The sequence below is a fragment of the Robertkochia marina genome (assembly GCF_004799345.1).
GTDB classification, from domain to species: Bacteria; Bacteroidota; Bacteroidia; order Flavobacteriales; family Flavobacteriaceae; genus Robertkochia; species Robertkochia marina.
The window spans coordinates 461,372-692,057 of record NZ_SSMC01000003.1 but is presented as its reverse complement, the minus strand read 5'-3'; the positions used below and the strand labels follow the sequence as shown (position 1 = coordinate 692,057).

General features: G+C 41.9%; 177 protein-coding genes, 6 tRNA genes, 1 other RNA gene and 3 pseudogenes (1 of these 187 only partly in view). 99 read left to right on the top strand and 88 right to left on the bottom strand.

Annotated elements, in window-relative coordinates; all coding sequences use genetic code 11:
* Together E7Z59_RS13545 and E7Z59_RS13540 are read right to left on the bottom strand one after the other, a co-directional pair.
* A protein-coding gene (locus tag E7Z59_RS13545; RefSeq protein ID WP_136336867.1) for a glycosyltransferase family 4 protein crosses the window boundary here: on the bottom strand, positions 1-1,008 show its 5' portion. It extends 162 nt beyond the left edge of the window; the window shows 1,008 of its 1,170 coding nt (coding positions 1-1,008); it begins with the start codon at positions 1,006-1,008; the stop codon falls past the left edge of the window.
* Positions 983-2,191, bottom strand: a complete 1,209-nt coding sequence (locus tag E7Z59_RS13540; protein WP_136336866.1) for an O-antigen ligase family protein — start codon at positions 2,189-2,191, stop codon at positions 983-985. The genes E7Z59_RS13545 and E7Z59_RS13540 overlap by 26 nt, the downstream gene beginning before the upstream one ends.
* A gap of 351 nt (positions 2,192-2,542) precedes the next feature.
* Here E7Z59_RS13540 and E7Z59_RS13535 point away from each other — a divergent pair, with 351 nt between their 5' ends.
* The 8 genes from E7Z59_RS13535 to E7Z59_RS13500 all read left to right on the top strand — a co-directional run bounded on the left by E7Z59_RS13535 (position 2,543) and on the right by E7Z59_RS13500 (position 19,723).
* A complete protein-coding gene (locus E7Z59_RS13535) occupies positions 2,543-3,706 on the top strand; it encodes a glycosyltransferase family 4 protein (RefSeq protein WP_168731307.1) in 1,164 nt (387 codons plus the stop codon).
* 18 nt (positions 3,707-3,724) lie between these two features.
* Complete coding sequence (locus tag E7Z59_RS13530; RefSeq protein WP_136336864.1) at positions 3,725-4,948, top strand: glycosyltransferase family 4 protein; 1,224 nt, start codon at positions 3,725-3,727, stop codon at positions 4,946-4,948.
* Between the two features lie 415 nt (positions 4,949-5,363).
* The gene (locus E7Z59_RS13525) at positions 5,364-5,972 is read left to right on the top strand and encodes a sugar transferase (RefSeq protein ID WP_136336863.1); all 609 of its coding nucleotides are present in this window, start codon (positions 5,364-5,366) and stop codon (positions 5,970-5,972) included.
* 5 nt (positions 5,973-5,977) lie between these two features.
* Complete coding sequence (locus E7Z59_RS13520) at positions 5,978-7,021, top strand: glycosyltransferase (RefSeq protein ID WP_136336862.1); 1,044 nt, start codon at positions 5,978-5,980, stop codon at positions 7,019-7,021.
* A gap of 1 nt (position 7,022) precedes the next feature.
* Positions 7,023-8,009 (top strand): ATP-grasp domain-containing protein, encoded by a 987-nt coding sequence (locus E7Z59_RS13515; protein ID WP_136336861.1) that lies wholly within the window; start codon positions 7,023-7,025, stop codon positions 8,007-8,009.
* Positions 7,987-8,682 (top strand): HAD family hydrolase, encoded by a 696-nt coding sequence (locus E7Z59_RS13510; protein WP_136336860.1) that lies wholly within the window; start codon positions 7,987-7,989, stop codon positions 8,680-8,682. The genes E7Z59_RS13515 and E7Z59_RS13510 overlap by 23 nt, the downstream gene beginning before the upstream one ends.
* Before the next feature lie 174 nt (positions 8,683-8,856).
* Positions 8,857-16,794 carry a malectin domain-containing carbohydrate-binding protein gene (locus tag E7Z59_RS13505; protein ID WP_170226046.1) on the top strand — a complete coding sequence of 2,646 codons (7,938 nt, stop codon included), beginning with the start codon at positions 8,857-8,859 and terminating at the stop codon, positions 16,792-16,794.
* Positions 16,795-18,154: 1,360 nt separating this feature from the next.
* Entirely contained in the window at positions 18,155-19,723 is a 1,569-nt protein-coding gene (locus E7Z59_RS13500; RefSeq protein ID WP_136336858.1) for a sulfatase-like hydrolase/transferase, read from the top strand.
* A 58-nt stretch (positions 19,724-19,781) separates the two neighbouring features.
* On the opposite strand, the gene E7Z59_RS13495 is transcribed toward E7Z59_RS13500, so the two are convergent.
* Together E7Z59_RS13495 and E7Z59_RS13490 are read right to left on the bottom strand one after the other, a co-directional pair.
* The gene (locus tag E7Z59_RS13495) at positions 19,782-22,136 is read right to left on the bottom strand and encodes a GumC family protein (RefSeq protein WP_136336857.1); all 2,355 of its coding nucleotides are present in this window, start codon (positions 22,134-22,136) and stop codon (positions 19,782-19,784) included.
* 4 nt (positions 22,137-22,140) lie between these two features.
* Positions 22,141-22,893, bottom strand: a complete 753-nt coding sequence (locus E7Z59_RS13490; RefSeq protein WP_136336856.1) for a polysaccharide biosynthesis/export family protein — start codon at positions 22,891-22,893, stop codon at positions 22,141-22,143.
* Between the two features lie 348 nt (positions 22,894-23,241).
* On the opposite strand from E7Z59_RS13490, the gene E7Z59_RS13485 reads away from it, so the two are divergent.
* The 12 genes from E7Z59_RS13485 (at position 23,242) to E7Z59_RS13430 (ending at position 36,966) form a co-directional block, all read left to right on the top strand.
* The gene (locus tag E7Z59_RS13485; protein WP_136336855.1) at positions 23,242-24,387 is read left to right on the top strand and encodes a glycosyltransferase; all 1,146 of its coding nucleotides are present in this window, start codon (positions 23,242-23,244) and stop codon (positions 24,385-24,387) included.
* 4 nt (positions 24,388-24,391) lie between these two features.
* Positions 24,392-25,537, top strand: a complete 1,146-nt coding sequence (locus E7Z59_RS13480; protein ID WP_136336854.1) for a glycosyltransferase — start codon at positions 24,392-24,394, stop codon at positions 25,535-25,537.
* Positions 25,530-26,558 (top strand): glycosyltransferase, encoded by a 1,029-nt coding sequence (locus E7Z59_RS13475; protein WP_136336853.1) that lies wholly within the window; start codon positions 25,530-25,532, stop codon positions 26,556-26,558. Before E7Z59_RS13480 ends, E7Z59_RS13475 begins: the two co-directional genes overlap by 8 nt.
* On the top strand, positions 26,555-27,739 hold the full coding sequence (locus E7Z59_RS13470; RefSeq protein ID WP_136336852.1) for a polysaccharide pyruvyl transferase family protein: 1,185 nt from the start codon (positions 26,555-26,557) through the stop codon (positions 27,737-27,739). The genes E7Z59_RS13475 and E7Z59_RS13470 overlap by 4 nt, the downstream gene beginning before the upstream one ends.
* A gap of 37 nt (positions 27,740-27,776) precedes the next feature.
* A complete protein-coding gene (locus tag E7Z59_RS13465) occupies positions 27,777-28,742 on the top strand; it encodes a beta-1,6-N-acetylglucosaminyltransferase (protein ID WP_136336851.1) in 966 nt (321 codons plus the stop codon).
* Positions 28,743-28,815: 73 nt separating this feature from the next.
* Positions 28,816-30,000 (top strand): glycoside hydrolase family 88 protein, encoded by a 1,185-nt coding sequence (locus tag E7Z59_RS13460; RefSeq protein WP_136336850.1) that lies wholly within the window; start codon positions 28,816-28,818, stop codon positions 29,998-30,000.
* The gene (locus E7Z59_RS13455) at positions 29,979-31,550 is read left to right on the top strand and encodes a lipopolysaccharide biosynthesis protein (protein ID WP_136336849.1); all 1,572 of its coding nucleotides are present in this window, start codon (positions 29,979-29,981) and stop codon (positions 31,548-31,550) included. Before E7Z59_RS13460 ends, E7Z59_RS13455 begins: the two co-directional genes overlap by 22 nt.
* Entirely contained in the window at positions 31,538-32,662 is a 1,125-nt protein-coding gene (locus E7Z59_RS13450; RefSeq protein ID WP_136336848.1) for a glycosyltransferase, read from the top strand. The genes E7Z59_RS13455 and E7Z59_RS13450 overlap by 13 nt, the downstream gene beginning before the upstream one ends.
* A 23-nt stretch (positions 32,663-32,685) precedes the next feature.
* Entirely contained in the window at positions 32,686-33,864 is a 1,179-nt protein-coding gene (locus tag E7Z59_RS13445; RefSeq protein ID WP_168731305.1) for a glycosyltransferase, read from the top strand.
* A 6-nt stretch (positions 33,865-33,870) separates the two neighbouring features.
* Entirely contained in the window at positions 33,871-34,956 is a 1,086-nt protein-coding gene (locus tag E7Z59_RS13440; protein ID WP_136336846.1) for an EpsG family protein, read from the top strand.
* Complete coding sequence (locus tag E7Z59_RS13435; protein WP_136336845.1) at positions 34,940-35,848, top strand: glycosyltransferase family 2 protein; 909 nt, start codon at positions 34,940-34,942, stop codon at positions 35,846-35,848. Before E7Z59_RS13440 ends, E7Z59_RS13435 begins: the two co-directional genes overlap by 17 nt.
* Positions 35,845-36,966, top strand: coding sequence for a glycosyltransferase (locus tag E7Z59_RS13430; protein ID WP_136336844.1), 1,122 nt, complete (start codon positions 35,845-35,847; stop codon positions 36,964-36,966). Before E7Z59_RS13435 ends, E7Z59_RS13430 begins: the two co-directional genes overlap by 4 nt.
* Before the next feature lie 215 nt (positions 36,967-37,181).
* Here E7Z59_RS13430 and E7Z59_RS13425 read toward each other — a convergent pair whose 3' ends face one another.
* Together E7Z59_RS13425 and E7Z59_RS13420 are read right to left on the bottom strand one after the other, a co-directional pair.
* The gene (locus tag E7Z59_RS13425; protein ID WP_136336843.1) at positions 37,182-39,311 is read right to left on the bottom strand and encodes a right-handed parallel beta-helix repeat-containing protein; all 2,130 of its coding nucleotides are present in this window, start codon (positions 39,309-39,311) and stop codon (positions 37,182-37,184) included.
* A gap of 184 nt (positions 39,312-39,495) precedes the next feature.
* Positions 39,496-40,440 carry a glycosyltransferase family 2 protein gene (locus E7Z59_RS13420; RefSeq protein ID WP_136336842.1) on the bottom strand — a complete coding sequence of 315 codons (945 nt, stop codon included), beginning with the start codon at positions 40,438-40,440 and terminating at the stop codon, positions 39,496-39,498.
* 148 nt (positions 40,441-40,588) lie between these two features.
* On the opposite strand from E7Z59_RS13420, the gene asnB reads away from it, so the two are divergent.
* Positions 40,589-42,481: an asparagine synthase (glutamine-hydrolyzing) gene (asnB, locus tag E7Z59_RS13415; RefSeq protein ID WP_136336841.1), complete on the top strand. Its 1,893-nt coding sequence runs from the start codon at positions 40,589-40,591 to the stop codon at positions 42,479-42,481.
* A 275-nt stretch (positions 42,482-42,756) separates the two neighbouring features.
* Positions 42,757-50,484, top strand: a complete 7,728-nt coding sequence (locus E7Z59_RS13410; protein ID WP_136336840.1) for a malectin domain-containing carbohydrate-binding protein — start codon at positions 42,757-42,759, stop codon at positions 50,482-50,484.
* Positions 50,485-50,676: 192 nt separating this feature from the next.
* Here E7Z59_RS13410 and E7Z59_RS15515 read toward each other — a convergent pair.
* The 3 genes and pseudogenes from E7Z59_RS15515 to E7Z59_RS13395 form a co-directional block, all read right to left on the bottom strand.
* Positions 50,677-50,805 (bottom strand): annotated as a pseudogene (locus tag E7Z59_RS15515) (integrase core domain-containing protein); the annotation flags it as partial.
* Between the two features lie 674 nt (positions 50,806-51,479).
* Entirely contained in the window at positions 51,480-52,508 is a 1,029-nt protein-coding gene (locus E7Z59_RS13400; RefSeq protein WP_136336839.1) for a glycosyltransferase family 2 protein, read from the bottom strand.
* 42 nt (positions 52,509-52,550) lie between these two features.
* Positions 52,551-53,603 carry a glycosyltransferase family 2 protein gene (locus tag E7Z59_RS13395; protein WP_136336838.1) on the bottom strand — a complete coding sequence of 351 codons (1,053 nt, stop codon included), beginning with the start codon at positions 53,601-53,603 and terminating at the stop codon, positions 52,551-52,553.
* 555 nt (positions 53,604-54,158) lie between these two features.
* Between E7Z59_RS13395 and E7Z59_RS13390 the strand changes: the two genes are divergently transcribed.
* The 3 genes from E7Z59_RS13390 to E7Z59_RS13380 all read left to right on the top strand — a co-directional run bounded on the left by E7Z59_RS13390 (position 54,159) and on the right by E7Z59_RS13380 (position 59,675).
* Complete coding sequence (locus E7Z59_RS13390; RefSeq protein WP_136336837.1) at positions 54,159-55,367, top strand: glycosyltransferase family 4 protein; 1,209 nt, start codon at positions 54,159-54,161, stop codon at positions 55,365-55,367.
* Entirely contained in the window at positions 55,360-56,013 is a 654-nt protein-coding gene (locus E7Z59_RS13385; RefSeq protein WP_136336836.1) for a sugar transferase, read from the top strand. The genes E7Z59_RS13390 and E7Z59_RS13385 overlap by 8 nt, the downstream gene beginning before the upstream one ends.
* Before the next feature lie 398 nt (positions 56,014-56,411).
* Positions 56,412-59,675, top strand: coding sequence for a NeuD/PglB/VioB family sugar acetyltransferase (locus E7Z59_RS13380; protein WP_136336835.1), 3,264 nt, complete (start codon positions 56,412-56,414; stop codon positions 59,673-59,675).
* Positions 59,676-59,783: 108 nt separating this feature from the next.
* On the opposite strand, the gene E7Z59_RS13375 is transcribed toward E7Z59_RS13380, so the two are convergent.
* From E7Z59_RS13375 to E7Z59_RS13320, 12 genes are all read right to left on the bottom strand, one after another.
* Entirely contained in the window at positions 59,784-60,773 is a 990-nt protein-coding gene (locus E7Z59_RS13375; RefSeq protein ID WP_136336834.1) for a hypothetical protein, read from the bottom strand.
* On the bottom strand, positions 60,773-62,227 hold the full coding sequence (locus tag E7Z59_RS13370) for an MBOAT family O-acyltransferase (protein WP_136336833.1): 1,455 nt from the start codon (positions 62,225-62,227) through the stop codon (positions 60,773-60,775). Before E7Z59_RS13370 ends, E7Z59_RS13375 begins: the two co-directional genes overlap by 1 nt.
* A gap of 26 nt (positions 62,228-62,253) precedes the next feature.
* Complete coding sequence (locus E7Z59_RS13365) at positions 62,254-63,999, bottom strand: carbamoyltransferase family protein (protein ID WP_136336832.1); 1,746 nt, start codon at positions 63,997-63,999, stop codon at positions 62,254-62,256.
* 58 nt (positions 64,000-64,057) lie between these two features.
* A complete protein-coding gene (locus E7Z59_RS13360) occupies positions 64,058-65,158 on the bottom strand; it encodes an OmpA family protein (protein WP_136336831.1) in 1,101 nt (366 codons plus the stop codon).
* A gap of 119 nt (positions 65,159-65,277) precedes the next feature.
* Positions 65,278-66,411 carry an N-acetyl-alpha-D-glucosaminyl L-malate synthase BshA gene (gene bshA, locus E7Z59_RS13355; RefSeq protein WP_136336830.1) on the bottom strand — a complete coding sequence of 378 codons (1,134 nt, stop codon included), beginning with the start codon at positions 66,409-66,411 and terminating at the stop codon, positions 65,278-65,280.
* Between the two features lie 80 nt (positions 66,412-66,491).
* Positions 66,492-69,416, bottom strand: coding sequence for a glycoside hydrolase family 3 N-terminal domain-containing protein (locus tag E7Z59_RS13350; protein ID WP_136336829.1), 2,925 nt, complete (start codon positions 69,414-69,416; stop codon positions 66,492-66,494).
* A gap of 73 nt (positions 69,417-69,489) precedes the next feature.
* Positions 69,490-69,975, bottom strand: coding sequence for an ABC transporter ATPase (locus E7Z59_RS13345; protein WP_136336828.1), 486 nt, complete (start codon positions 69,973-69,975; stop codon positions 69,490-69,492).
* 15 nt (positions 69,976-69,990) lie between these two features.
* Entirely contained in the window at positions 69,991-70,782 is a 792-nt protein-coding gene (locus tag E7Z59_RS13340; protein ID WP_136336827.1) for a (Fe-S)-binding protein, read from the bottom strand.
* Positions 70,783-70,828: 46 nt separating this feature from the next.
* Entirely contained in the window at positions 70,829-71,275 is a 447-nt protein-coding gene (locus tag E7Z59_RS13335; protein ID WP_136336826.1) for an HAD family acid phosphatase, read from the bottom strand.
* Between the two features lie 24 nt (positions 71,276-71,299).
* Positions 71,300-72,628 carry a (Fe-S)-binding protein gene (locus tag E7Z59_RS13330; protein ID WP_136336825.1) on the bottom strand — a complete coding sequence of 443 codons (1,329 nt, stop codon included), beginning with the start codon at positions 72,626-72,628 and terminating at the stop codon, positions 71,300-71,302.
* A 30-nt stretch (positions 72,629-72,658) separates the two neighbouring features.
* Positions 72,659-73,606, bottom strand: a complete 948-nt coding sequence (locus E7Z59_RS13325; RefSeq protein ID WP_136336824.1) for an MlaD family protein — start codon at positions 73,604-73,606, stop codon at positions 72,659-72,661.
* A gap of 57 nt (positions 73,607-73,663) precedes the next feature.
* Positions 73,664-74,812, bottom strand: a complete 1,149-nt coding sequence (locus tag E7Z59_RS13320) for an N-acetylmuramoyl-L-alanine amidase (RefSeq protein ID WP_136336823.1) — start codon at positions 74,810-74,812, stop codon at positions 73,664-73,666.
* A gap of 214 nt (positions 74,813-75,026) precedes the next feature.
* Between E7Z59_RS13320 and E7Z59_RS13315 the strand changes: the two genes are divergently transcribed.
* Both E7Z59_RS13315 and E7Z59_RS13310 read left to right on the top strand, forming a co-directional pair.
* Positions 75,027-77,618 (top strand): putative LPS assembly protein LptD, encoded by a 2,592-nt coding sequence (locus E7Z59_RS13315; RefSeq protein ID WP_242015674.1) that lies wholly within the window; start codon positions 75,027-75,029, stop codon positions 77,616-77,618.
* Between the two features lie 20 nt (positions 77,619-77,638).
* Positions 77,639-78,019: a Rid family detoxifying hydrolase gene (locus E7Z59_RS13310; protein WP_136336822.1), complete on the top strand. Its 381-nt coding sequence runs from the start codon at positions 77,639-77,641 to the stop codon at positions 78,017-78,019.
* Positions 78,020-78,075: 56 nt separating this feature from the next.
* Here E7Z59_RS13310 and E7Z59_RS13305 read toward each other — a convergent pair whose 3' ends face one another.
* From E7Z59_RS13305 to E7Z59_RS13290, 4 genes are all read right to left on the bottom strand, one after another.
* Positions 78,076-78,930: an N-acetylglucosamine kinase gene (locus E7Z59_RS13305; RefSeq protein WP_136336821.1), complete on the bottom strand. Its 855-nt coding sequence runs from the start codon at positions 78,928-78,930 to the stop codon at positions 78,076-78,078.
* A gap of 73 nt (positions 78,931-79,003) precedes the next feature.
* Entirely contained in the window at positions 79,004-80,005 is a 1,002-nt protein-coding gene (gene gap / locus E7Z59_RS13300) for a type I glyceraldehyde-3-phosphate dehydrogenase (protein WP_136336820.1), read from the bottom strand.
* Between the two features lie 27 nt (positions 80,006-80,032).
* On the bottom strand, positions 80,033-81,019 hold the full coding sequence (gene pfkA / locus E7Z59_RS13295; protein ID WP_136336819.1) for a 6-phosphofructokinase: 987 nt from the start codon (positions 81,017-81,019) through the stop codon (positions 80,033-80,035).
* A 287-nt stretch (positions 81,020-81,306) separates the two neighbouring features.
* Positions 81,307-85,746 carry a translocation/assembly module TamB domain-containing protein gene (locus E7Z59_RS13290; RefSeq protein WP_242015675.1) on the bottom strand — a complete coding sequence of 1,480 codons (4,440 nt, stop codon included), beginning with the start codon at positions 85,744-85,746 and terminating at the stop codon, positions 81,307-81,309.
* Between the two features lie 70 nt (positions 85,747-85,816).
* Between E7Z59_RS13290 and tsaD the strand changes: the two genes are divergently transcribed.
* The 6 genes from tsaD to E7Z59_RS13260 are packed head-to-tail and all read left to right on the top strand — an operon-like array spanning position 85,817 to position 91,108.
* Positions 85,817-86,839 (top strand): tRNA (adenosine(37)-N6)-threonylcarbamoyltransferase complex transferase subunit TsaD, encoded by a 1,023-nt coding sequence (gene tsaD, locus E7Z59_RS13285; RefSeq protein WP_136336818.1) that lies wholly within the window; start codon positions 85,817-85,819, stop codon positions 86,837-86,839.
* An 11-nt stretch (positions 86,840-86,850) separates the two neighbouring features.
* Positions 86,851-87,555 carry a 16S rRNA (uracil(1498)-N(3))-methyltransferase gene (locus E7Z59_RS13280; RefSeq protein WP_136336817.1) on the top strand — a complete coding sequence of 235 codons (705 nt, stop codon included), beginning with the start codon at positions 86,851-86,853 and terminating at the stop codon, positions 87,553-87,555.
* Between the two features lie 11 nt (positions 87,556-87,566).
* Positions 87,567-88,208, top strand: coding sequence for a DUF4159 domain-containing protein (locus tag E7Z59_RS13275; protein WP_136336816.1), 642 nt, complete (start codon positions 87,567-87,569; stop codon positions 88,206-88,208).
* Positions 88,198-88,719, top strand: a complete 522-nt coding sequence (locus tag E7Z59_RS13270; RefSeq protein WP_244932698.1) for a TrmH family RNA methyltransferase — start codon at positions 88,198-88,200, stop codon at positions 88,717-88,719. Before E7Z59_RS13275 ends, E7Z59_RS13270 begins: the two co-directional genes overlap by 11 nt.
* 50 nt (positions 88,720-88,769) lie before the next feature.
* A complete protein-coding gene (locus E7Z59_RS13265; protein ID WP_136336815.1) occupies positions 88,770-89,870 on the top strand; it encodes an AI-2E family transporter in 1,101 nt (366 codons plus the stop codon).
* Between the two features lie 2 nt (positions 89,871-89,872).
* On the top strand, positions 89,873-91,108 hold the full coding sequence (locus E7Z59_RS13260; protein WP_136336814.1) for a THUMP-like domain-containing protein: 1,236 nt from the start codon (positions 89,873-89,875) through the stop codon (positions 91,106-91,108).
* Positions 91,109-91,111: 3 nt separating this feature from the next.
* On the opposite strand, the gene E7Z59_RS13255 is transcribed toward E7Z59_RS13260, so the two are convergent.
* Positions 91,112-91,813: a M15 family metallopeptidase gene (locus tag E7Z59_RS13255; protein ID WP_136336813.1), complete on the bottom strand. Its 702-nt coding sequence runs from the start codon at positions 91,811-91,813 to the stop codon at positions 91,112-91,114.
* Between the two features lie 1,160 nt (positions 91,814-92,973).
* Here E7Z59_RS13255 and E7Z59_RS13250 point away from each other — a divergent pair.
* From E7Z59_RS13250 to E7Z59_RS13225, 6 genes are all read left to right on the top strand, one after another.
* Positions 92,974-93,363 (top strand): hypothetical protein, encoded by a 390-nt coding sequence (locus E7Z59_RS13250; protein ID WP_136336812.1) that lies wholly within the window; start codon positions 92,974-92,976, stop codon positions 93,361-93,363.
* Positions 93,364-93,437: 74 nt separating this feature from the next.
* A complete protein-coding gene (locus tag E7Z59_RS13245) occupies positions 93,438-97,790 on the top strand; it encodes a CusA/CzcA family heavy metal efflux RND transporter (protein WP_136336811.1) in 4,353 nt (1,450 codons plus the stop codon).
* Complete coding sequence (locus E7Z59_RS13240) at positions 97,787-98,932, top strand: efflux RND transporter periplasmic adaptor subunit (RefSeq protein WP_136336810.1); 1,146 nt, start codon at positions 97,787-97,789, stop codon at positions 98,930-98,932. The genes E7Z59_RS13245 and E7Z59_RS13240 overlap by 4 nt, the downstream gene beginning before the upstream one ends.
* 87 nt (positions 98,933-99,019) lie before the next feature.
* Entirely contained in the window at positions 99,020-99,952 is a 933-nt protein-coding gene (locus E7Z59_RS13235; protein WP_136336809.1) for a DUF5996 family protein, read from the top strand.
* Between the two features lie 269 nt (positions 99,953-100,221).
* The gene (locus E7Z59_RS13230; RefSeq protein ID WP_136336808.1) at positions 100,222-100,929 is read left to right on the top strand and encodes a carboxypeptidase-like regulatory domain-containing protein; all 708 of its coding nucleotides are present in this window, start codon (positions 100,222-100,224) and stop codon (positions 100,927-100,929) included.
* Between the two features lie 57 nt (positions 100,930-100,986).
* Positions 100,987-101,061, top strand: a tRNA-Val gene (locus tag E7Z59_RS13225).
* Between the two features lie 689 nt (positions 101,062-101,750).
* Here the strand turns inward: E7Z59_RS13225 and E7Z59_RS13220 are convergent.
* Together E7Z59_RS13220 and E7Z59_RS13215 are read right to left on the bottom strand one after the other, a co-directional pair.
* A tRNA-Arg gene (locus E7Z59_RS13220) sits at positions 101,751-101,824 on the bottom strand.
* A gap of 191 nt (positions 101,825-102,015) precedes the next feature.
* Positions 102,016-102,861: a hypothetical protein gene (locus tag E7Z59_RS13215; protein WP_136336807.1), complete on the bottom strand. Its 846-nt coding sequence runs from the start codon at positions 102,859-102,861 to the stop codon at positions 102,016-102,018.
* Between the two features lie 239 nt (positions 102,862-103,100).
* Between E7Z59_RS13215 and E7Z59_RS13210 the strand changes: the two genes are divergently transcribed.
* The 3 genes from E7Z59_RS13210 (at position 103,101) to E7Z59_RS13200 (ending at position 105,405) form a co-directional block, all read left to right on the top strand.
* A complete protein-coding gene (locus E7Z59_RS13210; RefSeq protein WP_136336806.1) occupies positions 103,101-103,391 on the top strand; it encodes a TIGR03643 family protein in 291 nt (96 codons plus the stop codon).
* Positions 103,392-103,466: 75 nt separating this feature from the next.
* On the top strand, positions 103,467-103,922 hold the full coding sequence (locus E7Z59_RS13205) for an oxygenase MpaB family protein (RefSeq protein WP_136336805.1): 456 nt from the start codon (positions 103,467-103,469) through the stop codon (positions 103,920-103,922).
* A 214-nt stretch (positions 103,923-104,136) separates the two neighbouring features.
* The gene (locus tag E7Z59_RS13200) at positions 104,137-105,405 is read left to right on the top strand and encodes an NAD(P)/FAD-dependent oxidoreductase (RefSeq protein WP_136336804.1); all 1,269 of its coding nucleotides are present in this window, start codon (positions 104,137-104,139) and stop codon (positions 105,403-105,405) included.
* 87 nt (positions 105,406-105,492) lie between these two features.
* Here the strand turns inward: E7Z59_RS13200 and E7Z59_RS13195 are convergent, their stop codons facing one another.
* The 5 genes from E7Z59_RS13195 to E7Z59_RS13175 are packed head-to-tail and all read right to left on the bottom strand — an operon-like array spanning position 105,493 to position 110,519.
* The gene (locus E7Z59_RS13195) at positions 105,493-106,284 is read right to left on the bottom strand and encodes an SDR family NAD(P)-dependent oxidoreductase (RefSeq protein WP_136336803.1); all 792 of its coding nucleotides are present in this window, start codon (positions 106,282-106,284) and stop codon (positions 105,493-105,495) included.
* 24 nt (positions 106,285-106,308) lie between these two features.
* Complete coding sequence (locus E7Z59_RS13190; protein ID WP_136336802.1) at positions 106,309-107,490, bottom strand: thiolase C-terminal domain-containing protein; 1,182 nt, start codon at positions 107,488-107,490, stop codon at positions 106,309-106,311.
* Between the two features lie 20 nt (positions 107,491-107,510).
* Complete coding sequence (locus E7Z59_RS13185) at positions 107,511-108,374, bottom strand: alpha/beta fold hydrolase (protein ID WP_136336801.1); 864 nt, start codon at positions 108,372-108,374, stop codon at positions 107,511-107,513.
* A complete protein-coding gene (locus tag E7Z59_RS13180) occupies positions 108,371-109,909 on the bottom strand; it encodes a class I adenylate-forming enzyme family protein (protein ID WP_136336800.1) in 1,539 nt (512 codons plus the stop codon). Before E7Z59_RS13180 ends, E7Z59_RS13185 begins: the two co-directional genes overlap by 4 nt.
* 40 nt (positions 109,910-109,949) lie before the next feature.
* A complete protein-coding gene (locus E7Z59_RS13175; RefSeq protein WP_136336799.1) occupies positions 109,950-110,519 on the bottom strand; it encodes a TetR/AcrR family transcriptional regulator in 570 nt (189 codons plus the stop codon).
* A gap of 535 nt (positions 110,520-111,054) precedes the next feature.
* On the opposite strand from E7Z59_RS13175, the gene E7Z59_RS13170 reads away from it, so the two are divergent.
* The 5 genes from E7Z59_RS13170 to E7Z59_RS13150 all read left to right on the top strand — a co-directional run bounded on the left by E7Z59_RS13170 (position 111,055) and on the right by E7Z59_RS13150 (position 120,335).
* Positions 111,055-114,459: an amidohydrolase family protein gene (locus E7Z59_RS13170; protein ID WP_136336798.1), complete on the top strand. Its 3,405-nt coding sequence runs from the start codon at positions 111,055-111,057 to the stop codon at positions 114,457-114,459.
* Between the two features lie 483 nt (positions 114,460-114,942).
* The gene (locus tag E7Z59_RS13165; RefSeq protein ID WP_242015676.1) at positions 114,943-115,956 is read left to right on the top strand and encodes a cytochrome-c peroxidase; all 1,014 of its coding nucleotides are present in this window, start codon (positions 114,943-114,945) and stop codon (positions 115,954-115,956) included.
* Positions 115,957-115,970: 14 nt separating this feature from the next.
* Positions 115,971-117,473: a parallel beta-helix domain-containing protein gene (locus tag E7Z59_RS13160; protein WP_136336796.1), complete on the top strand. Its 1,503-nt coding sequence runs from the start codon at positions 115,971-115,973 to the stop codon at positions 117,471-117,473.
* Positions 117,474-117,948: 475 nt separating this feature from the next.
* The gene (locus tag E7Z59_RS13155; protein ID WP_136336795.1) at positions 117,949-118,524 is read left to right on the top strand and encodes a hypothetical protein; all 576 of its coding nucleotides are present in this window, start codon (positions 117,949-117,951) and stop codon (positions 118,522-118,524) included.
* A gap of 434 nt (positions 118,525-118,958) precedes the next feature.
* On the top strand, positions 118,959-120,335 hold the full coding sequence (locus E7Z59_RS13150; protein WP_136336794.1) for a vanadium-dependent haloperoxidase: 1,377 nt from the start codon (positions 118,959-118,961) through the stop codon (positions 120,333-120,335).
* 92 nt (positions 120,336-120,427) lie between these two features.
* Here the strand turns inward: E7Z59_RS13150 and E7Z59_RS13145 are convergent, their stop codons facing one another.
* Together E7Z59_RS13145 and E7Z59_RS13140 are read right to left on the bottom strand one after the other, a co-directional pair.
* The gene (locus E7Z59_RS13145) at positions 120,428-121,162 is read right to left on the bottom strand and encodes a LytR/AlgR family response regulator transcription factor (RefSeq protein WP_199287187.1); all 735 of its coding nucleotides are present in this window, start codon (positions 121,160-121,162) and stop codon (positions 120,428-120,430) included.
* Complete coding sequence (locus E7Z59_RS13140; protein WP_168731302.1) at positions 121,149-122,189, bottom strand: sensor histidine kinase; 1,041 nt, start codon at positions 122,187-122,189, stop codon at positions 121,149-121,151. Before E7Z59_RS13140 ends, E7Z59_RS13145 begins: the two co-directional genes overlap by 14 nt.
* Positions 122,190-122,582: 393 nt before the next feature.
* Between E7Z59_RS13140 and E7Z59_RS13135 the strand changes: the two genes are divergently transcribed.
* From E7Z59_RS13135 to E7Z59_RS15330, 6 genes are all read left to right on the top strand, one after another.
* Entirely contained in the window at positions 122,583-123,449 is an 867-nt protein-coding gene (locus E7Z59_RS13135) for a hypothetical protein (protein ID WP_136336792.1), read from the top strand.
* Positions 123,450-123,611: 162 nt separating this feature from the next.
* Entirely contained in the window at positions 123,612-124,097 is a 486-nt protein-coding gene (locus E7Z59_RS13130) for a hypothetical protein (protein WP_136336791.1), read from the top strand.
* A gap of 154 nt (positions 124,098-124,251) precedes the next feature.
* Positions 124,252-126,483, top strand: coding sequence for a TonB-dependent receptor plug domain-containing protein (locus E7Z59_RS13125; RefSeq protein WP_136336790.1), 2,232 nt, complete (start codon positions 124,252-124,254; stop codon positions 126,481-126,483).
* A 247-nt stretch (positions 126,484-126,730) separates the two neighbouring features.
* The gene (locus E7Z59_RS15460) at positions 126,731-126,853 is read left to right on the top strand and encodes a cytochrome c (protein ID WP_242015677.1); all 123 of its coding nucleotides are present in this window, start codon (positions 126,731-126,733) and stop codon (positions 126,851-126,853) included.
* A 147-nt stretch (positions 126,854-127,000) separates the two neighbouring features.
* Entirely contained in the window at positions 127,001-128,761 is a 1,761-nt protein-coding gene (locus E7Z59_RS13120; RefSeq protein WP_136336789.1) for a Na/Pi cotransporter family protein, read from the top strand.
* Between the two features lie 226 nt (positions 128,762-128,987).
* On the top strand, positions 128,988-129,140 hold the full coding sequence (locus E7Z59_RS15330; protein ID WP_168731301.1) for a hypothetical protein: 153 nt from the start codon (positions 128,988-128,990) through the stop codon (positions 129,138-129,140).
* Between the two features lie 232 nt (positions 129,141-129,372).
* Here E7Z59_RS15330 and E7Z59_RS13115 read toward each other — a convergent pair whose 3' ends face one another.
* The 7 genes from E7Z59_RS13115 to E7Z59_RS13085 form a co-directional block, all read right to left on the bottom strand.
* On the bottom strand, positions 129,373-131,607 hold the full coding sequence (locus E7Z59_RS13115; protein ID WP_242015678.1) for a beta-glucosidase family protein: 2,235 nt from the start codon (positions 131,605-131,607) through the stop codon (positions 129,373-129,375).
* 559 nt (positions 131,608-132,166) lie between these two features.
* A complete protein-coding gene (locus E7Z59_RS13110) occupies positions 132,167-132,427 on the bottom strand; it encodes a Txe/YoeB family addiction module toxin (protein WP_136336788.1) in 261 nt (86 codons plus the stop codon).
* Positions 132,428-132,676: a type II toxin-antitoxin system Phd/YefM family antitoxin gene (locus E7Z59_RS13105; protein WP_136336787.1), complete on the bottom strand. Its 249-nt coding sequence runs from the start codon at positions 132,674-132,676 to the stop codon at positions 132,428-132,430.
* Positions 132,677-132,990: 314 nt separating this feature from the next.
* Positions 132,991-133,359: a hypothetical protein gene (locus E7Z59_RS13100; protein ID WP_136336786.1), complete on the bottom strand. Its 369-nt coding sequence runs from the start codon at positions 133,357-133,359 to the stop codon at positions 132,991-132,993.
* A 61-nt stretch (positions 133,360-133,420) separates the two neighbouring features.
* Positions 133,421-134,167: an Imm49 family immunity protein gene (locus E7Z59_RS13095; RefSeq protein ID WP_136336785.1), complete on the bottom strand. Its 747-nt coding sequence runs from the start codon at positions 134,165-134,167 to the stop codon at positions 133,421-133,423.
* Between the two features lie 297 nt (positions 134,168-134,464).
* On the bottom strand, positions 134,465-135,199 hold the full coding sequence (locus E7Z59_RS13090; RefSeq protein ID WP_136336784.1) for an Imm49 family immunity protein: 735 nt from the start codon (positions 135,197-135,199) through the stop codon (positions 134,465-134,467).
* Positions 135,200-136,384: 1,185 nt separating this feature from the next.
* Positions 136,385-136,768, bottom strand: a complete 384-nt coding sequence (locus E7Z59_RS13085; protein WP_136336783.1) for a hypothetical protein — start codon at positions 136,766-136,768, stop codon at positions 136,385-136,387.
* A gap of 703 nt (positions 136,769-137,471) precedes the next feature.
* Between E7Z59_RS13085 and E7Z59_RS13080 the strand changes: the two genes are divergently transcribed.
* The 5 genes from E7Z59_RS13080 to E7Z59_RS13060 all read left to right on the top strand — a co-directional run bounded on the left by E7Z59_RS13080 (position 137,472) and on the right by E7Z59_RS13060 (position 141,909).
* Complete coding sequence (locus tag E7Z59_RS13080; protein WP_136336782.1) at positions 137,472-138,155, top strand: response regulator transcription factor; 684 nt, start codon at positions 137,472-137,474, stop codon at positions 138,153-138,155.
* A gap of 13 nt (positions 138,156-138,168) precedes the next feature.
* Positions 138,169-139,554, top strand: a complete 1,386-nt coding sequence (locus E7Z59_RS13075; protein ID WP_168731300.1) for a sensor histidine kinase — start codon at positions 138,169-138,171, stop codon at positions 139,552-139,554.
* Between the two features lie 83 nt (positions 139,555-139,637).
* Entirely contained in the window at positions 139,638-140,144 is a 507-nt protein-coding gene (locus E7Z59_RS13070) for a hypothetical protein (protein ID WP_136336780.1), read from the top strand.
* A gap of 183 nt (positions 140,145-140,327) precedes the next feature.
* The gene (locus E7Z59_RS13065) at positions 140,328-141,167 is read left to right on the top strand and encodes an HAEPLYID family protein (protein ID WP_136336779.1); all 840 of its coding nucleotides are present in this window, start codon (positions 140,328-140,330) and stop codon (positions 141,165-141,167) included.
* Positions 141,168-141,303: 136 nt separating this feature from the next.
* Positions 141,304-141,909: a hypothetical protein gene (locus tag E7Z59_RS13060; protein WP_136336778.1), complete on the top strand. Its 606-nt coding sequence runs from the start codon at positions 141,304-141,306 to the stop codon at positions 141,907-141,909.
* 489 nt (positions 141,910-142,398) lie between these two features.
* Here the strand turns inward: E7Z59_RS13060 and E7Z59_RS13055 are convergent, their stop codons facing one another.
* The 6 genes from E7Z59_RS13055 to E7Z59_RS13030 form a co-directional block, all read right to left on the bottom strand.
* Complete coding sequence (locus tag E7Z59_RS13055; protein WP_136336777.1) at positions 142,399-143,025, bottom strand: hypothetical protein; 627 nt, start codon at positions 143,023-143,025, stop codon at positions 142,399-142,401.
* A gap of 233 nt (positions 143,026-143,258) precedes the next feature.
* Positions 143,259-143,567: a hypothetical protein gene (locus tag E7Z59_RS13050; protein WP_136336776.1), complete on the bottom strand. Its 309-nt coding sequence runs from the start codon at positions 143,565-143,567 to the stop codon at positions 143,259-143,261.
* Between the two features lie 505 nt (positions 143,568-144,072).
* The gene (locus E7Z59_RS13045; RefSeq protein ID WP_136336775.1) at positions 144,073-145,287 is read right to left on the bottom strand and encodes a site-specific integrase; all 1,215 of its coding nucleotides are present in this window, start codon (positions 145,285-145,287) and stop codon (positions 144,073-144,075) included.
* Positions 145,288-145,503: 216 nt separating this feature from the next.
* A tRNA-Pro gene (locus tag E7Z59_RS13040) sits at positions 145,504-145,578 on the bottom strand.
* Between the two features lie 158 nt (positions 145,579-145,736).
* Positions 145,737-145,820 (bottom strand) — tRNA-Ser (locus tag E7Z59_RS13035).
* A gap of 130 nt (positions 145,821-145,950) precedes the next feature.
* A complete protein-coding gene (locus E7Z59_RS13030; RefSeq protein WP_136336774.1) occupies positions 145,951-147,999 on the bottom strand; it encodes an HD family phosphohydrolase in 2,049 nt (682 codons plus the stop codon).
* A 125-nt stretch (positions 148,000-148,124) separates the two neighbouring features.
* Here E7Z59_RS13030 and E7Z59_RS13025 point away from each other — a divergent pair, with 125 nt between their 5' ends.
* Both E7Z59_RS13025 and E7Z59_RS13020 read left to right on the top strand, forming a co-directional pair.
* Complete coding sequence (locus E7Z59_RS13025) at positions 148,125-149,300, top strand: acetyl-CoA C-acyltransferase (RefSeq protein ID WP_136336773.1); 1,176 nt, start codon at positions 148,125-148,127, stop codon at positions 149,298-149,300.
* Positions 149,301-149,336: 36 nt separating this feature from the next.
* Positions 149,337-150,086, top strand: coding sequence for a C40 family peptidase (locus tag E7Z59_RS13020; RefSeq protein WP_136336772.1), 750 nt, complete (start codon positions 149,337-149,339; stop codon positions 150,084-150,086).
* 867 nt (positions 150,087-150,953) lie between these two features.
* On the opposite strand, the gene E7Z59_RS13015 is transcribed toward E7Z59_RS13020, so the two are convergent.
* Positions 150,954-152,228 (bottom strand): tetratricopeptide repeat protein, encoded by a 1,275-nt coding sequence (locus E7Z59_RS13015; RefSeq protein WP_136336771.1) that lies wholly within the window; start codon positions 152,226-152,228, stop codon positions 150,954-150,956.
* 32 nt (positions 152,229-152,260) lie between these two features.
* Positions 152,261-154,807, bottom strand: a complete 2,547-nt coding sequence (gyrA, locus tag E7Z59_RS13010) for a DNA gyrase subunit A (protein WP_136336770.1) — start codon at positions 154,805-154,807, stop codon at positions 152,261-152,263.
* Positions 154,808-155,069: 262 nt separating this feature from the next.
* On the opposite strand from gyrA, the gene E7Z59_RS13005 reads away from it, so the two are divergent.
* From E7Z59_RS13005 to E7Z59_RS12990, 4 genes are all read left to right on the top strand, one after another.
* Positions 155,070-157,625 (top strand): ATP-dependent Clp protease ATP-binding subunit, encoded by a 2,556-nt coding sequence (locus E7Z59_RS13005; protein ID WP_136336769.1) that lies wholly within the window; start codon positions 155,070-155,072, stop codon positions 157,623-157,625.
* Between the two features lie 102 nt (positions 157,626-157,727).
* On the top strand, positions 157,728-159,113 hold the full coding sequence (rimK, locus tag E7Z59_RS13000) for a 30S ribosomal protein S6--L-glutamate ligase (RefSeq protein WP_136336768.1): 1,386 nt from the start codon (positions 157,728-157,730) through the stop codon (positions 159,111-159,113).
* A gap of 39 nt (positions 159,114-159,152) precedes the next feature.
* On the top strand, positions 159,153-159,548 hold the full coding sequence (locus E7Z59_RS12995) for an STAS/SEC14 domain-containing protein (protein WP_136336767.1): 396 nt from the start codon (positions 159,153-159,155) through the stop codon (positions 159,546-159,548).
* 89 nt (positions 159,549-159,637) lie between these two features.
* A complete protein-coding gene (locus tag E7Z59_RS12990; RefSeq protein WP_136336766.1) occupies positions 159,638-160,042 on the top strand; it encodes an STAS/SEC14 domain-containing protein in 405 nt (134 codons plus the stop codon).
* Here the strand turns inward: E7Z59_RS12990 and hutH are convergent.
* Together hutH and E7Z59_RS12980 are read right to left on the bottom strand one after the other, a co-directional pair.
* Positions 160,011-161,522 (bottom strand): histidine ammonia-lyase, encoded by a 1,512-nt coding sequence (gene hutH, locus E7Z59_RS12985; RefSeq protein WP_136336765.1) that lies wholly within the window; start codon positions 161,520-161,522, stop codon positions 160,011-160,013. The two genes, E7Z59_RS12990 and hutH, sit on opposite strands and share 32 nt — an antisense overlap.
* Positions 161,523-161,777: 255 nt before the next feature.
* On the bottom strand, positions 161,778-163,292 hold the full coding sequence (locus E7Z59_RS12980) for an NAD(P)H-hydrate dehydratase (protein ID WP_136336764.1): 1,515 nt from the start codon (positions 163,290-163,292) through the stop codon (positions 161,778-161,780).
* A 291-nt stretch (positions 163,293-163,583) separates the two neighbouring features.
* On the opposite strand from E7Z59_RS12980, the gene thrA reads away from it, so the two are divergent.
* The 7 genes from thrA (at position 163,584) to E7Z59_RS12945 (ending at position 171,416) form a co-directional block, all read left to right on the top strand.
* Positions 163,584-166,028: a bifunctional aspartate kinase/homoserine dehydrogenase I gene (gene thrA / locus E7Z59_RS12975; RefSeq protein WP_136336763.1), complete on the top strand. Its 2,445-nt coding sequence runs from the start codon at positions 163,584-163,586 to the stop codon at positions 166,026-166,028.
* Positions 166,029-166,031: 3 nt separating this feature from the next.
* Positions 166,032-166,955, top strand: coding sequence for a homoserine kinase (locus E7Z59_RS12970; protein WP_136336762.1), 924 nt, complete (start codon positions 166,032-166,034; stop codon positions 166,953-166,955).
* Between the two features lie 12 nt (positions 166,956-166,967).
* A complete protein-coding gene (gene thrC, locus E7Z59_RS12965; protein ID WP_136336761.1) occupies positions 166,968-168,278 on the top strand; it encodes a threonine synthase in 1,311 nt (436 codons plus the stop codon).
* An 81-nt stretch (positions 168,279-168,359) separates the two neighbouring features.
* The gene (gene gcvT / locus E7Z59_RS12960; RefSeq protein WP_136336760.1) at positions 168,360-169,448 is read left to right on the top strand and encodes a glycine cleavage system aminomethyltransferase GcvT; all 1,089 of its coding nucleotides are present in this window, start codon (positions 168,360-168,362) and stop codon (positions 169,446-169,448) included.
* A 53-nt stretch (positions 169,449-169,501) separates the two neighbouring features.
* Positions 169,502-170,314, top strand: a complete 813-nt coding sequence (locus E7Z59_RS12955) for a sugar nucleotide-binding protein (protein ID WP_136336759.1) — start codon at positions 169,502-169,504, stop codon at positions 170,312-170,314.
* A gap of 38 nt (positions 170,315-170,352) precedes the next feature.
* Complete coding sequence (locus E7Z59_RS12950) at positions 170,353-170,640, top strand: 4a-hydroxytetrahydrobiopterin dehydratase (RefSeq protein WP_136336758.1); 288 nt, start codon at positions 170,353-170,355, stop codon at positions 170,638-170,640.
* A gap of 56 nt (positions 170,641-170,696) precedes the next feature.
* Complete coding sequence (locus E7Z59_RS12945) at positions 170,697-171,416, top strand: YebC/PmpR family DNA-binding transcriptional regulator (protein WP_136336757.1); 720 nt, start codon at positions 170,697-170,699, stop codon at positions 171,414-171,416.
* On the opposite strand, the gene E7Z59_RS12940 is transcribed toward E7Z59_RS12945, so the two are convergent.
* From E7Z59_RS12940 to E7Z59_RS12910, 7 genes are read right to left on the bottom strand one after another with little or no spacing between them, the layout of a single operon-like run.
* On the bottom strand, positions 171,413-171,958 hold the full coding sequence (locus E7Z59_RS12940; protein WP_136336756.1) for a 1-acyl-sn-glycerol-3-phosphate acyltransferase: 546 nt from the start codon (positions 171,956-171,958) through the stop codon (positions 171,413-171,415). The two genes, E7Z59_RS12945 and E7Z59_RS12940, sit on opposite strands and share 4 nt — an antisense overlap.
* Positions 171,959-171,961: 3 nt before the next feature.
* Positions 171,962-173,044: an iron-containing alcohol dehydrogenase family protein gene (locus E7Z59_RS12935; protein WP_136336755.1), complete on the bottom strand. Its 1,083-nt coding sequence runs from the start codon at positions 173,042-173,044 to the stop codon at positions 171,962-171,964.
* A 14-nt stretch (positions 173,045-173,058) separates the two neighbouring features.
* On the bottom strand, positions 173,059-173,691 hold the full coding sequence (locus tag E7Z59_RS12930; protein WP_136336754.1) for a chloramphenicol acetyltransferase: 633 nt from the start codon (positions 173,689-173,691) through the stop codon (positions 173,059-173,061).
* Positions 173,688-174,386, bottom strand: a complete 699-nt coding sequence (locus E7Z59_RS12925) for an HAD family hydrolase (protein WP_136336753.1) — start codon at positions 174,384-174,386, stop codon at positions 173,688-173,690. Before E7Z59_RS12925 ends, E7Z59_RS12930 begins: the two co-directional genes overlap by 4 nt.
* A complete protein-coding gene (gene kdsB / locus E7Z59_RS12920) occupies positions 174,377-175,105 on the bottom strand; it encodes a 3-deoxy-manno-octulosonate cytidylyltransferase (protein ID WP_136336752.1) in 729 nt (242 codons plus the stop codon). The genes E7Z59_RS12925 and kdsB overlap by 10 nt, the downstream gene beginning before the upstream one ends.
* Before the next feature lie 42 nt (positions 175,106-175,147).
* Positions 175,148-175,720 (bottom strand): DUF4126 domain-containing protein, encoded by a 573-nt coding sequence (locus E7Z59_RS12915; RefSeq protein WP_136336751.1) that lies wholly within the window; start codon positions 175,718-175,720, stop codon positions 175,148-175,150.
* 54 nt (positions 175,721-175,774) lie between these two features.
* Positions 175,775-177,208: an ATP-dependent DNA helicase gene (locus E7Z59_RS12910; RefSeq protein WP_136336750.1), complete on the bottom strand. Its 1,434-nt coding sequence runs from the start codon at positions 177,206-177,208 to the stop codon at positions 175,775-175,777.
* A gap of 109 nt (positions 177,209-177,317) precedes the next feature.
* Here E7Z59_RS12910 and E7Z59_RS12905 point away from each other — a divergent pair, with 109 nt between their 5' ends.
* The 3 genes from E7Z59_RS12905 to E7Z59_RS12895 are packed head-to-tail and all read left to right on the top strand — an operon-like array spanning position 177,318 to position 179,324.
* Positions 177,318-177,965, top strand: coding sequence for a hypothetical protein (locus E7Z59_RS12905; protein ID WP_136336749.1), 648 nt, complete (start codon positions 177,318-177,320; stop codon positions 177,963-177,965).
* Positions 177,943-178,773 carry a DUF3822 family protein gene (locus E7Z59_RS12900; protein ID WP_136336748.1) on the top strand — a complete coding sequence of 277 codons (831 nt, stop codon included), beginning with the start codon at positions 177,943-177,945 and terminating at the stop codon, positions 178,771-178,773. Before E7Z59_RS12905 ends, E7Z59_RS12900 begins: the two co-directional genes overlap by 23 nt.
* Entirely contained in the window at positions 178,773-179,324 is a 552-nt protein-coding gene (locus E7Z59_RS12895; RefSeq protein WP_136336747.1) for an RsmD family RNA methyltransferase, read from the top strand. The genes E7Z59_RS12900 and E7Z59_RS12895 overlap by 1 nt, the downstream gene beginning before the upstream one ends.
* 3 nt (positions 179,325-179,327) lie before the next feature.
* Here E7Z59_RS12895 and rnpB read toward each other — a convergent pair.
* An RNA gene (gene rnpB, locus E7Z59_RS12890) (RNase P RNA component class A) lies at positions 179,328-179,626 on the bottom strand.
* Between the two features lie 100 nt (positions 179,627-179,726).
* On the opposite strand from rnpB, the gene E7Z59_RS12885 reads away from it, so the two are divergent.
* Positions 179,727-181,496 carry a DNA polymerase III subunit gamma/tau gene (locus E7Z59_RS12885; protein WP_136336746.1) on the top strand — a complete coding sequence of 590 codons (1,770 nt, stop codon included), beginning with the start codon at positions 179,727-179,729 and terminating at the stop codon, positions 181,494-181,496.
* On the opposite strand, the gene E7Z59_RS12880 is transcribed toward E7Z59_RS12885, so the two are convergent.
* From E7Z59_RS12880 to E7Z59_RS12850, 7 genes are read right to left on the bottom strand one after another with little or no spacing between them, the layout of a single operon-like run.
* Positions 181,493-181,852 carry a transmembrane 220 family protein gene (locus tag E7Z59_RS12880; protein ID WP_136336745.1) on the bottom strand — a complete coding sequence of 120 codons (360 nt, stop codon included), beginning with the start codon at positions 181,850-181,852 and terminating at the stop codon, positions 181,493-181,495. The two genes, E7Z59_RS12885 and E7Z59_RS12880, sit on opposite strands and share 4 nt — an antisense overlap.
* Positions 181,833-183,233, bottom strand: coding sequence for an alkaline phosphatase family protein (locus E7Z59_RS12875; protein WP_136336744.1), 1,401 nt, complete (start codon positions 183,231-183,233; stop codon positions 181,833-181,835). The genes E7Z59_RS12880 and E7Z59_RS12875 overlap by 20 nt, the downstream gene beginning before the upstream one ends.
* Positions 183,211-184,437, bottom strand: a complete 1,227-nt coding sequence (gene eboE, locus E7Z59_RS12870) for a metabolite traffic protein EboE (RefSeq protein WP_136336743.1) — start codon at positions 184,435-184,437, stop codon at positions 183,211-183,213. Before eboE ends, E7Z59_RS12875 begins: the two co-directional genes overlap by 23 nt.
* Positions 184,438-184,441: 4 nt before the next feature.
* Positions 184,442-185,602: a 3-dehydroquinate synthase gene (locus E7Z59_RS12865; protein ID WP_136336742.1), complete on the bottom strand. Its 1,161-nt coding sequence runs from the start codon at positions 185,600-185,602 to the stop codon at positions 184,442-184,444.
* 14 nt (positions 185,603-185,616) lie between these two features.
* On the bottom strand, positions 185,617-186,519 hold the full coding sequence (eboC, locus tag E7Z59_RS12860) for a UbiA-like protein EboC (protein WP_242015615.1): 903 nt from the start codon (positions 186,517-186,519) through the stop codon (positions 185,617-185,619).
* Positions 186,519-187,427, bottom strand: a complete 909-nt coding sequence (locus E7Z59_RS12855; protein ID WP_136336740.1) for a TatD family hydrolase — start codon at positions 187,425-187,427, stop codon at positions 186,519-186,521. The genes eboC and E7Z59_RS12855 overlap by 1 nt, the downstream gene beginning before the upstream one ends.
* A 1-nt stretch (position 187,428) precedes the next feature.
* Positions 187,429-188,301: an EboA domain-containing protein gene (locus tag E7Z59_RS12850; protein ID WP_136336739.1), complete on the bottom strand. Its 873-nt coding sequence runs from the start codon at positions 188,299-188,301 to the stop codon at positions 187,429-187,431.
* 193 nt (positions 188,302-188,494) lie between these two features.
* On the opposite strand from E7Z59_RS12850, the gene miaE reads away from it, so the two are divergent.
* Complete coding sequence (gene miaE / locus E7Z59_RS12845) at positions 188,495-189,076, top strand: tRNA-(ms[2]io[6]A)-hydroxylase (RefSeq protein WP_136336738.1); 582 nt, start codon at positions 188,495-188,497, stop codon at positions 189,074-189,076.
* Here miaE and E7Z59_RS12840 read toward each other — a convergent pair.
* The 3 genes from E7Z59_RS12840 to E7Z59_RS12830 are packed head-to-tail and all read right to left on the bottom strand — an operon-like array spanning position 189,073 to position 192,555.
* Positions 189,073-189,978, bottom strand: a complete 906-nt coding sequence (locus E7Z59_RS12840; protein ID WP_136336737.1) for a Ppx/GppA phosphatase family protein — start codon at positions 189,976-189,978, stop codon at positions 189,073-189,075. The two genes, miaE and E7Z59_RS12840, sit on opposite strands and share 4 nt — an antisense overlap.
* 12 nt (positions 189,979-189,990) lie before the next feature.
* Positions 189,991-192,087 carry a polyphosphate kinase 1 gene (gene ppk1, locus E7Z59_RS12835; protein ID WP_136336736.1) on the bottom strand — a complete coding sequence of 699 codons (2,097 nt, stop codon included), beginning with the start codon at positions 192,085-192,087 and terminating at the stop codon, positions 189,991-189,993.
* On the bottom strand, positions 192,088-192,555 hold the full coding sequence (locus tag E7Z59_RS12830) for a SixA phosphatase family protein (RefSeq protein WP_242015616.1): 468 nt from the start codon (positions 192,553-192,555) through the stop codon (positions 192,088-192,090).
* Between the two features lie 276 nt (positions 192,556-192,831).
* Here E7Z59_RS12830 and E7Z59_RS12825 point away from each other — a divergent pair, with 276 nt between their 5' ends.
* Genes E7Z59_RS12825 through E7Z59_RS12815 form a run of 3 tightly spaced genes read left to right on the top strand, consistent with a single transcriptional unit; the run spans position 192,832 to position 199,530 of the window.
* Entirely contained in the window at positions 192,832-196,668 is a 3,837-nt protein-coding gene (locus tag E7Z59_RS12825) for an HYR-like domain-containing protein (protein WP_136336734.1), read from the top strand.
* Between the two features lie 18 nt (positions 196,669-196,686).
* Complete coding sequence (locus E7Z59_RS12820; protein WP_136336733.1) at positions 196,687-197,610, top strand: PorP/SprF family type IX secretion system membrane protein; 924 nt, start codon at positions 196,687-196,689, stop codon at positions 197,608-197,610.
* A gap of 12 nt (positions 197,611-197,622) precedes the next feature.
* Positions 197,623-199,530 (top strand): OmpA family protein, encoded by a 1,908-nt coding sequence (locus tag E7Z59_RS12815; RefSeq protein WP_136336925.1) that lies wholly within the window; start codon positions 197,623-197,625, stop codon positions 199,528-199,530.
* Positions 199,531-199,556: 26 nt separating this feature from the next.
* Here E7Z59_RS12815 and E7Z59_RS12810 read toward each other — a convergent pair whose 3' ends face one another.
* The 6 genes from E7Z59_RS12810 to pyrR form a co-directional block, all read right to left on the bottom strand.
* Complete coding sequence (locus E7Z59_RS12810; RefSeq protein WP_136336732.1) at positions 199,557-200,051, bottom strand: CAP domain-containing protein; 495 nt, start codon at positions 200,049-200,051, stop codon at positions 199,557-199,559.
* Between the two features lie 105 nt (positions 200,052-200,156).
* Entirely contained in the window at positions 200,157-200,810 is a 654-nt protein-coding gene (gene pdxH / locus E7Z59_RS12805; RefSeq protein ID WP_136336731.1) for a pyridoxamine 5'-phosphate oxidase, read from the bottom strand.
* A gap of 12 nt (positions 200,811-200,822) precedes the next feature.
* On the bottom strand, positions 200,823-201,728 hold the full coding sequence (locus E7Z59_RS12800; RefSeq protein WP_136336730.1) for a ribonuclease Z: 906 nt from the start codon (positions 201,726-201,728) through the stop codon (positions 200,823-200,825).
* Between the two features lie 42 nt (positions 201,729-201,770).
* The gene (locus E7Z59_RS12795) at positions 201,771-202,103 is read right to left on the bottom strand and encodes a ribonuclease Z (RefSeq protein WP_136336729.1); all 333 of its coding nucleotides are present in this window, start codon (positions 202,101-202,103) and stop codon (positions 201,771-201,773) included.
* 4 nt (positions 202,104-202,107) lie between these two features.
* The gene (locus E7Z59_RS12790; RefSeq protein ID WP_136336728.1) at positions 202,108-203,037 is read right to left on the bottom strand and encodes an aspartate carbamoyltransferase catalytic subunit; all 930 of its coding nucleotides are present in this window, start codon (positions 203,035-203,037) and stop codon (positions 202,108-202,110) included.
* Positions 203,038-203,048: 11 nt separating this feature from the next.
* Positions 203,049-203,588: a bifunctional pyr operon transcriptional regulator/uracil phosphoribosyltransferase PyrR gene (gene pyrR, locus E7Z59_RS12785; protein WP_136336727.1), complete on the bottom strand. Its 540-nt coding sequence runs from the start codon at positions 203,586-203,588 to the stop codon at positions 203,049-203,051.
* A gap of 184 nt (positions 203,589-203,772) precedes the next feature.
* On the opposite strand from pyrR, the gene E7Z59_RS12780 reads away from it, so the two are divergent.
* Positions 203,773-205,203 (top strand): amidohydrolase, encoded by a 1,431-nt coding sequence (locus tag E7Z59_RS12780; RefSeq protein WP_136336726.1) that lies wholly within the window; start codon positions 203,773-203,775, stop codon positions 205,201-205,203.
* 213 nt (positions 205,204-205,416) lie between these two features.
* On the opposite strand, the gene murA is transcribed toward E7Z59_RS12780, so the two are convergent.
* The 3 genes from murA to E7Z59_RS12765 all read right to left on the bottom strand — a co-directional run bounded on the left by murA (position 205,417) and on the right by E7Z59_RS12765 (position 207,783).
* Positions 205,417-206,727 (bottom strand): UDP-N-acetylglucosamine 1-carboxyvinyltransferase, encoded by a 1,311-nt coding sequence (murA, locus tag E7Z59_RS12775; RefSeq protein ID WP_136336725.1) that lies wholly within the window; start codon positions 206,725-206,727, stop codon positions 205,417-205,419.
* 18 nt (positions 206,728-206,745) lie between these two features.
* A complete protein-coding gene (locus E7Z59_RS12770) occupies positions 206,746-207,405 on the bottom strand; it encodes a DUF4290 domain-containing protein (RefSeq protein WP_136336724.1) in 660 nt (219 codons plus the stop codon).
* An 87-nt stretch (positions 207,406-207,492) separates the two neighbouring features.
* Positions 207,493-207,783, bottom strand: coding sequence for a DUF493 family protein (locus E7Z59_RS12765; RefSeq protein WP_136336723.1), 291 nt, complete (start codon positions 207,781-207,783; stop codon positions 207,493-207,495).
* An 88-nt stretch (positions 207,784-207,871) separates the two neighbouring features.
* Here E7Z59_RS12765 and E7Z59_RS12760 point away from each other — a divergent pair, with 88 nt between their 5' ends.
* The 5 genes from E7Z59_RS12760 to E7Z59_RS12740 all read left to right on the top strand — a co-directional run bounded on the left by E7Z59_RS12760 (position 207,872) and on the right by E7Z59_RS12740 (position 212,429).
* Positions 207,872-208,414 (top strand): AAA family ATPase, encoded by a 543-nt coding sequence (locus E7Z59_RS12760; protein ID WP_136336722.1) that lies wholly within the window; start codon positions 207,872-207,874, stop codon positions 208,412-208,414.
* A 1-nt stretch (position 208,415) separates the two neighbouring features.
* A complete protein-coding gene (locus E7Z59_RS12755) occupies positions 208,416-210,317 on the top strand; it encodes a RecQ family ATP-dependent DNA helicase (RefSeq protein ID WP_136336721.1) in 1,902 nt (633 codons plus the stop codon).
* A complete protein-coding gene (gene fmt, locus E7Z59_RS12750; RefSeq protein WP_136336720.1) occupies positions 210,314-211,264 on the top strand; it encodes a methionyl-tRNA formyltransferase in 951 nt (316 codons plus the stop codon). Before E7Z59_RS12755 ends, fmt begins: the two co-directional genes overlap by 4 nt.
* A gap of 187 nt (positions 211,265-211,451) precedes the next feature.
* A complete protein-coding gene (locus tag E7Z59_RS12745; protein ID WP_136336719.1) occupies positions 211,452-211,724 on the top strand; it encodes an HU family DNA-binding protein in 273 nt (90 codons plus the stop codon).
* Between the two features lie 144 nt (positions 211,725-211,868).
* Positions 211,869-212,429 carry a YqgE/AlgH family protein gene (locus E7Z59_RS12740; protein WP_136336718.1) on the top strand — a complete coding sequence of 187 codons (561 nt, stop codon included), beginning with the start codon at positions 211,869-211,871 and terminating at the stop codon, positions 212,427-212,429.
* Between the two features lie 14 nt (positions 212,430-212,443).
* Here E7Z59_RS12740 and E7Z59_RS12735 read toward each other — a convergent pair whose 3' ends face one another.
* Complete coding sequence (locus E7Z59_RS12735; RefSeq protein ID WP_136336924.1) at positions 212,444-213,295, bottom strand: aminotransferase class IV; 852 nt, start codon at positions 213,293-213,295, stop codon at positions 212,444-212,446.
* Positions 213,296-213,351: 56 nt separating this feature from the next.
* Positions 213,352-213,735, bottom strand: coding sequence for an START-like domain-containing protein (locus E7Z59_RS12730; protein WP_136336717.1), 384 nt, complete (start codon positions 213,733-213,735; stop codon positions 213,352-213,354).
* A gap of 157 nt (positions 213,736-213,892) precedes the next feature.
* Between E7Z59_RS12730 and E7Z59_RS12725 the strand changes: the two genes are divergently transcribed.
* A tRNA-Met gene (locus E7Z59_RS12725) sits at positions 213,893-213,966 on the top strand.
* A gap of 88 nt (positions 213,967-214,054) precedes the next feature.
* On the opposite strand, the gene E7Z59_RS12720 is transcribed toward E7Z59_RS12725, so the two are convergent.
* The 5 genes from E7Z59_RS12720 to E7Z59_RS12700 all read right to left on the bottom strand — a co-directional run bounded on the left by E7Z59_RS12720 (position 214,055) and on the right by E7Z59_RS12700 (position 216,995).
* Complete coding sequence (locus E7Z59_RS12720) at positions 214,055-214,447, bottom strand: hypothetical protein (RefSeq protein WP_136336716.1); 393 nt, start codon at positions 214,445-214,447, stop codon at positions 214,055-214,057.
* Between the two features lie 86 nt (positions 214,448-214,533).
* Positions 214,534-215,256, bottom strand: a complete 723-nt coding sequence (locus E7Z59_RS12715; RefSeq protein ID WP_136336715.1) for a hypothetical protein — start codon at positions 215,254-215,256, stop codon at positions 214,534-214,536.
* A gap of 356 nt (positions 215,257-215,612) precedes the next feature.
* The gene (locus E7Z59_RS12710) at positions 215,613-215,927 is read right to left on the bottom strand and encodes a DUF3784 domain-containing protein (RefSeq protein WP_136336714.1); all 315 of its coding nucleotides are present in this window, start codon (positions 215,925-215,927) and stop codon (positions 215,613-215,615) included.
* Positions 215,928-215,985: 58 nt separating this feature from the next.
* Complete coding sequence (locus E7Z59_RS12705; RefSeq protein WP_136336713.1) at positions 215,986-216,351, bottom strand: hypothetical protein; 366 nt, start codon at positions 216,349-216,351, stop codon at positions 215,986-215,988.
* Positions 216,352-216,419: 68 nt separating this feature from the next.
* Positions 216,420-216,995, bottom strand: a complete 576-nt coding sequence (locus tag E7Z59_RS12700) for a TlpA family protein disulfide reductase (protein ID WP_136336712.1) — start codon at positions 216,993-216,995, stop codon at positions 216,420-216,422.
* 306 nt (positions 216,996-217,301) lie between these two features.
* Between E7Z59_RS12700 and E7Z59_RS12695 the strand changes: the two genes are divergently transcribed.
* On the top strand, positions 217,302-217,967 hold the full coding sequence (locus tag E7Z59_RS12695) for a response regulator transcription factor (protein ID WP_136336711.1): 666 nt from the start codon (positions 217,302-217,304) through the stop codon (positions 217,965-217,967).
* Positions 217,968-218,137: 170 nt separating this feature from the next.
* Here the strand turns inward: E7Z59_RS12695 and aceA are convergent, their stop codons facing one another.
* Together aceA and aceB are read right to left on the bottom strand one after the other, a co-directional pair.
* Positions 218,138-219,415, bottom strand: coding sequence for an isocitrate lyase (gene aceA, locus E7Z59_RS12690; protein WP_136336710.1), 1,278 nt, complete (start codon positions 219,413-219,415; stop codon positions 218,138-218,140).
* 102 nt (positions 219,416-219,517) lie between these two features.
* Positions 219,518-221,119, bottom strand: a complete 1,602-nt coding sequence (gene aceB / locus E7Z59_RS12685) for a malate synthase A (protein ID WP_136336709.1) — start codon at positions 221,117-221,119, stop codon at positions 219,518-219,520.
* Positions 221,120-221,238: 119 nt separating this feature from the next.
* On the opposite strand from aceB, the gene E7Z59_RS12680 reads away from it, so the two are divergent.
* The 12 genes and pseudogenes from E7Z59_RS12680 (at position 221,239) to E7Z59_RS12635 (ending at position 230,518) form a co-directional block, all read left to right on the top strand.
* A complete protein-coding gene (locus E7Z59_RS12680; protein WP_136336708.1) occupies positions 221,239-222,732 on the top strand; it encodes a helix-turn-helix domain-containing protein in 1,494 nt (497 codons plus the stop codon).
* 78 nt (positions 222,733-222,810) lie between these two features.
* Positions 222,811-222,885 (top strand) — tRNA-Pro (locus E7Z59_RS12675).
* Positions 222,886-223,101: 216 nt separating this feature from the next.
* Entirely contained in the window at positions 223,102-224,316 is a 1,215-nt protein-coding gene (locus E7Z59_RS12670) for a site-specific integrase (RefSeq protein ID WP_136336707.1), read from the top strand.
* Between the two features lie 790 nt (positions 224,317-225,106).
* A pseudogene (locus E7Z59_RS15510) lies at positions 225,107-225,361 on the top strand (RHS repeat-associated core domain-containing protein); the annotation flags it as partial.
* Between the two features lie 207 nt (positions 225,362-225,568).
* Positions 225,569-225,961: a hypothetical protein gene (locus tag E7Z59_RS15455; protein WP_242015618.1), complete on the top strand. Its 393-nt coding sequence runs from the start codon at positions 225,569-225,571 to the stop codon at positions 225,959-225,961.
* The gene (locus E7Z59_RS12660; protein WP_136336706.1) at positions 225,951-226,427 is read left to right on the top strand and encodes a hypothetical protein; all 477 of its coding nucleotides are present in this window, start codon (positions 225,951-225,953) and stop codon (positions 226,425-226,427) included. Before E7Z59_RS15455 ends, E7Z59_RS12660 begins: the two co-directional genes overlap by 11 nt.
* A 236-nt stretch (positions 226,428-226,663) precedes the next feature.
* Positions 226,664-226,789: pseudogene (locus E7Z59_RS15495) on the top strand (RHS repeat-associated core domain-containing protein); the annotation flags it as partial.
* A gap of 57 nt (positions 226,790-226,846) precedes the next feature.
* Complete coding sequence (locus E7Z59_RS15325) at positions 226,847-227,518, top strand: hypothetical protein (protein ID WP_168731289.1); 672 nt, start codon at positions 226,847-226,849, stop codon at positions 227,516-227,518.
* On the top strand, positions 227,518-227,940 hold the full coding sequence (locus E7Z59_RS12650) for a hypothetical protein (protein WP_136336705.1): 423 nt from the start codon (positions 227,518-227,520) through the stop codon (positions 227,938-227,940). The genes E7Z59_RS15325 and E7Z59_RS12650 overlap by 1 nt, the downstream gene beginning before the upstream one ends.
* Positions 227,941-227,964: 24 nt before the next feature.
* Positions 227,965-228,786, top strand: a complete 822-nt coding sequence (locus tag E7Z59_RS12645; RefSeq protein ID WP_168731299.1) for an RHS repeat-associated core domain-containing protein — start codon at positions 227,965-227,967, stop codon at positions 228,784-228,786.
* Positions 228,787-228,789: 3 nt separating this feature from the next.
* Positions 228,790-229,161, top strand: coding sequence for a hypothetical protein (locus E7Z59_RS12640; RefSeq protein ID WP_136336703.1), 372 nt, complete (start codon positions 228,790-228,792; stop codon positions 229,159-229,161).
* Positions 229,162-229,423: 262 nt separating this feature from the next.
* Positions 229,424-230,518 carry a Fic family protein gene (locus tag E7Z59_RS12635; protein WP_136336702.1) on the top strand — a complete coding sequence of 365 codons (1,095 nt, stop codon included), beginning with the start codon at positions 229,424-229,426 and terminating at the stop codon, positions 230,516-230,518.
* The last annotated feature ends 168 nt before the right edge of the window (positions 230,519-230,686 follow it).

Below are 230,686 nucleotides of genomic sequence, written 5' to 3'. Positions count from 1 at the left end.
TTCTTCAATTGATTCGGCAATCTTATCGACATCCAAAGGGTCTACCAGTCTGCTAAACGAAGGCCGGCATTGTTCTTTGACTTCAGGAATGTCAGAAGATATAATCGGTAATCCGCATGCCATAGCTTCTACTATTGCATTGCTTGCACCTTCCCGGAGCGTAGGTAATATAAAAATATCTGCTGCATTCAGATAAAGTGGAACCAAATGTGAAGGAATAGCACCTTTGAAAAGGATGCCCTTATAATTTAGTTCCATATCTCCTTTCCCTATTAAAATGAGTTTTACGTCCTTATCGATCTTTTCAATTGCCTCTATGACTCTATCGGGGCCTTTATGAGGAAGAAATCTTCCCACGAACACTAAAACTTTCTCCTGCCTGCCAATCCCTAGTTTAAGACGGGCTTCCACTTGATCCATTTTGTGGAATTTTTTTAGGTCCACCCCGTTTGGGTAGACTCCAATCCTATTTTCTTCCACCCCGAGACTCAATAGTTTTTCCTTGAGGTGATATGCCACCACCACAAATCCTGTAATCCGCTGCATCAATCCTTCTAATTCGCGTGCAGGAATTAAGGAAATTCGATCATCGAGATTGCTTTCGCCCATAGCAACAAAAATGGGGATGTTAAGATGTGACAATGCCTTTACGGCAATAATCCCGTTTGTCAGAAAATGAGCGTATATAAAATCGTAATCTTGTCCGGTTTCCTTAACTAGCTTCTGTAATTTCTTCACCGTAAAATACTCTCCAATTTGATAGGTATTATACTTGCCTATTCGTTTAGCTGAGGTTGAAAGCGTTGACAATCGGTACACCCGGGCTCTTTCCTGACCATAACCGTTAACCTTTTCACTTTTCAAATAGTTTTTCAATTTGGAATATGGAACAATTACCGTTACCTGGTGGCCAAGTAGTACGAACTTTTGAATTAAATTATATACAAAAACCCCTCGGTCAGGTTCAGTGGGTGACGGGTAGTCACTGGTGTAAACCAATATTTTCATAATTCTCTGTATTACGTTTAGCGTTTGTTTTCAATGCGTAGATTCCCGATATTAAAACTCCGAAAAGAAACCAGAAAAGAATTTTACCGATGGCTCCTCCTTGCTTGGACATATTCAGGAGAACAGTTGTATAGATCAGAAAATAAACCGCAAATCGCTCTGATCGTGAATAACGAATAAGGTATAAGCCAATGCGGAAGATAAACCATACAAAAAAGAACGTGCCTACTACCCCTGTGGTTAATAGCACCCATAAAAACACATTATGAGGGTCTCTAAAACCAGCCCCATGTAAGAACATGGTAAGCTTGTCTGCAGGAAGTCCAACCCCAAAGAATAAGTTATTTTTTATGGCCTGTATTGCTCCCTCCCATATTTCGTTGCGACCTGTATCCCCATGCTCAACCGTACTCAATATACGATACCTGAAAACCGGATTTGTCTCCAGAATATAGATGAACAAACCGGTAACGAATACCATCCCAAAAGCTATCAGGATCATCTTTTTCCACAGTTGTGTCTTAAGACTAATTGTAAGGAGTATTACTCCGAGTAACAAGGATAGTAATGCCCCCCTGGAGGCCGAAAGAATGGTTAAATGTAATAATGGCAAAAGGGTGCCGATCAACAATATTTTGATTGATTTCGATTGCTGTTTATTTGTAATAAATCCGAGGGCAATTATAAATGCCAGGGCTGCCTTTGTACCAATTAAATTCGGATTTTCTCCGAAAATTAAAATCCTGCCGTTGAAATAGGAGATGCCCTGTCCTGCCAAAAACAATAAATACATGGCAAAAATACTCATCACGAATATCACCAGAACCTTTGGAATCAAGGAAGGATTTAGAATAAGATGTGCAGCTACAAGAAACATTAGAATGATCAGTTGCAGCATTCGTTGATGAACTAAATCCAAAAGCTCATTGGCATATAGAGAATTCATCGCTGTTGACAATATTCCTACAAGCACATATAAAACCAATGGGATTAAAAATTGCCTGAAATAGCTGATTTTGAAAATCTTTGAAGCAAAAGGAACCCAGGAAACAATATATAAGATCGTAGCTATATAGGTAAATGATATGCCGCTAAAACCAAAAGGATTCCAATTCTCGAAGGTAACGGCAAAAACCAAAAAAAGTAGTAAGAAATCATTTATTCTTTTTAATAACAGGTTCATAGTTATCGAGTATTAGCATCAGTTTACTGATAAAAAATCAACTCACTCAAAGTAATTCAACATGAACATTCTCATATGATGCTTTAATTAATACCTCTTAACGGTACCATAATCATAAGGCAGTAAACCGGCCAACTCTCCTATGAATTATAGCTGAGTAAGTTGTTCAGATTTTTAATTTAACGATTTAAACCACAGTTATTTAATATCTAAATACCAATTAGATTATTTGATCTTTTTCTTCGGTCAAAACTTAAGCGATTACCTTTTATCGAGATTTCAAATAGTATACTCTAACTTGATGATATTCAACACATTCTTTATTTATATTGCTGATAATTAATGGTTGATATGATTAAATGCCTGCACATTTGTAATGATTTTTTAGGCAGTAGAGTTCATCGGAATTTATATACTGCTTTGAGTGAAAAAAACCTGGATCAGATCGTTTATTATCCTCAGGGTAGTGGAACCCCCGATCCTTCAGCGCCTCCTCCTCCATTTGATGTTTTGGCCGGGGAGTTCAAAACATCGCCTTTAGACAGGATTAATCAGGTTCGTAAAGCAGAAAAATCATACAATAGTATTCGTTCAAATATTGATTTGAATTCCGTGGATATCGTACATGCTTCTACCCTGGTCAGTAATGGGTTAATTGCGTATAAAATATTTAAGGAGTATAATATTCCATATATCATCGCAGTAAGAGGAACCGATATAAACTTATTTCTTAGGTTCAGGCCTGATCTTTATCGATTAATTCTCAAAATATTACAAAACGCCTCGAAAATAGTTTTTATCAGTCAGGCACATCAGCGCCACTTTTACAAAAAAAGATTTATTAAAAAATTCACCGGCTATAAAGAATTGGCAGATAAAACAAAGGTAATTCACAATGGCATTCAAGACTTTTGGCTCATCAATCAAAGGCCCTTGAACAAGAAAAATTCAAACCCATGTAAGCTCTTATATATAGGTAATTTCAGACCTAATAAAAACACTTACAGACTAGCAAAGGCCGTAATTGACATCCATGAGAATATCAACAACTCCATTTCTATAAGTTTTGTTGGCAAAGGCGGCAGCGAGGAAAAAAAGATCAGATATCTGGCTAAAAAATATTCATTCATCAACTTTTTAGGCCCACAATACAACAAAGAAGAACTATTCAAAATCATTCGTGATCATCACATTTTTGCTATGGTTTCTCACAGTGAAACTTTCGGGCTGGTCTATCTTGAAGCCTTATCTCAGGGCTTACCTATTGTATATACCTCAGGGCAAGGCATCGATGGAACGTTTAGCTTTGAAGTAGGCAGATCTGCTATCCCAAAAAAGGTATCATCAATCAAAGAATCTATTATGCACTGTATAGCTGAATATTCCAATTTCCACTTAGAGAAAATAGATTTCAATGTATTTAAATGGAGTACAGTATCTGCCAACTATATGGACTTGTATTTCGAGGTGCTTAGTAAAAATAAATTGCCAATATCTGAGGAATCAAGTGTTTAAAGTAATAATAGTGATAAATTGAATATACTTTACATCCATCAATATTTCATAACGCCTAAAGAACCTGGTCCCACCCGCTCATATTGGGTTGCTAGGGAGCTGATAAAGTCCGGGCATAAAGTAACCATGCTCACTACGAGTTCTACCGTAAAATCAAATAAAGACAGAGGAAGAGTGCTTATCGATGGAATCGATGTGATCTATTTAAATATCCCATATCATGGTTCGATGTCTGTGAAGAGCAGGTTGATGGCCTTCCTTAAATTTGCCTACCAATCTTCTCTCTTTGTTTTAAAACAAAAAAATATTGACCTGGTCATTGCTACCTCAACGCCCTTGACGGTAGGGATACCTGCCTTACTGGGCAAGTGGTTCCGCAGATTCCCCTTTATTTTCGAGGTCAGAGACCTGTGGCCGGAAGTTCCCATTCAAATGGGAGGCCTGCAAAATAAGTTTGCCATCAAGGCAGCGAGACTCTTGGAAGAGACCATATATGTAAATGCAACACATATTATTGCCCTTTCTCCCGGAATGATGGATGGTGTATTGAGCAAAGGAATCTCACCGTCTAAAGTGAATATGATACCCAATATGTCCAAGCCGGATGTATTCTGGCCCAGACCTAAGAACACTGAATTGATGGAAAAACTCAGGTTGAAGGAGGATACTTTTAAGGTGATATATTTTGGTGCCTTGGGGTTGGCCAATGCTCTGGATTACATTGTACAGGCAGCTGAAATATTGAAATATGACCAAAGGATAGAGTTTATTTTTGCCGGTGGCGGTGGTGTAGAAGAAGACTTAAAACAACAGTGTAAAGACCTACAACTCACAAATGTCAGAATTTTAGGTAATTTTCCTATGTCCACCTTATCAGAGATTGTTAATCTTGCTGATGTTTCCCTTGTCACTTTTAAAAACCTTCCCATTCTGGCTACCAACAGTCCGAATAAACTCTTCGACTCTCTCTCTGCCGGTAAACCCATCATTGTTAATTCTGCGGGTTGGACTAAGAGCATGGTAGAAGAATACCAGTGCGGCTTCTATGTACATCCGGAACAACCGGAAGACCTGGTCCGGAGCATAATTACCCTCCTTGAAGATTCAGAACTTTGTGCTCGTATGGGAGAGCGCTCCAGGTGGTTGTCAGAGAAAAAATTCGATAAAAGTATCCTTTGCGATCAGTTTGTCGCTACCGTAAATTCAATCTCCGACTCAGACCCACAACACGCTACCTACTAGAACTAACATCTAACCAGAGTCCGGGCTAACAGTTCTAAAAATAATTCCAACCGAAAGGGGCATTAAACATAGAATATCATTTAAGAAGTAATTCTAAAAATTCCAACTTCTACTTAAGGATATAGATTTAAACCCATTTTATGACAACCGAATATAGCATAATGCAAGACCTTGTATTTTGAAATGTGATGCAAAAAGAAACTCCAAACCCTTTCAGTACTATATTCATTAAAATCTTGAAGTAAGAAATGTATGAATTTACTCGAAATATTCTTACAAAAAAGTAGAATACTTACCTTAAAAAACATTTATTAAAATCTGATTATCAGATTTTTAAGTTATTTATCTGGATAAATTATGGGTCCTGAATCAGTCCAGTAAATTAGCTATGTAACTAATATGAAGTCGGGGTAGTATGTATGTAAATTTTATCAAGCGTATTTTAGATTTTACACTCGCACTTACTTTTTTCCTGTTGCTTACCCCTGTCTTTTTGGGACTATATTTTTACCTGGCTCTGACTACCGAAGAACCGGTGTTTTTTAAACAATTGCGGCCGGGTAAAAACGGAGAATTATTTTACATCAAAAAATTCAGAACCATGAACGAGAAGAGAGATCTTAAAAATGAATTATTAAGTGATGAAGAACGATTAACACGGGTCGGAAAAATTTTACGTAAATACTCCCTGGATGAAATCCCGCAATTGCTTAATGTAATTAATGGGGACATGAGCCTGGTTGGACCTCGCCCATTACTCCCTGAATACCTGCCTTTATATACCAAGTATCAGAATAAGAGGCATGAAGTCAGACCGGGAATTACCGGGTGGGCACAGGTCAATGGTCGAAATGCGATAACCTGGGAAACGCGCCTGGATCTTGATGTTTGGTATGTGCAGCACATTTCCTTTTTCCTGGACATCAGGATTCTTTTCATGACCCTGTTAAAAGTGTTTAATAATAATGATGTTGCCTCCCCTACTCATGCTACAATGGAAAAGTTTACCGGTAGCAAAATGTAGATTTAATGATGAAATTGAGTATTATCCTCCCCACCTACAACCAGGAAAAGCTCCTGGGCAGATGTTTAGACAGTCTTCTCGACCAGGAGCTGCCTAAAGATGAGTATGAAATTATAATTGTAAATGATGAATCGAAGGACGGCACCCTCGATGTGGCCCGACAATACGCAATAGAAAACCCCAACATTAAAATTATTAATCGTGAAAATGGCGGAGCCGGTGCGTCCCGTAATACAGGTATGGATCATGCCCGAGGCCGTTATCTGCACTTTGTAGATCCTGATGATTACGTCACAAAAAACTGCTATCCTTATTTACTCCAGCTTGCCGAAGAGCAGGACCCGGAGATTCTGTGTTTCGAACATGTAAAAACCAAAAACGGAACAGACATTTTACCGGTTAAAGAACATCAAAGCCAGGTCCAGACCTATTCAAAATATACCGGAACAGCCTTTATTGCCAATTTTAAATACCACAACGAGGTGTGGTGGTATCTCATTAAACGGGATTTTATACTCGATACAGGTATCCGTTTCATTGAAGGAAAATGGATGGAAGATGTTATTCTTACCCCTACCCTCTTCCTTCAGGTCAGAAAACTCATCTACAGCAAAATAGACGTATACCGTCATGTGATCATGCCTAATTCTGCAATGACCAGTAAAGAACCTGCTCATTACAATAAACTGATCGGAGATATTGAAGATGCAACTTACATATTTCATGAATTAATAGAAGAAATACCGGAAGAAGATACTATAACAAGAGATTGTAAACATCGTATTAAAACCAAACAACAGTCACTGGTCTTTTTTATGCTGGTAAGATTAATGAAATCAAACTTACCTGTCAATTCTATTAAAGATAAGCTCCAGGGATTTAAATCGATCCAGGCCTATCCTTTAAACCATTTTCTGGGCAAAGACTTCCAGGGAACCGGATACTCCATCCTGACCTATATTTTCAACCGGGAACGGTTAATGTATCCCTTCATGAGAACGTTTAGATTTTTGTATAAACCGGCTATTAGAATTTACTCTCTGTTTTAATATGGCTACTGCAAATAACATATTGATCACTTCAGCCGGCAGAAGAGTGTCGTTGGTAAAAGCATTTCAAAAGGAGCTAAGCATTCTTGATGCAATGGGCCTTGTGATCTGTTGCGATGCCCAACCTGAACTTTCGGCGGCTTGCCAGGTGGCAGATAAACATTTTCAGGTGCCAAGATTAGACCACCCTGAATACCCGGATTTCCTGGTACAAAAATGTCGGGAGCTCGATATCAAACTTATCATTCCCACCATTGATACGGAGCTGACACTCCTGGCAAGAAACAGGGCATTATTTTTGGCAAACGGCATCATACCGATTGTTTCTTCTCCTGAGCTTATCAAGCTAACCCAGGATAAACGCAAAACACACGAATTATTCAACTTTTACGGTATTTCAACGGCGCAAGAATACGATCGTGGTCACTTTAAATACCCTATGTATCTTAAACCCTACGATGGCAGCAGGAGTATTGATAATTACCTCTTAAAGAGTCCTGATGAACTAAGAGATGAGCACCTTCAGAATGAAAAAATGATGTTTCTTGAATATCTCGACCATGATCAGCACGATGAGTACACCTGCGACCTGTATTACGACAAACATCATAACTTAAAATGTGTGGTACCGCGAAAAAGAATAGCTATCAGAGAAGGAGAAGTTAATAAAGGAATAACATGTCGCAACGAGGTAGCAAAATTGGTGCAAAATAAATTATCGGAACTACCCGGTGCCATAGGATGCCTTACCGCACAATTTTTCATGCATAAGGTTTCCGGAAAAATAACCGGGATAGAAATTAATGCTCGTTTTGGAGGAGGTTTTCCGCTCACCTACCTTGCCGGTGCAAATTATCCTGGATGGCTTCTTGGCGAATACCTGTTTGATAAGAAAGTTAACGATGGGTTTGAGAGTTGGGAAGATCAGCTGCTTATGCTCAGATATGATAATGAAGTTTTAGTGCATGCATATCAACGTACAACATAATACCGTCATTGCCTTTGATCTTGATGATACCCTGTACAAGGAAATAGACTATGTACGTTCGGCATTTCGTGAAATTGCCAGAAAACTTTCTATCGACCATTGGCTGGAGATCTATCTCCAAATGTTTTCCATGTTCAGGCAGGGAAAGAATACATTTGATTACCTGGAACAAAACTACCCGGTAACCAAAGCCTCCTTATTAGATCAATACAGAAATCATATCCCTGATATAACTCCTGAAGCTGGTGTCATTGCACTTATTGAACAGATCAAGACTTTCAAAGGCAAGATTGGTATCATTACAGATGGGAGAACTAGTACCCAAAACAATAAAATAGATCAGTTAGGGTTGAGAAAGTATTTGGATTTTGTTTTCATATCTGAAGAAACCGGTCATGATAAACACACCCCCCATAATTTCGAAACACTTATGCGTCAGTATCCTCAATCTCATTTCACCTATATCGCTGATAACCCTGCAAAGGATTTCCTTTTCCCAAATCGTATGGGATGGCAAACCATCGGGCTTTTAGATAACGGGACTCATATTCATAAACAGTTATATCCGAAATCCTCTGAATACCTCCCGGATAAATGGATATTTCAATTAAATGACCTACATGTATTCCCTTCAAAATCTGAAGTTAATCTTACAGGGTTAGATTCGAATTAATCAGTAATAAATAAAACTCTTACGATATTAAATCCGCATCTCCCTTAATCGAGAATGCTATTTATTTATCGATATATAACTCACTGTTTTTCAGTTTTTTAGGATTTTTGTAGTAAATCCATCCCCCTGTTTTAATTTGATTAATAGCAAATGATCAGTATTAAATGTTGGGCTATGGTGAAACTAATACTTCAAACTATAAGTAATATTTTAGAGCAAGTTAACAGTAAGGTCAGATATGCAATACTCTTGCCCTTTTGTTTAATGATATCTATACAAGGTTTTGCGCAGGCACCCTCCTGGGGGGCTACGGGGCTTTTGAACGAAAATCTAAATAATCCCACCTCCCTGGATTTTGGACCAAACGGAAAACTCTATGTATCTCAACAGGATGGTATCATTTACGAATACACTGTTGAACGAAACAATGCTCCCGCCGGTGAAGGAAAGTATACGGTTACTGATACCAAGGTCATTACCCTGGTCAAAAACAATACCCCAAACCACAATGACGACGGGAAGCTGAACAATACCAAGATCAGGCAGATCACCGGAATACTTGCCACCGGTACCCCTGAAAACCCTATCCTCTACGTAGCCTCTTCCGACTGGCGTATTGGCGGAAAGAACCAGCCCGGTAACGATGTAAATCTCGACACTAATTCAGGTATTATTACCCGACTTACCTGGAATGGTAATGCCTGGGAAAAGGTAGACCTGGTGCGAGGACTCCCCCGTTGCGAAGAGAATCACTCTACCAATGGGATGGAGTTATTCAGTAAAAATGGCCAGGATTACCTCTTTGTACAACAAGGTGGTAACACAAACCAGGGGGCTCCCAGTAATAACTTTGCAGGATCATCCGAATATTTTCTTGCAGGGGCACTCCTCATTGTTAACCTTACCCAGATAGAGGGCATAGAAGCTGCGAATGGTGGCCCATTTACAGACTTGAGAGACAATACTACAAAATACGTCTACGACCTGCCCACCCTGAATGATCCGGAACGTCCTGACATCACTAATTCCAGTCCGGATTTCCCTTATGGACCAGGGCACCCCATGTATAATGCAAAAATTGACAAAGGCGATCCTTTTGGAGGAAATAACGGTTTAAACCAGTCTTTTCCCGAACCTAACGGACCGGTACAAATATTTTCTCCCGGCTACAGAAACGCCTATGATATTGTTGTTACTGAAAACGGCGATATTTACACCTTTGATAATGGTCCCAATGGAGGTTGGGGTGGTCCGCCACTCATAAGAAAGGCCGGTGGTGGCATTAAAGGCGATGAATACAGTACAACCCTCAATGTTGGAGCAGGAGATTACATCACCAATGAGTTTAATTACTCTAATGGAAAAACTCATGGTGACCAGCTTCATTATGTAGGAAGTATTAACGATGCCAATAACACCTATTATGCAGGGCACCCGGTACCCATCAGGGCCTTCCCTTCAAAAGCAGAAGTGATCGAATATGAATACAATGGAAATGATTGGGTTATTTCCAAGCGATTTGATTGGGCAGACCTCATTAAAGGGGTTTCCGGCTATTTCGATCAGAATTTCTCTATGGCCAATTTCCCGGATGATCCAAGACAAGCCTATTATACCACCGATAATAAGAACGCCCCGGGTCTGAATATGCTGGATTTTGTAAACTCGTCCACGAACGGGATGTGCGTATATACGGCCAGTAACTTCAACAATCAGCTCAAAGGAAATCTATTTGCAGCCTCCTTTAACGGAAATATTAACCGCTATGTGATCAATGAACAGAATCACACCCTGATCGAAAAGAACAATAAATATTTGGCCGGATTCGGAAGTATACCCCTGGATGTTATTGCCCAGGGTGATACTGAGATCTTCCCCGGTACCATTTGGGCAGCGACCTATGGTGCAGATAACATCACTGTTTTTGAACCTGCAGATTTCGGGCAATGTTTTCAGCCCGATGAACCGGGTTATGAAGCACAGGAGGATTATGACAAGGACGGGTTTACCAATGCCGATGAGATCGCCAATGGTACCGACCACTGTTCGGCCGGCTCCAAACCCTCTGATGCCGACAATGATTTTATTTCTGACCTGTTAGATCCTGATGATGATAATGACGGAATTCCGGATCTGGAAGATAAATTTGCGCTTGACGCCAATAATGGTACCGGCACCCAATTACCTGTAACCTATCCGTTCTGGAACAATGATCCCGGTACCGGGATGTTCGGACTCGGATTTACAGGGCTGATGCTTGACCCCTCAGGACAAACCAATTACCTTGATCAGTTTGATGTTGAAAACATGTCTTTTGGAGGGGCCGGAGGGAAAGCTACCATTGACTTTACCTCCACCGGCGATGCTCTTGAAGATAATAACAATCAGGATTACGGCTTTCACTTCGGGATCAATGTAGATGAAAATTCCAATCCCTTTACGGTACACACCAAAATAGAAACCCCCTTTAACGGGGAGCAACCCATTAGCGGACAGGCCTATGGGGTATATGTAGGTACAGGAGACCAGGATAACTACCTCAAGGTAGTACTTATGAATGGAGTAAACCCCAATGATGCTGTTAATGGTATTGCGATTACGCTCGAATCAAACGGGGTCACTGAGACACAGGTTTATAATGTTCCCGGATTATTAGACGCTATCGGGGTAGACCTCTATCTAGGGATAGACCCGAAAACAAAGATCCTTCAGGTTTCATACTCCCTTGATAACGGCCAAAGCGTTCCGGGACTTGGTACCGAGCTATTTCTGCCGGATAACTTCTTTGATCCCGATGATGATCATGGGTTAGCAGTGGGCTTGATAAGTACTGCGGGACCCTCTCGAACCGGGTATACAGCAACCTGGGATTTTATCAATGTCACCGAAGACCAACCCAACAGGTTGGCATCGAGTCCGGAATCGCTTGATTTTGGAATACTCACCATCAACGGCACACCAACGACATCCAATATTGAAATCCTCAACCTGGGAGGTAATGAAGATCCGGCCATTGAGATCACAGCGTTGAATATCATCAATGATCCTGAAGGGGTATTTTCAGCAGAACAGAATGTTCCTGTAACGGTTGGGTCCGGTGTTATTCAACAAGTACCAATAACCGTTACCCCTAATGATATCACAGGTAAAAAAGATGCCGATCTGGAGATCATCCACAGCGGTATCAATAGTCCGCTCATCGTGCCTTTAACACTTATCCTGGAAGAAGCAAAAATTGAAGAGCCGTTGGTGCGTATCAATGCCGGAGCAGAAAGTGATTTTATGGCTACAGATGGTGGACCGATCTGGGAAGCAACCCCGATAAATGGAAGTTACACCGGTAGTTCCTTTTCTGTCAACACCGGAACCAATACTTCGGCCGGATTTGAATATAACTCCAGAGACGAGAGCATGCCAAATTATATTGATGCTCCTACCTTTAATGCCATTTTTGCAAGGGAAAGATACGATGCGCCTGCCGGAGCCGACATGAGCTTTAATATTCCCATTGAAAACAATACCTACCTGGTAAGACTCTACCTTGGGTCAAACTATAGTGGTGCCAGTGAAGTTGGCAGTCGCGTTTTTGACATTTTGATCGAAGGGCAAGTGGTGAAAGCAGGGTTTGACCCTGTTGCCGAATTCGGATTTGGAAGTGCGGGAGTACTGGATTTCCCGGTCACCTTACAAGACGGGGAGATCGATATCTCCTTTGATCATATAACAGAAAATCCAAATCTTTATGCCATCGAGATCCTTGGGTATTCCATTTTTGACGGGGTCAATGCACAGGCTCTGGCCTTTCCGGTAACGGGGCCGGCACCCTTGGAAGTTGCCTTTGATGGTAGTAAATCAAGCGCATTGAATAACATTGTGTCTTATAAATGGGATTTTGGAGATGGAAACACCTCTGAGGAGATCTCTCCTATACATACCTACACCACCCCCGGAAAATATAATTCGACCCTTACCATATCTGATGGTAATATTGAAGATACTGACAGCATTACCATCTCGGTTGAAGAGCCCCTTAATCCGGAAGATTTTGCCATTTTGATCAATGCAGGAGGTGGAGATCTAACCTATAATGGTAAGCTTTTCAAAAAAGACAGGTACTTTCAAGGTGGTACGCTGTATACCAATAATCAGGCGGCAGTACCCACCCTGTATCGCACGGAGCGCAACGCAAATCCTCCCCAGGTAAAGTATAACATCCCCTTACCTGAAGGCAACTATAAGGTGCTGCTCCATTTTGCGGAAATATACCTGGGTGCCACCGGCGGTGGCGGCCAGGCTGAACCGGGAAAACGTGTGTTCGATATACTTCTTGAAGAAGCGGTTGTTTTAGATGATTATGATATCATTGAAAGTGTAGGTACAGAAACACCCGATATCCAGGAATTCACCGTTGAGGTCACCGATGGAGAATTAAATATTCTTTTAGATGGGAATCCGGCAACCGGAGGGGTCAACCGACCTAAGATATCTGCCATTGAGGTCTATGGGGAGAATCCGAATGGAAAATTTATTGCCATTAATGTAGAAAGTATTCCTGACCAATACAATGACATTGGAGAATCACCCGACCTTTCCATTGGAGCTTCAGGAGGCGACCCAAATGCCAACTTTACCTTTAGCATCTCAGGACAACCGGAAGGCATCGATATTGAGCCCACCAACGGACTGGTATTTGGAACCATTGCCAGCGGCGCCCGTACAGGAGGTCCGGAAAACAACGGGGTCTATGAGGTCACGGTGACCGTTTCTAAACCGGGCTCTGAAGAGGTGAACATCAATTTTACCTGGACCATTCAGGAAGCCCTTAATGAGTGGTTTGACAAAGATGAAGCCACCAATTATACGGCAAGGCATGAATGCTCCTTTGTGCAGGCCGGAGATAAGTTCTACCTGATGGGAGGCCGTGAAAATGCGAAAACCATTGATGTATATGATTATACGGCCAATTCATGGACAAATATTCCCAACAGCCCTCCCTTTGAATTCAATCATTTCCAGGCTGTGGAATACCAGGGGTATATCTGGGTGATAGGGGCCTTTAAAACCAATGACTACCCGAATGAAATTCCAACCGAAAACATCTGGATCTTTGATCCTTATAACCAGACCTGGAAGCAAGGACCTGAGATTCCGGAATCCAGGAGAAGAGGATCTGCCGGACTGGTGGTTTATAATGACAAATTTTACATCCTGGGAGGAAATACTGACGGACATGATGGCGGGTATGTTCCCTATCTTGACAGTTACGATCCCTACACCGGAGAGTGGACCGTTCTGCAGAATGCTCCTCATGCCAGGGATCATTTTCACGGTGTGGTTGCAGAAAACAAGCTTTATGCCATTGGTGGACGCTTATCAGGAGGGCCCGGCGGGGTATTTGCCCCGGTGATCCCTGAGGTGGATGTCTATAATTTCAATACAGGAACCTGGTCTACCCTTAGCAGCGCTTCAGATCTGCCCACGCCAAGGGCAGGCGCCCTAACTGTAAATTTTAAAGGCAAGATCTATGTGGCCGGAGGAGAGGTCAATAACAACCCGGATGCTCTTGATATGACCGAAGTTTTCGATCTGGATACCCAGTCATGGAGCGTGGGCGACAACCTGAATTACGGACGCCATGGCACCCAGGGTGTCGTTTCCGGAAACGGGATCTTTGTATTGGGCGGTTCCCCGAACAGAGCAGGCGGCTCCCAGAAAAACATGGAATATTTTAATTATGATACGCCTTCAGGTATTGCCCTGTCTCCCGGTAGTATTGAATTGCCGGCAGAGGTACTGTTCAGTGCCGGAGAAGAGCAGGAAGTTTTCGCTCAGATCACCGAAGGCAATATGGGGGTATTCATAGATTCTGTGGTAGTCAATGGCCCTGATGCAGCATTATTCTCCCTGGAGAACACCTTCGTACCGGCCATGGTTTCTTCTATAGGAAATATCAACTTCAACATAAAATATAACGGACAGGGCCAGTCGGATATAGCTACCCTTACCGTGTATTACAACAATGATCAATCCGTAGCCACTACCCTGACCACCGATAATATACCTGTATCTGAAGACCTCATCCCGGTGGTAAGGATCAATGCCGGAGGTAAAAAGATCAATGCAAGCGATAAGGGGCCCATATGGTTAGCTGATAACAAAGGAAAACAATCAGGGGGGGATGATGATGACGACGATGATGAAGATTATGATGACAAGAGTATTGAACATTCAGTGAATACCGGGGTGGCTTATGAAGGAAGCGAATTGAACTATTTCGATCGCCACGCTTCCATGCCTGATTACATTGACCAGGCGACTTTTGAAAAGTTGTTTTCCACTGAACGCTACGATCCTAAAGCCGCTCCTGAAATGACCTACAGCATCCCCTTACCGGACGGTAAATACACGGTGCAACTGTATTTTGGTTCCCTTTATGCAGGCACCAAAAATCCAGGTGACAGGGTGTTTAATATCCTTGCAGAAAACACCATTATAGAAGGCAATTTTGATGTGATGGAACGTTTCGGTTTTGGCGTGGCGGGAGTGATTTCTGCCGATGTGGAGGTGGAAGATGGCAGCCTGGATATTTCCTTCGAACATATTAAAGAAAATCCTTTTATCAACGGTATTGAAGTCCTGGTAAGAGGCAGTGAGGTGAACCAGCCGCCCGTGGCTGTGATCAATGCCGATAAAACTTCCGGGTATACGCCACTAACGGTGAACTTCTCGGCAGCCGAATCCTCTGATGATTTCGGTATCGAGTCTTATACCTGGGATTTTGGAGACGGGAAGTTAGCCGAAGGCATTAATGCGTCCTATACCTTTGAAACAGGTGGCTCCTATCCGGTAACACTGACCGTGACCGATATCTTCGGACAAACCGATACGGCCACCATTACTATTGATGTTACCGACAGGCCGAAACCCGATGTCACAGCCGAACCGAAAACCCTGGACTTTGGCAGTCATATTATCAATACAGATATCGTATCTCTACCGTTGCAGCTCACCAATCCGTCACAGCCTTTTAATGGGGTGAACGAAGTGATTTCGGTAACAGTCATGGGTGAGGATGTCTCCTATTTTGAGCATGAGTTCTCCCCTCCTTTCAGCATTGAAACCGGAGGCAGTGTTTCTGCCGAGGTGACCTTTAATCCAAAAACTACAGTTCCCGGGTTAAAAACCGCCATCATGCAGGTCGTTCACAGTGGTGACAATTCTCCTCTGGAAGTAACGCTTACCGGAACCGTGATCAACGACCCCGGTCAGAAACCGGTGTATCGTATCAATGTGGGAGGTGCCACTTCCGTGTCTGCAACTGACGGCGGACCCGACTGGGAGCAAAACCCGGATAATGATTACTACCGTGGAGTCTTATACGAGATGAAGGGCGGAATTATTGGTGTCGGGAATTTATCCTATGCCGATCGTGACAGCTCCATCCCTCCTTATATTGATGAGAGCGTATACAACCAACTCTACGCTTCTGAACGTCATATCGATTCCCTGAACAATGAAATGGAATTCGAGGTAGTATTGCCGGATGGCTTATACACCCTCAACCTTTATACCGGCCGTATCGATGAAGCCAATGCTACCTACCAAGTCTCCCTGGAGGAACAGGAGATCATTAATGTAGATAATGATAAGTTTGTATTAAGCAAGGAAAGCGCCATGATGAGTCTTCCGGTTATTATCGAAGATGGCCGACTCAACTTCAAGGTCAATGCCATCAGCGGTACGTACACCCTGAATGCCCTGGAGATCATCTCTGAGGTAGAGTTCAGTATTGACGACTTACTCAACCTGGGCGAGAATGAGAACGGAGCTATATCGATCTATCCAAATCCGGCTTCAGATCAAGTAAACTTCATTTACAGCAACGAGAACAGTGAACTGGAGAAGGTCATGGTGTTTGACATTAACGGACGCATGATAAGGAGTTACCTTCCCTCTGCCCTCTCAGGCCGGGAAGCCTTTACCCGCAACGGTGGAGCCCAACTCTACACCGTCCCCTTAGACGGCCTCTCTAAAGGAATTTATGTATTGATCGTAGAAGACAACACCGGTAACCAGCGTAAAGCAAAGGTGGTTGTGGGTAGACCGGAGTAATACATTCTTCGTCTTCGCGAATCCCGCTTTGCGGGATGTGGCGATCTCCCAATTTCAGGTACGAGAGTACGTAGGTACGGGGGTACGAAGTTCAAGTTATTCGTCTTCGCGAGGTTTACTTCGTAAACCATGGCGATCTCCCGAAAATTACTCAGTGCCCTTTTAAGTTGGCGCTTGGGCCATCCCGACGCTTTGGGAGGCGCACTGGGAAAAGCGTGGCGTGCTGATTTCCCTAAATTAGGTACGAAATTTAGTTTATTCGTCTTTGCGAGTTACGCTTCGCGGGGTGTAGCGATCTTCCGAAACTTCCTCAGTGCCCTTTTAAGTTAGCGAACCTTCCTGGCGGCAGCCAGGGGAGCCACTGGCGTACTTGCAAATTAACCGCTTAGGGAAGAGGGCAGCCAGCGCGAAAGACTCTATTACTATGGACGGGCCTGTTTCCCAAAGTTAGGATGGTTGGGCATTCCAAGCTATGATAATCTGACCAATAGGAATGATAGGAGGAAATTGGAATTTGGGTTTTGAAAATTGGAATTTCCCGAAGGGCTACCGTGGCAATCTCCTCAATAAAGGTACGAGGGTACGGAGGTACGGAGGTATGAAGTTCAAGTTATTCGCCTTCGCGAGGTTTACTTCGTAAACCGTGGCAATCTCCCAATTGCACCTCAATGCCATCTGAGCTATCAGTAAGCAAGCTAACTCGAAGAAAGACATTGCTGGGCACGGGTCCGCCTAGCGAAGATAGGGTGGCTAGGCCTTTAAGGCCATGACAATATGCCCAAAAGGAATCATAGGAGGAAATTGGTGTTTGCTATTTGGAATTTGGAATTTCCCAAAGGGTCTAGCGTGGTGATCTCACCATATAGAGACATACCTAGCTACGCTACAGTTATAGTTGAGAAAAAGGTAGGTGATTGCTAATTTAAAATAGCACGAAGAGGACAAAATAAGAAAATGACCTTCTTTAACCGATTGAATGTTAACGATAAGGCTTGAAAATTACAAATTATCCTTTTTTAATTCTGAAATGACTTTTCTTGCCAGGATATATATGGTGCACATAAATCGACTAATAAAAAAATATTACATCTCATCAATTAGAATCTTCACGTAGCATTGAGAATTTACCATTAAATATTCATAGTTTTTCCTACACCGAATTAAAGAACCATCTTATCTACTGTATTACAATAATTTAAGCGCAGGACTTAACTTCCATCTAGAATACTCTTTTAGAGCTCTATCTCCTCCAAAAAAGTCCTACAATTACTTTTAAAAAAAGCGTTCACAATAGTGACTAATCTTATTGCTTCTATTGTTTGAACTTAGAGTTTAAAATTTAACTACTTTATTTAATGCCATGCTAGACGTTATAAATCAATTTGGGGGGAAATGGGATGTTTTTATTCTCCTAATAATTTCACTAATTCTATTTCTGATCAACTCGCTTTTAGTAAATAAAATAGTACGATTTACTGTAAGCAATTTGTCATCTCTGTTTATAATCGCTCAAGGCTTTTCACTTTATTCTACCCAATCCTTTATTGGCTACCAATTCTATGTGCATGCTAATCTCAGAGGAATTTTAGGAATGGAAAGCATATTTATACTGCAAATATTTATTGCTGCCGTAAGCTTTTGCGTCCTATCTTATTTAAACCTAAACGCAAATTTAGTGTTGAAAAAACTGCATGGTAAAGTTTCAAAATTCAATAAGATACCTGCAAATTCTATAAGTGTAACGGGTGTTATATTTTTTCTTAGCCTTTTAATTTTTCAGGGGAATTTCATTTCAGATACTAAAACATTATTACCACTATTAAAACCTCATAATAAAGCTACTTTTTCTCAAACCTTAAAAAGGCATAACATGGCTGACTATATAACACCTGACAAGGTTGAAAGCAAGGCTGGGAAAAATATTATTATAATTTCTATGGAATCAATGGAAAGAGGTTTTCTAACAAAAAAATTCGCCTCTCTCACACCAAATTTGAATAAATTAAAACAAAGATGGAATTATTTAGATATTAAACCAAACCATGGTAGTGAATGGACAAGTGCTTCACTCTATACTTATATGACGGGATTCCCTGCTTTATTCACGATGAATTCTAATCGCATATTTGAAAATACATACGATTCTCAAATTTCTAGTATTACTCATGTCTTACACAAATCGAATTATGAATTAACTTATTTGAATGGTAATACGGATTTTGCAGGGACTAAAGAAATGCTTTCCGTTTTTAAAATGGATAAAATCATAGATTATAAAAGCGTTAAAGATAGGGTACAACATTTAGCAGGGTGGGGAATTAGAGACAAGGATCTTTTCGATATTGCTAAAAGGGAAATTGAATCATTATCCAATTCACAAAACTCGTTTGGCTTCTTCATTTCCACTTCAGATACGCACTTCCCAAATGGAGTCTATGATAGTAGAATGGAGTCTGTTATCTCTCCAAAGGAATCTGATTTAGAATTTATGGTAGCTGCTTTAGACTATCTCATTGGAGATTTTATTCGGTTTTTGGAAACTAAAAATATAATGGAAGACACTGCCATTTTTATATTTCCAGATCATCTAAAAATGGGAGATCCAACTATATTTGAAAATACTGGAGATAGAAGTCTTTACTGTATTACCAATACAAAAGGAAACTTCTTAAGAAAAAATAAATCTTTCTACCAGATCGACCTACCTAAAATAATCCTTTCCGGAGCACAGGTAGATCATAATCTCAAGTTATTAACAGATTACATCAATGGAGATAAAGATGATTTCATTCGAAATAATATAGACCTTATCACAGAAATTAATACAAATGGCATTCTTAATAACCCAATTGACAGAAATCAAAAGGAAAATTTAACTCAAATTCACAACCGCTTTAAAAATGGTGACACGTTGTTTATGGCTCAATAAAAACTCCGCCCGTCGCATTGAAAATTTTAAGATCCGCATTATCAGTAACCTATAAAACTCAAATATAACTTAATAAACCCTTCTTCTTTTTCTGTCCGTAGTAGCCATAACCATAACGAGTACCGTATCCAAGATTAGAAGACTCCACATCATTGAGAAGGAGCATCAATCCCGGAATCTTTTCATTCTTGTACACATCTTTCACGTGGTTGAGGGCTTTTTTATCAAGGTAATTGGCACGCACCACATAAATAGTATGGTCAACGAGTTCACTGATCACCAGGGTATCAGTTACCAGCATCGACGGAGCAGTATCGATCAGAATATAATCAAAGTGTTCTTCTACTTTCTCTATCAGTTCTTTCATGCGTCCATTCATGAGAAGTTCAGCCGGGTTTGGAGGCACCTTCCCTCCTTTTACTACCCAAAGGTGTTCAAGTTCCGGGGTCATTTGCACCACCTCATCTACCCTGCAATTATCATCGTAAAGATAATCACTGAGCCCTTTTGCTCCCTTAAGAGAGCGAGTAAACCGGTCGATTCCGGGATTCCGGATGTCAGCTCCAATGATAAGTACACTACTCCCCGAATTCACAATAGTACGGGCGAGATTATAGACTACCATCGATTTCCCTTCTCCGGCGATGGTGGAGGTTACCTGAATAATCTTCCGGCTGTCCTTTCGACCCTTGATAAAGTAGTCTAGATTGGTGCGCAACAACCGAAAACTCTCAGCAAAGGGAGAGCGATCATTTTCTTTGATCCGTTGCTGTTTTTTCTTCTTAAGACGGGGCAACTCTCCCAAAAGCGGAACAGATGGTAATAATTCCTGAAGTTCTTCCTTAGAATGAATCTTATTATCTAACAGATCCTGAATATAAATTACCAGAAATGGTATCATTAATCCAAACAAAAGTCCCCCTAAATAATACATTCTTTTATTTGGACCAATAGCAGCATAGTTAGAGAAAGCAGGGTCAATGACTTTAGCATTGGGCTGGGTATTGGCAAGTGCTATATTTGACTCCTCCTTTTTTTCTAAAAGATAAAGATATAGGGATTCCTTTATCTGCTGCTGACGACTTATGTTTCTAAACCTCTTCTCCTTTCCTGGAACAGAATAAATTTTTGAATTGATCCGGTTTTCTTGCTCCCTAAGTTTATTCATTCTAATGTTCAATGTATTTTCATAATTGGCAATATTACGTTTCATTGAAATTCGTAAGCCCTCAAGCTGTTGATCAATATTAGCGATTACAGGATTTTCTTCGCTTGAACTATTTAAAAGACGATTTCTTGTTTGTAGCAATTTATTATATTGACTAATGGCGCCTTCAAGATTTTTATCGGATAAACCTAAATTAGAAGGCATTAGTTCGTACTTTTTCTGTTTTGAAAGATAATCTGAGATATACTGAGCCATGCTAAGCTCTGTTCCGGTTTCATTTAGTTCCCTTTCTACCTCTGAGTCTGCAGCCACGTATTTATCAGCCTCCGTATCAATATCTGTAATTTTATTTCCGGTCTTAAATCGTTCTGCACTATTATCTACATCAGACAACTCCGATGAAATTAATTCAATACGTTCATCAATAAAATTAGACGTTGCTGCCGCCAATTGTTCTTTCTCAGATATAGCGATACCATTGTAAACTTTTACAATCGTATTCAATATATCTGTGGCCTTATCATTTACTGGATCGGATAAAGAGATAATTAAAATACTAGAGCCGTCCCTATTAGGCGCAATATTTAATCGATTTCTGTATGACTCTGCAACACTTCGTACATTGCTTAATCGAAAAACAAAATTTACACCAGAATAATCCATTATGTCATCTATTTTGGGTGTAATTATCATATTCCCGATAGGTGTTTCGAACTGCTTACCAAATGCTCCTGATTTGTTGAAAAAGTTTCCATCAGTTGAATATTTAAATTCTGTTGTAGAAACAAATTGAAAATAATAAGTAAGATTACTCCTTTCTACTACAGAATCAGCGACCATAAAATTAACTAGAATCGGAACATCTTCTTTATAAAGCTCAAGGGCATTCACACGCCCCTGCACAAAATATTGGAAATTTAGATTTAAGGTTTTGACAACATCCATCATTATACTTCTTGACTTCAGTATCGCTATTTCATCTTCTATTTTTTGATTTCCATTGGTTATATTGAATTCCTTAAAAAAAGCCTGCTCAGGTGAATTAGACACTTCCTCTCCTAAAAGAATTGATGTTGATGAAGCAAATTGACTGGTTAAGGTTCTTGAATACAAATATGTTAAAGCGATGGCTAACGTTACACTTATTGCAAACCAATACCAGTTTTTTAATAGCCTGATCAATAATTTCTTTAATTGAGTAAAGTCAATTAACTGATTTTTATTACTTGAGGTAAGATCTTCCATAACATTAGTTGGTTATCAAAACTGTCATAGAGACTAAAAAACCGAGGACCCCCATTACAAGTCCTAACCGTCCGTCTCTTTTCGAAGCAGAAGTTGCATATTTATTGGGTTCTACATAAACCACATCGTTTTGCGTAAGGTAATAGACTGGTGATGTTAAAAATGATTTGTCTCTTAAATTTACCCGAGTAGAAACTTTAGTTCCATCAATGTCCCTAATCACCATAATATTATCTCTTTTCCCCTTAATATCTAAATCACCTCCTAAGCCTATTGCTTCTAAAAGAGTAATCCTTTCTCCGGAAATCACATAAGTACCTGGGCTCTTAATAGCACCTAATAACGTAATTCTAAAATTCTTTATTCTAATATTTACAATGGGATCCTTTAAATATTTACTTAAACGATCTACCAACATTTCTTTAGCTGCAGAAACCGTTTTCCCTTTTAATTCAACTCTCCCTAATACCGGATAGTCTATATAACCATCCTTATCGATGATATAATCTATTGCCTCCGTGTTATCACCACTTCCCGTGGATAAATTAAAAGGTTCCACAGCTTCCATGTCATAGGCGGAAACGAAAATGCTAACAATATCATTTACTTTGAAACGAGGTTCAAATTTATTCAAATCTTCTACACCTTCCTGTGGCTCAAAGTTCTGAAGATAAACCACATCCTTTTGAGATGAACACGAAAAAAGAAAACCGAAAATGAAAATTATGACAAGAACAAGTAAGGGCTTTTTAAACATAACATATTAATAAGATGATACAGAAAAGTATAAAATATTCTTTCTTATAAGAATTTTCTCCGTATTACAATCGTTTTATCCGATAAAATAAAGGTTATCCATTCTAATGAGCATAACGGGCTTATCGAAGAAACCTTAATTGTATAATACATTCGTTTAGAATGGGATAGATACGGCTACAAGTAATTTCATCCTTATAAAAGTGTAGTTGAAATAAAAAAAGTGATTATTGTAAAAAATATCACAACATTTAGAAGTGTTATCTTACAATAATTCATCATTAAATAACACATATTGAAGCAGTAACCAAACTAAGAATTCATTCAAATTTTCAGCACTCAGGTTTTGATGGCAAACAAAAAAAAGCTACTATTCTTTATTGAAAATCTTTCCGGAGGAGGGGCAGAGAAAGTATTATTAGACTTGGTAAGTCAACTAGATCATAACAAGTTTGATATTATGGTTTACTCCTTCGTTGGTATTGGAGTGTACATCCCCCAAATAAAAGACATTGCCAGGTACAGAGCTATATTGCCTACCCCCCCCAGTAATTCCACGTTAAGAATTATCCTTTTTAAAATAAAGTACAAACTGCTTCGGCTGCTTCCTGCGAGTTGGGTTTACAAGTCGATCATTAAAGAGAAGTTCGATACTGAAATAGCCTTCATAGAAGGCTATTGTACCAAAATTATTGCTGCTTCCAATAATAGAAGGTCTAAAAAAATTGCCTGGGTTCATGCTGACCTGAGTCAAAACCATTACACGAAAAACAATTTTAAATCATTAGAAAGTGAAATTGAAACCTACAATAAGTTCGATAAGATTATATGTGTTTCTGGAACGGTAAAGTCTTCATTTATTAAAAGGTTTGGTAATCTCCCTTCCCTAATGGTGAAATACAATCCCATTGATCCGAAAAATATAATCAACAAATCTAAGCGTCTAGATCAACTAAAATTCCAGAAGTCCACCCCGAATATCAAAAGGTTTATAGCTATTGGCAGACTGGAACCGGTTAAAGCTTTTGATAGGTTAATAGATATTGCTCAACGTTTAAAGAAAGATGGCTTTCAATTTAAGATCTATATTCTTGGTGATGGTTCACAAAGAACTGATCTGGAAGATTTGATAAAGGTGTATAATGTTTCTGCCGAAGTAGAACTATTGGGTTTCAAAGCAAACCCTTACCCATACATTAAAATGGCAGATGCCATGTTGGTTTCTTCCAGATCAGAAGGTTATAGCACTGTAGTTGCCGAAGCTTTAATTCTTGGAACCCCGGTGATTACAACAGATTGCTCCGGAATGAAAGAACTACTTGGGGCCAATAAGTTCGGTATTATAACTGAAAATTCGACATATAGTTTATACGCTGGTATAAGAGAATATCTTAATGACCCTGCTACCCAATCGAAATTATCTAGAAATTATAAGAAAATGGGGCCTGATTTCAATCAGTTTAAGTTAGTTAAGTCAATCGAACAAGTCTTTTAAACAAATGAATATCCTTTTTGTTATAAACAACCTATACGGCGGGGGAGCGGAAAAGGTTTTGCAAACCTTGGTGTCAAATCTATGTGAAAGAAATTACAATATTACGCTTTACAGCGTGATTGATGAAGAACTTGACACCAAAGTTTATCCAAGCAAATTATCATATAAGAGTATTTTTAAGAATGTACCTGACCATTGCCATCCTCTAAAGGCGTTTTATATCAAGTTGTTGAATAAGTTAAAGCTCCTAATTTTTCATCATTTATCGCCCCAGATTTTTTACAAACTTTTCATTGGGGGCAATTATGATGTTGAAGTGGCTTTTATTGAAGGATATAGCACAAAAATAGTTAGTGGCTCCATCAATAAAAAATCCATAAAATTAGCCTGGGTGCATATAGATCTCTCAGAAAATCCTTGGTCAAGGATAGCTTATAGATCATTAGCGCAGGAAATAAACATCTACAAAACATTTGACCGTATCGTATGTGTTTCTGAAAGTGTCAGAAAAGGATTCTTAAAACGATTCGAAGAGTTTGATAGTCTCACTGTGAAATACAACCCTATTGATTCAGAAGAGATCATCACTTCTTCAGAACAACCTGCCAACATGAAAATATCCAATAAACCATTCCTGATTTCAATTGGAAGACTGGAGGACCAGAAAGGATATGATCGATTATTAGAGGTGATAAAAAGACTAAAAAATAACAATATTTCAGTGCATCTGAAAATTCTTGGCGAAGGGAGTAAACGAAAGGAGTTGGAAGCTTTCATTAATGACAACCAACTAGAAGATCATGTTGAACTTCTGGGATACGTAGATAATCCCTACCCTTATTTAAAGAATGCTCAATTATATGTTGCTTCATCCAGAACTGAAGGTTTTAGTACGGTTGTGTCTGAGGCTTTAGTGTTAGGGAAACCGGTTCTTGCCACCAATTGCGCCGGAATGAATGAGTTATTGGGAGCAAGTGAATTTGGATTAATAACTGAAAACAGTACTGAAGGGATCTTTAAAGGAATCCAAGAAATTCTTCTTAACAAGGCGTTGTTAGAGCGTTATGTGATACAAAGTGAAATCAGGGGTAAGCAGTTTAAACTTGAAAGTTCGGTTTTAGAAATTGAAAAACTCTGGAGCCATGAATGATAGCAATGAACTAATTTCGATCATTATTCCGGTTTATAATTCGGAAAAGGAATTGGAAAAATGTATAACATCGGTTATAAATCAAACCTATAAAAATATTGAGATCATATTAATCAATGATGGTTCTACCGATAATAGTCTTACCATCTGCAAACAATTCAGCGATAAAGACAAAAGGATTGTGCTGCTTGACCAAATAAACAGCGGACCTTCTGAGACACGAAATGCCGGCTTGAAAATTGCCAAAGGCGCCTACATTCAATTTATTGACAGTGATGACTATATTCCATACAACTATACAGAAAAGCTTTACAAGGATTTACTAAAATCAAATGCTGACCTTGTGATTTCACCCATTCAAACCATTAATGAACACAATGAATTATTGCAATTATGGCAAGTAGAAGACGGAGATTATTACCTGGATAAAAGAAGCGAAAATTATTTCCACCTATTACTTAAAAGCTTTTTATTGTTTGGTCCGGTTAACAAAATATATAAGGCAGATCTGATCTCTAAGCATAAAATCCTGTTTAAGCCCGGTATTGATTATGGAGAAGACTTATTATTCAACATAGAATATCTTATCTACACTAATAAGATCTATGTAACTAATGAGGTAATATATTATTATCTTAAGGATAGTGTTGGTAACTCACTATCCCAAAAAAATTATGACAAAAGAATCATTTGGGCAAAACAGCAACATCAAACCATTCTGGAGTTTCTTGAAAAAAAAGGACTTACCTACCCTCAAAACATTAGCATACTTTATGAGAGACTGTATGATAGTTATTACAATGAAATAATTAGAATTATACATAGAAGGCACGAACCTTTAAGCAAAAAGCATTATACCATCAAATCACTGCTAACAGAGGATTTCTGGAATAAGACCATGGCCTATACTCCCGCTCATAACCCCGTATGGGTAAAGACACTCTTAAAGAAAAAGCAGATCTTCATTTTACTACTTGCATTTAAACTTAGATCTATATCAAAATCCTTTTATTACCTATGAAAAACCTAATCATGTATCCTCATGGAGGCAGCTATAATCATGGTTGCGAGGCCATTGTAAAAACTACTGCCGACCTGATGCAGCAGATCAATCCAAACTTTAAAAATAATACAACCCTTTTATCTTTTCGCCCTTCTGAAGATAAGGAATTTGATGTAGAGCACTATTGCAAAATATTGTCTCACAATGAGCCCGTTAAGAGATTTTCTGCAACTTACCTTCAAGGTATTGTACAAAGACATCTCATAGGAGATAAGACTTATTTTGACAGGATGGCCTATAGGAATCTTATAAATAATACAGATAAAGATACACTTGCACTCTCAATTGGAGGAGACAACTATTGTTATGGTATTCCCAGAGAAATTTATTTTATGAATCAATTAAGCAGGAAAAACAAAGCCAAAACCGTTTTATGGGGCTGCTCTATTGAACCCACTGCAATAGACAATGAAATGCTCTCAGATCTCAAACAATACCACCTTATTTTTGCCAGAGAAAGTATAACATATCAAGCTCTATCAGAAAAAGGTCTGGAAAATATACGTCTTTGTCCTGATCCGGCATTTTTGTTAGAACCGGAAAAAACTACACTCCCTAAAAATTTTGTTCCCGGTAAAACCATAGGTATAAATATTAGTCCTTTGATTTCAGCTTTTGAAACTAAGGAGGGTATGGCTTTTGAAAACTACTGTAACCTTATCCTTAATATACTAAAAAAGACCTCTTATCATATTTCATTAATCCCGCATGTTATGTGGGATCATAATGATGATAGAATCCCCTTAAAAAATTTGAATGATTATTTTCAAGGAAACGAAAGAATATCTTTCGCCTCAAACAATAACGAACTTAATAGCGGCCAGTTAAAGTATATTATATCCAAATGCAAGGTGTTAGTGACAGCCCGGACTCACGCATCAATAGCCGCCTACTCCCAAGGGGTGCCAACTTTGGTTGTTGGTTATTCAGTGAAGGCAAAAGGAATTGCAAAAGACCTATTCGGGTCAGAAAATGGATACGTTCTACCCGTTCAAAAATTACATGACGGTAACGAGTTATCCAAAGAGTTTTTCAATTTCATGGACGGATTCGATACACATAAAACTATTTTGAATAAAATTATACCTAATTATAAACGGAGAATAATAAAGGAAGTTAGAGTCTTAAAAACAATTTAGTGTTAATAGGAGAAAGCCTTTTCAATTTAAACTTACTATGCGATTAAACTATCTAATTTTTGCACATAAGAATCCAGAGCAATTGAAAATTATGATCGGCGCTTTAAATGGGGATGACACCTATTGCTATGTTCATATTGATCAAAGTTCGGATATCACCGAATTTAAAAACAGCCTTTCAACACTTTCTCCAAAAAATGGAGTAATATTTTTGAATGGAATAGAGAGGCATAATATTAAATGGGGAGATGACTCTTTTATCAAAGCGCAAATTGATACTCTAAATTACTTAAGAAGAAAATGCAAAATTGAAGGACGATTTATTCTACTTAGCGGTCAGTGTTTACCATTATTAACTAACGTAGAAATAAAAAAGTATTTTAATGATCATGAGAATATTGAATTCATTGATCAAATACCATTACCGAACGAAATAGGAATGTGGGGGAAATTTAAAGGATTAAACAGAGTTAGGTTTAATGCGTACAGAACTAATACAAACAATCGCGATTACACCCTAATACCATCTATAAGAGACATATACTTTTATCGAGATAATTATTTAAAATCTTTAGTTAAAGCTGTTTTATATTCTCCCGTACAATTAAACAAATTATTTTTTAAACGCTCATTCCCACGTAATTTAAAGTTTTATGGAGGTGAGGGATGGTGGGCTTTAACCCATGGATGTATTGATAAAATATTGTTGTTTTTAGATCAAAACCCTGGAGTTATAAAAGCCCTAAAATATTCTTTTGTCCCCGAAGAAATTTTATTCCAAAGTATTGTAGGCACCTTAATTCCGTTTGAGAATATTCACAAAACCCTCACTTATACCAATTGGAATCGACCAAATGTCCCCCATCCTGTAACCTTTATTAACGAAGACCTTATTGAATTGAAAGCTCAAGATGCATTATTTGCCCGAAAATTCGATTTAAATTTAGACAAAGAGATCTTTTATTCATTGCTTAAAATTAAACCAGAATACACGAGCGAATAATTAGTTAAAAAGCAATATTGTAAGATTTTTCTGTCAACAGAATTGGAAATACTGTTAAAACAAAAGATTAATTATGATTGTATTAACCCTTTTGGCCCTTACAACCTTGACCCTATATTTTATCATTGGAATCGATATTTATTTCTATTTCAGAGAGATTTATTCGAGAATTGGTATCGGTCGATGGCACTCAAGGACAGTCTGGGAAGAAAAGATTAATACTATAAATCGCAAATGGTTGCTTGATCCTCCAATTGTTAAATTAACAGATCAAAACAGGCACATTGCCATAGACAAGCTAAATGGTCGGTACAAAAGTAATGTGATTCAGTCTTGGCAGGAAGCAGGTATTCTTTTGGGCCAGGCCTCAACCCAACAATCATCACAAAATATCCAACAATACCTCACATTAAAAATAGATCCTCACTCAAAAACCTGGAAAGCACCAATAGAGCAGGTAGATCAGGCTTTGTTAGCATATGCCATTAGCTATCACTTAGAATATCCAGAAGAATACAAAAATCTTTTTGACGACACCCTTAATTTTATCCTGAAATTGATGGGTAATGATGGCACCATCATGTATAGGTCTTTTCTGCCTGATGTGCGCTTTGTAGATACTCTTGGGTTTATTTGTCCGTTCCTGGTATATTACGGCAAAACCTTTAATGAGCCACAGTATATAGATCTGGCCATAAAGCAATTAAGAACCTATCAGCAGGAAGCTTCATTAGAAAGTTCAAATTTAGTATCACATGCCTATGATATCCAAACGAAGGTCCCCCTTGGCATCTATGGATGGGGGCGTGGGATGGGATGGTATATTTTAGGGCTTCTTGGAATGTATAAGGAATTACCTGATAATAGATTCGATGATATAACATTCATAAAAGGAGTAATAATTAAAACGTCAGAAACGCTACTCCCCTTTCAGAATAAAAATGGAGGGTTTAATTCAATGATTCCCTTAGCATCTTCAAGATATGATTCCTCCATTACTTGTCTGGCAGGAAAATTATTCCTGGCTGCATTTCAAGTTTCGGAGAACCGAAAATTTCTGGAAGCAAGTGAAAAATGCATTAATCGCCTAATGGGAGTAACCAGAAAAACCGGAGCGATTGATTATTGCCAGGGTGATACGAAGGGTATAGGCATTTATTCCAATACTTTCGATGTTATGCCATTTACACAAGGGTTGACCGTTCAATTAGTTCAAGATTACAAATTCATCCGACAATGTTCAGAGAGTCTGGTCTGAATACTGCCTCCAGGAGTATGAACTCCTTAAAGAATATGGGAGGAGGTTTACTTTCCCAGGGCCTTCAGGCCGGTATGGGATTTGTAAGCCGAACGGTTTTTATCAATTATCTGGCCATTGAATATCTTGGTATAAACGGTTTATATGGCAGTATTCTTTCATTATTAAGCCTTGCAGAACTTGGGGTAGGATCTGCTTTTATGTATTCTCTTTACAAACCCTTAGCCAATAAGGAGGAAGCGGTAATTACCGGTATTTTACGACTCTACCGAAAAATATATCGTATTATTGGGTTAGCAGTATTTGTTCTAGGCTTAGCCCTCATTCCCTTTCTTGATCAGATCATTCCGCAAAAACCTGAATCAGTAACTGAGAGTCTCAGCCTTTTATACCTTTTTTTTCTGTTCAATACAGCTTCCAGTTATTTTTTCACACATAAAGTATCCTTACTGAATGCAGACCAGAGGAACTATGCCGTTTCTTTGAATTATTTGGTATTTTACCTGCTACAGAGTATCACCCAGATAATTGTTCTCATAACTTTTAAGAGCTTTATAGGCTACCTTCTTACCCAACTAATCTTTCAATTACTGTCTAACCTCTCCATTTCCCGAATCACCGATAAATACTACCCTTTTCTCAAAACTAACAGACCCTCAAACGTTGAGTCAAGTATAAGAAAAGAAATCATAACCAACACCAAGGCAACATTTCTGATTAAGGTTTCTGGTATTGCCGTTAACAATACAGACAACCTGTTCATTAATTATTTCGCCGGCCTCGGGCTTGTGGGAATCATGTCTAACTACCTACTCATTATTGGCTTGTCAAACTCTATTATTACCCAGATTTTCAGTAATATGTCGTCCAGTATTGCCCAGCTCAATATAAAAGAGAGTAAAGCCAAGCAGTTTTCCGTTTTTAATGTTATTAATTTCCTGAATTTTTGGATTTACGGCTTCTTCGTGCTGTGTTTTGTTTTCCTTGTCAATGACTTTATAGTGTTATGGATCGGAGAGGATTACGTGTTAAACACTTCGGTAATCATTATGATTGGTGTTAATTTCTTTATGGTTGGCATGCAAAGTGCCATATGGACCTTTAAGTCTACCTACGGATTTTTCAGATATGGTAAATGGTTGGTGATTGTTACTGCCATTATCAATCTCATCCTATCTTTTATTCTAGGTAACTATTTGGGGCTTTTTGGCATATTACTGGCTACGGCCATTGCCCGAATTGTCACCAATTTTTGGTATGACCCTTATATTGTATTATCACTGGGCATGAACCAGTCACCGATTGTGTATTTGAAAAAATTTGGATTATATCTAACAGCTATTTTTATCTCAGCTATAATCATATATCCTATTTCCTCATCTTTACATTTCCCTCCTCTATTGAACATCTTCATAAAAATAATCGTATGTATTTTCATTATTAACGGAGTGTTCTATTTGATATTCAAAAATAAACCCGAGTTTAAGGACAATAAAAATATGGCCGGTAATGCCATTCAGCAATTAAAACAGCATATATGGAAGATCTAGCATCCACCAAATTATTGTATGTAACCAACCAGATATCCGGTTCCGGTGGACTGGAAAGAATCCTTGCAGAAAAAACGAAATGGCTACTTGACAACAATTCCTATTTAATACATATCATCACCTTAAACGACGACGAAAATCTTTCTCCTTTCTTTACCTTCCACCCCAATATTATCAGGCACAATCTTCTTATTAAGAGTTTTAATATTTATAGTTATGCTGCCTACTTTAGAGAGATCAATAGAATCATCAAAAAAATACAACCCGATATTATAACTGTATGTGATGACGGACTAAAAGGATTATTATTTCCATTATTTATACAGCATGAGGGTAAAATAATTTATGAACGCCATGCAAGTAAGGCCCTGAACCTACCATTTCAGAACCCTGGGTTTAAGAAGTTAGGGGATGTCGTTTATGCATGGCTTGCAAGTAAATTCGATATATTCATTGTTCTCACAGAAGGAAACAGTAAAGAATGGTCGGTCAAGAATACCTTAGTCATTCCAAACCCCATAAGTCAACTTCCTAAGGGTGTGAGTAGTCAAGAAAACAAAAGAATTATTGTTGTCGGGGCTCATAGTCCTAATAAAGGGTATGATATGTTAATAAATATCTGGCAGCAGGTACAACCATCTTTTCCCGATTGGGAATTACATGTGTATGGAGATATGGACCCACAGTTGACGTATCCCAGGTTGGTCAAGAGAAAAAAATTAAGCAAAATTTATTTTCACGGAGCTGTCAAAAATATTTGGGCCAAATATTTAGAAAGCTCTATCCTACTGTCCACTTCAAGGTCGGAGGGATTCGGGATTGTACTCATAGAAGCTATGGCTTGTGGTCTGCCCTGTATTGCTTTTGACTGTCCTTCCGGACCGGCTGATATTATTTCACATGGGGAAAATGGTTTTCTAATCAAGTTAAATGACATTCAAAGTTATGTCGATAAAACTAAATTATTAATCGAAAACAATGAGATCAGATTAAAAATGTCGGAAAAAGCGCGGCAAAATTCATTAAATTACTTACCAGACCAGATCAACGAACAATGGAATCGGCTGTATATAAAACTATTGAGAACCCAACCAAGCGAATCTTACTCATAATCCCATACGGTGGAATCGGCGGCATGGAAAGAATAGCCTATTCTTTCTATAGCAGGTTAAAAACAATGAATTATGCAGTATATGGTCTGAAGATCATTAAAAAACAAAATGATCTGATCCAATTTGGAGATGATGAAATTTACCTTTCACTGGAAGACCTTGGAGAACTTAACTTTCTAAAAAGAATATTTTTCTATAAGGATATTCCTTCCAGACTGAATGAAATTATAAAAAAAAAGAAGATCACACATTCTATCTCCTTTGGAGATTTTTCAAATTTCTTTAGTTCCATATCCGGAACCAAAGAAATTAAAATAGCATCCTTACACGGTGTTAAAAGTATCGAATTCAAAAATAAATCAGTATTCAATTGGTTATTCAAGAGAGCGTACAAAAATTCTTATCAAAACTTCAGAAAAGTAGTCGCAATTAGCAAACATATCCAAAATGACTTAATAAATAATTGCCATTATCCCTTCTCTAATATCGAAGTAATTTACAACCCTCATAATATTGAGAATATTCGAAAATTATCTGTAGAAAAATTAGACAACAACTATGAAAGCGCATTATTTAGTAAACCGGTAATCATTTTTGTTGGTAGAATAACTTATCAAAAGGCCCCATGGCATCTTATATCAATTTTTAACCAATTAAATAAGACACATGACCAAAAGTACAACCTGATTTTCATTGGTGACGGAGATCCTAAGATTAAGCAAATTCTAAACAACCAGATTGTACAGTTTAAAATTGCAGAACAAGTTCATTTTTTGGGTGCCAAAGAAAACCCTTATAAATATCTCAATAGGGCAAGTGTGCTCGCTTTAAGCTCCTATTACGAAGGCACCCCGAATGTCATAGTAGAGGCTATAGCTCTAAGCATCCCTACGATTTGCACAAATTGCACTTCCGGTATTGAGGAAATAATGAGTTTGGGAAAAGATTCTCATAATAGCCATAACCAGGTTATTAATACTTCGGCCGGGTTAATTGCTCCGAAACTTGAAGAATTCAACCCAATAGACAAAACCTGGGGAGAAATGCCTAAATCTCTTGATAAAGCTGAAGTTGCTTATATGAATGGTCTGCAGGATATATTAAACGATAATTCAAAATACAAAAATCAATTGCTTCAAAATCAAGATGATTTATTGAAAAAGTTCGAGATCGACAGTGTTCTGAACTCTTATTTTAAATAGTACCTTATGCTAGACCCTTCCCAATATTTTAATTTCTATATAAATGTATGTTTGGTCATAGTGTTAATCATAAACCTGCACGCATTTACCTTAAGTCTTCATAACAATAAAAACTCAACCTATTTAACTGTTTTCGGAATTCTGTTATTTTCATTTGTCATTCTTTTTATGGGCTTTAGACCCATTAGTTGGCACTTTGGAGATATGGTAACTTATAGCCGACACTTTACAAATTATGCTAACGGAATGCCATTCATGCCATCTCATGATTATCTGTTTGAATGGTTTCTTTACATCTCTAGCCAGACTATTTCAGTAGAATTATTCTTTTTCCTCTGTTCACTTTTCTATACAGTACCATTGCTAATCATTTCCATCAAATTATTTCAAAATCATTGGGTATATGCGTTCGTAATTCTAATTGTCTCATTTTCTTTTTGGACCTACGGAACCAACGGAATTAGAAATGGTATTGCAACTTCCTTCTTCCTTCTTGCCTTATCTTTTCAGAAGTCTAAACCAACTTTAGTTATACTCTCTCTTGCCGCTGCGCTTATACATCAATCAATATTACTTCCAATTTTAGCTTATTTTATCGTTTTATTTAAACCTAACACTAAATTGTATTTTATGATTTGGTTTCTCAGCATCCCACTATCGCTGATCTTGGGAGGTTTTTGGGAAAATTTATTTGCCAGCCTGGGTTTCGGAGGAGAGCGCCTTGGCGATTATTTAACTTCGGAAGAATTTAACAACTCCTTTAAGTCTACGGGGTTCAGATTTGATTTCTTGTTATATAGTATGGCTCCCGTATTTGTAGGTTATTATTTTGTGTTTAGAAAAAATTATACCGATCAATTTTATCACATTCTTTTAAATATCTATTTGTTAACTAATGCCTTTTGGATATTAGTCATCCGTGCAAGTTTTTCTAATCGTTTTGCATACTTATCCTGGTTTATGATGGGATTAGTCATCATTTATCCTTTTTTAAAAATGGATAAAATCCATTCTCAACATATAAGGTTAAGCAGGGTGATTTCAAGCTATTTTCTATTCACTTATCTTATGAATTATGTCTATTACATCTAACTTCTCACCTGGCGCCTACTTTTTAACAATTTTCACCCCTACCTATAATAGGGCTTATTGTCTTCCCGAGCTTTATAAAAGTCTTTTGAAACAAGATTTGAAAAATTTTATTTGGTTAATTATTGATGATGGATCTAATGATAATACCAGAGAAATTGTACTTAAATGGCAGCAAGATAATATCATTAAAATTGAATATATCCATCAAAAGAATCAAGGTATGCACGGAGCGCATAATACTGCTTATAAAAACATATTCACTCCTTTTAACGTTTGCATTGACAGTGATGACTATCTCGCAGAAAACGCAGTTCAAAAGATTTATTGTCAAACTAAGCTTTTGGAAGACAACTATGCGGGCATTATAGGTTTAGATGCCTTTCCAAACGGTGAAATTGTCGGCACCAAAATTCCAAAGGAGATTAAAAAAAGTTCTCTGCAAGATTTGTATGAGAAGTACAATGTTAAAGGAGATAAAAAATTAATCTACCGAACAGACGTTATTAAAGCCTATCCGGAGTACCCTGTTTTTGAAAATGAAAGTTTTGTTCCCTTGGATTATAAATATCTGCTCATCGACCAAGACTACCTGCTCAAAACATCCAATGAAATTTATTGTATTGTCAACTACATGGACGATGGGTCAACGAAAAACATCATAAAGCAATACAGAAATAATCCCAACGGATTTTCTTTTGCAAGAATTAATAGGTTAAGGCATAGCAATTCCATAAAACGAAAATTCATGGATATTACGCATTTAATATCTAGCGCTCTTATTTTAAAGAATACTTTTTATTTAAAAAAGGTAGAAAATATCTTAGGGGTCATAATTTGCCTTCCGTTAGGTATTCTCCTTTATGGATATGTAAGACTTCGTTCAAAATTATGAAAATTGTTCATGTCATAAACAGCTTAGATATAGGAGGGGCAGAAAGGCTTCTAATCGACACTTTACAAGAACTAAAACGAAAAGGAATTGATGTTACTTTAATTCTACTCTGTAATAGAGAGTCTTTATTTCTAAAAAAATTACGTGATTCAGGTTTTGACAATATTATTTTCCTCACCAAAGGTTCTATATACAATCCTAAATTAATTTTCAAACTGGTGAAAATTTTGGGCAAATTTGACATTGTGCATGCTCATTTATTTCCCTCACAATACTTTGTGGTAATTGCTAAAATAATTGGAAACCTATCTATCAAGATCATAATTACTGAACATAGCACAAAAAACAAACGAACAGAAAACAAAATTTTAGCGCAAATTGACAAATGGATTTATACTCATTATGATAATATCATATGTATTACGAATGAAGTATATAAAGGGCTTACTCAACACCTTAGAAACTCTAATAATTTGAAGTTAATTTATAATGGAATTAACCTTCTTGCATTCCAAACAGCGGTAAAATACAATTATAGTGACCTACTAAGTTTTGGAATTACCATCTCTGAAGATAATATCCTTTTAATACAAATATCCGCCTTTCGAGAACCAAAAGATCATCTTACCCTTTTAAAAGTTATGCGGGAGCTCCCCAAAAAATACATCTTGTTATTAGTAGGTGATGGAAAAACAAAAAAAGAGTACAAGGATTTAGCAACCAAAATGAATTTGAATCAACAAGTTTATTTCCTTGGCAACAGAAATGACGTTCCTAAACTATTGAAAACAGCCCATATTTCCATCTTGTCTACAGACTGGGAAGGATTTGGCTTGGTAGCAATCGAGAGTATGGCAGCCGGCATCCCTTTTATAGGTACCCGAGTTGGTGGTCTAATTGAATTATTGAGGGATGCCGGTGAAACTTTTGAAAAAAAAGATCATGCCGAGTTAAAAAATATAATTGTGGAAATATCCAATTCAAATGTTACAAGAAATAACATGATACAATCAGGTTTGAAAAAATCGAAAAATTATGATTTAAGTTTAATGGTAGATAAATACATTGCTCTTTATTTTGAAACAATGAACACTTATGAAACAATACTTCCAAAATAACTGGTCTTTATGTACTTTTACCGGTTTGAAGCAGTCGCCATGAAGTAAAAGCAGCCTAAAAGGCCTATATTCTAATCCAAAAGACTACATACTATTCAGTTTACTGTATTATCCAATTTTACTATATTCATCGGCTTAAGACATAAAGCGATAGCCCTGAGTAAAAGGTTATCGCTTTATAAAGTAACACACCATTATTAGGCTTAAAATTTCAACTACTCAATTAAATTATTTTGCCCTACGATATCGTTTTGGATATCAGAATTCAGTGTTTGATTGTTAATAAACCTGCTATTGTCTCCTCGAAAATAAATTAAAGGACCAGATTCAATTGTACCACTATTATTTTCTACAATGACCTCGTTGATCCCCTCCAGGCGTATTCCATTATTATACCCCTTAACATTAAAGATGTTACCTCTAATCTCAATAAACTTATTTTCTCCGTAACCAAAACCGGAACAAATAATCCCACTACCATTTCTACCGGTATCTGAGTTATTAATAATGTTATCTGAAATTTTAATATTATTACATAGATAACTGGCTATTTCAATTGAAAATGGTGATTGAGCATCAATTTCATTTTCAGATAAAAGTATATTACGACTTGCCAATAGCTTAATACCGTTTACATAGTCATTTTGTACTAAACTCATACCACGGGTATATTTAAATTGTGACATATTTCCCGCTTGTACATTATTATTTCTAATCTCAAAGGAGTATTGGTCATGAGCATCATCCCAGTTAACACCATCAAAAAAGTGACCATAATCATCAACATCCACAACATTATCATGAATCAACACATTATCTAAATAATCCAATGCATTAATCCCATCTCCCTTATTGCCTTCTGAAATTATGGTATTTTGGTACACTTCAGAATCCTTTAATGCCCTCAATTGAATGCCTACCCCGCAGTTTTTTATTACATTATCGAATATCTTAATATCCTTTTGTGTTGCTGAAATTCCAACTCCAGTATTATTGATTGTATTTCCACTTATTACAGTATTTTTCATTCGATGAGAACTATACCAAGAGTTTAATAACCCTGCTAAAATACTCGAGTTTAAGTCATTATTTTCAATAGTCACATTGGAGGCCGCAGTAATTGCTACCCGCTTCTCAAATTGATTACCAGATACCAAAATATCATCACCATCTGCTGCGACTAAGCCACCAGCAGCACTGCCTCTTTCTACGTTGTTAATAATTTTCACTCCTTGAACTCTTTGCCACGGTTGTTCTGCATTATTGACAAAGGGCTCGATCACAATACCATACCTTGGAGCCTCACCTTTAGAATTAGATAAATCAACTCCTGCGTTTAAAAATGTGCAGCCTTGCACAACAATTTCCTCGCCATCCGTGATAGATAAATTATTCCTTTTACAAGAGTCAAAAACACAATTCTGAACAACCACATTTCTACTTGGAATATAACCGGCTTCATAAGGGTGTAATGAGCTTTCAATGGTTATTCCATCTGAACCTGCATATTTCATAACAGTATTCTCGATCAAAACATTAACCCCGCTTTTCACTTTTAACAAATTACCATAATAATTTTCTTGGGTTTCATGCTCATTTCGCTCTCCAATTAAATTCCCTCCTGACACCTTAACATTTTCAGCATCTAGTACTCTGATTAATAAGGTTGAATGATTACCACTTCCTGGAAAAGCCCTTAAAAAGGTTTGTTCATTCATGAAAAGCGTAAAGTTTGAATAGAGATCAAAAGGTACCTGGTATCTATTTTCTGAATTCAGGTATATATCTAAATCGAAGGCTAATAAAATGCTTGCATTCAAAAGTTCAAGTTGCTTTAAGAACGACTTTATCATTACGGTATTATTTTGAGCGATCTCCTTAGAGACAGGTCCTTCTATTAGGTTCCACCTTTCCTTGTATAAAACCGCTTCCTCCTCGATCAATTGAGCAGAACCCTCAATTCCTAATCGATAGTTTAACAGTTTGCCGGAAATTTTACCGCCGTCAAAGTTTAAAACTCCATTAATAATCTGACCTCCATCAAAATCAAGAGTTAAATTCTGTGGTAGATTCACTACATCTCCATTTAAATCTATAGTACAATCGACCAGAAAAGTATCTCCGGGATCTAATGAAGAGAAATCAAAGTCGCATATTTGATTATTTATTTCACCAATTTCTTCAGGAGGATCTACATTGGTATCAGGACTTTGTTCCTCAGGGAAGTTATCATTATTTAACAAATCATCTGTGATATCATCGGAACAGGATGATAATAAGAAGGAGATCATTAAAAAGGTAGAAAATGCCTTGGAAAAATACATAAAGTAGGTTAAAACTCTCATAATTAATTAATTATCAACATTAGCAATATGCATAAAAAAATCAAACAATAGATTAAATGCGCTGTTTATTCGACAAAACACACTCATACCTACGATGCTTATCCCTTCCGAAGATTATCAAACATGAAATTTTAACATTTCTTCATCTTACATTATTTCTAAATTTAACGCTATCAATTGACGATTATAACCCGCGCAACTTAAAATAAGGCTTGATTAGCCATGGTTTCTTAATCACCCATTTTTTGAATCCACTAGTACTCCTCAACGGATACGCTCCTATTGATGATAATCCACATATAACTTCATTTCGCACTTTTCCGGAATAATTGTACCTGTAAAGACTTAAAATTAGACCATAATTGAATTGATCCCACCATTTTTCAAAGGCGTTTCTAAGTATCTTAGAATCAATCGTACTCAATGCTTTAAGAAGTTCCCTGCTAGTCATAAGGCTTTGCCTAGCCAGTCTATTCATTGTTTCTTGATCACGTCTGTTCATTAGTGAACCATTTCTAATAAAATATTCATATGCTAAAACATTCAGTGTATTAACAATATCAGCCTTCATCAAAGCTTTAAAACTAAAGTCTAAATCTTCCGATACAACAAGGTTTTCATTGAATCTTAATTGGTTGTCTGATAGAAATTTTCGTTTGAAAATTTTGCACCAAACGGTATTATGGTAATTTCCTGAATTTAAAAAGTCAGCAGTATCCCATACCCCCCGCTCAAAACTAACCTTATTAATACTCCTATTCCCCTTTATTATTTGATATCCTACAAAAACAATGTCCATAGAAGCATTTAGATGGCCTATTATTTTTGATAACACGTCTTTCGAAATAATATCATCCGGATCTACAAACCAGATGAAATCACCCTTGGCGCGATCCATACCAAAATTTCTCGCTCTTCCTACTCCCCCATTTTTTATCGAATAAAATCGGAAATTAGAATATTTAGATGCGAAAAGTTCCAATATCTTCTCGGTATCATCTGTAGAGCCATCATTTATAACGATTACCTCATAATCTTCTAATTCTATATTCTGGGAATAGATAGAATCAAGGCATTTTTGGAGGAAAGGAGCAACATTGTAGGCTGGTAATACAAAACTTAGTTTCATATATTCCTAAAAATTTAAATATTAACAAGTTATTTCTGAAATAAGAGTACATAAAATATGTCGATTATATAATGAAAATAGGCGAATATTAATTATTTACCCTTGGCTATTTAATAGTTTTAGACGGAGTTATCATAAAACCAGATATATGTGTGGTATTAACGGCATCATAGCCAGGAATTCTTCAATTGAACATGTTCGTAATACGATGAATACGATGAATGCTTTAATTCATCATCGAGGGCCTGATGGAGGTGGTTTTTTCATTGAAAAATTTAGAGAAAATACTTTTATGGGTTTAGGCATGAAACGCCTTGCAATTATCGACCTAAATAATGGTGTCCAGCCTATGCTTGGTCGAAATGGTGAATTAGCCCTTGTATTTAATGGTGAGATCTATAATTTCCAATTACTTAAAGAGGAATTAAAAGCTCAAGGAGTGACCTTCAGCACGAATTCAGATACAGAGGTTATTCTTAAAATTTATGAATTTCATGGTATTTCCGGCTTTAGAAAGTTGGACGGTATGTTCGCATTTAGCTTATTGGATCTGCAAAAACACAAGGTCTTTCTAGTACGAGATTTTTTTGGTGAGAAACCTCTTTACTATAAGCAGAACTCTAATGGCATGATATGGGGTTCAGAACTTAAATCCATTATAAGCGCATTGGATTCTAAACCTGATATAGACAAACATGCATTAAATTTATTTTTACGATTAACATATATCCCGGCTCCAAAAACAATCTACGAAGGGATTAAAAAGCTGGAACCTAACCGTATCCTATCTTATGATATTCTAACAAACGAAACAAGTATCCAAAAGCTCTATAAACAAAATAGTTACTATCATAGCTCTAACTTTTCATTTGTTTCTGCTCTAAAAGAAACAAGACGATTAGTACAAGCTTCGGTGGAAAGTCGTTCCATTTCTGATGTGCCTATTGGGACGTTTCTTTCGGGAGGTATTGATTCTTCTATAATTTCTTTGTGTTTAGCCAAAGCCTCTGCAAAACCAATAAACACTTTTTCCATTGCCAATACAAACTCTGATTTTGATGAGTCAAAAAAAGCTAAAACCGTATCTAAAATCATTAATAGTAATCACCACGAGTTTATCATAAAAGAAGATGAATTAACTCATTCCATTGGTGCAATTCTAGATAACTTCGATGAACCTTTTGCTGATTCTTCGGCTATCCCATCCTTTCTTCTTGCGCGTAAAACAAATGATCATGTAAAGGTCGCCTTAACAGGAGACGGAGGCGATGAATTATTTGGCGGATATAATAAATATTACATAGGTAAAATCAATCGAAAATACACCTCTTTAATACCTAAAAGTCTACACGATATTCTTTCAAAAAGGAGTAGCCTATTACTAAGTTCCAGTAGTGATAAACGCGGAAGGCGTTTTAGAATACAAAAATTACTGAATGCCATCGATTACGGCGATGAATATTACTGGAATATTATATCATTAGGTTTCACTCCCCATCAATTAAATTCATTTCTTTCAAGCGAATATAAAATTAAGGGGATTTTCTCCGACTTTTCGCATAACCAGAAAACAAATAATTTACATGACTATAGACATATAGACAAAAACGTTAGTTTGGAAGGAGATATGTTGGTAAAAGTTGATCGCACCAGTATGTTAAATTCCTTAGAATGTCGATCACCCTTTTTAAACAAAACACTATGGGAGTTTACAAACAGTTTGCCTGAGGATTATTTATTAAAAGGTTTTAATAAGAAATACTTATTAAAAAAAGCTTTTGAATCAGAATTTCCAAATGGATTCTTTGATAAGAAAAAACAAGGGTTCGGAATTCCTATAGGAGATTGGCTAAGAGAAAGTTTAAAAACTGAGCTTATGGGTTATATAGACCCGGAAAAACTGAAAAATCAAAACATCTTTTCTATTGAAAAGATTCAAAATTTGGTGCTAAATCATATCTCCGGCCAAATAGATAATACATTTAGTGTTTGGACATTTTATTGCTTTCAGCGATGGTATTACCATACATTCTTGAAATAATCAAATTTCAATACTTTCATTCAAAAGGTTTAACAAACATTATTATTTTTTAGGCCCTTATTCTATTCGAAACAAGGGTTTATGTTTTTTACTATCGAAGGAATGTTTGTAAAAATACCACAGATTATACCTCCTCCAACTTATTAATTTTATTTTCAAATTATCGAAAATAAATTATGTTTTATCCATATTAGAAAACATCTAATCGGAATAATATTACTTTTATTGACACTTGTTTATTATTGGTTAATAGCACTAAGTCCAAAAATAAACACATGAAATATTTTTACAGATTGTTGGCTTGCAAGCCACAGATTACTCTAATACAAGTTCATAGCCGCCTTCGTTATTTCCATGTTTTTTTATTACTCCTTTTTCTTAGTAATACAATACTAGGGCAAACTATAAACTTCGGAGCGACCACGCTCAACAATATATCCATTAGTAATCCCACAAGTCTTGCTTTCGGTCCTAATAACAAATTATATGTGTCCGAACAATATGGAACAATTTGGGAAATTACCATTGAAAGAGATTTAAGCAGCCCTGGAAATGGCACCTATACTGCTCTAAGTGCTATTCCAATAAATATTATAAAAGAGGAAACTCCAAATCATAATGATGATGGTCAGCCAAATTCATTAAAAAAGCGTTTGATCGTAGGTCTAACCGTAGTAGGTACTCCGGATCAGCCTATAATTTATGTGTCATCTTCAGATTCGAGAATAGGAGGGGGAAATAGTACCTGGAATGATATTAATTTGGATACCAATTCCGGGATCATTCATAGATTAGTCTGGAATGGAAACGGATGGAATCGTGTCGATATCGTTAGAGGTTTACCTAGATGTGAGGAAAATCACGCTACCAATGGGATGCAATTTGTAAGCATAAATGGCACCGATTACCTGTTTGTACAACAAGGCGGTAATACAAACATGGGAGCACCAAGTAATAATTTTGCTGGTTCTGGAGAAACAACCCTTAGCGCTGCTTTATTAACAGTAAATTTATCGCAGCTTAAAGAATTAGAAGTACTGAATTCCGGCCCGTTCATCGATACTAGAACGGGAGTACCCTTTATTTATGATCTTCCTACCTTAAATGATCCGAGTAGAATTGACATAGATAACACCCACCCTGAGTTCCCATATTCTCCCCAGCATCCACTACACAATGCTACTATTGATATAGGAGATCCTTTTGGAGGGAATAATAGTATCAACCAGGCATTCAATGAACCGGGAGGACCGGTTCAGATCTTCGCGCCTGGTTTTAGAAATGCCTATGATGTTGTAATTACCCCTGAGGGCAAAATATTTACAAGTGATAATGGCCCAAATAGCGGATGGGGTGGCCCACCCTCAATATATGATAGCAATGATCAACTCAAAGGTAATGATAGAAATGATTACTTCCCTGAAAATGGAGATTACATATCAGGTGAATTTAATATTAACAACGGAACTACTATTTATGATGGACTGCATTTTATTGGAGATATAAATGACACTTCAAACACCTATTATGGAGGTCACCCTGTCCCTATTCGTGCATTTCCGGCCATGGCTGGGATAAATGATTATGAATATGATGGAAGTGATTGGGTAAACATCGCCTCTTATCAATTTGGAGAACTTTTAAATGGAGTTAGCGGATATTACAATTCTTCATTTACTATTGCAGATTTTCCCGATGACCCCCGTCAAGGAAAATATCTAAGTGATGGGGCAGAAAATACAGAAATTAAAATTTTAGATTTTGTGTCTGCTTCCACCAATGGTATATGTGTTTATAATGCTTCTAACTTTGATAATGCCTTAAACGGAAATATTTTAACTGTATCTTTCAATGGAAAGGTGAATAGATACGTAGTTGATGAAAACGGTACTTTAATTAGTAAAGACAATAATTTCCTATCTGGTTTTGGTGAAGTTCCCTTAGATATTATTTCGCAAGGCGACAATAAAGTATTTCCTGGAACTTTATGGGTTGTTAACTATACATCGAGCAGCATCTCCATTTTTGAGCCAGACGATCTTGGCGCCTGTCCTCAACCAGGGGATCTGGATTTTGATCCCCTAGCCGATTATGACTTTGATAACTTTTCAAATCAGGACGAGCTTGATAATAATACAAATCATTGTTCGGCAGGAAGTAGACCTGATGATGCCGACAACGACTTTATATCTGATTTAAATGATCCGGATGATGACAATGATGGCATTTCGGATACCGCTGATCCCTTCCCCATAGACCCTGATAACGGGCTAACTACTCATCTACCTATCAAACACCCTTTTTGGAACAATGATCCCGGTACAGGATTTTTCGGGTTGGGTTTCACCGGTTTAATGATTCCCAATGATGGAGTTACAGATTACCTTACATTGTTCGATGAGACTAATTTATCCTTCGGAGGAGCAGGAGGAAAAGCAACCATTGATAACGTTTCACCTGGTGATGCCTTTGAAAATTTAAACTCCCAGGAGAATGCATTTCAATTTGGTATTCAAGTCGACAAAAACTCTGATCCATTCACCATTCACACTAAGATTGAAACTCCTTTTAACGGAAATCTTCCCGAGAACGGTCAATCGTACGGGCTTTTTATAGGAACCGGAGATCAAGATAATTATTTAAAGGTTACTGTAATGAATGGAACCTCTGATCAGGATTCTACAATAGGTTTTGAAGTCATACTAGAAAATAATGGTACTACAGAATCATATATTTTTGATACTCCAGAAATGACTCAACCTTCAGGTATAGATCTCTATTTAAGCGTCACTCCTTCAACTCTATTAAGTGAAATAAATTATTCTTATGATGGTGGAGAAACTATTTTTCCACTTATTAATAATATCTCGCTACCTGCTTCATTTCTAAACCCTGATGACAGCATAGGACTCGCAGTAGGAATTATTAGTACATCATCAACATCAAACAAAAGTTTTATCGCCACCTGGGATTTTATCGATATCATCTATAATCAATCTGATTATTTAGACACAACCCTTGACATCATAGATTTTGGAATAATTGCCCAATCCTCCACCCCTGAAACTTTGGAAGTGCCTTTAACTAATATAGGTAGTCCGGGAGATCCAACAATTCAAATTGATAATATCACATTTTCAGGAAATTTTATATCCAGTTCGGATAGTCAATTTTTACCTATTGTTGTGGATCCGGGTAAATCTGTCAATATTCCTATAACTATTGACCCTTCGAAAACAAGTACAGGACTTAAAAGTGAACAGATAGAGATTTTTCACACCGGGACAAATTCACCGTTATTAATCCCAATTCAAGCAAATATCGTAGAAGACAGTGGTCTTATTATAACCCGAGTCAATGTAGGTGGCAGTAATACAATTGCTGCCACAGACAATGGTCCGGACTGGGAGTCTAACCCAATTGATGAGGCATACCAGGGAACCTCCTATTCCGTTAATACAGGATTGAATGCTACAGCTGTATTTGATTTCGCAAATAAAAATATTTCCATCCCAGATTACATCGATGAAAACACCTTTAATGGTATTTTTCAGAATGAGCGATGGGATCCGGCTGAAGGAGAAGAAATGGAATTCCAAATCCCTTTAACAAATGGAGAATACACGGTAAATATTTTCGTAGGAAATAGTTATGGCTTAACTGATAATATAGGTGATCGAGTCTTTGACATCCTTATTGAAAATAATATTGTGGAGGATAATTTTGATCCAATTGCCGCATTTGGGCATCAGGTCGCCGGAATGCTTTCCTATCCGGTTACAGTAAGTGACGGAGTCCTGCAAATCGCTTTTGCACATGAAATAGAAAATCCTATAATTAATGCCGTTGAGATTATTCAAGGAATCAACCCGGAAGCCTACCCTCCTATTTCCATGCAACCTATAAGTGATCAGTTTAGCTACGTGGGTGACACTCCGACCTTAGCCGTAGGTGCTACAGGAGGAGACCCCAATGAAAATTTTAATTATTCTATCTCGGGACAACCTGAAGGTATTAGTATCGAACCAACAAACGGACAGATCATAGGAGCCATCGAGCTATCAGCTGTAAGCGGAGGCCCCAATGCAGACGGCGTTCATTCAGTAGTTATTACTGTAAGTAAAACCGGGTCCGAAGATGTTTCGCAACAATTTTTATGGTCCGTTTCAGAAAAAATCATAGACCCCTCTTTTAATCCTGTTGCACGCATCAATGTTGGAGGAAATTCCACAGTTACTTCCTCTGACAATGGTCCGGATTGGGAATCAAATCCAACAAATAATGCATACCAGGGAGCCTCTTATTCCGTGAATACCGGAATCAATGCTACTGCGTCATTTGATTTTGTGAATAGAAGTAATTCCATCCCAAATTATATTGATGAGAACATTTTCAATGGTATTTTTCAAAATGAACGCTGGGATCCCACTGAGGGAGAGGAAATGGAGTTCCAAATCCCTCTGGACAATGGAGAATACACGGTAAATTTGTTTGTTGGGAATAGTTATAACTTAACCAACCTTAGTGGTGATAGAATCTATGACATATTCATTGAAGGCAACATTGTAGCAGATAATTTTGATCCAATTGCTACATTTGGTCATCAAGTCGCAGGAATGCTTTCTTACCCCGTTATCGTTAGTGACGGTGTGTTGAATATAGGCTTCGGACACGAGGTAGAAAATCCCATCATAAATGCTATTGAGGTAATTCAAGGTATCAATCCTGAGCAGTACCCCCCTATTACTTTAGAACCTTTAAACGATCAAATCAGTTACGTGGGGGACATCCCGACCTTAGCAGTGAGTGCAATAGGAGGAGACCCCAATGAGAACTTTATTTATTCTATATCGGGACAACCTGAAGGTATTGGCATTGAACCTTCTACAGGGCAGATAATAGGGGCCATCGCCCCCTCAGCTACCAGTGGAGGACCAAGTACTGATGGTGTCCATTCAGTGGTCCTTACGGTGAGTAAAACCGGATCTGAAGATTCCTCGCAACAGTTCTTATGGACGATTCTGGAACCAGGCATAGGCTGGAATGAGAAATTTGAAAATCAAAACTACACTGCCCGGCACGAATGCTCCTTTGTTCAAGCCGGAGATAAATTTTATCTAATGGGCGGAAGAGAAAATTCGAAAACCATTGATGTCTATGATTATTCCAATAATACATGGGAAAATTTACAAGATTCAGCGCCCTTCGAATTCAATCATTTTCAAGCTATAGAATATCAAGGCTTTATTTGGATCATTACTGCTTTTGAAAACAACAATTTCCCTAACGAAATACCAACAACCAACATCTGGATCTATAATCCGGTGGATAATACTTGGATAAACGGGCCAGTAATTCCAGAAAATAGAAGGCGTGGTGGCGCAGGTGTGGTGCTTTACAATAATAAATTCTATATCCTAGGGGGAAATACAAAAGGTCACGACGGAGGATTTGTTTCATGGTTTGATGAATTTGATCCGGCAACAGGCACATGGACAATACTCCCCAATGCACCACACGCAAGAGATCATTTTCAGGCAACCATTCATGGAAACAACCTTTATGCCGTATCAGGTCGTCAATCCGGAGGAGAGGGAGGTCTCTTTGCACCTTTAGTTTCTGCAATGGATATTTTCAATTTCGAAACCGGTGAATGGTTAAGTAATGATCCACAATTAAATATTCCAACACCCAGAGCCGCGCCAATTACAGTCAATTTAAATGGGAAAATAATTGTTGCAGGAGGTGAAGTTCCTGACAATAACAATGCGCTGAAAATCACTGAAATTTTTGATCCTGAATTGAACCTCTGGACACAAGGAACTGAGTTAAATCATGCCAGACATGGAACCCAGGCAATTGTATCAGGAAACAGTGTTTATGTCACATCAGGATCACCTATGAAAGGTGGTGGAAGTCAAACTAATATGGAATATTACAATAGTGATGATCCAATTGGAGAACCATTATTTTTGAGTACACTGCAAACCCCTGATAATTTAACTTTTACTATAGGCAGCACACAAGTTATTGATATCGATCTTGTAGGAGGTAATACCGGTCTATGGGTTAATCGGATAGAGTTAATAGGATTAGACTCAGATGAGTTCATGGTTTTAAACAATGAAATCCCTAATACACTTCTAACAAACTCATCTACTCCCTCCGTAACCATAGAACATATCGGTAGTTCTACTCAAGCGTTAGCCGAATTAGTAATCACCTATAATAATATATATAAAGCGAAAACAAGTCTTTCTGTCGGTGACCAAACCAATCTATCCTCTTTAAATCCCGTAGTGCGCATCAATGTAGGGGGAAACAACAATGTTATAACCACGGACAATGGTCCGGACTGGGAGTCTAACCCAATTGATGAGGCATACCAGGGAACCTCCTATTCCGTTAATACAGGATTGAATGCTACAGCTGTATTTGATTTCGCAAATAAAAATATTTCCATCCCAGATTACATCGATGAAAACACCTTTAATGGTATTTTTCAGAATGAGCGATGGGATCCGGCTGAAGGAGAAGAAATGGAATTCCAAATCCCTTTAACAAATGGAGAATACACGGTAAATATTTTCGTAGGAAATAGTTATGGCTTAACTGATAATATAGGTGATCGAGTCTTTGACATCCTTATTGAAAATAATATTGTGGAGGATAATTTTGATCCAATTGCCGCATTTGGGCATCAGGTCGCCGGAATGCTTTCCTATCCGGTTACAGTAAGTGACGGAGTCCTGCAAATCGCTTTTGCACATGAAATAGAAAATCCTATAATTAATGCCGTTGAGATTATTCAAGGAATCAACCCGGAAGCCTACCCTCCTATTTCCATGCAACCTATAAGTGATCAGTTTAGCTACGTGGGTGACACTCCGACCTTAGCCGTAGGTGCTACAGGAGGAGACCCCAATGAAAATTTTAATTATTCTATCTCGGGACAACCTGAAGGTATTAGTATCGAACCAACAAACGGACAGATCATAGGAGCCATCGAGCTATCAGCTGTAAGCGGAGGCCCCAATGCAGACGGCGTTCATTCAGTAGTTATTACTGTAAGTAAAACCGGGTCCGAAGATGTTTCGCAACAATTTTTATGGTCCGTTTCAGAAAAAATCATAGACCCCTCTTTTAATCCTGTTGCACGCATCAATGTTGGAGGAAATTCCACAGTTACTTCCTCTGACAATGGTCCGGATTGGGAATCAAATCCAACAAATAATGCATACCAGGGAGCCTCTTATTCCGTGAATACCGGAATCAATGCTACTGCGTCATTTGATTTTGTGAATAGAAGTAATTCCATCCCAAATTATATTGATGAGAACATTTTCAATGGTATTTTTCAAAATGAACGCTGGGATCCCACTGAGGGAGAGGAAATGGAGTTCCAAATCCCTCTGGACAATGGAGAATACACGGTAAATTTGTTTGTTGGGAATAGTTATAACTTAACCAACCTTAGTGGTGATAGAATCTATGACATATTCATTGAAGGCAACATTGTAGCAGATAATTTTGATCCAATTGCTACATTTGGTCATCAAGTCGCAGGAATGCTTTCTTACCCCGTTATCGTTAGTGACGGTGTGTTGAATATAGGCTTCGGACACGAGGTAGAAAATCCCATCATAAATGCTATTGAGGTAATTAGTAACTCAAATATTTCAAGTAAAGGTCCTATAGAAAATGACACAAATGATCTTGTAATAACAGAAAATGAGAGTGTGTTAAGCCAGTTTGTGGTTTATCCAAACCCTACAAGAAATGGAATTTACATTAACGGGGGTGTCAATAATCCGGGAATCCAAAGAATTCAATTATATGATTATTTAGGCAGGTTAGTTATTAATAACATCCCAATTAAAAGCCAAGATCAGCAACCTTACTATCTGCCGCTTGACGGACTACAGGCTGGAAGCTACATTCTAATGACTATTGATAATCAAGGAAATATTCTCAAAAAATCAAAACTTATAGTAATCGATTAATGCTATAAATTTACTTGAAGATTGGAAATCGATTTATTACAAATGAGAAAAAAATTATAAGATTAACAACCGTCCCTGTATCCTTAGATAGAGTGCTGGGCGTGTCGGTTTCCCTTAATTAGAACTGTTTATTATTACAATATTATCACTTGTATGATCAATCTCAACAAGGTTAGCTTTGTTGAGATTTTTCTTTGCAAATTCTATCGGAGGAAGGTTACCCAGGGCATCATGTGGTCGCTGATGATTGTAATCATCCATCCATATCTGGGTTGTTTCTCTTACCTGGTCTAAACTATTAAAAATATATCGGTTAAGAACGGTTCACTTGTTATTACCGAAATGAAATTGGCAGAAAACAAAGGGTTATAGGTTTACATTATTCTAATAGACTAAATAATCCCACATTTAAAGGAAATTTAAATCATATTAAAGGTCAGTTTGACTGATAAATCCAAGAAAATAATAAATTACGCCTTCTTTATAAGACTTCACAGCGTAAATAACTCTAAGAATGGAAGCAACCTTTTGATATTGTTATCAATTGCCTTGGATCAACACTCTTATCAGGTAAAGATGCTCCGTCTATTATATGGAGCATTGTATCAAATGGTTTAGGTGAAATCATCTCTTCATGTCGAGGTTCTTACATCAATCAAAATCTGGAAGCTGCCCCAAAATCTCATATTATAGTTCCGCTTTGAGCTGGAAATGTTTTAAAAGGTAAGCCCATATAGCATGTTTAGCATTGCGGCAGGATAATTAAAAATTTCCGAAATGATTTCTTATTTCATTATTAATAAAACAGTTAGACTTCACTATAGGGAGCATTATATCAGCACTAAGTTAAAGTAAGTTGCTAAGCAAACTAATAAAGTAATTAATTCCGTAATCACTAATCTATTAAACTTAAACACACTATTATTAGTATTTTTAAGGGATTAATCTATCCAAAACACATCTTTATTAAATTTTACTTATTTCAATCCATAAATTCATAATCGGTGAACCAAGTAAACTATTCGAAAAAAGCGAACTCTTAATAGAAAACTAAAAACCAATGGTTTATTGAATATTTTCATTAAAAGTGAATGAGAGAATTTATTAAAATCAGAATTTATTAATCTATCTATGGGATATAACTTCATTTCTTTCAATTTACCCAAAATCTGCTCTTTACTTTTTAATTTAAGTCGTGTTTTGCTCAAATCCAATAACACCTGATAAGTAAGGACAGTCATCCTTCTTTTTAGAGTTTTTTTAAGATTCAAATTCAGTTGATCATCAGAATTAAGACTTTTACACAATTCATGGAAAAAAATTAAGGTTTGTATATATCCATTCAACCGATTGTTAACACTATTATCATTATCATCTCTCATAAGAGAATTTTCTGTTTGATAATAATAATGAACATTTAAGTTCAAAAATGAAACCCGCTTGGCTTTCCAAAACAATTGATATGTAAAATTAACATCCGCTAAATAGTTGTCGGCAGCAAACCAAATACCTTCTTCCTTTAAAAAAGAAGTTTTTACAAGAAACCACCAGGCCTCATATCGTATATTATTTTCTTGCGCCAACATTTTTTTACCAGTTGACACCTCTAGTTTTTCCAATAATTCAGGAAAAATAGTATCTTGGTTACGTCTTTCTTTAATAATTTGGCTTCCAAAGGAAATAATTTCAAGATTATCACCTTCGGCAGTATTTAGTAACTGAGCCAAGCAATCTTTAACAATGTAATCATCTGCATCTAAATGATACAAATAATTTCCCCGCGCTTCCCTCATTAAAAAATTTCGTTGAGCATAAACACCTTTGTTTTGACTACTGTAAAGCTTAATATTTGAATAACTTACAGCATAATCTCTTACTAAATTAACCGATTGATCTTCGGAACCATCATCGACTACTAGTATTTCATAATCCTCTAACGGTATATTTTGATTTAATACACTATCCAAGCATATTGCAATATGATCTTGCGCATTATACATAGAAATTAAGATACTTAACCTCATAATTATATATTTAAAATTTAATTTAAATGAAGAATTAAATATTCATGAGCTTACAAAAGGAAGTTTTCTATATATCAAATGGAATCCTCGAAAGAACCTAATTCGCAATAGATTGCTAAAAACAAAAGGTTCGTTGATTATTCTTAATAAAATCACATGAAAAAGTTTACTAAATTCACTTCCTTTTAATTGAGAAATGGGATATAGACTTTCATGTTTTAGTATATCAAGAATCTCGAACTTCCTTTCTAATTTTAAGTTTGATCGACTTAAGTCAAATAATGCTTGATATGTTAGGATTGTCATTTTTCGGGACAAAACTTCTTTCACATTATTATCTAAAGAATTTCTAGGGTCAAGTTTTTTAGCTAATTCATTGAAGCATGTTACTGTATTCAAATTACCTTTCAATCTATTATTCAAACTCTTATCGCAATGATTCCTCATAAGCGAATTTTCTGATTGAAAATAATAATGCAATGTTAATTCCAAAAAATAGGCTTTGGATGCCTTAATAAAAAGTTCTATAGTAAAATTAGCATCTGAAGTAACTCTATTATTCACTTCAAACCAAATCCCGGCATCATTAAAGAATGATGCTTTTATAAAATACCACCAAGTTTCATACCGAATTCCAGACTCTCGCAGAAGCATTTCTTTACCTGTGATAGTTTCTATAGGCCGTTCCGAATCAAGTATTAAATTTGGTTCTAAATAACCATGATCATAAGTTATCAAAGAACCAAAACCCAAAATATCAAGGTCATGTTGTTCTGTTATTTTTAACAAAAAGCTTAAACAATTAGGAGCTATATAATCGTCCGCGTCAAGGTGATAGAGATACTTTCCGGAGGCCATTCTCATCAATAGGTTACGTTTCGTATAAACCCCTTCATTAGTCCCTTTAATTAATTTAATATTAGAGTATCTATCGGCATAATTTTTCACAATTGCATAGGATCCATCAGTTGACCCATCATCAGCAACCAATATCTCATAATCGGTAAAGGGAATATCCTGATTCAAAACACTTTTCAAGCAATGTTCAATATAATTTTCTGAATTATACATCGAAATAAGAATACTTAATCTCATGTCTTTCCTATCCAAATTAATTATTAGAAATATTTTAGGAATAATTAAGATATTGTCTTACAAACAAATAAAGATAAATATCCCATCAAAATACTAAATACATCGTTAGCTAACAGCTAAATAAGAAGTAAAGCGAAAAGTGTAATACTTAAATAATCGAAATTATTTAGTTGTTATAGTCAAGCATGGCATTATAAGATTACGAAACGTGATTTAAAGTCTATTTTATACAATCAACACATAAATTCAAATGAATGAAAATACTTAAGATATAATATTCAATTGATTGTATTTAGAATGCACTTACCCTCAAAACACTTATGTGATTTAAACTGCTAATCTATTCTCTTAACATTAACAGCGAATGCTTTATTATATTCCTCTCATTTTACAACTGGATCATTAACGATTAATTATAAAAAATAAACGAAATATATTCAGAATTACTTTATAATAAGTCAATTTTAATCTGACAAATAATTATTGATCACCATTTGTTCAAAATCTTAACTCTCTAACAATACAAATTCTCCTAAGAATACAACAGTTTAATATATGAGTGTTTTTAAATTGATTCGTGTTACCACTATTCCAATTTCCCTGGGAAGTCTCTTAAAAGGTCAGTTGGGTTACATGCAAAATCACTTTGAGGTCTTGGGTATATCGAGCAAAGAAGACCAATACGTCTCTTTAGAGGAATATGGCAGGTCTGAAAATATAAGGGTGATTCCTGTTGAAATGACCCGAAGTATTACTCCATATAAAGATTTAAAAGCTTTATATCACCTCTTTAAAATATTTAAACAAGAGCAACCCGATATAGTTCACAGTCACACCCCTAAAGCCGGTACTTTAGCTATGCTAGCCGCAAAACTTGCAGGGGTTCCCCACCGGCTGCATACCATTGCAGGCCTACCGCTCCTGGAATCCAGGGGTGCAAAACGAAAACTACTCAACCTGGTGGAACGAATTACATACCGATGCGCTACCAAGATCTATCCAAATTCCAACGGACTGAAAGAGATCGTCCTTCGGGAGGGTTTTACCCATGAGAAAAAACTGAAGGTTATAGGTAACGGAAGTTCCAACGGGATCGATGTAGAATACTTCGACCCTTCCTTGTTTAATGAAGTTTCCCGAAAAGCCCTAAAGGATAAATTAGGTATTCCCCAAAACAACTTTGTTTTTATCTTCTCCGGGAGGTATGTCAAAGATAAAGGTGTTAATGAGCTGGTTAATGCCTTCGTATCTATTCACAAAAACTATCGGGAGACAAGCCTGCTGCTTATTGGATGTTTTGAGGAGGATCTTGATCCTCTTCTACCGGAAACCGTAGCTGCAATTAAAAACCATCCCGCCATTTATGACACCGGCTGGCACAGAGAATTCAGGCCATATTTCACGATTGCTGACGCCCTCTTATTTCCGAGCTACCGGGAAGGATTTCCCAACACCGTCATGCAGGCAGGGGCCATGGGTATTTACAGTATAGTGAGCAATATTAACGGCTGTAATGAAATTATAATTGATGGTCAAAACGGCCGTATTATTCCTCCCAAGGATACCGTTGCACTTAAAAATGCCATGCTGGAAGCCTTGAGTACCCTGAGGCCTTCGGAAGGATATAATTCCTATTACAGACAACTTATCATCCAAAGATATTCCAGGCCTTATATCTGGGAAGCATTGTTAAATGAATATCAAACCCTGTTGGGTAAAAAGACCCAGCATCCATCCAAAGAAAAAGAAAAAGCATATGTATAAAAGATTTGGGAAACGATTCATTGACTTTTGGGGAAGCCTAGTACTTTTGTTATTATTCAGCCCAGTAATACTAGTAGTTACAATCGTATTGTGGTTTAAAAATGACGGAAATCCTTTCTTTTATCAAAAGCGGCCAGGAAAAGATGAAGTGATCTTTTCCATTATTAAATTTAAAACCATGACCGACCGCACCGATGAGAACGGCAAATTACTCCCGGATGTAGAAAGGCTCACTCCTACCGGAGCTTTTCTCAGAAAAACCTCCCTTGATGAGCTTCCACAACTTTTTAATGTCCTAAAAGGAGAAATGAGCTTTGTTGGCCCTCGCCCCCTCTTAATCAAATACCTTCCTTATTACACCGAAAAGGAACGCCTCCGTCACAGTGTTAACCCCGGAATCACAGGCCTTGCTCAGGTTTCAGGTAGAAATTTTGTTCCTTGGAACGAGCGCCTTCAACTGGATGTGAATTATGCAAAAAACCTTTCCCTATTAAACGATATAAAGATCATTCTTCTTACCATAAAAAATGTCATCCAAAGAAAAGATATTGAGATCATCCCGGAATCGACCATGATGGACCTGGACAGCTACAGAAAATCCGGGTCCCTGAATTATTTCGTTTCAAAGTCGAATTATTCACCTTAATCCGAGTAAAACACTTTCATTCTGAATCATTAATAATGATCCAAAATATTTGGTATTCATCATAAACAAAGCTGCAAGAACACATGGAACTAGGCAACATCAAAACAATACCAACCTACTGTATTTCAATTTTTTAATAGGCTTTTGCTTTCAATTTAATTAGATTGTCATATATAAAATCAGTTTTACCTTCTTTTATCCAAATATCCGGTAATTGGACGTTAACATTTATTTGGGCGAAAATTCTTATTTAAATTACCCTTAATACTATACTTCCAATTACTAACTCTATGAATACCGAAATAAATCAATATCGCCATTTGATTTATGCTTTTCTCCTCCCCTTTTTTTTTATAAGTCAATCATTTATCGGTTATTCTTAACCATAAGCACTAATTATGAATACCTCTCATCCACCTGTTAAGATCTATGGTTCCGGCGGACATTCGCAAGTAATACGTCATGTCCTTGAAGAAAATGGATATCGCATAACTGAAGTTTTTGATGATCATCCTGAAGGTGTACATCGAGCTTCGGTGAATGTTGTTAAAGGATTGCGTGGAAAAGACAAAAATAGTATAATACAGAGCACCCCAATGGTCATTGCTATTGGTAACAACCGGCAACGCGCCGAAATAAGTCAATTGCTTCAGTCGAATTTCCAAAAGGTGATCCATAAATCGGCCATCATCGCTTCAAATTCAACTATTGGGGATGGGACGGTCGTATTTGCCGGTGCCATAGTCCAACCCAATACGGTCATTGGAAAACATGTCATAATAAATACTGCCGCCAGCATTGATCACGATAATATCATTGGTGATTATGCTCATATTTCCCCTAAAGCAGCCCTAACAGGACATGTCGAAATCGGAGAAGGCACCCATGTCGGGGTTGGAGCGGTGATCATCCCCACGGTTAAAATTGGAAAATGGTGTACCATAGGTGCCGGAGCGGTCGTATTAAAAGACGTTCCGGATTACTGTACAGTGGTAGGAAATCCAGGCCGTATCATCAAAAGACAGGTACCCCCAGTACTACCAGAAAATAACTCTGAAGAAATACCCTTCGATTTGGCCTTTATCGGGGCGGGGATCTCGACAGCTTTTACCTTACTAAAGTCTCTTAAAAAACTGCCTCCTCAATCCAAAAAGATCAGGATTGCTGTGATCGAAAAATCCGGAGAATTCTTTACCGGGGTGGCTTACGGGAAAAGATCAGGGCATTCCACCCACCTCATTACCGCCTTAAAAGATTTCCTCCCAAAGCCCGAACTCAATCAGTTCACCGATTGGCTCAACCTCAATAAAGATTGGCTTTTAAAAAGGCTGAAAGAAGAAGGAGGATCCCTGACCAATGAATGGTTGTATTCCAACAGAAAGGCCATCCAAAACGGAAAGTGGGATCATCTGTTTATTCCAAGAAGTTTCTTTGGCTCCTATATCCAGGAGAAACTGCAAGAAACCATCGGGGAATATCAAAAATCCGGAAAGATACATATAGAATATGTTACTGATGAAATTGAAGACATTCAACGCGAGGAGTTTGGTTTCTATTTAAAAGGACTTCAAAAAAATATCAAAACAAAGAAAGCTGTATTGGGTATAGGATCTCCTAAGCAACGTACATTAAATGTTCCTGAAAGCATCCCAAATGACCGTCATCTATTTATATCCAACCCTTACGAACAGGGGATGAACAGGGTAATCAAACAGATCATAAAATCCTTAAAATCCAATCATAAAAAGAATGTATTGATCCTGGGGTCTAACGCCAGTGCCCTGGAATTTTTATATAAAATGAATGATCTCAGGGGCATCGATTCAAAGGTGGGCCACTATTTCTTCTTATCGACCCATGGCCTGTATCCTAATTCTATTGTGGATACTAATAATGAAAAATCATTTATACCGAAACATACCTTGGCTTTATTGGAAATCCAAAAGCTCACTGCCAAACAAATTATGCAAGGCATAACCAATGACTTGAATGATGCCGAGGAACTGGGAATTGGGGCAGCCATAACTGTAGGTCCTATTTCAAACGCTTTTGTACCACTCCTTGAAAAACTGGATCAAAGGGAAAAAGAAAGATTTGCCTGTTATTACGGGAATGAGATCGGCCGAAGACAAAGGGTGGCGGGATATCACTATACCAAAACCATTGATGTTTTAAAATCTCAAGGGAGGTTTTCACACTTAAAAGGAAGCTTCGAAAAGCTGGACCTGGCCGATCATCAACAGCTTTCCCTGGTTTACAAAACCGAACAAGATTCAATAGCAATTTTAGACCAACCCATTGATATTGTCATTAACTGTCTTGGCTCTTCTAAACTCTCAGATCTTGAAGCCCCGTTGGTCATAAGGAACTTGATTGACAGTGAAATGGCAAAGATTAATCCTTCCGGTAGAGGACTCACCGTAAATCAAAACCTTGAAACGTCGAAGGGACTACATGTGATCGGCCCTCTTTTAGCAGGAAATGTAATTGAAGGGAATCCGATATGGCATGTTGAGCATTGCGGAAGAATTATTTCAATCGCCGAAATATTATCAAAAGTCTTGACGACTCCCTCTGAGAAGTATGAAGAGGTGGAGCCTGAATTAAAGATACATAAGCTCGACAATGGCAGAGATGTAAACATTTATAAAGAAATCCTTAAAGAATACGATGAGCACCCTTACTACCGCTATGAATATTTTAAACATCATTCACAGGATGACAATCAATTACTGGTGGTAGAATTAAAACACAAGGGTCGTAGTCTTGCAATAATGCCCTTGGTGAAGCGGAAAATTGCTCATGGCCAATACTCAGGCTATTTTGATGTGACTACGCCTTATGGTTACGGAGGCCCTTTATTTAAGCCTGAAGTTACCGCTGATTTGAAGGAAGTCTTTTGGGATTTGATAGAAAAATGGTATCAGGACGAAAATATTGTGACTGAATTTATCAGGTTTAATCACAACGAAAATCATGTTGGGTACAATGGAGAAATCATTCCTACTTTAAAAAATATAAAAGGTAGAATCCTGAATGACCCGGAAAAACAATGGAAACAATTCAAACCCAAGGTTCGAAACAATTACCGAAAAGCGGAAAAGAACCATTTAACTTTTCAATCATTTTCCGGTAAGAAGATTTCCCGCGATCATATTGCCTCCTTTCACGCTGTGTATACCGAGACCATGGACCGTAATAATGCTGCCAGTTTTTATTTCTTCCATCTTGACTATTTTGAAAATCTGATCTTTTCAGACCCGGATTCATTTATCCTCACTTTTGCAATTAAGGACAATGAAATTGCCTCCACAGAACTCATAATTACACATCAAAACAGCATGTTCGCCTTTCTTGGCGGTACAAGGACTAAATTCTTTTCCTATCGTCCAAACGATTACCTCCGGGTAGAAATTATAGAAATGGGGCGGCAAAAAGGTCTGTCCTGGTATATCCTCGGAGGAGGTAGAAAGGACAATGACGGATTGTATAAAAGTAAAAAACATCTTTTCCCCAAGGATGAAGATTTTGTCTTCTATACCGGACGAAAGGTGATCAACCGGGAAGTCTATAACGCATTGTGCGGAAATAAATTGCCTAAACATAACGGTTATTTTCCAAAATACCGGGTTCCAAAATTGCAGGAGGCAGCATCCACCTAATATCGTTCCGGCAATATATATTTAAGGCAGGTTAAGTCACAGGAAAACGACTAACAGGGTTTCCTGCTTACATCTGAATTTTATATGTAAGCTTAAGAGTTAAAGATGTTACTTCATTTTCAAGATATCGCCGTTTTCCGCCAGGATTCCGTAATGCACACGAATAAAAGATATGAGCTCTTCAGCAATCACCTTGCGTCCCTGATCATTCCAGTGCATATCATAAATTAAGGTAACGGGAGTTTGTTGAAATTCCAATGCCTCTCCATAATCAATAGTACTTATACCCTCTTTTTCAAGGTAACTCATAAACTGATCAGGAAAAGATTTCCGGTCTACTAAAAATGAGATCTTTTTAGTTTTCAGTCCGGGATCGGTAAGTAAGGATTTAAAATTGTGTAATGTTAAATCCCCAAGTCTTTGTTCCTTATTTTGGTCTCGTTTTTCCTCCCCCCCCCCTTGCCTGAAAAGGTTACTCTTCCAAGAGTTCAGTTTACCGGTCATATTTCCCAAAAACCTAATATTCTGTAAATAGACCAATAGCTTGCTTTTCTTTAATAAGGCATAGGTACCTTCCTGAAGCTTCAAGCGTTCCTTGGAAATTTTAAACGAGCCTCTCAAAAGATCATCAGGGTATTGCAGAAAGATCACGATCTGATCTATTTTATCAAACAATTCAGGATAGGCAGAAATGAGATGCAACTCATCGGCCAGGTCGTAACCGGCATAACCAAACTCATAAACTTCCACTCCCGGCAAGCTATCCTCTATCTTCTTCCCTATAGAATTATCATAATCCTGATGGAATCCCTCTATAAAAGAATCTCCAATAAGCGCTATTTCATAGCCATCCTCAGTAGGGGCAAACTCCCGGTATGAATTATAACCGAAGTTGTTAATGCGATATTCGGCAAAATTCTGCCGCCTGTTCCCGGTTGCAATATATCCGGACTGTCCCGGAACCCATTTTTCAACACCTCTGTCGTCAATCATCCGCTCGGGAGTCCCCTTGTGCAAGTGAAATACTCTCACCAGGCCTTCCAGGATAAAAAGGATCAGAGCCCCATAAAACAATATTTTTATTAGCAACCTTTCCATCAGAACTGAAAATATATAAAAGATCTATCTGTTCCGCTGTCATAGAACAGCAAAAGTGCAAAAACCATTAACGCATACGAAATGAACCGAATTGTCCCGGTTTTAAAAGGAAAAGGATCTCGTTCGTTAAACCTTATTCTATATTCATATGTCAAAAATACCAAGAGTAGAATAAAGTAATCTGACATACGGTAACCCTGAGGGTGTAGGTAAGCAGGGAATTCCCAGGTACTAAAGAGACCTTTAAAATAGTTCCATGCTGCTGACAGACTCTCCGCCCGGAAAAATATCCAGCTAAGGGATACCATGATAAAAGTGACCAAAACTGCGAGGGATTCTCTAATTCCCGGTAAAATTCTCCCTTCTCCTAAATGCTTTCCTTTATACTTCCTGTTGGCACCGAGTACAAACAAGGGTACAAATAAAAATGCATGAATACCTCCCCAAACTAAGAAGGTCCAGTTGGCCCCATGCCAGAGTCCGCTCACCAGAAAAATGATGAAAATATTTCTAAGAGCTTTAGGCTTTGCCACTCTTGACCCTCCCAGTGGGATATAGAGATAATCCCGGAACCAGGTGGAAAGTGAAATATGCCACCTGCGCCAAAATTCACCGATATTCCTGGAAAAATACGGGAACCGGAAATTAGAGCGCAATTCAATACCAAAAAGTTTGGCGGTTCCTATGGCCATATCAGAATACCCTGAAAAATCACCATAGATCTGGAACCCGAAAAATACGGCCCCCATTAAAAGTATAGCCGGGGAATAGCTTAGGTGATTAGTAAAAATATCATCCACTATTGGGGCAAGACTATCGGCTATAACCACCTTTTTCAGCAACCCATATAGAAGTAGCTTAAGACCATCTGCAGAATTGTTATACGAAAACTTCCTGGGTTTTTCGATCTGGGGCAACAGATGAGATGATCGCTCAATAGGGCCGGCCACCAACTGCGGGAAGAAACTGACAAAGGCTGCAAAGTCAATAAAATTTCGGGTGGGTTTTACCTTTCCACGATAAATATCCAGGGAATAGGAAAGGGTTTGAAAGGTATAAAATGAAATTCCTACGGGAAGAATGATATTCAGGGTCCAGATACTTTGAACCTTATACCCAATGACATCAAGAGAGTCGATAAAAGAGCCTATAAAAAAATTGAAGTATTTAAAGAACCCCAGCATTCCTATATTAAAAAGAATGCTTACCCAAAGCCACCTTTGGGCCGTTCTTGACCCCTGAATTGCCCGACCTATTCGCTGTCCTGCATAAAAATCAACCAGGGTACTGGCAAGGATGAGTAACAAAAAACGCCAATCCCACCATCCGTAAAACACATAACTGGAAACCAGTAAAAGTATATTTTGTCCTGTTAATTTATTTCCCAATACCTTCCAGTAAAGAAAGAAGACCAAGGGAAGAAAAACAAAATATTCAAGAGAATTGAATAGCATAAATCAGGGGACTTTCAATATCAACATTATTCAACAACCGATGCTGTGGTTTGAAATGCATTTTTTTCTGTTACGACTTCATTTCCTTTAAATAAAAGATAATTTCCTATAACCAGGGCATCCAGACCGGTGGAGAAGAAGCAGCGAATAGCATCCTGCGGTGATTCTACCACGGGTTCTCCCTGGATATTAAAACTGGTGTTTAACACCACCGGAACCCCGGTTTTATCTCCTAATTTTTTGATCAGATCGTAATATCTGGGATGTAATTCCCTGCGAACCGTCTGCAACCTGGCGCTGCCATCTACATGGGTAACAGCAGGAATAATTTCTTGTTTATCATGGCGAACCTGGCACACCTTTAGCATAAAGGGTGCCTCTACTTCCAGGTCAAAAAATTCATCCTTGGCTTCAACGATAGCAGAGGGCGCAAAGGGCCGGTAGGCCTCCCTGAATTTTACTTCAGCATTGATCTTATCCTTCATTTGAGGATAGGCCGGGTTGGCCAGGATACTTCGGCTTCCAAGCGCCCTTGGACCGATCTCCATGGTTCCCTGAAACCAGCCTATGATCTTCCCTTGTTCCAAAAGGGAAGCAGCAACCTCACAAATATCTTCATGAGTTTGGTAATTAAGCTTAGCCCCCTTCAATACTCTTTCGATCTCTGAATTGGTATAGGAGGTGCCTACATAAGGGTTGAGATGTACATAGTTCCTTTGCTTTTCAAAAATACCATTGTATAAATAATAGGCTGCACCAATGGCTGTTCCATTATCGCCCGCGGCAGGCATCACATAAACGTCTTTAAATTTACTTTCTCGTACTATACGGCCGTTCATCACACTATTCAGAGAAACACCCCCGGAAATTACCAGGTACTCGGCCTTTGTCTGTTCATACAGATAATTACAGATCTCCAAAACACGATCTTCCAAAACACGCTGAAAAGCTGCGGCCATATTCTTATGGCGATCTTCAAAAGCCTCCCCGGGCTTTCTTGCAGGACCGAATTTCTTATAAAACTTATCCGACAAACGTTGCCAGTGCATATTCTGGAAATTGAACCAGCTCAGATCAAATTTCAGCTGACCGTTTTTTTCAACCTTGACCATTTTTTCCACTTCCTCCCGGTACACCTCAGGGTCGCCCATAGGTGCCAATCCCATGGTTTTTCCTTCGTCATAAGAAGTGCGGAATCCACAGTATTGGGTAACGGCCTCATAGAATGATCCTAAAGAATGAGGAAAGAAGCTCTCGCCCAGGCACTTCACCGTATTGTCTTTTCCATAACCCAGCCAGGTGGTGGCCCATTCTCCGGATCCATCAATTCCCAGTAGCGCTGCCTCCTTATAGGGGGAGACATAAAAAGATCCCGGAGCATGGCTGTAGTGATGGGGAATAAAATGAACTTCCGGTCCGTCTGACTTCTTATCCCAATGGTAATGAAACCAGTTCCAAAAACTTTTCTGCTTATTGTAAGCATGAACGAATTCATGGTTTACAAAGGGCTTAAAGGTTTTCAGATTGGAAACACAATAGCCTATTTTTTTACCCAGATTATGGGTAGGCTTGATCGATACTGCTATATGATCAATATCTTCGTAATCCAATCCTGCTATCTTCAGACAACGGTCAATAGATTTCATGGGGAAAACCCGGGTATGCTTATCCCTGTTTAAACGCTCTTCTTCAATGGCTGCCACCAGTTTGCCGTCTACCACGATACAGGCCGTGGAGTCATGGAAATAATAGTTGAGTCCGAGAATTACCATAGTAAAGGTTTTGTTATATCAATAATTGTTCTTTGGGGGTACCACTTATTTATTCTTTTTAATTTAATTCATAGTTGGTCCTCCGGTTCTCCCTATGCTCTTGTTCTGAGCAGGTCACATCATTCGTACAATGGTTCAGGATCTTATTTTCCCCGAACCCTTTACCGGAGATGCGGTTGGCAGCAATTCCTTTGGCGATAACATAATCAACAATACGATTTGCGCGACGTTCTGCCAGCCAGGTGTTGTACTTGTCTGTTCCCCGGGCATCGGCATGAGCCTGTACTTCTATAGTAGCTTCCGCATATTCCTTCATAAAGGCTACCAGTTGGTCTACTATGGCCTTATCATCAGGAGTCAGGTAGGAGGAATTAAACGCAAAATATACTTTGGGCAGGACCTTAAGGTCCGTGAGCATTTGCTCACGTCTGAGTTCGGCCTCTGATTTTTGAGGTGCGACGGGCGGTGGAGGTACTATGGTATCCTGAGTAGGCACTTTATGAACTTCTACCTGGCTTTCCTCCTCAACTACCTCATTTTCTGTAGGTGTTGGTAATGTATCAGGAATCTCTTCTATGAAGGGTTCGTCTTCCTTTCCGAATTTAAAGATGAGTCCTAAAGAATGCTGCACATGGTTGGTGCCGCGATCCGTAAACAAGCCCCATTTTCCCATGGAGTTCAGGTTAAACCCGAAATTCTCGGTAAACCAGAGATTAAAGCCGCCACCGGCGTTAAAGGTGGCGCGGTCTACCGCCCCTATCCAGGTATAGCCTGCGCCTGTCATAAGATACGGATCAAACCACCCGGTTTGTCCGACCAGTTTGTTGAGGTCATAGCTTAACTTTCCGTCTACCGCCACATAGGTTTGATCAAATGGCAAAACTCCTCCATCTACGATCTTACCGGCATCATATTCGTTATAGGTTCCAATGACCTCATACCCAAAACCACTTTGGGTGTAATAACCAATAGTTAACCTGGAAGGATAAGGTACGGCATGCCAAATCTCTTTAAAATTGAAGTAATCATTCAATCCGGGTCCGGAGTCATCTACAAAATTGTAGCCTACTCCTACCTGCCAGAAATTGCCATTAGTCTGGGAAAATGCTCCTAAGGTGATTAGGAAAAATGCGAGGATGAGGGATCTTGAGGTACGCATAAGTCTAATATAACACCCCTAAGTTATTATCTGACAGACAAATAAAGAAAAATACCCTTTAAATTGAAGTAATAACTCGACAGGAAGTCTGAATTACTCACTCATTAACTTCCAGCAGCCTACAAACAAACCTCGGCAAACGCCCTTTCGTACAAGGCCTCATACATATCTACCACCTTGTCGATATCAAATTTTGCAGCCTGGGCAATGGCCTGCTGCTTAAAACGCTCAAGGGTGGCCGGATCTCTTAAGATGGAAAGACTCTTTTCGGCCATGTCATCGCAATCGCCTACCTCACAGAGATAACCGCTATAGCCGTGTTCGTTTACCTCGGGGATACCGCCGGTGTCACTCGAGACCACAGGAACCCCGTTGGCCATGGCCTCCAAGGCAGCGAGTCCGAAGCTTTCGGTTTCGGATGGAAGTAAGAACAGGTCAGAATAGCCAAGGATCTGATCTACCTCGTTGCTGTTCCCCACAAAGATCACCTTATTGCCGATCCCCAGGTTTTCACATAGCTCTTCGGCCGGTTCCTTTTCGGGCCCCTCACCTACCATGATCAGTTTGGAAGGCACCTCTTTCTGGATCAGGTAGAAAGTTTTGATCACATCCGGAATTCGCTTCACTTTTCTGAAGTTACTGATATGGGTAACAATACGCTCCTCTTTGCGCGCCATCCGCTCCCGTTTGCAAACCATGGGCGGTTTTTTGTGGCGCTCACTATCTATAAAGTTAGGCACTACATGGATCTCCTGCTTTACATCAAAATGATCAAAGGTATCCTGCCGCAGGCTTTCAGAAACAGAGGTCACCAGGTCCGATTTATTGATGCTGAAAGTTACCGCAGGTTTGTAGAAGGGATGCTTACCCACCAGGGTAATATCCGTTCCGTGAAGGGTGGTTACCATGGGTAACTTTATACCCTCTTCTTCCAACATCTTTTTGGCCATATACCCTGCATAGGCATGGGGTATGGCATAATGCACGTGGAGGAGTTCAATACCATGCATTTTTACCATGTCTACCAATTTGCTTGACAGGGCCAGCTCATAGGGCTGGTAGTGAAACAAAGGATACTCAGGAACGTTTACTTCATGAAAATGGATATTCTTATCAAGGAGTTCCAGGCGTACGGGCTGCCTGTAGGTAATAAAATGGATCTCATGCCCACGGGTAGCCAAGGCCATCCCTAATTCTGTTGCCACTACTCCACTACCCCCAAAAGTAGGGTAACATACAATACCTATTTTCATATTCTGATTTTTGTAAACCCCTTTCCTGTTCGGTTGAACCTTGAAGAAGCTTAACAAAAATAAGTATTCTGAATGGCTTTCTAATTAATAATAGCTTCGTAAATGATCTCCTGGATAACGGTACGCGTGCCTTCTTCGATCAACTTCCTGTTTTCCATAGAGGGATAGGTCCTGTTTGACAAGAAGATATACACCAGATCTTCTTCCGGATCTGCCCAGGCATAGGTGCCTGTAAATCCGCTGTGACCAAAGCTGGTCATGGATACACACCCACAGGTAGGCCCGCTATCTCCCAGTTGGGGCTTGTCAAAGCCAACCCCTCTCCTGTTATCTTCTTCACAGAAATAACAGGTATTGAACTTGTTCAGGGTTTGGGAGGTAAAGAATCGGTCTCCTCCATAATAGCCTTTTTGCAGGTACATCTGCATGATCTTGGCAATGTCATTGGCATTACTGAACAACCCGGCATGTCCGCCTACGCCCCCCAGCATGGCAGCGGCCATATCATGAACATGACCCTGCAGGGTCTGGTAGCGGTAATAATCATCTACCTCAGACGGAACGATCTCTCCCTTTCTGAAATAGTTTAACGGCTTATAGGTGGTATAATTCATACCCAGCTTACGGTAAAACTCCTCTTGGACAACCTGGTCCAATGGCATTTTCAGCTCTTTTTCTATGAAGCGCTGTAAGAGAAAATACGGCAGGTCGCTATAGCGGTATTGCTTTACTTTAAGCAGGTCGCTCTCTTCAATGATCTTAATAATGGAATCCTGGTAATCTTCCCGCATATAGAGTTCATCAGCGATCTTTACCTTGAATTTACCCTCCGGGCGCGGACGGTAATATTCCTTGCTGGGCTTTTTGGTCCCATCATCAAGGGTATACATATAAAATGGCAGCCAAGGCTTTAAACGTGCATAATGTGATAATACCTCTATCAGGCGCAGATCTTGCTTATTGGTACCCTTCAGTTCCGGCAGCAATTCTCCAAGGCGGGATTCCAAAGAGATCTTCCCTCTCTCGGTAAGCTGCATGATCACCGGCAGGGTTGCCAGGATCTTTGTTAGCGATGCCAGGTCGTAGATATTGGTATCCACCACTCTCTGGGCATCCTGCCCGTAATCAAAGCGGCCAAAACTCTTGTTGTAGATCACCTTTCCTCTTCTGGCTATCAGCACCTGGGCACTCGGCGTTACCCCCGATCTGATGGCGCGATTGACCACAGAATCTACTTTTTTCAGGTGTTTGGAATCCATACCTACCGCCTCCGGATAATGATATCCCAGTCTTGACAAGGTGTTGGTCTGATACCCCAGGTTTTCCGGCAGCCATTCGCTGGCGGTTACCGGAAGCACCCCCTTGGTTCTTATCGCTCCAAAAATGGCTTCGGCAGAGGCCACCTGCGTCAGTTCATCATTCTGGTAACTCACGAGCAGGGCTTCAATATTTCCTATGGACTGCAACTCTTTCAGGGCATAGGGCTTTACAAACACATCGAGGATCACATCTTTCAGACGAGCGATCTCGTAGAGCCAGGTCTTTTCTTTATCGGTAAAACCGGAAGCCTTCCATGGGGTACTGGTATCCCGGTGATGCCCGATAATAACCGTTTCATAGGGCTTTAGTCGCTCCAGTAGGTCCGACAGATCATCAGAGGCGATCATATCAACCTTGGTGTATTTTCTAAGGGTGTTTAAGAAAGGGAGGTGATCACCATCTCCCATCTTTACATAGGCGATCTTCCGGTCTTCCAGGTCACGAACCGGCACTAACTGCCTGTCGTTTCTAACCAGGGTTATGGCATTCTCCATGATTTCCTTGAAAAGGGCATCATCCTCGGGTTGATGCAGGTCTTTAGCCAGGCCTTCCAAGGCAACCGGTTGGTAGTTTTGCAGCCCCACCTTGTATTTAGCCCGCAGGATCTTCTTTACCGAATAGGCCAGGCGCTCCTCGGTAATCTCTCCTTTTTCCAGGGCTTCCATTAATGCCGGGTGGGCTACCGCCACATCCTCTGACATCAATATTACATCATTACCGGCCAGGAAAGCTTTCAGGTCGGTCTTCCCTACCTTGTCATAATCAGACACCCCCTTCATACCCAGAGCGTCGGTAAATACCAGGCCATTAAATCCTAATTCTTTTTTCAAGAGGTCGTTCACCACTTTTTCTGAAAGGGAGGTCGGTAGATTCCGTTTCCGTTCCAGGGCAGGTACGTTCAGGTGGGCCACCATAACACTGGCCAGGCCTTCGTTAACGAGTCTTCGGTATGGATATAACTCTATGCTGTCTAAGCGACTTCTTTCAAAGGCCACTGTGGGCAAGGTTTTGTGTGAATCGGCATCGGTATCTCCATGCCCGGGAAAATGCTTGGCATTGGCCAGCACCCCGGCCGATTGGAGTCCTTTGGTATAGGCAATAGCCTTTTCGGCCACCTTGATCTTATTCTCCCCAAAAGAGCGATTCCCTATAATGGGATTGTTGGGGTTGGTATTGACATCTACCACGGGAGCAAAGTTTACATGAACTCCCAATCTTTTACTATGTTCTCCGATACGGGCACCCGCCTTTTCTATCAGGGAGTTATCGGTTACAGCCCCCATGGCCATATTATACGGGAATGCATAAGTAGAGTCCAGGCGCATGGATAATCCCCATTCCGCGTCAAGGGCAATCAGCATTTTTGTTTTGGAACGTTCCTGCCAGGCATTGGTGAGTTGCGCCTGCCGTACCGGACCCCCTTTGGTAAAAATGATTCCTCCGATATGATAATTATCGATGAGATCACTTATTTGTTTTTCATGCTCAGGGCCTTTATCAGAAAAAGCCTGCACCATAAAGAGCTGTCCTATCCGCTCTTCGGGAGACATGGCGTTATAAACGCTGTCTACCCATTGCGTTTGGTTTCCGCGATCATCAGCAGTTAAAGGATCTGCAGTAGTTTGACCCATCATGGTAAAAACCGATAATACGCATGTCAGTACAGCAAAAATCGTAGGTTTCATTCAGCCATCAGTTTTTAAGTGGTTCGGGGGTACCCTATGTTCGCCCCCACCTGGTGGGGTACGTTTCCCTGGTTTAATTCATAAATCTAGCATGCCAGCTGTCTCTTGCCGGCACCTCCCAATAATTCAGGTATTCTTCCTTGTTGTTTACCAGATTATTGAAAACAATGGTGTTTTGAGATACCGCCCTGTCTTTGGCCATCTTCTTAAAATCTGCCAAAGGTTTATAGGCAATATAATCTCCAGACCTGTAAGACACGTTCATCTTATCCAACAGATCTACCTCATACATTTTTTCCAGTTGCTGGATAAAATGTACCGAAGCATCTATGGAGCACCCTGTGGCTGCATTGACAGCCTGATCAAGGGCGATCACGATAAAACGCTTATACCTGATCTCAAACCCTGCTTTCAGGTCGGCTCCGTGGGCGGTCCACTGTTTCAGGAAGGTTGCCAATTGCTCGTTCAGCTTTTGAACCTCTTCCTCTGTAAACGTCCTGTTAGCCTGGTAAATCCATACTCTGGCATCTTCCGGTAAACTCTCAAAAGGAACTAACATATACTCAAATTCAGTTTATAGGTCTTGGGCATTTGCGATCAATTCCGCCACATCCAGTACCTCAATTTCATCTTCTTTCTCTTTACCCTTTACACCATCGGTAAGCATGGTATTACAGAACGGACAACCGGCGGCAACAATATCCGGCTTGGTTTCCAGGGCCTGCTCTGTACGCTCTATATTCACATCCTTATTTCCTTTTTCCGGCTCCTTGAACATTTGTGCACCTCCGGCTCCGCAACAAAGGCCTTTTTTACGGCAGTTCTTCATCTCCACCAATTCGGCATCCAGCTTTTTGATCAGGTCACGGGGAGCTTCGTATACGTTATTGGCACGCCCCAAATAGCAGGGGTCGTGAAAGGTGATACGCTTGCCCTTGAATTTTCCGCCTTCTATGGTGAGTCGTCCGTCTTCCAACAGCGACTTTAAAAACTGGGTGTGATGCACCACCTCATAGTCACCGCCCAAAGAAGGATATTCATTTTTAAGGGTATTAAAGCAATGAGGACAGGCAGTAACCACTTTCTTTATTTCATAGGCGTTCATCACCTCGATATTGGTCATGGCCTGCATTTGAAACAAGAATTCATTCCCGGCTCGTTTGGCAGGATCTCCTGTACAGCTTTCTTCTGCGCCTAATACGGCAAATTCTACTCCGGCTTTATTAAGAATACGTACAAAGGCCTTGGTGATCTTTTTTGCACGATCGTCAAAACTACCTGCACATCCTACCCAAAACAATACTTCAGGAGATTTACCGGCAGCCATCATCTCGGCCATCGTAGGAACTTTAATAGCTTCACTCATAGCAATATTTTAAAAAATTTGGTCCCTTTCGGGAAGAATTATTGTATTAATCGTGTTGTCCGTCGTCAAACACCTGTATGGTCACCTCTTTCTCCACCAGGTCTGTAAACTTACCATTATATCGGGTGGCTTTTACCAGGTGGTTATCTACCCAATGGTAGTTTCCTCCTCTTGGTTTGCCCATGACCATTCCGTGGTATTTGAACCCGTGACGCTTTAACCATTCTTCGGTAACTTCCCTGTGCTCTTCCGTACGAGAGGTAAAGAAATAAATAATGTGTCCTTCTTCATACCATTTGTTCAGTGTTTTCAACGCATCCGGATATAACTCGGCGGTAGCCATTCTTTCCGGCTCTTCGTTAGGGATATCGTCACAAATGGTTCCGTCTATATCGATAAGATAGTTCTTGATACCTTCAGGAAGCACCGGACTTACATGTTCTCCTGCTTCGAGCTTCGCCTGAAGGATCTTGGTTACTTCTTCCTTTTTCATAATTTATGCTTTTGATTATTTGGGTTATTCATCTTTCCAGTTCAGCCTGTCCATTTGGTTAAACGGCCATGGCGCGCCATTATTCTCAATATTCGACATCATATTATTCAATTCTGCAGGGGCTGCCGATTGCTCCATGACCAGGTATCTTCTCATATCCATAATGATCGATAACGGATCGATACTCACCGGACAAGCCTCTACACAGGCGTTACAAGAGGTACACGCCCACAACTCCTCACGGGATATATAATCGTCAAGCAGTTGCTTTCCATCTTCCTTGAACTCCCCTTTATTCGCATCGATGTTCTTACCTACTTCCTCCAATCGGTCGCGGGTATCCATCATGATCTTACGCGGACTTAATTTTTTCCCGGTTTGGTTAGCCGGACATTCACTGGTACAACGACCGCACTCTGTACAGGTATAGGCGTTAAGCAATTGCACCCTGTTCAGGTCTAAAACATCAGAGGCACCGAATTTCTCCGGCTCACCTTCATCATCTCCTGCTTCCGGCGCGGCAAAAGGATCGGCATTCGGATCCATCATTAACTGCACTTCCTTGGTCACCGATTCCAGATTGTTGAATTGCCCTTTGGGATTCAGGTTGGCATACCAGGTATTAGGGAAGGCCAGCAGAATGTGCAGGTGTTTAGAGAAATACAAGTAGTTCAAAAATATCAGGATCCCGATAATGTGAAGCCACCAGGCGGCGCGTTCTATGATGATCAGGGTCGATTCGCTAAGGCCTTCAAATAAAGGCAGCAGGTACTGGCTTACAGGAAAGGCTCCAGCCTGTACATAATGATCGGCTCCTAATTGCTGCAACTGCAGATCGGCACCGTTCATGGTCAGGAAAAGCATCATAAGCACCACCTCGAAATATAAGATAATATTGGCATCGTTCTTTGGCCATCCTTTCATCTCAGGCTTTATGAATCGCTGCAGCCTGATCACATTTCTTCGGGTCCAAAAAAGAATCACCGACACCAGCACTAAAAAGGCCAGGATCTCAAACGAACCGATCAACACATCATACAGTCCGCCCATAAAGGCAAAGATGCGGTGGGTACCAAAGAGTCCGTCAATAACGATCTCCAGCACCTCAATATTAATAATGATAAAACCTACGTAAACTATAATGTGGAGTAACCCTGCAATGGGACGCACTACCATCTTTTGCTGCCCCAAGGCGATCCTGGTCATATGTTTCCATCGCTCTGAAGGCTGATCATTCCGATCTATCTGCTTACCAAGTTTAATATTCCTGATAAGCTTTTTAATGTTCATAGCGAAATATCCGACTCCACCGGCCAGGACAATAGCAAAAAGTATTTGAGGTATAAGGTTCATTATTCAGATCTGTTTTTCGTAGCTGATTATTTAATATTTTTCTGCAGGGCCTTCGTATTCTTTGTTCTTCTTCCCAAAAACAGAGAAATGCACATAGCGCTTAGGATTCAGACGCATATCCTCTAACAAAAGATTCAATTGATCTGAAGCGGCACTCAGATTGGTGTACAATTCTTTGTCATTGATCAGGTTTGCCATGGAGCCATCTCCCGTTTGCATCTTGGTGATCATACCGTTAAGGTTGGCAATGGTACTCTGAAGGCTTTTTACAGTTTGCCCCACATCGGCATTGGCCAGCTCAGCACTAACCCCTGAAAGGTTCTGGGTGATCTTTTCCACCTCTGCAAGACTTCTATTCAGGCTTTGCTCATTCCTGGTCAGAAAACGGTCCAGGTTTCTGGTCACAGAATTCAGGTTGGCCATGACATCATCAAAATGTGAAATTCCTTTTCTCAGATTCTCTTTAGATGCTTCATCCATCACGTCATCCATTCCTACCAGTACCGTATCAGCACTGTTTAAAAGCGATTCCAGTTTTTCCTGTAAAGGAGTCAGACGCTGGGTAACCAGCTCGGTGATCCCGGGCTTCATGGTAGACACCAGGGTATCTCCTGAGGCAGCGGCCTCACTCCCGTCAAAAACAGGAATAATGCGCAAATTTTTACCACCTATAATTCCGGTGTCATACACTTCTACCTCACTGTTCTTAGAAAACTCAAAGTCTTTTGACACGGTAAAGGTTACCACCAGGTTTCCACGTCCGTCCACGAATCGTATATCTTTCACGGTACCTACTGAAAGACCATTAATATCTACCGAAGTACCGGGGGTTAATCCACTAACGTCTTCATATACTGCATAGAATGTCTTGCTGTTGTCAAACAGCGCACTCGATTTCAAAAAATTAAAACCAAGAACAAACAGTGCAATGCCGCCAAGGATTATAAATGCTGTTTTTAATTCTCTTGATATCTTCAAAAGGTTGATTATTTAAGGATAAGTAACAAAATTAGAAATATTTTGATAAGAAGGAGGTTAATTGGCAAGGGAATTCACCGCGGTTTCAAGGTCCATTTTCTCTCCGTTTTTGTAAGCAACTATAAAACAGGATGGAAAACCTTTGGCAGCTGCGGTACGCTGTAATTCCTGGGCCTCTTCCCAGCTGTGGGAAGCCCCGTAAAAATACCGGTACAGGTCTCCGGCTTTTTCCATACTAAGCTCGTTCAGACCGTTAAAGTTGAAGGGCTCCAGTTCCAGCTCACGGGAGCTGGCCGCGATCTGCACCTTAAAAACCACCTCGTGATCGGGGTCACTGAGCAGTTCGCGGGTGGCCGTTTCTTCAGAAACCTGAGGTACGCTGCCCTCTTCGGCACTCACCTCATAGGAGAAATCATCGCCTACAAACCCCTCTACCATATTCTTATAGGTGAATACGGCTTGTGAAACCGCCTGGGCCATCTCATTTTGGCCTTGGGCCGAATTCAGGTACTGACCTTCCGGCCGATAGGTTAAGAAACCGGTTTCTACTAATACACTGGGCATATAGGTTTGCAGCAGTACCACAAAGATATTTTGCTTTACGCCTCTGTTCTTTCTTTTAAGCCTGTTCTCAAAATTATCCTGAATAGCATCGGCCAGCAATATGCTCTGATCCAGATACTCTTCCTGCATCATGGTCAGACCTATTAATGATTCAGGGGAGTTGATATCGTAACCGGCATAGTTCAGTTCATAATCCTCCTCCAGGTAGATCACCGAGTTCTCCTTTTTAGCCACCTCCATATTGTATTTATTCCCGTTGAGCCCCAACACCCAGGTTTCGGTACCATGGGCCGAGGAGCCATGAGAATTACAGTGTACTGAAATGAAGAGATCTGCCTTGGCCTTGTTGGCAATATTACCCCTTTCTTTCAGGTCAACAAAAACATCGGTTTTACGGGTATACACTACTTTGATGGAAGGGTTTTGCTCCAGCATCTTCCCGATCTTCAACACAATATTAAGTGCAATATCTTTCTCCTTAAATCCATTACCCAGGTTGCCCGGATCATGCCCCCCATGCCCGGCATCGAGGACCACCGTAAACACCTTACCCCCTGAGTCTTCGTTAGTAGTATTTGCAAAGCTCAATGAAACACATAGCAGGCCAGCCAGAATCAGCGATAAAAAATTGTGTACCTTCATAAAAATCAAACGAAAATCAGGGCTATTATATTGGTTAAAAATTACTATAAATAATCAACGGACCAAAAAATATACGTAAGTTTGGCACGGCTAAAACACCACCTCATCAGTTACAAAAATAGGATTAAAAGCATTGCTAGCAAACAAACCACACATACTTTTAAGTCTTATATTTCTGTTTTTCAACAGTGTTATTTTCGCCCAGGAAACTCCAGTGAAACCCTTAAGGCCGGCCGAGGCTGAAAAAGACACTCTAAACATAAGTCTCCCTGCAAGCAGTGTGCCACAAGTAATTCAGGACAGTACCGCTACCGACAGCATAAAACAACCCCCGGGATATATTGCCGGCGATATTACCTATACCGCTAAGGACTATATGCAGATGTCTCGTGGTGAGAATAAGATATTTTTGTACAATGAGGCAGAGGTATACTACCAGGATTATGAGCTCAAGGCCGGGGTTATCGTAATTGATTACAATGCTAATGAGGTTTATGCAGGCCGCATTAAAGACAGCCTGGGTAACTACACCCAAACCCCTTACTTTAAACAGGGCAACAACGTGGTTGAACCTGACTCCATCCGATTTAACTTTGACACCAAGAGAGCCTTGATCTTTAATTCCCGTTCAGAGCAATCGCTGGGAGAAGCCATGAACCTTTATGCCAATACGGTAAAAAAGGAGAACGACTCTGTATACTTCCTGAAAGACGGAAAACTGACCACTTCTGAGAATTCTGAAGATCCGGACTATTATATTCGGGTGAGAAACGGAAAATTCGTGCCCAATAAGAAGATCATTGCCGGATTTAGCAATATGTACATTGCCGATGTACCTACCCCCATTGCGGTACCCTTTGCCTATTTTCCTCTGAACAGGGAAACCAGTGCTTCGGGGATCATCCTGCCCACCCCGGGACAGACCAACTTGAGGGGGTATGCTCTTCAGAACGGTGGATATTATTTTTCGATCAACGACTATGTAGACCTTGCCCTGCTTGGAGATTACTATACCAACGGAAGTTACGGAGTACGTGTAGAAAGCAGCTATGCCAAACGCTACAAATTCAGAGGGGCCCTGAGGTTTCGATATGAAAACCTGATCAACAGCCAGAGAGGATTTCCCGATTACAACAGAAGTACCATCTATAACCTTCAATGGAACCACAACCAGGACGCAAAGGCCAATCCGAATTCAAGACTGGCCGCCTCGGTTAACTTTGGTAGTTCGCAGTATTTCCAGCAATCTATCAACCAGATCAATACCGGGAATTTCCTGAACAACACCCTTCAGTCTTCGGTTTCTTACAACAAGACCTTTCCGGGTTACCCCATGGTAAACCTTAACCTTACCTCTTCGGTAACCCAGAACACACAAACGCAGTCGGTGAACCTGACCCTGCCTACCCTTCAAGCAAGTATGGAGCGGATCTTTCCTTTTGCCAACCGGTCAGGTACCAAAAAGGGGATTATCCAAAACATCAATTTCCAGTATACCGGACGCGGAGAGAACAGGATCGCCACAGTAGACAGCCTTCTTTTTACCGATCAGATGTTTGACGATGCCAAGGTAGGTTTTCGTCATACCATACCGGTTAGCACCAACTTTAAGCTTTTCAAGCATTTCAGTACTTCCATGAGTTTCAATTACAACGAAACCTGGCAGCTGAAAACTATTGATATAGGCGACTACAACCAGGAGCTGCAACTCCAGCCCAGAGACACCATCAGTGGCTTTGATCGTTTTGCCACCTATAATTTTAATGCCAGTGTTGGTACCACATTATACGGAACTTTCAATTTTAATCCGGAGGGTAAGATCCAGGCCATCAGGCATACCATAAGGCCCAATATCGGATACGGTTATGCTCCCGCCTTTGACCAATACTATGATGAATATATTGACCAAAACGGTGATGTACGTCAATTTACCCGGTTTGAAGGAGGCTTATTCGGTACTCCCGGACTGAACAATTCCAACAACCTTAATTTCGCCGTCAGCAACGTGGTCGAGGCCAAGGTTCGCGATCGCGATACTACCAAACTGGAGCCCAAGAAGATCAAGCTTCTGAACAACTTAAACTTCTCCACCTCCTACAACCTGGCGATCGACTCCCTTAATTGGAGTCCGTTGCGAATGTCGGGGAACACACAATTGCTTAACAACAAAATGAGTGTTAACTTCGGAGCAACCTTTGACCCTTATGCACTTGATAATGCCGGGAACAGGATCGATGTTTTCAACCTGGAAAACGGAGGAAGCATCTTCAGGATCACACAGGCCAACGTGAATGTGAGCTATAGTATTGACAACAGTACTTTTTCTTCAGAAAGGGAACTGGATGACAATACTGATAGCGGAGGACGGCCTGATGACCTTTTTGGAAGCGGCAGGGATTTCAGCGATAAGCGTACTTTTGGAAGGGAACGTGAAGACAGCGGTTCTGATGAGCCCATGAAACTCTACAGTGCCAAAGTGCCCTGGAATTTCAGAATGGCTTACGCAGTAACCTACTCAAATAACCGAAGGCAAAATGAGATCACCAATAATTCATTGATGGTTTCAGGAAATGTTGACCTCACCCCAAAATGGCGGGTAGGAATCTCTTCCGGTTATGATTTTAAGCAAAAAGGAGTTACCTACACCCAGTTCAGGTTTGACCGTATGATGGACAGTTGGCAGATGAATTTTCAGTGGGTTCCCTTTAGCAGCCGTGCTTCCTGGTTTTTCACCATCGGGCTGAGATCATCATTACTCAGCGACCTAAAATGGGAACAACGTCGTGAGCCGGACCGCAGACTATAAAACCATTAAACCACTTTTATATGAAAACCATTATCAAAACAGACCGGGCACCCGCTCCCATTGGTCCGTACAACCAGGCTGTACTTGCCAACGACACACTTTACATTTCGGGGCAGATAGGTATTGACCCGGCCACGAATGAACTTATACAAGGAGGGGTTGAAGAAGAGACCAAACAGGTCATGAAAAATCTTGAAGCTATCTTAAAGGCCGCGGGAATGGAATTTGAGAACGTAGTGAAGTCTACTATTTTTCTCAGCAACATTGAACATTACAGGGCCGTGAACGGTATTTACGGAGCCTACATTGCCCACGCCACCGCACCGGCAAGAGAAGCTGTAGAAGTATCCAATCTTCCTAAAATGGTGAACGTAGAGATCTCTATGATAGCTGTAAAATAAAAAGGTTGCGGCAATACCATTACCGCAACCTTTTCAGTTTTTTATATAGCCGGGCCTCACACCAGGAACGACATATGGTAATCTACCAGTCCGTCAATAGGGCGTCTTAACACCCTGCCCAGTTCCAGGCCATTCTCTTTCATGACCTCAGCTAACTCATTCTGAAGGTAGAAGGCAATACTACCCACAAAGTGAATAGGCACCTTGGAGGCTTGCTCGTATTGTTTAATGGCATTATTAATAAACAGGTTCATACCCTTTTTAATGAGCTGTTGACAATACTCCTCATCTTTGTTCTGAATCAGAAAACGGGCAAAGGTAGCCAGGTAGGTATTCGGATTCGGCATTTTGTAGAGGTTATTCTTGATGGTATCTTCATCAAGATCGTATTCTCTGGCAAATTTCGAAGCGAGCTTTTGCGGGATCTTACGGTAGTAGTAATCTCTTAAAAGCTGACGCCCAAAATAATTTCCACTACAGTCATCCATTAGAATATACCCCAGGGAAGTTACCTTCTGATAAAGTTCCTTTCCATCCCAGTAGCTGCAATTAGAGCCTGTTCCCAGAATGCAAACAATAGCATTCTCATCAGGACTTACCGTCGCATAAATGGCTGCGTAAGTATCTTCTTTTACGGTGATCTTTGCCTGGGTGAAATAATCTTTAAAAATACCCTTTAAAAAGTCTCTCATGCGCTGGGTACCGCAACCGGCCCCGTAGAAATATAATTGGGAAACTTCTTTTCGGTGTTTATACAATTCAAAGTTATTTGCCAGACGCTCATCAATGATCTCCTTGGTCAGCACCTCAGGACTCAATCCAAGGGTTTGTGTCATAAACAGCTTCTCTCCTTCATCATTGAGTGCGATCCAATCGGCCTTAGTGGCTCCACTATCTACTATTAATACCATGTCTAATATCGAGAGTAAGCCCTCCCGCCGGGCGGGAGAGCATAGTTTTTGTCTATTTTATCTGCTTTAATTCTTAAAGCGAATGCACATATTGTGCAAGGTCTACAAGCTTGTTGGAATACCCCATTTCATTGTCGTACCATGATACCACTTTGAAGAACTTAGAGTTCAGCTCAATTCCGGCATCGGCATCAAATACAGAAGTACATTTTTCTCCAACGAAATCCTGAGAAACAACAGCCTCATCAGTATATCCAAGAACTCCTTTCAGGTCGCCCTCAGAAGCTTCTTTCATTACTTTCTTGATCTCCTCATAAGAGGTTTCTTTTTCAAGTCTTACAGTAAGGTCTACCACAGATACATCAGCTGTTGGAACACGGAAAGCCATCCCTGTAAGTTTTCCAACCAAAGAAGGAATTACCTTAGTCACTGCTTTGGCAGCTCCTGTTGAAGCAGGAATAATGTTCAGCATAGCACTTCTACCTCCTCTGTAATCCTTTCTTGAAGGTCCGTCAACTGTTAACTGGGTAGCTGTTGTAGCGTGAACAGTGGTCATAAGTCCTTCTTCAATACCAAATTTGTCATTTAACACCTTAGCAATTGGTGCCAGACAGTTGGTGGTACAAGAGGCATTAGAAACGATCGTATCTGAGGCTTTTACCTCGTTGTGGTTAACACCCATCACGAACATCGGTGCGTCTTTTGAAGGAGCAGAGATCACCACTTTTTTGGCACCTGCATCAATGTGATACTGTGCGGTATCAAGGGTCGTGAAAATACCGGTACATTCTGCAACGATATCTGCACCTACCTCGTCCCACTTAAGGTTTTTAGGATCTTTCTCTGCGGTGATACGAACTGTTTTTCCGTTAACAACAAGATGTCCGTCTTTTACCTCAACAGATCCGTTAAATCTACCGTGTACAGAATCGTACTTCAGTAAATAAGCCAGGTGCTCTACATCAAGCAGGTCGTTAATACCCACCACCTCTACATCTGATCTTTCTGCAGATGCTCTGAATACGAGTCTACCAATTCTTCCAAATCCGTTTATACCAATTTTTAATGTTGACATGTGAAATAATTTTTATTCTACGATTAACTATGTGGTCATGATATCAGATACTCTGATGAGCTCTTTATCGATCTCTGATTTTCCTTTTACAGCTCTTTCCAGAGGTGTCAGATTGAGTTCATCATTACTGATCCCGACCATAAAATTTGATTTTCCTTCCAGGAGGGTCTCAACGGCTTTCACCCCCATTCTGCTGGCCAACACCCTGTCTCTGCAGGTAGGCGTACCTCCCCGCTGTACGTGGCCCAGTACCGTTACCCTGATATCATAATCAGGCATATTCTTTTCAACGTATTCTGCCAGTTGAAATACATTCTCACCGGTCTTGTCCCCTTCGGCAACAACCACTATAGAGGATGTCTTTCCGGTAACACGGCTTTTCTCTAAAGATTCCAATAAGCGATCCAAACCTAGATCTTCTTCAGGAATAAGGATCTCTTCAGCTCCGGCACCTACCCCAACGTTCAGCGCAATATGACCGGCATCACGCCCCATCACCTCAATAAAGAACAGGCGGTCGTGAGAACTCGCCGTATCCCTGATACGGTCTATAGCCTCCACGGCGGTGTTCAGGGCCGTATCATACCCCAGGGTGAACTTGGTTCCGAAAATATCGTTATCTATAGTTCCGGGAATCCCGATTACCGGATACCCGAACTCTTCGTTAAAGATCATTCCCCCGGTAAAGCTTCCGTCTCCCCCAATAACCACCAGGGCATCTACACCGTTCTTCACCAAAGAGTCATGGGCTTTTTTTCGCCCTTCCTTGGTTCTGAACTCCTGAGAACGGGCCGATTTTAATATGGTTCCTCCACGGTTGATAATGTTACGCACACTACGCGCCGACATCTCTACCATATCGCCCTCTATAAGCCCCTGATATCCGCGGTAGATCCCTATACACTTTATCTTGTGAAAAGCACAGGTTCTTACTACGGCACGGATAGCAGCATTCATCCCGGGAGAGTCTCCTCCCGAGGTCATCACTCCTATTTTTTTGATCGTTGAAGTCATGTATTTTATTTTGAGTCAGGTAAAACTACCAAAGAATTTCAAAAAAGCAGGTAAGAAATCTCCTTGTATTATTAATAATGAAAATTTCAATCGTTTTCGTTGATAAATTCTTATTAACCAAGGGCTTGTTGCTGGTATTTTTCATGAATTTCACAAAAAATGACCCGGGCAGAAATGGGGAAAACACAAAAAATGAAAAGGGACAAACAACTCTGTTTCTCACCCTTTTTCGCGATTAAAAAGGTCAGAAACTTATAGTGTAGTGTATCGGGATGGGAAGGGTATTATTAATTTTTGGAACGGATGGTAACCATACCATCGCCAAGTTTTTTTTCTTTTTTAGAAGCTGTCCCGGCATCACCGGCAGGGTTCTTTTCAGATTCAGGTTCTTTTTCCTGCCCCAGCAGCTTCTGAAAAAGCTCCCTAAAGGTATCAAATTCTACCTGATAAGACAAACCTACCCCTTGTGTATAGCCTTGCTCCTGAGCAAAGAACTGCCGAATCTCATTTTCTCGGTTAAAAATAGTCGCGCTAAGGGTACCGTCATCATTCAATAGTATCTGTACCTCTACATTACCGGCTACCACACTTTCGGAAACACCTCCGATAGGCATTCCTATTTTTCCATTCACCAGGATACGATCATTGATCTGGGTAGACACCGTTACCCCAAGTCGGTCATCGGTTACAAAGTCCTGGTTAGGATTACGTTCTCCGATCTCATAAGACACCCCTACATCAAAAACCCCGTCTCCCGAATTCAGGATCTGGTTGAACATACTGGAGGCAGTCTGCACCAGGTTACCGGTTACTGCCTGTTGGGTTAAACTCACATCATTAATGAAAGCCCCCTGGGAAAGCAATGAAAAGGCCTGCATTTCACGCTTGGTATTATCGTCAAGGCGGTATTGCAATTCTGAGTTGGTTACAGCACTGGCCGTTGGAAAGTTGATCTCATAATCAAAGGTGGGCTGCACCAGCTCTCCCAACATATTAATAACCACCTCGGTTTCGATCTTACGGGTGTATTGGGCATTATCAAGCAATACGGAAGGATTCGCATAGAGCGAATACACCGCCGTTATGTTGACATCGGCCTGCAAGGGGTCTCCATTCCAAACAATGGTTCCGTTGGGCTCCACATTAAACTTCTTGTCTATAAAGCCACCGTATTTAAAGTTGTATTCACCCCGCGAGGTTATAAAGTCACCCCACATATTGAATTTCCCGTTGGTATTGATCTCTATAAGCATGTTCCCCGCCCCGCTTCCTTTTAAAGAACTTCCCGTTTTTTCGTCAATAACGATCTCCACTTCAGCCTCAGGAGTTACATCCAGATCGAAAAAGAGCTCAAGTCCCTGCACCTCTTTTAACTCTCTGACTGTCGATTCTGACCCGTTAGACTTTTCTTTGAAGTTGATAAACGACAGGTCGCCGATCTCTGTCTCATCACTGATCGGTATCTTAAATACCGTACCTTTCTCTGTTCTGGCGTCTACCTCTATATTGAGTAACTCATCGGTAAGCCCGGTAATACTGGCCGCCCCCGAGATGAAGGCCGTACCGTAATAAAGCTCATCATTCCCGGCTTCGGTATCCAGTACCAAAAATCGGTTGCCACGGCTGGCGAGATTCAGGTCCAGGTACCAATCGCTGAACCCATTGTGATTTATGGAGCCGTCTAAGGTGGCCTGGGTCTTGTATTTTTTATCGGTAAGTACCAGATCGTTAAAGAGGATAGACTGCTTGTCGAGACCGATCCTGGCCATCTGGTTAAGATCAAGGTCAAGATTCAGGTATGGGATCTTCAGCCCGGCATTCATTAATTCTACCGTACCATTCATCTCCGGGTTCTTTAACGGACCGGTTATTTTGAACTGCCCGTGAGCAGTACCCCTGAGGTCTGAGAGCACGATGCCACCCAACGGACTGAAAGCATCCAACACAAAGCCATCAAGACGTGTATTGAGGTTTAAACGGGCTTCCTTATTTTCATAAACGATCTGCCCGATCATTAGCATACGCTCCCGGGCATCATCTACCACCTTGACATTCACATCATAACTGGTAAGGTCACGATTCCCGATAATAGAGACGAAAAAATTACCCAGTTTATATCCATTGACCTCGAAGTCGGCGATCTTCACATTGGAGGAAGGCACATAGTTATTATTGCGCTGCAGAATATTGAGGTTACCATTTATGGTACCCCTCATGTCAAGGCTGTCAATATCGGGCGTAATGTTTTCCAGGCTTACATTATTGAACTCAAGATCAATATCCTTACTGGTAGTATCGATCAAGGTACCTTCGAGGAGGATCTCTTCCTCGCCGTAATTCATCACCAATTGATCGATCACGATAGAATCAAGGGTTCGGTTGAAGGTAACTTTATTCTGGTGGTCATTCTTTTCATTGATCACCCAGTCATTACCCTTTAATCCGAGTACAGATCGCTTCAACCCTATCACTGATCGCTGGTCAGCATTAAAGGTGTGGTAAAAGTTCAGGTTGTATTCGTCGTTAAACTCATCGCCACCCTTAAACTCAGTTCGGAAAAAGAGGGTATCCTGGATCTTGGTATTGATCAAAGAGAAGTCTGATACATCATAGGAACCCGATTCTATCTTATTCACCTCAACAAAGGTGTTAAAGAGGGGGTTCTTGTTATCAATGTTTACATTCAGGGTGTCAAATACGGTACCATAGGCATCAATATGAGGCGACCTGAATATAAGTTTGAAATCGCCATCATCTGCAGACATGCTACCTTTAATAAAGGTATTCGAACCAAACCTGACCTCAGGGAAGAACACCTCAACGATCTTGTTATAGATGTTCAGGTTAAAGTCAAGATACTGCCCCTTAGAGATCTCATAAGGACTATAATTCGTATAAATACTACCAATGGAATTACTAACCAGGTTCCCCAGTTCATTCACCTTGAAAACTCCTTCTACCGTACCGGTAATAATATCAGGAGAATCAATTTTCAAGACTCTTTCTCCATCAATAAAATCAGAGGTTATATTAAAGTCGTTAAAGTAATAGGTGTCATTTTGATTCATGAACTCTGTGTTAGAAAACCGAACCACTCCTTCAAAGTCGTCCAGGTTATTCCCTACAACGTTCATATTGATACGCCCCTTAAAAATGGCAACACTGTCCCGTTGTAAAAAGTTCAGACGTTTCAGATCTGCATGGGATACGGAGGCGACAAAATTAAATTCGTTAGCTGTACCAGACAGGTCTGCCAAACCTTTAAAATCAACATCAAAATTAGGGTCCCTGGAGGTAAGACTTCCATCAAAAAGCTGATCCTTTAATATCCCGGAAACACTCAGGTCGTTATACTCATAACCGTTATAGGTAAGCTCAAAGATCTGCCCGATAATCTCTGTATTCAGCACCTCCTTCTTAAAACCACTTCCGTCAATATTCACATCCATGGAGGTTAACCCCAGCTTTGGATCTTCCAGGAATCCACCAAGATCGAAGTCGGTAAGGGAAACAAATCCGTTGTAGGCTGCCTCTTCAATATTGTCATAATTGGTAAGGGTAAGGTCGGTGTATCCTTTTCCTTTTTCTGTGGTTACAGAGATGCGGGAGTAGATATTCTCTTCATTGAGCTCTATCCTTCCTCCTACAGAGAACTGACCAAACCTTTTAAAATTCTCAGGCAGTACTTCTCCGAGAATTCGGGGCATCAATGACCGAAGCTGAAAGTAATTTGAAGACGCCTTGTCCAGGTCAGCTTCCATACTGAAGTTCCGATCACTGTTTAAGAGGTTGTGAAAAACAAAGTCGCCGGCTATTTCGGTATTACCCGATCTCAAAAAGGCATCCTTAAGGGTCAGATCATTTAAAACCCCTTCAAAAGCCGTGGAAAATGCCACCCGTTTGCCTTTCCCGAATTCATTATAGTAAAAGTTGATCTCATCAAGAGATAGCTGAGAATCGGTAAAGGCTCCTTTAAACTGAACCTTATCAAAAAATTCACTGAAATCTTCCCTGTTATAGGTCAACCAGATATCACCATTGATCTCTGAATTTTGAGTTTGCAACTCCATCCCTTCAAGGCTCATTCCTTGTTTGGTATATTGAAAATCGCCGCGAAGATGCTCCACGTTGAGTCCGCGGGAGGTATTAAAACTCAACCGGTCAATGGGCACATACACCTTTGGCCCCATTATTTTAAGGTCTTCCACCTCTGCGTTAATATCCTTCAGATCAAGAATAACAGCAGACTCTTTGTTCTTGTCTATGTATAAAAACTGTCCTCCTTCTATATCGACCTCCGGGGAGGTAAGTTCAAAGGGCGGAGCATTGGGATCTGACGGGCCGCTATCCAGCTTTTCCACAAAGACATCCAGGTTGCTATTTGTTTCCCCTTCATAAGTGATTACCTTAAAGATCAGATTCTGCGCCTCAATACCGCCAAGCTCGAGGTTACCCTCGGTCAATCGTTTGATATTTAAGAGAGAGGTTCTCAGATCTTCTGCATAGATCAGCGTGTCCTGTTTGTAATCTTCTATGTAAACATTATTCAGGGTAACATCGCCGAAGAATACTGATATTTTGACCTTCTCTACATTGATATTGGTGTTGTATTTATCGTTGAGATAGGTCGTTGCTTTTTGAGCCAGTTTCGTTTGTACCGGAGGGAGGGAGAGTATGGTACCTGTTAAAACAATAAGGCCTAACAGGACCAGGACCAAACGCAACAATATTTTTCGCAGTTTATTGATAGGGCTTTATGTTTTACCTTTGTGGTCCAATAATTATTCCAAATATAAGATGAATAGCCAAGATATTTATATTCTTGCCATAGAATCCTCCTGTGACGATACTTCTGCCGCCGTTTTACACAATGATAGGGTACTTAGCAATGTAGTGGCCAACCAAGACATTCATGAGGCCTACGGCGGGGTGGTTCCCGAATTGGCCTCCAGGGCTCACCAGCAAAACATCGTTCCGGTTGTTCATCAGGCCTTAGCCCAGGCAAATATCGATAAAAATAGTTTATCGGCCATAGCTTTTACCCGCGGACCGGGGCTTATGGGGTCCTTACTCGTGGGGAGTTCTTTTGCCAAATCGCTGAGTCTTGGACTTGGTATTCCACTTATCGAGGTGAACCATATGAAAGCCCATATCCTGGCTCATTTTATTGACGAACCCGGGATGAAGAAACCGGAATTCCCCTTCCTGGCCGTTACCATAAGTGGCGGGCATACCCAGATCGTCAGGGTCGACGATCATTTTACCATGGAAGTGATCGGAGAAACCCTTGATGATGCCGTTGGAGAAGCTTTTGATAAAAGTGCTAAAATCCTGGGACTGCCCTATCCCGGCGGCCCCCTGATCGATAAGAATGCTGCCAAGGGGAATCCAAAGGCTTTTGATTTTCCTATCCCGAAAGTAGGAGGCTTAAACTTCAGTTTCAGCGGTTTTAAAACCTCCATTCTGTATTTCATTCAAAAAGAAGTTGCCAACGACCCTGACTTTATTGAAAAGCATATGAACGATATCTGTGCCTCGGTGCAGGATACCATTATTCGTATTTTAATGAAGAAGATCAAAAAGGCTGTGAAGGAGACCGGAATTAACCGTGTGGCTATCGGAGGCGGAGTGTCTGCCAACTCCGGCATCAGAAAAGCCATGAAAGATGCCGAAAAACAGTTGGGCTGGAATACCTTTATTCCTAAATTTGAGTACACCACAGATAATGCTGCCATGATCGGCATTGTGGGTTATTATAAATTTTTGAAGGGTGATTTTGCTGATGAACGCATCAGCTCTAAAGCCCGTTTCGCTATCTAATCCTGCACCCTATGCAACTATTCTATGCTCCTTCCCTGACTCCTGATACCACGGTTTTCGCCTTTGATAAAGATGAAAGCAGGCACATTAGTAAGGTATTGCGAAAACGGGAAGGCGATGAGATCCATATTACCGACGGCAAAGGGTACCTCTATTACGGGCATCTGACCCTTGTTACCCCAAAAGCCTGTGAAGTACAAATAGAGCGATCGGAAGAAAAAATACCCCGAAGGTACAGCATTCACATGGCTGTAGCTCCCACAAAGAGCAATGATCGTTATGAATGGTTTTTGGAAAAGGCAACAGAGATCGGCGTTGATGAGATCACCCCCATAATTTGTGATCATTCAGAGCGGAAGGTGGTAAAAACAGACCGTATGGAGAAGATCCTGCAGTCGGCCATGAAACAATCATTGAGCTGCTTTTTACCAAAACTGAATCCACCTGTATCTCTTAAAGAATTCATTGTTCAGGAGCATAATGCTCATAAATTCATAGCCCATTGCTACGAGAAGGAACGTTTTGATCTAAAACGCCGGGTACAACCTGACTTTCCGGTGCTGATGCTTATCGGTCCGGAAGGCGATTTTTCAGAAGAAGAAGTATCCCTGGCCCTTGATCACGGATTTTTACCCGTTATTTTAGGTGACAACCGCCTACGTACAGAAACAGCGGCCATTGTGGCCTGTAATACCGTAGCCCTGATCAACCAATAAACCAACAGCTCATGAAACCGGGAATTGTTCTACTTTTCATCTTAAGCATCCTCCAGCTGCATGGCCAGGAGATCGCTGTATTGAAATACCAGGGAGGTGGCGATTGGTATGCCAATCCAACAGCCCTTCCCAACCTCATTAGTTTTTGCAATTCCAACATTAACACCAAGATGGCTCCGAAACCCGCCACCGTGGATGCGGGAAGTGAAGAGATCTTTGATTATCCCTTTATTCATATGACCGGTCATGGCAATGTTTTCTTCAGCCGGGAAGATGCTCTGAACCTGAGAACCTACCTTTTAGCGGGAGGGTTTCTGCATATAGACGACAATTACGGGATGCGACCTTACCTGGAGAAAGAATTAAAAAAGGTATTCCCCGACAAAAACCTGACCCCCGTTGGTAAAGATCACCCTATTTTTCATCAATCATTCGACTTTCCGAACGGATTGCCCAAAATTCACGAACACGACGGATTACCCCCGGAGGCCCTGGGTATTTTTCACGAAAATAAACTGGTGCTCTTATTCACCTTCGAGAGCGACCTGGGCGATGGATGGGAAAATCAGGAAGTGCACAACGACCCGGAAGATGTTCGTTTAAAGGCGTTGAGAATGGGAGCTAATATTGTACAATTTGCTTTTGAGAACTGAAATGAAACCTGAACAGCTGGATCATTCTGATAATAAGTTCCAACAACGCCAATTCCCATTGACCGTAGTATGCGACGGAATTCACAGCGCCTCCAACACCGGTTCACTATTCAGGGTGGCAGAAGCTTTCGGAGTTGAAGAGATCATTTTCTGTGTTTACCTCCCTGAATTCAGCCGACGAATGGAAAAGACCGCCAGGTCTACCCATCAAAGAGTAGCCCACAGGTTTGAGCCTGAAACCGCAATAGCCTTAAAGGCCTTAAAGGAAGACGGCTATACTATCATTGCCCTGGAGATCACCAATAACAGTATCTCCCTTAACGAGGTAACACTTAAAAAACCGGCTAAGGTAGCCCTGCTGCTTGGTGGGGAGAACCATGGTATCTCTGCAGAGCATCTGGCCATGGCCGACCAGCATGTACATATTGATATGTACGGGGTAAACAGCAGCATGAATGTGAGCATGGCAGCGGGAATCTGCTTATTTGAACTGACCAACCTTTTAAAATAATTTTTTGCAGTAACTTGTAAGAAAAATAACGGTACTGAATCGGCTTTTATATGAATTCAAGAACCATTTCTAACGGGATCCTCAGGGCAGTAGGAATATTAACCGGGATCGTATTGCTTTGTTATTTCCTGTTTAAGATCCAATCGGTGATCGCCTATGTACTCATTTCTGTGGTCATTTCTTTGATCGGCAGACCCTTGGTCATTTTTTTAAGGAAAAGACTCAAATTCAACAACACTCTTGCTGTTATTACCACCATGGCGCTGATGATCCTTTTTATTGCCGGCATCGTAAGCTTGTTCATCCCCCTGGTTATGGAACAAAGCCGAAACCTTTCATTGCTTGACTATGATAAATTGCTGGCCAGTATGGAAAGTGTTTATCAGGAAGTCTCTGACTACCTGAATATCAGCAGAACAGAGGTAGAAGCATCCCTTGAAGAAACACTCCGAAATTCAGACCTCCTGTCCAGTTTCGGCTTTTCTGCCATTCCTTCCCTCCTTAATAATGTTTTGGGGGGTATTGGCACCTTTAGCTTCGGATTGTTTACTGTGATCTTTATTTCATTTTTCTTCCTTAAGGATAGTGGTCTTTTTCAGAACTCGCTGATGGCCCTGATCCCTGATGAAAAAGAAACCAGGGTGATCAACTCACTGGAAAAGATCAAAGGATTGTTATCGAGATATTTTATCGGATTGATATTACAGATCACGGTGCTCTTTGTCTTTTACACCATTGTATTACTGATCGTCGGAATTGAAAACGCCTTGGTGATCGCATTTCTTTGTGCCCTGCTCAACCTGATACCCTACATCGGACCCCTTATCGGTGGAGCCCTGATGATCATGCTTACCATGTCAAGCAACCTGGGAAGCGATTTCTCGGGAGTCATCCTGCCTAAGGCTATCTATGTGTTCATCGGTTTTCTTATAGGCCAATTGATCGATAATTTTTTCAGCCAGCCCTTTATATTTTCCAGTAGTGTAAAATCGCACCCTTTAGAGATCTTCCTGATTATTATTATTGCAGGATTACTCTTTGGGGTTTTGGGTATGGTGATCGCTATACCGGCCTACACCGCTGTTAAGGTGGTGCTTAAGGAGTTCCTCTCCCAATACAAGGTGGTAAAATCACTTACCAAAAATCTTTAGCCGTGAACCGGGCATTATTACGATCAGAAGTACAGGATTTTATCCGGGAGCACCTGCATGCCGATACGACTTCTATCATCCTGAAAGGCTCACCCTTTGGTGATGTCTCGGCAAAGGAACTTGCCGGGCAGATCGAATCGATGAGTAGGGCAGAAAAGAAACTCCCTACCTGGTTTAAAACCCCGAATATTTATTACCCCCCTTCCCTCTCTATAGAGCAAACCTCTTCTGAGGTTACAGCTGCTTATAAAGCCTCCCTCTTTCAAGGAATCCATTTTGTTGATATTACCGGAGGATTGGGGGTTGATGATCTTTACTTCGCCAGGCAGTTTAAAAAGGTAGATCACTGTGAGATCAATACAGCACTATCTGCCATTGCTGACCATAATTTCAGGCAGCTTGGTATTGATAATATCAGTTGTCACCCCGAAGATGGAATTCAATTTTTAAAGACTCTCAAGAGCATCGACATGGCTTATGCTGATCCTGCCCGTCGTGACGATCATAAGGGAAAGGTATTTCTACTGTCTGATTGTACCCCTGATATTAGTGTCCATCTTAAAGATCTGTTAGAAATTTCCACACGCATCATGATCAAAACCTCTCCCATGCTCGACCTGCGTGCAGGATTGGAACAACTGAGTCATGTAAAAGAGATCCATATCGTTGCCGTTAAAAATGAGGTAAAGGAGTTGCTTTGGGTTATCAGCCGCTGTAAAGATCAAAATGGATCAACAGGTGATTCTAAGGATAAGCAAGCTGCAGCACAAGGCGACAACCCTTTGATCGTTTGTGTAAACCTGGATGAACGTAAACCTACCCCGGAAAAATTTTCCTTTTCTCTCGCGCAATTAGAAAATGTAACAGCTAAAACAGGAGCTGTATCCACCTACCTCTACGAGCCTAATGCAGCCATTATGAAATCAGGGGCCTTTGGTTTGATCACTCAAACCTATAACGTTAAAAAGCTCCACCCTAACACCCACCTGTATACCAGTGATGAATTGGTCTCATTTCCCGGGAGAAGCTTCAGGGTAAAGCAGGTACTTGATTACAACAAAAAGACTATAAAAAAGGCGCTTGGAGGACAAAAGGCGAATATCACCACCCGTAACTTCCCGGAGACAGTGGCACAGCTCCGTAAAAAATTTAAAATAAATGACGGTGGAGAAAACTACGTATTTTTCTGTACCGCAGCAGATGGTCGTAAAATTGTTATCCTGACCGAAAAGGTCTGACCACTACTCGCAATGCCAAACAAAATCGGCTACCTCATAATTAAGGGTGGGTCCGTAATTATAGTGCCACCATTCTGAGGTAATGGCATTGAAGCCATAAGCCTCCATGGTTTCTTTCAGTACCTTCCGGTTATTCAATACATCTTCTGGGAGATCCCCAAAAGCATGGTGCGCTTTTTTACCGAAAAAATCAAAGGGGGTACCCATGTTGAGTTCATTATCCTCCATATCTACCAGGGTAATATCTACCGCTCCACCTTTGTTGTGTATTGATCCTTTGGCAGGGTCGGCCACATAGATCGGATTCGGATAGATCTCCCACATTTTTTTCTGAACACTGTGAGGACGATAGCAATCGTAGAATTTTATACGATACCCCTTTTCCATAAATGCCTTATTAACGGCAATTAAAGCTTTGGCCGTATTCACACGGGTATAGCATTCATCGCATTCGTAAACCTGCTTTTCCAGAAAATTATCGGTAGTAGCATACTTCATGTCGTACACGAAATCCCTGCTATAGTCCGCCAGACGCACAAAACTCGTGTCCGGTAAGCTTTGGAGATCAGGTTGGGTTGCAACCGGTGTCGGGGCAATGTCTTCTTTTACTTCTGCAACAGTTGGTTCTGCTGCTGTTGGTCTGTCTGTATTCTCTTTACAGGAAATAAAGGTGATGAGAAAAAGGCAAATTAAAATTCGGGACATAATGGTTGGTTTGTTCAAATGTAAGAAAATGATTTTTTCTAAAATTGTGCTTTAAAAGTGACCTTCCCCTTCCCCTTAGTAAGGGGAAGGTGTTAAAGCTTTCAGCTTTGACGGAAGGGGTGGTCCAATTCGTCATGGATGACCATTAGAATGAACCTTTTAGAAAGGAATTGAGGTAGATTGGGGAGATCGCCACAACCTGCGAAGCAGGTCAACCACTGACGAATTTTAATTTTGACCTGTCATAAATCATTAGCCCTTACTTTTTTGCATTGCCCAAAAAAGTAACAAAAAAGTCTAGTCCTGGTTCTTCGGCCATCCGCTAAAGATTCGTTAGCTAAGCCAGCTGAACTTCCCATGCTTTCAGCATGGCTCAAACAGCACCTGGCTTTTCACGCCAACTTCATCAAGCGGATCCTGGCCTGCCAGAACCTGAGGACGGCTTTTAATTCTTAGAAAGAATATAACTCAGCTATTCCAATTTGGGATGCTGGTTTGGAAGGAACGAATATTTGCAGCAATAGTCTGTAAACCAAGCGGAAGTGCGGAGCATGCAGCGCAGGGTTAGCAGCGGTTCTGCGAAGCAGAAATTGCCTCAAATATTCTTGATTTTTTGGTTCGTTTTGCATCAAGGCAAAATGAACATAAGCCCATGCATGAAAAGCTCATTCAATTGAGCAGTTCATCGTCATCATCCTCCACAAGAAATCAAATTTCAGTGATCTCGCGAAGACGACTATTTCCAACACACCTCCTTCGCTTCTTCGCTCCTTTACCCCTTTGCCTACTCACCCAAAACAATCTGTTAAAATATTGATAACCAAAACGTTAAAATCAACCTCAAACTAAAACAACCCCGAAATTTTAAGTATCTTGCCTGAACTTTATTGGGGTGCCAATTATGGCTGAGATCATACCCATGGGATTCAGCAGGTAATGCTGCTGAAGATTTAAAGTGTCAGGGGGAATACAATTGTTTTTGCAATTTCTATTCCCCTTGTCTTTTGTGCTAATCTCTGATTGAGAAACTTTCTATTGGGGTTTTGAACGGCCATAAAGGTCAACTTTTCATAGCTCATATGATCACCCTCCCCCAGTGGTCAACATCAAACCCTTTTATAAATCAAGAAATTATTGCTACAATTTCCTACCTTTAAGGTATGTACAGGTTTGTTTCCATCGTATTATCCTTAATGATCGCCCTGCAATCATTTCATATCACCCTGGCAGATGTCTTAGGCCTTGATGAGCTCATTGATCATGCGCAATTTCACCAGGAGGCATACGGAGACGATCTTCTCAGTTTTATCACCAAACATTACGGGGAGCTGCAGACCGACCATATGGACAGCACCGATCATGAGGAACACGACGACCTGCCCTTTCAGCACACCTTCTCGCACAACCATTGTCCTGTAGCCCTCTTTGCAGCAACCGATTACAGCATTATCCTGAATGAAACAACTCCCTCTCAGGAGGACCTGTTTTACAGATCATTTATCAATAACCTCCATACCATTCCCACCTTTCAGCCCCCACGTCAAGCATAATTACGTAAAAGGTTAACATCCTGTTCGTACGCATGACGAACAGGGTTTATGTTTTGTTCTAACACCCAGGAATTATGCTCACGCGATTAATAAAATTCAGTGTACACCATAAGTTGATCATATTTATTTCAGTGATCTTTCTTATCGTCTTCGGATTGTTTTCCCTTACAAGGATCTCCATCGGGGCGGTGCCCGACATTACCAATAACCAGGTACAGGTCATCACCACCTCCAGGAACCTTTCTACCCAGGATATGGAACAGTTCGTTACCTACCCCATCGAATTGGAAATGGCCAACCTGCCGGGTGTAAGGGAGATCAGATCCATTTCGAAATTCGGACTATCGGTAGTAACCATCGTTTTTGATGACGATATGGGCACCTACCTACCGAGACAATTGATCGCAGAAAAAATACAATCTGCCGGGGCCGGGATACCATCCGGTTTTGGCACTCCCGAATTAGGGCCTATATCCACAGGATTGGGTGAGATCTATCAATATGTGCTCGATGTAAAGCCGGGGTATGAAGATCGGTATTCGGCCATGGAACTGAGAACCATACAGGACTGGATCGTAAAACGGCAGCTGTCAGGTATACCCGGGGTTGTAGAAGTGAACACCTGGGGCGGATATCTCAAACAATACGAGGTAGCCCTGAATACTTCCCGATTAAACGCCATGAACCTCACAGCAGGACAGGTATATACCGCCCTGGAACGTAACAATCATGTGACCGGAGGAGGCTATATTGAACGTTCAGATCAGGCGTGGTTTATTCGTGGGGAAGGCCTGGTAAGCGACCTGGAAGATCTGAAAAAAATCGTGGTAAATACAGTCGATGGAAGTCCCATCCTGGTAGGTGATATCGCCGAAGTTGGTTACGGGTATGCCACCAGGTTTGGTGCCATTACCGGCAACGGAGAAGGCGAAAAGGTGTTAGGCCAGGTCATGATGCTCAAAGATGCTAATTCAAAAGAAGTGATCGATGCCGTTAAAAAAAGGGTGGAAAGTATACAGGAAAGTCTTCCCGAAGGTGTTGTCATCAACGGTTTTCTTGATCGGAGTGAGCTTATTGAAAAAACAACAGTTACCGTAACCGAAAACCTGATTCTGGGTTTTCTGATCGTGATCTTCGCAGTGGTATTGCTTTTGGGCAATCTAAGATCAGGATTGGTTATTGCCTCCGTCATCCCGCTTTCCCTCTTGTTTGCCCTTTCCATGATGTACCTGTTTCGTATTGATGCCAACCTGATGAGTCTGGGAGCTATCGACTTTGGGATCATCATCGATGGGGCGGTGATCATCGTTGAATTCATAGCCTTCAAATTAACCGGGCAATACTCCGGTATTCTTTCAGCCCCCAAAGAAGCACGCCAACATAAACGAGATGAACTAGCCATAGCAGGAGCTTCAGAAATGATGAATTCTGCTGTGTTCGGACAGTTGATCATCCTGATCGTATTTATCCCCATCCTGTCATTAAGCGGCATCGAGGGTAAAATGTTTAAACCCATGGCCCTTACCTTTTGTTTTGCACTTATCGGGGCCATGATATTGTGTTTCACCTACGTTCCCGTAATGGCATCTCTCTTTTTGCGAGGTCCCTCAAAAAAAGAAAACATCTCCACAAAACTAATCAAGGTCATTCAAAAGCTATACACCCCATCCCTTGACCTCGTGATGAAACACAAAACCATCACCCTGGGTATTGCCGCCCTTCTGGTAATCTCTGGAGGTATACTCTTCAGCAGATTAGGGGGAGAGTTCGTACCCACACTTGATGAGGGCGATTTTGTCATACAACCGGTATTGAAAACAGGAACCTCGCTGAAGAAAACTATTGCCACGACTACCCGGATCGAAAAGATCCTTTTAGAGCAATTCCCGGAGGTAGACCAGGTAGTCACCCGCATCGGGGCCGCAGAGGTGCCAACAGACCCTATGAGCATGGAAGACAGCGATGTGATCATTACCCTAAAAGATAAAGATGAATGGGTTTCTGCCAATACCAAAGATGAACTGGCTGAACAGTTCAAAGAAGCACTAAGGGTGATCCCCGGCATGGAGGTCGAATTTACCCAACCCATAGAAATGCGATTTAACGAACTTATTTCCGGGGTGCGATCAGATATCGCGGTGAAAGTGTACGGGGAAGACCTGGAGACCCTGGCCGACCTGGGAGAAGAAATAAAAGAGGTGATCGCGTCTGTTCCGGGTGCGGCAGATGTCAGTCTTGAAAAAACAGAAGGTTTACCCCAAATGAATGTGAGCTACGACCGAACCAAGATCGCGAGATACGGCCTTCATATTGCCGACCTGAATAACCTGGTAGCTATGGCATTCTCCGGGAAGGTAGTCGGAAGTGTGTTTGAGGGAGAAAAGCGCTTCGATCTTGCCATTCGTTTACAGGAACAGAACCGGCAAGGTATTGATGATCTCAAAGGACTTTTTGTAGATCTGCCAACAGGCGGACAAATTCCCCTCAGTGAGGTGGCAACCATTACCCTGAAAAAAGGAGCAGCCAAGATCTCCAGGGAGAATACACGAAGAAGGATCGTGATCGGGATCAATGTGAGAAACCGCGATCTGGAGTCGGTAGTTGATGATATCAGAAACCGTATATCTGATCAGGTGACCCTGCCCGCCGGCTATACAGTTACCTATGGCGGACAGTTTGAAAACCTGAGAGAGGCCAAGGAACGCCTAAAGGTAGCTGTCCCCATCGCCCTGGCCCTGATATTCTTAATGCTCTTCTTTGCTTTCAGCTCGGTTAAAAAGGCCATCCTGATCTACTCCGCCATTCCCCTTGCTGCCGTTGGTGGTGTGTTCTTGCTTTTCCTCAGAGGAATGCCTTTCAGTATTTCTGCAGGGGTTGGATTTATTGCCCTTTTCGGGATTGCCGTGCTGAATGGTATCGTTTTAATTGAACATTTCAAGGAAATGGATATGAGTAAATTCAAGAATATTGACGAACTGGTGAAGCAAGGCACCAAAGATCGACTAAGAGCGGTGCTGCTTACCGCAACAGCCGCGGCGCTGGGCTTCTTACCCATGGCCGTCTCTACCAATGTCGGTGCCGAAGTGCAAAGACCCCTGGCCACCGTAGTCATTGGCGGTCTGATCACAGCCACCCTCCTCACCCTTATGGTATTGCCGGTATTATATGCCATGGTGTATGGGAAAGATCATAAAGAGGACTCATGGAAGATCACATCCCCACTGAAAAGTACGGTAGTTATACTAATAATGGGGTTAGGAATGCTGAACCTTACAGAAACACAAGCCCAGCAGTTGCCTTTAACCCTTGAAGAACTTGAAACCCTTGCCCTTGAAAACAACCGGGAATTACAGGCCATTGCCCTTCATCAAAAACGTCAAAATTCACTCATCGGTTCGGCCTGGAATATTGATAAAACAGAGGTCTATTATCAATATGATCAAAACAACCTCGCTGTAAACGGCAGGCCCATAGAAGTTTACGGAGTACAACAAACCTTTCTTTTTCCAACAGTGTATACCTCCCAAAGAAAAGTCCGGCAAACAAAGGCACAAAAAAGCGCCTATGAGTATGAACTGCAAAAAAACATACTGTTGAAAGACCTGAAACTGGCCTATCATGATTACCTGATCGCCCTTGAAAAAAAACACATCTACACCAGACTCGACAGCCTCTATGAGAGGTTCTCATATGCTGCTAAACGAAGATTTGAGCTGGGAGAAACTACCTATCTTGAAATGATCACAGCAAGATCAAAGCAGCAACAATTAAAGATCAAAACAGAGGGTGCTATGGCGCAGGCTGAAATTCATCTAAAGCGCATCTATTCATTGGTACAGACCAAAGATACTTTCAAGGTCAAAACCGAAAAACCCTATTCTCTTGTTATAGCACAAGAAGCCATGGCGTTTCCGGCAGAATTGAATATTATGGAAACCAACCTGAAGCTGGTCGAAGCCGAGCATCGCCTGGAAAAGAACCGCTTCTTACCCGATATCAGTGTAGAATATTTTCAGGGCAGCAACAGTACCCTTGAAGATAATCTTTACGGTTATAAACTAGGGTTGAAAATCCCCATCCTCTTCGGAGGCCAGGCTTCAAAGGTAAAAGCAAGCCGGATCAACAAAGACGCTTTCACCGCCAGGAAAGAGGCTTATCTGATCAATTATCAGCAAAAGAAATACGAATTGGAGACCCTGCTGGAAACCTACGAAAAAAACCTTTCCTATTATGAAAAGGAAGGCCAAACCATGGCCGGAGAACTTATCAGAACCGCCAATGTAAGTTACACCAACGGAGAGATCAATTTTTTCCAGTATATCCTCAGCCTGGAAAATGCATATACCATCCTGCTTGAACGCCTGGACCATCTCCAATTATACAATCAAACCCTCATTCAATTACAACATCTAACCCTGTCAGAATGAAACATGCATCAACATATTTAAAATTCCTGTTTATCAGCCTCCTTATTGCGGGCTGTAAAACGACTGAAGAAGATAGTGCTGCTCAAAACGAGTCAACTTCCCCACCTGCTTCGACCATTACTGTAAGCCGATCGCAATTCGAATCCAACCAAATGCAACTGGCTCCTGTCGTGATGACTTCAACGGCAGAAGAGGTCAGGGCCACAGGAGTTATTGACGTACCCCCGGAGAACAGGGCCTCCGTGAGTCCGGTCATGGGAGGCTATGTAACCCATACCCCACTGCTGGTAGGCAATAAGGTAAATAAGGGGGCTTCCCTGCTTACGTTGGAAAATCCTGAGTACGTGAAACTCCAGCAGCAATATCTCGAAGAGCGGGAATCCTTGAAATACCTGAAGGAAGAGTACGAACGGCATAAGGAATTGCTCAAAGAAAAGATTACCTCAAAAAAGAATTATTTACGTGCTGAAAGCACCTACCTGGCAACACGATCCAGGGTTTACGGACTCGAAAAACAGCTGCAGATCCTGGGGATAAAAACCGACCGGCTCGAACCTGAGAATATTACCACAGAGATCAGTTTAACCGCCCCGATCTCCGGCAGTATCACTGAAATTCATATTGCAAAAGGCGATTACCTGCAGCCTTCAGAAACGGCCATGGAGATCGTGAATAACGACCACCTCCACCTGGAATTAAATGTTTTCGAAAAAGATATTCTAAAGGTACAGGAAGGACAGGAAATTGAGTTCCGTATTCCCGAGTCGTCCGATAAATCATTCCGGGCCGAGGTCTACCTGAAAAGTAATGCCCTTTCTGAAAACCGCACCATTCGCATTCACGGGCATATCCCGGATAGCCTGCGTAATGTAATGGTTGTGGGTATGTATGTAGAAGCTGTTATACTAACAGGTGACAAAGCAGAGAATTCACTTCCCTCCGTACCTGAAGAAGCGATCATTGAAAAGGATGGCAACTATTATCTGTTATTCCTGGAAAATGAAACTGCAGATGAATATATTTTTAGAAAACAGGCAGTAAGCCCGGGACAAACCCGAAATGGGCTAACAAGCCTGGAGGGGTTAGCTATCGAGGAAGGAGCCAGGGTATTGTCTAAAGGGGCCTTTGATATTTTTCAGTAATGTGGAATAACGGATAAACTTAACACTCATTTGTTCAGTGAATTACAGAGCATGAGTTATCTTTAAGGGACTTCTAAAGCACAACTCATGGAATCTGCAACATCGATCTTTCCACCCCTCCCCCTGGAGGAATGGGAAGCCACCAAAGAAACCTTTCACCGCTATCTTCAGATCATTGGTAAGATCCGGTTAACACTCATGCCGCGAAAAAACCATTGGTGGTATATTACCCTGTATACCAATTCCCGTGGATTCGGCACAGGAAGTATACCCTACAAGGATCTCTTTTTTGAGATACAGGTAGATGTGGTTGGGCATAAGGTGATCGTTTCTGCCAGTAACGGAAAGGAAGCATCTTTCGAGCTATACGACGGTCTCTCTGTGGCAAAGTTTTATGCTCGGATGATGGAAAGCCTGGATGCTATCGGTGTGAAAGTGCAAATTCTTGCAAAGCCCTATGATCTCTCTGATGATGTGCCCTTTGCAGAATGTGAGCAGCACCACAGCTATCAAAAGGCATATGTAGAACGTTTTTGGCAGATCATGCTTCAGGTAGATCACATTTTCAAGGAATTCAGCGGAAGGTCATACAGCAAAACCTGTCCGGTGCATTTATACTGGCATCATATGGATCTGGCCGTGACCCGCTTTTCGGGCGAAAAAGGTCCGGAAATGAAAGAGGCCGGGGTGGCTGATAAGGACGCTTACTCCCATGAAGTGATCAGTTTTGGATTTTGGGCGGGTGATGCCGAAGTACGCGCACCTGCGTTCTACTCTTACACCTATCCTTCACCTGAAGGCCTGGACCGGGAACCCCTTAAGCCGGAAGGTGCACAATGGATTGACAGCAACGGGAGTCCCATGGCTTTACTCATGTATGATGATATTCGGGATAATGACAACCCTAAAGAACTTTTAATGCAGTTCTTGGAAAGTGCTTATCAAGCCGGGGCCAAACGCGCCGGATGGGATATAGAAGAGTTAAGAGTGCCGAGTATTGAGGAGATGAAGAGGGGGTAGTGAGTCGGGAGTGGTAGATGGTAGATGGTAGATGGTAGATGGTAGAAATCTAAAAAATTATTGTTTTTGGAATTTGGCCTTTATGTATTTAACAGCGCCTTAGGATCTTTTAACATTTTATAGAAAAAATTCTATCTAAATAAGGCTGTATCTTTCACACTGGATTTTCCAATCAATAAAGAATGACAAGCCTTTTTCTAAGGGTTAATAGTTCAAAACAGTTTTTAAGGAAATTGTTTATCCTATTCGCCTTTTTGACTTTTCCTCTTATGAATGCCCAGAACTTTGAAGGTCGGGTATTCCATGAAGATACCCCACTGGAGGGAATAATCTTCTTCAATCAACAAAGTCAGCAAGCCGCCTATTCTGATACCATGGGATATTTCAATATTGCTGCCCGGAAGGGTGACACTGTGCGTATATCTTCAAACTATTATCAGGAAAAATTGGTGATTATAAGTACAGAAGAGCTTGAGCAAGGGGTTGTGATAGCCCTAGAAGGTAATGGTATAGATTTAGAAGAAGTAGTGGTTACCAAAACCCTAGAGCCGAAAAAATTCAATACGATCACGTATTCCCGAAACCTGAATGAGGATATCAAAGAAGACATCAAGAAAAATTCGTGGAAATACGGTAAACCATCGTCTTATGGTGTAGATTTTGTTGCCATATACAAGTTTATCACCACCATGTTCAAAGCAAAAAGGAAAAAGCCTGAAAGATCAAATTTCGATTTTACTTCTATTAAGCAATTAGATTCTCTATTCTCTAATAGTGAAAAGTTTAATGATATGTTTCTCCGTGAAACGCTGAACATCCATCCTGATGAAAAACAACTTTATTTCTTTTACTTGGAATCAAAACAGCTCAGTGCTGAGATCTTCTCAAAAAATAAGGAGTTAGATCTTTTGGAGACACTATTGGTTGCTGCTGAAGAGTTCAATATGCTAAAAAGTACTTCAATCGTAGAAGAATAAATTTACAAAACACTATCGTACCTTAATCATTTTACTTATTTTTCATCCTTGTAAATTGGGTCATTAACTCAGTTGGTTTAGAGTGTCACCTTGACAGGGTGGAAGTCACTGGTTCGAATCCAGTATGACCCACATCAATTACCATCCCGATGCCTTTGGCACCGGGATTTTTATTTACCTGTGTTGAAAATTTGCTTTCATAAGCAAGGGGAAAATAAAAATACCAATTGGTTAACTCTGGTAAGTAGAAATACTAGTGATTCAGAGCAGAACCGCTGCTGTATCCCTACACTTCTTCGTCTAAGCGCTACCGCATACGTCCTCGTCTGTGGTGAAGGCATACTCACCTTTCCGCCTTTGGATGATAGGCTCTTAAAGGTTGAAAATCAATTACCAACAACTGTAAATTACAGACACTCCCCCTTCCTCCGCCCTTTAGGGTGGGGAAATGAGGAAGGGCAATAAGGTTACTCCCTGCGGTCGTGATCCTTTGCGCTCCCGCCTGAAAATAAAAGCCTTCTCCACGCTCATGCGTAGAGGTCTTTTTTAATTCCCCATGCCCTTACAAAAGCAAGCCTGTCTGACGACAGTCAGGCTTTTGACGGTTACCTCTAAAAATGCTGCCGCGGACGTCCTCGTCCGTGGCCAGGAGTACTACCTTCGGTCATGATCCTGATCACGATGCCCTGCTGCAAATACCAAGTCCGACAAAGGCTAAAGCCTTTGCTACTTTTTGTTTTCTTACCCAGTCTGAAACAAGTTTCGACTGGTGCGAAAACAAAAAGTCCGGTAACGTGAGTTACCGGACTTGGTGCTTGATGTGATCGAGACAGGATTCGAACCTGTGACCGTCTGCTTAGAAGGCAGATGCTCTATCCAGCTGAGCTACTCGACCGTTCCTTTTACGGGGTGCAAATATAAGTGTACTTTGTATTAAAATCCAATAGAAATCTTATTTTTTTCAAAAATTCGCACCCCGATACACCTCTAATCTTTTCTGTAAAATCATAAGGGAACCGGATAATTGAAAGACTTCATGACAGTTAGAGCCTTCCTCGAATGTGCACGGCGATCTCAAAGGTGAGATCACTGTTTATCCGAAGGCATTGCAAAACTTTCAAAATCTGCTTTCTGAATGGTCATCGGGCTCTCTTCGATCTTGACGCAACGCATGGAAACATCATTGCCTCCTTCGGTCTTGTCTTTCATATACATCTCAAGGGTCAGCCCGAACTTTCCGTCCTTTTGTACCCATTTGGGATCAAAGTTTGACGGCAGGTCTTTATTGGTTCCAAAAACATTGGCCAGGCTTACCTCTGCTTCAAAAGTATTGTATACCGTTACCAGGTATTCGTCGGTTTCTACCTCAAAGCCGTTGCAATCATACCCCATGATCTCTTTTCCGGGGATTTCACGAACTTCAAAGTCCGCTGCGGTTTCTTCTTCGATCACCTCGGCAACATCCAGCTGAAACGCCATCGCCATATTTTGTCCGTCCTGGCTCATAAACATGACCATCAAACTTTTGGGAATATCATGAACAATGGTCATTTCTCCGGCTTCCCGGGTCTTCATTCCCCAGTAGTCTGCATCCGGTTCCAGCAGCATATCCAGGACGGTCGATTCTCCTGAAGACTCATCGGTCATTTCCAGGGCATATACATACTGAAAACTATAAGAATCGGCCACAGCACTCATATCGGCCATCTCTCCGGTAGCCCCGGTGGGTAATTGCCCGTCGGCCATACCTTCCAGCATTTTGTCCATCTGCTGTTCCACCCCGTGCTGTACCTTTTCATTGGTCTTGTCGATAACGGTCTGCTCTACCCCTTTTTCGATCTTCTTTTTAAGTTTTTTCAAAATTTGTGCATGAACATCCGGCATCATTGCGAACATGAACACGGCGGCAAATAACATTTTCAAAGCTTTCATAATGTGAATGAGTTTAATTGGTTTTCTGTGTCAGGCTCTCATCACGAAGCAGCGGAAGTAGAATAAAGGAAGGTATATTAAAGTACACAATCGGGCGTAAACATCAAAACAAATATCTGATTATCATTTATTTAAGATGATAACGAATTTTATTCAGGATATCAGATTACATCTCCCTTTCAAAAATTTAAGAAGACCTTAAAACAGAATTCCCCGGGAAATATGTTAATTCGAATGCTATGAAAAATGAAAATATCGACCTTACAGAAAGAGAACTGGACAGGGTCATTGAAATGGCCTGGGAAGACCGGACCCCCTTTGAGGCTATTGAATACCAGTTCGGTCTACCGGAGAAAGAAGTGATCCGCGTCATGAGAAACGCTCTAAAAGCCTCCAGTTTTAAGAGGTGGCGTAAACGAGTGAACAGCGGAGTGAGCCAAAAACACCTCAAAAAAAGAAATCCGGAGATCTCCCGATTTAAATGTTCACGCCAAAAGGCCATAAGCGGCAATCGTATCAGTAAGCGATAAAATCGCAGTAAATCAATAACCCCTTCGATTCTCAGTATGATAGATCCTCCTGATTTGTTGTATTTTTAAGGAGTGATGGGAGATTTTGTGCTCATCGATTACTCCATCCGGTCGTTTGAGGTACTGGAAAGACCCCTCAGTTCTATAGAAAAAGAGGAGATTTTCCGGGTGTTTTGCCGCGTGGGTGAAGTAATGGCCCTCAAGGACCTTCCAAAAGACTACCATGAGTTTACCATCATGCGCGAAGAACATTTAAGTCGGGATCTGGAGTGTAGTCAATATACTTCCCATCTTTTTGAGCAATACCGTAAAAATCTCGGGGCAGGAAGATATTTCTTGCTATTGGAGGCCCAGAAACTGGTGGTGCCTTCAAAAGTAAGAACATTGTTAGGGTATAACCGGTCTTCCCTGCTACAACCCCTTATGAACCCTTTCAGCCTTCTTAAAAAAGTTCGCCTGGACTGGTGGCTGAAGTCCCTTCTCTTCCCGCAGAATTACCTAAAAAACATTAAAAGCCTGGATATTAAATGAGGGACCAGGCTATAGACCCGGCCTACATAAATACTTATACTTTTCATGTATAGAAGGAGTAGAAAAGAACAGCCGAAACTCTGAAATTCCTTAAGGCTTTTCTGTAAATTTACAGAAGTATTTAACCAAACAACAAAAGGCAAAAAAAGGCTTTCCATTCTCTATCGATCCGGCATGATCTGCAAACCTTTTTAAAGCCTATTCCCCCTGATATATGGAGAAAAAACATATCGTAATTGTTGGCGGCGGATTTGCAGGACTTGAACTGATCAAACAACTGCGCTCTGACACCAATTTCCGAATCACCCTGGTAGATGTGAATAACTATAATTTCTTTCCTCCCCTGCTCTACCAGGTAGCTTCCGGATTCATGGAACCCTCTGCCATCAGCTATCCCTTCAGAAAGATCCTTCGCAAAGCAAAGAATACCAGTTTTCGATTGGGAAAACTGGAAAAGGTGATCCCTGAAGAAAACAGGATCATTTTAAACAATGGAGAGCTGCATTACGATATTCTGGTCATGGCTACCGGGGCTGAAACCAATTACTTTGGCAATGCCAATATTGAGCAAAATGCCCTGCCCATGAAAACCATTAGTGATGCCCTGGCCTTGCGCAACCTCATCCTTACCCGGGTAGAAAGGGCTACCCGTTTAAAGACCCGGGAAGAACGAAAAAAGCTGCTCACCTTTGTCATTGCAGGTGCCGGCCCGACCGGGGTGGAACTCTCCGGAATATTTGCAGAGATGCGTAAACACATCCTCATAAAAGACTACCCTGAACTGGAGGAAGAAGACCTGGGAGACATTTACCTTATTGACGGGCAGGAGGCCGTTCTGGCGGCCATGTCTTCCAATTCGCAACAATACAGCAAAAAGAAACTGGAGAAACTGGGTGTCAAGGTAAAACTCAATGTTTTAGTGAAAGATTTCGATAAGGAAACCGTTACCCTTTCTGATGGCAGCACCATCAACTCCAGAAACCTCATATGGGCCGCCGGGATCTACTCGAGAATATTTAATGGGTTTGAAAAAGAAGATTCCGGCAGAGGTCGCAGAATGCCAACAGACGCCTGCAACCGCCTTAAACGATATAAAAACATTTTTGCGCTGGGTGATACCGCCCTGGTAGAAGGTGATCCGGGATATCCCGATGGTCATCCGCAGGTGGCCCAACCCGCTATTCAACAGGCCAGGAATCTTGGAAAGAACCTGCAAAAACCCACCGGGCAGGCATGGCAAGGGTTTCAGTATGATGATAAGGGGTCTATGGCTATTATTGGCCGAAACAAGGCCGTGGCCGACGGACCTCGAAATAAATTCTTCTTAAAAGGTTTTATTGCCTGGTTCGTTTGGGTATTTGTGCATATCATGTCACTGGTTAATTTCAGAAACAGAATTCGGGCTCTGTACAACTGGATCGGGTATTATATTCATAAAGACCAATCGTTTCGTATGATCATTCGCCCCGGGGATAAAAAGTAAAAAGTATAAAAAGGGGGCATCAGCCCCCTTTCTCTTCGGAGATCGTCATTCTCCTCAATCAAACAACTTAAAACAAACAATTAAGGCCTATTTTACCAGACCTTTAGACATCACCCCTCCACTTACCTCAAGGGTGGTTCCTGTAATAGCTTCATTTTTTACAGCAAATTCGATGGTATCAACGATCTCTGCCGGATCAACCAATCGGCCAATGGCTACGTCTTTTACGATACTGTCAAGCACTTCCGGTTTCATGGCTTCCAGGATCGGGGTTCTCACATATCCCGGAGCAATTCCCACTACGCGAATATCATTAATACCCTTTGCATGAAACTCTCCCCCAAGAATTTTAGGCCAAAGTGCTACGGAGGCCTTGGTTGAACTATAATTCAATTGGCCGGGCTGCCCCTCCTTGTTGATAGAAGAAACAGTAAACAGAACCCCTTTACAGCCGTGATCGATCATGCGGGCAGCAGCTTCTCTCAGGGTAAGGAAGGTTCCCAGAAGATTTACCTGGATAACGGCCATGAATTGGTCTGTAGACATGGTCTTGCGTACCTTTCCGGTTTCACGGTCAGGGCTGATAAAAAATGCATCCTTGAAGATCCCTGCAGAAGGCAACACAATATTGATAGCCCCATAGGCTTCCAGGGCCTTGTCCATCAGGTTACTTACTTCTTCTTCCAGGGTCACATTGGTAACCACCCCAATGGCGTCACCTCCATCCGCTTTGATCTCTTCAACAACGGCATTGAGCCCTTCTTCATTCATATCTGCCAATACCACCTTGGTTCCTTTTGCAGCCAGGGCTTTCCCTGTGGCTGCTCCGATACCGCTGGCACCTCCTGTAATTACTGCTACTTGATTCTTTAATTCCATAATTCTATTTTTTAGTGTTTTTGATTAGACTTTCTTTAATACAGAAGCCATATTGGTGGCCCCTGAACCTCCTATGTTTAAGGCAATAGCTGCTTTTGCCCCGGGAACGGCTACTCCAATAGCCTCTCCCATCAATTGCTTGTATAACAAGGCATGCATAGACACCCCGGTGGCCCCTACAGGATGCCCTTTAGATTTTAATCCACCCGAAGGATTTACCACACAGCGACCGCCTTCATAAACATCCCTGTTTTCCAGGGCTTCATATTCCTTTCCGGGAGCGGTAAGCCCCAGGGCGCTATAGATCAATAATTCTGTGATGGTAAAACAATCATGCACCTCAGCTACCTGGATATCATCTATGGTCAGGCCGGCTTCGTCAAGGGCCTGCTTCACCGCCACACTGGCCCCTTCCAGGAAATGATTCGGACGATTTCCGTCTACGATATCCAGGTAATCGGTAGCATTGCTGCTGGCTGCGATCTCTACCCCTGATTCCGGTTGTGCTGAGCTTAGAACTACAGCAGCTGCTCCGTCTGAGATCAATGAGCAATCGTGCAAGCGCAACGGATTGGCGATCATGGGATTCTTTTCTTCCGGCAGGTTGAGAATATCTTCTTTTGATCGGGCTTTTCCCATATGGGCCAATGGGTTCTTCGAACCGAATTCATAGGCCTTAGAGGCGATGGCTGCCATCCACTCCTGCACCTGCTCCTGGGTATACCCATAACGGTCCATATATCCTTTGGCGTACTCAGCGAACAACCCCGGAAAGGTGTAGCGTTTTGCCCCCTCCTTCTCCCAATAGGAGGCTTTAGCCAGGGCTTCCGTCGTGCCCCTCGTATCAAGAGAGTTCATTTTTTCAACCCCAACCACCAATACATTTTTGGCCATGCCGCTCTTTAAAGCCATCATCCCCATCTGAATGGCAGAGGTTCCCGAAGCACAGGCACTCTCCGTACGGTACATGGGTTTATGACGAAGTTCAGGAAGTACATTCACTCCAAATGGCGCCAAATGCTCCTGGTTGTTAAAACTACCACCGCTGTAGTTACCGACAAAAACGGCGTCAATATCAGAAACCGGTATGCCGGCGTCTTCAATGGCACCCTTGGCAGCTTCTGCAAAAAGGCTGTACAGCGTTTGGTCTTCGAGCCTGCCAAATTTGGTGTTGTAGGCTCCCGTAATAAATACGCTTTTATTCATAATTGTATGCTTATTTAAGTTTATGCGATCTGCGACAGATCTTGTTGGTTTAAAAATCTATTAATGGCTTCAGCCGATTCATCGGCCCCTTTATTAAACAACATGGTTAAATGATTCCCACTCACATGTTGGTATTGGCAATTTTTCATCATATTCACGGTTTCCATAGCCAGCTCTTTGGGAAGGATCGGATCTCCGACGACCCCGTAGGGTTCCGTTGCATTGATCAATAATCCTGGCTGTTCAATGCTTTGAATGTGATCTAACCAGGTGACCCCAAGTCCGAGGGCACCCTCAATGGCTTGGGTAATATGAGGCAGCCTGGATCTTGTACGAACAGTATCATCTTCAGTCATGGTGATATCTGCCATGAAATAGGATTCCATATCCGAATTCCAGTAGCCATCGGCATAGGGTGCATTTTTAGCAGCTTCCATATAGGCATCAATAGATGGCCATTCCTGTTCCAGGCGCATCATACTGGGTGCTACCATCTGCTTCACCTCCGGATGGAGTTGGGCCGCGGCATCCATTAGGACGATCTTATTCACCCGCTCTGAATGATTTGCTGCCAGGTAAATACTTAACAAAGCGCCAAAGGAGTGCCCCCCCAGAGACACAGATTCCAATTCAAGGGCATCCATTAATCCGAGGATGTCTTGAGCATGGTCCTGCATGCTGTAATGCGTGTCCGGCTTGTCACTTTTACCCCTTCCTCTCAGGTCAACAGATAGCACATGGTAATTATTAAGCCCTCTTATGAGCCTGTCAAAAGAATGTGCGTTGGCGGTTAACCCGTGCATCAGGATCAGGGTGGGATTTCCGGGGTTTCCGAATTCCAGGTAATGAAGTTTTATACCGTTAGTGTCTATATATTTACTCATCCTTCGATGTTTTCTTTTTGTTTTAAATACATTTCTTTAATCGTTCTCTTCAGGGTTTTCCCGGCTACATTTCTGGGAAATTCATCCAGGAATAACAAGTCACTCACCTTCTGGAATCTGGCCTCCAGCCTATCATTGATCCAGTTTCGAAGCACTTCCTTATCAGCTGAAAAGCCGTTACGGCATATAAGAGCAGCTACAGGAGTTTCACCCCAGCGTTCGTCCTCAACCCCGAAAACGGCAGCATCGGTGATCTCAGGATGTTTTATAATGACAGCCTCAATATCTTTTGGATACACATTTACCCCACCTGAAATGATCAGGTCTTTTTTACGGCCTGCCAGGTAGAGGTACCCATCTTCATCGGTGTAGCCCAGGTCTCCGGTATACAGCCAGCCATTGCGTATGGCTTCGGCAGTACGTTCCGGATCATTGTAGTATCCTTTCATCAGAATCGGGCCTCGTCCAACGATCTCTCCTACCCCGCCCGATGGCAACTCCCTGCCTTCATCATCAACGATCTTCATATCGAAGAATTGAGGCGTACACCCCACCGAACCCGGCTTATTATAAAAATCCGTTTTGTCTAATATGGTTACAAAGCCTTCCGTCAGGCCGTATAGCTCATAGAATACATCCGGAATAAGGCTGTTGAGCTTTTCTTTCTGACTTTGATGAAGCGGTGCACCTACAGACAGGATCATTTCGAGGGAAGCGGCGTTCCTCGCCGTGAATTCCGGGTGTTGTAGTGCCGCTGTGATCTGCGAAGGCACCAGGATGGTATGGGTTACTTTTCGGTCTCTGATATCTTCCACCAGGTGGTCTACATCAAAAGAGGAATGCAGAATAAAGGTCCCCCCGTGAAACATGACCGGCATGGTGGTCAGAAACGAGCCGTTAAAAATGATGGAACCCGAATGCAGCACCACACTTTCAGGCGTCATCCTAAAATAACTCCCGAAAAGACTCATATAGTCTGCACGGATACGATGGGTATGCATGATACCTTTAGGAGCCCCCGTAGTACCACTGCTGTAAATGATATTGTAAAGATCATCAGGCTGAATCCCGGGATCTGCAGGCTCTGTTGAGGAGGCTTTCGCTTTTCGCTCATGAAAAGAAATAAACGGATCCGGACAGTCCACATCTGTCAGCCACACATCAGCAGTGCTAATTGTCAATTGCCCCATGATATGGTTTACCGTCTCCTGAAGGCCGGAGGTGGCAATAACCAGGGAAGTATCTGCATTATTAAGTTGATTACTCAGACCTGTCCCGCTGAGTAGCGGACTTAAGGGTACCGCCACGGCTCCGATCTTGGCAATGGCCCAATAGAGCTCCCATAATTCACTGCAGTTAGGTAAAAGCATACTTACCTTGTCGCCTTTTCGTATACCATGATCGTATAAAGCATTGGCGATCTTGTTCACACTTTGGTTAAGTTCCGCATAGGTTAACTGACGGTCCTTGCAAACAAAAGCGAGGTGGTTTGGGCGGTAACGGGCGTGATTGGTTAAGACATGTCCGATGTTCATAGGTGATGGTGGTTGTTGGTTGGGCAAAAAAGTGAATACGTCAGAGGTTCAGATATCGTTCTTTGATCTTTTTTCGGGCCTGGATCAATAACTTTTCGTTGTGATTGGCCAGGTAAGAGGCGAAAGAGCCTACCCGAAACACCTCAAATTCAAAGGAATCACCTGCAGGGTCTTTTCTTCCCATCTTTTCCATCAATTCAAATACTCTTCTGCGGAATTTGGTGGAGTGTTCTGAGACCTCCTCTACGATCTGGGCTTTGGTATCGGGTTGGTATAACAAGGCCATATAAAGATCCCAGTACTGACTATTCTCTTTTAAGGAATCAAAAAAGGCATCAATAATATTTTCTAAAAGTTGTACCGGATCCTCTTCTCCATTATGCTCAAGGGTCTCATCGATCTTCGACAAAGTCATTTTCACGATCGATTTCAATAAATTCTCTTTAGATCCAAAATGGTAAAACAGGAGTCCGGTAGAGATCCCTGCCTCATCACAAATGGCCTGGGTAGAGGTTTTATGGTATCCACGGGTAGAGAACAATCGCATGGCTACCAGCACAATGTGCTCTTTTGACTGTTCTGCTTTTTCCTGTGATTTTGCTTTCTTCATTTACACTGACTAATTACTCAGTCATAAAGATATATAAATTTTTGAACCGACAAGGAAAAATTATATGATCTCGTTATTAGGATTTAACTTTCATACCACAGGTCAGTTCGAGTGCCACGCTGCAAGCGTGGTGTATCGAGAACAGTGCAGAATCTACAGCCTCTCGATACGATCCTGCACGGCAGCATCACTCGAGGTGACTCCTGAGATTCAATCCGTCATCTCACTCCACAAGAAATCCGGATTTCAAAAACCTACCACTGACGGATTGGAATTCTTAACTAGTTTTGGGAGATCGCCACACCCTATCTGAGGTAGGGTTCGCGAAGACGAACCATTATAATTTACTGTCTATTTAAATATGGACCCTTTGCTCCTTTGCTCCTTCGCTCCTTTACTTCTTCGCAAAAACGTCATCCCCCTCCAAAAGAAATCAAATTTCAGCGGTGGCGCGAAGACGATGCATCTCCAATTAACGATATATAGCTATATTGTTACAGTTTTATTTGATAATGACTAACACCTCTATTTGATAATGAAAATTAAGAACTTCCTATTACTTCTGGGCCTCGTCCTGGCCCTGTCTCCCATATACGGGCAAAAAGACACCAAAGATAAGGACACCACTAAAATGGCTACCAAGGAGCTTCCTTTGGAGCCCGAAAGAAAGATCTCCTTTACCACTGAAGAAGGTACCTGGCTCTCCCTTGATGTGAGCCCTGACGGAAGTACCATCGTTTTTGATATGATGGGCGACCTGTACACCATGCCGATATCGGGGGGTAAAGCCACCCGGATCACCGAGGGCATGGCCTATGATGTGCACCCCAGGTACAGCCCTGACGGGAAATCTCTGGTATATATTTCTGATAAAAGCGGTTCCGAGAATATCTGGACCATGGATCTGGCATCAAAAGAGGAGAAACAGATCTCAGAAGACAAGAACCAACATTTCTTTTCTGCCGATTGGAGTCCGGACGGACAATACATTGTTGGAGCCAGAGGGCGAAGAAACATAAAATTACATCTCTACCATCAAGATGGAGGTAAAGGCGCACAGCTCATTGCCAAACCGGATGATCTTAAAACCATAGACCCGGCATTTAGTGCCGATGGAAAACTTATCTATTTTTCACAGCGCAACAGGGCCTGGAATTACAATGCCCAGTTACCCCAATACCAGATAGGCACTTACGATATGGAAGATGGTAATGTTTCTACCATTACTTCACGATACGGCTCGGCTTTTACCCCCACCCTCTCGCCTGACGGGAAATGGATGGTCTACGGAAGCCGGTTTGAAACAGAGACCGGGTTAATGCTACGCAACCTGGAGAATGGAGACGAACGTTGGCTGGCGTATCCGGTGCAACGGGACGAACAGGAATCTATTGCTCCCCTTGGAGTACTGCCTGCCATGGCTTTTACTCCCGACAGTAATAATCTTATTGCCAGCTATGGTGGAAAGATCTTTAAGATCGATATCGCATCGAACACGGCGACTGAGATCCCTTTTGAGGTGGATGTAGCGCTTGATCTAGGACCTCAACTGTCATTTAAATATCCGATCGAAGATACCCCGGAAGCCCTGGTTACCCAGATCCGCGATGGGGCACCTTCTCCTGACGGCAGTAAACTGGCCTTTACCGCCTTAAACAGGCTCTATGTGATGGACCTTCCTGACGGGACTCCGAAAAGACTTACCAACAACGATTTTACAGAAGCTCAACCGGCCTGGTCGCCCGACGGTAAGAGCATCGTATTTGTGAGCTGGGAAACCAATGGGGGGCATATTTACAAGGTAAACTCAAATGGCAGGGGAAGAGCACAGCAACTCACTCAGAAGCCTGCCTTATACAGCAACCCGGCATGGTCATACACACAGGAGCGTATCGTATTCACCAGGGGAACAGCCCAGGTATACCGTGATGCCATAGACCCTTTCTCCCCGGCTACTGAAGAAGACCTGGCATGGATACCTGCCGAAGGCGGAGAAAGCACACTCATTGACAAGGCTGAAGGCCGTTCGAATCCGCATTTTTCTACAGTGGAAGACCGCATCTATCTGAATAAAGGTAAAAAGTTACTTTCTATCCGTTGGGATGGTACCGACGAGAAGGAGCACCTTGAATTAAGTGGCATCACCACTTACGGTTCAAGCATTTTAGATGTGCATGACCACACCGGCGGGCACAACCTGTTACCTTCAGCTGAGGCCAGGGCCGATGACGACGACAAATCGTCTGCGCCTTCTGAAATGTATATATCTCCCGATGGAAAAAAGGTACTGGCTAAGATCAACAATGACCTCTATACGGTTACCCTGCCCAAATTCGGGAAGACCCCGACTATCTCTGTGGCAGACACTGATAAATCAGCTTTCCCATCAAATAAATTAACCGTCATGGGTGGAGAATTCCCATCATGGACCGCCAACAGCAAGGATGTGCACTGGTCGTTGGGATCCAGTCATTTTATTTACAATCTCCCTGCCGCAGAAGCCTATGCCGACAGTATAGCCCAGGTAAAGAAGCAAAAGGAAGCCCTTAAAGAGCAGGACGAGGGTGAAGAAAAAGAAGAAGGAGAAAATGGCGAAGAGGAAGAAAAAGAAGAAGAGAAAGACAAAGGATATACCGCCAAAGAGATCAAGGTAAAGGTTGCCTATACTAAAGACATTCCCCAGGGGCATGTACTTCTTAAGGGAGCCCGTATCATTACCATGAATAATGAGGAGGTGATCGAGAACGGTGACCTGCTTATCGAGAACAACCGTATCAGAGCCGTAGGCCCTTCAGGCACCCTGGATGTTCCGAACGGAACCCTAGAGATCGATGCCAGCGGAAAAACGATCACCCCCGGATTTGTAGACACCCATGCCCATATGTGGCCTAACTGGGGGATCCACAAAAACCAGATCTGGATCTATTCGGCCAATCTGGCTTATGGGGTAACCACTACCCGCGACCCGCAAACCGCTACCACCGATGTGCTGACTTATGCCGACATGGTAGATGCCGGAATGATGCACGGCCCCAGAATTTACAGTACAGGGCCGGGGGTTGGCTATTGGGCATACAAGATCAAATCTTTAGATCATGCGAAGGATGTACTCCGTCAGTACAGCGAGTACTACAACACCAAGACCATCAAAATGTACCTGACAGGGAACCGTCAGATGCGACAGTGGATCATCATGGCCGCCAAAGAATTGGAGCTGATGCCCACCACCGAAGGAGGGCTGGATTACAAGCTGAATATGACACAGTTGCTGGATGGGTACCCGGGGCATGAGCATTCATTACCCATCTACCCTATCTACAAGGATGCGGTACAAACCATTGCCGAATCTAAAATGGCCGTAACCCCTACCCTGTTGGTGTCCTATGGAGGACCCTGGGCGGAAGAGTATTACTATGCCACCGAAGACCCGTATCACGATGAAAAACTGAGATACTTTACCCCTTATAAAGAACTCGCCCAAAAATCCCGAAGAAGAGGGGCCTGGTTCATGCCGGAAGAGCACGTTTTCCCAAAACACGCTGAATTCATGAAAGACCTGGTTGAAGCAGACGGACTTGGAGGCGTGGGTAGTCACGGACAATTACAGGGCCTGGGCTTTCACTGGGAGCTATGGTCGGTAGCCAGTGGGGGCATGAAAAACCTGGATGCCCTGAAAGTGGCCACCATCCTCGGAGCAGAAGCCATTGGACTGGATAAGGACCTTGGGAGTCTGGAAGCCGGAAAACTGGCAGATATTCTGATTATGGAGAAAAATCCGTTAGAAGACCTGCGCAACACCAATACCCTGACCCATGTGATCAAGAACGGAAGGGTGTATGATGCGAATACACTGAATGAGGTAGCTCCTGAAGAGAAAGAAGCAGCGAGCTTCCTATGGCAAACCAAGAGACCGGAAGGTGTACCGGGAATGGAAAAATGATAACATTTTCATCCTAATATCAACGGGCTGCACCTCAGGTGGCAGTCCGTTTTTTTTTATCGGCCACCGGAGCCGTGATCTAACTTTATAAAGTGTTCATGCTTTTTTAGAAAGGCCACACCTCCTCATTTATCTTTTTTCTTATCTTGACCCAATCGATGAATACATTTTTGCCCTAATGCCACCTGTTTCCCAAAACTTAAAAAAATCTGCTTTTATTTCAAATGCTATCTGCAAGGAGCAATTACCTGAAAGGGAACCCTGTTTTTTCTCACCACCCTTTAAACAGTCAATGGACTTATGAAAAAGCACAACCTCTTTCTTCGATACGGTTTGCTCCTGCTGTTGCCGGCATACTTACTTCTCCATTTTGGGTTCAATCTACCAGCCTCAGAGTATGATGAAGTACCTCTGCTCAACTCCCAATGTCCACCTGGTTTTAAAAAAAATGCCAATAATGAATGTATAGCCCAAAACCTGTATATGCAGTACGATTCCCCCAACAACAAAGGGGTTGGCGGACTTCAAACCGGGCTGCCAGAAATACGGGATGGATTCTCCCCCCAGGAGATCGACCTGGGCAGGTATTTGTTCTTCGACCCGGTATTATCGGGTGACGGAAAGATCGCTTGCGCCTCTTGTCATGACCCCGGAAAAGGTTTTAGCGATGGGCTGGCTGCCAGTATCGGTGCCAACAACCATCAACTAACTCGTGGCGCTCCTTCCCTATGGAATGTGGGCTACCTTAAAAGACTCTTTTGGGACGGAAGAGCCACCTCCCTGGAAGAACAAATGCAGGGTCCGCTATTTGCTGAGGAAGAGATGAACAACACCCCTGAGAATTTGCTCTTTAGCCTTAATGGCATCGATGCCTATAAAAAGTTATTTGCAGAAGCTTATCCGGAAAGAGATGCGAGTTCTCCCATAGCTCTGAATGAAATTTACACGGCCCTGGCAGCCTTCCAGGCATCATTGGTTTCACTGAACAGCAAATACGACCGATATGCCCATGGCTATCACAAGGCGCTGAATGAAAAAGAGATAGAAGGCATGAACGTATTCCGGTCGTTTGTTGCCCGATGCGCCGAATGCCATACCCCTCCGTTATTCACCAACCAACAGTTTGCCGTGATCGGAACACCGGAACCGGAGGGAATGCCCTTAGATCCCGGAGCCGAGGTTCCGTTCAATGACAAATCAATGAGAGGGGCATTTAAGGTGCCGAGCCTTCGTAATATTGAAAAGACCGCTCCCTATATGCATTCCGGCAGATTTAAAACCCTGAGAGAGACGGTGGAATTTTACACCAAAGGCAGGGGTCATGCCGTTCCTGAAGGAGAACAGCTGTATATTCACTGGCATATCTGGAACCCGGAACTCAGTGATTACGAACTGGACCGATTGGTGGATTTTCTTAAAACCCTGACCGACGAAACCTTTACCCCTAAGATACCGGAAACCCTCCCCTCCGGATTGCAACCAACCATTAACCTTTAATTACAAACCACCCTATGAAATCAAAAATTTTAAAATTCCTTGGCGCCCTTGTTCTTATCGCTATCGGCGTCTTTTTAGGCCGATCGGTATTCTCTGGCCCCAAAGAGTCTACCATCCCCATGCCTTCCACCATTAAATACCGAAATGCCGGCGTTACTCTTGACAGCAGTGAGGTGGCCATGAATAAGGTGTTTAGCGGTGAAATTATTGAGGTTAAGGATGGAGGTTCCATCCAGGAAGCAGTTGTAGCTGCCAATCCCGGAGACCTTATCAGGGTCTATCCCGGCACCTATTCAGAAAATGTTTATATCGACAAGGACGACATCAGCCTCCAAGGGGTGGTCATGAACGGTAAATGGCCTACCCTTGATGGTAAGAAAGAGATAAACGACGCCTTTCTGTATTCAGGGAACGGCATTGTGATCGAGAATTTCAAGATCATCAACTACAAAGGAAATGGTATCATGGGGCAGGCCGGAAACAACTTTGTGATCCGCAACAACTGGATCATTGATACAGGTGTTTACGGGATCTTCCCTCAATATGGGAAGAATGGCCTTATTGAGCACAATGTATTGAGTGTTATTGCCGATGCCGCCATTTACGTGGGGATGTGCGATAATGTAGATGTGGTGCATAACGAAGTCTTTGACAGCGTTGCCGGGATCGAGATCGAAAATTCCCGACACTGCCTGGTAGAGAATAACTATGCCCATAACAACACCGGGGGACTGCTCGCCTTCATCACCCCGGGATTACCCATCAAAACGACCTTCGACGTCATTTTCAGAAATAATTTCGTGGTGAATAACAACCATGAGAATTTCGGAGCTCCCGGGTCTACTGTGGCGGGCATTCCAGCCGGTACCGGCATTCTCATCATGGCTGCCGATGATGTGATCGTTGAGAATAATATTATCACCGGGAACGACAACGCCGGGATCACTATTGTTGACCTTGCCAATGGCGACCCCAAGGCAAACGACCCCAATGCAGAAGGGAATCCCGACCGCATTGTGATCCTTGACAATATTATGTATGAGAACGGAAATAACCCCACCGGAGAATTAAAAGCTATTATGCTCACTCAGCTGGACAATAAAGGCCCTGATATTTTTGCCTATGGCGGAGGAACCGGAAGCAGCATTCTCGACAAGAACAAATACCGCACGTTCGGGTTGGATGACTATGGTGTACCACCGATCACAGATACCCAAGAGATAGAAACCATGATGACCCCGGCCCCGGTACCGGCAAGATCGGTTTCCAAGGAACAGCTGGGAGAGCTTACCTACTACGGCGTATGCGCCGGATGTCACGCCTTTGGCACCCGGTTGATAGGGGTACCCACAGAGATCATTCAGCAAGTGTATCACAACAACCCACAGGGCATCGTGAATTACATCAACAATCCGCTGAATGTAAGAGAAGATTACCCGGACATGCCACCCCAGGACTATTTGGATGAGGAAGCTAAATTAGCTGTGGCGGAGTATATTCTGTCGCTAAAAGAATAACAATTATTCTATGTTGAAATAAAATAATTTCCAATCATTTTATGCTATTCTGATAGATTTTGAAATGAATTCATAGCATCTCTTCCCCACTTACAAGTGGGGAAATTTTTTAATTCTCAAAATCGCACGTGATATCATACCCTCCTTAATATTTCATTGAAATAACATACTGAAATCATTAGTCTTTTTTTGTTTCTCCTGCCACCAGACAGGAGGTTACACAAAAGCCTCGATACACTTTTGTCTATGATTTTACGATTTATCTCCTCTTGATTCAGCCATTCGTCGCTATTCACATTTCTATTAATAAGGAAACTTTAAATTTATTGAATTAATGTACTGATAATGAGTAGTATATCGGCTGAAAATTACTATAATCACTGAATTCTAATTGTAAATGAAAACAATTTGGGTGGCAACCCTTAATGCGGAAAAATTAATATGCGATTTCAGAAATCGTATAAATTACAGGATTGTGGCATTAATCAGCGTTTCCTGGCTGATGTTTTCCTGCTCCGGAAGCGATGACGGAGATATGATTGTAAATGAAAGTCCTGAATCACCCGAATCGGTTATTATCTATACCGATTTAGAGCCAGATTTTATAAGTGACGATCAAAATCAATCATATGACATTGATCTAAACAATGATGGGAAAACAGACTTTATTTTAAATAAAGATGGTGGTGAATATCTTGCGTTAGAGTCTCAAAATTATACCAATGGTGGACTAAACAATGGTGTTTTAAGTATTTCTCCCTTTGGAACCTATGTAATCCCTGTGGGTGAGGGTTCCAAAATTCCCCGTGTTTACAATAGTGGAGAATCGTTCTCAATTGGAGGCTATATTTTAGCAGAAGATTGTGAATCGTGCGAATACAACTGGAAGGATCAGGATAAAAAATTCATTGCAATTAAATTGATTATTGAAGGAAAAGTCCATTACGCCTGGGTACAATTATATGTCGAGGGCCCCACCCAATGGACGGTAAAAGACTATGCCTTTAATGCTACTCCGGATATTCCAATTCTGGCCGGTCAAACCGAATAGTTTCTAGTGTTGAAATATTACCGTCAGCGATCTCGTTAAAGAAATGCCTTTGAAAACCGCTACCCTCAAGAAGGGATGCGGTTTTTTTATGCCTTTGTATATGTTGTATTTATCTAAAACTTCCATCTCCCCCCAGCGGGAGAAGGTGATCTCGTTTAAAGTGTGATCGCAAAAAGGGCTTATCCCTACCCATCATCCCATTGCCACAGATCTTGATTAATTTTTTGTATTGGGTTATCCGGTTGTACGGGCCAACCTCATGATCATTCAGATAACTGATTACAGCTTAATAATCGTACAAAGTCGGTTTATATGCACAAGGACAATTTATGTCTCATCATGTAACTGCTCTGACTCTTTAATAATCTATCAGTTCATCCTTCTCCTACATTTGATCTGTTAATCATTCCTAACCGGGATCAATTTAAATTATTATGAAAACAATATTCAAATTTCTGAGTGCCCTGATCATCTTTACATTCCTGTTTGCATGTTCGAGAGATGTTGCCGAAACAGATTTATGGAATGAAGGCCCAAATAATCAAGAAGCCTACAACAAAACTTATAATGAAGGCATGATCAAATCTTACGGTAATGAAACCATCATTAAATGGAATGAATTACTGGGAAATGCCATAGACGAAAAAATGCCCGTTCCCCAGGAAGCCAAGATCTATGCAATGGTTACCATTTCCATGCATGATGCCTTGAATAATGTAGTCCCCGTTTATGAAACGTATGCTTTGGACAACAGCCAGGTAAATGCTTCGGATATTTCCAAAAAGAATATCACTGCTATTGCAGATGCGGCAGTGTCACAAGCCGCAAGAGATGTTATTGTTACGCTGTTTTCGGGGGCAACAAATGCAGCAGACCTTCTGCTTAATGAAGTTCTGGCCTCCATTGCTGACGAAACGCAAAAAAATAAGGGTATCAGTATTGGCAGGCAGGCTGCCCTTGCCATGCTGGAGAAAAGGCAAAATGACCTGCCATTGAGCTTTACGCCCTATGCACCCTCCAGTAATGACCCTGGAATCTATCAGGCCAATTTTTATCTGCCTGTCTGGCCCCCAAATACAGTATTTGGGCAAGATATGGGCGACCTGACACCCTTTGGAATTATCTCCGGAAATCAATTCTTAAATGAATCTCCCTTAAACGTATCTTCTTATGAATACGCGAAAGATTATAATGAAGTCATGACCCTGGGATGTGACGAATGCCCGGCCAGAACAGCAGAGCAGAGTGAAATGGCTGAGTTTTGGAGAGAGAATATTGCCAGTTCGACAAACAGGCTGGCCCGTACCTTTATCATCCGGGATGACTTGAACGGCTGGGAAGCCGCAAGAATGATCGCCATTTTGGAAATGGCAGTAATTGATTCCTTTATTGCATCATTTAAGGAAAAGTCAATCTTCAGGTATTGGACACCTGTTACTGCTATAAGAGCCGGCAACACAGACATGAATCCGGAAACCGCTGGAGATCCCTCATGGAATTCTATGACATTCACACCTCCGGTTTTTGAATTTCCTTCTACACACACCTATGCAGCAGGAGCGACTTCAGAAATCTTCAGAAATTATTCTAAGAAAGATCAGATTTCCTTCGTGACCATAAGCCCCTATTATCTTTCAGGAGCGGAACGGGCATTTTCGAGTTTCTCGGAATACACCGCTGAGCATCTGGAATCCAGAATATTTCTGGGGCATAATTTCAGGTATTCCGCAACTGTTGGAGAGCAACACGGAAAGGAACTCGGAAAATATGTTCTTGAAAACAACCTTCGAAAAATAAAGAACTTACAATAAGAGTTTCTGTAAGACCCGTCCGTACCTCCTTTTCATATATAATCAGGCCTATCCTGGATGATCCGGAATAGGCCTGATGATTTCCTTATTGATCAGGAAATTGCAGCGTCCATGATTTTCAGAAAATGATTTAGATAAAATTTACCTATTGGAAGTTCCTTTTTATGAATTTCAACCAGTTCATGGGTAAATGATTTGATCTTCTTTACCGGCACGATGAATGACCTGTGAATACGCACAAATTCATTTTCGTTGAGTAATTCCTCCAACCCGGTGATGGTTTGCCTGGTTAGGAACATCTGGTCAGCCGTGAAGATCTTCACATAATCCTTGGCACTTTCAATGTAGAGGATATCCTCCAGAATAATCCTCACCTGCCGCCTGTCGATACGAAGATAAATTGAATCAATACCTGATTTCCTTTCCGGCTCGCTTATTTCCAAATGTGGGTTTACAGAACCCGGCATAGCTTTATTTACAGCCCTGAGAAACCGGTCAAACCGAATTGGTTTTAACAAGTAATCAACCGCATCGAGCTCAAAACCGTCTAAGGCATACTCTTTATATGCAGTAGTAAATATTACTTTTGGTGGATTCTTTAAAGATTGCAGCAATTCGGTACCCAACAATTCCGGCATCCTGATATCGAGAAACAGAATGTCGACCTTGTTAGATTGAAGAAATACAAAAGCATCTATGGCGTTGCTACACTCTCCCACCAGGTTTAAGACAGGTAATTTTTCAAAGTATCGCTTCAGAACTTCCCTGGCCATAGGTTCGTCATCCACGATCAGGCATCTTGGCTTTATGTCTTCAGGTGAATTCATATTCCAGCTCTGAATTTAAATTATTTTCTGGTACTGTTGCATCGGCCGAACCAAAAACTATTTGGAGATTTACCATAAAAACATCTTCCTCATCCCTGATCTCCAAGGTATGCCTGCCAGGATATAATAAGGCCAGTCTTCGGCGAACATTTTCAATACCTGTTCCCATACGTTCCTTACCGGCAGAAACTTTATTTTTCTTCCCATTCCTCAATTTAATGGAGAAGGTCTCTTGGGTAAGCTCAGCTTTAATATTGATCCAGGGGTGATCGATCATCTTACTCGCACCGTGTTTGAAACAATTCTCCACAAAGGGAAGTAAAAGCAATGGGGCAATATTATGATCATTCCCTGTTTTGGGAAAAGAATAATGCAGGTCCAGCTTTTTATCATACCTGATCTTTTCCAGGTTCAGATAATCAACTATCATTTGCAGTTCATTATCCAGGGGCACCCAATCCTTTTTACCCTCATCAAGAATATAGCGAAGAATATTAGACAGTTCCATAATCATTTTCGCACTTTTCGGAGATTCTACCTGTGCCTGGGAATAAATGTTGTTAAGGGTATTAAACATGAAATGTGGATGTACCTGAGCCATAAGCAACCGCAATTGTGCTGCCGAATTCTCCCGCTGCAATTCCTGGTTGCGCAAAGATTTCGAATAGAAGTGCTTAAACATTTTAAAGCTGGCCGCCAGCGATACCCCTGTTATAGAGCCCTGCATACTGGCGAGATAGGCCAGGAAGAATTTTTCCTGAAAAGGTAGGGTCGTCAAAAAAAGCTTTGCATTCGAAAGCCAGGGAATTTTGTCCCAGGGAATATACATGAGAATAATGGCATGAGCGCAGAGTGCCACAACATAGAAAAAAATAAACCATAAAATGGCATGGAAATAACGTTGTTTAAACACATATTTTGGCAAGACAAGGTAAAGCACCGGGTAAATGAGAAAAGTTTGTGGCAGTAAGAAAAAGAAGGTCTCCGCCGCAGATTTAAAATAGTCAGGGAACCTTCCGGTTGTCATATAAACATACGGATTAAGCGTGCGCGTTATTGAAAAGAAGCCCCCCCAAAGAATCCAGAACAAAAGGTGACGCAAAAGATGATACTCTCGTTTATCGGATAAAATAAATTCCCTGACTGACATATACGCTTTTATTTCCTAATAAAAATAACTCCATATTTAGGAGGGGGGAATCTTTCACCATAGAAAAACCTTGTTCAGAGACAAACAACGATTGGGGTCATACAAAACGCATTCAACGACATTACCCCCTTATTGGTATCAAGGGCATAACTTTCTGTCGCAGAGGTGTTTTTCGCATTCAGGCATAGATTAAATTTAATAATAAATAACACGCTGTGTTCATTGAAAATGAATCTTTTATGAAGGCTCCGGAATTTAATTTTGACAAACATGAAAACACTATCAAGATTCGGCATGGCCCTGATTTTATCCATCGTACTCTGTAATTGCTCCATTCAGGATGATGATATTTTAGCGAATGGACAAGATCAATATCCCGGTGATCAATGGGAATATGATGAATATCCTACAGGTGGGGAGGAACCATCAGATTCAGTACCCGATCAAGACAGTACTGATAATAATTATCCTGAGCTAAAGGGCTACCCTAAACATTTAAAGCAATACCAAAATGGCATCTTGGAGTTCGAAGCTATATATTATTTTCGGGCAGATGGACAAATTGCTAAAATAAAATATGGATACCCTAACGCCAGTTCTGGAACATTTACAGATGAATTTCATTATGATGCCGCAGGTCGATTGGTTAAGTTGGAGGGTTGGGATGTCTATAACTTTTATTGGACCAACGGCCAAATTACGAAAGCCAGCCTTTACAATGCTGCATGGTACGGTACGATCAACATTTATTATGAATATAACGATAAGGGCCAGATCACGGCACGAACAGACGATTATGTTGACGCCTCATTTATGAGCAAGTATACCTATTCCTACTACGAGGACGGGAATTTAAAAACAATCGAAGAACATGGCAAGATCAACAATAGCGGAGAAATGATGAAGTTAACTTCAAAGAGCTTTGAAGGTTACACAGAGTACCAGAATTCATTCCTGGAATTTGTGATCATTCCCGGAAAGATCGTGCAAGAACATTTTCCGTTAAAAATGGAACATAAAAATTTCCAGAGTCCGTCTACTGACTATAGTGAAAACTATCAGTATACCTATGATACCGAAGGCAAAGTGATCGCGAAAGAAACCACCGGCCAGAAAGTGGTTTATGAATATTACTAATAATGTCTTAATTCAAATTATTCATAGATGAAAACAAAACGGGTGGCAACCCATTATGCAAAAAAAAGCACTGCTTCATTGAGAGTGTTTGCGCCCCATATGAAAGTCTTAATTTTTATCTTCCTTTTATTGCTTACAAACTGCTCCAAAAGTGATGAATCTATGGCAATTGATAATGAACCTCCCGAAGACGGTGAAACCATTGTGATCTATTCGGATATTGAACCGGATTTCGTTAGCAACAACCTCAGTACCTCCTTCGAATTGGATGTAAATCAGGATAGTATTGTAGATCTTAACATCTATTATGATATCGAAGGGAATACACTCTTAATTGGTTCAAGATCCTACCTCAGTGGGGTTTTGTCTTTAACTGATTGGGGCACATATACAGTTCCATTGGATGAAGGCAGAAAAATTCCGGATGAGTTTAAAAATGGTGAATTATTTTCAAGCTCATCATATTTTTCTATTGAAGCTTGGGGTTATCAGGTTGATAAATACCTGGGGGTTCGAATTTATATTAAGGACAAGTTCCATTATGGATGGGTACGGTTGCAATTTGAAAGTGACACCTCTTGGGTCATAAAGGACTACGCCTATAATGCCACGCCTGATACACCCATTCTGGCTGGTCAGAAAGAATAGATTTTACATATAACCTTTAAATCAATAAATGACCTTTCGCAACCAAAAACACCGCTCATAAAAAAATGACCTAAAAGCTTGACTGCCAGATAAAAATATCGTGTTTGTATTCAAAAAACACATACATTTATTACAGATTAAAATCATTTTTCTCATGAAGGTATCGACAGTTGTTTACCTCTGCTCCATCCTGTTCTTACAATCTGTTTCGGCTCAGGATCAAAAGGATGTCAATGTGAGGCCACCCGATACCCTTCCCGAGGTCGTAGTTACTTCCCTGCTGCGCCCTGAAAAAATAACGCGAACACCGGCTTCAGTACAAGTATTAACGAGCAGGGAGATCGATCTGTTTGCAGGATCTAACACCGGCGAACTCCTGGCTACCGTGCCTGGGGTCGAATTCACCCGGTACGGGGTAGATGGAACCACCTTTAACGCCAGAGGACTTAACAGTGCTTTCAATAATAAGGTCTTACAGATCGTTGATGGACGTATCAGTACGGCAGCATTGAGCGGGGGACTACCTGTTTTCAATAACGGGACCACCATTAAAGATGATATTCAGCAAATGGAGATCGTTCTGGGGCCACAAACAGCACTGTTCGGACCTAATGCCCACAACGGGGTGTTCAGCACGATCACCAAAGATGCACGTCAATATCCCGGAACCACCGTATCACTCAGCACAGGGAATCAACGTCAGTATAGCGGGCGCTTAAGACACGCTCAAATCATAAATAACCGATGGGCATTTAAGGTTACCGGCGAATATGCCGGAGGGCGTGAGTTCAGTTTTACAGACAGCGTTTATCTTCCCAATTCGCCAAAAGGTATTCCGGAACACGAGGTTGATTATGATTTCCGACATCTTCGGGGGGAAGCACATTTGTATTATACCCTTAACCCAAAGGCTGAAATCATTGTTTCCGGGGGAGCAAGTACTAATGACTTTATACAAGTTACCACAAGCGGCCGCAATCAAATGAGGGATCTAGGGTATAGTTTTATACAGGCACGTTTTAAAAGCCCCCACTTCTATATCAATGTATACAACACCTGGGGAACCCTTGGCAATAGCTATGTTATTCCGCGTTATACACAAATCTTCTATGCCCTGACACAGCCGGGGCCTCAGTTTGTGCCCCCTGATGAAGCGGAGGAAATAGCATTAAAACAGGCAAGTTTTAAAGAAAGAAGTCAACGATTTAATGCCGATCTTCAATATCATAAAACCTTTTCCGAGGCAGGATTATTCCTGGTGGCAGGATTAGACTTTGAAAATGCACGTCCGAATACCTCCGGAACAACCGTAGTAGGTGCAGCCAATGCTATTTCCGTTTCCCAACTGGGAGCCGTATTACAACTGGAAAAAAAACTTCCTTATCAAATGCGATTGATCGGTGCACTGAGGTATGACAATAATGAAAATTTCGAAAGTCTGTTTGCTCCAAAAATCACCTGGGTAAAAGATCTTGATAAGATCAGTATCAGGGCGGGATGGGCTAAGGCCTATGCGCTGCCTACCATATTAAATCAATACACAAGGGCTAATGATTTGGTATTTGGTAATGGCGGCGAAGGCATCAGGTATATTCCAAATAATACACTGATCAATGATCCCACAGCTGTTCAGACCACACAACCCCTAAAACCTGAAGAGGTACACACCTGGGAAATAGGTATCAAAGGACAACTGACTCCGAAGTTATGGGTAGATGCTAATACTTATTACGGTAAAAGCAAGAACTTCATCACCCCTACCTTACCAGTAGGAGGACGAGCCCTTTCGGTAGACGGGATCTCCGTTGATCACAACCCTGCGTTTGCAGGCACTGTAACTAATGACACTCTGCAAGGCGCCACCTTTTTATCCTTCTTTAATTATGGGAAAGCAAACGTTTACGGATTGGATCTTGGGGTCAATTATACCCTGTTACCTTGGGTGCAATTAGCTGTAAAATACTCCTGGATCGATGGAGCATTTGAAGAAAATGACGCCAACAGGGACGGGGTGATCTCGCCTAATGAAAAAAGCCTTAATGCCCCGAACCATCGTGGCATGGCTATTTTAACAGTTGAAGACCTTTTAAAGAAACGGCTTAACCTGTCCTTCGGGGCAAGAATAGTAGAGAAGTATGATTTTTACAGTGGTAACCAGCAAGGAAGTGAAGCCGGTGCCGGCAGCAGAATTCCCCCAGGCAATTACAATTATGGCCCTTTGGGTGGGTTTACCACTTTCAATCTATTTACCCAATATGACTGGAGTGAGGCTCTGTCCTTTAATTTCAATATAACGAACCTGTTTAATACTCGTCAGATCGAATTCGTAGGTTCTCCATCCATTGGAAGATTAGCTATGGTAAGTATTAAAATCAACTCTCTATGAGTTTAAAAATAATTCACCTGGAAAATTCATTATTAACGTTGATTTTTTTGCAATTGACTTCTTCTATTTCCTTTAATCCAAAGTTTTAACGAACATATCTTTTACACTTAAGTTAAGAGCAAAAATCTTCATGATTTAAATGTATTTATAAGAAAGGTTTTGCTATCGATAATGGGTTGCTTCCCAAGATATTGGAAGGTTGATTTTGAATATTAGCATAAGAACGGGAACAATCAAACAGGGCATCGTGAATTACATCAACAATCCGCTGAATGTAAGAGAAGATTACCCGGACATGCCACCCCAGGACTATTTGGATGAGGAAGCTAAATTAGCTGTGGCGGAGTATATATTGTCATTGAAAGAATAAAGAAATTGCTCCCATTTGTACCGCAACCTTTGCCAGGAAAGATTTAAAGAAAATTGGTATTGATTCCCTTTATGTTTATTTTAATTGGGTAATAAACTAAACGCTACCCGGCAAAAACCTTAGATTTCTGCCGCCTACATCCAGCTGATGATTAGAAAGTCCTTTTTCTACGTATTTCTAATAGTCCTGGCTATTGCTTTATTTGTGAATCCCGACTTAAAAGCAATTGCCGCGGGTATCGCCATTTTACTTTTTGGGATGATCATGCTGGAGGAAGGGTTCAGGGTGTTCGCCAAAGGTCCTCTTCGAAGCATTCTAAAAAAAACAACTGACCGGTTATACAAGGCCATAACCACCGGGGCCTTGGTCACAGCATTGATTCAATCAAGTTCACTGGTTTCGGTAGTAGCTATTTCTTTTATTAGTGCAGGGCTGATACCATTAAGTGGAGGGATCGGGTTGATATTTGGAGCCAATATTGGAACTACGGCCACCTCATGGCTCGTTGCGGGCTTTGGTTTAAAATTGAAGATCTCAGCCTTGGCTATGCCCATGCTGGTATTTGGTGTTATCTTTTCGCTTCAAAAAAAAATTGGCCTCCGTGGCCTCGGCAATATTCTTTCGGGATTAGGCTTTTTTTTCCTGGGTATTCATTATATGAAAGAAGGATTTGAGGTATTTAAGCAATACCTTGATCTGACTCAATATGCCATACCGGGTTTTGCCGGAATTGCGGTCTACACCTTCGTCGGGGTGATCATTACCACCATTTTTCAATCGAGTAGCGCAACAATGGCCCTGATTTTAACGGCTTTGGCGGCCGGTCAGGTAGAATATGAGAATGCTCTTTCTCTGGCCATTGGCGCAAATATAGGAACCACGATCACAGCAGCTATTGGCTCTATCAGCAGTAATATAGATGGGAAAAGACTGGCAGGGGCACATTTTATCTTTAATTTAATAACAGGTCTGCTGGCCCTGACTTTTATATATCCATTGGGCAAATTGGTGAATTCCATGGCGGTATGGTTTGGAATCTCCGCAGATGATTATACCCTGAAACTAGCCCTATTTCATACTATTTTTAATGTTCTGGGGGTGCTTTTCATGCTTCCCCTTATAAAGCGCATAGAGCGATTCTTAATGAGATTTGTAAAGGAGAAGGAAGATAAAGATATTGACAAACCTAAATACCTTAACAAAAGTATCCTGAAATTCCCGGAAACCGCTGTTACGGCTTTAACGCAGGAGTCTGCCTATCTGTTCGAAAATGCCCTTTTTGAAATCGTCACTCACGCTTTGAACATCCACAGATCTGCTATTAAATCAGATCTGAAAGCAAGTGAGATCGTACGGCGCTCCACCATGGATTTGAATGTAGATGTCAGGGCCCTGTACTACAGTAAGGTGAAAACCATTTATGGCGAGATCATAAGCTATGCCTCCACTGCCCAGGCCTCTCCTGAAATGGACAAAGGAATTAGAAAAAGAATCGCCGATATCATCGTTGCCAACCGCAAAATGGTAGAAATTATTAAAGCGGTTTTTGAAATCGGAAAAAATATCTCCCTTTTCCTGGAATCAGAGAATAGGTATATAGTAAGAGAGTATGATAAATTCCGAAAAAAAATTATTAAGGTCTTGCGTACTATTTATAAATTCAGGACTCATCAAGATCAGGACATTTATTACGCCCAGCTTGTAGCCCTTAAAGAAGCGGCTAAAAAAGATAAGTATCACACCAATAATTCCATTAACACCCTGATCAGGAATAATTTGATTACCCCCGAAATGGCATCCTCATTAGTGAATGATAAAGACAACCTGAACCAGATCATTAAAAACCTTATTTCGGTAGCTGAGCTGCTCTATGGCCAAAAAGACTCTTTATTGGAAAATGGAAAGTAAACATATACCTCATCGCTATTTGATGCATTGTGCTCAAACTGAAACTAAGAGCTTTACTCTTCTGTAAAGAAGGAATATATCCTTCCGTTTTAATCGGAGGGCCTACGAACGGTGTTGGCAGGACGAATTAATTTTTATAGTGAAGAGCCATTAGGTGCAATGGTAAAAAGACCTTTTTACCTATCCCCATACAAATGACCAAAATGAAGAAGGCAACCCCAATCGTATGGTGATCCTTGACATTCCACAGGGCGTTGTGAATTACATCTACAATCCGTTCAACGTAAGAGAAGATTATCCGGATATGCAGTTCCATGTCTGTATGGATAAGGAGGCCAGGCTGGCGGTAGCAGAGTTTATAGTATCGTTAAAAGAATAAACAACTATGGAACTATTGCAAAAAGTAAGCCCTGGCTCGTACAGGGCTTATTTGTATATATTTTACTTATCTATAGTCTGTTTGAACAGGTCGGCAGGGATGCCGTTAACTCCATTCTCCCCACCCCAGAACCATGGAAATCGCCGAGGGTAATTGAAGGGTATAAATACCGCAATGGGTACCCAAAGCGCCACAAAACAGCACCATATGGTTGAAAGCTGGTATCTCCAGCCTAATTCACAGTAATGGTGGCTTCTCCCCTGATGTCTCTGGATGAGGCGCCGATCAATAACTTGTAGGTGCCTTTCTCTACCTCCCAGGCTTTCTTATCAACGTTGTAATAGGCCAGGTCTTTTACCTTAAAGCTCAGAGGTAATCTTATTGTTTCTCCGGCCGGAATAAGCGACTTCGTAAAAGCCTTCAATTCCTTTGCTGCCCTTTCCACTTTAGAATTTTCAGCTGAAACATAGAGTTGGACCGTTTCTTTACCATCCATGTTCGAGAGATTACTCACATCCAGGTTGACATAAACCGTATCCGTTTCAGCATATTCCTGTTGATCGGTAACGAGATCACCATATTGAAAATCAGCATAAGACAACCCATATCCGAACTCGTAGAGGGGTTCCACTTTTTTTGTATCAAACCAACGATACCCAACTAAAATGCCTTCCTCATAGGTCACCGAGTCGTCCCCGGGAAAGCTATTGGTAGCATGGGCAGGAGATTCTTTGAGTTTCTTAGGCATGGTCCACGGCAATTTACCGGAAGGATTTACCGTCCCGAGCAGCACATCAGCAAGGGCATTACCCCCTTCAGAACCATTGAACCAACTCCACACCAGAGCATTCGATTGCTCACTGACATGCTGAATATCAAAAGGCCCACCGGCAATAACCACCACAATGGCATTGGGATCTATTTCCAGGACTTTTTCGATAAGTGCTTCCTGTCCGAAAGGCAGGTCCAGGCTCGCTCGGTCAGAAGCTTCCGTCTCATAATCCCGGTTAGAACCGGCAAAGACAATGGTCAGATCGGAGCTTCGCACTGCTTCCAACGCCTCCTCTATCAATTCGGGCTCAAGTTCATTAATAGGCACAGGACCGCTAAGGGTGATATCTCCGAATTTTGCCTTTTCATTTTCCGCATATCGTTCACTATACCCCTCGGCATATAAGATCTCAATACCTTCAGGAAGCCTGTTCTTTAATCCTTCCAGGGGGGTCACCTCCCTTTTAGTCTTCACACCTGCACCATACCCTCCAAGAGCATTTTTCTTGGTGGCATTATTCCCGATCACCGCTATACGCTGAACGCCCTCCATTTTCATGGGCAAAAGGCCCGAATCATTTTTAAGAAGCACCACAGATTCTGCTGCGATCTCATAGGCATCACGAAAATGGGCCTCGGTATTGATACTTCCCTTTTTCTGCCCAATCCCATCAATGGTCTTCAGATTGAACATCACCCGAAGAATACGTTTTATATGTTTATCAATTTCCGCTTCACTAATCTCTCCCTGTTCGACTGCCTGTACCAATGGGTCGGCAAAAAAGAATTCATTAAATGGTTTCGGGGTACCCATCTCGATATCGGTTCCTGCCTCAAGCGACTTTTTGGTGTCGTGCACAGCAGCCCAGTCGGAGATCACGATCCCCTGGAATCCCCATTCTTCCCTTAGAATGTCTTGTAACATATAACTGTTCTCACAAAGGTATTCTCCGCGAAACTTATTGTAAGCGCCCATAAAACTGTATGCCTGGGCATCAATAGCAGCAGCCTTGAATGCGGGTAGATAGATCTCGCGTAACGTGCGCTCATCCACCAGTACATCCACATAATCCCTATTGGTTTCCTGGTTGTTTACCGCATAGTGTTTTACACAGGCAGCCACATCATTTTGTTGAACGCCTACAATGAACGGCACTACCATTTTAGCGTTTAAAAACGGATCTTCCGTAAAATATTCATAGGTACGACCTCCAAGCGGGGTTCTGATAATATTAATGGCTGGAGAAAGCAGTTCATCCTTTCCTCTTGCCCTGGCCTCTTCCCCGACACTGTTCCCAAAAAGGTGGGCCAATTCAGGGTTCCAAGTGGCGGCCAATCCTCCGCCTGCGGGATAATAGGTGGCAAAATCATTCTCCCAGCCCGCGGGGGCCCAGGAATCCCTGGAGATCTCCTCCCTGACTCCCAGCGGACCATCGGCCATGGTTAATTCGGGAATTCCCAACCGCTCTACGGCCTTATTGGCAAACATACTGTTACCGTGTAACATCCCGATCTTTTCCTCGAGTGTCATTAAGGCGATGATACTATCGATCTTATTATCGAATTGGATCGACAGTTCAGGAACCTGAAGGGTCGTTTCTTTTTTCACTAATTCTTTTGATTTTTCCGAATTACAGGATGCGCTTATCAACATCAAAACAACCACTCCTGCCAGCAATACTGAATATTGTTTCATTATATTGGGTATAAGATAATTTAATTCATTAGGGGTTAGTCCATCTGACACACGCCGGTCATTCAGTATTCTGCATTAATCCCGCCTTATTCTTCTGCTACTACAATTCGAATACCTCGTCAGACTATACACTCCTATGAACAGAGGCTCATTACAGCAGTATCACTCACAAACAGCATACAAGGTACTATGAGAGGCATGAATTATAAAATGAGATATATCATGTGTTCCCGGATTTTGTAGCCGGTCAAATAAGAAATAAAAAAGATGATTTTATGGCTGTGGTGAGGACATGGGTACGCTGGAAAAGAACTGCTTTTATATGCCCTCGCTCACGATTATGAAGACATCTTAGGAGATCGAACAAAGAACGACTTTACCCTCCCCTTTTTCAGCAGGGACCTGCCTACCGTCAAGAAGGAGTAACCTACGGGCGGAGGTGGAGGCGAAGGGCAGAAGGGAATATTGCTGGTGATAAGCCCCACCAAGTTTTCACCTTTCACAGGTTACTTGTCACCTGTTACTTCAACTGTATTCTTTGTATACCATGATCAGTAAACTACTTCCCATAATGATAGCGACAAGCCGCTATCCATAATTGTCCGTCCTCATATTTATACACCAACCGATGTTCTGAGGTTATTCTTCTGGACCAATACCCTTGTAGATCGCCTTTCAATGCCTCAGGCTTCCCGATGCCTTCAAAGGGAGATCGCATACAATTCTTAATAAGCTCATTGATGCGTTTCACGATCTTCTTATCCACCTTTTGCCAATAGAGGTAATCATTCCAGGAGGTTGCAGACCAGATAAGCTTCATCTATTCGATCAGGTCTTTTTCAATTCCCTTTCCTTCTTCCAATTCTCTGATAGATTTCAACAACACATCTCTGTTCTTTCCTGATAGCAGGTAGGTAGTCTCTTTTAAGGAATTGTATTCGTCCAGGGAGATCAATACAAGATCTTTACCGCCTTTGCGCTTGATAATGACATCGCTTACATCGTTGATCACCTTATCAAACCAATGCTTCAGGTTAGCACGAAACTCTGTGTAATTTACTGTTTCCATGTTTCAAAGATACAATAAGTACGTAAATAAGTACTTATTTAATTGTCATTGTAAATTGTTATTCTTGAATGGCTTCTCGAAATATACAGGAGCCTTTATTCATTTTATCATGAATTTGGGGTCAGCTTACTATTTTTAATTTGTTTTTTACAACCCTCCTGTTTTCCGGAGTATTAAACCCGAATTAGAAAGATCAACAAACTTCGCATACAACTCTCAATCTAGTCAACTGTGACCATTGACGTAATGGTTGTTTCCCAATGGTTTGATACAAATCGGGAGGAACCACTTACCGCTATATGTGAAAATGGTTCTCAAAAGGTAAATTTGATCAAAGAGCTATCGTATACCTTTTTGGTAATGGTTAATTGTAATGCGCTCTTATTCTCTGAAGACTCTATTAGTACAATCTTTTCAGCATTCAATGAAAATTTATATTGGTCAGGAATATTAAGGCCTTTTATGTTTAGAAGAATGGTATCCTGTACATATTTAATCTCGGGGAATTTCAAATCCTGTTGATCAAAGGCAAGGAACAATTCCCTTAAAAAACTTTGCTGACTGGTTAGGGTATTAAAACATTCTGCAACGGAGTTATCTCCCCAGTCCTTTGGGGTATCATTCCAAATGATCAGGATGGATGCAGGAATCAGAATAATTAATATTTTAAATACTTTAATCATAGAACTGATATAAAATTCATCGCCCATTATGTATTCTCCTCAACACTTATGCCAATGCTTCTTAGTCAATTAAAAAGTCATAGGTATTATCATAAATGCTGTTGGGTTGTATTGGTAATAATGCCTTAGGAATCAACGGGTGATCGATGTCCACTTCTACCCCCCGCAACCAAGCCAGTTTTGCAAAGCCCAGGGCGGGTAAAGAAAATAATTCCGAACGAAGTTCATATATTCCATTTGTTTTTTTATGATTTCTGGGAAGAAGAAAGATTTGTAGTAACCGATTCACTTCTTCTGTTTCTCCACTGATAATGGCACGAATAATTGCTTCATTTTCTTCCTTTAAGCCCATTTTACGATGTTTTATATGAAAAAGGTCTAATAGTGCTAAGGCTTTTTCGTCTTCTCCAATCGCCACTAGGGGAATAATGTATTTCAAACTTCCTTTTTTGATATCTTTTTCATATCCTGCATACTTCCAATTCACCATTCCATAAATCAGATCTTTGGCATCACTTAGCAGGGCATAGGTATTATCTTGTGTCATTCCTAGAATCATATTTACCGTAGTGCTTTTACACAAATACTCCTGTACCTTACCATAAAGAAAAAAACACTGTTTGGCTTTTTCCAGATCGTTTTCCACAAATAAATAATACCAGGATTTGGTTTCATTAATCCCCCGAAGTGATCGGGCCATTGAATACTTTCTTTTATTTGGTAAATTCCAATCTAAAGTAATTTGCTCCTCTCTGGCAGCCTCTTCTAAAAAAAGCTTATTTAGAAATCTTTTAATTTCTTCAGTCATACTAGTTTATAGTAAATACAACTATCTCGTCTTTAAATTTATCTATTCCCGTTACTACCTTAGTTACTATCCCATCATCCATCCCTTGCTTTAGTATAGGAGCTAATGCAGAAACCTCCTCATCAATAGACCGTTTCATCCTTTCAATAACATTGTCTATCCAGTCATCCGACATCTGTACAGGCAATGTTTCCGTGCCTGAATTCAGCTTTATAGAACCATCAGCTTGAACCTGTTTTACTTCATGGACGATTATCTCCTAAAAACCAAAAAAAAAAGCTTCTACCCCTATATTCATTACTTCAGAAAGTCATAGGTTTTATCATAAGTGGTGTTGGGTTGTATTGGTAATAATGCCTTAGGGATTAACGGGTGATCGATGTCCACTTCTACCCCCCGCAACCAGGCCAGTTTGGCAAAGCCCAGGGCGGGTAATGAAAATAATTCCGAACGAAGTTGATATATTCCATTTGTTTTTTTATGATTTCTGGGAAGAAGAAAGATTTGTAGTAACCGATTCACTTCTTCTGCTTCTCCACTGATAATGGCACGAATAATTGCCTCATTTTCTTCCTTTAAGCCCATTTTACGATGTTTTAAATGAAAAAGGTCTAAAAGGGCTAAGGCTTTGTCGTCTTCTCCAATCGCCACTAGGGGTATAATGTATTTCAAACTTCCCTTTTTGATATCTTTTTCATATCCTGCATACTTCCAATTCACCATTCCATAAATCAAATCTTTGGCATCACTTAGAAGGGCATAGGTATTATCTTGTGTCATTCCTAGAATCATACTTACCGTAGTGCTTTTACACAAATACTCCTGTACCTTACCATAAAGGAAAAAACATTGTTTGGCCTTTTCCAGATCGTTTTCCACAAATAAATAATACCATGCCCTGCGTTCATTAATTCCTTTAAGGCTATAAACAGGTCGTAGATCACCTGAGTTTGCTCGTATTGATTTTACAATTTCCTCTTCAGAGGAGAATGATTCGTTGAATAATTGTATTAAAGCTTCGTTAGCTGTCACTATTATTAATATTTACCAGGACTTAAAACCAATGTCCTTGAAAAAATATACTTCTACAAGATTAATCTTTTTATTTATAGAAAAAAATCTCTGATATAAAAATTAAAGGTGATGCAAGAAAAATGAAAAGAAGGATTAAAGATAACACCCAAGATTTGCTTTCCAGTTATTGCAGGTAACCTTCGAGGTCACCTTTTTGATGGCCTTAGATAGGCTTACTTTATTAAGAGTTTGGGATTTTAATATTTGGTAATTCCGAAGGGCGGAGGGGGTTGATTACTCGCCACGCTCCGCGTGCCTGGTGATCCTGTGGTGGGGTGCCTCATAGGACCGAGCGTTTAAAAAAGGTCCCGCGGACCTTTTTAGCGACGGGGCCAGCCGGCGGGTGGGCAAAATCTACGCCAAGGCGTAGTATCGGTTTTTTTATGCCCTTTTACTTACAAGCGCGAGCGCTTGACGCTTTTCAGTTAGTTGGGAAAAAGAAAGTACAGGATTCACTCGCCTTCGGCTCGTGATCCTGTGGTGGGCTCGTTGCTCATGAAAGCCGATCAACAAATATCTCCCTATGGAAATGGGTCCCTTCCCCTGACTGGGGGAAGGTGGCCACGCTTAAGCGTGGACGGATGGGGGCTTCTTAGAAGAAATCTGAAAATTTAAGGAAGTACTGATTTGAATTGCATAAATAAGATAGTCAGGATTCACGCCCCTTCCTGCGTCAGGGCCGTGATCCTGTGGTGGGGTGCCTCATAGGACCGAGCGTCTAAAAAAGGTCCCGCGGACCTTTTTAGCGACGGGGCCAGCCGGCGGGTGGGCAAAATCTGCGCCAAGGCGTAGTATCGGTTTTTTTATGCCCTTTCGCTTACAAGCGTAAACGCTTGACGCTTTTCAGTTAGTAGGGAAAAAGAAAGTACAGGATTCACTCGCCTTCGGCTCGTGATCCTGTGGTGGGGCAGCCTCATGAAAGCCGATCTACGCCAAGGCGTAGTATCGGTTTTTTTATGCCCTTTTGCTTACAAGCGCGAGCGCTTGACGCTGCAGGGCATAAAAAAAGCCGAACAACATACTGTTGTTCGGCTTTCATGGTCGGGGTGGCAGGAAGCTTGTCCTGTCAACGCCAACCCTTATAAATACTGAATATTTTCCACTTTTCAACGCCCGGTTAACCATATGGGTAACCTTGAATTTCTATTGCAAATTATAATTCTTTTCAATGTGATTCATACAATTATCTAAAAAAAATTCTAGATGATTTATAGGTTGTCCATTGTTAAGTACTTCTTTAAGTGAAATACGGTCATTATCGTAATCTGAATTACTAATCATCGCCTTGATTAATTTTACATATGCACTAATGTTGTAAGGATATGATTCAACTACCACATCATAATTAGGTAAATAATGAATTGTAATTACTATATACCCCTTAGAATTTACCAGCTTAATATATCCATCATCCCGGGTTTCCTTCACTATCTCGAACACACTTAAATTGTGCTTAGTTATAAAGTGTTTGGTAATATCAAGTATATTTTCAATTATTTCTTCCTCCCAATTATCAGCAATCGCCATAAAATTTCAATTTTGGTAACTAATAGGATTAAATAACCTTAAAAACTAACCCATCCATTTATTCGAGCCAATTCGCCATAAATAATGGCTATGCCGCATATTACTAACAGGATCATTCCAACGGTAGCTTTGAAATCCACCAATCTATCGAGCATAGAATCGCCCCCTAGTGGTTTATGAAAAATTTTGAAGAAAATGAAAGCGGCAATAAGGAATAAGCATCCTTTTCCAAGTTCAACGAAGTCGATCATATTAAGAGAAAAGAGAGTTAAATTGAATTCTCAAATATCGCTTTACCGAGATTTCATATTACTCTAAGTTATATAGAATTATATAAACAGACATGGATAATTTTCCTTTTCTAAATAAAAATAAATTGAAGATTTAATTTCTGGAACAAAAGATTTGAGAAATAGATAGTCGACATCACCTTTTTAGCATTTTTGAAATTATTCATATCACATTCTTGAGTCTATTAAATTGGATTAAAATTCTAGGTTATTAGTTGACATTTGTTCTTGATAGCAGAAATTTAATTCTACAATCACTATTTGAAATACTGATTTTAATCATTTACGTAATATCATTGAACAAAAGAAAAAGTACTTATTAAGACAGCCTTTAACGCTGTAGGTTCGATAATTGAATTTCAGGTATATTTACATATTTTCAACTTTGAAGGAGTACTGAAATTTAAAGAAGAATGCCAAAAAGAATTTTAGTGATAGAAGATGAGCATAATGTTGCCTTATTTATAAAGCAGGGGCTAATGGATGCTGGTTATGAGGTTGTATTAGCCTATGATGGTGAGAAGGCTTTTGAATTATTAAAACAATTTAGTGTTGATCTCGTTGTCTTGGATATTATTCTTCCTGGAATGGATGGGTGGGAAATTGTCAGAAAAATTAGGAAGAATGGTAACTTCGAGTTACCTGTAATTATGTTATCGGCATTAGGTATGACTGAAAATATAGTGAAAGGATTGGATTATGGAGCTAACGACTATTTGGTCAAACCCTTTAAATTTTCGGAGCTTTTGGCTAGAATACGAGCCTTAACAAGGGTAACCTCCTCCCGGTTAAAAGATGACAAAAAAATAATCTTGCAAGATTTGGAGCTTGATTCCGATGCTAAAATTGTTAAAAGGGCGGGTAAGGAGGTAAAACTTACGACCACGGAATTTCGTCTGTTAGAATTCTTGTTGAAAAACAAGAATAGAGTCTTGAGCAGAATGGATATTCTTGAAAGTGTTTGGGACATCAATTTTAACATGGGTACCAACGTTGTGGATGTCTATATCAATTACTTGCGTAATAAGATTGATAAGGATTTTGACACTAAACTAATTCATACTGTTATAGGTATGGGGTATGTCATCCGGGATTAAAAAGAGAAATCTAATGCCGCTCAAGACCAGAATTACATTTATTTTCATATTGCTAACCGGGGTGTTTCAAATAGCGATATTTCTGTCCATTTATTTCTTCTCAAAAGACTATACGGAAAGTGAATTCTATAAAAGACTTGGTGAAAGAGCCACTATCGCTGGTCAGGTATATCTTGAGAAAGATGAGCTCACTATTGAAATCTATGAGGCAGTAAGAATTAAACACTTGCAGACCCTTCCTTTTGAAAAGGAAAAAATTTATCCCTTCGACCCCGAATTCGGAGTTCTGAATACCCAACCTAAAGACAGTTTACCAATGCATTTTTTCAAGATGGTCATTGAAAATAATTATGCAGAATTAAAGCAGGGAGAAACCTATTACACAGGGTTACTTTATAATGATAATCAGGGAGATTTTATAGTTATAGTTTCTGCGCGAGACCTATATGGAAAAGGGAAACTTGAGAATCTGAGAAATATACTTGTTCTCGCTTTTTTATTAAGCATGATCGTTATTTCGATTTTGGGGCAATACTTTGCTGAACAAGCACTTAAGCCTATTTCAAGGATTATAAAAAGGGTAAATACGATAAAGGCAGAAAATCTGAATTTGCGCCTGGAGAAGGTTAATGGCAGGGGGGAGCTGGCTGATTTGACTCAAACATTCAACAACATGTTGGATAGACTTGAAACTTCTTTTGAAATGAAAAGCAACTTTGTTCAAAACGCATCGCATGAACTTAAAAACCCTTTAACAGCTATTATTGGTCAGGCCGAGATGGCCATTGCCGATCCTGAGAACATAGATTTAAGCATGAAGGCGTTACAGGCAATTAAAACCGAAGGGGATCGTCTTAATAGACTCCTTAATGTTTTGTTTAAATTGGCCTATAATGATCCGGATTCTAAAGACCTAAAGATTGATCTAATCCGTATTGATGAGGTCTTGATAGGGTTAAAATCCAATTTCGAAAATGAGATCTCTCATCGATTAAATTATAACTTTCAAAGTTTACCTATGAACCCAGATGACCTCATTTTCAGAGGAAATATCGGGCTCATTGAAATAGCACTCATGAATATTTTAGATAACGCACTAAAGTATTCTAAAGAAGGGGATGTTTATATCAGTGTTAAGGTGGAAATGAATACCATAATAGTTGAAATTGAAGATCGTGGTATTGGAATCCCCTTTAATGACCTTAAAAATGTTTTTGAACCTTTTTACAGGGGGGGTAATACCAGGTCGTTTAGAGGATTCGGTTTTGGTTTGCCATTGTCAAATAAAATAGTACGCCTTCATGGTGGTTTGATAAGAATCCATTCGGAGGTGGAGCAAGGTACTTGTGTAAGGCTCGAAATACCAAATATTTCTAAAGGGTATGAAGTAATTCTTTAATATTTTAATCTGATTTTAATCTCGTTCTTATTCTGCTTTAATGCTCGCATCCTAATCTTGTTGTCATAATCAAATGACAGTTTATGAGAACAATCATGATTCCCACCGACCTTAGCTCAGGATCGTTGAAAATTGCAGAAGAATCTTTTAAAATATTTCCTGATGAAATCCTTAATATTGTATTTGTTTTTCCATATCGCCTGCCCGGAAGTGCTACTGAATTATATTGGTATTCTCCCAGTAAAATCATTAATGAATATACCGATCAGGATTTCCATCAAATGAAGGATGAATTGGTAAGAAACCATTACCCTAATATTAGTACCATTTCAGTAGAGATATTCACGGGCATTAATTCACGTGCCTTTAATAATTTCAGAAGTCATCATCAAATTGAATCGGCCATTGTTCCTCAAAAAGGATTTTTAGATTTTTCTAAAATAGACACGTACGACCCGCGAAAATTAATATTTAAAACGATTCCGAATGTGCATGAGATCTCCATCACCAAGGACTCAATAGCTCCTCAAAGTATTCATCAACAAAACTCCGGAATACTTTCACTCATCAAAAGAGTTCTCCGCAACTAAAATTTTAAATAGTATCCTATAATTGAATCCATAGGAAGAAATGGATGAAATGAAATCATTTTTAGGTCCATTAATCTGTCGGTCACAGCAGGTGCAATTTGCACGAACTTATTGCCGTATTCAGGACTCTGTTGAATTCTACAGATTATGGGCGTATTCCTTAATAAAAAGCTTAAAACATACATGAGACTCACAATCTTATTAATACTCCTGTCGATTATTGGTGCGAAAGCCCAAGACCTTAAAAAAAGTATAACTGACAGCATTTATATTCATGAAGTTGAGCAAGAGAAACCTGCAAAAATATTACATGCCGAACCACTTTATATCGACTTAATAAGGGATTTAGGAGCACGGAAGGGTGAAAAGGAATGGAACGTAGGTTTTGGTTTAACTGATAGAAACGTATACGACGAATATGAAGCATTAATAGAGTACGAATGGGCCCCCGCCAACAGATTGGGGTTGGAAATAGAACTACCGTTTTCAATTTATCCATCAGGGCAAAATGGCAACACTCCATCGAGTAAACTAAACAGTCTGAAAATTGCCGGACAATATTCATTCTTTGTTTCAGAGAAGTTTAATACTAGTATGGCATTTGGTTATATCCATGAAATTGAGTTGACTGGTTTTGAAAATTATGGCAAAGAAAAACTTTTTACAGGCAATATTTATAATCCGTTTTATATCGTTGCGAAGCGCTGGGGATCAAATTTTCATTCATTAATGTACACCGGACCACAATTCACCCACCACTTTTCTGATGGTGCCATAGACACTAATTGGCAAATCAACACCAATTTTCACTACATGATAAGTGGAACTAGAAATTTTATCGGAGTTGAGTTTAATAAAAATGTGGGTAAGGATTATTTCGACATGACTATAAGACCTCAAATGAGGCTAGGAGTAATGGATAATCTTCTGATAGGGATAGTTACTGGAATCCCTATCAGTCGGGAAAATGAAAGATTCAGTACGTTCTTAAGGCTTATATATGAGCCTGGACATAAACATTAGGGTTACAATTAAAATTAATAATGCTAAGAAATGTAAAAGTAGCCAAGGTGGCTTTATCAATAGATAACATTGAAAAATGCAAGAATTCTCATTCTGTAGACGACGTATAATGCTAAAAATGGTCCTTTAAATTACCATGAATCAACAGAACATTGATATGAAGGGTAAGTTGAAAAATCTATATTCAAGACTTCTAATCTCTATTTTATTAGTAGCTCTCCTGGTTATGCTTACCAATTGGCTAAATCAAATCTATTTTTCAAATCATAATATTAATACCCACCAGAATTGTGTCAATATTCAAAGTTTGCAAAATATTTATAACCAACATAGCTCAAAATGGTCTGAAGTGGATACCGTCCACGGTCGGCATAATCTAACTATTTCTAAAGAGCTTGAGAGATTATTTCAAGAACTTGATAGTATCAGATTTTTCTCCTCTATCTCCTTGCAGAGCAGAGATACAGAATATCTCTACCCTGGATTTTTAAAATCAGAGCGATCTGTATCAAGTCTTTATGAATTAATAGAGGATTTAAATCAATCTAAATATTCTATAAAGCAAATTTTAGGGCAAATGGATAGCCTACTTGTCACAAATCCAGATAAAAATATATCAGCACCTAAGATCAAGGATAAATCAAAAGATTTAGGAAAGCTACTTTTAAATGCTGAGTTAGTTTTTATTATAATTATTGGGATAATTATTCAATTAGCCTTGTTATCCAACTGTAATGAATAATATTATTGCCTTTTTCATGAACGTTAAAATCTGATCGAAAGGTTTATTTATGAAGTAGGAGATAAATCTAGAAATGACTGCATAATAATCAAATTTAAATAGATAGGGATAAAATCTTGATCATTCCAATGTTCATATGAATAAAAAAGTAATAAGCATAACTGACTGAAGGAGTACATATTAGCTTATAAATGGAATAACCGCAACGAGCTTCAGCGCGTTGCCCTCTTGCTATTCCATTTTATCCTAATGGAATAACATCACTTTTAAACTAATAATACACAAGTTTATTACAGCTGAATGACCGATAATTTAAACCCCTATCTCAAGACAATGCTTCAAAACAACTAGGTACCTATATGGAAAGATTTTAAGCTGGGCGTGATGAATATTTACAGCCAAGGCAAATACCTTGTATCTTATCGATACCTCTTAACTCATAAAAAGCTTCCTACTTAAAAGATTAGAAATATAGAGAGTTTCGAGGTATTATTTCTCCGAATTTTCTTGTTTTTCTCTTCTTTCTACAAATTCAATAAAATATTCTTTTACCTTTTTGTTCTTCCCCTTTTCATCTTCGAATTTTTCTAGTAATTCAGGATCCGTAGCCTCCAACAGATCACGCATTGTGTATTTATTCAACTCCATGAACTTACCATTGGCAAGGTTAAAGAATCCATGTGTTTTGTTATAAGTATTACTAGTGTAAGAACCGTTTCTAATAGTAGATTTTTGCAAGAATTCCAAATAGCAAAATTGACCGTAGAACTCAACTTCATAAAAGTTAGTCTTGGAATCAAATCCTTTCATGGCAGCAGGATTTATAAAGACATGATTACCATCGCTGAATCCGATAATACCACCCATCTTCTCGGCTTCTTTACGCTTTATTTTAAAGCGTTTTACCGGATGTCCCTCAAGACCCATAAGCCCATGAGAAGCTTTTTTATCCTGAATATTAAATTTCGAGAGTTCCAGGGAAGGGGCATTCGTGATAAACTCAGTATATGTTTTATAAACTCCTGGTTTGTAGGTAGACTGATTCCAGATAAATTCTTGTGAAATACTGAATTGACTGAATAAAGTCAAACAAATTATTAGTAGTGTTTTTCTCACAATATATGTTGATTTAAATTACGTATTGATGGTAAAACTAATATTATTTCTTAACATGCCTAAATTTTACCCTTGAAATCGCGAAAATTTAAAAATCCTCATCCCGCCTAGTAAATGGTGTGGTTAAATAAAAAATATAGTTTGTGGAAGGTCCATCATGATCAACCTAAAAAGTTGATTTTAATTATCTTACGTTATCAACATGGACCAGTTAACAGAACCTTGAACCTTGTTCAAATCGGCACATCCAGAGGCAAAATTATAGGACTTATTGAAACTTTTGGAATAACAACCTGTCCCTTCCTTTGTTCTGCCTTTTGTATATTGCTTTTCCTTGGGTTAGATTTTGTTTTTTCGTCAAATTGCGTCAATTTTTTCGTTAATAATTTCCAGTGTTTACAGGGATTCTCAAATGGTTTACTGTAGATTTCAGAAAAATCTACTATAGGCCTTGATTTTATATTGTATTCCGAAATCATTTCAATTAACAGGCTTTCAACTTGTTGAAGACCCAAAAACAACCATGATGGCAATCTGCGCATCACCCTCTTGCTATTCCATTTTTATCCCTATGGAATAAAATCACTTTTAACGGACTTTCATTGAAAAGCTCAACACCCGAAAACCCCATACTTTCTTTACCCGGAGCGTTTCCCTTGCCACTTTTTAACCCTATTGAACGCAGTGAACATTTTTTTTCACTATGATCCATACTTCCTTCAGAGCCGTCGCTGTTCCCTTTTCAGCCCGGACCTTTTTTTTCTGGAACCGGCGACTTATAAAAAGGAAGGGAGCGACCGGCTTTATGCAGTCGCCTCCAGAAAAAATAAACCTTTTCTGAAAAGGGTGGGGACGGGTCTGGAGAGGATGGCTCGGGTAATATTTTTAGCCCTTAACAGGGCTGCGGACTCCTTTTAAAACGGAGTCTTGAAAAGGTGTCCTAGGGTGTACCAGCAGGCGCTTTTCCTGAAGGGAAATGGGCCTGGGTTTCTTCCGAGCGGTTTACAAACGTTTAAACATAAATAATTTAAAAGGTTTTGAGGGTTTTTAGGGTTGCATGGACGCTAACTTTCGTTCCAGATCCTCCATGTCTTGCCCTATTTTCTTTTGCAATACCCTGGCATAGATCTGGGTGGTGGCCAGTTTGGTATGCCCCAATAATTTGGAAACGGTTTCTATGGGCATCCCGTTGGAAAGGGTAACCGTGGTGGCAAAGGTATGACGGGCGGTATGAAATGTAAATTTCTTGGTGATCTCAGCCTTTGTGGCGATCTCCTTTAGATACGCATTGATCTTCTGATTGGAGTAAACAGGTAACAATAACCCTGATTGACTCACCCTGGGGTGTTCCCTATAGCGTTCTAAGATCTTAAGGGGGATGGGGAGTAAAGGAATATTTAAAGGCACCCCGGTCTTAGCCCTTTTAGATTTGATCCAGAATTTACCATCAGCCTTTTGCACCAGGTTTTCTTGTCTCAGCTCTTTTACATCGGCATAGGCCAGGCTGGTATAACAGGAAAACAAAAAGATATCCCGGGTGATCTTCAGGGAAGCCCTTTCCGGTTTTAGGTTGATCAGTTGCTCCAACTCCTTCTGGCTTAAAAACTCCTTATCCACCCGCTGGAATTTAAGTTTATGGTGCCTGAAAATATTCCGGTCCATCCATTCCAACTCGTACGCCATTTTAATGAGCTTTTTAAAGCGTTCCAGGTGCTTCATGACGCCATTGTTATGCAGGGTGGGTTGCTGTCTTAGAAAGTGCTCAAAATCGACAATGAAGCGCGATTCCAGTTCTTTTAAGACCAGGTTATCTACCTTATAGGTTCGTTTTAGAAAACGGAAGATGTATTTTTCTGTGGCTCCGTAATTCTTTAAGGTACCCTTGGCGAGGATACCTTTCATCTTTTCCTTGTGGTAGGTAAAGACATCTTTCAGGGTTTTCCCGCTGCTATCTTCTCCTGAGTACCGTTTTTTGATGTTAACGGCCGAGATAAACCGGCCTTCATAGCGCAGCTCTTCATAACAGCGGTGGATCCTGGCTTCGACTTCGGCTAACTTCTTGTTCAGCGAGCGTACTTTTTCAGAGCGTCCGACGATCCTTCCGCTTTTGACATCCCACTGGGAGGGTTCTACCCGGATCTGGGTGCTGATCTCTGCGCGTTTTCCTTCTACGGTAACACGGGCATAGACCGGTAACTTTCCTCGTAGGGCTTTGGCTTTTACCGTCCAGAAATTGATGTAAAGAAATTTTGTAGTTGACATACCCTTGCGTTTTAATGAAACTTTGATTCTTGGCAGAATTCCAAAGTCCCACACGGGTACCTGTGAAGTTAAAAATTAATGCGGTTCTAAATTAGGTCACCTTAGAGGTAACCTTTCAAACTACATCAAAAAGAAATATTCCTATGAAAAAAGGGTCAAAAAAGCCCATTTTCATAGGAATATTCAGTATTTGTGCCTCATTATAGGCTCAATTCGTCGGGGTGGCAGGATTCGAACCTGCGACCTCCTGCTCCCAAAGCAGGCGCGATAACCGGGCTACGCTACACCCCGAAAATATTTTTTCGGTATCCCAATATGTCAGTCTTCTTGGTTGGGGCGGTCACGCCACAGGCGTGACGACCTCCTGCTCCCAAAGCAGGTGCGATAACCGGGCAGAGACCCGCCACGCTCTCGCGTGGTACACCCCATTCAGTTAAAACTGACGGTTGCGGAGAGACAGGGATTCGAACCCTGGCAACGGTTACCCGTTGACAGATTAGCAATCTGCTCCATTACCACTCTGGCACCTCTCCTGTTCAATGTTTGTCTGAACGTGCAATTCTAAATTGCGGTTGCAAATGTATATTATCATCTTGTTTTGCGCAACCTTTTTAGGTATTATTTTTTAAACAACTTTCTTCCCCTCTGCCCTACAACCACTTACTATTCGGGATATTCTACACGCAGGTGGTAGATGTTGCTCAACTTGTGCTTCAACACCTTCTTAATAGTCATTATTTCCTTAAAAGTAACATTGGCATTTACGAACTGATTTTCCTCTACCTGCTTGTCAACGATACGCTCTACAAACTCTTCGATCACCGAGAATGTCGGGTTCTTTAAACTCTTGGAAGCGGCCTCCACCGAATCGGCCATCATCAGGATGGCGGTTTCCCTTGAAAACGGAATCGGGCCCGGGTAACGAAAATCCTCCTCATCAACCTCCCCGGTGCTGTCCATCGCCTTTTTATAGAAGTAATACACAAAACTGGTTCCGTGGTGGGTTCTTATAAAGTCGATCACCCGATCGGGAAGCTTGTTCTTTTTAGCGATCTCAATGCCCTCCAGTACGTGATCAATGATCACCCTGGCACTTTCCTCGGGTTGCAGCTCGTTATGCGGGTTCACACTGGTTCTTTGATTTTCGGTAAAAAACATAGGATTATTCATCTTCCCGATATCGTGATACAATGCCCCTACCCTAACCAACATCGAATTGGCACCGATCTCATTGGCGGCCGCTTCCGCAAGATTGGCCACCTGTAACGAATGGTGAAAGGTTCCGGGGGCCTTATCTGACATTTCCTTAAGCAATTTCGAATTGGTATCGCTCAACTCCAGCAATGACACATCACTCACGAGTCCGAATACTTTTTCGTAGATATAGATCAACGGGAAGGCTGCCAGGGTAGCCAAACCGTTCAGAATGAATTTAGCGAAGGTGAACAGGCTCGCGTTATCAAGATTCCCTTCGTGTATCACCAAAAAGGCAAAATAAGCAATGATATACACCAGGGTGATCTGAGCCACCGAAACGAAGAGATTCACCCTTTTATGAAGTTCAGAAATGGTTTGGATGGTAACAATACCGGCAATGATCTGCAGGAATAGGTATTCGAAGCTGTTCGGCACGATAAAGCCCAGCAGCAACACCGTAAGAACATGTGCGAAGAGTCCGAGCCTGGGATCAAAAAATGCTTTTAAAATTAATGGCAGAATACATATGGGCACCACGTAGACATAATCCACATTGAATTTGACCACCGCAGTGGTCAGGAAGATCATTATAAGAATATTGAACATGATGAAGGTCACCTTGTTGTTATTCTCATAGGTTTCCGGTCGGTACTTCCTCAAAAAGAGCATCAACATGAACAGGGTAAGGGCCACCAGCATGACATACCCTAAAACGATCCAGTTATAGTTGCGTTCGTTCCAAAGCTGCGATTGGTATTCTCTTCTCAGGGAGACCAGCATATTGTATTTCTCACCTTCTACAACCTCCCCTTTATCAATAATACGCTTCCCCTTATCTACATTACCCCTGGTACGGGTTACCCTCGACAATTTGGAATCGAGCGTTATAGCCGTGAGCTCCTCATCAAAGAATACATTAGGTCTTACCACGTCAAAGAACAACCCATAAAAAGGACCGGAGTATGCATCCATCTTCATATCCTGAAGCCTGCTGTTTATATAAGCCTCCAGCTCATTGATCTTAAGGAGCTGCCCAAAGAGAATGGTGGTTTCTTCATTATCCCGTACCACATTGACCACCTTGTCGTTGCTCAGATCTTCTGAAGACCGTACCACCCCTGTTTCATAGATATTCCTGATCAGGTCTTCTCCGTTCTCGAACAACCGGTTAAACTCCCGGTTCGAAAAACTGTCTTTCACAAAAAAGGTTCCGAAACGCTCCCTGTAATCAGCCAGAACAGTTTCGCGTATATCCCTGTTGTATTGAAAATATTCAGGATGGTTCAAGGTGATCTCTTCCCTGTCGAGCGCTATCTCCTCATCGGTTTTGTAGATCGCAAAATCAAAAGGCGCATACAAGGTTTCTTCCTGCCATAACTTTCCCTTTTGAAAATCGTATTTGAATTTTCCTCCCTTAGGAAAAACATAGACGATCAAGGCGGTAGTGATCACAAAAAGGATGCTCTTGTAAATAAGCGACTGGTTAGCGTAAATGGTATCAAGAAAACGCTTCATGGGTTGGGATATTGATATTCAAATGTAAAAAAAATAAGTCATCCTGCCGTTCATATTAATAAACCCTCGACTTATGAATATCGTATTAAATTACCTAAATTCGCAACAGTTAAAAATTTCACGATATGAACAAAGTAGTTATAGTTTCAGCGGCCAGAACTCCTATCGGAAGTTTCCTGGGTGCACTATCCACCATACCTGCTCCAAAACTGGGAGCTACTGCCATTAAAGGCGCCTTAGAAAAGATCAACCTTGCTCCTGAGAAGGTCGACGAGGTTCTCATGGGTAATGTTGTTCAGGCCGGAGTTGGTCAGGCCCCTGCCCGACAGGCTGCCATCTATGCAGGTATTCCTGACAGTGTACCGTGTACTACCATAAACAAAGTTTGTGCCAGCGGTATGAAAGCAGTGATGCAAGGTGCCCAGGCCATCGCCCTTGGTGACGCCGAAGTGGTGGTTGCCGGAGGAATGGAAAACATGAGTATGATACCTCACTACGTACACATGCGTAACGGACAGAAATTTGGTCCCGCAACCATGGTTGACGGGCTTCAAAAAGACGGATTAGTCGACGCCTATGATCAAAACGCCATGGGTGTTTGTGCCGATGCCTGTGCTGCCGAATACAGTTTTTCAAGAGAAGACCAGGATGCTTACGCCAAGCAATCGTATGAGCGTTCTGCCAAAGCCTGGAGCGAAGGTAAGTTCAGCGACGAGGTGGTACCTGTAGAGGTTCCGCAAAGACGTGGAGAACCTGTTATCGTTGCAGAAGATGAAGAGTTCAAGAATGTAAAAATGGATAAGATTCCGGCTTTACGTCCGGCCTTCAGCAAAGACGGAACTGTTACTGCTGCCAACGCCTCTACCATCAACGACGGTGCAGGTGCCGTGGTATTGATGAGCGAAGCTAAGGCTAAGGAATTAGGACTTACCCCTCTTGCCACCATTTTGAGTTATGCTGATGCTGCCCAGGAGCCTGAGTGGTTTACTACTGCCCCTGCCAAAGCGTTACCCAAAGCGCTAGGAAAGGCCAACCTAAGCCTGGACCAGGTAGATTATTTCGAAGTAAACGAAGCCTTCTCTGTGGTAGCCTTAGCCAATATGAAATTGCTGAACATGCCCGAAGACAAGGTGAATGTGAACGGAGGCGCCGTTTCTCTCGGACACCCTCTGGGATGCTCCGGTGTGCGTATTTTGATCACCCTGCTCAATGTTCTTAAGCAAAATGATGCAAAGATCGGTGCTGCAGGAATATGCAACGGCGGTGGTGGAGCTTCTGCCATGGTCATTGAAAGAAATTAATCAATACAACCAACCTTATATACTAAGACTTACTGAATGCAATACGGGATCTGTAATTTAAGCATCGTTCCGCTACGTAATGAACCCAGTGATCAAAGCGAACTTATTTCTCAGGTACTTTTCGGAGAACACTTTAAGGTGCTTGAAAAACGCAAATACTGGAGTCGTGTACGTCTTGCATTTGATCGTTATGAAGGCTGGATAGACAACAAACAATTCGCTCTTATTACCGAAGAGCAATACAAGGCGTTCGACAAGACACAAGCAGCGTTGTCTGCCGACCTGGTCGAATTCGTCTATGGAACATCGAACGATCTGCTCCCCATACCGATGGGGAGCACGATCAGTTCGGCTTCCTTCCTGGAAATGACCTACGACGGGGCTGTAAAGAAAGGAAAACACCCCAGAACAGACATCATTCCCACAGCATTTCTCTACCTCAACTCACCCTTTCTCTGGGGTGGTAAAACCCCTTTCGGCATCGATTGCTCAGGATTTACCCAAATGGTTTACAAACTAAACGGCTATAAGTTGTTTCGCGAAGCCTCACAACAGGCTACCCAGGGTGAAGCGTTGAGCTTTATTGAAGAGAGCGAACCGGGAGACCTGGCTTTTTTTGATAATGACGAAGGAGAGATCATCCATGTAGGTATCATCATGGAGAATAATTATATCATTCACGCCCATGGGAAGGTAAGAATTGACCGCATAGACCACAGCGGGATCTTTAATGCCGAAACCAATCAACATACCCATAAGCTCCGGGTGATCAAGAAGATTATTTAGTGAGTTATACAGTCCTGCCTGCCGGCAGGCAGGTATACCGTTATGCGATTATGCGGGTAATCGGGTAATCGGGTAATCGGGTAATCGGGTAATAAATAAAGGGATAATTGCATGCTAATAAAATCCCTTCAACCTCTTGTCATTTATAGCCTATAAAGAGAATATGTTCGCAGAATCAAAGGTCTAAGGAGGCTTTTATTTTAGTGTATCATTTTTATTTTTACTCTAGTCCCGATCTGGTCCTATGAGTTTTAGCAAGTATTATTATAACTGTAGTCCAACTTCCAGGGATTGACCGTTTCTTGCTCATTTTCTCATATTGGAAGTCATGGTCATTATCAAGTTTAGGCCTGACAGAATTAATTATTAAGAGAGTGAAAATATTAAATGCGGCTCCCCGCCCTGGTCAGGGAGGGGTGGATCGAGACATAGTCTCGAGACGGGGTGGGTTGATTCAGATCAACCCAACATACAAACCCATTCCGACTACGCCTATAGCGGAGCCACCTTCCCCAGGTAATGGGCAGGAGATGTTACTTCTGATTAGCTCCTTGCAAAGCAGCCCTCCTAAATACAGTACTATAATCGGGAGATCGCCACAACCTGCCCTGGCCAACTCGCCAGCTGGCTCCTTCGCTAAAAAGGTCTACCAGACCTTTTCTTAACGTTCGGCCCTCTGCTTACCTGTTGCCAATATCAGGGGATTGCCACGCCAGGGCTTTGCCCTGCCTCGCAAAGACGATTAGTTGCTGCATTTTCGTTTACCTTCAACTACAAAAGACTGCATAACCGCATAACTGCATAACCGTATAACAAAAAAAGCCACGCTATTCAGCGTGGCTTTTTTTTATCATTCTTTCAAAAATCTTACTGCTCCAGAGTAGCAAGCTTTTCTCTCATGGCTTTGTACTTTTCAGTCTCACCAAGGTTTCCGTAGATGTTCATCAGTGTACGGGTAGCATCGATGTTCTGAGGGTTGACCTCAAGGAGAGACTCCAGGTAAGGAGCAGCCTCTCTATAGATATCCTCACGCTCACCTTTCAGCTCATCATAACGCTTGTTATCGGCAGCAGAGTTACCCAATCCGTTCATTTCTTCAACGATAGCACCCTCTTTCTTAAGGATGGTTGAAGCGATGTTCAGGTAAGTGTTCTCACTTTTCGGATCAAGCTCCAGTGAACGCTTGTAGTGCTCAATGGCTTTCTCTTCATCTCCCATTTCAGCAGTGATCACACCAAGGTTATAGAAAAGAACAGGGTTCTGAGGGTCCATAGCGATCGCTCTCTCCATAGTTTCCTTAAACTTATCTTTCTGATCTAACTGAATGTAAAGGTTAGCCTCAGTAAGAAGCAAGTTTACATCTTCAGGGTTTTCAGCCTGAGCCTCCTTAATGGCTGCGATAGCTTTTTCAGTTTCTCCCTGCTGACTGTAGATAAGAGCAATATTCTTTACGATCTCAGGGAAACGACTTTCGGTAGTTTCCTCTCTTGGATTAACATATGTACCAGACTTCACCATAAGCTCCATATTTTGCTTAGAACCCATGTTCTCAGTCTCTCCTGTATCCTTGTTATCGGCCAGGTAGTTGGTAGTAATACCGGTATACTTCTTCTCTTTCAATTCCTCGTAATAAGGAAGCGCTTTTTCATACTCTCCAGCGTTCACAGCTCCTGAAGCCGCATAGTAAAGGTAATCATCGTTACCGCTCATTTTGTAAGCCAGGTATAGCTTGTCAGCTCCTTCAGCAAATCTTTGCTCTTCATTATCTTTAACCGCTGCATTCACCAACTCATTAGAGCTGTTATCCATGATGGCCTGAGCATCTTCGGTATACTTTTCTTTATACCCTTTCTCAAACTCGATCAGCTGGTTAAAATATTCTGATGCCTTACTGTAGGAATCAACAGGCTCCATACCCTTTTTCCCCATATCGGCATACGTTTTCCCCATAAGGAAGTAATATTGCGCCTTATACTTGTCATCAAATCCGTCTACACCCCCGGAGAGGGCATCCAAAGTTGATTTCGCCTCAGTAACATTCCCATCCTCAAGAGCATCTTCTGCCGTTCTCAGTTCTTTCTTCTGAGCCATTGTAAAGGTTGTGAATAGTACCGCTGAGGCTAATAGAATTCGCTTTTTCATTTCTTAGTTAAATTAATTTTTAATTTTTAGAGTTAATCTTCGTTTTCGGTGTTGTTCTTGGTTGGTTCAATTTCTGTGCCATTTTCCACGACTTCGATATCATTTACATCTTCAATATCATCCTCGTTTTTGACAACTTTGGCTACAGCCGCGATAGAATCATTCTTCAGATTGATCAGCCTTACCCCTTGCGTGGCACGACCCATAACCCTTAAATCTTCTACTGCCAGCCTGATAGCCACCCCTTTCTTGGTGATGATCATCAGGTCATCATTGTCTGACACACTTTTTATGGCCACTAAGTTACCAGTTTTTTCTGTAATAGACATGGTTTTCACCCCCTTACCCCCTCTGTTGGTAATTCGATAAACCGGTTCTCCATCCTCAGGATCATCCAGGTAGGTGCGTTTTCCGTAACCATTCTCAGACACTACCAGCACATTTTCCTCAAGGTTGTTAATAGAAAGCATTCCTATCACCTCATCGCCTTCGTGCTCAATGGTGATTCCACGTACCCCGGAAGCATTTCTTCCCATCGGGCGGATCTTGCTTTCTTCAAAACGGATGGCTTTTCCGGAATGTACAGCCAACATGATCTGGCTGTTTCCGGTAGTTAACTTCGCCTCCAGCAGCTCATCATCCTCACGAATGGTGATCGCATTAATACCGTTGGTTCTCGGTCTTGAATACTGCTCCAGAGAGGTCTTCTTCACCACCCCTTTCTTGGTAGCCATAATCACATAGTGACTGTTAATGTACTCTTCATCTTTCAGATCCTTGGTACAGATAAAGGCTTTTACCTTGTCATCCGGCTCAATATTGATCAGATTCTGAATGGCTCTTCCCTTAGAAGTCTTGCTTCCTTCCGGGATCTCATAAACCCTCATCCAGAAACATTTCCCTTTTTGGGTAAAGAAAAGCATGTATTGGTGATTGGTACCAATAAACAGGTGCTCTAAAAAGTCTTCGTTTCGGGTGGCTGATCCTTTCTGACCTACTCCACCGCGATTCTGTGTCTTATATTCGGTAAGCGGCGTTCTTTTGATATAACCTGCATGAGAGATGGTAAGCACCACCTGCTCATCAGGGATCATATCTTCAATACTCAGGTCGCCTCCTGCATATTCGATCTGTGAGCGTCGCTCATCGCCGTATTTTTGCTCTACTTCCAGCAATTCATCCTTGATGATCTGCATTCTGCGCTCTTTTCGGGCCAGGATATCCTTGCAGTCTTCAATAAACTTCATGATATCATCATACTCCTGGCGCAGCTTATCCTGTTCCAGACCGGTTAACTGTCGGAGTCGCATCTCAACGATCGCCTTGGCCTGGATCTCGGTCAGCTTAAAGCGTTCGATCAGTTTATTACGGGCCTCATCAGCATTGGAAGAGGCTCTGATCAGAGCGATCACCTCATCAATGTTATCAGAAGCAATAATGAGTCCTTCAAGAATGTGAGCACGCTCTTCAGCTTTCTTCAGTTCGTACTCCGTACGTCTTACCACTACCTCATGACGGTGATCCACAAAATGACGGATCATGTCTTTCAGGTTCAGCATTTCAGGGCGCCCATTCACCAGGGCGATATTGTTTACACTGAAAGATGATTGCAGGGCTGTATACTTGTACAGCATGTTCAGTACGATATTCGGAATGGCATCTCTTTTAAGAATATACACCACTCGCATTCCCTTACGGTCAGACTCGTCTCTGATGTTGGAGATCCCCTCTATCTTCTTATCATTGACCAGGTCGGCTGTTTTCTTGATCATATCAGCCTTGTTTACCTGGTAAGGAATTTCGGTAACTACAATAGCTTCTCTCCCATTCACTTCCTCGATGTGCGCCTTCGCTCTCATTACCACACGTCCACGTCCGGTTTTGAAAGCTTCTCTTACCCCGTCATATCCGTAGATGATACCTCCGGTAGGAAAGTCAGGAGCCTTGACATGCTCGATCAATTCATCAACGGTGATATCGTGGTTATCAATATAGGCCACGGTTCCGGCCACAACCTCGCTCAGGTTATGCGGCGGCATATTGGTAGCCATCCCTACAGCAATACCCGATGCCCCGTTGATCAACAGGTTGGGCACACGCGTAGGCAGCACTTTAGGCTCCTTTAGTGTATCGTCAAAATTCAGCTGATGGTCTACGGTATCCTTATCAATATCGGCAAGCATATCCTCAGATATCTTACGCATTCTCGCCTCGGTATAACGCATCGCTGCAGGGCTGTCGCCATCGATCGAACCGAAGTTACCCTGTCCGTCAACCAACATATAGCGCAAACTCCAGTCCTGGGCCATACGCACCATGGTATCATATACAGAGGTATCACCGTGCGGGTGGTACTTACCCAGTACTTCCCCGACGATCCTCGCCGATTTCTTGTAAGAACTGTTAGAACGAACACCCAATTCATGCATACCGAACAATACCCGTCTGTGAACCGGCTTAAGACCATCACGCACATCTGGCAGTGCACGTGACACAATGACCGACATCGAATAATCGATGTAGGCCGATTTCATCTCATCTTCAATATTAATAGGGATCAGCTTTTCTCCTTCAGCCATATTAAATTGTTTATAATTATGGTTTGTTTACAATCGTGCCAATATACATATTTTAAAAAGCGCAGACCCGAAATTATGGCAGAGTTTTTCAACGTTTTTATTAACAAAATTAACAGTTGAGACCGTTAATAAAAATGCGTGTTAATTTTTTTGTTTTTGAGGCTTTTTTTTGTCTATTAGCTAAAAGTGAATCGAATTAAGGTATAGTTTTTGTCTTGTACTACATGATTTACTATTTTTATTAGAAGAAAGGATAAAGCGTATGGATGACAATTTTTCACCAAGAGTAAAGGATGTGATTGCCTACAGTAAAGAAGAAGCCCTGAGATTAGGGCACGACTTTATAGGTACAGAACATCTTATGCTCGGACTTTTGCGTGATGGAAACGGAAAAGCAATAGACATTCTTACTGCTTTGAGTATTGATCTTGATACTTTAAGGCGTAAGGTGGAGATCTTGAGCCCGGCCAATTCAAACACCGGGATCAACACCAATGATAAACGCAACCTTCATCTTACCCGACAGGCAGAACGGGCCCTTAAAACCACATTTCTGGAAGCCAAACTTTTTCAAAGCACTTCCATAAATACAGCCCACCTGCTGTTGTGTATTCTCAGAAATGAGAACGACCCCACTACCAAATTACTTAACAAGCTTAAAGTAGATTACGATAACGTTAAAGAACAATTTAAGCTTATGATCACCAGCGAAGACGATTATGTTGAACCCCCAACTGCGGAGTCATTTTCCGATGACGCCTCCGATGGTGACGACAGCAAAGATAATCCATTCAGCAGCTCTTCATCAGGAAGCAAAAGCAGCAAGAAGTCTAAGACTCCTGTGCTGGATAACTTCGGAAGAGACCTTACCCAGTTGGCGGAAGAAGACAAGCTCGACCCTGTTGTAGGGCGGGAAAAAGAGATCGAAAGAGTTTCTCAGATCCTCAGCCGTCGTAAAAAGAACAACCCCCTGCTCATAGGAGAACCCGGGGTGGGTAAAAGTGCCATTGCTGAAGGTCTTGCACTGCGGATCATTAAGAAGAAGGTTTCAAGGATCCTTTACAACAAACGCGTTGTTACCCTTGACCTTGCCTCTTTGGTAGCCGGTACAAAATACAGAGGGCAATTTGAAGAACGCATGAAGGCGGTGATGAACGAACTTGAAAAGAATGACGACATCATCCTTTTCATTGATGAGATTCACACCATCGTAGGGGCCGGGGGAGCAACCGGAAGTCTGGATGCCTCTAACATGTTCAAGCCGGCTTTGGCCAGGGGCGAGATACAATGTATAGGTGCCACCACCCTTGATGAGTACCGTCAGTATATCGAAAAGGATGGCGCCCTGGAAAGAAGATTCCAGAAGGTGATCGTAGAACCTACTTCGGTAGAAGAAACTATAGAGATCCTGAACAACATTAAAGGTAAGTACGAAGAGCATCACAATGTGATCTACACACCACAGGCCATTGAGGCTTGTGTTAAGCTTACCAACAGATATCTTACAGACCGTTTTCTTCCGGACAAGGCTATTGACGCCCTTGATGAGGCCGGATCCAGAGTACATATTACCAATATGGAAGTTCCAAAACAGATCCTGGAGCTGGAAAAGCAACTGGAACAAGTGAAGGAGCTGAAGAATTCTGTGGTTAAGAAGCAGAAATACGAGGAAGCTGCCAAGCTGAGAGACGACGAAAAAAGACTGGAAAAAGAACTGATGATGGCCCAGGAGCGTTGGGAAGAAGAATCCAAGCTTCACCGGGAAACAGTTTCAGACGAGAATGTAGCCGATGTGGTATCTATGATGAGTGGCGTTCCGGTTACCCGGATCGCACAGGCCGAAAGCTCGAAGCTCGCTCAGTTACCCAACCTGATTAAAGGAAAGGTGATCGGACAGGATGAAGCGGTAGCCAAAGTGGTGAAAGCCATTCAAAGAAACAGAGCCGGCCTGAAAGATCCCGATAAGCCTATCGGTTCCTTTATCTTCCTTGGTCAAACCGGGGTGGGTAAAACACAGCTGGCAAAGGTACTGGCCTCCCAGTTATTCGATTCTGAAGACGCATTACTGCGTATTGATATGAGTGAATACATGGAGAAATTTGCCGTATCGCGACTCATCGGAGCACCTCCGGGATATGTAGGTTATGAAGAAGGCGGACAGCTTACCGAAAAGGTGAGAAGAAAACCCTATTCGGTGATTCTGCTCGACGAGGTTGAAAAGGCACATCCGGACGTATTTAATATGTTGCTGCAAGTGCTTGACGACGGTTACCTGACCGACAGCCTTGGCAGAAAGATCGATTTCAGAAATACCATCATCATCATGACCTCCAATATCGGAGCCCGTCAGTTGAAAGATTTCGGACAAGGTGTAGGTTTCGGAACCGCTGCTAAAAAAGCACAGGCAGATTCGCACACCAAAAGCGTTATAGAAAATGCCCTTAAAAAGGCATTTGCACCGGAATTCCTAAACCGTATTGATGATGTGGTAGTGTTCAATCCGCTGGAAAGAGAAGATATTCACAAGATCATCGATATCGAACTGGAGAAACTCTTCCTTAGAATTAAAGGACTTGGATACCATCTCAGCCTTACCGACAAGGCCAAAGATTATATTGCCAACAAAGGCTTTGACAAACAGTATGGCGCTAGACCGCTTAAGCGAGCTATTCAAAAATACATTGAAGATGCCCTGGCGGAAGAGATCATATCTGCAAAGCTCTCAGAAGGCGATTCCATCAAGATGGACCTTAACGAAAAGGATGAAGAACTCACCATTGAGATCATTAAACATGAGGAGTCTGCAGAGTCTGAATAGCACCTGCTGAACCTAACAATAAAACGCGATAATTTGATTATCGCGTTTTTTTATGTGTTCCCGTTAATTTAGTTCTTAAATTCGTAACACAAACACGACAACATGAATCAAAATAAGCTAATCATCGGAAGTGAAGAATGGGTAAGCCTGCCGGACCTGAATATTCCCGCCATCAAGGTGAGGGTAGACAGTGGTGCTAAAACATCTGCCCTGCACGCAGTCAACATACAACCCTTTCAAAGAAATAATGAAAACTGGGTGACTTTTGATGTATACCCCTTGCAACACAACGGGAAGAAAATGATTCGCTGTCAGGCGTTTGTCGTTGACAAAAGAGTGGTGAAAAGTTCTACCGGGAACCGTGAAAACCGCTATATTATTAAAACACCATTACGCATCGGAGATCAAACCTGGGATATTGAAATATCTCTGACCAATCGTGACTCCATGGGCTACCGGATGCTGTTCGGAAGAGAGGCCATGATAGGGCGCATGCTGGTTGATCCGGAAAGCAGCTTTTTGCTGGGCCACATGAGCGATGATGAGATCAGTAACAAATACCAGGGAGATGTTACTTATAAGAACGGATTGAACATTGGGCTCTTAGCCAGTAACCCTGACCTATACAGTAACCGACGTATTATAGAAGCCGGCCAACAAAGGGGACACAAGATCGAGTTCTACAACATTCGTCAATGCTATATGAAGCTGGATGCTCAGACTCCTGAAATACATTACCGGGGAGGTAAGATGCTGAATGACCTTGACGCAGTAATACCCCGCATTAAGCCCAGTATGACCTTTTACGGTTGTACCCTGACCCGACAATTTGAATCACAAAGCGTTTTTTGTTTGAATAAAGCGGCCGCCATCAGACAGGCCCGGGATAAGATTTTTTCACTTCAGTTATTACTTAAAAACGGCATAGAGATTCCTACAACAGGCTTTGCCAACTCACCTCTTGACACCAATGACCTGATCAAAATGGTTGGGGGCGCCCCTATGATCATAAAACTTCTGGAAGGCACACAAGGAAAAGGAGTCGTGTTGGCTGAAACCCGCAAAGCAGGAGAAAGCGTGATCAACGCCTTTAAAAGCCTCAACGCTAATATTCTTGTTCAGGAATTCATTAAAGAAGCAGATGGTAAAGACCTGAGACTCTTTGTGATAGACGGTAAGGTCGTAGCAGCTATTCAACGTACAGCCCCTCCGGGAGAGTTCAGAGCCAACGTCCATCTAGGGGGTGTGGCTTCGGTTATTAAACCCACTGCCGAAGAGAAAAAAATAGCCATTAAAGCCTCAAAAGCCCTCGGACTTGACGTTGCCGGGGTGGATATCATCAGATCATCCAAGGGACCACTTCTTCTGGAAGTAAACTCCTCTCCCGGACTGGAAGGTATTGAAACCGCTACCGGGTTAGACATTGCCGAAATGATGATCAAAGCCATCGAAAAAAAGCTTCGATGGCAGCCCATTAAAGCCGACTAAGAATACACTGAATTAACCCACCATACGACCTGTTTTAAAATGGAAGCTTTCCCCCCATTTCCCGAAAAATTGATCGATACCGAAAAAATTGATACCGGTACCTTTTACATATATCCCGGTTTTGTTATCGGGATCATTTCTGAGGGCGCTAACCTAAAACTTGAACAGCTTTCCTCCCTCGTCTTGTTGTATGAGAAATATTTTTCCACCAAAGATTTCGTATACATCTCCTATCGGGTAAATTCTTATTCTATAGATCCTACGGTATACCCCTATCTCCTGGAAATAAAAACCTTAAAGGGTATTGCCGTAGTCACCGAAAAAGAATCCTTCCGACAGAATTTTCAAATTGAGAAAGTATTTTACTCAGGAAACATCAGAATTTTCCCAACTATTCTAGAGGCAATTTCTTGGGCTAATTCCATGGTCGACTAAATTGACCCTTTATACGATTTCATTTTTCTTCTGCTCTTACCTGGCGTATTTTTAGGGCATTACGAACTAGCTACAACACCTACCGAGTAATGATTAAGAGGATCGTCCTGGATTTTGGGACCCTGGAATTTCATGGCAATGTCGCAATAGGCATCATCAATGAGGGTATTGACCTTACCCAGGAACAGGAGTCTGAAATATTTTCCTTTTGCCAACAGCAGTTTGGCGATGAAAACTTCGCCTATATCTCTCACCGTATCAATTCCTATTCTTTCAATCCTTTTATGCACAAAGAGGTTGCGAATCTGCAGGATGGACTTCAGGCCTATGCCGTGGTGGCTAAAACTCCGGCTCAGCGACTCAGTTTTGCCATTGAAAAACTCTTCTTTAAAAAACCATGTGGATTTTTCCTAAGCATGGAAGACGCTCTTGAATGGTCAAGACAACATTTAAAAACCCGCTCTAATATTCAAGCATTTCGTCGTTCAAAATAAATTCATCCAGGAACTCGACGCTTTTTTCAATATCATTGTGCAACACCCTGTCTCTATCAACAAAAGGAACATATTGGGTATAGGTTTCTAAGAACGACTCGATCAGTTCAGAACTTTTTAAAGGTCTTCTAAATGCCATGGCCTGAGCTGCATTCATAAGCTCAATACCCAGAATGGTCTTTAAGTTTTCAAGTATACGATAACATTTGGTTGCTGCATTAGCCCCCATACTCACATGGTCTTCCTGTCCGTTAGAGGAAACAATACTATCTACACTGGCCGGGGTAGCCAATTGTTTATTCTGGCTTACTATACTTGCAGCAGTGTATTGCGGGATCATAAACCCGGAATGCAGGCCGGGGTCATTCACCAGAAATGCCGGCAAACCTCTGAGTCCGGAAATCAATTGATAGGTTCTGCGCTCTGAGATACTTCCCAACTCAGACAAAGCAATCCCTAAGTAATCCAGTGCAAGGGCAAGAGGCTGCCCATGGAAATTACCTCCCGAAATGATCTCATCTTCTTCTGCAAAAACATTGGGATTATCTGTTACAGCATTCATTTCGGTCGTAAACACATGCTTTACATGTGCTAAAGCATCCTTAGAGGCGCCATGTACCTGGGGTATGCATCTAAAGGAGTAAGGATCCTGAACGTGTACTTTGTCCTGCATCGACAGCTCACTTCCTTCAAGAAATTCCAGCACCCTCGCAGCAGTGGTTAATTGTCCTTTATGAGGTCTTACCTGGTGAATCAATTTATTAAATGGCTCCGGCCTGCCATCAAAGGCTTCCAGAGATACAGTACCTATGAGATCTGACAAATAAGATAGCTTATAGCCTTGAAGCAAACACCAGACTCCAAATGCCCCCATGAACTGGGTTCCGTTAAGCAGGGCAAGACCCTCTTTCGACTGAAGAGTAATGGCCTCCCAACCGTATTCCTTTAACACCTCCTCTGCCGCTTTGATCCGGCCGTTTTGATAGACCTCCCCCTTTCCCAGTAATGGCAAGGCAAGATGAGCCAAAGGAGCCAGGTCGCCTGAAGCCCCCAAAGACCCTTGTGAATAAACCACCGGAAGAATGTCATGGTTATAAAAATCGATCAGTCTTTGAACAGTCTCCAGTTGCACACCCGAATGACCATATGACAATGACTGAATCTTAAGCAGCAACATGAGTTTTACGATCTGTGGAGGAATCTTTTCTCCTGCACCGCAGGCATGTGACATCACAAGATTTTCCTGTAAATTACTCAGGTGTTCTCCGGAGATCTTAATATTACACAGAGATCCGAACCCGGTATTTATACCATAGACAGGCCGTTGCTCGGCAGTCATTTTGGCATCCAGGTATTCCCTGCAGGTGACGATCTTTTGAGTCGCATCTTCCGATAATTTCAAACTGCGTTTTTCTGAAATTATGGCATTCACCATTTGAAGCGTCAATACTTCTGAAGAAATGTAAAAGATTTTACTCATGATCCTGTTTTAGGTTGTTTCTGTATGCTGACTCTGAACCCGATCGATTGCCTATCCCTGTCTCCCCATTATAGTCCTGATGGATCTCGCAAAGGCACTCAGCGTCTTATATCCCGGTTTCCGAAAAATTTCTGCGAAGAAAACAAAACTTGACTTTTCAGACAACTACTTTTCAACGAATTATTTAACAGAACTCAGTCCTTTGTTTTCAGTATTCGGGTTAGCCGTACAAAGGTATTGAATACTACCGACTCCTTAACGCTTCAAAGACTGCAGAAACAGGAAAGCATCTCCAAGGTAATCAATGATATCCGTAGCTTTAAGCGCCCAGACCGAAGTATCTCTTATGGCGATATCGGCACTTAAGCCGTGTAGAAAAACTCCCAGCCTGGTTGCTTCCAAAGGCGCATAATCCTGCCCTAAAAGTGAAGCAATAATACCTGTAAGCACATCTCCACTGCCCCCGGTTGCCATCCCTGGATTTCCGGTTGAATTAAAATAAACGCCATCACCATCGGTCACCAGGGTATAAGCTCCTTTCAGAACAACGATGACATTTCGCCTTTTAGCCAATTGCATGGCCATCTCTAAGCATTCGTTGTCGTCTTTCCAGGCTCCCACCAATCTTTTAAACTCTCCGGGGTGAGGCGTTATGACTGTTTGGCCGGGAAGAGCATCCCACATTTCCGGATGTTCGGCCAGGATATTAAGTCCATCAGCATCCAACACCAGGTAGCCATGATAAGTGTTCAGAAACTCCATTACTGCCCTGAAGGTCTGCTCATCTTTCCCCATTCCGGGCCCCAGGGCTACGGTATCGGGTGTGAATTCCGGCTGTATACCTGTTATCAGGTCTTCATCGGAAGTTGGCACACACATAACCTCCGGAACAGAGGTCTGTAACACCTGATATCCACAACGCGGCACGAGGGCTGAAACCAGGCCGCTTCCTGCGGTAAGCGCCGCTTCTGCACACATCAGAGCAGCACCGACCTTTCCGTAACTACCCCCGCAGATAAAGGCATGACCGTAGCTTCCTTTATGAGAAAACCTGGGTCGCTCTTCCAGGAGTTTTACCATCTCCTTTTCGTCTGTATAATAAAAGAAGGTTGGTTCTGAAGCCAGGAAATCAGGATCCTGATCGATCGCGATAATGCTCCAGTTACGACTGTACTTTCCTGAACCCGGAAGCAACAATGGCAATTTAGGCGTTTGAAAGGTATAGGTGTGATCTGCTTTGATCACCGCTGCGGTTTCGCCCTCAATACCATCCATCATCATCCCCGATGGCAGATCAACAGCAACTACCCTGGCAGGGCAGGTATTAATATTTAAAATCAGACGCTCTACCCAGGCTGCCGGTCTTCTGCTCAATCCTATTCCGAACACCGCATCGATCACCAGGTCGTCAGCAATGATCTCGGGAAAAGAAGAAGTCTCCCTGAATTCGGTAATGGCAATATCCAATGCCGCTACCCTGTCCAGGTTGGCCTGCATATCTTCAGACCGGCGATCAGAAAAATTTACCAATACCACCACCACCTCCTGTTTCGCCTCATACAAGTGCCTGGCGATCACCAATCCATCACCCCCGTTATTTCCCATACCACAAAACACCCAAACCTTCCCTTTCAGGGGGATATAGTTTTCATGAAGCTTGCGAAAGAGCCGGTATCCCGCCCTCTCCATTAATTGCAAACTGCTTATGTGCTGATTCTCGATTGTAACTTTATCAGCCCTTCGTATCTGTTCGGCATTAAATATTTTCATTTATCAATATATCTTCAGGTATTTTATGAAATCCTTAATTTTTCTCTTAAAATTTGCAGGGAAAATTTAAACACCTACATTTGAATTAAGAAATGTAATCCATGCCGGCAATTCTTCTAAATACAACCCAATCCCGCTTCCATTCCGGAAGCTACTGCGGCATGTTCATTATTACCACCTTCACCACCATCACCCCCTAGGGGGTACTTATTCACATATGAACCGTATTTAAGGTTTGGCACTCACCAAACCACCCAATATATTATCCAATTTTACCAAACCAATTACATCATGAAAATATTAAAATTTGGTGGAACCTCCGTAGGCAGCGCACAGAATATCAGAAAGGTACATCAAATACTGAACAGCGATCAGTACCAAAACACTTTGGTGGTGGTATCGGCCATGTCGGGGGTTACCAACCTTCTCGAGGCCGCCCTTCATCGTGCAGCTTCAGAAGACCGCGCATTTGAAGAAGATCTTCATAACCTGGAACAACTTCATATAACCACCATCGAAGAACTTTTTCCGGTGGCCCTTCACGGAGCACTTATAAGTTATATCAAACGAGAGGTAAATAAACTGGAAACACTCCTGGAGGGCGCCTACCTGATCGGTGAAACCACTCCGCGGCTAAAAGATAAAGTTATGAGTTACGGAGAGCAATTCTCTTCTTATCTCATCAACGAATTTTTTAAATCAAAAGGATTGCCGAGCACCCTGGGAGACAGCAAAGCTGTGATAAAAACCAATGAAAAATTTGGCAATGCCACTGTAAACCTTCCTCTTACCTTTAAACTTATTCAGGACAACATAGACACAACAGCCAAAGAGATCAGGGTATTCCCCGGGTTTATCGCTTCGTCCTCCAACGGATACACCACTACCCTGGGCAGAGGCGGCTCTGACTATACGGCCGCTATTTTTGCTGCTGCACTCCATGCTGAAGAACTGGAAATATGGACCGATGTGAGTGGTATGTACACTGCAGACCCCCGTATGGTAAAACAGGCCTTTGCCATTCCGCTTATTTCTTATGAAGAAGCCATGGAGCTGTCGCATTTTGGAGCGAAGGTGCTCTACCCGCCCAGCATTCAGCCGGTACTGGAAAAACAGATCCCTATACTGATCAAGAATACCTTTGATCCTGATGCCCCCGGAACACGGGTATCACACAATTCCAACGGCGCCAAACGTGCCGTCAGAGGTATCAGTCGTATTGGAAAGATCTCCCTGCTTTCTCTGGAAGGGCCCGGTCTTATTGGTATTCCGGGAACCTCACACAGGTTTTTCCAAACGCTTTCCAACGGGAACATCAATATCATCCTGATCACCCAGGCCTCTTCAGAGCATTCTATCTGTGTTGGCATCTCTAACGACGATGCCGAAAAGGCCGAAGAATTAATAAGTGCTGAATTTCAAAATGAGATCTCAGAGAACAAGGTCTATAAACCTGTCATTGAACAAGACCTGAGTATTATAGCGCTGGTAGGCGACCGGATGAAAAGTTACCAGGGATTGAGCGGGCGTATGTTCAGTGCCTTAGGAAAGAATAATGTAAATGTTCGTGCCATAGCACAGGGTGCCTCTGAAAGGAATATCTCTGCTGTTATTGCTGATAAGGATGTAAAAAAAGCCCTGAACACCCTGCATGAGGCATTTTTTGAAGAACAGGTCAAGCAATTAAACTTATTTGTGATGGGAGCCGGAAATGTAGGTAAACGTTTCCTGGAACAGGTTCGCGCTCAGAAAAAATATTTAAAAGAGGAGTTAAAGATCAATGTCAGGGTTACCGGACTGGCCAATTCAAGAACCATGATCTTTAATGACCAGGGGATCGCCCTGGATACCTGGGAGGCATCACTAAACGAGGGCGAAAAAGCCTGTCCTGAGCAATTCAGACAAAAGATCAAAGCGTTTAATCTCCGTAACAGTGTATTCGTGGACATCACCGCAAATCGGGAGGTGGCATTTTCCTATGCTGAATATCTTTCTTCAAGCGTAGCCGTGGTAACTTGTAATAAGATAGCAGCTTCTTCAGATTATGATCACTATAAAGACCTGAAGGATCTCTCGAGAAAATACAACACACCCTTTCTTTTTGAAACCAATGTCGGTGCCGGCTTACCGGTATTAGACACCCTCAAGAACCTGGTAATATCGGGCGACAAAATCAATCAGATCGAAGCCGTTTTATCGGGAAGTCTGAATTTTATTTTCAACCATTACGATCATTCAACGACCTTCGATCAGGTCGTGAAGCAAGCCATGGAAGAAGGGTACACCGAGCCGGATCCGCGTATCGACCTCAGCGGTATCGACGTGATGCGAAAAATACTCATCCTTGCCCGCGAGAGTGGTTATCACCTGGAACTGGACGATATTGAGAGTAATGACTTCTTACCGGAGGGAGCCCTCAAGACTGATAGTGTTGATGCCTTCCTGGAAGTTATACAGCAAAACAGATCGCATTTTGAGCAACTTCTCAAAAAGGCCGATGAGAAGAACTGTAAACTGAAATATGTAGCCAGCTTTAATCGTGGTAAAGCCAGCGTTGGACTGAAGGAAATCCCGGCCGACCACCCTTTTTACAACCTGGAAGGTAAAGACAATATTGTACTGTTTTACACAGACCGCTATCCTGAACAACCACTGAACATTAAAGGTGCGGGGGCCGGTGCTGAAGTTACGGCCTCAGGAATTTTCGCAGACATCATCAGAACCGTTAACAATTAACCTATGGAAAAGATCAGTGTATTTTGTCCGGCAACAGTAGCCAACATTTCATGCGGGTTTGATGTGCTCGGTTTATGCCTGGACACCACCGGAGACCTCATGCATTTTTATCATAAAGACACTCCCGGGGTTGAGATCATCATTAAACATGGCCCCAAATTGCCCACACTGCCTGAAGAAAATGTTGCGGGAGTAGCAGCCACAGCCCTACTTAAGGCTCTCCGTTCAGATAAGGGTGTAATCATTGAGATCGAAAAAAAGATCAAACCCGGCAGCGGTATCGGAAGCAGTGCTGCCAGCGCTGCCGGAGCTGTATACGGCGTGAACCAATTACTGGGAGCTCCCTTTTCAACCCAGGAGCTCATCCCTTTTGCCATGGCAGGCGAAGCGCTCTCCAGCGGTGTCCCGCACGCAGACAATGTTGCCCCGGCCCTGCTGGGGGGTATTACCCTTGTAAGGTCTTACGACCCCCTGGAAGTAATTCCCCTGCATGTACCCGAAGAACTTTTTGTGGCCGTTATTCACCCTCAGATCGAACTCAAAACCTCTGACTCCCGCTCCGTGCTAAAGCAACAGGTATCCATGAAGAAGGCCATCAGGCAATGGGGTAACCTGGGTGCTTTGGTGAGCGCCTTATATACCGAAAACTATGATCTTCTGGGCAGATCGCTCGTTGATGAGATCGTTGAACCATTGAGAAGTCCGTTAATTCCCGGTTACAAAAAGGCTAAAAGCGCAGCCCTTGCAAGCGGAGCCCTGGGCAGCGGCATTTCCGGTTCAGGACCTTCTATATTTGCCCTGTGTCGGGGTGAGGAAATTGCAAAAAACACTGCTGCAGCTATGAATGCTGTTTACGGCGAACTGAAGGTTGCCACCGAACTTCACATCTCTAAAGTGGCCTCCAGGGGTACACGTCTTATCTCATAACCACCATCAATCATGAAATACTATAGCCTTAACGACCAACATCAGCAAAAGTCAACTGTAAGTTTCCGGGAAGCCATGATCAGAGGCCTGGCTCCCGACAAAGGATTATACTTTCCTGAAAAGATACCACAGCTGGAAACTGAATTCCTGGAGAACCTCCCGGCCTATTCGATCGAAGAAATAGCCTACCGGGTTATCTCACCTTTTATTGGAAAGGAGATCGATCAAGCGTCCCTGAGAACCATTGTAAAAGAAACCCTGGACTTTGATATCCCCCTGGTTTCCCTTGCAAAGGGTATCCATACCCTGGAGTTATTCCACGGCCCCACCATGGCCTTCAAGGATGTGGGCGCCAGGTTCATGGCCCGGTGTCTTGGATATTTCAACAAAGATACTTACGATAAAACAGTAAGGGTACTTGTAGCCACCTCAGGTGATACAGGCGGAGCAGTGGCTAACGGATTTCTTGGAGTACCCGGGGTTGAAGTCATCATTCTATATCCCGACGGCATGGTAAGTGATATCCAGGAACGCCAGTTGACCACCCTTGGCCAAAATATCACCGCCCTGAAAGTACAAGGTAATTTTGACGATTGTCAGCGTATGGTGAAGACGGCCTTTCTTGATGAGGAACTGCAATCCTTTAACCTCACCTCCGCCAATTCGATCAATGTAGCCCGTTGGCTGCCACAGATGTTCTATTACTTTTTAGCCATCAGGCAATTACAGGAAAACAGCAACACCAATCCGGTGCTGTTTTCAGTTCCAAGCGGGAATTTTGGTAATATATGCGCCGGGATACTCGCTTCAAAAATGGGGCTAAAGATCGATCATTTCGTGGCTGCCACCAATGTGAACGATACCATACCACGCTACCTGAAAGAAGGTGTGTACCAACCGGAAACAACCAGGGCCACCATAGCCAATGCCATGGATGTATCTGATCCCAGCAATTTTGTCCGTATTGAAAAGATCTATGGGAAACAGCTGGATCTGACCAGTGAGAACTTTTCCTCCAGGGCCTATACCGACGATCAAACCCGGGCAGCGATGAGGGCCGTACTTGAAGAATACGACTATACGACCGATCCGCATGGTGCCATAGGTTACCTGGGGGCACGCGATACCCACGCTGCAGATTCACAATTAGAGCGGATATTCCTGGAAACTGCCCATCCTGTAAAGTTCAAAAAGGAAGTAGAAACCACCCTCAACCGCAAACTTTCCATACCCCCGCAGATCAGCAGCCTGATGACGCTTAAGAAAGACTACGTGGTTATTGACAATTACGAACAATTCAAATCTGTATTGATGAAAAAATAAATATTTACCAATTATTGCTGTCAAGTCACTCTTCTACTGATAATTTTGAATAATTTTGCCACACCAAAAAGAGGAACAGCAATGAAAAACACGGCATTATCTGCTACGCATATTGACCTTGGGGCCAAAATGGTTCCCTTTGCAGGATACAATATGCCTGTACAATATGAAGGAGTAAATATCGAACATGAAACCGTTCGCGAAAAGGTAGGAGTCTTTGACGTTAGCCACATGGGCGAATTCTTTATAACCGGGCCAAAAGCCCTGGAGCTCATCGAGAAAGTGAGCAGTAATGACGCCACCAAACTCACAGACGGCAGGGCCCAGTATTCTTGTTTACCTAATAATGATGGTGGAATTGTAGACGACCTTATCATCTATCGATTCAATGAAGAGAAATACCTTCTGGTGGTTAATGCCTCTAACATTGAAAAGGACTGGAACTGGATCGAGAAACACAATGAGACGATCGGCGCCGAAATGACCAACGCTTCAGACGATTATTCCCTTTTGGCCATCCAGGGACCAAAGGCTGTTGAGGCTATGCAGGCGCTTACTGCAACCGACCTCTCTGCCATTAAATTCTACCATTTTGAGGTAGGCACCTTTGCAGGAGTTGATAACGTGATCATTTCTGCAACCGGCTATACCGGAAGTGGGGGTTTTGAGATCTATGTAAAAAATGAAGATGTAGCACAGGTATGGTCTAAGGTAATGGAGGCCGGAGCAGATTATGGGATAAAACCCATTGGTCTTGCCGCCCGTGACACACTCAGGCTTGAAATGGGCTATTGCCTGTACGGGAATGACATCGATGATACCACCTCCCCTATTGAAGCAGGACTAGGATGGATCACCAAGTTCACTAAAGATTTTGTAAATTCTGAAAATCTTAAAAAAGAAAAAGAAGCTGGCCCTTCGCGAAAACTCATCGCCTTTGAACTTACCGAAAGAGGTATTCCAAGAAAAGGCTACGCACTTTTCAATTCTGAAGGTGAAGAAATTGGAGAGGTAACCAGCGGTACCATGTCTCCTTCCCTTAACAAAGGAATAGGACTGGGCTATGTTACCACCGCTTTTTCTGCACCGGAAACGGAAATACAAGTGAAGATCAGAAAGAATATGGTTCCAGCCAGGGTGGTAAAACTACCATTTTACAAAAAGCAATAAAACTGCCGGCCCGGGCGTTTTTGGAATCTGCGGAGATTTAAAAACGCAAGTAGTTGACCAGAGTATTAATATTAGGAGCAAGTGGATTTATAGGTGGGGCGCTGTACAGGGAACTGTGCAATTATGTTGACACCTATGGCACCTACCATACGGGCAAGATCTATTCTGAAAACCGGCATTTTTTTCATTACGATATGGAAAAGGAAGATATCTTCAACATCCTCCTTGATCTGCGCCCCACCCATATCATCTCCGCTTTACGAGGCCCTTTCGAGGCCCAGGTGATCTCTCATGGTCAGATCGCCGCTTACAGCCGATCTTCCCGGTCTAAGGTGATCTTTCTTTCCTCGGCCAATGTGTTTGACGCCTTCAGCAATTACCCCTCTTATGAGTACGACAAGACCCTTTCTGAAAGTCCGTATGGCAGACTGAAGATCCAACTGGAAAACATGTTCATGAAACTGCCCGATCGGCAGTATATCATAGCCCGGCTTCCCATGGTTTTTGGCAGTCAGTCACCCCGCATCAAAGAACTGCGCTACGCCCTTACTCATCAGCAGGCTTACGAGGTTTTTCCGAACCTGGTCATGAACGTTACCAACGATAATATGCTTACCCGGCAGATACATTATATGATCAACCGGAACAGAAAAGGTATCTTTCACCTGGGGTCTACAGACCTGATCCATCACAATGAGTTCATCCTGGAATGCTGTCACCGACTGGGGGTCAGATCGCCCTTTTTCAAAAACGTTTACACCTCAAATTTTGATCGTTTTCTGGCCGTTTTACCCAAAGACAAAAAGCTTCCGAAACACTTGATGTTCAGTCACCATGAAGTTGTCGAAGAATTAAAGAAGCTGTAAGTATAAATTCTTATATTTAGTATTCTAAACACTATGGAATGAAAAAATTGACCGAGCAAGAAATCGAGGAAAACATCAAAGATCTTCAATACTGGGACCTGGAAGAAGGTATGTTGGTAACCTCTTTAGACTTCAAAAATTTTGCTGATGCCTTTGCCATGATGACCAGAATTGCCTTCGAGGCCGAAGCCAATAATCACCATCCGGACTGGTCTAACGTGTACAACAACCTCACCATCAGACTGACCACTCATGATGCCGGCGGGTTAACCGATAAGGATTTTTATTTAGCCCGACGCATTGAAGATATCATCAACGGCGACTAGTATTTCATATCTTGCAATTTTCGTTATTTTTGCGCTGAACCAAACATAAGAACTATATGGGAAGAGCATTTGAATTCAGGAAAGCACGTAAGATGAAACGATGGGCCAGTATGGCCAAAACCTTTACCAGATTAGGTAAAGATATCGTTATGGCGGTGAAAGAAGGCGGACCTGACCCGGATGCTAATGCCAAGCTTCGTGCTGTAATTCAAAATGCCAAGGCGGCCAACATGCCCAAGGATAATATTGAAAGGGCTATTAAGCGTGCTTCCGATAAAAACACAGAAGAATATAAAGAGGTACTGTTCGAGGGGTACGCTCCTCACGGAATTGCTGTTTTAATTGAAACTGCCACCGATAATAACAACAGGACTGTAGCCAACATCAGAAGTTATTTCAATAAGTGCAACGGGTCTCTGGGTGTTAGTGGTTCTGTGGAGTTCATGTTTGATCACACCTGTAACTTCAGGATCAACGCAGAAGGTATCGACCCTGAAGAACTGGAACTTGAGCTCATTGATTTTGGAGCTGAAGAGGTTTTTGTTGATGAAGACGGTATTCTTATCTACGCTCCATTTGAAAGCTTCGGGGCTATTCAAAAAGAATTGGAAAGCCGTGAGATAGAAATTCTATCATCAGGCTTTGAAAGAATACCTCAGGTTACCAAAGAACTGAGCGAAGACCAGGTTGCTGATGTTGAAAAACTGTTGGAGAAGATCGAAGAAGACGACGATGTTCAAAACGTTTATCACACCATGAAAGAAAGCGAAGATTAAGGTTCAAAAGAACCTTCCGGCTTTTTCCCTTTGACTCCCTTGAAATAGGTATAGATCTTTTCCATATCCGTATCCATATCATCACCCGGATAAAAGGGTTCTGCTATGCGTACTTCCTTGTTTTCAAAATCGAAAGCCACCATTACGATAGGCACTCCTGCACCCTTGGCCACATAATAAAAGCCGGTCTTTAGGGTAGAAACACTTTTACGTGTTCCTTCCGGAGCAATGGTAAGACGAAATTCATCGCGACTCTCAAACAGATCTACGATGGCATCGACCGTATTAGACCGCTTTCCCCGATCAATGGGAGCACCACCTGTCCAGCGAAAATACCATCCCAAAGGAGAGTCGAACAACTCTTTTTTACCCACATAGTTAATTTGCTCGCCGGTCATACCTCTTACCAGGAGTCCGATATAAAAATCATGCCAGCTGGTATGAGGAATCACGATGATGACATACTTTTTCAGGTCCGGAAATTTACCAATGAGTTTCCAACCTAATAGTTTATGATATATAAACCTTGACAATCCTTTCATAAATTACATCTTCTGATAAAGTTCGTGAATTTCTTTTTCCGTGATCTTTTGTTTCCAATCTGCTCCCAGGGCATTCTCCCACAAGGGTTCAAGACTTAAGGCCACACGTGTCATGCTGTCCATTTGCTCCGTTGTCAGATCACTGCAAACCCCTGAAGGCAGAACGATCTCGTGGCGGTCTTTCATCTCCTTAAACTTCCTGACACCTTTAGGATAATATTTTTCAAGATGATCAAAGACCATACAATTTCCAACGCCGTGTCTTATCCCCAATTCATAGGAGAGTCCGTAGCTCAAGGCATGTGCAATACCCACCTGGGAATAGGCGATACTCATTCCTCCATGCCAGGAGGCCATCATTAATTTATTTTGACGCTCTTCAAGACCTAATTCGTCAGAGGTAAACACCTCACAACAGAGTTCATAGGCCTTTTCTCCATACGACTGTGAGAACGTATTCAAAAAATACCCTTCAAGAGATTCCACACAATGAATAAAACAATCCATCCCGGTGAAGAACCATTGATCTTTTGGCACGCCTCCTGTCATTGCCGGATCCAGGACCACCTGGTCGAACGGGGTGAAATCAGAATTGATCCCCAATTTTTTCTCAGGACCAGTCAATACAGTAGTTCTCGAAACTTCTGCCCCCGTGCCACTGATACTGGGTATACCCACATGATACACCGCCTTGTTCTTTACCAGGTCCCAACCCTGATAGTCCTGAGCACTTCCTGGATTGGTTAAGAGAAGCGAAACTGCCTTGGCAAGATCCATCACCGTACCACCACCAATACCGATTACCCCCGAAGGCATCTCATCAAACGCCGTTTTGATCATAGCCACCAAGGCATCCACCTGGGCGGTTTTTGGTTCTTCGTCGGCAGAAATAAAAATGATACGATCTTCAAACATGACAGGGATCCTGGAGGTCACCTCCGGCCGATCCTGGAAAACGTCATCCACAAGAAATATATAAGGAGCCTCACTATTTCTCCTCAGAGGCATTAACAGCTCTCCGACCTGGTCAAAACTATTTCGACCAAACAAGACACGAGGTACCATGGGAAAGTTCCTGAATTTCATTACTACGGTAGCTTTTAATATTCGGTATTAATAAATTCTTCCAGTGCTTCGGCAAACTGCCCCACATGAACACCATCGGCCAGCGCATGATTCACATGAACAGAAACCGGCATTAGTAATTGCTCATCTTCCTTAAAAAGCTTGCCAACGGAAATTTTTGGCACACTGTCATTATCCTTGTAATTCCTGGCATGACTCAAAGAAGTAAACTTCAACCAGGGCAGGGCCGAAAAATGCACGGTTCCAATAGTATCTCCTGAAGGCACCAGGTCACTGTTCCGGGCCACTCTTTCCATCTCCTCCATAGTAGATTCGTAAAAATCTTCGAAAGAATCCTTGTACTCCATATACGAGAATCCGAAAGATCCATCTTCCCGCTTTATGGTTGGTGATATGCTTACACGGTCAAAGATAACGGGCTTATCTTCAAGAATACGTATTCGCATTTGCTCTACAGCATTAACAGCTCTCAGGGTTGCATACAAGTAATACACAAAAAAGGAGCGTTCATTCTCTTTGCAAAAATCATATCCACCGCTTACTCGTGTATTAAAAGTTACACCAAAAAAGGGCTCATCAAACCCTTTAAAAAATGCATACAGGTCTTTTCGATTCCACTGATCAATATTCACAGGCTGCCAACTCATAACAATTCCAGTACCTCTTTCAGAGAATCAATGGTATGATACCCACCATTATCATCTTCATCTTTCACCAGCTCATGTGCCCAGGTAGTGTGAAAGGGAACATGTATGGCATGGGCTCCAATATTAATAATGGGCAGCACGTCTGACTTCAGGGAATTCCCTATCATCAGGAACTCCTCCACCGGGATCTCCAGGTGCTCCAGTAAGTTTTTATAATTAACTTCTTTTTTATCACTTAAAACCTCCACATGATGAAAATAACCGGTAAGCCCGGATTTTTCTAATTTCCGCTCCTGGTCCAGCAGGTCTCCTTTGGTCAGAACAATCAACCGGTACTTCTCGGAAAGCTCGTGCAACACCTCCTCTACTCCGTCAAGCAATTCTACCGGATGCGTAATCATACTTTTTCCCAGGTTTAGGATCTTACCAAGGGTTGCATTGTCAATACGGCCATTGGAAAGATCAATGGCACTTTCGATCATGGAGAGCATAAATCCTTTGATCCCGTATCCGTATATATCCAGGTTATTCATTTCCATTTTGAATAATTCCTGGTCTATCTTATTCTCGGTTTCATAGCCTGACAATAAACGGGCAAATTCATGTTCGGCATCCCGAAAGTACGTCTCATTAACCCACAAGGTGTCATCAGCATCAAAACCGATCACCTTTATACCACTGTAGTCTATTTCCATTCTTTAATTGCTTTATCAAGATCTTCCGGAGTATCGATCTCAATACCGGATACTCCCGTTTCTACCATTTTGATCTTTTTCCCATACTCAAGGTACCGGATGGCTTCTATTTTTTCGGTTGCTTCCAGGGGTTGCATGGGCCACTGATAAAAATCCATCAACGCTTCTTTTCTGAAGGCGTAAACCCCTTTATGCTTAAAATATGTTACACCCACCTCCTTATCTCTGGGATACGGAATTGGAGAACGTGAAAAATACATGGCAAATCCCTGTTTGTCTGTAATTACCTTCACCACGTTTGGATTTTCAATATCTTCCCACGAATGCAAGGGCGTTTTCAAAGAAGCCAGATCGATCTGCTTTTCGAGGTCCTGCTTAAATACAGCTACCAGTTTTGAAAGACTTTCTCTTTCGGTAAAGGGCTCATCACCCTGAACATTTACCACCACATCTACTTCCATCGGCATAACCGCCTCTGCAATACGGTCGCTGCCACATTCATGCTCCTTCTTGCTCATGATGGCCCTGCCCCCGTTTGACGTGATCTCCCGGTAAATAATATCACTATCAGTCACCACATAAACATCCTGAAACAATCCGGTGGCAACAGTGGCTTCATAGGTTCGTCTTATTACGGTTTTACCCTTAAGGTCTTTCATCAGTTTTCCCGGGAAGCGCGAAGCTGCATACCGGGCCGGGATCATTGCTATGACTTTCATTTGACATTGTTAAAATAGTGGAACAAATGTACAGCTTCTCCTTCACAATTGCTTTTGACGCGGACGTAATTTTCGGTAGATCCAGAATAGTGACCCCAGTATAAAAATGGCTGCAATACCTGCAATGACCGGTGCTATAAAAGAAAGTATACTCATAGTTACCGCTCCCCCCGTCTCTACGGTTGAAACCACAGGGTTCCCTAATCCGGCTGTTGTCACAGAGGAGGTGAGTCGCGAACTGGCCGTGGCACCTTTTACCGCTGCAGCGGTACCCCCACCCGCAATAATAGCAAGCGACCAGGTGATCAAGGGAGAAACATCTCCCATGGTTGCCACCATAATGGCAGTACCGGCAATCCCCGCCAAAGGCACGGCAATGGTATCGAGCAAATTATCAACCCAGGGAATGTAGTACGCAAGGATCTCTGCAAGCATGGCGAAACCGAACGTAAGCACCGCAGCGGTACTTCCTAGCCAGGCCCATTGTTCATTTAAGATCCACCAGTCAAAATGGGCCGCCAGGCTGAGTGCAAAAAGGGGAAGAAAGATCCTGAACCCTGTAGCAGCAGCCAGACCTATACCGAGAAAAATGCTCATAAGAAGAGAAGACTCCATGACTTATTCCTTTAAATTGACTTATCGTGTCTCTTAAAGGTATAAAATAATGGATTACACCCCGCTTTCTTCAAAAAACTCCTGTTTGAACCCGATGAGATACAGTTTTTCACTAGCCCGGGTAATGGCCGTGTACAACCATCGGAGATACTCCCGGTCGATCCCGTTCGGAGCATAGGGCTGCTCTATAAAAACATTCTTCCATTGCCCACCCTGGCTTTTATGACAGGTAATGGTGTAGGAGAATTTCACCTGTAAGGCATTAAAATACTTGTTGTTCTTTACTTTCAAAAACTTCCTGTAATTGGAGGTCTCATTCTCATAGTCCTTCATTACCTCCTGGTAAAGACGATTTCCGTCTTCATAGGATAACGCGGGAGTTTCTGCCGTAATGGTATCGAGCATCAGTACGGTTTCAAAAGGTTTCATTTTCGGGTAATCTACCATTTGCACCTTCACCTCTGCGAACCGAAATCCGTATAATTCCTTGATCGCAAAGATCTCCAGCACCTCAAGAATATCGCCATTGGCAATAAAGCCTGCTTCTGAACTTGCTTTGATCCAGAAATAATTATTGCGTACCACCATGACGAAATCCCCTGCAGCCAATTCATTATCGAGAAACAGTATACGCCCCCTGATCTGCTGATTGTAGAGGTTGGCCCTTTTGTTGGAACGCACAATAATAGCCGTTTCTTCACGACCGTGCTCTCTGAAAGACTCATCGATAGCTTCTTGTATCTCATAGCCGTCTACCAGTCGAACGATATCTGCAAAGCCGTGGGTGCGAAACTGAAATCCATCGTAAAATTCTGTCTGCAATTGCTCTCTGAGATTGGTAGCATTATAAAGGATACCGGAATCCAACTGCTGTCTTACCACCTCATCAAGCTCTATCATGCGCACCTCTTTATCATAATTCAGGTGAAGAGTATCTTCATTCAGGGCCGGACTTAATTCAAGGTTTACCGGTGGCAGCTGTGCTGTATCTCCTATAAGTACCAGTTTGCAATTATGGCCGGAATACACGTACATGATCAGGTCGTCTAAAAGTGACCCATTCTCATAAAGTTTAGAGTCGGAGGGGGCATCGGGAATCATCGAAGCTTCGTCAACAATAAACACTGTATCGCGATGCTTGTTTGGCGATAGCACAAACTTAACCCCACCACCCTTTTGCTTCCTGGGAAAGTAAATATGCTTATGTATGGTATGGGCTGTTCTGCCGGAGTAATTCGTGATCACTTTTGCCGCCCTTCCGGTAGGCGCCAGGAGGACCGATTTTTTCATGGCCTTCCATAAATTGGTCACCACCGCTCCTATAATGGTCGTTTTTCCGGTTCCGGCATAGCCCTTTAAAACGAAGGCTTCATTTTTATTATCCGAGAAGATAAATTCCGAAAGTTGCTGTAATACAACGTCTTGTTTTAAGGTGGGCTGATGAGGAAAACTTTCCCTGATCAATTTGTAAAAAGAAGATGCGTCCATGAAGTCCGTTTCTGCCCCAAAAATAGGAATGTTTTTTCAGGCTCAATCTTTCGTGAAAGAAAAAAAATTGTAGATTTGCGTAAAAGCACTCTAACACAAAATTCAAAAAATGAAGACAGCAATACAAATTGTTCTTTGGGCTTTAAGCATCTTTTTTGCTTACCAGATCTACAATTCAGTAATGGAGCCAATCAAATTTGACAAAGTCAAAAAACAACGTTACATGGCTACTATCGAGAAGCTTAAAAGCATCCGTGATGCTCAGGAAGCTCACCGTAGTATTCACAACAAATACGCTCCTAACTTTGAAAATCTGATCTCGTTCATAGACACTGCACAATTTGTAATTCTGGAAAAAAGAGACTCTTCTTTTATGCGTTACAACCGTACCTACCGTATCGATATGCCGGTAGATACCATCGTAGTTGACACTTTAGGTTTCCGTGCAGTAAAAGATTCTCTTTTCAAATCTCGTAATTACAAAGAACTGGCTTCAGTTCCTTACGCTCAGAATGACGCGAAATTCGAAATGAAGACAGACATTCTGGATAAAAACGGTTACCAGGCTCCTGTATTTGAGGCTAAGGTTCCTAAAAACGTATTACTTTATGACCAACCAGAATACCTCGTTGAACAGGAAAACACCATGATCGACGTGGAAGAGGTTAATGGTAGTGAAATTAAAGTAGGTAGCCTTACAGACGTAAGTACAAGTGGTAACTGGCCTCCGTTCTATGACACTAAGAAAGACCAATAATATCTTAGATAAATCATTAAAAGAACTGTCCATTCAGGTTAGCTTGAGTGGACTTTCTTTTTGTATACACGATACCGGCCGGGAAGAGATCCAGTTTTTGGAAAACCGCCCCTTTCACCAGGCTGCTAACGCAGAAAGCCTTGTTGATGAAGTTGAACAACTTTTACAGCACGAAGAGATAGCCGATCGTGAATTCGGTGAGATCAGAGTGGTCCACGACAATGAGCTTTCTTCTCTGGTACCTAAAGCCCTGTTCAACGAGAGTAATCTCTCAGACTATCTTAAGTACAATGTAAAGATCTTAGAGACCGATTACATCACTTTTGATGAACTTAAGAGTCACGACATCTTCAATGTCTACGTACCCTTTACCAATGTAAACAATTACATATTTGACAGGTTTGGTTCTTTTGAATACAAGCACGCCAGCACCATTCTCATTGAAACCTTACTGAATCAATACCAGGGCGGCGATTCAAAGAGGGTGTTTGTACATGTAGGTAACAGCCATTTTGAGATCGTTGTCTTATCCAATAATAAGCTATTACTTTACAACAGCTTTCCTTTTCAAACCGGAGAAGATTTTATCTATTACCTGCTTTTTGTGTTCGAACAACTCGACCTGAATCGGGAAGAAGATGAGTTATACCTCTTGGGTAATATTACCGAAGAGGATAACGCCTACAAATTAGCCTATAAGTATATCAGAAATGTCTCCATAGGGCATAATTTTAATAGTTTGAAAGTTGCAGGCACTTTAGGTGATCTGAAAAAACAGGAAAACCTTGTGCTTCTAAACAGTTTTTAATGCGTATCATATCTGGCAAATATAAAGGCAAACGCTTGACGGCTCCGAAAAAGCTTCCGGTACGACCTACGACAGATTTCGCCAAAGAAGCCCTGTTCAATCTGTTGAACAACAACTACTATTTTGACGAGATCAGTGTGGTGGACCTATTTTCAGGAACGGGCAATATAAGTTTTGAGCTTGCCAGCCGTGGATGCAAAGAGATCGTTGCTGTAGACAGCCATCCCGGCTGTGTTCAGTTTATTTCCAAAACCTCTGATGAGCTTGATATGAATATCAGAACCGTACGTTCTGATGTTTTTAAATTCCTGGAAAGAACACAGACAAGCAGCGACCTCATCTTTGCCGACCCACCATATGATATGCCCGCTGAAGACATGCTGCGCATTGCCAAGCTGGTATTCGAACGATCCCTTTTAACTCCTGAAGGAATGCTTGTAATAGAGCATTCCAAACACACGGACCTTTCTGATCATGAATACTTTTCTCATTCGAGAAGATACGGAGGAAGTGTATTCAGCTTTTTTCAGTATCCTGAAGAAGAAGCGTAAAAAAAAAGCAGGTCATAAGCCGGATTCTGTGCCCCGTTAGGGGTCCCTATCATTTATCTGGCCTTGCTATTACTAACAAGATCTAGCCGCCTACCCTCCGACGTCGGATGCGCAATCCTCGAGTGCCGGTTTACATGGCGTTTCACCGCATAGAGTTTACCTGATTTCACTACAGCATTACCTGTACATTCTTTCTGTTGCACTGGTCCTCGTTTTTCAACGGACGGTCGTTAACCGCTATGCCGCGCTATGGTGTCCGGACTTTCCTTCCTGACAAAAGTCAGAACGATAGGGTGACCTGCGGGGCAAAAATAGTTTTTTTTAACGTAGGTTGTTAATAATTAAATGCAAATAGCAAGCCAAAAAAAGTCATATTAACCTGCAATTTTTATCTTTGCTGTGATGGAACACTTTGTCGTATCAGCCCGAAAATACCGGCCCAAAACCTTTAAAGATGTAGTTGGTCAGCAATCGATTACCAACACCCTGCTCAATGCCATTGATAACAATCATTTGGCACAGGCATTGTTGTTTTGCGGTCCCAGAGGTGTTGGTAAGACTACCTGTGCACGAATTCTGGCGAAAATGATCAACCAGGACGGTACAGAAAATGAAGATGAAGATTTTGCATTTAACATTTTTGAGCTGGATGCAGCCTCTAACAACTCTGTAGACGACATAAGAAACCTGATAGACCAGGTTCGCATTCCACCCCAAACAGGAAAGTACAAGGTTTATATTATAGATGAGGTGCATATGCTCTCTGCATCTGCTTTCAACGCCTTCCTAAAAACCCTTGAAGAGCCGCCTAAGCACGCTATCTTTATCCTTGCCACTACTGAAAAGCACAAGATCATTCCTACCATCCTTTCGCGCTGTCAGATCTTTGACTTCAAAAGGATCACCGTGGCTGATGCCAGGGAATATCTCAAGTATATTGCAGAAAGTCAAGGCATAGAAGCAGAGGAAGATGCCCTGCATATTATCGCTCAAAAGGCTGACGGTGCTATGAGAGATGCACTCTCCATTTTTGACCGTGTGGTCAGTTATTCAGGAAGCCATCTCACCCGTAAGGCTGTAACAGAGAACCTGAATGTGCTGGACTACCAAACCTATATGGAGGTAACAGATATGCTCCTGGAGGGCAATATCCCCGATGCACTGATCAAATTCAATAATCTCCTGGCCCTTGGTTTTGATGGTCATCACTTTATTTCAGGGCTCAGCTCGCACTTTCGCGACCTCATGGTTTGTAAAAATGAAGCCACCCTCGAGTTGCTGGAGGTGAGTGAAGATTCCAAACAAAAATACCTGGAACAAAGTCGTCAAACCAGTTCTTCCTTTTTAATGCAAGCGCTCGACATTGCTAACCGTTGTGATTTTGAATACCGCAACAGTCACAATCAACGTTTACATGTTGAACTTTGCCTGATGCAACTGGCCTCCATCAATGCAGATGGAGAAAAAAAAAAGTCCGGTAGATACATCCAACCCCCAACCCATTACAAACTAAAAGGGAATCATCAGAGCACTGTACAAAAAACTCTGTCCGAACAACCATCGGTAAACGAGGCAGCAGCCAATGACCATATAGAGGAAGCCCCTGCACCCCACCCGGCAGCACAACCCAAACCAAAACCCGCTCCTGTAGCCACTGCCGTAGCCACAGAACCTGAAAAACCCAAACGACTTTCTCTTGATGTTAAGAAGAATGGAGTATCAGGGTTATCCCTCTCCAGCATACGGGCAAAAAAACAGCATGAACTTGCCAAAAAGGACGAAGAGCCCGATACGGAAAACCTTCCAAAGGAATCTTTTACCGAAGAAGTCATGCAGGCTGCCTGGAATAACTATGTTGATACTATTGATAAGGAAGGGAAAAAGATCTTAAGCTCTGCACTGGCTTCAGATATTCCTAAACTGAAGAATGAGACTACTATCAGGATAGAGCTTCCGAATGACACGATGAAAAAAGAGGTGGAACGCGACCAATACCCCCTCATGGAGTATTTAAAAAAACACCTCAGCAACTACTATATTGAACTGGAAGTTGACGTGAACGAACAGACTGAGAAGCAATACGCTTTTACCCCCATGGAAAAGTACCAGAAAATGCGGGAAAAGAACCCGGTACTTGACCTGCTGCGCAAAGAACTGGACCTGGAGATCTAAGCAAACTTATGCTTTCTGTTGATGGTCAACGCATAGATCAGGAAAATCACAGAAGTTATAAATAAGCCCAAAGCCTCTCTCCCTTCTTCAATGTTATTAATATCACCTCCCCCGATCGTAACACCTTCATATTGTACCGGCCAGGTAAGCACCCCCCCAACAATAAATAACACCCCGGCCAAAAGGGCTACCCAGAAGGGCAACTTATCAAAAACATAAAGTAAAGAAACCAGGGCCGCCCCACCGTAAATAGCATACCAGAGGTAGGGATCCGGATCATTATACTGCAAGATGGCCGATATTACAAAAAGGGCCGTAAAAACAAGTGCGGTAATTTTAAGAAAGCGATTTTTCATAATTCCTTGATTTACATACGAGGTCTTTAATGAGCGTAAAAACTTCGTGGGCGTTTATTTGGTTTGTATTGTCAAACAGGTTCGAATTCGTGATAACCACCGGAAAGTCTTCTGCGTTTTCCGGAATTCGACCATGACTCCCTTTAATGAGATCTGCCCGTAGTGGAATAACATCCATCAAGGTTCTGAATCCCAGCTTTTTTTTAAGCAGTTTCCAAACGATACGCATGGGCATCAATGGTTTTTCAGGATCCGTAAACATCTCTGCAGGGTCGTAGCCCGGCTTGCGGTGAATATCAACGGTTCTGGCAAAGTCAGGCGCCTTCTTATCGTCAAGCCAGTAGTAATAGGTAAACCAACTATTGGCATCGGCACTGACCACAATATCTCCCGCCCTTTCATGATCCAATCCTATTTCTGCTCTCTCCTCACCTGTCCAGACACTTTCCACTCCCGGGAGTTTGTTCAATAAGGCAGCTACCTTTCCGAGATTTTCAGGATGCTTCACATAAACATGGGCCGCCTGATGATCGGCCACTGCAAAGGCCTCACTGGCTCCGGCATCTAAAAGCTCCCTGCCCCTTTCAGTACGCACACTCAGAAAGCCATGTTCCCGCAGGGTCCTGTTGATATGAACCGGCTGCGACACCGGGGTAATCCCATATTCAGAAAGCACCAGGATCGAGGCTTCCTTTTTCTCGTACCAGGAAACCAGATCTTTTACAAGCAGATCGATCTCTTCAAGATCCTTCCTCACCTTATTTAAGTCTGGCCCGTAACGCTGTAAGTTATAATCTAAATGCGGCAGGTATATAAAAGTCAGGGTAGGATCGTATTTTTCATCCACCATTTTCGCTGCTTCAGCTATCCATTCAGAAGAACTGATATCTGTGGCAGGACCCCAGAATTTAAACAAAGGAAACTGCCCCAGGGAATCCTGAAGCTCATCTCTCAGATCTGCCGGGTAACTGTAAACATCAGGGATCTTACGCCCATCGGCCAGGTAATTAGGTCTGGGTGTAACACTGTAATCTGCAGAAGCGTACATATTGTACCACCAGAACAGGTTTGCACAGCTAAATCCGGCTTCTTCTTTTCTTAGTACATCCCATATTTTCTCTCCCTGAACCAGGCGGTTGCTTTGTCGCCAGAATTTCACCTCGTATTCTTCTTTGAAATACCAGCCATTACCCACGATTCCATGACCGGCAGGTATTCTTCCGGTGAGGTAGGTTGATTGGGCAGTACAGGTAACCGCAGGGAATACCGGACGCACCCTCGCCATGCTTCCTTTTTCAATGTAAGACCTTAAAAAGGGAGTATGATCACCTATCAATGTTTCAGAAAGGCCTACGACATTAATTACAACCGTCTTCTTCATAGGTACATTTAAACTTCTCTTTTACCCAGAGCAGCTCCCTTTCGATACAATCTTCAACGCTTGTTTTAAGATCATCAGGCAAAACTTCCCAGGTGTAGGTTTCCACCTCAAGGTGTTCACAAACCCTGTCATTATTTTTCAGGTACTCCAGGGTAGCCAGAATATGATCCTGGGTAGAATCAAGCAGACCGTAGTTTTCAAGAAAGACAGGTACGTGAAAGTGAGCCCGTAATTCCTTAAAACTTCGCTTGCTTTTCAAGACGGCCGGCAGATCCTGGTAGGTCTTGACCGTATCTCCCCGAAGTTCAGTGACCTGGTGTAAATAGGTCGGTTCGTCGAACCCGGCAAGTAGTGCCATCTTTTCCTGGTCATGCCTTCCGTCCAGTTTAACCTTTAATGCAGAGCTGATCTGTATTTTCCCCACCCTTATACCTGTTTGTGAAAACCTTTTAAAAGAACGCTGGGGAGACTCATAAGCCATCGAAAAATGGCATACATCATAGCAAACATTGATATATTTCAACACCATTTCTTCGGCATCGTAAGGCATTCTGTCTATTTGTTTTTCAATATACTCAGAGGCTATCGGGATCAGGTATTCCCTGAAAAAATCGATCACCTCCAGGCTGTTCTGCATCAAGCCATCAGGTTCCGGTTCCAGGTCGAGATGAATATAAACACCCTGGTCTCTTTCCAGCTCATATAATTTCATGACAACCTTAGCCAACTGTTTAGCAGCCTTTTTCATGCATTTTTCCCGAAAATCTTCAGAGCTGTACCAATGCCGGTAACTCAGGGGGGAGGTGGATATACTTCCCGATAGTCCGCGTGGCAAAAGGTACGCCAGCTGATCGATGAGTCTGAAGGTGTAATCAAGCCGGTCATCGGTAGTCCAGTCGGGAGCATGTACCAGGTCTTTTACTTCCTTAAAGTGGAAGCTCCCGTACGGAAAACCATTCATGGTAAACACATAGAGATCATTTTCCAGCATCCACACCTTCAAGGCTTCCAGTTTATCGCCCGTACCCAGCTCTTCACTGGCTTTATTAGAAAGTCGTAACCCCACTCCAAAAGGGGTGTCGGGAGACACCTTTTGCTTGATCACGGGTAGAAATTTCCTGAGGTTTTCCCAGGTCTGCTCCCACCCTTCTCCCGGATGGATATTGGTGCAGTAACTTAAGTGATAATTATCTCTTACCAGCATTGTTTTACAGTTGATTGACGAACATTCGCTTTCTGACCTGGAATACGGCCTTTTTCATACATGCCCGATCAACCTGATGAACATCTTTTTTAATTCCAATTCCCCCTATCAAAGTAATTGTAAGGGCTCCTCCCAGGTGTTCCCGAAATTCTTCCAAACCTTCATACAATTCTTCAAAAGAAACTTCTTCCGGTATTTGCAGATCAAATCCCAAATGTTCCAGGGTACTTATAACCATGCCATGATCTTCTATTGATATCATTCCCTTTAAGAGCGCATAAGTAACATCAATAGCAATGCCGATGGCCACCGCCTCACCATGTCGCAGACTGAAATTGGTAAGCTGCTCCAATTTATGCGCGGCCCAGTGTCCGAAATCCAACGGTCGTGAAGAACCTTTTTCAAAAGGATCACCTCCTCCAATATGCTCCAAATGCAGTCGTGCACAATGATAGATGAGCTCCTGCATGGGTGCTTCATCTCCTGAATGCAGGGCACGGGCATTTTTTCTTATATAATGGAAGAAGGAAGCGTCTTTGATCAAGGCAACTTTCAAGGCTTCTGCCGTACCTGAAATACGGTCGCGTTGCTCCAGGGTGGTTAAAAAATTCCAGTCGTTGATCACTGCGAACGGAGGTGCAAAAGTGCCCAGGAAATTTTTCTTACCCCGCCAGTTAATACTGTTCTTAACGCCTATCCCCGAATCGTTTTGAGAGAGCACTGTGGTTGGCACCCGAATCAAACGCACTCCTCTGTGAGCAATAGCCGCAGCAAAACCTGCCATATCGAGCAAAGCACCTCCGCCAATAGCTACCACGAAAGAATGCCTGCAGATGCCCTGCTTTTCAATTTCTTCCAAAACCGCCGTAAGCTGCTCCGTCTCGTTCTTTACCGGCTCTCCTCCCTTAAGGATCAATTTACCGGCCAACCGCATCACATTATTATGAACCTTGGTATAGGCTGATATTTCATCAAATAAATAATCGTGTGCCTTACTTACCCCGTCATCTATAACAAACAGCACCTTTACGGGAAGTTCACTTCCTGATGCAGAGAGTAACCTGACTAAAAGGTCATTATTCAGATCAAAAAGGTCGCGGGTAAAAAATACCCGGTAATTATATTTGATCGTAAAGTCTTGTTCTAAAGTAGAAAATTTCGTCATCTCATTTAATTATTCTAGGTCACCGCAAATTGTTTAGCAAGAAAGAGAGAAGCAGGCAGCAGGAGTACAATACTCAGCCCGGCGGTCCACCCGGCAAAGATCACTGCAATACAAGCATCTAAAAGGATCAGGGAAATAACACCGGCCTTTACCGCTTTTCGAATATTAGCCGGAGAATTGTTCTTATAGGCCCTCCACAACGGAATAAGTACCATAGCAGCAAAAACGATAAGGAAAGGGATCAGGTATATAAAAGATATTCCGGCATAAAACATTAAACCCCACAGTGAAGCGATCACCCCGAGGTACATAAAAAATGCCAGCGTAATATGAGACCTGTTCTGACCGTTCACCTCGCCTCTGCTCACCAGGGTTACAGCCCCTATGTAAAGTATCGGAATTACAGCCATCCACCAGAGAGCTACTTCTCCGAAAAGGCTCATTCCCAATAAAAGGTTCAGGCCTCTGCAGGCACCCATAGTGAGGGGGCCAAACAAAACATGTCGTTTCCCGGCTGCATCATACAACAGAATGGTCAAAGCAAGAAACAGCGCTAGTACTCCGCTGAGCACTGAAACCATCACGGCACTTAACACCCCAAGGCACATCAGAACAAGTCCGAAAGCAAGAGCCGACCTGGAGGGTATAACCCCACTGGGTATGGGCCGTTCCGGTCGTTCTATGGCGTCTACATTCCTGTCAAAGTAATCGTTAAGAACTACCCCGGAGGCGTATAAAAGCACCGATGCAAGGCATAAAAGCAGTATACTCCCAACATGGGCAGACGCCATTGCAGCTGCATCCTCTACACCATGCATCAGTGTCAGGCTCACTGCAACCCCTGCCACGATATCAGCCACCGCTGTTGGCAGATTAGCAGGTCTTGTTAGTTGTATATACCCTTTAAGTTTTGACATCAGACGATTTCCTCCTGGTCTACTCGTGGCATCTGGCCACGAAGTACACTATTGTCGTTATATAGTTTTCTCTGATCAATACCTTCGGCATCTTCCCAATGCGAGGCTTTCATCTTACCGCTCTTACCAAAAATCTCCAAAGCATTTCGGTAACAGGTCTTTTCCACATCTTCTCTTGAAATACCACGTTTAAGCATCAGGGAAGCCGTTTTAGGAACCGCAAGAGGGTCACTTACCCCCCAGTCGGCAGAACTGTCAACAATGATGCGATCGCTTCCGAATCTTCGCACCACCTCTGCCATTCGCTCATTACCCATTTTCGTCTTAGGGTATATGGTAAAGGCCGCATTGAAGCCACGATCCAGCACCTCCTGTACGGTTTCTTCATTATTGTGATCGATCACTACCATAGAAGGATCAAGACCATGTTCCAGGCAAACTTCCATACTTTTAATGGTACCTGCTTTTTTATCCCTGTGTGGGGTGTGCACCTGCACCAGCATATTGAACTCTTTTGCCAGTTCCAGCTGCATCCGGAAATAGCGATCTTCCAGAGGGGTCTGATCATCATAGCCTATTTCACCTATGGCCACTACATTATCTTTAAACAAATAGAGCGGCAACAACTCCATCACCTGCTCGGCCAGGGCTTCGTTATTAGCTTCCTTACTGTTAAGACCTATGGTGCAGTAATGCTTAATTCCAAACTGGCTGGCCCTGAAGGGCTCCCACCCTACCAGGCTGCTGTAATAATCCTGAAAAGAGCCTACCTGTGTACGAGGCTGCCCCAGCCAGAATGAAGGTTCGATCACAGCCACCACTCCTGCCTTTGCCATTGCTTCATAATCGTCGGTGGTTCTTGAGGTCATATGAATATGCGGGTCGATAAATTTTAGTTGATGTTCCATATTAAAGATTTAAGTTATTCCAGTTCAGGGTGCCCTTGGCAATACGTTCTTTACGCTCTTTCTGTTCGGCCACAAGATCATTTAATTGCCGGTCTTGTGAACGGGTACAAACCAATACAGCGGCGTTTACCTCTTCCTCAGATCCGTTGGTTAACAGGTGCTGCATATCTGTCACGGTGCTTTCTACCGGACAAATAGCCACAGGCCTCCATATTCTCGGATCAATATTCCTGGAAGCGGCCCAACGTTCATGGGCATAATCAGAAATTATTCTGCTTAATTCATTATTGGCGCGCTCTTCCACGCCTTCGATCTCCAGAAGGGGGCGCTGCATAAAGGCCGCCTTGAGATACATTTGATTCCATTGTTGCTGATTGAAGTACTTTTGAGGATATGAATTCCGCAAGGCGATGGCGTCAAAAACCGGTTCTATATTGGTTCTTAAAGCCTGAACGGCCGCATCACAAAATCGATCTGCCTCAGGCAGCAGATCTAAAAACTTAAGAAAGGTGATCAGCTCATTTTTGTCGGCTACCTCGATCAATTTCCGAACAGCATCCGCATAATATTCAGGATCCCTCTTCAGTACCTCATAAAGCAATAACAGCCGAAAGGCTTCTTCAGGCGTCATCCCGAATTTCTTTAAGACTACATTTTGATCGGCCTGATCTTGAAATGCACCGTCCAGATCTCCAAACTTTTGATGTATCAGGGTATACGTGAGATAAAATTCTCTTGCAGAAGGATTTTCAAACAGATCATGCAGCTTATTCGTAAACCACCGAATCTGATCATGTTCTTCGAGTGACTTTAACGTTTTTTCGAGTTCATCAGGTATTCCGGAATGCACCAGGGAGTCGTGGGAAGTATTCATGAGAGAACATTTGAGACAATGCTAATGCACTGAATGTTAATATTTAAAATTATGTATATTGCTCACAGACTGCTGCAAACTTCGATGAATACTTGATTTAATCGTTATATCCCTTTGGTAGAAAGCCATTGCTCTGAACAGGTTTGAGGTTAAAAAAATGGTTAAATTTGCACCACATAAAAATTCAGGTAAAATGCTCGGTTTAAAACTTCCCACAGACCCAAGATGGGTTAATATTGTTGAAAAGAATATTGAAGAAATTCTGACTGATCATGCATTTTGCGAGCAAAAGGCCGCCAGTATGGCCATTTCTCTGATCGTACAATTTCCTGAGCACACAGAACTTGTACAAGCGATGACCGCCTTGGTTAAAGAGGAGATCAGTCACTTCAAAATGGTTCATGATAAAATCGTGGAAAGAGGCTGGGCCTTGGGCCGTGAACGTAAGGATGAGTACGTAAATAAATTGATGCAATTTTTTCCCAAGGGAGGAAGTCGCACCACCCATCTTATTCAAAAACTATTATATGCTGCGTTGATCGAAGCCCGCAGCTGTGAACGCTTCCGATTACTTTCGGAAGAACTGAATGACCGGGAGCTGGCTGAATTCTATCGTAAACTCATGGTAAGTGAAGCCAACCATTACACCATGTTCCTTAAGTTTGCCCGTCAGTACGGCGACCGTGAAGAGGTGGACAGGAAATGGCAGGAGCTGTTGGATTATGAAGCAGAGATCATGAAAGACCTGGGCACCAAAGAAACCATACACGGTTAGAAACCGGCGGTTTTAGCCTGCTCCTGATTATAAAGTAACTTAACGATCCCATCTGCCAAACCTATCTTAGGCACATGGATCTTCTTTGCTCCACTCCATTTACAGGCATTAAGATAGATACGTGTAGCGGGTATGATCACATCGGCCCGGTCAGGATTTAAACCCAATTCTGATATGCGTTCATCATAGCTTAACTCCTGTAAGAACTGGTACTGAGCATTCAGGTAAATATAAGAGAGCGGGGTTCCTGGTTTGCGGCCTGACATCTTAAAAAGCTTGTTGATATTACCGCCCGAGCCAATAATAGCGATCTTTTTAAAATCTTTGGTTTGCTCTCTCACCCAGGCCTCTATGCTTTTCCAGGCACTGCTATCAACCATTTCATTCAGCAAACGCACAGTTCCTATCTTACAAGATCTGGATGCAACGATCTTCCCGTTACTGAAAATAGTGAATTCGGTGCTTCCTCCGCCCACATCCACATAGAGATAGTTCTTATCCTTTTCGATGACCTGGTGAAGATCTGTAGAAGCAATAATAGCGGCCTCCTTTTTACCGTCTATGATCTCTATATCTATCCCGGCTTCCTCTTTTATCAACGCGGCAACTTCTTCCCCATTAGAGGCCTCCCGCATTGCCGAGGTGGCACACCCCATATATTTTTCAACTCCATGAACCCGCATCAGGTAAAAATAAGCCTTCATGGTTTCTACCATCCTTTTGATATTTTGATCAGAGATCTTTGCCACTGTAAACACGTCCTGCCCCAAACGAACAGGGACACGTATCAGGTCGCTCTTCTTAAATTGAGTTTCCTTATCAGGAAATTCAATGACGTTATTAATGAGCAGCCTTACAGCATTTGAACCAATATCAATACCAGCAAACTTCCTTATTTTCAATGTTACCCCGTTTTACTTGTTTTTCTTAAGATAGTATTGGTAGGTGGCAAATTGGGAGCGAACCTTAGGTTTATTGTTTTTCCGGTAGGCATTATCCTGTTTTTCTGAAAATGTCCGGGCTTTTACATTATCATTCCAGCAGATCTCAAAGGTATCCATCAATTCCTTTTTGATCTCAGTATCATAAATGGGGCACCCCACCTCTACCCGGTAATCCAGGTTTCGGGTCATCCAGTCTGCGGAAGAAATGTACATTTTAGAATTCCCGGCATTGGCAAAAATGAACAGACGCGGATGCTCTAAAAACCGGTCTACAACACTGATGGCTTCTATATTTTCACTCATTCCAGGTACCCCGGGGATCAGGCAGCATACCCCTCTTACAATAAGCTGGATCTTTACTCCGGCACGACTGGCTTCGTAAAGTTTATCCACCATTTTATAGGAGGTAAAACTATTCATCTTGATCTTGATCCAGGCTTCCTTACCGGCTTTGGAATTGGCGATCTCCTGATCGATCAGTTTAATAAAACTGGTCTTGGTGTAGTGAGGTGAAACAATAAGGTGTTTGTATTTATAGACCTTATAATTGATCTCAAAAAAGGTAAATACCTTTTTGATCTCTTTTAAGATGGGGTCATGAGAAGTAAACAAGGTATAGTCTGTATATACCTTAGCGGTTGCCTCATTAAAGTTACCTGTACTTATAAACCCGTATTTCTTTAATTCTCCAGCTTCTTCCCGCTCTACCAGGCATACCTTACTGTGTACTTTCAACCCCTGGATCCCAAAGATCAATTTTACTCCTTCTGCCTGCAGCTGCTCTGCGTATTCAATATTGGCCTGTTCATCAAAACGGGCCTGTAACTCGATCTGAACCGTCACATCCTTTCCGTTCTTTACTGCATTGATCAAGGCACTGGCAACCTGAGAGTTTTTCGCAAGGCGGTACACGGTTATTTTAATGGTCTTTACATGGGGGTCAATGGCAGCCTCTCTCAGGAATTTTATAACATAAGAAAAGGTATGATAGGGCGTATACTGCAGGAAATCTTTTCGTGCAATAGACTCAAAAATACTCTCTTCAAGGCTTAGTCCCTTGATAGGTAGTGGAGGAAACTTCTCATAAAGCAGATCATTACGCCCGAGACTTGGAAATTTCATGTAATCACGACGATTGTGATACCGACCTCCGGGAATCACGCTATCGGTTTCATCAATGCCCATCTTTTGCTTCAAAAAGGCTAACGTATCTTTTTCGATCTCCTTATCGTACACAAAACGTACCGGCTCACTGATCCTTCTGCCTTTAACACTCGATGAGATCTTTTCTATAAAAGATTTAGAGAGGTCATTATCAATATCAAGCTCAGCATCCCTGGTGATCTTGATCATGTGCGCGGCGAGCGATTCATAATTGAAAATATCGAAGATCTTCCCCATACAATACCGAATCAGGTCGTCCAGGATCATAATGTAGCGCTTATCGCCATCTGAAGGCAAAACAACAAAACGATCAAGTGACCTGGGAATTTCAACCATGGCGTAATGCACCTTTTTCTCGGCGCCTTCGATGATCCTTTTGATACCTTTCAGATGTTCTTCAGGTTTCAACACCATTTTCACAGCCAGGTAGGCGGCATTGTCTTTCAGGGTGGGGAATTCTGCGATCTCGTTGAGCATGATCACAGCCAGGGCAGGACTTACCTTCTCCAGAAAAAAGTTATTAATAAACTCAACATGTTTTTCTTCCACCTCATTCTCATGAATGATAAAAATATTTTCTTTCTCCAGCTTTTTCTCAATCGCTTTAAGGATCTTCAGACTTTCAGCCTGCTGATCGATAACGATCTGGGTAATATCTTCCATCAGATCGGTCGCATTGGCACCACCAAGCACACTTTTACCGGTTTTACCTGAAAGTGCGATCCGTTTTACTGTGGCATAGCGCACCTTAAAGAATTCATCAAGGTTGTTAGAAAATATACCCAGAAACCGCAAGCGTTCTATCAGAGGTACCTTTGGGTCTGCTGCTTCCTGTAATACACGGGCATTAAAATTCAGCCAACTGATCTCTCTGTTAATATACCGGTTATGATGTGTTACCATTTATCGAATTTGCTTTGGAAAAATTTTAAGTTTGGTAATTCCTTTGGTGATAGCTGCCCAGTGTTCCTGTTCAAAATGTATATGCACGAGACCGGCAGTAGGCAGGTTATCTATCATTTCATTCCCAAAGATATTAGAAATTGATGTGAAAGCATGATTATGACCGAAAATCATAACATGATCAAGATCATCATCGAGGTCATGGATAAAACTTTTTACCGATTCTCCGGAGAAGTCATAGAGTCTACCGTTAACCTGCAGCCGTTCTTCCGGAATGCCCCAAACCCGCATCATAATGGTACATGTATGCAAAGCCCGGTTGGCAGGACTGGAATATACTGCATCGGGCATTTGAATGCGACCGTTTACAAAATTTGCTACCCGGATCGCATCATTTATCCCCCTTTCTTGTAAAGGTCTGTCCTGGTCTTTGACGTCATTTTCCCACGAAGATTTCCCGTGTCTCATTAGTGTTATTTTTTTACCTTGCATGCCTTAAAAATTAAAGGATTAACCCTTTAAAGTTAGAGGGTTTATAAACGATTAAAAAACACTTTTAATCAATTTTTTTTGTGAGACTACGGGAGTTGAAGTTGTTTCGCTAATGAAAACACTTTCCTCCCCGATTAAGCTAAAATATTTTAAGATTGCCCAAATCTTATCAATAAAGGATGTTCTTAATGAAGTAAGGCATGTCCGTAAGTGAACTTTGATCAATTACTATGGACCCTAGACTATGTGCGTATGAAAAGACTACTACTACTACCTTTTATCATATTGGTATTTTCTGCTGTAAATGGTAATGCCCAGGATTTTACCTTTGACGGAAACAATTGCAGCCCGGGCTACTCCTCTGAGTGGGGTATTCCGGATTATGCAGACCATGATACTGACGGCGACGGTTTCGGAGAACAGGACACCCCTACTGGTACCGCCGATGTCTTAAACCTCTGGTACAGGGCAAATGCTCAATACCTTTACCTGGCCTTCGAGAGGAGAAAATCCGGTAACTCTTATTTTTCTTTCTACCTGAATACCGACTGTGATCCTGCAACTGGAGATACAGCCAACGGGGGTACCGACATGGCCATTGCCTTTGACATAAGGCCGGGTTCAGACCCTATGATCACCAACAACCTTATTTATACCTGGAACGGTGTTGACTACCAAAGTACAGGAAGAACTTTTGAAGCCAAAGTAGGTATGGAGTCCTGTGATGGTGACCTGGGAAAATTTTTCGAGTTTCGTATCCCGATGTCAGAGATCTTTGCTGTATGCGATGATACCAACTCCTGCGATTCTATAAGTATTAACCTCGCCTCTGCCCTGGCAGGAGGATCCCCAAATTCTAAGCATAAAGATGATTTCGACTTTCCACTCAGCCTTGGAATTAACTCCTCTCCTACAGCAGCAATCGAGGCCGACGATACTGTATGTGCAGGAACTACCGTAGTATTTGATGGCAGCAATTCTACCTATTTTGACGGGGGAAGATATACGGCCGAGAACGCTCCGGACTTTATGGACAGTATCGTTTCTTACGAATGGGACATGAATTATGATGGTTCTGAATTCACCCGCGACCACACAGGGATGCAACCGGAGATGGTCTTTGAAAATACCGGGGAGACGGTTATTGCCTTACAGGTAACTGACGCCTTTGGGTGCATCGATCTTGTTACCCATCTATTAAAGGTAGAAAGCAGTCCGACCGCACTTTTTGATGTTACGCAGGACGCAGACTGCAGCCTGATGATCAACCTGGATGCTTCTGAGAGCACCCCATCATCCAATACGTGTTCAATTATTTCCTATGAATGGGATATGAACTATGATGGTAGTTTTGACACTACTTTAACCGGAGAAGAGGCTGCATATGCCTATGAGGAATGCGGCACCTATACGATCGCCTTGAGAGTAACCGATGATAGTAACCTGTGTAATCAGGCCATCTACACCCAAACGGTAGAAGTTGCAGACGAAGAGCTGCCCACCTTTACCGTACCCGAAAACATTGAATTAACAGATAACCAGGACAGCAATGACCTGTCTATAACGGGAGACGTTCTGGATGCGACAGACAATTGTGAAGTGGCAAGCGTTACCTTCTCAGATGTATCTGAAACAGACTCCTGCGGTAACAGCACCATTACCAGAACATGGACAGCAACCGACCTGTGCGGTAACAGTTTCTCTCAGGATCAAATCATAACCATATCAACTTCGAACGGAAATTACGAGATCACAGCACCGAAAGACCTAACCATTAGTTGCGATGCAAATTATATTCCCTGCATAGAATTTGAAAATCTTAGTTTGAATGCTCAGCAAGGAGTTATTCCTCATGCCGGGCGCACCATCACGGTGACCGCCGGCTCTAACAAAGGAGTAAGAACCCCTATGCTTTTTGACTCTTCGGTTTCATCTTCTGCTGATCCTGACCTGGGAACACCCCATGAAGATTTTGGAGGAACGGGTAAGGGCCCGGCAGGTGCCATGGGCGAAGCAAATCAAAATTACATTCCGAGAGGCAATGTATTAATTGTACAGCAGTACGGGCAGAATGGCCCTAACGATAATAATGAAAGAGGGAGCTTCCTTGAATTAGACCTTAGTGAATTTGGAGGAGTTACCCTGGGCAGCTTATCCTTACTTGACCTGGAGGCCAAACAAAGCAATAAAAGGGTGGAGCTTCTGGATGAATCAGCAAATATGATCGCCAGCGTTCCGATTCCCGACGCCGGAGATAATGGAGCCATCACCATGGACCTCAGTGCCTATAACAATGTATTTAAGATCATCATTGTTCTGGATGGTTCAGGGGCTGTAACCTCCCTCTGTTTTGAGAACCAGGATACTGACTGGGGTGTGGCAACCGTGAATGATGCATGTACCACTCCCCCGGGGATATGGTATCAAGATAAGGTTAGCAGCGGAAATTGTGGTCCGGAAACCATTACCAGAACCTGGTATACCACCGATTACCAAGGCAATTTGTATAGCGACACACAGACCATTACTATTATTGACGAAGAGGCGCCTACTTTTATTGGCGAACTTCCTCAGGACCTCACCGTAAGTTGTGCGGCACTTCCTGAAATCCCTTCTTTAGAGGGCATTGATAATTGCGATCCTGATCCGGCGATCAGTTTTGAAGAAGTTGTTTCAGGTAATGATGATCAATGTGGCTCTGAATACACCATCACCCGAACCTGGACCGTTACTGACTGCAGCGGTAATGAAAGCTCTCATCAGCAGACTATTACCGTAGAAGATGACCTGGCTCCAGTTTTTGTTGAAGACCTTCCCCTCAGCACGGTCACAGCAGACTGTAATACTTTACCGGAAGCCGTAACGCTTACCGCCACAGATCAATGCCAGGGAGCGGTTGATGTACTTTTTGAAGAGGTGATCACCAATACAGATGATTGCGGAAATGCTTCAGAAATTACCAGAACATGGACAGCAACTGATTGTGCCGGAAACGAGGTAAGTCATCAACAAGTAATTACTCTTGAAGATCATGAGGCACCGGTGATCAGCGATGTTCCGGCCGACGTAACCGTTAGCTGCAGCACGATTACCGATATGAGCTCAGCACCTTCTGTCAGTGATAATTGCGATGCAACCGTATCCTTGGAAATGTCTGAAGAAATGATCCCGGGTACCTGTGAAGGTTCTTATACCTTAATAAGAACATGGACAGCTACCGACTGTTCGGGCAATACTGCGGAGGCCTCACAGACCATCACGGTTGAAGATAATGAAGGCCCTGTTTTAACTTCAGATCTTGATGAGAACATCAACACCTCCTGTGGCAACATCCCCGAGGTTCCGCAACCGGAGTTTACCGATGGATGCGGAGGGCAGGTTGAAATAGCTTTTGAAACCTCAGACACCTTTACCACTGCAGGGGAAGATTACGAGATCATTCGCACATGGACTGCCACCGATGAATGCGGTAACGAAACCATGGTTACCCAAACCATCTTTGTTATGATGGAGGTTACCAATATCTCGCTTGAACCGCTTTCACTATGTGTAGACGACACTCCTGTTAATCTCAACAGCTTACTGCCACAGGGAGTAAGCAAAACAGGAAACTGGCAGGTACTTTCCGGTTCCTATACACCAAACAACGACCTGTTTAATCCGAATGAAGCCAGCCTGGGCAATTATACCCTGGAGTATTCGAACAACGAAGATCACTGTCCTGTAACCTATACGGTGGATATTGAGGTTCATGACGACTGCGTAGTTCTGCCCTGTACTTCGGTTAGCGACGTAGTTATCTCTAAGACCATTACTCCGAACGGAGATGCCTATAACGAATACTTTACGGTAAAAGGTGTAAATGAAGATTGCGGTTTCCGAATTACGGTAAAGATCTTTAATCGATGGGGCCTCTTGGTTTACAGCTCTAACGATTACAAGAATGACTGGAACGGGTACACCAACTCTAATGCTATCGGAAGTTCGGGCCAGGTACCTGCAGGAACCTATTATTACGTAGTGACCCTCGTTGACAGTGGCATGGATCCATTTACCGGATACATCTATGTTGGCACCGGCTCTAATTAAAAATAAAACCAGCGCCCTATGAAAAAAATTACAATCGTCCTTTTCCTGGTTTTTACATGGTGTGGTTTTGCGCAACAGCTGCCACAGTTCACCCAATACATGTATAACACCATTGCCATTAACCCTGCCTATGCCGGGTCACGGGAGAGCCTTAGCGTGGTTGCTCTTCACAGAAGTCAATGGAGCGGTTTTGAAGGCGGTCCGCAAACGCTGACTGCCTCCATACACTCACCCATGAGAAATGACCGCGTAGGACTCGGACTTTCATTCATTAATGATCAGCTGGGTTTTGAGAATTTCTCGTACGTATACGGTGACTTTTCATATACAATACGTACAGGAGAACGAAGCCAGTTGGCGTTCGGTTTAAAGGCCGGGGTTACACAATTTAGCCTTGACCAATCATTTTTATCAGACCCTTCAGTCTCCGGTGATCCATTTTTCCGTGACCTTTCCAACAGGATCAGTCCCAATCTGGGCGCTGGGATCTACTGGCATAGCTACCGGTGGTATGTAGGAATGTCAGCACCGAGATTATTTAACAACAATTACAACAAAGGCGGCGCATTATCTAACGAGGACTTCGTGGCTTCAGAAAGGGTAAGTTATTACTTTACCGGCGGACTTGTTTTTGATCTGGGTCAGAACGTAAAGCTAAAACCTTCTGTGCTTATAAAGGCCACCAACGGTGCAGAAACCGCCTATGACACGGCCGTGAATTTCTTATTCTACGATAAGTTATGGCTGGGTGCCACCTATCGCTGGGATGATGCCATTGGCGCTATTGCCGATTTCCAGGTAAGCAAAAATCTACGAATAGGGTATGCCTACGATTTTGGTGTTTCAGAGCTGCGACCCTACACCGACGGCAGTCATGAGATCTTTTTACTGGTTGATCTGTCGCTGAAGAATCCGAAGTTTAAATCTCCCCGTTACTTTTAAAGACAAATGATGATGAAAAGTAATAATGCATTAAGCTGTTTAATACTCTTTCTTCTTATACCCGGCGCACTACTTGCGCAATATGGTACTCAGAAAAAGGCCGATGCCCTATTCAATAAATTTGCCTTTATTGAAGCCGCAGAGACCTATAAAGAGCTTATTGAAAATGATTATAATCGCGATTATGCCACAAGAAAACTGGCTGATTGCTATTTCCTCCTGCGTGACCCGGAAAAGGCAGCCACTTATTATGCCAGGGTCGTAGAACAGGAGGGCACGCCTCCGGAATACTATTACAATTATGCCCTTGTACTTAGAGCCCTGGGCAGGCATGATGAAGCCATGACCTGGGCTAAAACCTATAAAAAAATGGGAGGTGAAGGCAGATTGTACCGCGATCTGAAAAGAGATGAGACCTCAGAGAATCTCTTTGAAAACGGGGTAAAATACGAGATCAACCCGGTAAGCTTTAATTCATCTTACAGCGATTTTGGTGCCTACGAATTTAAGGGAGAACTCTATTTTGTTTCCTCCAGGCCCCATACCAATCAATCTGAAAAGGTCTATAAGTGGAATGAACAACCCTTTCTTGACATTTTCAAGAGAGATGCCAGAGGCATAGCTACCCCCTTGAAGGAAGGTATTAATTCCAAATATCACGAAGGGCCGTTAGCCATAACTCCCGATGGGAAATACATGTATTTTTCACGAAATAATTATAAAGACAACAAGATCGGAAAAGACGATAAGGGGGTAAACCATTTGAAGATCTACAGAGCCGAATGGGTTGAAGACAGCTGGAAAAGAATAACAGACCTCTCTATAAACGGTAAAGATTACTCTGTTTCTCACCCTGCGTTATCGGCAGACGGGAAAACACTTTACTTTGCTTCCGACATGCCGGGCGGAATTGGTAAAAGCGACCTCTACAAAGCAGAAATAAGGGCCGACGGGAGTTTTGGGGAAATTAAAAACCTTGGAGATAAAGTAAATACATCAGAAGATGAATTATTCCCCTTTATCAACGGAGAAAACAAACTTTTCTTTTCCTCTGATGGTCACGGGGGCTACGGTATGCTTGACATTTTCGCAACAGTTACCGGAGAAGATGGGGCTATTGACCAGGTTGTTAATCTCGGTGAACCCGTAAACAGTAATATGGATGATTTCTCATTCTATATGTCTGATAACGGATTTGATGGGTATTTTTCCAGTAACCGAGGGGCAGATCCTTTTAATGATGACATCTATTATTTCGAAAAGATCCCGCCATTGATGCTAAGAGGGCTCGTCAAAGACTCTATCAACCACAAGCCTATTGCCAATGCCAAATTAAGCCTTAAAGACAAGGACGGGCTTGAGATCGCTTATTTGGAAACTGATGCACATGGTCGTTATGAGATCAACATTGACCGTGAAAAATCGTATCGTATCAGCGCAGGTCACCCAAAGTACCAGGAAGCCGCAGAAAAACTTTTTGACACCTATAACCTCAGCAAAAGAGCCACCGAAGTTATCGTGAATTTCCAACTGGTTCCCGTTCGTGATATCAGTGTTCTGGCTAATCTGAACACCATTCACTTTGACTTTGACAAATATGACATCAGACCTGATGCCGCTAAGGAGTTAGACAAGATCGTGAATCTGCTCACCAATGAATACCCTGATATGGTTATGAAAATTGAAGCGCATACCGACTCCCGGGGAAGCTTCAGTTATAACGACAAGTTATCTATTGACAGGGCAAATGCCACCGCCGAATACCTCATTTCCAAGGGACTTGAAAAAGAGCGGATCATTGCCTCCAGGGGCTTTGGGGAAAAGAAACTCACCAACGGATGTGCCGATGGAGTGAATTGCGAAGAAGTTCAGCACGAGGCCAACCGACGTACCGAATTCATTGTACAGCGAATGAAATAAAAAAAGAGACCCGGAAATTCCGGGTCTTATTTTTTTACAAAAATGTGGGTGTAAAAGTATTTTCCATGCTCATCTTTCATCACGCAAATCGATCCGTGTGTAAAGGCTCCTTCTATAACCGCCTTATGTGCCTCACTGCCTAACCAGGCATTCACAGCACCTTCAGCCGTTCCGTAAGCTTTGGCTACATTTTCTGCAACATCCTCCGCTCCGGCCTGAGAAATAAGGTAGGCTTCACGGTCGTAAAAATTGTGATGACTTGCTTCGCCGGTAAGCACCATATATTCGGTATGTTCGGCAGCTTTAGGATAGGCGATATCAAGATCGGATAAAGGATTGAGTCCGATTTCAACACGATGAGCATTAATAAGGTCAAACACCTCGGCTTCTACATTAATCAATGTTAATGCCTGTGCCTGGTGCAGATCCTCTTCCAGGTCATGACTGCAGGAAATCAATGTGCAGCCCATCATTACATAAAGGCACAGCAGTACTGCACCCTTGGGGGTAAGGGCTTTCATAGGTTAATTTAATAAGATTTGGCCTTACTAAATTAGGTAATAACCCTACAAGAGATATGTTAAAGAAATGTTAATGTATGTGAAGTGCCCTTATTTTGTTGTGTATCAGGGCGCCAGACGTTCCAACGTCCAGTTCCAGTCCTTTTGCAGGGTATATCGCAGCCTGTCATGGAGTCTGTTCGGACGTCCCTGCCAGAATTCAATCGATAGAGGTCTTACCAAATATCCTCCCCAGTGTTCCGGCCTGGGAATATCCTTCCCTGCAAACTTCTCTTCCAAACCTTTTAATTCCTCCTCCAGAAATTCCCGGGAAGCCACTACCTCACTTTGATCGGAAACCCAAGCTCCCAGTTGACTTCCCCTGGGTCTTGACTCAAAATACCCATCAGACATGTTGGGGACTATCTTTTCTGCCTCTCCTTTAATGATCACCTGGCGTTCCAGTACCGGCCAGAAAAAAGACAAGCATACTTTGGGGTTAGCCGTTATGGCCTTCCCTTTTTCACTGGTATAATTCGTATAAAAAATAAAACCTTCTTCATTATACCTTTTTAAGAGTACCACCCTGCTTTTAGGAAATCCATCCAGTCCGAAAGTACTAACGGTCATCGCATTGGCCTCATCGATGGCATCGGAGTCTTCCACCTCATGAAACCAGGTTTGAAACAACTGCATCGGATTTTCGGGCACCTGAGATTCAAGCAGCTCTGATTTACTGTAATTCTTCCTGTAGTTACTTAGGTCTTTTCCTTTATTCATATAAGACAAATATTAGTACTCGAAGACCTTGCCATCATCGGCAAGCTCTGTATTTTCAAATATTTCTGCAGCCTCTTCTGCAAAGGCCTCCAGGACGTCATACCGGGTAGAATAATGTCCGAGAATCAGGGTGCCTACCCCGGCTTTTTTTGCAATGGTTGCAGCTTCTTTAGCTGTTGAATGACCTGTAGGCGAAGCAAGGTCGGCATGCACGTCTAAAAACGTAGCTTCATGATACAGCCAATCAACCCCCTTGATAACAGGTATGATACGCTCATTGTATCTGGTATCGCTGCAAAACGCGTACGACTTGACCGGCGGCGGGTCAAAGCTGAGCTCTTTATTAGAAATGACACGACCGTCATCAAGGGTAATATCTTTTCCCAGTTTAATATTCCTGAAATAACAGGTTTCCACCCCGTAGTGTTCTGCCGCCTCCACGTTTAGTTTACGCTGCCCGGGTTTTTCCCGAAACAGGAATCCGTTGGTATAAATTCTGTGATCAAGCGGAATGGTGTAAACCTCTACTTTTTCATCTTCAAAAACACATTCTGATTCTGTTGATTCAAGCTCGTGAAAGATCAAGGGATAATTAGTCCATGATTTCCCGAGTTTCAGCATCAGGGTAATTGCTTCTTTAATACCTTTTGGGCCATAGATATGCAACGGAGCCTCCCGACCCAGGAGCCGAAAGGTTGAAATGAGTCCCGGAAGCCCAAAAAAATGGTCTCCGTGAAGATGGGAGATAAAAATGTGTTTAATGCGTGCGAACTTTACCTTTTGTTTCCGCAATTGCACCTGAGTTCCTTCCCCACAGTCGATCAAAAAGAGATGATTTTTTATATCGAGTACCTGAGCGGTAGGATGCGTGTATGCTCTTGGGGTAGCACTGTAACAACCCAGTACGAATAACTTCATTACGAAAGATTAAGTTGCACCTGATAAGTCCTCCTATTGAACTCAGGCATCGAGATCTCTTGCAATCTCATCCATTTCAATAAGGTCATACGCTTCCTTCACGGTAGGTACTACCACGAGATCATTATTCACCTCATCGTAATTCACGGAATCGTTTACAATGACAAAGGATTTTCCCGAATTAAGGTGATCCATGGCCAGCTCATGAAGTTCCATAAGATCGCCGGCTGAAATTCCCGTAAAGGCCAGGAGATTCACTATAATATTGTCATTTTTAAATTTGCTGTAGGCCTCTGTAAGGCGTTCTCTGAAGGTAGGAAGCGAGATGCTTTCCTGGGTGATCAGGGTCGTGCTTTCATTGCTGTCAATTATCATAATCCTATTGTTTTATTTTACTTGCTAATAGATAGATCACTGCCATTCTTACGGCAACGCCATTCTCTACCTGATCGAGAATAATGGCCTGGCCGGAATCGGCTACATCACTGGTGATCTCTACCCCTCTGTTTATGGGGCCGGGATGCATAATGGTGATCTCTTTGTCCAGAGATTCAAGTAAGTTTTTGTTCAATTGGAATTGTTGGGCATATTCACGGGTGGACGGAAAGTAGCTGATATCCATCCTTTCATTTTGCACTCTCAACATATTGGCCACATCGCACCATTCAAGGGCTTTTCTAAGATTGGTCTCTACTTTAACCCCCAGAGAGGCAATGTGTTTGGGCAATAAGGTCTTAGGCCCGCAAACCATAACCTCGGCGCCCTGCAGCTGGAGGGCAAAAATATTGGAAAGGGCTACCCTGGAGTGCAGAATATCACCTACTATAACCACCTTCTTCCCGGCCACTTCCCCGAGTTTTTCCCGGATGGAATACGAATCCAACAGTGCCTGGGTAGGGTGCTCATGGGCTCCATCTCCGGCATTGATAATACTGGCCTTGACATGGTTAGAGAGAAATACTCCTGCCCCCGGATTGGGGTGACGCATGACCACCATATCAACCTTCATTGAAAGGATATTATTCACTGTATCGATCAGGGTTTCTCCTTTCTTTACCGAAGACTGGGAGGCCGAAAAATTAATGACATCTGCAGACAATCGTTTTTCTGCCAGCTCGAAGGAGAGCTTGGTACGGGTACTGTTCTCAAAGAAAAGGTTCGCAATGGTAACATCTCGCAGGGAAGGTACTTTTTTGATCGGACGGTTGATCACTTCCTTAAAGTGATCTGCAGTCTCAAAGATCAAATTGATATCTTCCCTTTTCAGGTATTTTATACCTAACAAGTGGTTAACACTTAGTTCGCTCATGCTGTTACTTACTATTTATTTACCAAAAATACCGTGTCTTCTCCCTCCTGCTCTTTCCAGGTTACTTTCACTTTCTCCTCATTAATGGCATCTACCTGCCTTCCGCGATAATCAGGCTGTATGGGTAAATGCCGGCTGAAACGCCTGTCTATAAGGGTCAGAAGCTCGATCTCTTCCGGTCTGCCAAAACTCTGAATGGCCGTCAGGGCTGCCCTGATGCTTCTTCCGGTATAGAGAACATCATCAATAAAGACCACCTTTTTACCTTCTACCAGGAAATCGATCCGGGTTTTATTGGCCTCCAGGGGCTTTTCTCCCCTTCTGAAATCGTCTCTGAAAAAGGTAATATCGAGGTAGCCCAGTTTTACTTCTTTAATATGGTAGTCAGTTTCAAGAATGCTTTTCAGTCGCTCCGCAACGCGCACACCCCTGGGCTGAATCCCAATCAGAACGGTATCCTTAAAGTCAAGATGATTCTCTATGAGTTGACAAGCCAGTCGATGTAAAATGATGTTTATTTCCTTGGCCGAAAGCAATACTTTTTGACTCATATGCTGTGAAGAAAGTGTATCGAGATGTAAAAGTAATCAATTTTTAATGACAAAGCTAATAGCCTTATCATCTTTAGGCCTCCTTAGGTTCATTTAAATTTTAAAGAATTCTCTTCCTCTCAACGGGCGTTCTTTGATGCATTTTCTTATTTTTAGGAGGAAATCATATTAACCACTATTGATAATGAAAAAAATTAAAAATTTACTGGCGGTCCTGTGTTTATCGGCTGTTCTCCCCGTGATGGGACAGAAAATGGACAAGGATAAAAGCAGGCTTATTGAACATATTGAGCAACAGCAACAAGAAATGACCACCATTTCAGACAGTATATGGGCTGCAGCAGAGGTGGCCTTTGAAGAGTCAACCTCGAGTGAGTTGCTTGCCAAATACGCCGAAGAAAATGGTTTTACGGTAACCCGGGGAGTAGCCGGCATGCCAACGGCATTTGTAGCTACCTACGGTTCCGGGAAACCCGTTATTGGGATCCTGGGAGAATTCGATGCCCTTCCCGGAATTTCTCAAAAGGCTCAACCCACTAAAGAACCTTTGCATGAAGGAGCTGCGGGTCATGGCTGCGGGCACAATCTGTTCGGTACCGCCAGCCTCGGTGCGGCAGTAGCCATCAAAAAAATGATGGATGAAGGAAAACTGGAGGGTACGGTGAAGTTTTACGGCACCCCGGCAGAGGAAAAATATTTTGGTAAGATCTGGATGGTGGAAGCCGGATTGTTTGACGACCTGGACGTTTGTTTAGACTGGCACCCCTCTGCTGAAACCAAAGCCGATGTTCAGAGTTCTCTGGCCCTGGTAGATTTTATAGTAGAATTTCACGGGCAGGCCGCACACGCTTCCAGCGACCCTTGGAACGGAAGAAGCGCCTCAGATGCCCTGGAGCTTTATACTACCGGAATTAACTTTTACCGGGAGCACATAAAGCCTACCGTACGTATTCACTACCATATACAGGACGGAGGCCAGGTAGTCAATGTTGTTCCTGACTACTCCCGTCTCTGGGTTCGGGTTCGCGACACGAAGCGTGAAGGACTTACCCCTGTGTACGAACAGGTGAAACGTATGGCCGAAGGAGCTGCTATCATGGCCAACGTTGACTATGAATTATCGCTGGTTTCCGGTATCTATGAACTTTTGGTGAACCGTACGGGAGGAGCTGCCATGCAGAAAAACCTGGAAATGTTGGGTGAGATCACCTACACCCCTGAAGAGATCAACTTCGCGAAAAAGATACAGGAGGCCGTGAATAAGCCTATGGTGGGTATTGACAGCAAGCTCAAACCTCTTGAAGAGACCAAAGAACACCCGGGCGGGGGTAGTACCGATGTGGGTGATGTGAGCTGGGTTGTGCCTACCATCAGAATGGGGGCTACGGTGGCTCCGAAAGGAACACCCTGGCATTCCTGGGCAGTCGTAGCCTGCGGAGGAATGTCTATAGGCCACAAAGGAATGATGCATGCTTCAAAAGCACTGGGTATGACCATGATCGACCTTTATAAAGACCCTGCCCTGGTGCAAAAGGTGAAAGAGGAGTTCAAGGAAAGAAAAGGCGATCATGTGTACAAGGCCATGATCCCGGAAGGTGGACCGCCGATTGAATGATGGATGATGAATTATGAATTATGAATTATGAGTTATGAGTTATGAATTATGAGTTATGAATTATGAGTTATGAGTTATGAGTTATGAATAATGAATTGTAGATGACAGATGAGTTTATAATAAAGTAAACTATAAGGCACATAACCGTATAACAGTATAACCAAAAAAAGCCTCCCAATGGGAGGCTTTTTTTAAATGATCTATAAAATATTCTTAGTCTACCCGAACAATCCTTGCCCCGATAGCACGAAGTCTGCTATCAATATCCTGATAACCTCTGTCTATCTGTTCTATATTGTGAATGGTGGAAGTTCCTTGCGCAGAAAGGGCTGCGATCAGCAATGAAACTCCTGCCCTGATATCGGGAGAGGTCATGGTGGTCGCTTTGAGTTGTGATTCAAAATCGTGACCTATTACAGTAGCGCGGTGCGGATCACAAAGGATGATCTTTGCCCCCATATCGATCAATTTATCTACAAAGAACAGGCGGCTTTCAAACATCTTTTGATGAATGAGAACACTTCCTCTTGCCTGGGTAGCAACTGTTAACACAATACTTAAAAGGTCGGGAGTAAATCCGGGCCACGGCGCATCGGAAATGGTTAAAACCGAACCATCAATATAATTCTGAATTTCGTACCCTTTCTTGTGTTCGGGCACAAAAATATCATCTCCCCTTCTTTCTATTTTTATACCTAATTTTTCAAACACCATGGGTATTTGCCCCAGGTTTTCCCAGCTCACATTTTTAATTGTGATCTCACTTTTGGTCATAGCAGCCAAGCCGATCCAGCTTCCGATCTCGATCATATCGGGAAGCATGGTATGTTCGGTACCTCCAAGCTCTTCTACACCTTCTATAGTGAGGAGGTTAGAGCCCACGCCGCTGATCTTTGCACCCATTCTGTTCAGCATTTTACACAATTGCTGTAAGTAGGGTTCACAGGCTGCATTATAAATGGTGGTAGTACCTTTAGCCAAAACGGCTGCCATTAATATATTGGCTGTTCCTGTTACAGAGGCCTCATCGAGCAGCATATCAGCCCCTTTTAAGGATTTGGCCTCTACCCCATAGAAGTACTCTTCGCGGTTATACCTGAACTTGGCACCCAGCTTGATAAAACCTTCAAAATGCGTATCTAATCGTCTGCGCCCGATCTTATCTCCTCCCGGTTTGGGTATATATCCTTTACCAAATCGAGCCAACAGCGGCCCTACCAACATGATAGAACCTCTTAAGCCTCGACCGTCTTTTTTAAACTCCTCCGACTGCAGGTATTCCAGGTGCACGTCATCGGCTTTAAAGGTATAGGAAGACGACCCGATCTTCTGGATCTTGACACCCAGGTTCTCGAGCAGGTCGATCAATTTATTTACGTCAATGATATTCGGAATGTTGTGAATGGTTACTTTCTGATCAGTAAGCAACACGGCACAAAGTATTTGCAGGGCTTCGTTTTTTGCACCCTGGGGGGTGATCTCACCTTTTAATTGGTGACCACCCTCAATTTTAAATGTTCCCATAGCTGATAATTGGTGTGATTAGTAACGTTTTTTGCCTCGTCCTTTTCCATGGTGCTTTCGACCGCCCCGGCTGGATTTGTGGCTGTGGCTGTGGCTGTGGCTGTGGCTACTACGCACCAGGTTTTTACTTTCAGCAAGGTCTTCGTCCCATTTGGCCAGGTTGATCGCCCCGTCGCTGAGTTCGAACAGATGTTGAAAGATCACCTCATCTTCAACCGTATCCTTGTTCCAGTTGAGGTAACTCTTCTTCATATGATTAGCGATGGTAAATTTCAGGGCATCTTTCAGGTCGCCATCTTCCCAGGAAACACATACGTCTATCATACGTTTTATGTTATTACCGTAAAAACGGTATTTAGGAAAGTTCTGCGGGTACTCTAATGGCTCCGGCCGCTCTTCGAGCATTTCCCTTGTAGGTGTAGGGTAAGGCGAATCTACATCGAGTTTAAAATCTGAGATGATAAATAACTGATCCCAAAGTTTATGTTGAAAGTCTGGAACGTCACGCAGGTGTGGGTTCAAGTTCCCCATAACCCCGATAATGGCATTAGCCACCTTATTGCGTTCTTCTCGGTCTTCTATTGAAACGGCATGATCGACCATTTTCTGAATATGTCTGCCATATTCCGGAATGATCAATTTAGGACGTTCACTGTTGTATTCTAAATTGTCAATCAAAATAATAAGTGATTATAAATCTGTAGTTTATCTGAAGTAGTATGATCTGCCCCCGAAAATAAGAAAAATAAATGGACCCCGCAGAAATTACAACGAAATTACCCCTTCAATGGTACTAATTGCCTTGTATTTTTCAATAACGGCTTCCGGGCTGGCCATATTCACCTCAATAGATACACTGGTATATTTTCCTCCTGAGGAGGTTTTTTTCTGTATAACCGCTCCGGTATTATCAAAGTTTTTCTCAATGGCAGCTACTTTATCTGCATCGGTGGGCACAATGAATTTGTAGAGATATGGAGACGGCCATGACGTACTTTCTTCTAACTCATCGCGTAATCTTTTATAAAACGCTTCAACATCTTTTGGGTCTTTCATCGGTACGAAATTCTTTTAGTGCAAAGATAGTCCTTACAAATGTATTTTTTATTACCATTTCATTTAGTTATTTTGCCATGTGGGAATTATGATAGAAAGTACTAAAAAAATAGTAGTGACGGGCGGTCCGGGAACAGGTAAGACAACTCTGATCGATACGCTGAAAGACAAAGAGTTTCATTGCCTTCCTGAAATATCCCGACAGGTAACCCTGGAAGCCAGAGAACAGGGTATTGAACAATTGTTTTTAACCGATCCCCTGCTATTCAGTAAAAAACTGCTGGAGGGTCGGGTCAATCAGTTTATTGAATCCCTGAACCTCACCAAAAACCTGGTCTTTTTTGACCGTGGAATTCCCGACGTAGTGGCTTACCTTGATTACATCGGAGACGATTATCCGGCATTATTTGAAGAAGCCTGTAAAGAACACCTATATGACCAGGTGTTCCTGCTTCCTCCCTGGGAGGATATATACATTTCAGACAACGAACGGTATGAGAACTTTGACCAGGCAAAAAGAATTCACGAACACCTGGAGCGAACCTACAGCCGCTTCGGTTATCATTTAACAGAGGTCCCCACCGGCACCCCTGAAAGCCGCACCGAATTCATCATCAATAATTTACTTTAAAATGGAAACCATATCCCCCGAAAAGGTATTGAGATCCTATTGGGGATACAATTCTTTTCGTCCTCCCCAAAAGCAGATCATCACCCACATAAACAATGGGGAGAACGCCCTGGTGCTCCTACCAACCGGAGGAGGCAAGTCTGTATGTTACCAGGTACCTGCTTTAAGCAAAGAGGGTATTTGCATCGTTATTTCTCCGCTGGTTGCACTGATCAATGACCAGGTAAAGCAACTCAAAGAGCGGGGTGTTAAGGCTCTGGCTATTACCGGTGGTATTTCCTACAGCGAATTGAACGACCGGCTTGACAATGCCATTTACGGCAATTACAAGTTTCTGTACCTGTCACCCGAACGCCTTCAGCAGGAACTGATCACAGAACGTATCAGGCAAATGCCGGTAAACCTGATCGCCATTGATGAAGCGCATTGTATTTCACAATGGGGAAACGACTTCCGACCGGCCTACAGGAGCTGTGGCATTTTAAAAGACATGTTCCCCAACATTCCTCTGGTAGCGCTTACCGCAACAGCTACCCCTGAGGTGGTAAAAGACATTAAAGAGAATCTCCATATAACCGAAGCCCCCACCTTTAGTGCTTCTTTTGAAAGAGCAAACCTGCGTTATTGGATCAGACCTTGTCATGATAAACATTACGAGATAAGCAGGATCTTCCATAAGCTATCAGGCAGTGGCATCGTATATATCAGAAGCAGAAAAAAAAGTGTCACCCTTTCCCAGGAACTTAACCAACGTGGTATCTCGGCCGCCTTTTTTCACGGAGGACTTTCTGCGGAAGAAAAAAAGTCAAAACTGGAGGATTGGCTGGAAGGGAAAGTCAGGGTCATGGTAGCCACCAATGCCTTTGGAATGGGCATAGACAAAGCAGATGTTCGCTGTGTGATACATGCCGATCTTCCTGATTCTCTTGAAAATTATTTCCAGGAGTCCGGCAGGGCCGGAAGAGACGGCAAAGAATCATGGGCCATGTTACTGTACAACGATGCCGACCTGGAAACCCTGGAAAACCAATTTGTAAAAACCATTCCCGACCGCAAATTTATCGGTCTGCTCTATAATAAACTGTGTAATTTCCTGCAGATAGCCTATGGAGATGGAAGCGGAGAAACTTTTCAGATAAACTTCAACTCCTTTTGCCATACCTATCAGCTGAACCCTGTTGCGGCCTACAACGGACTCCAGCTGTTAGACCGCAACTCTGTAATTCGGTTGAGTGAACAATTCAGAAGATCGGTCAGTCTTCAATTCACCGTGAATAATCATAAGTTATTTCATTATATGGACCGGAATCCTTCCTATGAAGGGCTTATACAACTTATTCTGAGAACCTATGGCGGGGTATTTGACATTATGACGGCTGTAAACACCAGGTTACTGGCTACCAAAACGGGTATGGAAGAAAAGCGAATCACGGCTATGCTGCATCAATTGGCTACCGATGAGCTCATTGAGCTCAAGGTGGTCAATGCCGATACCAGTATTACCTTTTTACAACCCAGGGAAGATCACCATACCATTAACAGTATTGCCCGCGATATTGACATCCAGCGTAAAAATAAAATAGAACGTATAGCGCATGTACGCTCATTTCTGGATACTGATACCTGCCTGAGCCGGTACCTCAGTGAATACTTTGGTCAAAAAACAGCCTCAAGCTGCGGCAATTGCTCGAATTGCAGCAAACAAAAAACAGCTAAAGGCGAACGCGATATAAACATGGTACGAAAAGTGGTGATACATACACTTTCAAAAGGACCTATGAGCTCAAGGGCATTGGTTGAACACCTGGGTGTTCCGGAAGATAAGGTCCTCCATGCGTTACACACTATGCTGCAAGAAGAAGAAATTAGTCGCAATCAAAAGAACGAATATTACATCAAATGAAGCGAAAACTGAGAATCGTATTTATGGGTACCCCCGATTTCGCCGTGGAGACCCTCAAAAGCATCCTGGAAGCAGGCCATGAAGTAGTCGGCGTGATAACCGCCCCTGACCGTCCTGCCGGACGCGGGCGAAAGCTGCAAATGCCGGCGGTAAAGAAATTTGCCTTAAGCAAGGATCTGAACGTCTTACAACCCACCAACCTGAAAGATCCTGAATTCCTGGAAACATTACGATCATTACAGGCAAACCTACAGGTGGTGGTAGCCTTCAGAATGTTGCCCGAAGCTGTTTGGGCCATGCCGGAATACGGCACCTTTAACCTTCACGCCTCTCTCCTGCCCGAATACAGGGGTGCCGCCCCCATAAACTGGGCCTTGATCAACGGGGAAACCCAAACCGGAGTTACCACTTTTTTCATCGATGAGAAAATTGACACCGGAGCTGTGATCCTGCAGGAGACTACAAACATAACCCCTCAAATGAATGCCGGTGAACTTCACGACCATTTAATGAAGATCGGGGCAGAACTCGTTATTAAGACCTTGAACCTGATAACCTCAGGAGCCGTTTCTACCCAATTACAGCCAAAAGGAGACCAGGAGAAAAAGGCTTATAAACTAAACAAAGAGAACTGTAAGATCAATTGGGAGACATCGGCCGAAACTATTCATAACCTTGTAAGAGGTCTAAGTCCGTATCCCGGCGCCTGGTGCCATTTTGAACAGGACGGTAAGTCCGCTCCCGTAAAGATCTATGCTGCTGCACTCACTGAAAAACCCGCTACCGCTCCGGCAGGAAGCCTGAAAGTTGAAAACAAACAGCTTCTGGCAGCCACCAAAGATCAATGGTTGGAGGTACTTGAATTACAATTGCCGGGGAAGAAACGGATGGCAGTCAAAGACTTATTGAACGGCATGCAGTTAAATGAAGGGGCTATGTTTAGCTAAACCCTTATAAACAGTACTATTAAGCGTATTTTCGTAAAAAAAGGCTTACTTTATTAACAATAATCTGAAGTTATCAACAAATTTCGCCGTTTTCCTTGCTATTACTTGCATGGCAAGGATTTCCGATTAAATTTGTGAAACGATTAGAATAAATGTTTAACCAATCTATTTGTAAAATCTTTAAATTATGAACAAAACAGAATTAATCGATGCAATGGCTGCAGATGCAGGAATCACTAAAGCTGCTGCTAAGAAAGCACTTGAATCATTTCTAGGTAACGTTGAAGGTACCCTTAAGAAAGGTGGAAGAGTTTCTCTGGTAGGTTTCGGATCCTGGTCTGTATCTAAAAGATCTGCCAGAGAAGGTAGAAACCCACAAACGGGAGCTACTATCAAGATCGCTGCTAAAAATGTAGTGAAATTTAAGGCAGGTGCTGAACTTTCTAGCGCAGTAAACTAATCTTATTCTATAAAAAAGAAAAGCGCCCAATGGGCGCTTTTTTTTTGCTTTACACCCAAATTGTATAATTTTTTCTTACTGATTATTTTCATTTCATAGAAAGTTATTATATTTAAGAATGTAACTATTCAAAATCAAGGGCTTATGGTTTCTTTAACTCCAAAGAAAGGCCATTTGCTCATTGCCGAACCTTCCATTATTGGCGATGTAGCTTTCAACAGGTCTGTTGTGCTTCTGGCTGAGCACAACCAGGAAGGGTCAATTGGATTCATCTTGAACAAGCCCCTTGAATTCAGACTCAACGAACTCGTTCCTGATATTAAAAAGTCATTTAAGGTATTCAACGGAGGCCCCGTTGAACAGGATAACCTCTATTTTATCCACAAGGTCCCGGAGTTGATCGAGAACAGTATTGAAATTTCTAACGGCATCTATTGGGGTGGTGATTTTGAAACCATCATTGACCTGATCAATAACGGTGCCATCAGAGAGGAAGACATTAAGTTTTTCCTTGGGTATTCCGGATGGGAGAACATGCAGCTGGAACGTGAGCTGGGTTCTAACTCCTGGGTAGTTTCAGAAAATGACTACAAGAGCAGCATCATTAAAAAATCTACCTTGCACTTCTGGAAAGAGAAAATGTTAGAACTTGGAGGCGATTACATTATCTGGTCGAATGCTCCTGAAAATCCATCCCTAAACTAAACTGATCTTTTGCGCTATCCCAAAAGGCGTACCTGAGCGTTCAGGCGACCCAAAAGCATTTTACTTACTTCTATTTCGTATTCTTTTTTACGGTATTTCCTTACAGGAATGATACCACTGATCACGTTGGTGATAAAAAGCTCATCGGCTTTCTGGAGTTCAAAAGGTGAAATGGAAGCTTCTTCCAGGGTGAGGTCTTCAGTTTTCCCGATGATATCAATAAGTTTTTTTCGCAGGATCCCGTTCAGAGCACCATCACTCAAAGGCGGCGTTTTTATCGTACCGCCCTTTACCAAAAACAGGTTTCCGTTCAGGGCCTCAGCAACTTTCTTTTCAGTATTGAGCAACAAACAGTTGTCATATTCATTCTCCTCAGCATAGATCCCTGCAAGTACATTCACTGCACGGTTATTTGATTTGATGGTACTCAACAAACCGGGTGCTATATAATGATCTTTGAAAAGCTCTACCTCATAGGATCGTTCCCGATCGATCAGGTAAAACGGATTCTCCAGTTCTGAAGTTTCTATGATATAGTCTACCCCCCGGTCTTTTGGAGTATACAACCCGCCATTCTTTCTGAATACCGTTAATCGTATTCGGGCCGTTTTTTGATGAACCCGGTTCTTTTCAAGGGTCTCCAGGATTTTCGCTTCAAGAAATTCCATGGTAAATTCCATCGGGATCTCCATGCGCAATATTCGCATGGATGCCATGAGCCGCAGGTAGTGATCTTCCCAAAACAACACCTTACCGGCATGAGCCCTTAAGGTTTCAAAAACAGCATCTCCATATCGAAGTCCTCTGTTCTTTTCATTTAAAAAAACGGCTTCATCATCAAGAACTACCCCATTAAAATTTACCATAAAAAATGCCTTGAAAGTTTTCAAGGCACAAATATACTGGTATTGGGTCAGGTTTCCTAAACCGATCCTAACACGTGTTTTAGATCGGAGATCTGATTCTCCCAAAGCATTTTAGCTTCATCCATTTCATCCTCTTCCGTAAAGTCGGTAACCATCAATGAAACGTCTTTGGTGATCTCATCGACCACGATCTTCATTTCAAAAAAAGAGTCGTCTTCAGACTCCAGCCACCTGAACTTGATCAGCTCTCCGCTTTTCTTTCGGAGCACCTTAGCCTTCTCCTCTGAGTCGTCCCAGATAAAGGTGAAAAGTTCGCCTCTTGAGTTTACATTATCGGCAAACCATTCAGACAAACCGGAGGGAGTGGCTATATACTGATATAACAGTGAGGGAGATGAATGGATAGGGAATTCCATCTCGTATTTGATCTTATCTTCCATAGGTTAATTAGTTGATTCTTGTGGGTCAATATAATTATTTCTACAGAACCACAATATAAATTACGATGAAAATATTTTTTTGACTTTAGTTTGTACAAGGTAATATTGTTTTTATATTTGCACCCGCTAAGAAAAACAACTCTTAGCCCTACGGAATGGCGAGGTAGCTCAGTTGGTTAGAGCGTCGGATTCATAACCCGGAGGCCACGGGTTCAAATCCCGTCCTCGCTACAACAAACAAAAGGCTTTCGAGAGATCGGAAGCCTTTTTTATTTGGCGGGTACAACATAGGTGAAATCACCTGTTGTTCTGCAGCCTATCACAGCCTTTGGTATTCTGAATAATCCGTCTCCGATTCATATATTCTCATCTTATCGTTATCTGGAAAGCTTATCCTTATAACTCCGGAATCCACATTAATCTGTATTTCATAGGTTTCAAACTCAAGGTTCTTCCAGCTTCCGGAATTAGTGCCAGCATCTATGCATACATCTTCATTATTCAACCTATAGCCCTTCATTAATAGCGAACCATCTGCATAAAATACATATCGCCCTTTCTTCTGGCATGGAGTAGCAAAAAATTCTTCATTCGAATCCAGGCGATAAATGTACTGCCAGGTACCAATTATCGGGTCTACATCTCCCGGATCATCATCCTTAGTGCAGGAGGAAAAGGTAATGATCACTAGTGCAAACAATAAATATCTCATGGTGCAATTTGATTTAAATAGATTAATATGTATAGGTATATCAGGCAATACTGTGACTGCTGCTATATCCTGTATATTGAAGAATGCTAAACCTTCTCTTTGTATTTGATAACTCTAATCACCTTAGTGGTGCCATTGATTTCTTCAATCCTGACCGGCAGCTGATTTTCGTCGAATTCATAGAGGAACTGCTTACCGGAGTATGATGAAAGGTATTTTTTCAGGTCTACGATACTTTCCATACTAAAAAGCCCTCCATCAAAATGAAAGATCAATTGATTGTTAAACGACCCAAATTGATTCTTCCTGATCGTAATCCAGGGATCTTTGGGAAGCGGATCATTCAAATAGTCATAGGCTACAGTTTGAGTTCCGGAACTGGTAGTGATGGTCTTGCTCAGTGGAAGCCCTTCCATATAAATCACTTCTATCTGGGTTTGTCCATTATCTTGTTTATAAATCATCCCATCAGCATTTAGCCCATATTGAAGTTCATACGTCTTGTTATTATTCTCATCAAATCGTTCTACGATTATTTGTGAAGAAGTATAAGAAACTTTGTCTATTCGGGTAGTAATACCGCTTATGGCATTCTCCGACCATTGCAGTTCAATGATATCCCCATTTTCATAGACTATCCGGTTTACCGACATTACATCGCCTTGCTGGTCGTATTTCACTATCTCCTCCACTAACCCGGTAACGTTGTATGAATATACATTTCCGGATTTAAACACTCCATTTTCATCAAAGACACTGTCGAGACTCTTTTTGTTGTTATCAAAGTAGGTTACCTTGGTGCCTAACATTAAATCGTTTCGACTTGTAGTTGAAGAAATTTTCAGAATATCGTAACCGGTTACCAATTGGTTATTCTGACCGAGATTAGCCAGCTCAGATGTTTCATTAGTTTTTGAACATAAATTCAAAATGAAAACAAAAGTCAGATAAGGAAGTGCTTTTAAAAATTGAGCCATATTTAATCGTCTAAAACGGCTCTACATCACCTTCAGCACAATACGTGTCAGGCAGTTAGCCTTTCGAATATATAGATTTAATTCTAAAAAATATAGTGCTTTACGTCAAAATTTTAATGGCAGTTGTTCCTATTACTGATCTACAAATAGCTACTAATAAATGGCTGCTAAAAACAAGGATACTGTGGTTATTCTATTTCCTCCTTTTTGTATTTATCTGAATTGGCTTTAACAAGCAGGTAGGGCACCCCGATAACAACCGCGATTATTAACCCATACCATTCAATGGCAGGATCGCCAAGCCAGTAAGATAACAAACTGCCTGCTGCAATGATAACAGCCATGCCGAACATGGCATTTCTAAAGACAACTGAGATACCTTTGATATCAACTTTTGCCTTTTCTTCAGGACTCAGGGTATTATACCCTGCAATCAGATTGTAGGCCTTTCCGTTTTTAACTAATACGCCCAGCACGATAAAAAGAATTGCCACCAATATCATATTTTCTATTGTTTCAATCTATTTCAGAAGTTTTCCTAACACACAGATCGCTTAAGTTTTAAGGGAACATCGCATAGGTATCTGAACTGCTTACCCTGGTTATTCCAAGTTCCTTCTCAAACTTAAATTGCACCTCTCCATTGGTAAGCGCTACAGCCTCCCCGGTAAAATCAGTCACCAGCCTGCCGATCTCCAGGGAAAGTTGTTTTTTCTCCAAACTGCTAAGCCCTGTAAATTCTTCATCCTTAATAATGATCAAAAGCTCTGAGTTATTGTGCAGGTTCACTTCAACCTCATTGAGGCCATGGGTTTCAGTTAAAACTTGTTTTAAGTTACTGACATACTTCATTTTTTGAGGGAAGCCGGAACAACCGATGCTAAAAGATAAAAGGACGATAGCCAGGAATAGGAAGATGTTTTTCATAGTTCAGTTTTTTAGTGGTTAAAGTCGGTGTCATTTCACTTTCAGAGCAGAATGATCTGCATTTAATATTATTGCAGGTACTTCATAATTTCCTGTTCAAATTCCGGATCACCGGGCCTTAGATCAGAGTTCATCAAAATCTCACCAGTTGGAGAAATGAGCACATACTTTGGAATAGTAATCAAGACCATAGACATACCTTTATACGAGGATTCAGAGTAAGCCAGTGATAAAAAAGGATCCTCATCGGTCTTTCCATACCAATACTGATCTTTTGTCCATTTCCGCTTGGTCAAAAATTCCCTCCATGTTTCTATATCATGATCTAAAGACACTGAAATAAACCTGATGTTTTTATCGGTATACTTTTCGGCAAGTTTTTTATAGTTAGGCGCATCCTTGAGGCAGGGACCGCACCAGGTGGCCCAAAAATCGATAACCAGATAGCTTTCCCTGAATTCATGGGTAGAGACCTCGGCACCCTCCCAGCTTATCAGGTTGCCATCAATCATCGTACGCCCTTCTGCAGCCAATTGCATCCTTGCCCGTTCTTTGTCAAAGTTCATCTCCTGATCCACTCCCCTCTGGGCAAAGGCAGAGAATCCTGTACATATGAAAATGATTAAGGCTATTTTTTGTGTCATAAGAAGATCAGGTTTTCTTCAAAACGGAAGTGCCGGGAAAATAATACTCATACAGACACTCGCTCGAATATAAGAAAATATTCTATATAAATTAAGAGGCAGACGAACCCCAAAACAATCCTACCGTTAACAAAATGATTTGTAAAGGAACGACCTCCTGCCAAAAGTGCTTTACAAACTATAGGAGGAATCTGTCAAATTTATGTGGATATATTCATTTTTACGGAATACCGTAATTTTAAATTCTCAAACTCCACTAATTTTGTATAAAGGAAGATAAAAGCAATTGCCAAAACCTGTAACCTGATGATTCACAAAGTTTTAATTGCAGAAGACATTGACAGTATTAACGAAGGTCTTGGAAAGCATCTCAGGGATGCCTTCGGGTTTCAGGTCGTGCAGGCTAAATATTGCGATGAGGCCTACCTGAAAATTAAAAGATCCATACTGGATGAAGAACCTTTCGATCTTCTGATCACAGATTTATCTTTCAAAGAAGATCACAGAAACACGAACCTAAAAGATGGAGAAATGCTGGTGGCAAAGTTGAGGGAAGAAGGAATTGCCATAAAGTCCATCATGTATTCAATAGAAGACCGTCCGTATAAATTGAAAAATCTAGTAAACAAATTAAACCTCGATGCTTTTGTAACCAAAGGCCGCAACAGCATTAATGAAATGACCGAGGTAATCACGGCCATGATGAACGGTGGCAAGGTAACACCTTTGCAAAACCACCTCCCCAACACTGAAGAGGAGGTTATGAATATCGACGAATATGATATTGCCTTACTTTCCAGGTTGGCAGATGGTTCTTCTCAGGAAGAGATCGGGAACGAATTTAAGGCATCAGGTATTAAACCGGCCAGTCTCAGCAGCATTGAGAAGCGCATCAACAAACTCAAAATATCGCTAAAAGCTAAAAACACTATTCATCTGATTGCCATAGCAAAAGATATGGGGATCATTTAAAAAGTTATGGTATACGGATTCCCGTAAGGATACTGCATCAACAATACACATCTTTGACAACGTGTTAACAGCACAAATGAATCTTTTTGACCAATGGTCATAAAAGGTTTGGGGGAAAGAAAACCCTTCCGATAAGGAAGGGTTTTTTGTTTTTACACCATGTATGAACATCAGAACTGCGCAACTTCTGTAGAACCTTTCATGGCTACCGTAGCTGCCTTGCCGCCGGTTACCGTATTCTGAAGGGCATCAAAATAGGTAGTTCCTACAAACGATTGGTGCTTCACGGCCCGGAAGCCTTCATCCTGTAGGGCAAATTCTTTTTCCTGCAGGGCAGAATATCCAGCCATACCCTTTTCTTTATAGGCCTTCGCCAATTCGAACATACTGGTATTCAAGGCGTGAAAACCTGCCAGGGTAATGAATTGAAATTTATACCCCATGGCCGCCAGCTCTTCTCTGAAGGTGAGCATTTCATTGTCAGAAAGTTTCGCAGCCCAGTTAAAGGAAGGAGAACAATTATAAGCCAGAAGCTTGCCCGGAAATTGTTCGTAGATGGCATCGGCAAAAGCTTTGGCCTGTGACAGGTCGGGAGTTGAAGTTTCCATCCATAAAAGATCTGCATAGGGGGCATACGACAAGCCTCTGTCTATGGCCTGGAGTATACCGTTCTTAACATGGTAAAAGCCTTCCTCGGTACGCTCCCCGGTAATAAACTTACGATCTCTTTCATCAACGTCGGAGGTGATCAGGGTGGCCGCATCGGCATCGGTTCGCGCAATGATCACAGTAGGCACATCCATAATATCGGAAGCAAGTCTTGCCGCAACCAGCTTCTGTATGGCTTCGCGAGTAGGCACCAGGACTTTTCCGCCCAGGTGGCCGCATTTTTTTGCTGAAGATAGCTGGTCTTCAAAGTGTACTCCTGAAGCCCCGTTCTCAATCATCCCTTTCATTAATTCAAAAGCATTGAGGTTACCTCCAAATCCGGCTTCGGCATCTGCAACAATGGGCACCAGGTAATCTTTGATCGCTTTTTGGTTATTCACATGCTGAATCTGATCGGCACGCAACAGGGCGTTATTGATTCGCTTCACTACCATGGGGACACTATTGGCCGGATAGAGTGATTGATCAGGATACATCTCTCCCGCCAGGTTGGCGTCTGCAGCCACCTGCCATCCGCTCAGGTAAATAGCTTCCAGCCCGGCATCTACCTCCTGAACAGCCTGGTTTCCGGTAAGTGCACCCAATCCGGCAACCACTTCCCTGGTGTTTAGTTTTTCCCAAAGGAGCTTCGCCCCTCTTTTTGCCAGGGTGTACTCGATCTCGTAACTGCCGCGAAGCCTCAAAACTTCATCGGCGGTGTATGGCCTCTTTATCCCCTTCCAGCGAGGATCATTAATCCAGCTTTGTGCCAGTGCTTCAGCTTTTTTTTGTGTTTTCATAATGTTGTTTTGATTTTGAAATTAGGTTATAGGATCCCTGCCCGGGAATGGGCCGGGGATTTGATTGGTATTAAAAAATGATGTATTTAGGTTTCGGTCAGCTTATTCCAAATATCGATAGACTTTAAGGGTTAGAAATTCTTCAAAACCACTGCAGAGTACCAGGTCATGAAATATCTCTGTAGCAGTATCCAGGCTGTTTAACCCTACCCCCGACTTTGCCAGGTAATGCTGTACTTTAGGCAGCTCTTTCGCAAAAAGGTCTTCATACAATGCTTCGTTAAATATCCTGCCATCGGTCAGCTGAACTTTCTTATGATACCATTGCCAGAGCTGAGCCCGACAGATCTCGGCCGTTGCCGCATCCTCCATGAGGTTGTATAAGGCTGCCGCTCCGTTTCCTTCCAGCCAGTACACCAAATACAATACCCCTATATGAATATTGAGACGCACCCCCGCTTCGGTGATCTCTCCTTTTGGCAATTCAAGGAGCTGCTCCTCGCTTATCTGAAGATCTTTTAGTTTTCGGCCGATCTGGTTGGCTTCGGGCATATGAGCATCAAAGATCTCCCTTGCCACCCCTACCAACCCGGGGTGCGCCACCCAGGTACCGTCATGACCGTTTCTAACCTCTCTCTCCTTATCCTTTCGTACCTTTTCATAGGCATCCCTGTTGGCCTCTTCGTTATCTTTTACCGGAATTTGAGCAGCCATCCCGCCGATGGCATGTACTCCCCTGTTATGACACACCTGGATCACCCTTAAAGAATAGGCATTCATAAAGGGAGATTGCATGGTGATCTGTGCCCTGTTGGGGGTTACCAGGTTTTGCATCCTGAATTTCTTGATATAGGAGAAAATATAATCCCATCGTCCGCAGTTCAGACCGGCCATATGATCTCTGAGTTCATAAATGATCTCATCGAGCTGAAAGCTTGCTGTAATGGTTTCAATCAAAACCGTTGCCTTAATAGTACCCACGGAAATGCCGAGATACTCCTGAGCAAAGACGAAGACCTCATTCCACAATCGAGCCTCCAGGTAATGCTCGAGTTTCGGAAGATAAAAATACGGGGCGCTTCCCCTTTCCAACAAGGCTTTCGCATTGTGATAAAAGAACAAGGCAAAATCAAAGAGCGATGCTGAGGCCATAACCCCATCTATAAGGATGTTCTTTTCATATAAATGCCATCCTCTGGGTCTTACGATCAGGGTAGCTGTCTGTTCTTTGAGGGTGTAGTGTTTCCCGGTAACCGGGTGGGTAAATGAAATGGTCTTAAGCACTGCATCCCGTAGATTTCTTTGTCCCTCCATAACATTGGACCAGGTAGGAGACGTACTATCCTCCAGATCGGCCATAAAACAATTCGCACCGGAATTCAGAGCGTTGATCATCATTTTGCGGTCCACGGGTCCGGTGATCTCTACCCTGCGGTCCTGAAGATCTTCGGGAATAGGCGCTGCTGCCCAGGCTCCCTCCCTGATATCCCGGGTCTCTATAGGAAACTGAGGCAGTTCTCCCTGGTCAAATTCCCGTTGCATGGCTTCCCTTCTTTGCAAAAGATGCAGACGTTGCGGATTAAATTTTTGATGAAGGGTTGTAAAGAATTCCTTGAAATTTTCATCCAGCAGGTCTGGGTAATGTGCTTTCACTCCTTTTGAAAAAGCAAAGCTCTCGGCGGTCTTGGTCAGAAGTTTTTCCATAATGAATTGATTATGTGACCAATATTAAAAAGTAATTTTCAATAAAACAAGCGAACGTTCGCAAAATAGATAAAAGACGCTAATTTTTAGTTGTTCGCTAAATGATCTATATTTGAACTATGCCTTTAAAAGAAGAACACATACGGTTAATCTTCGGATTAAAAATGCGGCAGTTGCGTAACAGGAAAAATCTCTCCCTTTACGGCTTGTCGAAAAAAAGCGGACTCTCGAAATCGTATCTCAACGAGATCGAGAACGGGAAAAAGTATCCGAAGCAGGACAAGATCCTGGAATTGGCCACTGCCCTTGACACCTCCTATGACGAAATGGTATCCCTGAAACTTGATCAGAACCTGGCTCCTCTGGGCGATATTCTGGAGAGTGGAGTTTTAAAAGAGTTACCCTTATCGTTATTCGGCATTGCCGAGCACGATCTGATCAACATCATATCCAATGCACCTTCCAAGGTGAACGCTTTTATAAGTACTATTATCGAGATCGCTAAAAGTTACAACCTGGGTATTGAAGGCTTTTATCTCGCTGCCCTCCGATCGTACCAGGAGGCTGAAAACAATTTTTTCGTTGACCTTGAGAATGCTGCCGTGCGCTTTGCTGAGGCTTACCAGATCAACCTGGAAGAGCATATCGTTTCTGACGACCTCAAAGCCATCTTAGAAGAAGAATACGGGTATACCATTGTAGACAACGGCATTGAGAAAGACCCGATGCTCAACAACCTCCGTTCTGTTTTTGTTCCGGACAGTAAAAAGCTTTTATTGTCTTCGGCTATCGATGAGGCACAGCGTTCTTTTATTTTCGGGAAAGAGATCGCCTACAATTACCTGGAACTTATGGTGCGTCCGTATACCTTTTCCTGGATCAAATACAACAGCTTTGACGAGGTGTTGCATAACTTTTACGCTTCCTATTTTTCAGGAGCCCTCATGCTTCCCCGCAAAAATTTAAAAGAAAAACTCACCGGGTTACTACAGAGCACTAAATGGGAGGAGTCACAATTCAAAGACCTCATCAGCAGTTTCAAAACCTCTCCTGAGACCGTTTACCAGCGGTTAACCAATATTCTGCCCCATGATTTTGGTTTCAGAGACCTCTTCTTTCTGCGGTTTATTCACAAACAGGGAGAACCTCATTTTACGTTGAACAAGGAACTTCATGTTACCCAACGCCAAAAGCCATCAACCAGAGATTACAGAGCGCACTACTGCCGACGATGGATCTCCATCAAAACCTTGCAGCACATATCCATAAGCCCTGAAGATCATTTTTTTGGAGCCCAGGTCTCCGTGTATCAGAACGGCAACAAATACCTGGTGTTGTCATCATCTACCCCAGACCCTTTTGTAGCCAACCAATACCGCAGTGTTAGCCTTGGGATCTTAATTACCCCTCACCTTCAAAAGAAATACCCTTTTTTAAACCACCACGACCTGGAAGAAGTTCAGGTAGGTATCACCTGTGAATCCTGCCCTATAACCAACTGTGAGGTGCGCGCGGTACCCCCTAAACGCCTGTTAAAGGCCCAGCATTTCAAGGAAACCGAATGCAAGGTGGAGGAGTTAATGAGCATGCACGGAAAAGATTCAAAAACTTAAAAACTGCCTTCAAATAAGCTTTGCAATCTCAAAAAATGTCTTATTTTTGCAGCCTCCTTACAACGATAGTATCGTTTACGGGGTGTAGCGTAGCCCGGTTATCGCGCCTGCTTTGGGAGCAGGAGGTCGCAGGTTCGAATCCTGCCACCCCGACACATTGAGCCTACAATCAGGCACAAATACTGAATATTCCTATGAAAATGGGCTTTTTTGACCCTTTTTTCATAGGAATATTTCTTTTTGATGTAGTTTGAAAGGTTACCTCTAAGGTGACCTAAATTAAAACCGCATTAATTTTTAACTTCACGAATACCCGTGTGGGACTTTGGAATTCTGCCAAGAATCAAAGTTTCATTAATACACAAGGGTATGTCAACTACAAAATTTCTTTACATCAATTTCTGGACGGTAAAAGCCAAAGCCCTAAGAGGAAAGTTACCGGTCTATGCCCGTGTTACCGTAGAAGGAAAACGCGCAGAGATCAGCACCCAGATCCGGGTGGAACCCTCCCAGTGGGATGTCAAAAGCGGAAGGATCGTCGGACGCTCTGAAAAAGTACGCTCGCTGAACAAGAAGTTAGCCGAAGTCGAAGCCAGGATTCACCGCTGTTATGAAGAATTGCGCTATGAAGGCCGGTTTATCTCGGCCGTGAATATCAAAAAAAGGTACTCGGGAGAAGATAGCAGCGGGAAAACCCTCAAAGATGTCTTTACTTACCACAAGGAAAAGATGAAGGGTATCCTCGCCAAGGGTACCTTAAAGAATTACGGAGCCACGGAGAAATATATCTTCCGTTTTCTCAAACGAACCCACAAGGTAGATAACCTGGTCTTAAAAGAACTGGAATCCCGCTTCATTGTCGATTTTGAGCACTTTTTAAGACAGCAACCCACCCTGAATAACAATGGCGTCATGAAGCACCTGGAACGCTTTAAAAAGCTAATTAAAATGGCGTATGAGTTGGAATGGATGGACCGGAATATTTTCAGGCACCATAGACTTAAATTCCAGCGGGTGGATAAGGAGTTTTTAAGCCAGAAGGAGTTGGAGCAACTGATCAACCTAAAACTGGAAAGGGCTTCCCTGAAGATCACCCGGGATATCTTTTTGTTTTCCTGTTATACCAGTCTGGCCTATGCCGATGTAAAAGAGCTGAGGCAAGAAAACCTGGTGCAAAAGGCTGATGGTAAATTCTGGATCAAATCTAAAAGGGCCAAGACCGGAGTTCCGCTAAATATTCCTTTACTCCCTATCCCCCTTAAGATCTTAGAGCGCTACCGAGAACACCCCAGGGTGAGTCAATCGGGGTTATTGTTACCTGTTTACTCCAATCAGAAGATCAATGCGTATTTAAAGGAGATCGCCATTAAGGCAGCCATCACCAAGAAATTCACCTTTCATACCGCCCGTCATACCTTTGCCACCACGGTTACCCTTTCCAACGGGATGCCCATAGAAACCGTTTCCAAATTATTAGGGCATACCAAACTGGCCACCACCCAGATCTATGCCAGGGTACTGCAAAAGAAAATAGGGCAAGACATGGAGGATCTGGAACGAAAGTTAGCGGCTATGCAACCCTAAAAACCCTCAAAACCTTTTAAATTATTTATGTTTAAACGTTTGTAAACGGCTCGGAAGGAACCCAGGCCCATTTCCCTTAAGGAAAAGCGCCTGCAGGTACACCCTCGGACACCTTTTCAAGACACCGTTTTAAAAGGAGTCCGCAGCCCTGTTAAGGGCTTAAAATATTACCCGAGCCATCCTCTCCAGACCCGTCCCCACCCTTTCAGATAAGGTTTATTTTTTCTGGAGGCGACTGCATAAAGCCGGTCGCTAACTTCCTTTTTATAAGTCGCCGGTTCCATAAAAAATAAAGGTTCCGGACTGAAAAGGGAACAGCGACGGCTCTGAAGGAAGTATGGATCATAGTGAATAAAAATGTTCACTGCGTTCAATAGGGTTAAAAAAGTGGCAAGGGAAACGCTCCGGGTAAAGAAAGTATGGGGTTTTCGGGTGTGGAGCTTTATTTTCAAAAGTCCGGTAAAAGTAATTTTATTCCATATGGATAAAATGGAATAGCAAGAGGGCAACGCGCTAGAGCTCGTTGCGGTTATTCCATTTTTGGATTAACTGATACATTTTGAGTGAGTTATACATGTTGCGTTTTTATCCATATAAAAAATTGAATGATCAATATTTTATCCATGCCCGAAACAAAGGGAAATCTCGGAAAAAGATGATAAAATATTCTATATTTATCTCTCGCTGACAGGATGTAGAAATGCAATTGAGCATCATGGTTCTTTGACAAGAAAAGGAAGTAGGCAGGTATGTCATTATTTAATAAAAATGTACCTAGGTATTTTCCGAAATACTTCCCCTACACAACTATTATCCCTTTGGGCTTCAACATAAAGGGTATAATAATGCTACAACCCAGGAAAATAATTTCATTAAATTCCAAGGACAAGAGCTTGAAGAAGATCTTAACAAAAACACCTATGCTTTTCAATGGAGAGATTATGATCCCGCTATCGGTAGGTTTAATAAGATAGATAGGTATAGTGAGAAATATTCTAATTATTCAAACTACAGTTTTACAATAAATAATCCAATAATTTACAAGGAGATTAAAGGCGATAGTCTAAAAGTAACAAATGATGCAATTCTTGCCATATATCATGCTTTAGATGAATCCTCTAATGTACAATTTGAAGTTAAAAATGGCTATATAAATCCTGAATCGATAAAGGATCAAGCAGAAATTTCAGATGATATTGTATTAAAAGATCTTTATGAAATAGCAAGTCATGAATCTATAGTAGAATTAAAAATGGCTACAAATTATAAGGTAAAAGACAAAGAGGGTAAGGTATACGACAGAAACTTTGAAACTCCTGTCGACTTCAACATTTCTGATTTACCATCCGCAGAGGCGGAGATGTATAGATTATTTGGTAACCCAGAGGGAACTACAATACAAGGGAACCTAGGAATAACATTAATTCCTGGAGTTAATTCATCTTCGGAATCTGGGAATATTCAAGTTTTAATTAATGGTTATGGCAGTTTAAATCATCGAGCCGTTGGAGTTGCTCATGAATTTGGTCATGTAGTGCTATATCTCAACGGTAAGCCCCATGGTCATTTTCAACCAGGGGTTGAGGAAGCTGTCTATGACAAGCGAGCTGATGTAGTAAAAAAACGATTGGGTTATGATTATTAAAAAAATAGTATTTATGTTATTTTCTGCATTTGCAGTTGAATGTTGTGCTCAGGATCTTAAGGATAAGGAGATGAAGGTATTTGATGCATTTAATAATCATATTCTAACTCATTTTAAAAGTAATGGGAGTATTGATTCAACCCTTTATTGGAATTCTAAGGGAAACAAATTGTCGGTGAATTTCGAGTATCCAAATTACAAATTTGGTATGGATTCAATACAAAAATTACTTTTATTGGAATTTAGGGAGAAGGTTGATGTTCATGATGTGAACGGAGCCGCTTTACTTTATGTTTTGGTTGAAGAGAATCATAAAATTTCTGAAGCTCGAATTGTAAGGAGATATGGCTATCCCCAAAGAGCTGATAGTGCTATAATTCAGACTTTACTATTAAGTGAAAAAGAATGGCTTAAGTTAAAAAATGAAAAGCCAACAGTTTTTCCATTGCTATTTAAAATGGAATAGTTCAATTAGATGATCATAGCAAAAAGCAATCAGATCAGAATGCTAAATAAGTGCCATTTCTATCACTTTGAAAAACGATTATAGTAGTTGTTTAGGAACGTGCAGTTAAGTTATACCAATAATAGAATCTTCCGCCCCCCCCCTGTGACAAACAACTATTATCCCTTTGGGCTTGAACACAAAGGGTATAACGAGTTCACCAGCTCCTTGGGCAACGACAAGGCCGAACAGCGCAAATTTGGGGGGGGAAAGAACTCCAATCCGAACTAGGGCTAGGCTGGTACGACATCACCGCCCGGAACTACGATCCCGCCTTGGGACGGTGGATGAACCTGGATCCCCTGGCTGAACAAATGCGCCGGCATTCCCCGTATAACTACGCGTTTGATAATCCTATTCGTTTCATCGATCCTGATGGGATGGCACCCATGTCAACGCATACAGATGAAGATGGGAATGTTATTGCAGTTTACGATGATGGAGATTTAGGTGTGTATAGGCATGAAGGTCAGGGAGATGAAGCTAAAACTAACTTGGAAGAAAGCTATACCTCAGAAAATACCTCTGCAGGAGGTGAGAAAATGGGCGAATCCTTACACTCCCTTAGTTTCGCAAATCAAAACCTTTACCATAGTACGGGAGAGGTTACGGCCGGAGATATAAAAATAGATTATGAATCAACAGAATTAACAGAAAAGGTTGAATCAATTACATCAAAGGATCCCTCTGCATTCGAATATGTACAAAAGGCTGGGACTAGAGGTGAATGGGACTTAAAAAGTAAAATTAAAAACGGATCACTTTTATATGGAAAATATGCATCTCCAAGAGATGCGGGAAATTTTGCTGCTGGTGTAGTTGCTGAAAATTCTGGTATGGAACCAGTGGTTCAATTTGGTTACGGAGCATATAATTTAACAGGAAATAGTAAAGTTAAAACTGGTTTACTAACCGTTGGAGTTGGCTTTTTCACGATAGCAAATCCCATACTTGGAACTGGTACAGCCCTTTTGATTTCTAAATATGGTGAGGACAAATTGACTCAACGCTCGATAGATATAGGTAAGTCACATGCAAGAAATAATCAATAATGAAACACATTGTTATAATCCTAGCTTCTTTATTTTTTAACTCATGTTGTGAGACAAACAATGTGATAAGGTATTCAATGGGTGATGTTGTCATTACAAGGGTTGATGAATGTGATAAATCGTCCTTTTATTATGGTGAAAAATCTAGTAATGAAAGTGGGGTGATATGGGTTGAATATTCTGGGTTAAATGATGGCTTTAAAGGCTATTTGAAATGTCAGGAGAATGGAAAGGTGATATTGTTTTCTGGAGATGGTTATTTCAAAACTCAAAATTTGGATACCACAAAGTTAGAGTACAAGTATATATTAGCACATGAAAGACCAAAAGTTGGGGGGAATGTTTGTTACATAAACGCAGCCACAAATTATGAGAAGGAAGATAATGTTCTAGCAGGATCAGAAGTAAAAGTCCAATATTAAAACATGTCCGAAATCCCCCCTTTTATGCACAACTACTACCCCTTTGGGCTTCAACACAAAGGGTATAATGACCTCACTCTTCAAGAGTTCAACTACAAACAGTTCCAAGGCCAGGAATACACCGAAGATCTTAGTTTAAACATTCATGAATGGAAGTATAGAGTAAGTGATCCCTCAATCGGAAGATTTTGGCAGGTGGATCCTTTAGCAGAGAAATATAAATATCAGACTGTTTACCAATTCTCCTCTAATCAACCTATACATGCACCAGAACTTGAAGGTTTAGAATCCATGCATGATCTAACATGGAATGAACCTGGATTGAACTCAATCAACGCTTCTGCAGCTGAAAGGAAACAGTATAATGAAACTGTCGTTGACACAGGAGTCAAGGGACTACCTCTTGCAATTGCAATAGCAACCCCTATACCAGGAGATGAGGCTTTGGTTGGGGGTCTCTTGTTCAAAACTGGTGTTGCGGCGTTAGATGCTACAAGTCAAATGGCAGCTAATGGCAAAGTTGATGCTTATGGCGTCTTAATGAATGTAGTACCAGTTATAGGACCAGTTGCCAAAGAAGCTACCGATGCAGCAATAGATGTAAATATTGGATCAGAAGGGGTTGAAGTGGTAACGTCTTTTTATTCTTCTACAGGAGGGGATAAGGAAGCTTCTGAAGTGTTAATTGATTTTGTCTTTGGAATTTTCACAACAAATGTAAACTCAAAGGTTTCGGTTAAAACTGGAGAATCTCCAATTTTAAATACTATCTCAGAGGGAGCAGTCACTGGAGGTAAAAATGTAGGAACAAAAGTAACTAAAGATATTATTAGGGATAATGAATAGCTTATGGGTAAGAAGGAGAATCTCGTTAGAATCGGTTTTTGGTTACTTGTAATAGGAATATTTGGATATGTTACCATCGTAAATATTGATAGAGAAAAGCAAGTCTTGAGTAGTCCAGAGAAGGTAATTGCAACCATATCAGGATTTGAAAATGGAGTTCGAGGCAGTAGCCGAGTAAATTTCACATATTCTTATAAAGACAGTCTGTATAAATCTTGGTCTAGAACTTCATTATCCTTTGCGGGGTGGTGTAAAAAAAGAAATGATTGCAAAGGATTAATGTTTGAAATCACTATTAACAAAAATAATCCAAAACAATTATTAGTTGATTGGGATAATATATTTGAGAATAAAAATTTTATAAATAATCCATGAAGGAGATCTTTATACTAGCCTATCCCATGGCCTTATGTCTAAAATAAACAACTACTACCCCTTTGGACCCCAACATAAATGCCATTATGTATTTAGATTTTTTTAAATAATTCTTCCAGGAAATAGAGTGAATTTCAATTTTACCTGCGTATTTCCAACAAGGGTAATTTTTGCCCTCGTCCATGAAACGAGAGTAATTTTTTAATATATTTACCCTTGTTTTAATATCAGAGGTAGTTTACGCCCTCATTAAAAATGCAATATGAGCAGCAAAATTGATTACGATCCTGGGATACCCTATAACGATTTACCCCTATTACCTCCATCAGAGGAATTAGAAACTACAGCGATCCTTAAAAAGACCATTAGTGCAAGCAGGGCGTTGTCTGAGTTAAAAGGAGCAGTAACTAATCTCCCTAATCCAACACTGTTTATTGACACCATCAATTTACAAGAAGCGCGGGCGAGTTCTGCTATCGAAAATATTATAACTACACAGGACGAACTTTTTAAAGCTTCCATTGCCGATAAAAAGTATGACAATCCGGCAACAAAAGAAGTAATGCACTATAAAGATGCATTATGGTATGGGTTCGATCAGATAAAACGTAAACCTCTGCTCACAACGAATCTCTTTATAGCCATTATGCGAATCGTTAAAGAGAACGAATCTGGTATTAGAAATGCACCAGGCACACAGTTGAAAAATCCGGTTACCAATAAAGTGATTTATACCCCACCGGAGGGAGAGGGAATTATAAGGGAAAAATTAAAGAACCTGGAAGATTTTATTCATGCTGAAGATGGTATTGACCCATTGGTAAAAATGGCAGTTATACATTACCAATTTGAGGCGATCCATCCTTTTTTTGATGGTAATGGACGGACAGGAAGAATCATTCTATTATTATACCTGAAACTAACAGGTCTGTTGGATCTTCCGGCCTTGTATTTGAGTAGTTACATTATTGAACATCGGGACCAATACTACGCTAAACTGCGTAAAGTGACTGAAGATCATCATTGGGAAGGTTGGATTTTGTATATGTTGGATATGGTAGAGCAAACTGCATTAAGAGGGCGAAACCAGATTGCGGATATAGAAAAATTGATGAATGAAATGGGGCTGGAAATTCAGGAAAAACTTCCCAGAGTATATTCTAAGGATCTATTGGAAATATTATTTAAATTACCTTATACAAAGAGGACCCAGTTGGAAAGAGCAGGGTTAGGAAGTTTAAAAACAGTGGGGAATTATTTAAAGGATTTAGAAGACAATGGTTTTCTTAAAAGCGAACAGGTGGGAAAAGAAAAGCTCTACCTTAATTTTAGATTATTAACCATCTTAAAAGGTTAGCACCTCAGTTTAATCGAGCTTTAAGAAAAGAATATTGATCTTAACCGAACACGAAATACCCAAAAAGAACAACTACTACCCCTTTGGGCTTGAGCCCAAAGGGTAGAGTACCTCAATAAATGAAATAGAACATCCTTTCAAATACAACTGAAAAGATCTTGACATATT

What these genes read in the sequence shown, in the direction of transcription:
- E7Z59_RS13540 (WP_136336866.1), bottom strand. Translation starts at nt 2,191, where the DNA reads ATGAACCTGTTATTAAAAAGAATAAATGATTTCTTACTACTTTTTTTG.
- E7Z59_RS13535 (WP_168731307.1), top strand. Translation starts at nt 2,543, where the DNA reads ATGATTAAATGCCTGCACATTTGTAATGATTTTTTAGGCAGTAGAGTT.
- E7Z59_RS13525 (WP_136336863.1), top strand. Translation starts at nt 5,364, where the DNA reads ATGTATGTAAATTTTATCAAGCGTATTTTAGATTTTACACTCGCACTT.
- E7Z59_RS13520 (WP_136336862.1), top strand. Translation starts at nt 5,978, where the DNA reads ATGATGAAATTGAGTATTATCCTCCCCACCTACAACCAGGAAAAGCTC.
- E7Z59_RS13515 (WP_136336861.1), top strand. Translation starts at nt 7,023, where the DNA reads ATGGCTACTGCAAATAACATATTGATCACTTCAGCCGGCAGAAGAGTG.
- E7Z59_RS13510 (WP_136336860.1), top strand. Translation starts at nt 7,987, where the DNA reads ATGCATATCAACGTACAACATAATACCGTCATTGCCTTTGATCTTGAT.
- E7Z59_RS13505 (WP_170226046.1), top strand. Translation starts at nt 8,857, where the DNA reads ATGGTGAAACTAATACTTCAAACTATAAGTAATATTTTAGAGCAAGTT.
- E7Z59_RS13500 (WP_136336858.1), top strand. Translation starts at nt 18,155, where the DNA reads ATGCTAGACGTTATAAATCAATTTGGGGGGAAATGGGATGTTTTTATT.
- E7Z59_RS13495 (WP_136336857.1), bottom strand. Translation starts at nt 22,136, where the DNA reads ATGGAAGATCTTACCTCAAGTAATAAAAATCAGTTAATTGACTTTACT.
- E7Z59_RS13490 (WP_136336856.1), bottom strand. Translation starts at nt 22,893, where the DNA reads ATGTTTAAAAAGCCCTTACTTGTTCTTGTCATAATTTTCATTTTCGGT.
- E7Z59_RS13485 (WP_136336855.1), top strand. Translation starts at nt 23,242, where the DNA reads ATGGCAAACAAAAAAAAGCTACTATTCTTTATTGAAAATCTTTCCGGA.
- E7Z59_RS13480 (WP_136336854.1), top strand. Translation starts at nt 24,392, where the DNA reads ATGAATATCCTTTTTGTTATAAACAACCTATACGGCGGGGGAGCGGAA.
- E7Z59_RS13475 (WP_136336853.1), top strand. Translation starts at nt 25,530, where the DNA reads ATGAATGATAGCAATGAACTAATTTCGATCATTATTCCGGTTTATAAT.
- E7Z59_RS13470 (WP_136336852.1), top strand. Translation starts at nt 26,555, where the DNA reads ATGAAAAACCTAATCATGTATCCTCATGGAGGCAGCTATAATCATGGT.
- E7Z59_RS13465 (WP_136336851.1), top strand. Translation starts at nt 27,777, where the DNA reads ATGCGATTAAACTATCTAATTTTTGCACATAAGAATCCAGAGCAATTG.
- E7Z59_RS13460 (WP_136336850.1), top strand. Translation starts at nt 28,816, where the DNA reads ATGATTGTATTAACCCTTTTGGCCCTTACAACCTTGACCCTATATTTT.
- E7Z59_RS13455 (WP_136336849.1), top strand. Translation starts at nt 29,979, where the DNA reads ATGTTCAGAGAGTCTGGTCTGAATACTGCCTCCAGGAGTATGAACTCC.
- E7Z59_RS13450 (WP_136336848.1), top strand. Translation starts at nt 31,538, where the DNA reads ATGGAAGATCTAGCATCCACCAAATTATTGTATGTAACCAACCAGATA.
- E7Z59_RS13445 (WP_168731305.1), top strand. Translation starts at nt 32,686, where the DNA reads ATGGAAAGAATAGCCTATTCTTTCTATAGCAGGTTAAAAACAATGAAT.
- E7Z59_RS13440 (WP_136336846.1), top strand. Translation starts at nt 33,871, where the DNA reads ATGCTAGACCCTTCCCAATATTTTAATTTCTATATAAATGTATGTTTG.
- E7Z59_RS13435 (WP_136336845.1), top strand. Translation starts at nt 34,940, where the DNA reads ATGTCTATTACATCTAACTTCTCACCTGGCGCCTACTTTTTAACAATT.
- E7Z59_RS13430 (WP_136336844.1), top strand. Translation starts at nt 35,845, where the DNA reads ATGAAAATTGTTCATGTCATAAACAGCTTAGATATAGGAGGGGCAGAA.
- E7Z59_RS13425 (WP_136336843.1), bottom strand. Translation starts at nt 39,311, where the DNA reads ATGAGAGTTTTAACCTACTTTATGTATTTTTCCAAGGCATTTTCTACC.
- E7Z59_RS13420 (WP_136336842.1), bottom strand. Translation starts at nt 40,440, where the DNA reads ATGAAACTAAGTTTTGTATTACCAGCCTACAATGTTGCTCCTTTCCTC.
- asnB (WP_136336841.1), top strand. Translation starts at nt 40,589, where the DNA reads ATGTGTGGTATTAACGGCATCATAGCCAGGAATTCTTCAATTGAACAT.
- E7Z59_RS13410 (WP_136336840.1), top strand. Translation starts at nt 42,757, where the DNA reads ATGAAATATTTTTACAGATTGTTGGCTTGCAAGCCACAGATTACTCTA.
- E7Z59_RS13400 (WP_136336839.1), bottom strand. Translation starts at nt 52,508, where the DNA reads ATGAGGTTAAGTATCTTAATTTCTATGTATAATGCGCAAGATCATATT.
- E7Z59_RS13395 (WP_136336838.1), bottom strand. Translation starts at nt 53,603, where the DNA reads ATGAGATTAAGTATTCTTATTTCGATGTATAATTCAGAAAATTATATT.
- E7Z59_RS13390 (WP_136336837.1), top strand. Translation starts at nt 54,159, where the DNA reads ATGAGTGTTTTTAAATTGATTCGTGTTACCACTATTCCAATTTCCCTG.
- E7Z59_RS13385 (WP_136336836.1), top strand. Translation starts at nt 55,360, where the DNA reads ATGTATAAAAGATTTGGGAAACGATTCATTGACTTTTGGGGAAGCCTA.
- E7Z59_RS13380 (WP_136336835.1), top strand. Translation starts at nt 56,412, where the DNA reads ATGAATACCTCTCATCCACCTGTTAAGATCTATGGTTCCGGCGGACAT.
- E7Z59_RS13375 (WP_136336834.1), bottom strand. Translation starts at nt 60,773, where the DNA reads ATGGAAAGGTTGCTAATAAAAATATTGTTTTATGGGGCTCTGATCCTT.
- E7Z59_RS13370 (WP_136336833.1), bottom strand. Translation starts at nt 62,227, where the DNA reads ATGCTATTCAATTCTCTTGAATATTTTGTTTTTCTTCCCTTGGTCTTC.
- E7Z59_RS13365 (WP_136336832.1), bottom strand. Translation starts at nt 63,999, where the DNA reads ATGGTAATTCTCGGACTCAACTATTATTTCCATGACTCCACGGCCTGT.
- E7Z59_RS13360 (WP_136336831.1), bottom strand. Translation starts at nt 65,158, where the DNA reads ATGCGTACCTCAAGATCCCTCATCCTCGCATTTTTCCTAATCACCTTA.
- bshA (WP_136336830.1), bottom strand. Translation starts at nt 66,411, where the DNA reads ATGAAAATAGGTATTGTATGTTACCCTACTTTTGGGGGTAGTGGAGTA.
- E7Z59_RS13350 (WP_136336829.1), bottom strand. Translation starts at nt 69,416, where the DNA reads ATGAAACCTACGATTTTTGCTGTACTGACATGCGTATTATCGGTTTTT.
- E7Z59_RS13345 (WP_136336828.1), bottom strand. Translation starts at nt 69,975, where the DNA reads ATGTTAGTTCCTTTTGAGAGTTTACCGGAAGATGCCAGAGTATGGATT.
- E7Z59_RS13340 (WP_136336827.1), bottom strand. Translation starts at nt 70,782, where the DNA reads ATGAGTGAAGCTATTAAAGTTCCTACGATGGCCGAGATGATGGCTGCC.
- E7Z59_RS13335 (WP_136336826.1), bottom strand. Translation starts at nt 71,275, where the DNA reads ATGAAAAAGGAAGAAGTAACCAAGATCCTTCAGGCGAAGCTCGAAGCA.
- E7Z59_RS13330 (WP_136336825.1), bottom strand. Translation starts at nt 72,628, where the DNA reads ATGAACCTTATACCTCAAATACTTTTTGCTATTGTCCTGGCCGGTGGA.
- E7Z59_RS13320 (WP_136336823.1), bottom strand. Translation starts at nt 74,812, where the DNA reads ATGAAGGTACACAATTTTTTATCGCTGATTCTGGCTGGCCTGCTATGT.
- E7Z59_RS13310 (WP_136336822.1), top strand. Translation starts at nt 77,639, where the DNA reads ATGAAAACCATTATCAAAACAGACCGGGCACCCGCTCCCATTGGTCCG.
- E7Z59_RS13305 (WP_136336821.1), bottom strand. Translation starts at nt 78,930, where the DNA reads ATGGTATTAATAGTAGATAGTGGAGCCACTAAGGCCGATTGGATCGCA.
- gap (WP_136336820.1), bottom strand. Translation starts at nt 80,005, where the DNA reads ATGTCAACATTAAAAATTGGTATAAACGGATTTGGAAGAATTGGTAGA.
- pfkA (WP_136336819.1), bottom strand. Translation starts at nt 81,019, where the DNA reads ATGACTTCAACGATCAAAAAAATAGGAGTGATGACCTCGGGAGGAGAC.
- tsaD (WP_136336818.1), top strand. Translation starts at nt 85,817, where the DNA reads ATGAATAGCCAAGATATTTATATTCTTGCCATAGAATCCTCCTGTGAC.
- E7Z59_RS13280 (WP_136336817.1), top strand. Translation starts at nt 86,851, where the DNA reads ATGCAACTATTCTATGCTCCTTCCCTGACTCCTGATACCACGGTTTTC.
- E7Z59_RS13275 (WP_136336816.1), top strand. Translation starts at nt 87,567, where the DNA reads ATGAAACCGGGAATTGTTCTACTTTTCATCTTAAGCATCCTCCAGCTG.
- E7Z59_RS13265 (WP_136336815.1), top strand. Translation starts at nt 88,770, where the DNA reads ATGAATTCAAGAACCATTTCTAACGGGATCCTCAGGGCAGTAGGAATA.
- E7Z59_RS13255 (WP_136336813.1), bottom strand. Translation starts at nt 91,813, where the DNA reads ATGTCCCGAATTTTAATTTGCCTTTTTCTCATCACCTTTATTTCCTGT.
- E7Z59_RS13250 (WP_136336812.1), top strand. Translation starts at nt 92,974, where the DNA reads ATGTACAGGTTTGTTTCCATCGTATTATCCTTAATGATCGCCCTGCAA.
- E7Z59_RS13245 (WP_136336811.1), top strand. Translation starts at nt 93,438, where the DNA reads ATGCTCACGCGATTAATAAAATTCAGTGTACACCATAAGTTGATCATA.
- E7Z59_RS13240 (WP_136336810.1), top strand. Translation starts at nt 97,787, where the DNA reads ATGAAACATGCATCAACATATTTAAAATTCCTGTTTATCAGCCTCCTT.
- E7Z59_RS13235 (WP_136336809.1), top strand. Translation starts at nt 99,020, where the DNA reads ATGGAATCTGCAACATCGATCTTTCCACCCCTCCCCCTGGAGGAATGG.
- E7Z59_RS13230 (WP_136336808.1), top strand. Translation starts at nt 100,222, where the DNA reads ATGAATGCCCAGAACTTTGAAGGTCGGGTATTCCATGAAGATACCCCA.
- E7Z59_RS13215 (WP_136336807.1), bottom strand. Translation starts at nt 102,861, where the DNA reads ATGAAAGCTTTGAAAATGTTATTTGCCGCCGTGTTCATGTTCGCAATG.
- E7Z59_RS13210 (WP_136336806.1), top strand. Translation starts at nt 103,101, where the DNA reads ATGAAAAATGAAAATATCGACCTTACAGAAAGAGAACTGGACAGGGTC.
- E7Z59_RS13205 (WP_136336805.1), top strand. Translation starts at nt 103,467, where the DNA reads ATGGGAGATTTTGTGCTCATCGATTACTCCATCCGGTCGTTTGAGGTA.
- E7Z59_RS13200 (WP_136336804.1), top strand. Translation starts at nt 104,137, where the DNA reads ATGGAGAAAAAACATATCGTAATTGTTGGCGGCGGATTTGCAGGACTT.
- E7Z59_RS13195 (WP_136336803.1), bottom strand. Translation starts at nt 106,284, where the DNA reads ATGGAATTAAAGAATCAAGTAGCAGTAATTACAGGAGGTGCCAGCGGT.
- E7Z59_RS13190 (WP_136336802.1), bottom strand. Translation starts at nt 107,490, where the DNA reads ATGAATAAAAGCGTATTTATTACGGGAGCCTACAACACCAAATTTGGC.
- E7Z59_RS13185 (WP_136336801.1), bottom strand. Translation starts at nt 108,374, where the DNA reads ATGAGTAAATATATAGACACTAACGGTATAAAACTTCATTACCTGGAA.
- E7Z59_RS13180 (WP_136336800.1), bottom strand. Translation starts at nt 109,909, where the DNA reads ATGAACATCGGACATGTCTTAACCAATCACGCCCGTTACCGCCCAAAC.
- E7Z59_RS13175 (WP_136336799.1), bottom strand. Translation starts at nt 110,519, where the DNA reads ATGAAGAAAGCAAAATCACAGGAAAAAGCAGAACAGTCAAAAGAGCAC.
- E7Z59_RS13170 (WP_136336798.1), top strand. Translation starts at nt 111,055, where the DNA reads ATGAAAATTAAGAACTTCCTATTACTTCTGGGCCTCGTCCTGGCCCTG.
- E7Z59_RS13165 (WP_242015676.1), top strand. Translation starts at nt 114,943, where the DNA reads ATGCAGTACGATTCCCCCAACAACAAAGGGGTTGGCGGACTTCAAACC.
- E7Z59_RS13160 (WP_136336796.1), top strand. Translation starts at nt 115,971, where the DNA reads ATGAAATCAAAAATTTTAAAATTCCTTGGCGCCCTTGTTCTTATCGCT.
- E7Z59_RS13150 (WP_136336794.1), top strand. Translation starts at nt 118,959, where the DNA reads ATGAAAACAATATTCAAATTTCTGAGTGCCCTGATCATCTTTACATTC.
- E7Z59_RS13145 (WP_199287187.1), bottom strand. Translation starts at nt 121,162, where the DNA reads ATGAATTCACCTGAAGACATAAAGCCAAGATGCCTGATCGTGGATGAC.
- E7Z59_RS13140 (WP_168731302.1), bottom strand. Translation starts at nt 122,189, where the DNA reads ATGACAACCGGAAGGTTCCCTGACTATTTTAAATCTGCGGCGGAGACC.
- E7Z59_RS13135 (WP_136336792.1), top strand. Translation starts at nt 122,583, where the DNA reads ATGAAAACACTATCAAGATTCGGCATGGCCCTGATTTTATCCATCGTA.
- E7Z59_RS13130 (WP_136336791.1), top strand. Translation starts at nt 123,612, where the DNA reads ATGGCAATTGATAATGAACCTCCCGAAGACGGTGAAACCATTGTGATC.
- E7Z59_RS13125 (WP_136336790.1), top strand. Translation starts at nt 124,252, where the DNA reads ATGAAGGTATCGACAGTTGTTTACCTCTGCTCCATCCTGTTCTTACAA.
- E7Z59_RS13120 (WP_136336789.1), top strand. Translation starts at nt 127,001, where the DNA reads ATGATTAGAAAGTCCTTTTTCTACGTATTTCTAATAGTCCTGGCTATT.
- E7Z59_RS15330 (WP_168731301.1), top strand. Translation starts at nt 128,988, where the DNA reads ATGGTGATCCTTGACATTCCACAGGGCGTTGTGAATTACATCTACAAT.
- E7Z59_RS13115 (WP_242015678.1), bottom strand. Translation starts at nt 131,607, where the DNA reads ATGAAACAATATTCAGTATTGCTGGCAGGAGTGGTTGTTTTGATGTTG.
- E7Z59_RS13110 (WP_136336788.1), bottom strand. Translation starts at nt 132,427, where the DNA reads ATGAAGCTTATCTGGTCTGCAACCTCCTGGAATGATTACCTCTATTGG.
- E7Z59_RS13105 (WP_136336787.1), bottom strand. Translation starts at nt 132,676, where the DNA reads ATGGAAACAGTAAATTACACAGAGTTTCGTGCTAACCTGAAGCATTGG.
- E7Z59_RS13100 (WP_136336786.1), bottom strand. Translation starts at nt 133,359, where the DNA reads ATGATTAAAGTATTTAAAATATTAATTATTCTGATTCCTGCATCCATC.
- E7Z59_RS13095 (WP_136336785.1), bottom strand. Translation starts at nt 134,167, where the DNA reads ATGACTGAAGAAATTAAAAGATTTCTAAATAAGCTTTTTTTAGAAGAG.
- E7Z59_RS13085 (WP_136336783.1), bottom strand. Translation starts at nt 136,768, where the DNA reads ATGGCGATTGCTGATAATTGGGAGGAAGAAATAATTGAAAATATACTT.
- E7Z59_RS13080 (WP_136336782.1), top strand. Translation starts at nt 137,472, where the DNA reads ATGCCAAAAAGAATTTTAGTGATAGAAGATGAGCATAATGTTGCCTTA.
- E7Z59_RS13075 (WP_168731300.1), top strand. Translation starts at nt 138,169, where the DNA reads ATGCCGCTCAAGACCAGAATTACATTTATTTTCATATTGCTAACCGGG.
- E7Z59_RS13070 (WP_136336780.1), top strand. Translation starts at nt 139,638, where the DNA reads ATGAGAACAATCATGATTCCCACCGACCTTAGCTCAGGATCGTTGAAA.
- E7Z59_RS13065 (WP_136336779.1), top strand. Translation starts at nt 140,328, where the DNA reads ATGAGACTCACAATCTTATTAATACTCCTGTCGATTATTGGTGCGAAA.
- E7Z59_RS13060 (WP_136336778.1), top strand. Translation starts at nt 141,304, where the DNA reads ATGAATCAACAGAACATTGATATGAAGGGTAAGTTGAAAAATCTATAT.
- E7Z59_RS13050 (WP_136336776.1), bottom strand. Translation starts at nt 143,567, where the DNA reads ATGCGCAGATTGCCATCATGGTTGTTTTTGGGTCTTCAACAAGTTGAA.
- E7Z59_RS13045 (WP_136336775.1), bottom strand. Translation starts at nt 145,287, where the DNA reads ATGTCAACTACAAAATTTCTTTACATCAATTTCTGGACGGTAAAAGCC.
- E7Z59_RS13030 (WP_136336774.1), bottom strand. Translation starts at nt 147,999, where the DNA reads ATGAAGCGTTTTCTTGATACCATTTACGCTAACCAGTCGCTTATTTAC.
- E7Z59_RS13025 (WP_136336773.1), top strand. Translation starts at nt 148,125, where the DNA reads ATGAACAAAGTAGTTATAGTTTCAGCGGCCAGAACTCCTATCGGAAGT.
- E7Z59_RS13020 (WP_136336772.1), top strand. Translation starts at nt 149,337, where the DNA reads ATGCAATACGGGATCTGTAATTTAAGCATCGTTCCGCTACGTAATGAA.
- E7Z59_RS13015 (WP_136336771.1), bottom strand. Translation starts at nt 152,228, where the DNA reads ATGAAAAAGCGAATTCTATTAGCCTCAGCGGTACTATTCACAACCTTT.
- gyrA (WP_136336770.1), bottom strand. Translation starts at nt 154,807, where the DNA reads ATGGCTGAAGGAGAAAAGCTGATCCCTATTAATATTGAAGATGAGATG.
- E7Z59_RS13005 (WP_136336769.1), top strand. Translation starts at nt 155,070, where the DNA reads ATGGATGACAATTTTTCACCAAGAGTAAAGGATGTGATTGCCTACAGT.
- rimK (WP_136336768.1), top strand. Translation starts at nt 157,728, where the DNA reads ATGAATCAAAATAAGCTAATCATCGGAAGTGAAGAATGGGTAAGCCTG.
- E7Z59_RS12995 (WP_136336767.1), top strand. Translation starts at nt 159,153, where the DNA reads ATGGAAGCTTTCCCCCCATTTCCCGAAAAATTGATCGATACCGAAAAA.
- E7Z59_RS12990 (WP_136336766.1), top strand. Translation starts at nt 159,638, where the DNA reads ATGATTAAGAGGATCGTCCTGGATTTTGGGACCCTGGAATTTCATGGC.
- hutH (WP_136336765.1), bottom strand. Translation starts at nt 161,522, where the DNA reads ATGAGTAAAATCTTTTACATTTCTTCAGAAGTATTGACGCTTCAAATG.
- E7Z59_RS12980 (WP_136336764.1), bottom strand. Translation starts at nt 163,292, where the DNA reads ATGAAAATATTTAATGCCGAACAGATACGAAGGGCTGATAAAGTTACA.
- thrA (WP_136336763.1), top strand. Translation starts at nt 163,584, where the DNA reads ATGAAAATATTAAAATTTGGTGGAACCTCCGTAGGCAGCGCACAGAAT.
- E7Z59_RS12970 (WP_136336762.1), top strand. Translation starts at nt 166,032, where the DNA reads ATGGAAAAGATCAGTGTATTTTGTCCGGCAACAGTAGCCAACATTTCA.
- thrC (WP_136336761.1), top strand. Translation starts at nt 166,968, where the DNA reads ATGAAATACTATAGCCTTAACGACCAACATCAGCAAAAGTCAACTGTA.
- gcvT (WP_136336760.1), top strand. Translation starts at nt 168,360, where the DNA reads ATGAAAAACACGGCATTATCTGCTACGCATATTGACCTTGGGGCCAAA.
- E7Z59_RS12950 (WP_136336758.1), top strand. Translation starts at nt 170,353, where the DNA reads ATGAAAAAATTGACCGAGCAAGAAATCGAGGAAAACATCAAAGATCTT.
- E7Z59_RS12945 (WP_136336757.1), top strand. Translation starts at nt 170,697, where the DNA reads ATGGGAAGAGCATTTGAATTCAGGAAAGCACGTAAGATGAAACGATGG.
- E7Z59_RS12940 (WP_136336756.1), bottom strand. Translation starts at nt 171,958, where the DNA reads ATGAAAGGATTGTCAAGGTTTATATATCATAAACTATTAGGTTGGAAA.
- E7Z59_RS12935 (WP_136336755.1), bottom strand. Translation starts at nt 173,044, where the DNA reads ATGAAATTCAGGAACTTTCCCATGGTACCTCGTGTCTTGTTTGGTCGA.
- E7Z59_RS12930 (WP_136336754.1), bottom strand. Translation starts at nt 173,691, where the DNA reads ATGAGTTGGCAGCCTGTGAATATTGATCAGTGGAATCGAAAAGACCTG.
- E7Z59_RS12925 (WP_136336753.1), bottom strand. Translation starts at nt 174,386, where the DNA reads ATGGAAATAGACTACAGTGGTATAAAGGTGATCGGTTTTGATGCTGAT.
- kdsB (WP_136336752.1), bottom strand. Translation starts at nt 175,105, where the DNA reads ATGAAAGTCATAGCAATGATCCCGGCCCGGTATGCAGCTTCGCGCTTC.
- E7Z59_RS12915 (WP_136336751.1), bottom strand. Translation starts at nt 175,720, where the DNA reads ATGGAGTCTTCTCTTCTTATGAGCATTTTTCTCGGTATAGGTCTGGCT.
- E7Z59_RS12910 (WP_136336750.1), bottom strand. Translation starts at nt 177,208, where the DNA reads ATGGACGCATCTTCTTTTTACAAATTGATCAGGGAAAGTTTTCCTCAT.
- E7Z59_RS12905 (WP_136336749.1), top strand. Translation starts at nt 177,318, where the DNA reads ATGAAGACAGCAATACAAATTGTTCTTTGGGCTTTAAGCATCTTTTTT.
- E7Z59_RS12900 (WP_136336748.1), top strand. Translation starts at nt 177,943, where the DNA reads ATGACACTAAGAAAGACCAATAATATCTTAGATAAATCATTAAAAGAA.
- E7Z59_RS12895 (WP_136336747.1), top strand. Translation starts at nt 178,773, where the DNA reads ATGCGTATCATATCTGGCAAATATAAAGGCAAACGCTTGACGGCTCCG.
- E7Z59_RS12885 (WP_136336746.1), top strand. Translation starts at nt 179,727, where the DNA reads ATGGAACACTTTGTCGTATCAGCCCGAAAATACCGGCCCAAAACCTTT.
- E7Z59_RS12880 (WP_136336745.1), bottom strand. Translation starts at nt 181,852, where the DNA reads ATGAAAAATCGCTTTCTTAAAATTACCGCACTTGTTTTTACGGCCCTT.
- E7Z59_RS12875 (WP_136336744.1), bottom strand. Translation starts at nt 183,233, where the DNA reads ATGAAGAAGACGGTTGTAATTAATGTCGTAGGCCTTTCTGAAACATTG.
- eboE (WP_136336743.1), bottom strand. Translation starts at nt 184,437, where the DNA reads ATGCTGGTAAGAGATAATTATCACTTAAGTTACTGCACCAATATCCAT.
- E7Z59_RS12865 (WP_136336742.1), bottom strand. Translation starts at nt 185,602, where the DNA reads ATGACGAAATTTTCTACTTTAGAACAAGACTTTACGATCAAATATAAT.
- eboC (WP_242015615.1), bottom strand. Translation starts at nt 186,519, where the DNA reads ATGTCAAAACTTAAAGGGTATATACAACTAACAAGACCTGCTAATCTG.
- E7Z59_RS12855 (WP_136336740.1), bottom strand. Translation starts at nt 187,427, where the DNA reads ATGGAACATCAACTAAAATTTATCGACCCGCATATTCATATGACCTCA.
- E7Z59_RS12850 (WP_136336739.1), bottom strand. Translation starts at nt 188,301, where the DNA reads ATGAATACTTCCCACGACTCCCTGGTGCATTCCGGAATACCTGATGAA.
- miaE (WP_136336738.1), top strand. Translation starts at nt 188,495, where the DNA reads ATGCTCGGTTTAAAACTTCCCACAGACCCAAGATGGGTTAATATTGTT.
- ppk1 (WP_136336736.1), bottom strand. Translation starts at nt 192,087, where the DNA reads ATGGTAACACATCATAACCGGTATATTAACAGAGAGATCAGTTGGCTG.
- E7Z59_RS12830 (WP_242015616.1), bottom strand. Translation starts at nt 192,555, where the DNA reads ATGAGACACGGGAAATCTTCGTGGGAAAATGACGTCAAAGACCAGGAC.
- E7Z59_RS12825 (WP_136336734.1), top strand. Translation starts at nt 192,832, where the DNA reads ATGAAAAGACTACTACTACTACCTTTTATCATATTGGTATTTTCTGCT.
- E7Z59_RS12820 (WP_136336733.1), top strand. Translation starts at nt 196,687, where the DNA reads ATGAAAAAAATTACAATCGTCCTTTTCCTGGTTTTTACATGGTGTGGT.
- E7Z59_RS12815 (WP_136336925.1), top strand. Translation starts at nt 197,623, where the DNA reads ATGAAAAGTAATAATGCATTAAGCTGTTTAATACTCTTTCTTCTTATA.
- E7Z59_RS12810 (WP_136336732.1), bottom strand. Translation starts at nt 200,051, where the DNA reads ATGAAAGCCCTTACCCCCAAGGGTGCAGTACTGCTGTGCCTTTATGTA.
- pdxH (WP_136336731.1), bottom strand. Translation starts at nt 200,810, where the DNA reads ATGAATAAAGGAAAAGACCTAAGTAACTACAGGAAGAATTACAGTAAA.
- E7Z59_RS12800 (WP_136336730.1), bottom strand. Translation starts at nt 201,728, where the DNA reads ATGAAGTTATTCGTACTGGGTTGTTACAGTGCTACCCCAAGAGCATAC.
- E7Z59_RS12795 (WP_136336729.1), bottom strand. Translation starts at nt 202,103, where the DNA reads ATGATAATTGACAGCAATGAAAGCACGACCCTGATCACCCAGGAAAGC.
- E7Z59_RS12790 (WP_136336728.1), bottom strand. Translation starts at nt 203,037, where the DNA reads ATGAGCGAACTAAGTGTTAACCACTTGTTAGGTATAAAATACCTGAAA.
- pyrR (WP_136336727.1), bottom strand. Translation starts at nt 203,588, where the DNA reads ATGAGTCAAAAAGTATTGCTTTCGGCCAAGGAAATAAACATCATTTTA.
- E7Z59_RS12780 (WP_136336726.1), top strand. Translation starts at nt 203,773, where the DNA reads ATGAAAAAAATTAAAAATTTACTGGCGGTCCTGTGTTTATCGGCTGTT.
- murA (WP_136336725.1), bottom strand. Translation starts at nt 206,727, where the DNA reads ATGGGAACATTTAAAATTGAGGGTGGTCACCAATTAAAAGGTGAGATC.
- E7Z59_RS12765 (WP_136336723.1), bottom strand. Translation starts at nt 207,783, where the DNA reads ATGAAAGACCCAAAAGATGTTGAAGCGTTTTATAAAAGATTACGCGAT.
- E7Z59_RS12760 (WP_136336722.1), top strand. Translation starts at nt 207,872, where the DNA reads ATGATAGAAAGTACTAAAAAAATAGTAGTGACGGGCGGTCCGGGAACA.
- E7Z59_RS12755 (WP_136336721.1), top strand. Translation starts at nt 208,416, where the DNA reads ATGGAAACCATATCCCCCGAAAAGGTATTGAGATCCTATTGGGGATAC.
- fmt (WP_136336720.1), top strand. Translation starts at nt 210,314, where the DNA reads ATGAAGCGAAAACTGAGAATCGTATTTATGGGTACCCCCGATTTCGCC.
- E7Z59_RS12745 (WP_136336719.1), top strand. Translation starts at nt 211,452, where the DNA reads ATGAACAAAACAGAATTAATCGATGCAATGGCTGCAGATGCAGGAATC.
- E7Z59_RS12740 (WP_136336718.1), top strand. Translation starts at nt 211,869, where the DNA reads ATGGTTTCTTTAACTCCAAAGAAAGGCCATTTGCTCATTGCCGAACCT.
- E7Z59_RS12735 (WP_136336924.1), bottom strand. Translation starts at nt 213,295, where the DNA reads ATGGTAAATTTTAATGGGGTAGTTCTTGATGATGAAGCCGTTTTTTTA.
- E7Z59_RS12730 (WP_136336717.1), bottom strand. Translation starts at nt 213,735, where the DNA reads ATGGAAGATAAGATCAAATACGAGATGGAATTCCCTATCCATTCATCT.
- E7Z59_RS12720 (WP_136336716.1), bottom strand. Translation starts at nt 214,447, where the DNA reads ATGAGATATTTATTGTTTGCACTAGTGATCATTACCTTTTCCTCCTGC.
- E7Z59_RS12715 (WP_136336715.1), bottom strand. Translation starts at nt 215,256, where the DNA reads ATGTTAGGCACCAAGGTAACCTACTTTGATAACAACAAAAAGAGTCTC.
- E7Z59_RS12710 (WP_136336714.1), bottom strand. Translation starts at nt 215,927, where the DNA reads ATGATATTGGTGGCAATTCTTTTTATCGTGCTGGGCGTATTAGTTAAA.
- E7Z59_RS12705 (WP_136336713.1), bottom strand. Translation starts at nt 216,351, where the DNA reads ATGAAAAACATCTTCCTATTCCTGGCTATCGTCCTTTTATCTTTTAGC.
- E7Z59_RS12700 (WP_136336712.1), bottom strand. Translation starts at nt 216,995, where the DNA reads ATGACACAAAAAATAGCCTTAATCATTTTCATATGTACAGGATTCTCT.
- E7Z59_RS12695 (WP_136336711.1), top strand. Translation starts at nt 217,302, where the DNA reads ATGATTCACAAAGTTTTAATTGCAGAAGACATTGACAGTATTAACGAA.
- aceA (WP_136336710.1), bottom strand. Translation starts at nt 219,415, where the DNA reads ATGAAAACACAAAAAAAAGCTGAAGCACTGGCACAAAGCTGGATTAAT.
- aceB (WP_136336709.1), bottom strand. Translation starts at nt 221,119, where the DNA reads ATGGAAAAACTTCTGACCAAGACCGCCGAGAGCTTTGCTTTTTCAAAA.
- E7Z59_RS12680 (WP_136336708.1), top strand. Translation starts at nt 221,239, where the DNA reads ATGCCTTTAAAAGAAGAACACATACGGTTAATCTTCGGATTAAAAATG.
- E7Z59_RS12670 (WP_136336707.1), top strand. Translation starts at nt 223,102, where the DNA reads ATGTCAACTACAAAATTTCTTTACATCAATTTCTGGACGGTAAAAGCC.
- E7Z59_RS15455 (WP_242015618.1), top strand. Translation starts at nt 225,569, where the DNA reads ATGGCTACAAATTATAAGGTAAAAGACAAAGAGGGTAAGGTATACGAC.
- E7Z59_RS12660 (WP_136336706.1), top strand. Translation starts at nt 225,951, where the DNA reads ATGATTATTAAAAAAATAGTATTTATGTTATTTTCTGCATTTGCAGTT.
- E7Z59_RS15325 (WP_168731289.1), top strand. Translation starts at nt 226,847, where the DNA reads ATGGCACCCATGTCAACGCATACAGATGAAGATGGGAATGTTATTGCA.
- E7Z59_RS12650 (WP_136336705.1), top strand. Translation starts at nt 227,518, where the DNA reads ATGAAACACATTGTTATAATCCTAGCTTCTTTATTTTTTAACTCATGT.
- E7Z59_RS12645 (WP_168731299.1), top strand. Translation starts at nt 227,965, where the DNA reads ATGCACAACTACTACCCCTTTGGGCTTCAACACAAAGGGTATAATGAC.
- E7Z59_RS12640 (WP_136336703.1), top strand. Translation starts at nt 228,790, where the DNA reads ATGGGTAAGAAGGAGAATCTCGTTAGAATCGGTTTTTGGTTACTTGTA.
- E7Z59_RS12635 (WP_136336702.1), top strand. Translation starts at nt 229,424, where the DNA reads ATGAGCAGCAAAATTGATTACGATCCTGGGATACCCTATAACGATTTA.